General features: G+C 61.7%; 211 protein-coding genes, 1 tRNA gene and 1 riboswitch (2 of these 213 only partly in view). Of the genes, 106 read left to right on the top strand and 106 right to left on the bottom strand.

Annotated elements, in window-relative coordinates:
• The 3 genes in view from MJ639_RS09395 to uxaC are tightly spaced (at most 51 nt apart) and all read right to left on the bottom strand, a layout consistent with a single transcriptional unit that may run on beyond the window.
• Positions 1-999, bottom strand: the 5' portion of a protein-coding gene (locus MJ639_RS09395; RefSeq protein ID WP_243370671.1) for an ABC transporter ATP-binding protein. The gene continues 87 nt to the left of window position 1, outside the view; the window shows 999 of its 1,086 coding nt (coding positions 1-999); the start codon lies at positions 997-999; the stop codon falls past the left edge of the window.
• An 18-nt stretch (positions 1,000-1,017) separates the two neighbouring features.
• Positions 1,018-2,208 carry an ABC transporter substrate-binding protein gene (locus MJ639_RS09390; protein WP_243370668.1) on the bottom strand — a complete coding sequence of 397 codons (1,191 nt, stop codon included), beginning with the start codon at positions 2,206-2,208 and terminating at the stop codon, positions 1,018-1,020.
• Between the two features lie 51 nt (positions 2,209-2,259).
• Positions 2,260-3,663: a glucuronate isomerase gene (gene uxaC, locus MJ639_RS09385; RefSeq protein WP_243370665.1), complete on the bottom strand. Its 1,404-nt coding sequence runs from the start codon at positions 3,661-3,663 to the stop codon at positions 2,260-2,262.
• Between the two features lie 119 nt (positions 3,664-3,782).
• Here uxaC and MJ639_RS09380 point away from each other — a divergent pair, with 119 nt between their 5' ends.
• From MJ639_RS09380 to uxuA, 3 genes are all read left to right on the top strand, one after another.
• Entirely contained in the window at positions 3,783-4,511 is a 729-nt protein-coding gene (locus MJ639_RS09380) for a GntR family transcriptional regulator (protein ID WP_243370660.1), read from the top strand.
• A gap of 47 nt (positions 4,512-4,558) precedes the next feature.
• Positions 4,559-6,094 carry a UxaA family hydrolase gene (locus tag MJ639_RS09375; RefSeq protein ID WP_423790772.1) on the top strand — a complete coding sequence of 512 codons (1,536 nt, stop codon included), beginning with the start codon at positions 4,559-4,561 and terminating at the stop codon, positions 6,092-6,094.
• Positions 6,095-6,155: 61 nt separating this feature from the next.
• Positions 6,156-7,352, top strand: coding sequence for a mannonate dehydratase (gene uxuA / locus MJ639_RS09370; RefSeq protein WP_243370657.1), 1,197 nt, complete (start codon positions 6,156-6,158; stop codon positions 7,350-7,352).
• A gap of 212 nt (positions 7,353-7,564) precedes the next feature.
• Here the strand turns inward: uxuA and MJ639_RS09365 are convergent, their stop codons facing one another.
• Together MJ639_RS09365 and MJ639_RS09360 are read right to left on the bottom strand one after the other, a co-directional pair.
• Positions 7,565-8,023 carry an HU family DNA-binding protein gene (locus MJ639_RS09365; protein WP_341482642.1) on the bottom strand — a complete coding sequence of 153 codons (459 nt, stop codon included), beginning with the start codon at positions 8,021-8,023 and terminating at the stop codon, positions 7,565-7,567.
• Between the two features lie 242 nt (positions 8,024-8,265).
• On the bottom strand, positions 8,266-9,516 hold the full coding sequence (locus MJ639_RS09360; RefSeq protein ID WP_243370654.1) for a M24 family metallopeptidase: 1,251 nt from the start codon (positions 9,514-9,516) through the stop codon (positions 8,266-8,268).
• Between the two features lie 300 nt (positions 9,517-9,816).
• Here MJ639_RS09360 and MJ639_RS09355 point away from each other — a divergent pair, with 300 nt between their 5' ends.
• The 6 genes from MJ639_RS09355 (at position 9,817) to MJ639_RS09330 (ending at position 16,792) form a co-directional block, all read left to right on the top strand.
• The gene (locus MJ639_RS09355; RefSeq protein ID WP_341482641.1) at positions 9,817-11,352 is read left to right on the top strand and encodes a UbiA family prenyltransferase; all 1,536 of its coding nucleotides are present in this window, start codon (positions 9,817-9,819) and stop codon (positions 11,350-11,352) included.
• 77 nt (positions 11,353-11,429) lie between these two features.
• Positions 11,430-11,822: a GtrA family protein gene (locus MJ639_RS09350; RefSeq protein ID WP_243370652.1), complete on the top strand. Its 393-nt coding sequence runs from the start codon at positions 11,430-11,432 to the stop codon at positions 11,820-11,822.
• Positions 11,819-13,153, top strand: a complete 1,335-nt coding sequence (locus tag MJ639_RS09345) for an FAD-binding protein (protein ID WP_243370649.1) — start codon at positions 11,819-11,821, stop codon at positions 13,151-13,153. Before MJ639_RS09350 ends, MJ639_RS09345 begins: the two co-directional genes overlap by 4 nt.
• The gene (locus tag MJ639_RS09340) at positions 13,153-13,899 is read left to right on the top strand and encodes an SDR family oxidoreductase (protein WP_243370646.1); all 747 of its coding nucleotides are present in this window, start codon (positions 13,153-13,155) and stop codon (positions 13,897-13,899) included. Before MJ639_RS09345 ends, MJ639_RS09340 begins: the two co-directional genes overlap by 1 nt.
• A gap of 23 nt (positions 13,900-13,922) precedes the next feature.
• Positions 13,923-15,494: a hypothetical protein gene (locus MJ639_RS09335; protein WP_243370640.1), complete on the top strand. Its 1,572-nt coding sequence runs from the start codon at positions 13,923-13,925 to the stop codon at positions 15,492-15,494.
• Positions 15,495-15,610: 116 nt separating this feature from the next.
• Positions 15,611-16,792, top strand: coding sequence for a YihY/virulence factor BrkB family protein (locus tag MJ639_RS09330; protein WP_243370638.1), 1,182 nt, complete (start codon positions 15,611-15,613; stop codon positions 16,790-16,792).
• Positions 16,793-16,909: 117 nt separating this feature from the next.
• Here MJ639_RS09330 and MJ639_RS09325 read toward each other — a convergent pair whose 3' ends face one another.
• The 5 genes from MJ639_RS09325 to MJ639_RS09305 form a co-directional block, all read right to left on the bottom strand.
• Complete coding sequence (locus tag MJ639_RS09325; protein ID WP_243370636.1) at positions 16,910-17,194, bottom strand: hypothetical protein; 285 nt, start codon at positions 17,192-17,194, stop codon at positions 16,910-16,912.
• A 79-nt stretch (positions 17,195-17,273) separates the two neighbouring features.
• A complete protein-coding gene (locus tag MJ639_RS09320) occupies positions 17,274-17,735 on the bottom strand; it encodes a hypothetical protein (RefSeq protein WP_243370633.1) in 462 nt (153 codons plus the stop codon).
• A gap of 95 nt (positions 17,736-17,830) precedes the next feature.
• Positions 17,831-19,375 carry a SpoVR family protein gene (locus MJ639_RS09315; protein ID WP_243370629.1) on the bottom strand — a complete coding sequence of 515 codons (1,545 nt, stop codon included), beginning with the start codon at positions 19,373-19,375 and terminating at the stop codon, positions 17,831-17,833.
• On the bottom strand, positions 19,372-20,667 hold the full coding sequence (locus tag MJ639_RS09310; RefSeq protein WP_243370626.1) for a YeaH/YhbH family protein: 1,296 nt from the start codon (positions 20,665-20,667) through the stop codon (positions 19,372-19,374). Before MJ639_RS09310 ends, MJ639_RS09315 begins: the two co-directional genes overlap by 4 nt.
• A gap of 30 nt (positions 20,668-20,697) precedes the next feature.
• The gene (locus MJ639_RS09305; RefSeq protein WP_243370621.1) at positions 20,698-22,644 is read right to left on the bottom strand and encodes a PrkA family serine protein kinase; all 1,947 of its coding nucleotides are present in this window, start codon (positions 22,642-22,644) and stop codon (positions 20,698-20,700) included.
• A 529-nt stretch (positions 22,645-23,173) separates the two neighbouring features.
• Here MJ639_RS09305 and MJ639_RS09300 point away from each other — a divergent pair.
• Positions 23,174-24,238 (top strand): NAD(P)-dependent alcohol dehydrogenase, encoded by a 1,065-nt coding sequence (locus MJ639_RS09300; protein ID WP_243370618.1) that lies wholly within the window; start codon positions 23,174-23,176, stop codon positions 24,236-24,238.
• 158 nt (positions 24,239-24,396) lie between these two features.
• A complete protein-coding gene (locus tag MJ639_RS09295) occupies positions 24,397-25,260 on the top strand; it encodes a YihY/virulence factor BrkB family protein (protein WP_243370615.1) in 864 nt (287 codons plus the stop codon).
• Positions 25,261-25,308: 48 nt separating this feature from the next.
• Here the strand turns inward: MJ639_RS09295 and MJ639_RS09290 are convergent, their stop codons facing one another.
• Positions 25,309-27,060: a catalase gene (locus tag MJ639_RS09290; protein ID WP_279306568.1), complete on the bottom strand. Its 1,752-nt coding sequence runs from the start codon at positions 27,058-27,060 to the stop codon at positions 25,309-25,311.
• Positions 27,061-27,218: 158 nt separating this feature from the next.
• Positions 27,219-27,698: an HlyU family transcriptional regulator gene (locus MJ639_RS09285; RefSeq protein WP_243370613.1), complete on the bottom strand. Its 480-nt coding sequence runs from the start codon at positions 27,696-27,698 to the stop codon at positions 27,219-27,221.
• Positions 27,699-27,713: 15 nt separating this feature from the next.
• Between MJ639_RS09285 and MJ639_RS09280 the strand changes: the two genes are divergently transcribed.
• The 3 genes from MJ639_RS09280 to MJ639_RS09270 are packed head-to-tail and all read left to right on the top strand — an operon-like array spanning position 27,714 to position 29,411.
• On the top strand, positions 27,714-28,067 hold the full coding sequence (locus MJ639_RS09280) for a DUF6152 family protein (protein WP_243370610.1): 354 nt from the start codon (positions 27,714-27,716) through the stop codon (positions 28,065-28,067).
• A 4-nt stretch (positions 28,068-28,071) separates the two neighbouring features.
• Positions 28,072-28,539 (top strand): hypothetical protein, encoded by a 468-nt coding sequence (locus tag MJ639_RS09275; protein ID WP_243370607.1) that lies wholly within the window; start codon positions 28,072-28,074, stop codon positions 28,537-28,539.
• Between the two features lie 26 nt (positions 28,540-28,565).
• Positions 28,566-29,411 carry a lytic transglycosylase domain-containing protein gene (locus MJ639_RS09270; RefSeq protein ID WP_423790771.1) on the top strand — a complete coding sequence of 282 codons (846 nt, stop codon included), beginning with the start codon at positions 28,566-28,568 and terminating at the stop codon, positions 29,409-29,411.
• Between the two features lie 37 nt (positions 29,412-29,448).
• On the opposite strand, the gene MJ639_RS09265 is transcribed toward MJ639_RS09270, so the two are convergent.
• Together MJ639_RS09265 and MJ639_RS09260 are read right to left on the bottom strand one after the other, a co-directional pair.
• Complete coding sequence (locus tag MJ639_RS09265; protein ID WP_243370604.1) at positions 29,449-30,099, bottom strand: CYTH domain-containing protein; 651 nt, start codon at positions 30,097-30,099, stop codon at positions 29,449-29,451.
• A 456-nt stretch (positions 30,100-30,555) separates the two neighbouring features.
• Complete coding sequence (locus tag MJ639_RS09260; RefSeq protein ID WP_243370600.1) at positions 30,556-31,743, bottom strand: fumarylacetoacetate hydrolase family protein; 1,188 nt, start codon at positions 31,741-31,743, stop codon at positions 30,556-30,558.
• 163 nt (positions 31,744-31,906) lie between these two features.
• Between MJ639_RS09260 and MJ639_RS09255 the strand changes: the two genes are divergently transcribed.
• The 4 genes from MJ639_RS09255 to chrA all read left to right on the top strand — a co-directional run bounded on the left by MJ639_RS09255 (position 31,907) and on the right by chrA (position 35,305).
• Positions 31,907-32,125, top strand: coding sequence for a hypothetical protein (locus MJ639_RS09255; protein ID WP_243370597.1), 219 nt, complete (start codon positions 31,907-31,909; stop codon positions 32,123-32,125).
• 53 nt (positions 32,126-32,178) lie between these two features.
• Positions 32,179-32,943 (top strand): LOG family protein, encoded by a 765-nt coding sequence (locus MJ639_RS09250; protein WP_243370594.1) that lies wholly within the window; start codon positions 32,179-32,181, stop codon positions 32,941-32,943.
• Positions 32,944-33,086: 143 nt separating this feature from the next.
• The gene (locus MJ639_RS09245) at positions 33,087-33,914 is read left to right on the top strand and encodes a chromate resistance protein ChrB domain-containing protein (RefSeq protein WP_243370590.1); all 828 of its coding nucleotides are present in this window, start codon (positions 33,087-33,089) and stop codon (positions 33,912-33,914) included.
• Complete coding sequence (gene chrA / locus MJ639_RS09240) at positions 33,911-35,305, top strand: chromate efflux transporter (RefSeq protein ID WP_423790770.1); 1,395 nt, start codon at positions 33,911-33,913, stop codon at positions 35,303-35,305. Before MJ639_RS09245 ends, chrA begins: the two co-directional genes overlap by 4 nt.
• Positions 35,306-35,363: 58 nt before the next feature.
• On the opposite strand, the gene MJ639_RS09235 is transcribed toward chrA, so the two are convergent.
• Together MJ639_RS09235 and MJ639_RS09230 are read right to left on the bottom strand one after the other, a co-directional pair.
• Positions 35,364-36,143: an SDR family oxidoreductase gene (locus MJ639_RS09235; RefSeq protein WP_243370587.1), complete on the bottom strand. Its 780-nt coding sequence runs from the start codon at positions 36,141-36,143 to the stop codon at positions 35,364-35,366.
• 17 nt (positions 36,144-36,160) lie between these two features.
• Positions 36,161-37,114, bottom strand: a complete 954-nt coding sequence (locus MJ639_RS09230) for a dihydrodipicolinate synthase family protein (protein WP_243370584.1) — start codon at positions 37,112-37,114, stop codon at positions 36,161-36,163.
• 84 nt (positions 37,115-37,198) lie between these two features.
• Here MJ639_RS09230 and MJ639_RS09225 point away from each other — a divergent pair, with 84 nt between their 5' ends.
• Positions 37,199-38,125 (top strand): DUF817 domain-containing protein, encoded by a 927-nt coding sequence (locus MJ639_RS09225; protein WP_243370582.1) that lies wholly within the window; start codon positions 37,199-37,201, stop codon positions 38,123-38,125.
• On the opposite strand, the gene MJ639_RS09220 is transcribed toward MJ639_RS09225, so the two are convergent.
• From MJ639_RS09220 to MJ639_RS09205, 4 genes are all read right to left on the bottom strand, one after another.
• On the bottom strand, positions 38,070-38,522 hold the full coding sequence (locus MJ639_RS09220) for a ribosomal maturation YjgA family protein (protein WP_243370580.1): 453 nt from the start codon (positions 38,520-38,522) through the stop codon (positions 38,070-38,072). The genes MJ639_RS09225 and MJ639_RS09220 overlap by 56 nt on opposite strands.
• A 71-nt stretch (positions 38,523-38,593) precedes the next feature.
• On the bottom strand, positions 38,594-38,764 hold the full coding sequence (locus tag MJ639_RS09215) for a hypothetical protein (RefSeq protein WP_243370975.1): 171 nt from the start codon (positions 38,762-38,764) through the stop codon (positions 38,594-38,596).
• A gap of 86 nt (positions 38,765-38,850) precedes the next feature.
• A complete protein-coding gene (gene ppc / locus MJ639_RS09210; protein WP_243370578.1) occupies positions 38,851-41,637 on the bottom strand; it encodes a phosphoenolpyruvate carboxylase in 2,787 nt (928 codons plus the stop codon).
• A 98-nt stretch (positions 41,638-41,735) separates the two neighbouring features.
• Positions 41,736-43,040, bottom strand: coding sequence for an Hsp70 family protein (locus MJ639_RS09205; protein WP_243370576.1), 1,305 nt, complete (start codon positions 43,038-43,040; stop codon positions 41,736-41,738).
• A 249-nt stretch (positions 43,041-43,289) separates the two neighbouring features.
• Between MJ639_RS09205 and MJ639_RS09200 the strand changes: the two genes are divergently transcribed.
• Complete coding sequence (locus MJ639_RS09200; RefSeq protein WP_243370573.1) at positions 43,290-45,635, top strand: Tex family protein; 2,346 nt, start codon at positions 43,290-43,292, stop codon at positions 45,633-45,635.
• A gap of 46 nt (positions 45,636-45,681) precedes the next feature.
• On the opposite strand, the gene MJ639_RS09195 is transcribed toward MJ639_RS09200, so the two are convergent.
• Both MJ639_RS09195 and solA read right to left on the bottom strand, forming a co-directional pair.
• The gene (locus MJ639_RS09195) at positions 45,682-47,436 is read right to left on the bottom strand and encodes an HWE histidine kinase domain-containing protein (RefSeq protein WP_243370570.1); all 1,755 of its coding nucleotides are present in this window, start codon (positions 47,434-47,436) and stop codon (positions 45,682-45,684) included.
• A gap of 222 nt (positions 47,437-47,658) precedes the next feature.
• Positions 47,659-48,861, bottom strand: coding sequence for an N-methyl-L-tryptophan oxidase (solA, locus tag MJ639_RS09190; protein WP_243370566.1), 1,203 nt, complete (start codon positions 48,859-48,861; stop codon positions 47,659-47,661).
• A gap of 137 nt (positions 48,862-48,998) precedes the next feature.
• A riboswitch (TPP riboswitch) is annotated at positions 48,999-49,105 on the top strand.
• Between the two features lie 68 nt (positions 49,106-49,173).
• Between solA and thiB the strand changes: the two genes are divergently transcribed.
• From thiB to nagA, 7 genes are all read left to right on the top strand, one after another.
• Positions 49,174-50,178, top strand: coding sequence for a thiamine ABC transporter substrate binding subunit (gene thiB / locus MJ639_RS09185; protein ID WP_243370563.1), 1,005 nt, complete (start codon positions 49,174-49,176; stop codon positions 50,176-50,178).
• Positions 50,179-50,188: 10 nt separating this feature from the next.
• Complete coding sequence (locus tag MJ639_RS09180) at positions 50,189-51,763, top strand: ABC transporter permease subunit (RefSeq protein WP_243370560.1); 1,575 nt, start codon at positions 50,189-50,191, stop codon at positions 51,761-51,763.
• Positions 51,750-52,451 carry a thiamine ABC transporter ATP-binding protein gene (locus MJ639_RS09175; protein ID WP_243370558.1) on the top strand — a complete coding sequence of 234 codons (702 nt, stop codon included), beginning with the start codon at positions 51,750-51,752 and terminating at the stop codon, positions 52,449-52,451. The genes MJ639_RS09180 and MJ639_RS09175 overlap by 14 nt, the downstream gene beginning before the upstream one ends.
• 204 nt (positions 52,452-52,655) lie before the next feature.
• Complete coding sequence (locus MJ639_RS09170) at positions 52,656-53,537, top strand: glucosamine kinase nucleotide-binding domain-containing protein (protein ID WP_243370556.1); 882 nt, start codon at positions 52,656-52,658, stop codon at positions 53,535-53,537.
• Positions 53,534-54,313 carry a GntR family transcriptional regulator gene (locus MJ639_RS09165; protein WP_243370552.1) on the top strand — a complete coding sequence of 260 codons (780 nt, stop codon included), beginning with the start codon at positions 53,534-53,536 and terminating at the stop codon, positions 54,311-54,313. Before MJ639_RS09170 ends, MJ639_RS09165 begins: the two co-directional genes overlap by 4 nt.
• The gene (locus MJ639_RS09160; RefSeq protein ID WP_243370550.1) at positions 54,300-55,349 is read left to right on the top strand and encodes an SIS domain-containing protein; all 1,050 of its coding nucleotides are present in this window, start codon (positions 54,300-54,302) and stop codon (positions 55,347-55,349) included. The genes MJ639_RS09165 and MJ639_RS09160 overlap by 14 nt, the downstream gene beginning before the upstream one ends.
• Complete coding sequence (gene nagA / locus MJ639_RS09155) at positions 55,349-56,485, top strand: N-acetylglucosamine-6-phosphate deacetylase (RefSeq protein WP_243370549.1); 1,137 nt, start codon at positions 55,349-55,351, stop codon at positions 56,483-56,485. The genes MJ639_RS09160 and nagA overlap by 1 nt, the downstream gene beginning before the upstream one ends.
• Here the strand turns inward: nagA and MJ639_RS09150 are convergent.
• The 4 genes from MJ639_RS09150 to MJ639_RS09135 form a co-directional block, all read right to left on the bottom strand.
• Positions 56,482-56,928 carry a GNAT family N-acetyltransferase gene (locus MJ639_RS09150; protein ID WP_243370546.1) on the bottom strand — a complete coding sequence of 149 codons (447 nt, stop codon included), beginning with the start codon at positions 56,926-56,928 and terminating at the stop codon, positions 56,482-56,484. The two genes, nagA and MJ639_RS09150, sit on opposite strands and share 4 nt — an antisense overlap.
• Positions 56,925-57,749 carry an ABC transporter permease gene (locus tag MJ639_RS09145; RefSeq protein WP_243370544.1) on the bottom strand — a complete coding sequence of 275 codons (825 nt, stop codon included), beginning with the start codon at positions 57,747-57,749 and terminating at the stop codon, positions 56,925-56,927. The genes MJ639_RS09150 and MJ639_RS09145 overlap by 4 nt, the downstream gene beginning before the upstream one ends.
• Before the next feature lie 4 nt (positions 57,750-57,753).
• Complete coding sequence (locus tag MJ639_RS09140) at positions 57,754-58,701, bottom strand: ABC transporter permease (RefSeq protein ID WP_243370542.1); 948 nt, start codon at positions 58,699-58,701, stop codon at positions 57,754-57,756.
• Between the two features lie 71 nt (positions 58,702-58,772).
• Positions 58,773-60,272 carry an ABC transporter substrate-binding protein gene (locus tag MJ639_RS09135; protein ID WP_243370540.1) on the bottom strand — a complete coding sequence of 500 codons (1,500 nt, stop codon included), beginning with the start codon at positions 60,270-60,272 and terminating at the stop codon, positions 58,773-58,775.
• A gap of 138 nt (positions 60,273-60,410) precedes the next feature.
• Here MJ639_RS09135 and MJ639_RS09130 point away from each other — a divergent pair, with 138 nt between their 5' ends.
• The 6 genes from MJ639_RS09130 to MJ639_RS09105 all read left to right on the top strand — a co-directional run bounded on the left by MJ639_RS09130 (position 60,411) and on the right by MJ639_RS09105 (position 67,081).
• Positions 60,411-61,508 (top strand): anhydro-N-acetylmuramic acid kinase, encoded by a 1,098-nt coding sequence (locus MJ639_RS09130; RefSeq protein ID WP_243370538.1) that lies wholly within the window; start codon positions 60,411-60,413, stop codon positions 61,506-61,508.
• Positions 61,509-61,512: 4 nt separating this feature from the next.
• Positions 61,513-62,538 (top strand): serine hydrolase domain-containing protein, encoded by a 1,026-nt coding sequence (locus tag MJ639_RS09125; protein ID WP_243370923.1) that lies wholly within the window; start codon positions 61,513-61,515, stop codon positions 62,536-62,538.
• Positions 62,539-62,640: 102 nt separating this feature from the next.
• The gene (locus MJ639_RS09120; protein ID WP_243370536.1) at positions 62,641-63,534 is read left to right on the top strand and encodes an N-acetylmuramic acid 6-phosphate etherase; all 894 of its coding nucleotides are present in this window, start codon (positions 62,641-62,643) and stop codon (positions 63,532-63,534) included.
• A gap of 41 nt (positions 63,535-63,575) precedes the next feature.
• Positions 63,576-64,484: an N-acetylglucosamine kinase gene (locus MJ639_RS09115; protein ID WP_243370534.1), complete on the top strand. Its 909-nt coding sequence runs from the start codon at positions 63,576-63,578 to the stop codon at positions 64,482-64,484.
• 78 nt (positions 64,485-64,562) lie between these two features.
• Positions 64,563-65,465, top strand: coding sequence for a sugar kinase (locus MJ639_RS09110; RefSeq protein WP_243370532.1), 903 nt, complete (start codon positions 64,563-64,565; stop codon positions 65,463-65,465).
• A 149-nt stretch (positions 65,466-65,614) separates the two neighbouring features.
• Positions 65,615-67,081, top strand: coding sequence for a sensor histidine kinase (locus tag MJ639_RS09105; protein ID WP_243370530.1), 1,467 nt, complete (start codon positions 65,615-65,617; stop codon positions 67,079-67,081).
• A gap of 24 nt (positions 67,082-67,105) precedes the next feature.
• On the opposite strand, the gene MJ639_RS09100 is transcribed toward MJ639_RS09105, so the two are convergent.
• The 9 genes from MJ639_RS09100 to MJ639_RS09060 all read right to left on the bottom strand — a co-directional run bounded on the left by MJ639_RS09100 (position 67,106) and on the right by MJ639_RS09060 (position 83,559).
• The gene (locus MJ639_RS09100) at positions 67,106-68,689 is read right to left on the bottom strand and encodes a peptide chain release factor 3 (protein ID WP_243370528.1); all 1,584 of its coding nucleotides are present in this window, start codon (positions 68,687-68,689) and stop codon (positions 67,106-67,108) included.
• Between the two features lie 227 nt (positions 68,690-68,916).
• Positions 68,917-72,708 carry a peptidoglycan-binding protein gene (locus tag MJ639_RS09095; RefSeq protein WP_243370526.1) on the bottom strand — a complete coding sequence of 1,264 codons (3,792 nt, stop codon included), beginning with the start codon at positions 72,706-72,708 and terminating at the stop codon, positions 68,917-68,919.
• 452 nt (positions 72,709-73,160) lie between these two features.
• Positions 73,161-74,276, bottom strand: coding sequence for a succinylglutamate desuccinylase/aspartoacylase family protein (locus MJ639_RS09090; protein WP_243370525.1), 1,116 nt, complete (start codon positions 74,274-74,276; stop codon positions 73,161-73,163).
• Positions 74,277-74,343: 67 nt separating this feature from the next.
• Complete coding sequence (locus MJ639_RS09085; protein WP_423790778.1) at positions 74,344-75,276, bottom strand: glucokinase; 933 nt, start codon at positions 75,274-75,276, stop codon at positions 74,344-74,346.
• Between the two features lie 108 nt (positions 75,277-75,384).
• Positions 75,385-77,196, bottom strand: coding sequence for a glycoside hydrolase family 15 protein (locus MJ639_RS09080; protein ID WP_243370521.1), 1,812 nt, complete (start codon positions 77,194-77,196; stop codon positions 75,385-75,387).
• A 4-nt stretch (positions 77,197-77,200) separates the two neighbouring features.
• Positions 77,201-77,971, bottom strand: coding sequence for a trehalose-phosphatase (gene otsB / locus MJ639_RS09075; RefSeq protein WP_243370519.1), 771 nt, complete (start codon positions 77,969-77,971; stop codon positions 77,201-77,203).
• Positions 77,964-80,198 (bottom strand): alpha,alpha-trehalose-phosphate synthase (UDP-forming), encoded by a 2,235-nt coding sequence (locus tag MJ639_RS09070; protein ID WP_243370517.1) that lies wholly within the window; start codon positions 80,196-80,198, stop codon positions 77,964-77,966. Before MJ639_RS09070 ends, otsB begins: the two co-directional genes overlap by 8 nt.
• Before the next feature lie 238 nt (positions 80,199-80,436).
• Positions 80,437-81,759: an HlyD family type I secretion periplasmic adaptor subunit gene (locus MJ639_RS09065; protein ID WP_243370515.1), complete on the bottom strand. Its 1,323-nt coding sequence runs from the start codon at positions 81,757-81,759 to the stop codon at positions 80,437-80,439.
• Positions 81,760-83,559 carry a type I secretion system permease/ATPase gene (locus MJ639_RS09060; RefSeq protein ID WP_243370513.1) on the bottom strand — a complete coding sequence of 600 codons (1,800 nt, stop codon included), beginning with the start codon at positions 83,557-83,559 and terminating at the stop codon, positions 81,760-81,762.
• A gap of 418 nt (positions 83,560-83,977) precedes the next feature.
• Here MJ639_RS09060 and MJ639_RS09055 point away from each other — a divergent pair, with 418 nt between their 5' ends.
• Complete coding sequence (locus MJ639_RS09055; RefSeq protein WP_243370511.1) at positions 83,978-84,778, top strand: hypothetical protein; 801 nt, start codon at positions 83,978-83,980, stop codon at positions 84,776-84,778.
• 5 nt (positions 84,779-84,783) lie between these two features.
• Here the strand turns inward: MJ639_RS09055 and MJ639_RS17830 are convergent, their stop codons facing one another.
• From MJ639_RS17830 to MJ639_RS09025, 7 genes are all read right to left on the bottom strand, one after another.
• On the bottom strand, positions 84,784-84,915 hold the full coding sequence (locus MJ639_RS17830) for a hypothetical protein (protein ID WP_279306567.1): 132 nt from the start codon (positions 84,913-84,915) through the stop codon (positions 84,784-84,786).
• A complete protein-coding gene (gene cydB, locus MJ639_RS09050) occupies positions 84,915-85,964 on the bottom strand; it encodes a cytochrome d ubiquinol oxidase subunit II (RefSeq protein WP_243370509.1) in 1,050 nt (349 codons plus the stop codon). The genes MJ639_RS17830 and cydB overlap by 1 nt, the downstream gene beginning before the upstream one ends.
• A gap of 11 nt (positions 85,965-85,975) precedes the next feature.
• Positions 85,976-87,412, bottom strand: coding sequence for a cytochrome ubiquinol oxidase subunit I (locus MJ639_RS09045; protein WP_243370507.1), 1,437 nt, complete (start codon positions 87,410-87,412; stop codon positions 85,976-85,978).
• A 168-nt stretch (positions 87,413-87,580) separates the two neighbouring features.
• On the bottom strand, positions 87,581-88,459 hold the full coding sequence (locus MJ639_RS09040; protein ID WP_243370505.1) for an MBL fold metallo-hydrolase: 879 nt from the start codon (positions 88,457-88,459) through the stop codon (positions 87,581-87,583).
• Between the two features lie 69 nt (positions 88,460-88,528).
• Positions 88,529-88,858 carry a hypothetical protein gene (locus tag MJ639_RS09035; protein ID WP_243370503.1) on the bottom strand — a complete coding sequence of 110 codons (330 nt, stop codon included), beginning with the start codon at positions 88,856-88,858 and terminating at the stop codon, positions 88,529-88,531.
• Positions 88,859-88,918: 60 nt separating this feature from the next.
• Positions 88,919-90,085 carry a DNA topoisomerase IB gene (locus MJ639_RS09030; RefSeq protein ID WP_423790777.1) on the bottom strand — a complete coding sequence of 389 codons (1,167 nt, stop codon included), beginning with the start codon at positions 90,083-90,085 and terminating at the stop codon, positions 88,919-88,921.
• 27 nt (positions 90,086-90,112) lie between these two features.
• Positions 90,113-90,442, bottom strand: a complete 330-nt coding sequence (locus tag MJ639_RS09025; protein WP_243370500.1) for a SemiSWEET family sugar transporter — start codon at positions 90,440-90,442, stop codon at positions 90,113-90,115.
• 173 nt (positions 90,443-90,615) lie between these two features.
• On the opposite strand from MJ639_RS09025, the gene MJ639_RS09020 reads away from it, so the two are divergent.
• The 6 genes from MJ639_RS09020 (at position 90,616) to MJ639_RS08995 (ending at position 97,625) form a co-directional block, all read left to right on the top strand.
• Positions 90,616-91,761, top strand: coding sequence for a glycosyltransferase family 4 protein (locus tag MJ639_RS09020; RefSeq protein ID WP_243370499.1), 1,146 nt, complete (start codon positions 90,616-90,618; stop codon positions 91,759-91,761).
• The gene (locus MJ639_RS09015) at positions 91,758-92,408 is read left to right on the top strand and encodes a class I SAM-dependent methyltransferase (protein WP_243370497.1); all 651 of its coding nucleotides are present in this window, start codon (positions 91,758-91,760) and stop codon (positions 92,406-92,408) included. Before MJ639_RS09020 ends, MJ639_RS09015 begins: the two co-directional genes overlap by 4 nt.
• A gap of 169 nt (positions 92,409-92,577) precedes the next feature.
• Positions 92,578-93,048 carry a Fur family transcriptional regulator gene (locus tag MJ639_RS09010; protein ID WP_243370495.1) on the top strand — a complete coding sequence of 157 codons (471 nt, stop codon included), beginning with the start codon at positions 92,578-92,580 and terminating at the stop codon, positions 93,046-93,048.
• Positions 93,049-93,157: 109 nt separating this feature from the next.
• Positions 93,158-94,441, top strand: a complete 1,284-nt coding sequence (gene ispG / locus MJ639_RS09005; protein WP_243370493.1) for a flavodoxin-dependent (E)-4-hydroxy-3-methylbut-2-enyl-diphosphate synthase — start codon at positions 93,158-93,160, stop codon at positions 94,439-94,441.
• Positions 94,442-94,621: 180 nt separating this feature from the next.
• Positions 94,622-96,568: a potassium transporter Kup gene (locus tag MJ639_RS09000; protein ID WP_243370491.1), complete on the top strand. Its 1,947-nt coding sequence runs from the start codon at positions 94,622-94,624 to the stop codon at positions 96,566-96,568.
• 145 nt (positions 96,569-96,713) lie between these two features.
• Complete coding sequence (locus MJ639_RS08995) at positions 96,714-97,625, top strand: DMT family transporter (protein ID WP_243370489.1); 912 nt, start codon at positions 96,714-96,716, stop codon at positions 97,623-97,625.
• Between the two features lie 140 nt (positions 97,626-97,765).
• Here the strand turns inward: MJ639_RS08995 and MJ639_RS08990 are convergent, their stop codons facing one another.
• On the bottom strand, positions 97,766-98,155 hold the full coding sequence (locus MJ639_RS08990) for a tautomerase family protein (protein ID WP_243370487.1): 390 nt from the start codon (positions 98,153-98,155) through the stop codon (positions 97,766-97,768).
• Positions 98,156-98,269: 114 nt separating this feature from the next.
• Positions 98,270-99,196, bottom strand: a complete 927-nt coding sequence (locus tag MJ639_RS08985) for a polyprenyl synthetase family protein (RefSeq protein WP_243370920.1) — start codon at positions 99,194-99,196, stop codon at positions 98,270-98,272.
• Positions 99,197-99,299: 103 nt separating this feature from the next.
• Between MJ639_RS08985 and mtgA the strand changes: the two genes are divergently transcribed.
• From mtgA to MJ639_RS08970, 3 genes are all read left to right on the top strand, one after another.
• Entirely contained in the window at positions 99,300-99,986 is a 687-nt protein-coding gene (gene mtgA, locus MJ639_RS08980) for a monofunctional biosynthetic peptidoglycan transglycosylase (RefSeq protein ID WP_243370485.1), read from the top strand.
• Positions 99,987-100,108: 122 nt separating this feature from the next.
• Positions 100,109-100,294, top strand: a complete 186-nt coding sequence (rpmF, locus tag MJ639_RS08975) for a 50S ribosomal protein L32 (protein WP_091131251.1) — start codon at positions 100,109-100,111, stop codon at positions 100,292-100,294.
• A gap of 323 nt (positions 100,295-100,617) precedes the next feature.
• Positions 100,618-102,237, top strand: a complete 1,620-nt coding sequence (locus MJ639_RS08970) for an EAL domain-containing protein (protein ID WP_243370483.1) — start codon at positions 100,618-100,620, stop codon at positions 102,235-102,237.
• 2 nt (positions 102,238-102,239) lie between these two features.
• On the opposite strand, the gene phaR is transcribed toward MJ639_RS08970, so the two are convergent.
• Complete coding sequence (gene phaR / locus MJ639_RS08965; protein WP_243370481.1) at positions 102,240-102,812, bottom strand: polyhydroxyalkanoate synthesis repressor PhaR; 573 nt, start codon at positions 102,810-102,812, stop codon at positions 102,240-102,242.
• Between the two features lie 215 nt (positions 102,813-103,027).
• Here phaR and MJ639_RS08960 point away from each other — a divergent pair, with 215 nt between their 5' ends.
• The 3 genes from MJ639_RS08960 (at position 103,028) to yddG (ending at position 106,306) form a co-directional block, all read left to right on the top strand.
• Positions 103,028-104,206, top strand: coding sequence for an acetyl-CoA C-acetyltransferase (locus MJ639_RS08960; RefSeq protein WP_243370479.1), 1,179 nt, complete (start codon positions 103,028-103,030; stop codon positions 104,204-104,206).
• Positions 104,207-104,573: 367 nt separating this feature from the next.
• Positions 104,574-105,299 carry an acetoacetyl-CoA reductase gene (gene phbB, locus MJ639_RS08955; RefSeq protein ID WP_243370478.1) on the top strand — a complete coding sequence of 242 codons (726 nt, stop codon included), beginning with the start codon at positions 104,574-104,576 and terminating at the stop codon, positions 105,297-105,299.
• A 131-nt stretch (positions 105,300-105,430) separates the two neighbouring features.
• Positions 105,431-106,306 (top strand): aromatic amino acid exporter YddG, encoded by an 876-nt coding sequence (gene yddG, locus MJ639_RS08950; RefSeq protein ID WP_243370477.1) that lies wholly within the window; start codon positions 105,431-105,433, stop codon positions 106,304-106,306.
• Here the strand turns inward: yddG and MJ639_RS08945 are convergent.
• Both MJ639_RS08945 and gloB read right to left on the bottom strand, forming a co-directional pair.
• Positions 106,284-107,042 carry a GNAT family N-acetyltransferase gene (locus MJ639_RS08945; RefSeq protein WP_243370475.1) on the bottom strand — a complete coding sequence of 253 codons (759 nt, stop codon included), beginning with the start codon at positions 107,040-107,042 and terminating at the stop codon, positions 106,284-106,286. The genes yddG and MJ639_RS08945 overlap by 23 nt on opposite strands.
• Positions 107,043-107,071: 29 nt before the next feature.
• Positions 107,072-107,839: a hydroxyacylglutathione hydrolase gene (gene gloB / locus MJ639_RS08940; RefSeq protein ID WP_243370473.1), complete on the bottom strand. Its 768-nt coding sequence runs from the start codon at positions 107,837-107,839 to the stop codon at positions 107,072-107,074.
• A gap of 118 nt (positions 107,840-107,957) precedes the next feature.
• Here gloB and MJ639_RS08935 point away from each other — a divergent pair, with 118 nt between their 5' ends.
• The 3 genes from MJ639_RS08935 (at position 107,958) to MJ639_RS08925 (ending at position 111,302) form a co-directional block, all read left to right on the top strand.
• Complete coding sequence (locus MJ639_RS08935) at positions 107,958-108,701, top strand: methyltransferase domain-containing protein (RefSeq protein ID WP_243370471.1); 744 nt, start codon at positions 107,958-107,960, stop codon at positions 108,699-108,701.
• A 125-nt stretch (positions 108,702-108,826) separates the two neighbouring features.
• On the top strand, positions 108,827-109,780 hold the full coding sequence (locus tag MJ639_RS08930; RefSeq protein ID WP_243370469.1) for an acetyl-CoA carboxylase carboxyltransferase subunit alpha: 954 nt from the start codon (positions 108,827-108,829) through the stop codon (positions 109,778-109,780).
• Between the two features lie 253 nt (positions 109,781-110,033).
• Entirely contained in the window at positions 110,034-111,302 is a 1,269-nt protein-coding gene (locus MJ639_RS08925) for a L,D-transpeptidase family protein (protein ID WP_243370467.1), read from the top strand.
• 79 nt (positions 111,303-111,381) lie between these two features.
• Here the strand turns inward: MJ639_RS08925 and MJ639_RS08920 are convergent, their stop codons facing one another.
• Entirely contained in the window at positions 111,382-112,155 is a 774-nt protein-coding gene (locus MJ639_RS08920) for an NYN domain-containing protein (protein WP_243370465.1), read from the bottom strand.
• A gap of 162 nt (positions 112,156-112,317) precedes the next feature.
• Positions 112,318-115,113, bottom strand: coding sequence for a preprotein translocase subunit SecA (secA, locus tag MJ639_RS08915; protein WP_243370463.1), 2,796 nt, complete (start codon positions 115,111-115,113; stop codon positions 112,318-112,320).
• Positions 115,114-115,368: 255 nt separating this feature from the next.
• On the opposite strand from secA, the gene MJ639_RS08910 reads away from it, so the two are divergent.
• Positions 115,369-116,274 (top strand): peptidylprolyl isomerase, encoded by a 906-nt coding sequence (locus MJ639_RS08910; protein WP_243370461.1) that lies wholly within the window; start codon positions 115,369-115,371, stop codon positions 116,272-116,274.
• Positions 116,275-116,577: 303 nt separating this feature from the next.
• Positions 116,578-117,945, top strand: coding sequence for a calcium-binding protein (locus MJ639_RS08905; RefSeq protein WP_243370459.1), 1,368 nt, complete (start codon positions 116,578-116,580; stop codon positions 117,943-117,945).
• Positions 117,946-117,988: 43 nt separating this feature from the next.
• Here MJ639_RS08905 and MJ639_RS08900 read toward each other — a convergent pair whose 3' ends face one another.
• Positions 117,989-118,201, bottom strand: coding sequence for a hypothetical protein (locus MJ639_RS08900; protein ID WP_243370458.1), 213 nt, complete (start codon positions 118,199-118,201; stop codon positions 117,989-117,991).
• Positions 118,202-118,369: 168 nt separating this feature from the next.
• Between MJ639_RS08900 and argJ the strand changes: the two genes are divergently transcribed.
• Positions 118,370-119,611, top strand: coding sequence for a bifunctional glutamate N-acetyltransferase/amino-acid acetyltransferase ArgJ (gene argJ, locus MJ639_RS08895; protein ID WP_243370456.1), 1,242 nt, complete (start codon positions 118,370-118,372; stop codon positions 119,609-119,611).
• Positions 119,612-119,787: 176 nt separating this feature from the next.
• Here the strand turns inward: argJ and MJ639_RS08890 are convergent, their stop codons facing one another.
• Positions 119,788-120,498, bottom strand: a complete 711-nt coding sequence (locus MJ639_RS08890) for a hypothetical protein (RefSeq protein WP_243370454.1) — start codon at positions 120,496-120,498, stop codon at positions 119,788-119,790.
• A gap of 479 nt (positions 120,499-120,977) precedes the next feature.
• Here MJ639_RS08890 and MJ639_RS08885 point away from each other — a divergent pair, with 479 nt between their 5' ends.
• Positions 120,978-121,247: a hypothetical protein gene (locus tag MJ639_RS08885; protein ID WP_243370453.1), complete on the top strand. Its 270-nt coding sequence runs from the start codon at positions 120,978-120,980 to the stop codon at positions 121,245-121,247.
• A gap of 87 nt (positions 121,248-121,334) precedes the next feature.
• Here MJ639_RS08885 and MJ639_RS08880 read toward each other — a convergent pair whose 3' ends face one another.
• The gene (locus MJ639_RS08880) at positions 121,335-121,709 is read right to left on the bottom strand and encodes a hypothetical protein (RefSeq protein WP_243370452.1); all 375 of its coding nucleotides are present in this window, start codon (positions 121,707-121,709) and stop codon (positions 121,335-121,337) included.
• Between the two features lie 119 nt (positions 121,710-121,828).
• Between MJ639_RS08880 and mutT the strand changes: the two genes are divergently transcribed.
• A complete protein-coding gene (gene mutT, locus MJ639_RS08875; protein WP_243370451.1) occupies positions 121,829-122,242 on the top strand; it encodes an 8-oxo-dGTP diphosphatase MutT in 414 nt (137 codons plus the stop codon).
• A 9-nt stretch (positions 122,243-122,251) separates the two neighbouring features.
• Positions 122,252-123,169: a DMT family transporter gene (locus tag MJ639_RS08870; RefSeq protein WP_243370450.1), complete on the top strand. Its 918-nt coding sequence runs from the start codon at positions 122,252-122,254 to the stop codon at positions 123,167-123,169.
• On the opposite strand, the gene MJ639_RS08865 is transcribed toward MJ639_RS08870, so the two are convergent.
• Both MJ639_RS08865 and MJ639_RS08860 read right to left on the bottom strand, forming a co-directional pair.
• Entirely contained in the window at positions 123,153-123,587 is a 435-nt protein-coding gene (locus MJ639_RS08865; protein WP_243370449.1) for an acyl-CoA thioesterase, read from the bottom strand. The two genes, MJ639_RS08870 and MJ639_RS08865, sit on opposite strands and share 17 nt — an antisense overlap.
• 10 nt (positions 123,588-123,597) lie before the next feature.
• On the bottom strand, positions 123,598-124,746 hold the full coding sequence (locus MJ639_RS08860) for an iron-containing alcohol dehydrogenase (RefSeq protein ID WP_243370448.1): 1,149 nt from the start codon (positions 124,744-124,746) through the stop codon (positions 123,598-123,600).
• A gap of 128 nt (positions 124,747-124,874) precedes the next feature.
• Here MJ639_RS08860 and MJ639_RS08855 point away from each other — a divergent pair, with 128 nt between their 5' ends.
• Positions 124,875-125,366: an Mpo1 family 2-hydroxy fatty acid dioxygenase gene (locus MJ639_RS08855; RefSeq protein WP_243370447.1), complete on the top strand. Its 492-nt coding sequence runs from the start codon at positions 124,875-124,877 to the stop codon at positions 125,364-125,366.
• Between the two features lie 6 nt (positions 125,367-125,372).
• On the opposite strand, the gene MJ639_RS08850 is transcribed toward MJ639_RS08855, so the two are convergent.
• Positions 125,373-125,738 carry a DUF427 domain-containing protein gene (locus MJ639_RS08850; protein ID WP_243370446.1) on the bottom strand — a complete coding sequence of 122 codons (366 nt, stop codon included), beginning with the start codon at positions 125,736-125,738 and terminating at the stop codon, positions 125,373-125,375.
• A gap of 116 nt (positions 125,739-125,854) precedes the next feature.
• Positions 125,855-126,739 carry a methyltransferase domain-containing protein gene (locus tag MJ639_RS08845; protein ID WP_243370444.1) on the bottom strand — a complete coding sequence of 295 codons (885 nt, stop codon included), beginning with the start codon at positions 126,737-126,739 and terminating at the stop codon, positions 125,855-125,857.
• Between the two features lie 127 nt (positions 126,740-126,866).
• Between MJ639_RS08845 and MJ639_RS08840 the strand changes: the two genes are divergently transcribed.
• The 6 genes from MJ639_RS08840 to nhaA all read left to right on the top strand — a co-directional run bounded on the left by MJ639_RS08840 (position 126,867) and on the right by nhaA (position 131,217).
• Positions 126,867-127,619 carry a ComF family protein gene (locus tag MJ639_RS08840; RefSeq protein WP_243370443.1) on the top strand — a complete coding sequence of 251 codons (753 nt, stop codon included), beginning with the start codon at positions 126,867-126,869 and terminating at the stop codon, positions 127,617-127,619.
• A 38-nt stretch (positions 127,620-127,657) separates the two neighbouring features.
• Positions 127,658-127,915 carry a glutaredoxin 3 gene (grxC, locus tag MJ639_RS08835; RefSeq protein WP_243370442.1) on the top strand — a complete coding sequence of 86 codons (258 nt, stop codon included), beginning with the start codon at positions 127,658-127,660 and terminating at the stop codon, positions 127,913-127,915.
• A gap of 12 nt (positions 127,916-127,927) precedes the next feature.
• Positions 127,928-128,791, top strand: coding sequence for a carbon-nitrogen hydrolase family protein (locus MJ639_RS08830; protein ID WP_243370441.1), 864 nt, complete (start codon positions 127,928-127,930; stop codon positions 128,789-128,791).
• A 40-nt stretch (positions 128,792-128,831) separates the two neighbouring features.
• Positions 128,832-129,275 carry a DUF1178 family protein gene (locus MJ639_RS08825; RefSeq protein ID WP_243370440.1) on the top strand — a complete coding sequence of 148 codons (444 nt, stop codon included), beginning with the start codon at positions 128,832-128,834 and terminating at the stop codon, positions 129,273-129,275.
• 106 nt (positions 129,276-129,381) lie between these two features.
• Positions 129,382-129,900, top strand: a complete 519-nt coding sequence (locus MJ639_RS08820; protein WP_243370439.1) for a metallophosphoesterase family protein — start codon at positions 129,382-129,384, stop codon at positions 129,898-129,900.
• Positions 129,901-130,002: 102 nt separating this feature from the next.
• Positions 130,003-131,217 carry a Na+/H+ antiporter NhaA gene (nhaA, locus tag MJ639_RS08815; RefSeq protein WP_243370438.1) on the top strand — a complete coding sequence of 405 codons (1,215 nt, stop codon included), beginning with the start codon at positions 130,003-130,005 and terminating at the stop codon, positions 131,215-131,217.
• Here the strand turns inward: nhaA and ubiG are convergent.
• The gene (gene ubiG / locus MJ639_RS08810) at positions 131,190-131,933 is read right to left on the bottom strand and encodes a bifunctional 2-polyprenyl-6-hydroxyphenol methylase/3-demethylubiquinol 3-O-methyltransferase UbiG (protein WP_243370437.1); all 744 of its coding nucleotides are present in this window, start codon (positions 131,931-131,933) and stop codon (positions 131,190-131,192) included. The two genes, nhaA and ubiG, sit on opposite strands and share 28 nt — an antisense overlap.
• A 128-nt stretch (positions 131,934-132,061) precedes the next feature.
• On the opposite strand from ubiG, the gene MJ639_RS08805 reads away from it, so the two are divergent.
• The 6 genes from MJ639_RS08805 to MJ639_RS08780 all read left to right on the top strand — a co-directional run bounded on the left by MJ639_RS08805 (position 132,062) and on the right by MJ639_RS08780 (position 139,297).
• The gene (locus MJ639_RS08805; protein ID WP_243370436.1) at positions 132,062-133,300 is read left to right on the top strand and encodes an aspartate kinase; all 1,239 of its coding nucleotides are present in this window, start codon (positions 132,062-132,064) and stop codon (positions 133,298-133,300) included.
• Between the two features lie 103 nt (positions 133,301-133,403).
• Positions 133,404-135,671 (top strand): phosphoenolpyruvate--protein phosphotransferase, encoded by a 2,268-nt coding sequence (ptsP, locus tag MJ639_RS08800; protein ID WP_243370434.1) that lies wholly within the window; start codon positions 133,404-133,406, stop codon positions 135,669-135,671.
• Positions 135,671-136,759, top strand: a complete 1,089-nt coding sequence (prfA, locus tag MJ639_RS08795) for a peptide chain release factor 1 (protein ID WP_243370433.1) — start codon at positions 135,671-135,673, stop codon at positions 136,757-136,759. Before ptsP ends, prfA begins: the two co-directional genes overlap by 1 nt.
• On the top strand, positions 136,756-137,169 hold the full coding sequence (gene fosX / locus MJ639_RS08790) for a FosX/FosE/FosI family fosfomycin resistance hydrolase (RefSeq protein WP_243370431.1): 414 nt from the start codon (positions 136,756-136,758) through the stop codon (positions 137,167-137,169). Before prfA ends, fosX begins: the two co-directional genes overlap by 4 nt.
• Positions 137,166-138,020, top strand: coding sequence for a peptide chain release factor N(5)-glutamine methyltransferase (gene prmC, locus MJ639_RS08785; protein ID WP_243370429.1), 855 nt, complete (start codon positions 137,166-137,168; stop codon positions 138,018-138,020). Before fosX ends, prmC begins: the two co-directional genes overlap by 4 nt.
• 359 nt (positions 138,021-138,379) lie before the next feature.
• Positions 138,380-139,297, top strand: a complete 918-nt coding sequence (locus MJ639_RS08780; protein WP_243370427.1) for a DUF4167 domain-containing protein — start codon at positions 138,380-138,382, stop codon at positions 139,295-139,297.
• Between the two features lie 297 nt (positions 139,298-139,594).
• Here MJ639_RS08780 and MJ639_RS08775 read toward each other — a convergent pair whose 3' ends face one another.
• The 3 genes from MJ639_RS08775 to MJ639_RS08765 form a co-directional block, all read right to left on the bottom strand.
• On the bottom strand, positions 139,595-140,377 hold the full coding sequence (locus tag MJ639_RS08775) for an MOSC domain-containing protein (protein ID WP_243370425.1): 783 nt from the start codon (positions 140,375-140,377) through the stop codon (positions 139,595-139,597).
• A gap of 86 nt (positions 140,378-140,463) precedes the next feature.
• Entirely contained in the window at positions 140,464-140,733 is a 270-nt protein-coding gene (locus MJ639_RS08770) for a hypothetical protein (protein WP_243370423.1), read from the bottom strand.
• Between the two features lie 6 nt (positions 140,734-140,739).
• Positions 140,740-141,063: a hypothetical protein gene (locus MJ639_RS08765; protein ID WP_243370421.1), complete on the bottom strand. Its 324-nt coding sequence runs from the start codon at positions 141,061-141,063 to the stop codon at positions 140,740-140,742.
• 190 nt (positions 141,064-141,253) lie between these two features.
• Between MJ639_RS08765 and clpB the strand changes: the two genes are divergently transcribed.
• Entirely contained in the window at positions 141,254-143,878 is a 2,625-nt protein-coding gene (gene clpB / locus MJ639_RS08760) for an ATP-dependent chaperone ClpB (protein WP_243370419.1), read from the top strand.
• A gap of 67 nt (positions 143,879-143,945) precedes the next feature.
• Here the strand turns inward: clpB and hpf are convergent, their stop codons facing one another.
• A complete protein-coding gene (gene hpf / locus MJ639_RS08755; RefSeq protein WP_243370417.1) occupies positions 143,946-144,350 on the bottom strand; it encodes a ribosome hibernation-promoting factor, HPF/YfiA family in 405 nt (134 codons plus the stop codon).
• A gap of 149 nt (positions 144,351-144,499) precedes the next feature.
• On the opposite strand from hpf, the gene MJ639_RS08750 reads away from it, so the two are divergent.
• From MJ639_RS08750 to MJ639_RS08730, 5 genes are all read left to right on the top strand, one after another.
• On the top strand, positions 144,500-145,780 hold the full coding sequence (locus MJ639_RS08750) for a glycoside hydrolase family 1 protein (RefSeq protein WP_243370416.1): 1,281 nt from the start codon (positions 144,500-144,502) through the stop codon (positions 145,778-145,780).
• An 86-nt stretch (positions 145,781-145,866) separates the two neighbouring features.
• The gene (locus tag MJ639_RS08745) at positions 145,867-146,589 is read left to right on the top strand and encodes a DUF4142 domain-containing protein (protein WP_243370415.1); all 723 of its coding nucleotides are present in this window, start codon (positions 145,867-145,869) and stop codon (positions 146,587-146,589) included.
• A gap of 102 nt (positions 146,590-146,691) precedes the next feature.
• Positions 146,692-147,306 carry a hypothetical protein gene (locus MJ639_RS08740; RefSeq protein WP_243370413.1) on the top strand — a complete coding sequence of 205 codons (615 nt, stop codon included), beginning with the start codon at positions 146,692-146,694 and terminating at the stop codon, positions 147,304-147,306.
• A 180-nt stretch (positions 147,307-147,486) separates the two neighbouring features.
• The gene (locus tag MJ639_RS08735; RefSeq protein WP_243370411.1) at positions 147,487-148,575 is read left to right on the top strand and encodes a TRAP transporter substrate-binding protein; all 1,089 of its coding nucleotides are present in this window, start codon (positions 147,487-147,489) and stop codon (positions 148,573-148,575) included.
• A gap of 111 nt (positions 148,576-148,686) precedes the next feature.
• A complete protein-coding gene (locus MJ639_RS08730) occupies positions 148,687-148,854 on the top strand; it encodes a hypothetical protein (protein ID WP_243370409.1) in 168 nt (55 codons plus the stop codon).
• A gap of 53 nt (positions 148,855-148,907) precedes the next feature.
• Here the strand turns inward: MJ639_RS08730 and MJ639_RS08725 are convergent, their stop codons facing one another.
• A complete protein-coding gene (locus MJ639_RS08725; protein ID WP_243370407.1) occupies positions 148,908-149,774 on the bottom strand; it encodes a DMT family transporter in 867 nt (288 codons plus the stop codon).
• Positions 149,775-150,104: 330 nt separating this feature from the next.
• On the opposite strand from MJ639_RS08725, the gene MJ639_RS08720 reads away from it, so the two are divergent.
• Entirely contained in the window at positions 150,105-151,784 is a 1,680-nt protein-coding gene (locus MJ639_RS08720) for a calcium-binding protein (protein ID WP_243370405.1), read from the top strand.
• 164 nt (positions 151,785-151,948) lie between these two features.
• On the top strand, positions 151,949-152,836 hold the full coding sequence (locus MJ639_RS08715; protein ID WP_243370404.1) for a YihY/virulence factor BrkB family protein: 888 nt from the start codon (positions 151,949-151,951) through the stop codon (positions 152,834-152,836).
• A gap of 16 nt (positions 152,837-152,852) precedes the next feature.
• Here MJ639_RS08715 and MJ639_RS08710 read toward each other — a convergent pair whose 3' ends face one another.
• From MJ639_RS08710 to MJ639_RS08700, 3 genes are all read right to left on the bottom strand, one after another.
• Positions 152,853-153,491: a hypothetical protein gene (locus MJ639_RS08710; RefSeq protein ID WP_243370402.1), complete on the bottom strand. Its 639-nt coding sequence runs from the start codon at positions 153,489-153,491 to the stop codon at positions 152,853-152,855.
• 354 nt (positions 153,492-153,845) lie between these two features.
• Positions 153,846-155,789: a bifunctional 2',3'-cyclic-nucleotide 2'-phosphodiesterase/3'-nucleotidase gene (locus tag MJ639_RS08705; protein WP_243370400.1), complete on the bottom strand. Its 1,944-nt coding sequence runs from the start codon at positions 155,787-155,789 to the stop codon at positions 153,846-153,848.
• A gap of 214 nt (positions 155,790-156,003) precedes the next feature.
• The gene (locus MJ639_RS08700) at positions 156,004-157,158 is read right to left on the bottom strand and encodes a trans-sulfuration enzyme family protein (protein ID WP_243370398.1); all 1,155 of its coding nucleotides are present in this window, start codon (positions 157,156-157,158) and stop codon (positions 156,004-156,006) included.
• Positions 157,159-157,231: 73 nt separating this feature from the next.
• Between MJ639_RS08700 and MJ639_RS08695 the strand changes: the two genes are divergently transcribed.
• Positions 157,232-157,741: a TspO/MBR family protein gene (locus tag MJ639_RS08695; protein WP_243370396.1), complete on the top strand. Its 510-nt coding sequence runs from the start codon at positions 157,232-157,234 to the stop codon at positions 157,739-157,741.
• 145 nt (positions 157,742-157,886) lie between these two features.
• Here the strand turns inward: MJ639_RS08695 and hpt are convergent, their stop codons facing one another.
• Positions 157,887-158,456: a hypoxanthine phosphoribosyltransferase gene (gene hpt / locus MJ639_RS08690; protein ID WP_243370394.1), complete on the bottom strand. Its 570-nt coding sequence runs from the start codon at positions 158,454-158,456 to the stop codon at positions 157,887-157,889.
• A gap of 309 nt (positions 158,457-158,765) precedes the next feature.
• Here hpt and ftsE point away from each other — a divergent pair, with 309 nt between their 5' ends.
• Both ftsE and MJ639_RS08680 read left to right on the top strand, forming a co-directional pair.
• On the top strand, positions 158,766-159,434 hold the full coding sequence (ftsE, locus tag MJ639_RS08685; protein ID WP_243370908.1) for a cell division ATP-binding protein FtsE: 669 nt from the start codon (positions 158,766-158,768) through the stop codon (positions 159,432-159,434).
• Positions 159,431-160,420, top strand: coding sequence for a cell division protein FtsX (locus tag MJ639_RS08680; RefSeq protein ID WP_423790769.1), 990 nt, complete (start codon positions 159,431-159,433; stop codon positions 160,418-160,420). The genes ftsE and MJ639_RS08680 overlap by 4 nt, the downstream gene beginning before the upstream one ends.
• On the opposite strand, the gene MJ639_RS08675 is transcribed toward MJ639_RS08680, so the two are convergent.
• Positions 160,421-160,600 (bottom strand): hypothetical protein, encoded by a 180-nt coding sequence (locus MJ639_RS08675; RefSeq protein ID WP_243370390.1) that lies wholly within the window; start codon positions 160,598-160,600, stop codon positions 160,421-160,423.
• On the opposite strand from MJ639_RS08675, the gene MJ639_RS08670 reads away from it, so the two are divergent.
• The 3 genes from MJ639_RS08670 (at position 160,599) to MJ639_RS08660 (ending at position 162,603) form a co-directional block, all read left to right on the top strand.
• Positions 160,599-161,258 (top strand): YdcF family protein, encoded by a 660-nt coding sequence (locus MJ639_RS08670; protein WP_243370383.1) that lies wholly within the window; start codon positions 160,599-160,601, stop codon positions 161,256-161,258. The two genes, MJ639_RS08675 and MJ639_RS08670, sit on opposite strands and share 2 nt — an antisense overlap.
• A gap of 77 nt (positions 161,259-161,335) precedes the next feature.
• Entirely contained in the window at positions 161,336-162,106 is a 771-nt protein-coding gene (locus tag MJ639_RS08665; protein ID WP_243370381.1) for a lysophospholipid acyltransferase family protein, read from the top strand.
• A 134-nt stretch (positions 162,107-162,240) separates the two neighbouring features.
• Positions 162,241-162,603, top strand: coding sequence for a hypothetical protein (locus MJ639_RS08660; RefSeq protein WP_243370379.1), 363 nt, complete (start codon positions 162,241-162,243; stop codon positions 162,601-162,603).
• On the opposite strand, the gene MJ639_RS08655 is transcribed toward MJ639_RS08660, so the two are convergent.
• On the bottom strand, positions 162,591-163,127 hold the full coding sequence (locus tag MJ639_RS08655) for a gamma-glutamylcyclotransferase (RefSeq protein WP_243370377.1): 537 nt from the start codon (positions 163,125-163,127) through the stop codon (positions 162,591-162,593). The genes MJ639_RS08660 and MJ639_RS08655 overlap by 13 nt on opposite strands.
• Before the next feature lie 126 nt (positions 163,128-163,253).
• Here MJ639_RS08655 and MJ639_RS08650 point away from each other — a divergent pair, with 126 nt between their 5' ends.
• Entirely contained in the window at positions 163,254-164,300 is a 1,047-nt protein-coding gene (locus MJ639_RS08650; protein WP_243370375.1) for a DUF2125 domain-containing protein, read from the top strand.
• Between the two features lie 182 nt (positions 164,301-164,482).
• On the opposite strand, the gene MJ639_RS08645 is transcribed toward MJ639_RS08650, so the two are convergent.
• From MJ639_RS08645 to MJ639_RS08635, 3 genes are all read right to left on the bottom strand, one after another.
• The gene (locus MJ639_RS08645; protein WP_243370372.1) at positions 164,483-165,430 is read right to left on the bottom strand and encodes a prephenate/arogenate dehydrogenase family protein; all 948 of its coding nucleotides are present in this window, start codon (positions 165,428-165,430) and stop codon (positions 164,483-164,485) included.
• Positions 165,423-166,526 (bottom strand): histidinol-phosphate transaminase, encoded by a 1,104-nt coding sequence (gene hisC, locus MJ639_RS08640; RefSeq protein WP_243370370.1) that lies wholly within the window; start codon positions 166,524-166,526, stop codon positions 165,423-165,425. The genes MJ639_RS08645 and hisC overlap by 8 nt, the downstream gene beginning before the upstream one ends.
• Positions 166,527-166,639: 113 nt before the next feature.
• A complete protein-coding gene (locus MJ639_RS08635; protein WP_243370368.1) occupies positions 166,640-167,491 on the bottom strand; it encodes a chorismate mutase in 852 nt (283 codons plus the stop codon).
• A gap of 684 nt (positions 167,492-168,175) precedes the next feature.
• On the opposite strand from MJ639_RS08635, the gene metX reads away from it, so the two are divergent.
• Positions 168,176-169,345, top strand: coding sequence for a homoserine O-acetyltransferase MetX (gene metX / locus MJ639_RS08630; RefSeq protein ID WP_243370363.1), 1,170 nt, complete (start codon positions 168,176-168,178; stop codon positions 169,343-169,345).
• Positions 169,346-169,380: 35 nt separating this feature from the next.
• Positions 169,381-169,989: a methionine biosynthesis protein MetW gene (gene metW, locus MJ639_RS08625; RefSeq protein WP_243370905.1), complete on the top strand. Its 609-nt coding sequence runs from the start codon at positions 169,381-169,383 to the stop codon at positions 169,987-169,989.
• A 116-nt stretch (positions 169,990-170,105) separates the two neighbouring features.
• On the opposite strand, the gene MJ639_RS08620 is transcribed toward metW, so the two are convergent.
• From MJ639_RS08620 to MJ639_RS08610, 3 genes are read right to left on the bottom strand one after another with little or no spacing between them, the layout of a single operon-like run.
• Complete coding sequence (locus tag MJ639_RS08620; protein WP_243370361.1) at positions 170,106-170,396, bottom strand: GIY-YIG nuclease family protein; 291 nt, start codon at positions 170,394-170,396, stop codon at positions 170,106-170,108.
• A gap of 18 nt (positions 170,397-170,414) precedes the next feature.
• On the bottom strand, positions 170,415-171,347 hold the full coding sequence (xerD, locus tag MJ639_RS08615; RefSeq protein WP_243370360.1) for a site-specific tyrosine recombinase XerD: 933 nt from the start codon (positions 171,345-171,347) through the stop codon (positions 170,415-170,417).
• A complete protein-coding gene (locus MJ639_RS08610; protein WP_243370358.1) occupies positions 171,344-171,493 on the bottom strand; it encodes a histidine kinase in 150 nt (49 codons plus the stop codon). The genes xerD and MJ639_RS08610 overlap by 4 nt, the downstream gene beginning before the upstream one ends.
• A 138-nt stretch (positions 171,494-171,631) precedes the next feature.
• Between MJ639_RS08610 and MJ639_RS08605 the strand changes: the two genes are divergently transcribed.
• From MJ639_RS08605 to MJ639_RS08595, 3 genes are read left to right on the top strand one after another with little or no spacing between them, the layout of a single operon-like run.
• Entirely contained in the window at positions 171,632-172,261 is a 630-nt protein-coding gene (locus MJ639_RS08605; protein ID WP_243370356.1) for a shikimate kinase, read from the top strand.
• Positions 172,258-173,406, top strand: a complete 1,149-nt coding sequence (gene aroB / locus MJ639_RS08600) for a 3-dehydroquinate synthase (protein ID WP_243370354.1) — start codon at positions 172,258-172,260, stop codon at positions 173,404-173,406. The genes MJ639_RS08605 and aroB overlap by 4 nt, the downstream gene beginning before the upstream one ends.
• Positions 173,403-174,704, top strand: a complete 1,302-nt coding sequence (locus tag MJ639_RS08595; RefSeq protein ID WP_243370352.1) for an HlyC/CorC family transporter — start codon at positions 173,403-173,405, stop codon at positions 174,702-174,704. Before aroB ends, MJ639_RS08595 begins: the two co-directional genes overlap by 4 nt.
• Before the next feature lie 3 nt (positions 174,705-174,707).
• Here the strand turns inward: MJ639_RS08595 and MJ639_RS08590 are convergent, their stop codons facing one another.
• The 6 genes from MJ639_RS08590 to MJ639_RS08565 form a co-directional block, all read right to left on the bottom strand.
• Positions 174,708-175,598: an alpha/beta fold hydrolase gene (locus MJ639_RS08590; RefSeq protein WP_243370350.1), complete on the bottom strand. Its 891-nt coding sequence runs from the start codon at positions 175,596-175,598 to the stop codon at positions 174,708-174,710.
• Positions 175,599-175,807: 209 nt separating this feature from the next.
• Positions 175,808-177,634 (bottom strand): glucan ABC transporter ATP-binding protein/ permease, encoded by a 1,827-nt coding sequence (locus MJ639_RS08585; RefSeq protein WP_243370347.1) that lies wholly within the window; start codon positions 177,632-177,634, stop codon positions 175,808-175,810.
• Positions 177,635-177,743: 109 nt separating this feature from the next.
• Positions 177,744-179,708, bottom strand: a complete 1,965-nt coding sequence (locus tag MJ639_RS08580) for an ABC transporter ATP-binding protein/permease (protein WP_243370345.1) — start codon at positions 179,706-179,708, stop codon at positions 177,744-177,746.
• A gap of 116 nt (positions 179,709-179,824) precedes the next feature.
• The gene (locus MJ639_RS08575; protein WP_243370343.1) at positions 179,825-180,319 is read right to left on the bottom strand and encodes a CAP domain-containing protein; all 495 of its coding nucleotides are present in this window, start codon (positions 180,317-180,319) and stop codon (positions 179,825-179,827) included.
• Positions 180,316-182,883, bottom strand: a complete 2,568-nt coding sequence (locus tag MJ639_RS08570; RefSeq protein ID WP_243370341.1) for a DUF3772 domain-containing protein — start codon at positions 182,881-182,883, stop codon at positions 180,316-180,318. Before MJ639_RS08570 ends, MJ639_RS08575 begins: the two co-directional genes overlap by 4 nt.
• Positions 182,884-183,027: 144 nt before the next feature.
• A complete protein-coding gene (locus MJ639_RS08565; protein ID WP_243370339.1) occupies positions 183,028-183,318 on the bottom strand; it encodes a hypothetical protein in 291 nt (96 codons plus the stop codon).
• Between the two features lie 351 nt (positions 183,319-183,669).
• On the opposite strand from MJ639_RS08565, the gene MJ639_RS08560 reads away from it, so the two are divergent.
• Entirely contained in the window at positions 183,670-186,420 is a 2,751-nt protein-coding gene (locus MJ639_RS08560; protein WP_243370337.1) for a glycoside hydrolase family 2 protein, read from the top strand.
• 73 nt (positions 186,421-186,493) lie between these two features.
• On the opposite strand, the gene MJ639_RS08555 is transcribed toward MJ639_RS08560, so the two are convergent.
• The 7 genes from MJ639_RS08555 to MJ639_RS08525 form a co-directional block, all read right to left on the bottom strand.
• Complete coding sequence (locus tag MJ639_RS08555; protein ID WP_243370335.1) at positions 186,494-188,668, bottom strand: family 1 glycosylhydrolase; 2,175 nt, start codon at positions 188,666-188,668, stop codon at positions 186,494-186,496.
• A 71-nt stretch (positions 188,669-188,739) separates the two neighbouring features.
• Positions 188,740-189,894: a UDP-galactopyranose mutase gene (gene glf / locus MJ639_RS08550; protein ID WP_243370333.1), complete on the bottom strand. Its 1,155-nt coding sequence runs from the start codon at positions 189,892-189,894 to the stop codon at positions 188,740-188,742.
• 5 nt (positions 189,895-189,899) lie between these two features.
• Positions 189,900-191,099: a glycosyltransferase family protein gene (locus MJ639_RS08545; protein ID WP_243370331.1), complete on the bottom strand. Its 1,200-nt coding sequence runs from the start codon at positions 191,097-191,099 to the stop codon at positions 189,900-189,902.
• A 208-nt stretch (positions 191,100-191,307) separates the two neighbouring features.
• A complete protein-coding gene (locus tag MJ639_RS08540) occupies positions 191,308-191,619 on the bottom strand; it encodes a polyhydroxyalkanoic acid system family protein (protein WP_243370326.1) in 312 nt (103 codons plus the stop codon).
• A gap of 56 nt (positions 191,620-191,675) precedes the next feature.
• A complete protein-coding gene (locus MJ639_RS08535; protein WP_243370324.1) occupies positions 191,676-191,981 on the bottom strand; it encodes a hypothetical protein in 306 nt (101 codons plus the stop codon).
• An 89-nt stretch (positions 191,982-192,070) separates the two neighbouring features.
• Positions 192,071-192,427, bottom strand: coding sequence for a hypothetical protein (locus tag MJ639_RS08530; RefSeq protein ID WP_243370322.1), 357 nt, complete (start codon positions 192,425-192,427; stop codon positions 192,071-192,073).
• A gap of 79 nt (positions 192,428-192,506) precedes the next feature.
• Complete coding sequence (locus tag MJ639_RS08525; RefSeq protein WP_423790768.1) at positions 192,507-192,920, bottom strand: septal ring lytic transglycosylase RlpA family protein; 414 nt, start codon at positions 192,918-192,920, stop codon at positions 192,507-192,509.
• Positions 192,921-193,274: 354 nt separating this feature from the next.
• Here MJ639_RS08525 and MJ639_RS08520 point away from each other — a divergent pair, with 354 nt between their 5' ends.
• Positions 193,275-194,561: a hydroxysqualene dehydroxylase gene (locus MJ639_RS08520; RefSeq protein ID WP_243370320.1), complete on the top strand. Its 1,287-nt coding sequence runs from the start codon at positions 193,275-193,277 to the stop codon at positions 194,559-194,561.
• A 12-nt stretch (positions 194,562-194,573) separates the two neighbouring features.
• Here the strand turns inward: MJ639_RS08520 and MJ639_RS08515 are convergent, their stop codons facing one another.
• Entirely contained in the window at positions 194,574-195,995 is a 1,422-nt protein-coding gene (locus tag MJ639_RS08515; RefSeq protein ID WP_243370318.1) for an MATE family efflux transporter, read from the bottom strand.
• A 144-nt stretch (positions 195,996-196,139) separates the two neighbouring features.
• On the opposite strand from MJ639_RS08515, the gene MJ639_RS08510 reads away from it, so the two are divergent.
• A complete protein-coding gene (locus MJ639_RS08510) occupies positions 196,140-197,117 on the top strand; it encodes an amidoligase family protein (RefSeq protein WP_243370316.1) in 978 nt (325 codons plus the stop codon).
• Positions 197,114-197,815, top strand: coding sequence for a gamma-glutamyl-gamma-aminobutyrate hydrolase family protein (locus MJ639_RS08505; RefSeq protein WP_243370314.1), 702 nt, complete (start codon positions 197,114-197,116; stop codon positions 197,813-197,815). Before MJ639_RS08510 ends, MJ639_RS08505 begins: the two co-directional genes overlap by 4 nt.
• Here the strand turns inward: MJ639_RS08505 and MJ639_RS17880 are convergent, their stop codons facing one another.
• The gene (locus tag MJ639_RS17880) at positions 197,816-199,303 is read right to left on the bottom strand and encodes a response regulator (RefSeq protein ID WP_243370312.1); all 1,488 of its coding nucleotides are present in this window, start codon (positions 199,301-199,303) and stop codon (positions 197,816-197,818) included.
• A 142-nt stretch (positions 199,304-199,445) separates the two neighbouring features.
• Between MJ639_RS17880 and MJ639_RS08495 the strand changes: the two genes are divergently transcribed.
• Positions 199,446-201,677, top strand: coding sequence for a glycoside hydrolase family 3 N-terminal domain-containing protein (locus MJ639_RS08495; RefSeq protein ID WP_243370310.1), 2,232 nt, complete (start codon positions 199,446-199,448; stop codon positions 201,675-201,677).
• Between the two features lie 131 nt (positions 201,678-201,808).
• The gene (locus tag MJ639_RS08490) at positions 201,809-202,648 is read left to right on the top strand and encodes a DUF1206 domain-containing protein (RefSeq protein ID WP_243370308.1); all 840 of its coding nucleotides are present in this window, start codon (positions 201,809-201,811) and stop codon (positions 202,646-202,648) included.
• Between the two features lie 85 nt (positions 202,649-202,733).
• Here the strand turns inward: MJ639_RS08490 and MJ639_RS08485 are convergent, their stop codons facing one another.
• Together MJ639_RS08485 and MJ639_RS08480 are read right to left on the bottom strand one after the other, a co-directional pair.
• The gene (locus tag MJ639_RS08485; protein WP_243370306.1) at positions 202,734-202,928 is read right to left on the bottom strand and encodes a hypothetical protein; all 195 of its coding nucleotides are present in this window, start codon (positions 202,926-202,928) and stop codon (positions 202,734-202,736) included.
• Between the two features lie 239 nt (positions 202,929-203,167).
• Positions 203,168-203,244: transfer RNA gene (locus MJ639_RS08480), tRNA-Arg, on the bottom strand.
• A 134-nt stretch (positions 203,245-203,378) separates the two neighbouring features.
• Between MJ639_RS08480 and MJ639_RS08475 the strand changes: the two genes are divergently transcribed.
• From MJ639_RS08475 to MJ639_RS08455, 5 genes are all read left to right on the top strand, one after another.
• Positions 203,379-203,594 carry a sugar phosphorylase gene (locus MJ639_RS08475; RefSeq protein WP_243370304.1) on the top strand — a complete coding sequence of 72 codons (216 nt, stop codon included), beginning with the start codon at positions 203,379-203,381 and terminating at the stop codon, positions 203,592-203,594.
• Between the two features lie 127 nt (positions 203,595-203,721).
• Positions 203,722-203,868, top strand: a complete 147-nt coding sequence (locus MJ639_RS08470; RefSeq protein ID WP_243370302.1) for a hypothetical protein — start codon at positions 203,722-203,724, stop codon at positions 203,866-203,868.
• Positions 203,865-204,032, top strand: coding sequence for a hypothetical protein (locus MJ639_RS08465; protein ID WP_243370301.1), 168 nt, complete (start codon positions 203,865-203,867; stop codon positions 204,030-204,032). The genes MJ639_RS08470 and MJ639_RS08465 overlap by 4 nt, the downstream gene beginning before the upstream one ends.
• A 69-nt stretch (positions 204,033-204,101) precedes the next feature.
• Complete coding sequence (locus MJ639_RS08460) at positions 204,102-204,935, top strand: thermonuclease family protein (protein WP_243370299.1); 834 nt, start codon at positions 204,102-204,104, stop codon at positions 204,933-204,935.
• A 6-nt stretch (positions 204,936-204,941) separates the two neighbouring features.
• Positions 204,942-206,360, top strand: coding sequence for a M48 family metalloprotease (locus MJ639_RS08455; RefSeq protein ID WP_243370297.1), 1,419 nt, complete (start codon positions 204,942-204,944; stop codon positions 206,358-206,360).
• A gap of 83 nt (positions 206,361-206,443) precedes the next feature.
• Here MJ639_RS08455 and MJ639_RS08450 read toward each other — a convergent pair whose 3' ends face one another.
• The 6 genes from MJ639_RS08450 to MJ639_RS08425 form a co-directional block, all read right to left on the bottom strand.
• Positions 206,444-207,316: an RNA polymerase factor sigma-32 gene (locus MJ639_RS08450; protein WP_243370295.1), complete on the bottom strand. Its 873-nt coding sequence runs from the start codon at positions 207,314-207,316 to the stop codon at positions 206,444-206,446.
• 167 nt (positions 207,317-207,483) lie between these two features.
• Entirely contained in the window at positions 207,484-208,065 is a 582-nt protein-coding gene (locus tag MJ639_RS08445; protein WP_243370293.1) for a CarD family transcriptional regulator, read from the bottom strand.
• Between the two features lie 369 nt (positions 208,066-208,434).
• A complete protein-coding gene (fdxA, locus tag MJ639_RS08440) occupies positions 208,435-208,773 on the bottom strand; it encodes a ferredoxin FdxA (RefSeq protein ID WP_243370291.1) in 339 nt (112 codons plus the stop codon).
• A 45-nt stretch (positions 208,774-208,818) separates the two neighbouring features.
• The gene (locus tag MJ639_RS08435; RefSeq protein WP_243370289.1) at positions 208,819-209,121 is read right to left on the bottom strand and encodes an RNA-binding S4 domain-containing protein; all 303 of its coding nucleotides are present in this window, start codon (positions 209,119-209,121) and stop codon (positions 208,819-208,821) included.
• A 15-nt stretch (positions 209,122-209,136) separates the two neighbouring features.
• On the bottom strand, positions 209,137-212,175 hold the full coding sequence (locus MJ639_RS08430; RefSeq protein WP_243370287.1) for a helicase-related protein: 3,039 nt from the start codon (positions 212,173-212,175) through the stop codon (positions 209,137-209,139).
• A 189-nt stretch (positions 212,176-212,364) separates the two neighbouring features.
• The gene (locus MJ639_RS08425; RefSeq protein WP_243370285.1) at positions 212,365-213,237 is read right to left on the bottom strand and encodes a DUF3108 domain-containing protein; all 873 of its coding nucleotides are present in this window, start codon (positions 213,235-213,237) and stop codon (positions 212,365-212,367) included.
• A gap of 245 nt (positions 213,238-213,482) precedes the next feature.
• Here MJ639_RS08425 and rpmB point away from each other — a divergent pair, with 245 nt between their 5' ends.
• Both rpmB and MJ639_RS08415 read left to right on the top strand, forming a co-directional pair.
• Positions 213,483-213,773, top strand: coding sequence for a 50S ribosomal protein L28 (gene rpmB / locus MJ639_RS08420; RefSeq protein WP_243370282.1), 291 nt, complete (start codon positions 213,483-213,485; stop codon positions 213,771-213,773).
• A gap of 74 nt (positions 213,774-213,847) precedes the next feature.
• A complete protein-coding gene (locus MJ639_RS08415; protein ID WP_423790776.1) occupies positions 213,848-214,501 on the top strand; it encodes a queuosine precursor transporter in 654 nt (217 codons plus the stop codon).
• A gap of 76 nt (positions 214,502-214,577) precedes the next feature.
• On the opposite strand, the gene MJ639_RS08410 is transcribed toward MJ639_RS08415, so the two are convergent.
• The 4 genes from MJ639_RS08410 to MJ639_RS08395 all read right to left on the bottom strand — a co-directional run bounded on the left by MJ639_RS08410 (position 214,578) and on the right by MJ639_RS08395 (position 219,318).
• On the bottom strand, positions 214,578-215,585 hold the full coding sequence (locus MJ639_RS08410) for an esterase-like activity of phytase family protein (protein ID WP_243370278.1): 1,008 nt from the start codon (positions 215,583-215,585) through the stop codon (positions 214,578-214,580).
• Entirely contained in the window at positions 215,582-217,480 is a 1,899-nt protein-coding gene (cobT, locus tag MJ639_RS08405) for a cobaltochelatase subunit CobT (RefSeq protein WP_243370276.1), read from the bottom strand. The genes MJ639_RS08410 and cobT overlap by 4 nt, the downstream gene beginning before the upstream one ends.
• A 99-nt stretch (positions 217,481-217,579) precedes the next feature.
• Positions 217,580-218,569, bottom strand: a complete 990-nt coding sequence (gene cobS, locus MJ639_RS08400) for a cobaltochelatase subunit CobS (protein ID WP_243370275.1) — start codon at positions 218,567-218,569, stop codon at positions 217,580-217,582.
• A 116-nt stretch (positions 218,570-218,685) separates the two neighbouring features.
• Entirely contained in the window at positions 218,686-219,318 is a 633-nt protein-coding gene (locus MJ639_RS08395; RefSeq protein ID WP_243370273.1) for a J domain-containing protein, read from the bottom strand.
• An 87-nt stretch (positions 219,319-219,405) separates the two neighbouring features.
• On the opposite strand from MJ639_RS08395, the gene MJ639_RS08390 reads away from it, so the two are divergent.
• Entirely contained in the window at positions 219,406-219,672 is a 267-nt protein-coding gene (locus MJ639_RS08390; RefSeq protein WP_243370272.1) for a BolA family protein, read from the top strand.
• 138 nt (positions 219,673-219,810) lie between these two features.
• Here the strand turns inward: MJ639_RS08390 and MJ639_RS08385 are convergent, their stop codons facing one another.
• Entirely contained in the window at positions 219,811-220,977 is a 1,167-nt protein-coding gene (locus tag MJ639_RS08385; RefSeq protein ID WP_243370270.1) for an acetyl-CoA acetyltransferase, read from the bottom strand.
• Between the two features lie 180 nt (positions 220,978-221,157).
• On the opposite strand from MJ639_RS08385, the gene MJ639_RS08380 reads away from it, so the two are divergent.
• Positions 221,158-221,736, top strand: a complete 579-nt coding sequence (locus tag MJ639_RS08380; protein ID WP_243370268.1) for an LOG family protein — start codon at positions 221,158-221,160, stop codon at positions 221,734-221,736.
• 20 nt (positions 221,737-221,756) lie between these two features.
• Here the strand turns inward: MJ639_RS08380 and MJ639_RS08375 are convergent, their stop codons facing one another.
• Positions 221,757-222,920 (bottom strand): 2OG-Fe(II) oxygenase, encoded by a 1,164-nt coding sequence (locus tag MJ639_RS08375; protein WP_243370266.1) that lies wholly within the window; start codon positions 222,918-222,920, stop codon positions 221,757-221,759.
• Positions 222,921-223,205: 285 nt separating this feature from the next.
• Between MJ639_RS08375 and MJ639_RS08370 the strand changes: the two genes are divergently transcribed.
• From MJ639_RS08370 to MJ639_RS08360, 3 genes are all read left to right on the top strand, one after another.
• Positions 223,206-224,558 carry a D-alanyl-D-alanine carboxypeptidase family protein gene (locus MJ639_RS08370; protein ID WP_243370264.1) on the top strand — a complete coding sequence of 451 codons (1,353 nt, stop codon included), beginning with the start codon at positions 223,206-223,208 and terminating at the stop codon, positions 224,556-224,558.
• Between the two features lie 136 nt (positions 224,559-224,694).
• Positions 224,695-225,600 (top strand): DMT family transporter, encoded by a 906-nt coding sequence (locus tag MJ639_RS08365; RefSeq protein WP_243370262.1) that lies wholly within the window; start codon positions 224,695-224,697, stop codon positions 225,598-225,600.
• Positions 225,601-225,605: 5 nt separating this feature from the next.
• On the top strand, positions 225,606-226,748 hold the full coding sequence (locus MJ639_RS08360) for a CobW family GTP-binding protein (RefSeq protein WP_243370260.1): 1,143 nt from the start codon (positions 225,606-225,608) through the stop codon (positions 226,746-226,748).
• A gap of 173 nt (positions 226,749-226,921) precedes the next feature.
• Here MJ639_RS08360 and MJ639_RS08355 read toward each other — a convergent pair whose 3' ends face one another.
• From MJ639_RS08355 to MJ639_RS08345, 3 genes are all read right to left on the bottom strand, one after another.
• Positions 226,922-227,689 (bottom strand): ABC transporter permease, encoded by a 768-nt coding sequence (locus MJ639_RS08355; protein WP_243370258.1) that lies wholly within the window; start codon positions 227,687-227,689, stop codon positions 226,922-226,924.
• 7 nt (positions 227,690-227,696) lie between these two features.
• Positions 227,697-228,488, bottom strand: a complete 792-nt coding sequence (locus MJ639_RS08350) for an ABC transporter ATP-binding protein (RefSeq protein WP_279306564.1) — start codon at positions 228,486-228,488, stop codon at positions 227,697-227,699.
• A gap of 164 nt (positions 228,489-228,652) precedes the next feature.
• Positions 228,653-228,762: the 3' end of an ABC transporter substrate-binding protein gene (locus MJ639_RS08345; protein ID WP_243370256.1), read on the bottom strand. The gene runs 928 nt beyond the window's last position; 110 of the gene's 1,038 nt are visible here — the last part of the coding sequence; its start codon lies beyond the right edge, outside the window; the stop codon is at positions 228,653-228,655.

The following is a 228,762-nucleotide window of genomic DNA, read 5'->3' as shown; positions in this document are numbered from 1 at the left end:
CTGATGCGAACGGAAGACGACGTCGAGACCACCGGCTGTGTGGGCGGTTCCGACGAATTCGCGGCCGCGATACTCGATCGTGTCCACAATGACCTTCAGCGCATTCGGTCCCGGCTCTCCGGCTTCGAGATCGTCGGAGCGGATAGCCGCATAGGCGCTCGATCCTGCCAACAGCCTCTCCCTGGCAACACCACTGATCCGCGCACCTTCCACGTCGATGATCGCGCGACCATTGTCGCTCTCGATAACCTTACCCTTGAGCTTATTGCGGAAGCCCATGAAATCCGCCACATCGAGATGGGAAGGCGCCTCATAAAGCTCCTTCGGTGTTCCCACCTGACGAACCACGCCATCGCGCAGAACCACAATACGGTCGGCCAGCGACAGAGCCTCGTCCTGATCGTGTGTCACGTAAATGGTGGTTGCGCCCAGCTCGTTATGAATGCGTCGGATCTCGGCGCGCATTTCGAGACGCAGCTTTGCATCGAGGTTGGACAAGGGTTCGTCCATGAGCACCAGCGGCGGTTCGATAACGATAGCGCGAGCAATGGCCACGCGCTGCTGCTGACCGCCCGAGAGTTGTCCCGGAAGCTTGTGCTCCTGTCCCTGGAGGCGCACGAGACTCAAGGCTTCATCGACCTTGCGATCGATCTCCGCCTTGTGCCGCCCGCGCATCTTTAGGCCGAAACCGATATTCTGGCGAACATTGAGATGCGGGAAGAGCGCATAGTTCTGGAACACCATGCCGAACCCGCGATCCTCTGGACGAAGCGTATCGACTCGGTTCTTGTCGAGCCAGATCGCGCCGCCTGTCACAGGAAGAAGACCCGCGATGCAGTTCAACGTCGTCGACTTCCCGCAGCCGGACGGCCCGAGCAGCGCGATGAACTCGCGCCGCCGGATGGTGAGGGAAACGTCACGCAGGGCGTTGAGAGCCCCGAAGTCGCGGCTCACGCGATCGAGCCTGACTTCATCGAATTGCGAAAGGGCAATGGTCATCGCGGATCCTTACTCTTGTTATTTGCGCTTTCCGCCGCCGACTTGCTCGTCCCACATGCGGAAGGCGACGACCATTTGTTCGGGCTGGAGCGGCAATTCGATCGGGTTTTCAGCGATCCACTTCTCGTATTCGGGACGGCCATATTCCTTGATGGCGGCCTGGCTCTCGGGCGGAGCCATGTCGAGCGTCACATCCTTCACGGCCGGACCTGGATAGAAATAGCCTTCATCGTAGGTATAGGCCTGCTGCTCCTTGGTGAGCAGGAAGTTCATGAGGTCGATGAGAACGGCAAGCTTGTCGTTCGTCAGACCTTTGGGCACGCACATGTAGTGAGCGTCCGCCACCCAGTGGAAGCCTTTAAGGGCCGCGACCTTCGCCTCCTTGGGCACGACGCCGAGAACGCGCGGGTTGATGTCCCAGCCTGTCGTCGAAACAGTCATGTCGCGGGAGCCTTCGCCGAGTTCCTTCATCACGGCGCCCGTGCCGGACGGATAATACTCGATGTTCTGCCCCAGTTCTTTCAGGAACGCCCAAGTCTTGTCCCAGCCCTTCGCCGGATCCTGCGGATTGCTGTCTCCGAGAATGTAGGGAAGACCCATGATGAAGGTGCGGCCAGGGCCGGAATTGGCGGGGCGCGCATAGATGAAGCGGCCGGGGTTCGCCTTGGTATAGGCGAGAAGTTCCTCCGCTGTGGTCGGAACATTCTTTACCTTCTCCGGCATGTACTCGAGCAACGGGCCTGACGGATAATAGGTCACGACGACGCCCTGCCCCTTCGCGAGACTCTGCATCTTGGCCGCCGCCGGAAGATAGATGTCTTCGAGCTTCGGCAATGAGCCCGCATGCTGCGGCACGAGCTCGACCCAGAGCTTCTGATCGATGCCTGCGGAAAGTGCATCGGTGCCGGTAAGCACGAGGTCGATATCGACGCGGCCAGCATCCTGCTGCGCCTTGATCTTGCCTGCAAGTTCCGGCGCAGGAGCCTTCGTGAAGGTGATGCGCGAGACGAGATTGGGCTTGGCCTTGCGATAGTTCTCGATGGCCTTCTGCGTCAGCGCCAAGTTACCGGCGACGTCGATGACGTTGAGCGCGACAGGGCTCGTCGGCAGCGGCAGCTGCTGGGCCAAGGCTCTTCCGCCCAGCGCAGCAAGGCCCGCGCCGGCAGCGACCCCGCCGACGAAGTTACGTCTGGTGATCAGGTTCGTCATGGTCTTCCTCCCGTTCTGTGCAGCATGGCCGTCGAGGGCTCATGCCTGTCCTCACAGCTTGTAGGCCTCTTTGGCGAGGCGATAGGCGAGATCGTAGGCCACCTCATGCGCCTCATCCTCATTGAGGCGATGCGTCGTCACGAGATTGGCGAGATAGGCGCAGTCGACACGGCGAGCCACATCGTGGCGCGCGGGAATGGAAAGATACGCACGCGTATCGTCGTTGAAGCCGACGGTGTTGTAGAAACCGGCCGTTTCCGTCGTGAGCTCACGGAAGCGGCGCATTCCCTCCGGCGCATCGAAGAACCACCAAGCAGGGCCGAGCTTGAGCACCGGATAGTGGCCGGCGAGCGGCGCGAGTTCCCGTGAATAGCTCGTTTCATCCAGCGTGAAGAGAATGAGAGTCAGGTTAGGCTCGTTACCGAAGCGGTCGAGCAGAGGTTTCAAGGCGCTCACGTAATCGGTCTGCGAGGGAATATCAGCTCCCATGTCACGACCGAAGCGGCTGTAGATCTGGTTGTTATGATTGCGGAATGAGCCTGGATGGATCTGCATCACCATCCCGTCTTCTACGCTCATTGCTGCCATCTCGGTCAGCATCTGAGCACGGAACAGCTCAGCATCACCGGACCCGGAATCGCCCGTCGAAACGCGGCGGAACAGCGCTTCGGCATTTGCCTTCGAGAGATCGGCGGTCCGCGCAGTCGGATGTCCGTGATCGGTTGATGTCGCACCATAATCGCGGAAGAAGGCGCGCCGCTTGCGATGCGCTTCCAGATAGCCGCTCCAAGTTGATGTATCGCAGCCCGTGATTTCACCGAACCGCACGAGGTTCTGCCGGAAGCCGTCGAAATCCGGATCGACCACCGGATCGGGACGATAGGCCGTGACCACGCGCCCCTTCCAACCAGATTGGCGGATCGTCTCATGATGCCTGAGTGGATCGAGGGAGCTCTCCGTAGTGGCGATAGCCTCGATGCGGAAGCGCTCGAAGAGCGCGCGTGGGCGGAACTCCGGCGCGCGTAGGGCTTCGTCGATGCGGTCATAATAGGCATCGGCATTCTTCGCCGACAGACGCTCGGTGAAGCCGAAGAGCGTCTCAAAGGTATGGTCGAGCCATACGCGTGTGGGTGTACCGCGGAAGAGATGGTAATTTTCCGCGAAGCGACGCCAGATCGTGCGGGGATCTTTCTCAACGGGGCTCCCGTCCTTTGTGGGGATGCCGAGATCCTCCAAGCGAACGCCCTGGCTGTAGAGCATGCGGAAGATGTAGTGGTCGGGAACCACAAAGAGCGTTGCGGGATCGGGAAACGCTTCATTTTCCGCATACCAACGCGGATCCGTGTGTCCATGCGGCGAGATGATCGGCAGATCCCGGATTTCCGCATAGAGCCTGCGCGCCACATCGCGGGCAGCGGGCTCGGCAGGAAACAGCCGGTCCGGATGGATCAGCATGGCGTTCTCCCTCGGCGTCTCGCCCGAGCCTTGTGCAGTCGGTCCAGGCGCCGTTAGGTAAACTTTAGAGTGATCCATCGTCCTTTGCAATGGTCTACTAGTATGGTAGTGTGCCACTTATGACTAATAGACCGCGCCTTTCCAAGCTGGACATCAACCGGGAGCCCATGGCCCGTCAGGTCACACGCGCTCTCCGACAGGCCATTGTAACGATGCAGCTTGCGCCCGGAGAAATGCTGTCCGAGCAAGACCTTGCACAGCGCTTCGGCGTCAGCCGCTCGCCTGTCCGCGAGGCTTTGATCAAGCTCAGTGAGGCGGGACTCGTGCGTGTTCTGCCGCAGCGGGGCACGCAAGTCGTAAAAATCTCCAAGGCCGCAGTCGAGGATGGCCGATTCATCCGTGCAGCTGTGGAGTCGGCTGTGGTGCGCGAAGCGGCCTTGAAAGCGACCCCGGTCATGCTTGCGGAATTGAACGCTAGCTTGAGCCGGCAGAAGAAGGTACAGCGCTCAGCCTCGACGGAAGAGTTTCTTGCACTCGACGAGGAATTCCACCGGCTCCTCGCCGAGACCGCAGGGCGACCCTCGGCCTGGCGGATGATCGAGGACATCAAGCCGCAGATGGATCGAGTGCGTTTTCTCGATATGGCGAAGGCCCTGCCCCGCCATGCGGTGCTGGCGCAGCACATCGTGATCGTGGACGCGATCAAGGCGCAGGATCCTGTCGCCGCCGAGCAGGCGATGCAGCAGCACTTGAGCGAAATCCTGCGGTCGCTTCCTGAGCTTGCCGCCCAGTACCCGGACCTTTTTGAAGCGGAGGCCGAGGCGTCTCCCGAAGCACTCAGCGCGTGAGGCCTGCCAACTCTTCAGGAGTTCAGGCGACACGTCAGAAGGATGGAATGATGTTGGACAAACCTGCTCTGTCGCCGCGCAGCGTGCGCCTGAGCGAGAGCGACAAGCTGGTTGTCGCCGTCGATCCCATCATGCCCGGCACAACTCTCCATGGTGTGACAGTCAAGGATCGAATTCCGCGCGGCCACAAGATGGCGATTGCCCCGGTCGCTCAAGGAGAGCCCATCCTCAAGTTCGGCCAGATCATCGGCTTCGCCTCGAAGCCGGTTGCGCCCGGGGAGTGGCTTCACGAGCACAATATGGAGATGCACGCCTTCTCGCGCGATTATCATTTCGCGGAAGATGCGAAGACAGAAGAGATCCTTTCTGTAGAATTGCAGGCGACCTTCCAGGGCTTTCGCCGCGCCAACGGCAAGGTTGGAACGCGCAACTACCTTGCGATCCTCACCAGCGTGAACTGCTCGGCCTCCGTTGCCCGTTTCATCGCGCGAGAGGTCGAACGGTCGGGATTGCTCGACGCCTATCCCAACATCGACGGTGTCATTCCCCTCGTTCACGGCACCGGCTGCGGCATGGATCAGAAGGGCGATGGCGCTGATATTCTCAAGCGCACGCAATGGGGCTATGCCTCCAATCCCAACATGGCCGGCGTGCTGATGGTGGGCCTGGGCTGTGAAGTCTTCCAGATCGACCGCTGGAAAGAGCTTTATAATATCAAGGAGAGTGACACGTTCCGCTCTCTGACAATCCAGGATACGGGAGGCACGAGAAAATCCGTCGAAGCAGGCGTAGCGGCGATCCGTGACATGCTGCCTCTGGCCAACAAAGCGCGGCGAGAGACTGTGCCTGCATCGGAGCTGATGCTGGCTCTGCAATGCGGCGGCTCGGACGGTTATTCGGGCATCACCGCCAATCCGGCACTCGGCTCCGCCGTTGATCTTCTGGTGCGCCATGGCGGAACAGCCATCCTGTCGGAGACGCCGGAGATCTATGGAGCAGAACATCTTCTCACCCGCCGCGCGGCCACACGCGAGATCGGCGAGAAACTCGTCGAGCTGATCGCATGGTGGGAGGACTATACCGCCCGCAATCGTGGCGAGATGAACAACAACCCGTCTCCAGGCAATAAGGCCGGTGGTCTCACAACCATTCTTGAGAAGTCCCTCGGCGCAGCCGCGAAGGGCGGCACGACCACGCTCAATGGGGTTTACCGCTATGCGGAGCCGGTGACGGCGAAGGGCTTCGTGTTCATGGACACGCCCGGCTACGATCCAGTCTCGGCAACGGGACAGGTTGCGGGGGGCGCGAATGTTCTTTGCTTCACGACCGGGCGCGGCTCGGCCTATGGCTGCAAACCCACGCCCTCAATCAAGCTTGCGACCAACAGCGACATCTATCGTCGCATGATCGACGACATGGACATCAATTGCGGCGACACTCTCGATGGCGTCTCAATTGTCGAAAAGGGACAGGAGATCTTCGAGACCATTCTCAAGATCGCCTCGGGCGAGCGCTCCAAGTCTGAGCTTCTCGGCTATGGCGACGCCGAGTTCCTGCCCTGGCAGGTCGGCGCGGTGATGTAAGGCCAGACATATTTTAACGAAAGCCGGCGGCGGATCGGCTTCATCTTGCGAGGAGAGACCCATGGAACAGACCTGGCGCTGGTTCGGCCCCGATGATGCGGTCAAGCTTCCGGATATCCGCCAGACCGGTGCGACGGGCATCGTTACCGCCCTGCATCACGTTCCTTATGGAGTCGTCTGGACTGTAGAAGAGATCGAGGCGCGCAAGTCGCAGATCGCCGCAGATCCGACATTGGGTCTACGGTGGAGCGTCGTGGAGAGCCTGCCGATTCATGAAAGCATCAAGATCGGCGAAGGGAATCTCACACCATACTTCGACAACTACCGTCAATCTCTGCGCAATCTCGCGCAATGCGGCATCACCACCGTGTGCTACAATTTCATGCCGGTGGTGGATTGGACCCGCACAGAACTCGCTCATCCCCTCCCCGGCGGTGGTACGGCCCTTCGCTTTAACTTGCATGAATTCGCGGCCTTCGATTGCTTCATGTTGCAGCGGCCTGGAGCGGATGCAGAGTTTTCATCCGAGACCCTGGCGCGCGCAACGGAATGGTATGAGCGTTCGTCCGAAACTGATCGCCGCAAGCTCCTCAACAACATCATGGCGGGCCTGCCCGGCGCCTATGATCGCTACGACATTCCGGGACTTCGCGTGATGCTCGACCGCTATCGCGGCATCGACCGGGATGCGCTGCGCGCCAATCTCGCGCGCTTCCTGCGCGAGGTGATTCCAACGGCGGAGGAGGTCGGAATCCGGATGTGCATCCATCCCGACGACCCACCGCGCTCGCTCATGGGACTGCCGCGTATTGTCTCCAACGAGGAGGATATTGCGTTCATTCTTGATGCGGTCGACTCTCCCGCCAACGGCCTCACCATCTGCAGCGGCTCGCTCGGTGCTGGTGCTGCCAACGACGTTCCCGGCATCGCCGAGCGCTTTGCCGAACGCATCTGGTTTGCCCATTTGCGCAATGTCGCCAAAGATCCGGACGGCTCCTTCATGGAGGCGGATCATCTTGGAGGTGATACCGACATGGTTGCGGTTGTCACCACACTGCTGGAGGAGCAGAAGCGTCGCAAGGATGCGGGCGATCCCCGGTGGAGGATCCCGATGCGCCCCGATCACGGCCACGAATTGCTGGACGATGTGGGCAAGCCCACTCATCCCGGCTATCCGGCCATCGGCCGCCTAAAGGGGCTGGCTGAGCTGCGAGGAGTGATGAAGGCCGTATCGACGCTTCGCGACCTACCGCTTTGACGGCATAGCAATCGAGCCGCTGGCCTTATCGAAGTCAGTCGTCGAATGTTACTAAGCTGGGAATTGTTATGACGCCGCTCAAGCGGCTAAGGAGCGGCTGACTTTTCCATCCCTGGAGAAATCTGTGTCAGGGAGCGGCCGATCGCGAGAAAAGCACTAGGGCTTGAAAAGAACAGTGGCGCGGCATTGTCATACCGCGCCACTGGAAAGTCTTAGATGGATTCCTTGAGGTCCTTGGCGGCCCGGAAGGCAATCTTCTTCGAAGCCTTGATCTTCACAGGCTCGCCCGTCTGCGGGTTGCGGCCCATGCGAGCGGCGCGCTTGCGCACCTGCAGGATGCCGAGGCCGCTCAAGCGGATCTTGTCGCCCTTCTTCAGGCTCTTGGCGATGATCTCGACGATCTGAGTCATCATCTCGTTGGCCTGGCGCTTCGGGAGCTCGTGCATCTCGGAGAGCGTCTCTGCGATGTTGCGCAGGGTCAGGATGCCGTTCGACGAAGCAGCGGCCTTCACCGGCTTCTTGACGGCCTTCACGGCAGCCTTGGCAGTCGTCTTCTTGGCTGCGGGCTTCTTGGCAGCAGCCTTGGCGGCCGGCTTCTTGGCAGCCTTGGATGCGGTCTTGGTTGCTGCGGCCTTACGAGCCGGAGCCTTCTTGGTTGCAGTCTTCGCCACTGGAAACTCCTTTTACGAAGTCATGAACGGAAAGGTTCGGATTAACTGTATCAGTAATAACGGATAAAGTTCCAAGCCGTCAAAACCCTGTTTCCACAAGGTAAAAGCGCAGAAACCGGCACCAGCCTTCATCTTTTTGCAAATACCTCAGGCTTTGGCCGCACAACAGCTGACAAAACGTTTGTAGTCCGACCATACACCAACAGCGTTTTCATAGGCATAAAAGAAGGCTGGAAGGTTATCTATCGCGCCTTACTCAGGTCGATAAGGTCCCGTGGTAGAGCGTTCATGACCTCGATACCATCCTCAGTAACGAGGAGCTGATCTTCGATCATGAGAGCGCCGACACCTTTGGCATAGAAGGGGGTCTCAAGCGCCAGCACCATCCCCGGTTCGATGATTTCATTGTTGCCGGCCGAGATGAACGGCCACTCCTCCATGCCGACATTCGCACCGACCGCGTGCCCGAAATGACCGCGATGATATTCCGCAAAGCCTGCGGCACGCATTTCACCGAGAACCGCGGCATGAACCGAGCCGAATGTCGCGCCGGGTCGCATGGCGGCCAATCCCGCGGTAAAAGCCGCTTCGAGGGCCGCAAAGACATCCTGAGCGATGGGCGTCGGCGTCCCGAAGGAGAATGTGCGCGCCGTATCGGATGAGTAGCCGTCGATGAGACAGCCCACATCCGCCTTGATAATCGAGCCATCTTCCACAACACCAGTCAGGCTCCATGGATCGTTGCCGACGGAAATGAAGTCCCAATGTCCCGTCAGATTGACAATCCCGGAGGCTTCAGCCGTTTGCTTTACCCCCGTGCGCCAAGTGTCCGACAGTTGCTTGACCGTGGTTCCGCCAGTGACGGCTTGGATCATGTGCCGCAAGCCCTCCTCGGCCAAATGACATGCCAGTCGCAACCTCTCAATCTCCGCAGATGACTTGATAGCGCGGAGCCGCTGAACGATGCCGGACCCATCCACCCATTCGATATCGGGAATGGCGCTGGTCAAATTCCTGAAGTCGGCAAGCGGCAGGAAATCGAAATCGACGCCGATCCGGGCCTTGGCCAATCCCCTCTCCGTCAGCACATCGCGCAACAGGCCAATCGCCACAGCAGGATCAAAGCTCTCGGGTCGTGGGTGAACGAGGCCCTGCTCGCGATAGGCACGTGTCACCCTGTCCGCCGTGGAACTCCCATCCGACAACGCTGAGAGATCGACCATGTCGATCCAGATGCGGTGCTCCCTGACATCGAGCCCGGAATCAAGCCGCCGCAGCGCGGGAGCAGCCATGTCGGAGGCGATGGCCGCAAGCCTCTCATCCGGGCTCTGTGGCACAATGGCAATGGCTGCTCCCGCCCGCCGCCACATGGTAGCGACCCCGCCGGGAGCGCCTGTCGCATAGTTGAAATTCTCAGGCTGGAACAACACGAGGGCATCAATGCCCTGGCTTTTCATCAGGCTCTGAGCACGAATGCGGTCGAGATCGGACATGGCGAGACACTCCTGCATCGTGACTTGAGAGCTTAAGGCGGTGCAAGGCAGTTCCTGTGCCATGGACAACCTTAAAGACGCAATGCCCCTTTGAGGCGGTACCAGGTAGGCGATCGCTACCCCTTAGAGCCTCGAATGAACCTCAAGAGCGGTCCGATTTACAATATTACAAAGCTCTGTCATTCCTTGGCATGCACCTTGTCTCGGCTGTTTCCGCGGCATGAACTCAGCAAGGGCTTGCACCCATTTGGTTAATCGCTTGTTTGTATGATGGCATTTCACTTGTAGAGGCATGGGCTCGTGGCACATTCCAAATTGAACCAGCCCCTTTCCGAGAGCGGCGCCTCAAGCGGCGGCGCTCTGCACGACCCTCACGAGAGCGCATTGGTCATGCCTCTGGACAGCGCCTCATTGACCCAAGCCAGAAGCCGACCTCTGGTCGTCGATCTCGATGGCACCCTCATTGCATCCGATCTCCTCATCGAAGCGGCTTTCTCCGAGCTTGGCCGACGCCCTCAAGCCTTGGTCGAAATGCTGTCTGCACTGAAAAGCGGCAAGGCTGCCCTCAAGCACCGGTTGTCGGAGCCTGTCGATTTCGATCCAGGCACCCTGCCCTATGATCCCGAAGTTCTGGCGTTCATCCGTCAGGCCAAGGCAGAGGGCAGTTCAGTTTACCTGGCTTCCGCTAGTCATGAAAAGCTCGTGAGCCGCATCGCCGATCACCTTGGAATTTTCGATGGTTGGTTCGCCTCGAACGAAACGGTGAACCTTGCTGGAGAAAAGAAGGCGGGGCAATTAGTAGAGGTCTTTGGAGCGCGCGGCTTTGACTATGTCGGCAACGATGCGGCAGACCTCCCCGTCTGGAAGAACGCCGCTCGGGCCATCGCCATTCGAGCTCCCGCAGGTGTACGCAAGGAGCTTCTTTCCAGTGACACGCCGGTGGAGCACCTTTCACACGCCCGCCCCACTTGGCGCACCTGGGCCAGAATGCTGCGCGTGCATCAATATGCCAAGAATGCCCTGGTCTTCATTCCGCTTCTGACCTCTCACCACTTGACGCTTGATACCATTGGCAGCGCACTGGCGGCTTTCGTCGCCTTCTCGCTCTGCGCCTCGAGCATCTACATCCTCAACGATCTGGTCGATCTGCAGGATGACCGCCGTCATCGCAGCAAGTGCCGGCGGCCTCTGGCCTGCGGCGCCATCCCCCTCATGCACGGGATTATGGCGATACCCATTCTGTTTCTGGGAGCACTGGCCGTGGCGGCCGCGCTCTCACTGCCATTCCTTGGGGTATTGCTCGGTTATTTCGCTCTGACGACAGCCTATTCTTTCGCCCTCAAGCGCCTGATGGTCATCGACGTCATCACGCTCGCCGGCCTCTATTCAATCCGTGTCTTCGGAGGCGCGGTTGCGACGAATGTCGTGGTTTCGGAATGGCTTCTGGCCTTCTGTATGATGATTTTCATGTCCCTGGCGCTCATCAAGCGCTATGTGGAAATCGCAGCCCGGCGCGATGCAAACCTGCCCGACCCAAGCGGCCGCGACTACAAGAACAGCGACCTGGACGTCGTTGCTGCCCTCGCCGCCGGAGCGGGCCTCAATGCGGTTACGGTGTTTACGCTGTATATCTCCAGTGAAACGGTGAAAAGGCTCTACACGCATCCGAAGGTTCTCTGGCTCGTCGCGCCTCTCCTTATGTACTGGATCGCACGAACGCTCCTTCTGGCGAGCCGCCGCCAAATGGACGACGACCCCGTTGTCTTCGCCATCAAGGACAAGGTCAGTCTGGGGATCGTGGCTCTCACGGGCCTTCTCATGCTTGCCGCGGTCTGATCATGTCGATGCCCCAGCCCCATCATGATGAGAGATCTGTGCGGGCACACGCACAATCGGATAGCAGCTCCTTTGCGATGTTCGTGCGCTATGTACTCTTCGCCATTCTTGCGACGCTGACCAATCTTCTGGCGCAGGAGGCGACCATCCGTCTGTCGCCGATCGCGCCCCTGACCTTGTCGATCCTGGTGGGCACAGTGGCCGGATTCATCCTCAAATACCTGCTCGATAAGAAGTGGGTGTTCGGCGACAGCTACGACGGACACAGGCAGGAATTGCAGAAGATCACCCTTTATGGCGCATTCAGCGTGCTGACCACCCTGATCTTCTGGGGTTTTGAAATCGTATTCTGGATGCTCTGGAGAACGGATTTTGCCAAATATACCGGTGCCGTTCTGGGACTCGCGATCGGCTATGCAGCAAAATTCGTGCTCGACCGAAGCTTCGTGTTCAAGGAGCGGCGAGCATGACCGAGTTCTTCGGTTGGGGCCGTTATCCCCGCTATCCGTCGGATGTGCTCGATCCTACATCTCCCTCCGAACTGCCCTCACTGATGGCCAGCCACACCGGATTGGTGGCGCGGGGCAATGGACGCGCCTATGGCGACGCGGCCATCGGTGAGAAGACCACCATAGTCACCCGCGCCCTGGATCGCATTCGCGCATTCGATCCGGCAACGGGTCGCATTCGCGCGGAAGCAGGACTTCTTCTCTCCGACCTTCTGGAAGCCATGGCGCCGCGAGGCTTTTTCCCGCCTGTCGTGCCGGGCACGAAGTTCGTCACCATCGGCGGCATGATCGCCTCGGACGTTCACGGCAAGAACCATCATAGAGACGGTGGCTTCGGTGATCACGTGGAGTCGCTCACCCTGGCACTGCCCAGCGGGGACGTCGTGAATTGCTCCAGAGAGGAGAATGCAGAGCTTCTTTCCGCCACTATCGGCGGCATGGGACTGACGGGCACGATCATAGATGCGACGTTCCGACTGCGTCGCATCGAAACCGGATGGATGCGGCAGACAACCATCGCCGCTGCTAATCTGGAGGAAGCTCTCAAAGCGCTGCGGGAGACGAACAACGCGGCCTATTCCGTCGCCTGGATCGACTGCTTGGCCCGAGGCCGATCCATGGGTCGCGCTCTGATCTTCGCAGCAGAGCATGCAACCATGCAGGATATTGACGCCCTTCGTCCCGGAGCGGAGCGGTTCGCGCCTTCGAAGGCCGGGCGCCTGTCCATCCCCTTCGACCTGCCCTCGTTGACCCTCAACCGCCTTTCGGTTGCAGCCTTCAATGAAATCTATTTCCGCAGCGGGTCTCTAAAGGCAGGATATCCCTTCCTTGTGCATTGGAATCCCTATTTCTTCCCTCTCGATGGAATTGGTGCCTGGAACCGCATCTACGGGCCCGGCGGATTTCTGCAGTATCAGTGCGTCATACCCGCCAAGCATGCGGATATAGCCCTAAACACCATCCTTGATCGCATCTCGCATCGGGGCATCGCCTCTTTCCTCGCGGTCCTCAAACAGATGGGGCCAAGCCACGGCGACATCTCGTTCCCGATGGATGGATTTACGCTGGCCCTGGATATGCCCATCAATGACACGGTTCTCGCCCTGCTCAACGAACTCGACAAAATCGTCGTTGAATTCGGGGGCAGGCTCTATCTCGCGAAGGATACCAGGCAATCGCCTGCAACCTTTGAAGCTGGCTATCCCAACCTGTCCCGCTTCCGCGATCTGAGGCGGGCAATCAGGGCTTCCGACCGCATTTCATCTCGTCTCTCACTCAGGCTCGGCATCTGATGACAACATCACCTAAAACTCTTCTTCTTATTGGCGGAACCTCCGACATCGGGCGGGCGACTGCGCTCTATTACGCTAAAGCAGGATGGCACGTTTTTTTGGCAGCCCGCAGAGAGGACGAGGCGCGCCGCAACGCGGATGACATTGCAGCACGAACCGGCAGCGAGGTGACGACCCACCGGCTCGATATTCTCGACACACAGAGCTTCGAAATCTTCCTCACCGGATTGCCGCAGCTGCCCGATACTGTCGTGTGTGTTGTCGGCGAACTGGGCGATCAGGCATTCGGCCAAAAGGACTCTGCCCACGCCACGCTTCTTCTGCGCACCAATTTCGAAGGCCCTGCCCTTCTTCTCGGCCTGCTCGCCGAGCGCTTTCTCGAGCGGGGCTCAGGCACCATCGTGGGCGTGAGTTCGGTCGCGGGTGATCGCGGCCGCGGCTCCAATTATCTTTATGGATCCGCTAAGGCCGGCTTTTCAGCCTTCCTGTCCGGCTTGCGCAACCGCCTCGCCCCTGCGGGCCTGCGGGTCATCACCGTAAAACCCGGCTTCGTCCGCACCAGAATGACGGCTGGGTTGAAGCTGCCGCCTGTTCTCACAGCGCAAGCCGAAGAAGTCGGGCGCGCCATTTTCAATGCCGCAGAAAAAGGTGGTGGCGACATCATTTACGTACGCCGCATCTGGCGGCCTGTGATGATGGTTATAGGTAATATACCCGAACGCCTCTTTAAACATCTGCGCCTCTAGCGCGGAGGAAGGCCCAGGAGCCGATGAAAGCCTTTGCGGATCGCAGTGTAGCTGTAAAGGCATTCCTGCTCATTGTGGCAGCATCCTGCGCTCTCCTTCTGGCCCTTCCAGGCACGACCATCGTGGCCTCCTACGTGAATGATCTTTTCATCTTTCTCGACGGAGCGCATCGGATAGCATCGGGCCAAGTTCCCAGCCGTGATTTTCACACCCCACTGGGTCCGCTCTCCTTTTACATTCCTGCGATAGGCTATTGGTGGGCTGGGAACATGGGCGGTGCCATGCCATTCGGCATGGCACTTGCTACTCTCTCGCTGTCTCTGCCCCTGGCACATGTCCTGGGTTCTCGCATGCGAGCCGTCATCGCCATTCCTTACGGATTTTTCCTGCTCCTGGTCGTGGCAACACCCATGAATTTGGGAGAAAGCGTCACGGAGCTTTCCTTTGGAATGTTCTACAACCGCATCGGCTGGGCGTCGCTGGGTGTTCTTCTCACGATGTATCTCCAGCCCCTTCAGCCTCGTTCATGGCAAAGCTCATCCGATGCTGTTTGCGCGGCAGTTCTCATCCTCGTGATGCTCTACACCAAAATCACCTATGGAATCGTGGCGATTGCCTTCGTGGTCTTCCTGCTGTTCGACAAGCGGCAGCGTGCTTGGGCAGCGATCTCCCTGGGCCTTACTCTCATAGCCTGCTTCGCCATCGAAGCATTCTGGCATGCGACCTGGGCCTATCTCGAAGATATCAGATTGACCTCCCAGGTGAGTGGACCGCGCCATCTTGCGGACTTCACATCGGCTTTTCTGCGCAATTGGATCGACTATACCCTCCTTGGGCTCTTCATCGCTTTGGTGCTCTGGCGGACCCGAAGCCTGCGCGATCTGATTTTCTTCGGCTTCTGCTGCGTGTCCGGCCTACTGATCCAGATTCAGAATGCCCAGTATTGGGGGATACTCACCATTCATGCCGGCATCGCAGTTGCCGCGGAAATGGTCCTTCGCCAGGAGCAGATGCAGTCATATCAGGAAACCAAGGCTTTCCCGGTTTCAATCGCAGCACCTGCACTTTCGGCGTTGATCGTTCTGCCTGCGCTTCTGCAAAGTTTGGGTGCTTTAGGTTTTCACGCTGCCTTGGGCATCGCGCGGTCAGGAGAAGCATTCGAACTACCTCGGTTCGAGAGCATTAGATTGATCTCTCCATGGCTTTCGGACAGCAGGACCATGATGCATGATTACCTGGAAAGCATCGAGAATGGCGCGCGCATCCTGGAAGGCCTGGAGGTCAAGCCGGGGAAGATCTCCGTGCTGGATTTTTCCAATCCGTTCTCCGCGGGACTGGGTCTTATCCCACCGCGAGGAGACAATGCCTGGCTGCATTGGGGACGCAATCTCGATGCGACCCATTTCATTCCGCCAGAGCAGCTCCTGGCTGACGTCCAGGTGCTGATGATTCCGAAATGGGGCATCAACCCTGCCCCCCTCCTCAAGCTTTACGGGCCTTACCTGGAGGAGGTGTTCGAGCCCTTAACAGAGACGGAAAGCTGGACTGTTTATCGGCGCAAGGAGCAGGAGGTAGCCGATAAGGTGCCTCTTTAGAAAAACAGGCTTCTGTCGATCATGACGCTGAACATTGGAACCGTCGACTCCGCAACGAGGTTTACGCCTTTGCCAAGCCTGTTCGGCTGGCATGTGTGAGAAGAGGTCCAGTCCCCATGGCAAACAACCCAGCCGTTCAGCAAACAGGCTCGTCACAGACCCCATCTGCCATGGCCACGATGGCTGCGGTGGTCGTCGGCTGGGCCCTCGTCAGGCTCGTTGCCGGAGGTGAACGCCAAGCGGCTCCCGCCGCTCGCCGAGCTGCGGCCCCAAGATCAGGTTCCACACAATCGCAACAGGACACAGGCTTTACAGAGAAAGAGCATGCCAACCCTCAGCAAGCCGCTGCGGAAAGAGGACGGGGACGAGAGGCCGATAAGCCTACCGAGATCCCTGCGAAAGGTTGGAAAGACGTTCTCTGGCGTACCTATGAGGAATTCGGAAAAGATCGGATTACGTCCGTGGCGGCAGGCGTTACCTATTATGCGCTGCTGGCGGTCTTCCCGGCCATTGCCGCGCTGGTTTCGATTTATGGTCTCTTCGCCGATCCGGCGACGATTCAGGATCACCTGAATACCATGTCGGGCGTTCTTCCCGGAGGGGCCCTCGAGATCATCGGCGAGCAGGTCAAGCGTATCGCCTCTAAAGGGGGCGGCGCATTAGGCTTCGGCTTCATCTTCGGCCTTGCAATCTCCTTATGGAGCGCAAATGCCGGCATGAAGGCCGTCTTCGACGCCCTCAATATCGTCAATGATGAAGAAGAGAAGCGTAGCTTCGTGCGACTGAACCTCACATCCTTGAGCTTCACCTTCGGCGCGATCCTGTTCATCATCATCGCGCTTTCGGGCATTGTGGTGCTGCCGATCGTCTTCAAGTTCGTCGGTTTGGAGAACAGCATGGAATGGCTGCTTTCCATCTTGCGCTGGCCGGTTCTATTGATCGGCGTCACCCTCGGTCTCTCGCTCGTCTATCGCTTCGGCCCAAGCCGTGACAAGGCCGAGTGGCGTTGGGTTACGCCAGGCGGCCTTATCGCCGCCGTCCTCTGGATTGCCGTGTCCATGCTGTTCTCATGGTATGTGTCCAGTTTCGGCAATTATAACGAAACTTACGGCTCTCTCGGCGCAGTCATCGGCTTCATGACCTGGATCTGGTTGTCGAGTATCATCGTTCTGCTCGGTGCCGAGATCAACGCGGAGATGGAACACCAGACCGTTAAGGATACGACGGAAGGCGCCCATCAGCCTATGGGCGTCCGTGGCGCCAAGATGGCCGATACGGTCGGCGTCGCGAAAGCGTGATAAAACGGTGGGTATATGAGGAAAGGCGCCGATAAGCCGGCGCTTTTTGATCACGACCTTTCGAGACTGTAAAGCTCGCTCATTCAGCTTGCCAGGGCTTCTAAACCCTTACGAGCGTCAATCTTCCAGTGCCTGCCTCTCCGCGACATAGCGCATGCGTGCCGCGCTATCCGGCTCTAGGCCCTGGTCAGCGCACCAGCGCGCGAAAGGCAAAGGCTCGACGAGGATCCTCACGATCTCCAGGCCTGATTGGCGACCAACGCTTTCATTGTTCTCTGCAGCGGCAAGCCACTGATCATAGGTTGGAGCAAGATTATGAGGATCGCTCACCATATTACGAATGCTCGGATAATCCTCACGGGAATACCATGGCAAGGCAATCTTCCGGCCGATACTAGACACTCGCTATTATTCCTGAGTTGAAGAGGTAACGGGCTCTCGCATCCATCAGAGAAGCGAGAGCTCGATACCGGCATGGGATTCAACTCAACAAATAGAGCATTGTGGGAACCGCTGCCACAAGGCTGGCGGACGTGAACAGCATCATGCGATAATCGGGGTTGGCAATGCGGCGGACCTTGCGGGCCGTTACTCCCGCTTCCATGCTCCAGCCATTCATGCACGAGCAAAGGAGACGATGTGCCGACCGCTCGGAGAGGTCGAAGTATTCCATGGCGTCGCCCAACCTGTCTCCTTTGAGACCATCGGCCCGCAGAATCGGGTCTTCATAGGCGATTGTGATAGGGGATTCATCCGACCTTAGCTCGGGCCTCTTTTCCTCCGGCGTAAATTCGATCTCGCCCAGGGAGCGCAGACGTCGTTTCGGCTGGCGCTCCAACACTTCCGCCCAGCGCTCGAGACGCTCTTTCCGGGACAGGAAACCTTGCTTGAACTCAAGTACCTCAGCAACGCCACGCAGTGTCTCTACAGGCTTATGTTCCATCGGTATTCTCCGCTAAGGGAGCCGGCCCTGAAGGCAAGGCCAAGCCCTAGGAAAGTGATGATGAAACGAATCGTAGGCTTTTTTGCGTCAACGCTTCAAAAGAGGGTTTCGTGCGGGTGAGCGACATGCTCATGGAAGATAGCACCCGTGGAGGATTCCACCTCTTTCAGCACCACGTCATAGCCCCATAGATTTGCGATCATCTGCAGCACGCGCTGCGCGTCGTCCTTATGCAGCAGGGTCCGGTTGAGGACCTGATGATGCAGGATGAGACGCCGGTCTCCGGCAAGATCGACATCGACCACCTGAATATCCGGATCACTCCAGCCGACATCATAGTGCCGTGACAGGGACCGACGCAGACGGCGATAGCCACGCTCGTCGTGGATCGCTTCGATCACCAACTCCGGGCGATCAGGGTCGTCGACCAGATGAAAGAGCCGCCATTGCCGCATGAGATGCGGACTCAAATATTGCGAGATGAAGCTCTCGTCCCGATAATTGGCCCAGATGCTGCGCAGAACCCCCATGGCATCGTCGCAGCCTGCGATATCTGGGAACCAGTCCTTATCCTCAGCTGTCGGCTGCGTGCAGATACGCTCGATGTCCTGCATCATCCCGAAGCCGAGGGCATAGGGATTGATCCCGCCATAATGCGGATCGTCATATTCAGGCTGGCGGGTGACATTCGTATGTGATTGCAGAAACTCGAGGAAGGATCCATCGCTGATCCGCCCTGTCTCATGCAGCCGCGTCATGATGCGATAATGGCAGTAGGTAGCGCAACCCTCGTTCATCACCTTCGTCTGACGCTGCGGATAGAAGTACTGCGCAATCTGGCGGACAATTCGCAGGATCTCCCTTTGCCAAGGCTGAAGCCGTGGCGCAGACTTTTCAAGAAAGTAAAGGATGTTTTCCTGCGGTAGCTCCAACAGAGCGCGCCGACGCTCATCGCTGATCACCGCCTTCGGCGCCCCTCCTTTGGAAGGAACTGTCCGCCAGAGATCGTTGAAGGTCTGCTCCCGGTGGATTTGCCGTTCACGTTCTCTTTTCTCTTCAGAACGCAGGTCTGGCCTTTTCTTGCGCGGGTAACGGTGGACTCCGTGCGACATGAGCGCATGAGCTGCATCGAGAACCTTCTCAACCGCGTTCTGGCCGTAACGCTCTTCGCAACGAACGATGTAGCTCTTTGCAAATTCGAGGTAATCGAGGATGCCGTCAGCATCCGTCCATTCCTTGAAGAGATAGTTGTTCTTGAAGAAATGATTATGGCCGAAAGCCGCATGCGCGATCACCAGCGTTTGCATCGTCGCCGTGTTTTCCTCCATGATGTAGGAGATACACGGGTTCGAGTTGATGACGATCTCGTAAGCCAATCCCATCAGGCCTTGCCTATAGCTCGCCTCGTGGGTCGCGAAGTGTTTGCCGAAGGACCAGTGCTTATAAAACAGCGGCATGCCGATGGAAGCATAGGCATCGAGCATCTGTTCGGCTGTAATCACCTCGATCTGATTGGGATAGACATCAAGCCCCAGCTCGCCGACGGCAATATCTTCAATCGCGTCATAGACACGCTGGATCGCTCCGAAATCCCAATCCGCCCCATGGAAGAGAAGTTTGTCTTTCCCTGTCAGACTCATGGTGCTCTTGCCTCTGCATCCCGCCGCCGGAAGAGCTCACGGAAGACAGGATAAATCTCACGTCGGTGATTGACCTTGCGCATGGCGATATTGGCGCCGTCATCCAACAGCGCTTCATAGGTCTGCCAGAGTGCCGTCTTGTGATTGATGAAACCTGCCTGCATCCGATCATGATCGCTGCCGACCTCAAGATAAGCATAATATTGGCAGGCTGGCAGGATCACATCCCGCAGGAGAGCCGCACTCGTTGCGCCGTCGTTCGGGGAATTGTCTCCATCAGAAGCCTGAGCCGCGTAGATATTCCAATTCTCTGGCGGATAGCGTTCCGTGACAATCCGCTCCATCTCCCGCAGCGCGGAGGAGACTACCGTCCCACCCGTTTCAGGCGAGTGGAAGAAAGTATCTTCGTCAACTTCCTTCGCCTCGTGCGTGTGACGGATGAAGACGATCTCCACATGCTTGTAGCGGCGCGTCAGGAAGATATAGAGCAGCATGTAGAACCGCTTGGCCAGGTCCTTCATGTGCTCGGTCATGGATCCTGAAACATCCATGAGGCAGAACATGACGGCTTGAGCGACCGGCCGCGAAACCGGCTCGAAGCGCCGATAGCGCAGATCGACCGGGTCGATATATGGGAATTGCTTTGTCCGATTTTGCAAGCGCTCAAGCTCTTCACGCAGCACAGTCAGCTTCTCGCTCTCCCCCTCCTTCTCAAGAAGCGCAATGTCCTCTTCAATCTTCGCCAGCTCGGCGGGCTTCGGTCGACGCATGGCGATGCGCCGAGAGAGGGCGTTACGCATGGAGCGCAGCAAAGCGAGATTGATGGGAGAGCCGGTAACGGAGTATCCGGCGCGCCGCATGCCCTGAACTTCCACCGTCGCCAGACGGCGCTTGGCGAGATCTGGCAGTTCCAGATCCTCAAGAAACAGATCGAGGAATTCCTCTCGGCTCAGGGCGAAACGGAAATCATCCTCACCTTCACCGTTATTACCTGCGGAAGAACCTCCGCCACCTCCCGGGGGACGATCGATCGTATCGCCCTCGATGAAGCGTTTGTTTCCGGGGAGAATATGGTTGTTCACCCCTCCTTCGCCGGACCGGCGGAAGCTCGGTTCACGGACACCGTCTGCTGGAATGGAGACCTCACCTCCCCGCTCAAGGTCGGTGATGTCGCGATCTCCCGCCGTCTGACGCACGGCTCGCTGGATCTGCGCTTTGGCACGGCGAAGAAAGCGTTGGCGATTGGCAAGACTCTTGCCGCCTGGATTGAGGCGTCTGTCGATGATGTACATAGGAACGCCCGCTTCGCCTCCGTTCGTTGATCAGCCTGCCTGCTTCACACGCATGTACCATTCCACCAAGCGTCGCACCTGCCGCTCGGTATAGCCTCGCTCCATCATTCGCCGCACGAACTCGCCATGTTTTTTTTCGGTTTCGCTGTCCTTCTTCGAACCGAAGCTGATGACAGGCAGCAATTCTTCAACCTGGGAAAACATCCGGCGCTCGATGACGTCGCGGATTTTTTCGTAGCTCGTCCACGAGGGATTTCGCCCGTTATTGCTGGCCCGCGCGCGGAGCGAGAATTTCACCACCTCGTTGCGGAAATCCTTCGGATTCGCGATTCCTGCCGGCTTCTCGATCTTCGTCAGCTCCTGGTTCAGGAGCTCACGATTGAGAAGCTGACCTGTATCCGGATCCTTGAAATCCTGATCCTCAATCCAGGCATCCGCATAGGAAACGTAGCGATCAAAGAGGTTCTGACCGTAATCGTGGTAGGATTCCAGATAAGCCTTCTGGATCTCGTGCCCGATGAAGTCGGCATAGCGAGGAGCAAGCTCTCCCTTGATGAACTCCAGATAGCGCCTCTCGACATCCTGAGGCAGTTGTTCGCGCCTGAGCGATTGTTCAAGCACATACATGAGATGGACGGGATCAGCCGCCACCTCGATGGTGTCGTGGTTGAATGTGGCGGACAAGACCTTGAAAGCGAATCGGGTAGAGATGCCGTCCATGCCCTCGTCGACGCCGGCCGCATCCTTGTATTCCTGCAGGCTGCGGGCCCGAGGATCGACCTCACGTAAACTCTCTCCGTCATAGACTCGCATCTTGGAATAGAAATTGGAGTTCTCGTGCGCGCGAAGTCGTGAGAGAACCGAGAAGCGAGCCAGCATTTCAAGCGTTGCCGGGGCGCAGGGCGCTTCCGCAAGCTCCGAGGTGCGTATCAGTTTCTCGTAGATCCTTTGCTCTTCGGTCACACGGAGACAGTAAGGAACCTTGATCACATAAATGCGATCAATGAACGCCTCATTGTTCTTGTTCGACTTGAAGCTTTGCCACTCGGCCTCATTCGAGTGAGCCAGGATGATGCCGGTAAACGGGATGGAACCGATATTCTCGGTGCCGACATAATTGCCCTCCTGTGTCGCAGTCAGGAGGGGATGCAGCATCTTGATCGGCGCCTTGAACATCTCAACGAATTCGAGAATGCCCTGGTTGGCGCGATTGAGGCCACCGGAGTAGCTGTAGGCATCAGGATCGGCTTGGGAGAGGGTTTCGAGCTTACGGATATCCACTTTGCCGACGAGAGAGGAAATATCCTGATTGTTCTCGTCACCAGGCTCCGTCTTGGCGATCGCCACTTGCCGCAAGCGTGAGGGATTGATTCTCACGACGCGGAATTTTGAAATGTCGCCGCGAAATTCATCAAGTCGCTTGATAGCCCAGGGACTGAGGAGATTGGTCAGGCGACGGCTGGGAATCCCATAACGCTCTTCGAGCATGGACCCCATCTGCTCAGGATCAAACAAGCCTAGCGGGCTCTCGAACACAGGGCTGATCTCATCGCCGGCCTTGAGCACATAGATCGGATGGGCTTCCATCAGCGCCTTCAGGCGCTCGGCGAGGGAGGATTTTCCGCCACCCACGGGGCCGAGGAGATAGAGAATCTGCTTACGCTCTTCCAACCCCTGAGCGGCATGGCGGAAGAAGCTTACGATCATCTCGATCGTCTCTTCCATGCCATAGAATTCGGAGAAGGCCGGATAAATGCGGATCGTCCGGTTCATGAAAATGCGGCCGAGACGCGCGTCCTTCGACGTGTCGACGAGCTCCGGCTCGCCGATCGCCGCCAGGATCCGCTCGGGAGCGCTCGCATACATCATCGGATTGTCGCGGCACCCTTCCAGGTATTCCGCAAGGGACATTTCCGCCTCGCGGCGGTTCTCATAGGACTTTAGGAAACTCGAGAACAGGTCGTCGGAATGAAGCATGGCGCCACCGAATACAGATCCCTCTCAGAGATAACGATTCTGCACCGCTAAGGTTGCCCAGACCATGCCGTGCGATGATGCGTCAGAACGTGCCTATGACAGCTTCCCCTTCGTCGTGCGGTCTTTCGCGATGCGGTCACGATGCCTGGATCTGCGAGCGGGCATCGATGATGCAACGGAGCCGTCTATCTCAACTAGCCTCCCGGATTGCTGTTGGCAGGGCAAGTCAACTTTTTCTTACACGCACCAAATTTTGGCATGCTGCCTCGCTGCCGCGATTATGATGAACGGAAGCTGTCCCAGCACTGCATCCAGCACCCTCTTGATGAGGTAGTTCTTGAGTGCCTGAAAACTAGAACTAAGGTGGAAATAAATATTTATGATATACTGTTATAGTTCATATCGATCCAACGATGAACGTGCCACATTTGCGACTGATGCACGTTGACGGCATTCCCACCTCGCCTATCGTCTGCTCACACAGTGCTCTGCTCGTGACTGCACAGCTTTCTTGCAAATGGAGATCCTTATGATCAAGGCCGTCGGCTACGCAGCCCAAGACGCGACAACACCGCTTGCTCCCTTCAGCTTCGAGCGTCGCGATCCTAAAGAAAACGACGTTCAGATCGAGATCCTCTATTGCGGGGTCTGCCATTCCGATCTCCACACTGTCCGCGGCGAATGGGGCGGCACGCTTTATCCCAGCCTGCCTGGTCACGAAATCGTGGGGCGTGTCACCAAGATCGGCAGCGGCGTCACGAAGTTCAAGGCAGGCGATCTCGTCGGCGTCGGCTGTATGGTGGATTCCTGCCGCACCTGCCGGAGTTGCCGTGAGGGGCTCGAGCAATATTGCGAGGTTGGGTTCACGGGTACTTATAACGGGCCAGAACAGGGCACTGGCGCCAATACCTATGGCGGCTATTCCGACATGATCGTGGTGGACGAGAGCTTTGTCCTGCGCATTCCCGATGGGCTCGATCCTGCGGCGACGGCCCCACTTCTCTGCGCTGGCATTACCACTTATTCACCCCTGCGCCGCTGGCGGGTTCAAGCTGGGCAAAAGGTCGGCGTCGTCGGCTTGGGCGGCCTTGGCCATATGGCCGTCAAGCTCGCCCGTGCCATGGGTGCGCATGTGGTTCTCTTCACTACCTCGCCCAACAAGCGGGAGGACGCGCTTGCACTCGGCGCTCACGAGGTGGTGGTCTCCAAGGATAAGGATGCGATGGCGGCCCATCGCAACAGCTTCGATTTCATCCTTGATACAGTGGCAGCCCCTCACGACCTTGATTCCTATCTTGTGCTCTTGGCGCGCGACGGCGCCATGGTTTTGGTCGGCGCTCCGGCAGAGCCTCATCCGGCGACGACCGTCTTCAACCTGATCATGAAACGACGCCAGATTGCCGGATCACTCATTGGAGGCATCGCCGAAACGCAGGAGATGCTCGATTTCTGCGCCCAGCATGGGATCACATCAGAAATCGAGATGATCCCGATCCAGAAGATCAACGAGGCTTATGAGCGGATGCTTCGGAGTGACGTCAAATACCGCTTCGTCATCGATATGGCCTCGCTCAAGCAGGAGGCGGCTTCCTAAGCACACCAAGAATGCGAAACGATGGACGAGAGGGCTGTTGCTCAGCTGAGCAACAGCCCTCGCCTTTCAACAAGGAACAAGACAAGGTTCCTCCCGGTTTAAGGTTAAAGCAACCGATATACCCGCCTGTCTCGCCGGCGGAGGGAGACGGCGCAGGCATGCTTTCCGAAACAGGGCGCCTCTTGAAGGCCGCTTTCGTGGGATGGTGGAACGACCGCGCCATGAGCCTCGGCGCCTCCATCGCATTCTTCACCGTCTTTTCCCTGGCACCTATGCTGCTCGCGGCCATTGCCGTGGCTGGCCTCGCCTTTGGACGTGAAGCAGCTCAAGGCGCCATTGTCGGTGAGCTTGGCGGCATGATCGGCGTGAACGAAGCCTCGGCCTTGGAAGCCCTGATCGCGAGCGCCAGCAATGTGGGCTCAGGGATCTTAGGCACGAGTGTCGGAATCATAACATTTCTATTGTTGGTGAGTGGCGCCGTGGTGGAGCTTCAGGACAACCTGAACATCATCTGGAAGGCGAAGCCGCCAGAAGGCTCCGGCCTAATCAACTTTTTTCGGACACGACTCGTGAGCTTCGCCTTGGTGCTCGGCATCGGCTTTCTGCTGCTGGTCTCATTGGTCATCGACGCGGGCCTGTCCGCTTTCAGCATCTATATCGAACCCAACTTTTCCGGCGCGACAATCATCCTGCATTTCCTCAACAGTCTCGTCTCATTCATCATCGCCGTCCTTCTCTTTGCGATGATCTTCAAGATTTTGCCGAACGTCGACATTACCTGGGGCGACGTCTGGACTGGATCGCTCGTGACGGGACTTCTGTTCACGATAGGCAAGTTCCTGATCGGTTATTATCTGGGCTCCAGCAACATCGCTTCGAGCTATGGCGCAGCCGCCTCCATCATCACCATCCTTCTCTGGATCTATTATTCTTCCCTCATTCTGCTCTTCGGCGCAGAATTCACGAAAGTCTATGCGGAACGCCAGGGCAGCCGCAGCCGCATAGTGAGCACCAGCCCTTGATAAAAGGCGGGCAGGTTGCCATCCCGCCTTTCATTCAACGCACAAATTTTATTCGGCCGCTTGGCGCGTCGCGGGAGTGGTCGGAACGTTCTGCATTCCACCCAAGACTTCCTCGGCCGAAGCCTTGTAATTCTTTACGGAACTCGTCCACTGTCCCCAAACGGTCGAATCGATTTCATCGCCGTTCTTGCCCAAGTTCTGCAAACGGCGCTTTTCGTCCTCTGTCAGAACCTGCTTTGCCAAGGGCGGCAATTTCCGGACATCGTCGGCAGAAATGCCGAGCATCTGGCCGACGCGCTTACCGTAATCGTCATGGACCATGAACAGGTGCCAGACCATTCGTTCCTGCACGTCCCGTTCACATTGTCCGAGAAGAGTGCCCATGTTGAGCACGAGGTCATCCCGCTCCCAATCCATCATGGTGCAATAGCGCCCACGGGCGTGAATATAGTCGTTGCGGCGCTCAATCACGCTTCGTGTCAGGCGCCCTTTGATTTCGGGAAGATTGTTAGGCTCCTCGCGGGGCGATTCATGGAGCCCATCATGGATCGAGGGTTCATAATTCACATGCGGATTTTGGCCTGGCGCCAGATCCCGCCCGAATGACATTTGTCCGCCGTTCAAGTTGGTCGCCACCTTGGCGCTCTTGGCCTGGTTCACGGGCAGCTGGAGGTAATTGGTGCCGACGCGGTAGCGTTGCGTATCGGAATAGGAAAAGGTCCGGCCTACGAGCATCTTGTCATCAGAGAAATCGAGGCCGTCGACGAGCACGCCGGTCCCCATAGCGATCTGCTCGTTCTCATTGAAGTGATCCTCGACATTTTTGTTGAGGGTCATCACTCCCACATGATGAAGCGGGAAATCCTTCTCCGGCCAGATCTTGGTATCGTCCAGGGGATCCCAGTCGAGTTCCGGATGGTCGTGATCTTCCATGATCTGCACATACAGATCCCATTGCGGATACTCGCCGCGCTCGATGGCTTCGAAGAGATCCTTGGAGGCTGAACCGAGATCCTGACCCTGGACCTTGGCCGCCTCCTCCGCCGTCAGGCTCGCCAGGCCGCAGCGCGGATGGAAGTGGTACTTCACCAGCACCGTATCGCCTTCCGCATTCACCATCTTGTAGGTGTTCACGCCGAAGCCTTCCATATGCCGGTAGCTCGCCGGAATGCCGCGTGGGCTGAACAGGTGAGTCAGCATATGCATGGACTCGGGCGTTTGGCTCATGAAGTCGAAGATGCGGTTCGGCTCCTGGCGGAAGGTGACCGGATCGGGCTTCAGCGAATGAATGACATCCGGAAACTTAATGGCATCGCGGATGAAGAAGACCGCGAGATTGTTGCCAACGAGATCCCAATTGCCGTCCTCCGTATAGAATTTCACGGCGAATCCACGAGGATCGCGCGCTACTTCCGAGGAATCCCGACCGCCGATCACGGTGGAGAACCGGATCGCCAACGGTGTTTTCTTGCCTGCCTGCTGGAAGAGTTTGGCGCGCGTGTATTTGGAGGCAGGTTCGCTGCCGATCTTGCCCGTTGCCTCGAATTCGCCATAGCAAACGAAGCCGCGGGCATGGACGACGCGCTCCGGAATCCGCTCTCTGTCGAAGTGGGTAATTTTCTCGAGGAACTGGTAATTTTCCAACGTTGCTGGACCGCGTGCGCCCACCGTGCGCTGCGATTGATTGTTGGCAATCGGGTGACCCTGACGGTTCGTCAAAACCTTGGCCGAAGATTCCGGGCTCGAAGTCTTGTCTGATGAGGACTTGCCGGATTTGGGGTCCTTGGATTTATTCGCCATCTGGTTCTCCCTCCTGAAGCTGGCCAGCGCTTGGCGCTGAGCCAACACGCAGTGCAGTCACTGGTTTCGCAGCCACGTTCGAACGCGGCGAAAGGAATTACCTGATGCAGACTTTTCGAAAGGAAATAGAGAAAATCAGCCTTATCGGAGAACCGCGATCAGCCGAATATGCGATCGCCCTGTTCGTCGATGATCTGCTTCGCTTTGACGATGGCAAAGGCCTCCGCATCAGCCTTGCTGGGATGGGCCTCGGCGCGAACGAACCGATGCTCCTTCAGGCCAGCTTCGGTTTCCTTCTCAATGATGCCGGCGGTCTGGTATTGCCCCTTGGAGGAATAGGGCGCCGGCCTGATCCGAAAGCCTTTGTACTCGATGGCTTCCACCGCAGCTTCACTGACGCTGCTGTCCTTGCTGCCTGCGAAGCGCGTCCAAAGGTCTTTCAGGAACGAAGCCATGATATCTCCGGTAAATGACGATTCGTCACGCAACAGCATATCTCTTGTGGGCCCTGGAGGGTCAATCCTCCTGGATACAATCACAAGCTGCTGATCGCGCCTTAAAACAAGGTTTCGAACCTTGACCGGCCTGCCTTTGAGGTCAACTTTGATCGGGAAGTCAGCTCGATTGAGACTGATCAAGCATAGGAGCCGCGCATGAAGCATCCTCTGTTCGCTCTGTGCCTGTCCGGCACGCTCCTGACAGGCGGCTTCGCTTTCGCCCATCATGGCTGGGGCAGCTACGACGCCTCCAAGCAATTCTCCATTACCAGCACCGTTCAGCAGGCTGATTGGCAGAACCCGCACGTCATGGTCGTCGTGTCCTATAACAACAGGAATTGGGAAGCTGTTCTGGCACCTCCCTTCCGCATGAACGCCCGCGGCCTCAGCCCGGACATGCTCAGAGCCGGCACGCAGGTCACTCTTGTCGGCTATCCCTCAACCCGCGTCGAGAATGAGCTGAGAGCGGAAAGGATCACCGTCGGCGGCAGAACCTACGAGTTGCGTTGAGCCGATGTATCTCGAGTTCCTTGCCGCGCTGGAAGCCTCTTGGCTGGGTCATGCAGGCCGACATTCGGCGTGGCTCTATACGGCCGCCAATCTCATTCACGTACTCGGCGCCGCCTTCCTTGTCGGCGGCATCGCCGTGTTCGATCTGAAGGTTCTGGCTGAGCACGGGAAGCATGCGCAACAAGTCGGGCGGTATGCCATCCCTCTCGCGGCCTTGGGACTGGCGCTCCAGGTACCGACAGGAATTCTTCTGCTCGCGGTCGAAGCGCGTGCCCTCGGCGTCAATCCTGCTTTCTACGTCAAACTTGTCTTCATCGCGGTCGGCTTAATCAATATCATCCTGTTCCACGTCCGCTTCAATTCCGCTCTGCGCACAGGCGCGCTACCTCCGGAAGCGCGTGCCTATGCGCTCATTTCCCTTGTCGCATGGATCATTGTTCTTCTGGCGGGGCGAATGATCGCCTATCTGTAACTCCATCTTCCGGCCGACAGGTGATCATGCGCATCTGGCTCGCATCTTTCTGCGGATTCATGCTGCTTTGCTCCCACGCCGGGGCGTCGCAAGGGATGTCTGGCGAAACGGTCGATCAAGCCCTATGCCGCCTCATCGAGGACGCCGCCCAAAAGCACGAGGTGCCGAGAGACTTCCTGACGAAACTGATCTGGCGTGAAAGCTCGTTCCGGACCGGCGTCGTCAGCTCCGCTGGAGCGCAAGGCGTGGCACAGTTCATGCCAGGGACAGCCAGGGAGCGTGGACTGGCTGATCCGTTTGACCCTGAACAAGCCATTGCGAAGGCCGCTGAACTGGTTGCCGATCTCGCCGCGCAATTCGGCAATCTGGGCCTTGCCGCAGCAGCCTATAATGGAGGCCGGGCACGGGTCCTGTCATGGCTCGAAGGGCGGGGAGATCTGCCTGTTGAGACCCGAAGTTATGTTATCAGCATCACGGGACGCGCGGCGGAGGAATGGGCGGACGACGCGAAGAAAGGCCCACAGAGGTTTACCGAAACACAGACAAAAGCTGAAAGCTGCCAGCAAATCGTTTCCGCACTTCGCACACCGGCAGGACGCTCTGACGGAGAAGCCCCCTTTGCTCCCTGGGGTGTACAGCTGGCAGGGAACTTCTCAAAAGCGCAGGCGCTCTCAACCTATATGCGCGCGAGCCAGGCTTATGCTTCCCTGCTGAAGGACGCACGCCCCATGATCATCGGGACGCGTTTGCGCTATCGCGGATCGAGAACCTTCTATCGGGTACGTGCGCCAGCCGATACACGCAGGAGTGCCGAAGAGCTCTGCCAGAAGATCCGTTCTTTGCGCGGCAGCTGCATCGTGCTGCCCAGTTGATAAAAAAGCCTGGATCTTTCGATCCAGGCTTTCAGCTTTAGCGGCGTTGCGGACGCAAGGATCGCGCCAGTTCGCGGATCACATTGTCTTCGATGCTGAGATCGTTGCTCTCGTCTTCAGCAATTTCGACATCCGTCGAGACAGGGGACGGCTGCTGCGCGGCAGACCTGCCTTGCCCCGGAGATTGTCCTCGCTCCGATGCTGCGGGAGGCGCGCCATTCTGTACGATCTCGACTTCGGCGGAATTTTTCGCCTGGTGATGCGTGGTGTAGGAGCGCCCGGCGCTGTACCGGTTCTCAAGCGTGTCGAGCAGACTATTGAGAGCAGCATTCGACAGCGGCACCTCCGGCATTTGCGGCGGGCCGTTCAAGGCGATCGCGCGATTCTGATAGGCGGTCTCCTTCGTGACATCGGGACCGAACCAGGAAAGCGGCCGGAAATCCCGCGCCTCATCCTCACTCTCGAAGGAGACGGAAATCATGTCGAAAGGACCAGGCGTGACGAAGCGAGCAATCTGAATGTCGCGTGTGCCAACAGTCAGGTGGGTGAGCAAATAATCGAGCTTACCGGGGGTTACATCGAGCAGGGCCTCGGCATGAGCACGCGGCACTTCCGTGCGCTCCTCCACAGGACCATTGGCTCCTGCATGAACCAAAACGAGACTGCCTTTTTCACCATCTACGATCACGAAGGAGCTTCGGTCAGCCTGGTTTGGGAAATGGCCTTCCGTGACGCGATTGCCGCCTCTTTCTTTTCTGATCAAACGCGCAAGAGACGAGGCAATAAGATAACGTCGATAAGCAACCATTTTTAAGCTCTCTATGACAATGCGCGAATTACGTCTGCTGGCCTTTAAAACCTGCCATCTTTCCACTCAATGGAATGACGTTTCGATTCATGCCACTCATGCCGGATATGCATGTCATGGAACGCGACAACATTCGGAGCGACAGGATCAGTTTTCTTTCAGGCCAACAACTCTTTGTGATCGCTTATGATGGCGCCCGAAAGGCAAACTTCAATGGAATACCCACAAAGCTGTTTTTGATCTGCAAATGCGGTTAATTCAAAAGTATTGAAATGACATTAGCAAGGCGAGAAGCGCATCGGAATCATACAAGGATGCGCCCCTCGTTTTTTAAGATCAGTGCGCCTTCAAAAGACCGCGGGAGGCCAAGTTCGTCATCAAAGCGCGCAGGCCGAACGTCCAAAGCTCACAGTCGGAGCTCGGCTTCATACGGTTCACGAGCTTTCCGAGTTTCGGTGCGGCGATGGTGACGATATCGCCTGTCTTGTGCGTAAAGCCCATTCCAGGCTCGTCGCGGTCCTGTGTCGGCGCGAACATGGTACCAAGAAAGAGCACGAAACCGTCCGGGTACTGATGGTGCGGACCGAGCGTCTGCGCAACAAGATCCTCAGGATCGCGGCTAATCTTGGTGATGGATGACGAGCCTTCGAGCTTGAAACCGTCTTCGCCTTCTACCGTCAATGTGACATTGGTTCCCCGCACATCGTCGAGGGAGAAGCTGTCGTCGAAGAACCGCACGAAGGGACCCAGTGCGCAGGAGGCATTGTTGTCCTTGGCCTTCGAGAGCAACAGCGCGGAGCGGCCCTCGAAGTCGCGCAAATTGACATCGTTGCCCAATGCAGCGCCGACGATCCGGCCCTCGGCTGTCACGACGACGACCACCTCCGGCTCGGGATTGTTCCAGGTTGATTTCGGATGCAGGCCCGCATCCATGAGGGCGCCGACAGACGACAGAGTCGGAGCCTTCGTGAAAACCTCTGCATCGGGGCCGATGCCGACCTCGAGATACTGGCTCCAGGCTCCCTGCGCAACGAGCACATCCTTCAATGCCATTGCTTCGCGCGAGCCAGGTCTCAGGCGGCTGAGATCATCCCCCACTAGGCGCAGCACCTCCGTGCGAATGGCTGCGGCGGCACTCGCATCGCCTCGAGCCCGTTCCTCGATGACACGCTCCAGCATGGACACCGCGAAGGTCACGCCGGCGGCCTTCACCACCTGCAGATCGACGGGAGCCAGAAGCCACGGCCTTGACGGATCGCGCGCATCGGATGGTGTGTTCGCCATGATTTCATCGAGCGAGGCGATCCTCTCGCCTTCAGCGGTCTTCACGACCTGGGCCGGATCACTCTGTGCAGCGAGTTCGCTCATCGTGGAGCAAGTCGCGGAAATATCGAACACGCCCTCCTCGCGCATGGCAACCACGCAAGGGCCTATCCCTGGACGCCATACGCGCCCGGCGAGAGCACCGCTGCAGCCGTCGACCGGCAGGATATCCGTAGCTTTCAATGAGGATAGGCGATTCACAGTCGGGGCTCCCTTTACGTCTCAAGGGCTCTCTTACCCTTGTTCGCTGTGAATATAGCGACCTTGGCGTTAGAGCCCAGAGTCAAATGTACTGACCCGTGCGGATCGGAACAAAGCCCAACAATGCCCGTTCGGAACCGAGTAACACCATAAGGATCTCGTCATGTCCGATACACCCAATCCGACACCGCCGCAGCCGAATGTGCCCAATCCAGCTCCTCAGCCTGTCCGTCCCGATCCTGGTCCGCCTGGAATTCCGAGCCCGGGCGAACCTCTGGGCGTCCCACCGGTTACGCCGAGCGAGGCTCCGAGCCCCGGCGAGCCCCTGGGCGTTCCTCCGTCGAGCCCTCCGGAAATCCCAACACGTCCCACGGGCTCTTAACCATAGGCGCAAGATGTGCTTTCTGCGGGGCGGGACAACAGGAGTTCCTGCGCATGGATGACAGAAAGCCCTCGAGCACGGCCCAGATGGCCTCCCCCTCCTATCGCCTGGCTGCCCTCGACCAGGATTTCCTGCTGGGCGATTCCACCCGGGGCGTTCGCTTTCAGCTGGAATATGTGAAGGCGGAAGAGAATCTGCGTATCTGGGGCGTGCGCTCTACCATCGTCGTGTTCGGCAGCGCTCGCGTCCGCGAGGACGGTCCGGGGCGGCATCCCTACTGGTATGAGCAAGCCCGCGCCTTCGGCGCCATCGCATCCCAGCGAGGCGGAGCTTTGACTGCCAGCGGAGGCCTGCGCGACAACGTCATCGCAACGGGGGGTGGGCCCGGGATCATGGAGGCTGCCAATCGCGGAGCCTACGACGTGAACGCGCCGTCCATCGGCTTCAACATCACCCTGCCGCACGAGCAGGAGCCCAATGCCTATTCTACGCCCGACCTGACCTTCCGCTTCCACTACTTCGCCATGCGCAAGATGCATCTGGCCATGCGCGCCAATGCTCTCGTGGTTTTCCCCGGCGGGTTCGGAACTCTGGATGAGTTGTTCGAAGTCCTCACTCTCCGCCAGACCGGAAAGGCCCCGCCTCTTCCAATTGTGCTATTCGACAAGGGGTATTGGCAGTCCATCATCAAGTTCGATGCCCTCTTGGAGCATGGCATGGTGAGCGAGCACGACCGCAAGCTCGTGCACTTCGCGGAAAGCGCCGAGGAGACATGGGCCACGTTGGTGGAGAACGGTCTTATGGTCTCCGCTGAGTAGGCCACGCCTGCAACGCTGACTGCGCGCTAAGGAATTGACAAAATCTGGTGCTGGGCATGTAATACCGATATGGGGATTGCGATCTCCCCACGAGGCGACAGGCCCAAGCATCGCATCCGCTCTAACTTTTTAACGGATGCACCATGTCGTCACTCAACACGATCTCCCCCGAAAAGCTCGCTCGACTCATCGGCACGCCGAAATGCCCTGTGCTTATCGATGTTTGTACGGATGAGGACTTTGCCGCAACTCCCTTCATGCTCCCAGGTTCGAGACATCGACCTTATGGCAAGGTTTCGGAATGGGCTCATGACTATGTCGGTCAATCCGTCGTCGCGATCTGCCAGAAAGGGCTGAAGCTCAGCCATGGGGTCGCAGCCTGGCTTCGCCATTCTGGGATTACTGCCGATGCTCTGGAAGGCGGTATTCTAGCTTGGTCGCAGGCTGGTCTTCCCGTCGTGCCAAAAGCGAAACTGCCACCACGAGATGCTCAGGGTCGCACCCTATGGGTCACACGCTCGCGGCCCAAGATCGACCGGATCGCGTGCCCCTGGCTCATCCGCCGCTTCATCGATGCTAACGCAGTCTTTCTCTTTGTGCCGACATCCGAGGTCCAGGACGTCGCTGAGCGTTTCGGAGCAACGCCATTCGATATCGAGGGTGACGGGGTCTTCTGGAGTCATCGAGAAGAACTCTGCACGTTCGACGTGATGATCCAAGAGTTTGGTCTCACGACCGAGCCACTCCTGCGACTTGCCACAATCGTCAGGGGAGCCGATACGGCACGGCTTGATCTTGCTCCCGAAGCACCTGGCCTGCTTGCCGCCTCATTAGGCCTCTCGCGCATGTTCGCGGATGACCTTGCTCAACTCGAGGCAGGCATGCTGCTTTATGATGCGTTCTACCGTTGGTGCCGGGATGCGACGGATGAGACACACAACTGGCCTTCGAAGAGCGGAGGCTTGAAATGAGCATGGCATTCGAGAGCATGGAAAAGAACACCACTAAAGAAGCGGCCCGTCTCACCGTTTCCTTCGGGGAAGCATTCCGCGTATGGCTGCGCGTCGCAGCCCTGAGCTTCGGCGGCCCGGCAGGACAGATTGCGGTCATGCACCGCATCCTCGTCGAGGAAAAGCGCTGGATTTCCGAGACACGATTTCTGCATGCCTTGAATTATTGCATGCTTCTGCCAGGACCCGAGGCACAGCAATTGGCGACCTATATGGGATGGCTGATGCACCGCACCCTCGGCGGCATCATGGCCGGTGGGCTGTTTATTCTGCCCGGAATTGTCGCCATCATGGGCCTGAGTTGGATCTATGCCCTTTATGGCAATGCGGGCTTCGTCGCCGCGCTCTTCTTCGGCTTAAAGGCCGCTGTCCTTGCGGTCGTTCTGGAAGCTGTGATGCGCATCGGCAAGCGTGCATTGAAGAATGGAGTGATGGTCGGCATTGCTGCGGCGGCATTCGTGAGCATTTTCTTTCTGGGCATCCCATTTCCGCTCATCATCCTAGCCGCCGGATTTATCGGTTTCATGGGAGCAAAATCCGGCATTTCTCACTTCGCAACAGTCAGCTCGAAGAGCGATGATGCATCCGATGATCTTCTCGGCAATGATCTCCCCGCCCATGCACGTCCGAACGGAAAGCGAACTCTGTGCGTCGCTTTCGTATGGCTTGCGCTCTGGCTCATTCCTGTCGCGACGCTTCTCTTCGTGCTCGGTCTGGATGATGTCTTCAGTCAGATCGCGTTGTTCTTCTCCAAAATGGCCATGGTCACATTCGGTGGCGCCTATGCCGTCCTGGCATATGTGGCGCAGCAGGCGGTGGAGACTTATGGTTGGCTGAAACCGGGTGAGATGCTCGATGGTCTCGGCATGGCCGAGACGACGCCGGGGCCTCTGATCATGGTGCTGCAATTCGTAGGCTTCATGGCGGCGTTTCGGGACCCGGGAATGCTTCATCCGCTTATCGCCGGAACCCTTGGCGGGCTTCTTACGACCTGGGTGACGTTCGCGCCCTGCTTCCTGTGGATCTTCCTCGGCGCCCCTTACATTGAGGTCTTGCGCGGCAATCGTTCTTTAAGCGGCGCGCTCTCCGCAATTACAGCGACCGTCGTCGGCGTCATCGTCAACCTGGCGCTCTGGTTCGGCATTCATACGATCTTCCGCGAGGTTCGTGCCGTCGCATGGGGACCGTTCAACCTCGATGTTCCCGTGTGGGGCAGCGTGAATGTCTGGGCGCTGCTGCTGGCGGCGGCCGCGATCGTCGCTATGTTCCGCTTCAAAATCGGCATGCTGCCGACACTGGCGGCAACCTCATTGGCAGGCATTGCGCTTTACGCACTCGGCATCATTGCCTAAGGCGAATGTTCAAAAAATGTGAGGAAGGCAGAGTGATCTGCCTTCCTCATTGCTTGATTTAAGTCACCGACGAGATCTGTCCGCCATCGACCCGCAGGATTGAGCCTGTCATGAAGGAGGCTTTCTCACTCGCGAGGAAGACGGCAGCGGCAGCGAATTCCTCGATCTCGCCATAGCGGCCCGCCGGAATGCCGGCGCGGGCAGCAGCAGCGACGTCTTCCACGGAGCGGCCCGTACGCTCGGCATTGGCAGCGTCGAGTTGCTTTAGGCGATCGGTGGCGATGCGGCCTGGTGCGATGGCATTGATCGTAACGCCGGAGGACGCAACCTCGCTGGCGAGCGTCTTTCCCCAGCCGACGAGCGCCGGACGGATGGCGTTGGAAATGGCGAGATTCGGGATCGGCTGAATCACGCCCGACGAAATCACCGAGATGATGCGGCCGAATTTACGCTCGATCATGCCAGGAAGAAGATGATCCGTGATGCGCACGAGATTGACGAACATGGCATCGAAGGATTGACGCCATTGATCGGACGATACGCCTTGAGCCTTGCCGGGAGGCGGGCCGCCGCTGTTGAGCACGAGAATGTCGACGCCGCCGAGCGCCGCCGTCACGCCCTTGGCAAGAGCATCGACCTGCTCCACCTTGCCGGTGTCGCAGACGAAAGGCAGCACATCCCGGCCAATCTTGTCGGCAGCGGCTTTCGAGCCCTCCATGGTGCGGCTTGCGATGGCAACGCGCGCGCCCTCTTCCGCAAGCCCCTGCGCGATGCCGAAGCCCAAGCCCTTGCTCGCCCCGAGAACGAGCGCGCGCTTTCCTTCCAACCCTGTCTTCATCCTCATCAGTCTCCTTGTTATTCCGAACGCTCGATGCGCTGCATCAGCCAATCGATTTCCGAGATGGTCTCTGGGCTCAGCTTCGGCCCGGGCTTACGCAGCGTGTCGTGAGCGATGATGCCACGTTTCTTCAAGACATATTTACGGACTGCGAGGCCAACGCCGGGCTGTGTCTCGTAGCGCACGAGCGGCAAGTGCCGGTCGAAGAGATCGTGTGCCTCCTTGCGCTTGCCCTGATTGATGAGATTGACGACGCCGACCAGCATCTCGGGATAAGCATAGCCCGTCATCGCGCCATCGGCGCCACGCTCCATCTCGAAGGGAAGGAACAGGCCGCCATTGCCGCAGAGAATCGAAACACGGCGCACCTCACCTTTATCGCTGGCGCGGCGCAGGGTGGTGATCTTGTCGAGACCCGGCCAGTCCTCATGCTTGAGCATAACGCAGGACGGGCTCTGCTCGATGATGCGCATGATCACCTTCGGTGTCATGACGACATTCGTCGTGAGCGGATAATCCTGGAGAACGAAGGGCACATCCGCACCGATAGCCTCCACCGCATCGGCGTAATAGGTGACGATCTGATCGTCGGTCTTCAGCGTCGAGGGCGGCGCGATCATCACGCCTGCGGCGCCGGCATCCATGGCCTTAGCGGACAGGGCCGACATCGCTGCGAAGCCGGCAGCCGACACGCCTACGATCACCGGCACGCGCCCAGCGACCGCTTTCATCACTTGGCGAACGAAAGCCTGAGACTCGTCGGCGGTGAGTTTCGGTGCTTCGCCCATGATCCCTAGGATCGTCAGCCCTGTGGCGCCTGCTTCGAGATAGGCTTCGACCATGCGGTCGGTAGAGGCCATATCGAGCCGTCCATCGCTCTCAAAAGGCGTGGGGCAAATGACGTAGACGCCAGCAGCGGAACTCGTGAGCAAGACTTCCTCCCTGAAGGGGATATGAGGGGTTTTCTCCATACACGCCCTGAAGCATCTTCTCCAGGGGCAATGCCCTTATGCGGATGCCTTGGCAGGAAGAAATCTCCATGTCATAGGAGTGAAATGCTGTTACGCAAAAATCATCCCAGCTCCGCCAAACTCTGGCCCTTCACAGCCCGCTTCATCTCAGCCGAAGAACGGCTTTCCCAAGCCTTCGAGAGCAAGGGACCTTGGGCGGCCGGGCTCTATGAATTCCTGCGCTTCGGCATCAAGCAGGGATGGGCCTGCCTGTTCGGCGGTCTCATGGTGGCTCTGCTGATCGCCACCAAGCTGTGGTACCCGGCCGGCGCATCTCTGGCGCGCTACGACTTCCTTTTCATCGCCGCCATCCTGATCCAGGGTGTTCTGATTGCAGCGCGCCTCGAGACCTTGGAAGAAGCCAAGGTCATTCTTCTCTTCCATGTGGTCGGAACAGCCATGGAGATCTTCAAGACCTCGGTCGGGTCATGGGCCTATCCTGAGGCGAGCTTGTTCAAGATTGGGAACGCACCACTCTTCGCAGGCTTCATGTATGCGGCAGTAGGCAGCTACCTCGCCCGCGTGTGGAGACTTTTCGACTTTCGCTTCACGTATCACCCGCCCATCTGGGCGACCATTCTTCTATCGGTGGCCATATACATCAATTTCTTCGCGCACCATTATATTTCTGATGTCAGGCTGGCGTTGTTTGCGCTGACCGCTCTGCTGTTCGGCCGTACCACGGTCTACTTCAAGGTCTGGCGTGTTCACCGCCACATGCCGCTTCTGCTCGGCTTCTTCCTGGTCTCTCTCTTCATCTGGTTCGCCGAGAATATTGGCACCATCACGGGCGCCTGGCTCTATCCGCATCAGGCCAAAGGCTGGTCCATCGTTCCCTTCACTAAGCTCGGGGCGTGGTTCCTGCTGATGATCATTTCCTATGTCATGATTGCAGCCCTCAACCGGCCGCAGATCTTCATTCCGGAAAAGAAGAACGAGCCGCTGGTGAAACCTGAATCCGTGAGCGCTTGAAGGCTCCGTCCGCAGCAGCCGCCAGCATGATGCCGGCAGCATAGGCGACGATGTTCCAGACCGAGAAGATGCGTCCCAGCAGCAACTGACCTGCAAGGGTTCTGCGGAAGGCATCGAGTTCTGGCGTCTGATAGAGGCGGAAAAGCTCGGACAGAACCGCGATGCTCAACGCGATCAGGATGATCGTGCGCAGGCGAGCAAAGGGTACGCAGAAGGCGACCATGGCATAGACCATAGCGCCCCAGATCGTCGACCCGCCGTATTTGACGATGGCATAGGGCAAGCCAACAGGAACAAGGCGCAGGGCACTGCCGCTGATGATCGCAGCAAGCGCCGCAGCGCCATAACAGAGGCGTGCTTTGATTGCCTCATTCGAGGAAAGGCTTAATCTCATCATCCATGCCGGGCTGATTGCAGTGATCACGCATAAAGCATGGCCAGCCCGGCATGGCTACAGAGATCGACCCTTTACTTGTGGCCGCCACCCTTCTTGCCGCCGCCATCCTGCTTGTTGACGGTGGCCCAGGCGCGCCGTTCGGCTTCCTTCTCCGAGACGCCACGGTTCTCGTAGCCTTCCTCGATATGCTCGGCCTTGCGCTTCTGCTTGTCGGTATAGGATGACTTGTCACCGCGAGACATGGCTTCCCTCCTCTCGTTGGAACGAGAGCCGTTCAGCTCTCGCGCTTCCAACGAGAGGGCGGCCAGGCGGTTCCAAGCCGCGCGCTTCAGCCGCTGTTGCGCAGGCCGGCAGCGATGCCGTTGATGGACAGGTGAATGCCTTGCACCACCTGATCATCGGCATCGCCCGAACGGTGACGCTTCAACAGCTCGATTTGAAGATGGTTCAGCGGATCGAGATAAGGAAAACGGTTGCGGATGGAGCGTGCGAGGAGCGGATTTTTATCAAGCAGGGTTTCCTGCTCCATGATCGCGAGCGAAGCCTGGATAGAGGCTTCCCACTCGTGCCTCAGGCGCGGAAAGATCGCCTCACGCAGCGCTTCGTCCTCGACTAGCTTCGAATAGCGTGACGCAATGGCGATATTGCTCTTGGCGAGCACCATGTCCATGTTCGAAAGCAGCGCTTGGAAGAATGGCCATTCACGGTACATCTCGCGCAGGAGTGCCATGCCCTTCTCGCCGTTCTTTTCCAGGAAGGCGTTAACGGCGGAGCCGAAGCCGTACCAGCCCGGCAGCATGAGACGGCATTGCGCCCAGCCGAACACCCATGGAATGGCGCGCAGATCCTCAATGCGGCGCGAGTTCGTGCGCGAGGCGGGACGGCTGCCGATATTGAGATTGGCGATCTCGCCGATCACCGTGGATTCCCAGAAGTACCGTTCAAAACCTTCCGTCTCATAGACAAGGGCGCGATAGGCCTTGTAGGCGTTTTCCGACAGTTCCCCCATGGCCTTGAGGTATTCCGCGCGAGGAGCTGTCTGTTCCGAGTGAAGCAATGATGCCTCAAGTGTCGCGGCAGCCAGGATTTCGAGATTGCGTCGTCCGAGATCGGGATTGGAATACTTGCCCGCAATCACTTCGCCCTGCTCGGTAATACGGATCGCGCCCTGCACGGCGCCGCCGGGCTGTGCGAGGATCGCCTGATAGCTTGGGCCGCCACCGCGACCGACCGAGCCACCGCGACCGTGGAAGAGGCGTAAGGCGACGTCGTGTTGCTTGAACACCTCGACAAGCTCGGTTTCCGCCTTGTAGAGCTCCCAACCCGAAGTGAGATAGCCGCCGTCCTTGTTGCTGTCGGAATAGCCGAGCATGACCTCTTGAGCCTGATGCCGGCTGCGCAGGAGACGCATGTAATCGGGAAGCGCGAAGAGATCATTCATTACGCGGCTGCAATTGCGCAGATCGGCGATCGTCTCGAACAACGGGATGACGTTGACCGCCATCTCACCTTCGCGCGGGCGCAGGAGGCCAGCCTCTTTCAACAGAAGCGCGACTTCGAGAATATCGGACGGATCGCTCGCCTTCGAGATCACATAGTTCGGCACCGCGGCCTGTCCATATCGCCGATGTGCCTCGGCAGCCTCATGGACAATCGCAAGCTCCTTTGCCGTCTCCTCGGAATAATCCAAATACGGCGACGTCAGCAGCCTCGGTGTTCTCAACTCCTCGAGAAGAAGCGCGACGCGCTGTTCCTCTGAGAGCGTATCATACGTCGTTCCGGGGGCAGTCTTCTCGAACAGTTCCGCCACCACGCGCTGATGCACGTCGGAATTCTGGCGAAGATCGAGACTCGCGAGATGGAAGCCGAATACATCGACGGCGCGGCGCAGACGGCGTAGGCGTCCCCGCGCGAGCACTCCGGAGCCGTTCGTCACAAGCGAGCGATGCAGAATCGACAGATCGCCTGCAAATTCCTCCACGCTGCCATAGGCAGGAGCCTCGCCCACGGCATGGCGCGCCACGTCCCCATGACCGAAGCTGGAAGCAGTTGCTGCCAACCGCGCATACATGCCCGAGATCGCGAGACGATAAGGCTCACCTTGGCGATGAGGCGAGTGATCCGGGGAAGCCTTGGCGAGTTCGCGCACCTGCTCGGACACGTTCACATAGCGCTCATCGAGCGAGAGCTCAGCACCCAGGCAATGCAGCTCCTCCAGATAGAAGCCGAGCGCGTGCTTGCTCTGCAGGAGCAGCGCCTGCTTGAGTGCGTCCGCCGTTACGAACGGGTTGCCGTCGCGGTCGCCGCCGATCCAGCTTCCCATGCGCAGAAAGGAGGGAATTTCCAGTGTCTGCCAAGCCGGATCAATGGCCGCAAGCTGATCCTCCAGCGAGGCATAAACGCGGGGCAGCTCCTTGAAGAAAGTGTAGTCATAATACGAGAGGCCGTTCACTACCTCATCGATCACCTTCAGTCGGTTGCGGCGAAGAATGCTCGTCTGCCAAAGGATGAGCACGGCACGACGGATTGCATCCTCGGTCGCAGCCTCTTCCTCGGGCGTCAGATCATGCCGATCGCGCTGAGCAAGAATCTGCGAGATCTCCATCTCTCGATCGATGGTACTCTTGCGGCGCACTTCCGTCGGATGCGCAGTCAGCACTGGAGAAACTAGGGCGGAAGCAAAGAAGGCCTGGAGTGCTGCCTGGCTGACGCCCGCCTCCTTCGCCAGCTTCAAGGCACGCGCGATGGTGCCTTCACGCGGCTCCGGCGCTTCCAGGGCGTGAGCACCCGCTGTGGCATGAGCGCGGGAACGGCGCACGTGATGCTGGTCCTCGGCGATATTCGCCAGATGCGAGAAATAGCTGTAGGCGCGAATGATCTGGTTCGAGCGTCCCCGGGAGAGGCTGTTCAGGATCGTCTCGAGCTCCTTGCGGGCCGCCTCGTCTTCATCCCGGTGAAAGCGGATCGAGGTCTGCCGGATACGCTCCACGATCTCATAGACCGCCTCACCCTCCTGCTCGCGGATCGTATCGCCCAGAAGCCGGCCGAGAAGCCGGATGTCATCGCGGAGCGGAAAATCCTTTTCAGGGGTGACATCGGGGTTGATGAGGGACAAGGGCCGGCTCCCAGTTCAAGCTTTCATGCTGCGCTGCGAAATAAAACCCTTCTCATGTCCGCCGCAAGCGTAATTTTCTTTCGCGACCCAGGGCTAAATCACATTGCCCAGCGTCCAGGCTCCGCGGTCTGGCCGATCAAGGCCAGGCCATAGGCAATCGATTCGAATTGATCAGCAGAGGTCAGCCGCTCCTCACCGAAGCGCTCGACAAAGAGCTGGCGGATGGCAGGAACGAAAGAGGTTCCGCCTGTGAGGAACACCTTATCGATGTCGTGAGCCCCTACACCGGATTTTGCCAGCGCGTCATCCACCGTCTCGGCGATGCGCCGTACATCGTCCGCAATCCAGCTCTCGAAATCCCTGCGCGCGATCCGTGCCGTGATATCGACGTTGCCTTCCTGGAACCGGAACTCCGTCTCGTCCTGGCTCGACAAGGCCACTTTCGCGGCGGACACCGCGCGATAAAGAGCAAAGCCCAAATCGTATTCGATGATGTCGATGAACTTTTCGAGCGGTTCCGGCTCCAGCGCCGTCTTGGCGAGATCACGCAGCTCCTTCAGATCACCACTGCCCTTCATCATCGCAAGCTGGTTCCAGCGCGCGAAATTGGCGTAGTAATGATTGGGAATCGACAGCGTCTTGCCCATGGAACGATAGAGCCCGCCCTTGCCGAGCCGGGGCGAGACCACGTGATCGACGATGCGGTAATCGAAGGCATCGCCAGCGATGCCGATACCCGAATGCCCGAGCGGCTCCGCGCGCAAAGCACCGGCCTCCCGCGAGAAGCGCATCACCGAAAAGTCGCTGGTGCCGCCGCCGAAATCCGCCACCAGAACGGTGGAATCGCGATTGAGCTGGCGCGCATAGAAGAAAGCTGCGCCTACGGGCTCATAGACATAGCGCGCATGATCGGCCCCCAGCTTGCCGAAGGCGGCCTTATAGCGCTGCATGGCGAGAGCTTCGTCAGGATTATAGCCTGCGAACCGCACGGGTCGACCGATCACCACGTTGCGCACGCCCCAATCGAGCTGCGAACCGCCATGGCGCATGAGCGTGCGCAGGAAAGTGCTCAGCAGATCCTCGAAGCGATAGCGGTCGCGGAAAATGCGGGTTTCCTGAAAGGAGGCACTTCCGGCGAATGTTTTGAAGGACTGGATGAACCGGTGCGGGTCGAGCCCTTCCAGAAATTGCTCGATGGCCCAAGGTCCGCCTTCCACCCCCGTGCGCAGGCCGTTGCCGTGGCGTTCGTCCCAGAAACAAAGGGCGGTGACATAGACCTTGAGCCTCTCGCCCCCATGGTCGAAGGTCAGCGCTTCCACATTCCCGCGCGAATCGGCCACCGCCACCACCGTATTGCTGGTGCCAAAATCGATACCGATGGACAGATCAGAAGAAGCGGACATAGGCATACCCGGCAAGCTGCGGCTGAAGGGCCGGACGGTCTATAGCGTTAACCCTCGCTGGCCAAGAGGTTTTTCGTAGAATCGGTGCGAATCGTTCCCTTAAGGCACTGCGACCCCGGCGCTGGGGATAGCCCGTTGACCCGAGGGGCTCGCACACCGTAGAAGCCGCGCCTCAGAGCATTTTTCGGCGAAGTGGGTCCGGTTCGTCGTCAAAAATTGCGTCATAAGAAAGAAATTGCGGAGATCTTCATGCTTTCCATCGGTCAGCGCATTGCGAACGAACTCAATGTGCAGGAGTGGCAGGTCAAGGCCGCAGTCGATTTGCTCGACGGTGGCTCGACCGTTCCCTTCATCGCGCGCTACCGCAAGGAAGTGACCGGAACGCTCGACGATGCGCAGTTGCGCACCCTGGAGGAGCGCCTGCGCTACCTGCGCGAGCTGGAAGACCGCCGCAAGACGATCATCGAGAGCATCAGGGAGCAGGGCAAGCTCACCGACGAACTGGCTCTCCAGATCAACACCGCCGATACCAAGGCGCGCCTAGAAGACCTCTACCTGCCCTATAAGCCCAAGCGCCGCACCAAAGCGCAGATCGCCAAGGAAGCCGGGCTCGAACCGCTGGCCGACCTCATTCTCGCGGAACCGCAGCGCGATCCGAAGACAGAGGCCGCTGCTTTCGTGAATACGGAAAAGGAAGTCGCGACTCCGGAGGCGGCCCTTGAAGGCGCGCGCGCCATTCTGGTGGAGCGATTTTCGGAAAACGCGGAACTGCTGGGAGGCTTGCGCGACATCTATTGGGAGCGCGGCAGCCTCACGTCCAAGGTGCGCGACGGCAAGAAAACAGACGGTGCGAAATTCGCCGATTACTTCGACTTCGCTGAGCCTCTCACGAAGCTGCCCTCCCACCGCATTCTGGCACTCTTCCGCGGCGAGAAGGAGGAAATCCTCGATCTGCGCATGGAAGAGGACAAGGATGCAGCCGAACCCAACTATGTGAGCCGCTATGAGGGCCGCACGGCGCTGGCCTTCGGCATCGTCGATCAGGGACGCCCCGGCGACAAGTGGCTGCTCGAGACCGTGCGCTGGGCCTGGCGCACGAAGCTGCGCTTCTCCATCGAACTCGATATGAAGATGAAGCTCTGGCAGCTCGCCGAGGACGAAGCGGTGAAGGTGTTCGCAGGCAACCTGCGCGATCTTCTGCTGGCCGCGCCTGCCGGCACGCGCCCCACACTCGGCCTCGATCCCGGCTACCGCACCGGCGTGAAAGTGGCCGTGGTGGACGCGACCGGAAAAGTGGTTGCGACCGATACTATTTATCCGCACGAGCCGAAGCGCCAATGGGATGAGTCCATCGCGACGCTCGCGCGCCTGTGCCGCGTGCATAAGGTGGAGTTGATCGCCATCGGCAACGGAACCGCATCACGCGAGACAGACAAGCTCGCGGGCGAGCTGGTGAGCAAGCATCCCGATCTGACACTCACGAAGATCATGGTGTCGGAGGCAGGCGCATCCGTTTACTCCGCATCGGCTTACGCAAGCCAGGAGCTGCCTGAACTCGACGTGTCGCTGCGTGGCGCGGTCTCCATCGCCCGTCGCCTGCAGGATCCGCTAGCGGAACTCGTAAAAATCGATCCCAAATCCATCGGCGTTGGCCAGTACCAGCACGATCTTGCCGAATACAAGCTCTCGCGCTCTCTCGATGCGGTGGTGGAGGACTGCGTGAACGCGGTGGGTGTCGATCTCAACACCGCTTCCGCACCGCTTCTATCGCGGGTGTCAGGCCTTGGTGAGTGGGTTGCAAAGAACATTGTGGAACACCGCAATGCCAAGGGACCGTTCAAGACGCGCAAAGCCCTGGGCGACGTGCCGGGCCTCGGCCCGAAGACGTTCGAACAGGCGGCGGGCTTCCTTCGCATTCCGAATGGCGACGATCCGCTCGATGCCTCGGGCGTTCATCCGGAAGCCTATCCGGTCGTGCGCCGCATCATTGAGGCTACGAAGAGCGACATCAAGGTTCTCATCGGCAATGGCGGCGTCCTGAAGAAGCTGAGCCCGCAGAGCTTCACGGATGAGAAGTTCGGCGTTCCGACCGTCAAGGACATTCTCTCGGAACTCGAGAAGCCAGGCCGCGATCCTCGTCCGGAATTCAAGACGGCGACCTTCATGGACGGTGTCGAGAAGATCAGCGACCTGAAGCCCGGCATGATGCTGGAAGGCGTGGTGACGAACGTCGCCGCTTTCGGCGCCTTCGTCGACATCGGCGTGCATCAGGACGGCCTGGTGCATATCTCCGCGCTGTCCGACACTTTCGTCAAGGACCCGCGCGATGTGGTAAAGCCTGGCGACATCGTGAAGGTGAAAGTTCTCGAGGTGGATATCCCGCGCAAGCGCATCTCGCTGACCATGCGAATGAGCGATCCTGCCGAGAAACGTCCCGCTGGTCGCTCCGACGAGAACCGTGGCGCGTTCCAGAAGCATCGCTCGCAGGAGACGAAAAAGGCCGCGACTCCGGCGGCTTCGGGCGGCGCCCTGGCGGATGCCTTGAGACGCGCGGCTCAAGGCTCATCCGGCAAAGACAAGAATACGCGCCGCTGATTTTTCGGAGCCTGTTTCATTTCTCGCGTGAGAGAGCGCTCTGCTCTCACGCGAGCTTTTCGTTGGCGCGATAATAGTCGACCGTTTCTGATTCCGGCAGTGGGAAACTGAGCGTGCAGACCAACCCGGTTGGGCGGTAATCGATATCGACCGTGCCATTCAGCTCTCGTGTCAGACCGCGCTCGATCAAACGGGATCCGAATCCCTTGTGAGACGGCCTCTCCGTCAAAAGAGGGCCTCCTGTCTCCGTCCATTTGATCACGAGGCGCGGACCTTCTTCGACCCTGAGCAACGTCCATTCGATGAGCACCTCACCGGCTTCCGACGAAAAGCCTCCATACTTGGCGGCATTGGTCGAAAGCTCATGAAACGCCATGGCGAGAGGTAGCGCCACGCGTGGCGGCAGCTGAAGCGGCTGCCCCACGACCTTGACTCGCTCCGCATTGTCTCTCGTGTAAGGCGCCAATGCTTCCTGAACGATGTCGCGCAGGTTGGCGCCCTCCCAGTTTTCGCGTGTCAACACGTCGTGCGTCTTCGACAGGGCGAACAGGCGAGCCTCGAAGGCGGCACGGGCGGCGTTGGGCTCACCGAGCTTGAAGCTGTGAGCAGCAACAGATTGCACCGTCGCCAATGTGTTCTTCACGCGATGATTGAGTTCATTGATCAGGAGACGCTGACGTGCATCGGAACGTGCTCTCTCGACCGCAGCCCAGGTACGCTCGGCAACATCCCGGCACAATTCGATCTCACTGTCGGTCCAGCGCCGCCGGTTAGTGTTGTGAACGTAAAGAGCTGCCCTCAGGCGCCCCTCTTTCACAAGGGATACGACGATCGTTCCGATGTTCTGAAGCGCGATGAAGACATCGGTACTGCCGACAAGGCGGGGATCTGCCAACGCGTCGTCAATGACAAGAATTCGGCCGGCCCGCATCTCGTCGCAGACGAAGGAACCGAAGGGCGTGAGGGGATGCCGCCCCACCATGTAAGGCATTCCCTCCACGCGCCAGTCGACCAGCGTCGTGAGCATCATCGTGTCGTGATCGATCTCACCATAGCCGAGACGCGTGACGCCCAGATGCTTGCCGAGGTTTTCCGACACTGTCATCAGAATGTCATCGGGGCGAATGAGATCGCGGATCTGGTCGCTGAGATTGAGTAGGAAGCGCTCGCGAACCTCGTTCTCCTTGCTCGGCGTAATGTCGAGATTGACGATCACGGTCCGGAGCGGCTTCCCCATCTTGCCTGCAAGGGACTGTCCGCGCATCTGCAGCCAGCGGATGGAACCATCGCTCTTGATGATCCGGTATTCCGTCGTCAGCGGTTCGAGCGTGCGCGGCAATTGCTTGACCTGCCACTCCATCCGCTCACGATCATCCGGATGAAGAATACCGACCCAGGCCTTGAAAGGATTGGCTTCGTTCTCATCCGGACTGAGGCCGGTAAGACGGTACATTTGCAGAGACCAGCTGATCTCGCCCGTCGAATGATCCCAGTCCCAGATGCCGAGACCTGCAACGTCCTGCGCGATCTGAAGACGCTCTTCTCCTTCTTGAAGAATCTTGAGAACGTTCTCACGCTCCGCCTCGCGCAGGCTGAGCTTTCCGGCCATATCGTTGAAGGCCGTCCCCAGATGGCCGATCGGCGTGCTCGGATCACTGACATCGAGACGAGTCTGCAAGTCGCCGTGACGCCATTGGTCGACAGCGTGATAGAAGCTTTTCAAGGGGCGACGGACCGAGGCGCGGCCTGCAACCCATGCAGCTGCAGCCGTCAGACCGAAGGCGCCAATGCCGGCCAGCATTCGCCAATCCCATATTGGCAGATCACTCATTCCGTGAACCTGTTTTTCCCTTGAGGGACCGACGACACTTCTGCTCTTCCGAAATTCGCCTGAGCTTTTTCCATTGAGAAACCGTCCCAGGCTCCCCCCTACTCTGCATCAAGCATGGTGTCCGCACTAATGCCAGGGGCGGATGGCAAGAGCCATCCGTACGCATTGTCGCACCCGGTAAGAATGGAAAGCTCATCGAATTGCCGCCAGGTTTGCTGGGCTCTCGAAGCGGGAGAGGGCTAAAGCGGAAATATCGATCCTGCTCCTTCCATCGACCACGCATTCTGCCGCCACCTCACCGATGGCCGCGGAATGCTTGAAGCCATGCCCCGAGCACGGAGAAACCACGAGGATGCGCTCGCTTTCAGGGTGCCAGTCGATCAGGAAGTTGGAATCCGAAGTCATTGTATAAAGACAGGTGATCGCACGAACAGCGCGGGTGCGCAGCCCCTGGACTCTGCCTTTCAGTTGATCCCGGTGCATAATGTCGGACTCACCCGCTGTGACACGACGCTCGATATCATCGGGATGAGTGAATGCATCATACTGCTCGCCGGCGGTTTTGATGGTGTTGCTGCCGCTCAATGACGGGAAGCCATAGAAGAAATCGTTGGGGTTCGGGCCATGGCGCCAGATGAAAACCGGACTCTTCGCCCAATCCTGCGCGAATTCCGGCTCTATCTCGAACCAGTGCATGACCTGACGGCTTGGCGCGAGCAACTGCGTGAAAGGAGATCCGAGAAGAGAAGGCGCCCAGGACCCGGCGGAGACGATGACTTGATCTGCAAGGATTTCACCCTGATCCGTCACGACCCGCACGCCATCTCCGTTAGGCTCGAGGGAAAGGACGCTTGTTCCCAACTGTGTTTTCGCCCCCAGAGCGCGCGCCAGATCAAGCTGGACGGCGACGCAGCGCTCCGGATTGAGATAGCCGCCCCCAGGCTCGAAGTAACCGGCCTCATCCTCGCGTGGGGTGAACTGAGGGAACCGACGTCGGATTTCCGCCGCGTCGAGGATCTCATGCGGGATATTGTAGGCTTCCGCCGCATTCTTCGTGCGGGACAGGAAGGCCGTGCGGACAACGCCATTGGAGCTGGAATTGACGGCATCGATGATCAGGCATCCGTTCTGCGTCAGCAGCCGATCTCCGGTCTCGGCCTCCAGTTCCTTCCAGATCTCGTTGGAGCGCAACGCGAGCGGCACATAAAACTCGCCTTCACCGATGGCTTGGCGCGTGATCCGGGTCTCTCCATGGGTCGAGCCCTGGTCGTGTGGCGGCGAAAAACGGTCGATGCCAATAGCTTTCACGCCCTTCTTGGCAAGCTGGTAAAGGGCAGCGGAGCCCATGGCCCCCAGCCCGACGACCGCAATTTCACAGGATAAAGAAGAGCTCATCGCAACGCAGGATCCACAAGAACTTACCTATTCCAAACAGAATCCAAGCTCTGCCGCAAGGGTACGAAGGCCTCTTCGATAGACCAAATGGTCTAGCCGCTTGCCTTGTACTGTCCGCGGAACTGCTCTAGAACCCCTCTTGTCTCACGGGGAGCCTCATTCGAGGCTGAGAGGCGGCAGGGCCGCCGACCCGTCGAACCTGATCCGGGTCATGCCGGCGGAGGGAATGAGCATGCGATATCGCAGGACAAGCTGCGCCCCGTGCAAGTTGTACCGCCAACCCGGCTTGCATCATGCATGGGAGCAAACTTGATGTTACGCCGACTTCTTCTCACTCTTGCTTCGCTTTGCCTGGCGACGAATGTCGTTTTCGCGCAGAGCAAGCCCGTTCTCACGGTCTACACCTATAGCTCGTTTGCCGGAAAGTACGGCCCGGGCAAGACCGTCAAGGAACGCTTCGAAACAACCTGCAATTGCGAAATCAACTGGGTCAGCGCGGAAGACGCGGGAAGCCTCCTCGGACGTCTTCGTCTTGAGGGAGCGGACACGAAGGCCGACGTGGTTCTCGGTCTCGACGTGAACCTCGCCGCCGAGGCTAGAGCGCTCAACGCCTTTGCCCCGCACGGCGTGGAAATGAAGGATATGGCGCTGCCGATGGCCTGGACGGACGACATCTTCGTTCCCGTCGACTGGGGCTATTACGCCTTCGTCTACGATTCCGCGAAGCTGCCCAATCCGCCGAAGAGCCTGAAGGAACTGGTCGAGAATCCCAACGGCCCGAAGGTGGTGCTGCAGGATCCACGCACCAGCGCACCGGGCCTGGGCCTGCTGCTGTGGATGCAGAAGGTCTATGGCGAGAAGAGCGGAGAAGCCTGGACGACGCTGAAACCGCGCATCGTCACCTTCACCAAGGGATGGTCGGAAGCCTACGGCCTTTTCATGAAGGGCGAGGCGGACATGGTGATGTCCTACACCACATCGCCGGCCTATCACATCGGCGTGGAGAAGAAAGACAACTACAAGGCCGCGGCTTTCTCGGAGGGGCATTACATGCAGGTGGAGATCGCCGGCATGACCCGCACCACGAAGCAGCCGGAACTTGCGAAGAAATTCATGGCCTTCATTCTCAGCGAGCCGTTCCAATCCGCCATGCCCGAAGGCAATTGGATGATGCCGGCCAAGATGCCGGCAGCCGGCTTGCCCGCATCCTTCAAGGATCTGGTACAGCCGCAAAAGGCGTTGCTCTTCACGCCGGAAGAAGTGCAGCAGAGCCGCCGCGCCTTCACCGACGCCTGGCTCAACGCCACGGCGCGCTGAGGCATTCGCCATGTCGAGGAAGCTGCCCCATCCGGGAAGCCTCGTGGCCTTCGCCATTCTAGCCCTGGTTGCCGGCGGCTTCATCGCCCTTGCTACAGCCGGTGGAGAAAGGCCGACCCTTTTCTCCATTGGACCCTATCTCTGGCGCATCCTCACCTTCTCCATCATCCAAGCTACTTTCTCGACAATTCTGTCGCTTGCCCTCGGGATCGCTCTGGCCCTGGCCCTGGCGCGTCGTCGCTTTCCGGGACGCAATGCGGTGCTCGCGCTTTTGAGCACCACGATGGTGATCCCCACCATCGTTGCCGTGTTTGCTGTCTTCGCCGTTTATGGACGCAGCGGATGGATTGCCGACATCCTGTCTTTCTTAGGATGGAACGGCAGCTTCAGCATTTTCGGTTATCCCGGAATTCTCATCGCGCATGTGTTCCTGAATGGCCCCTATGTCGCGCGCATTCTCCTCGATTCCTTGAACGTGGTCCCAGCCGAGCATTGGCGCCTCGCATCGGCACTCGGCTTTTCGCCCACGCAGATCTTCCGTCATCTCGACTGGCCTGTTCTGCGCGCCGAATTGCCAGGGCTTGCCGGTCTCGTCTTCCTGCTCTGCTTCAAGAGCTTCGCCATCGTGCTGGCACTCGGTGGCGGGCCGAGCCGCTCCACGCTCGAAGTAGCGATTTACGAGGCCCTCAAGATCGATCTCGATTTCGGCCGCGCCGCATGGCTCTCCTTCATCCAATTGGCGATCTGCCTAACGCTCACGGGGCTCCTCAACTGGGCCCTAACACGTCCGCCAACCGCTCACACCATTCGCGGCCTGATCCAACGCGCTGACGTGAAGAGCAGAAGCCTGAAGCTCTTCGACGGAATCGTGCTCGTCATCAGCACTCTCTTCATCGCGCCCTTGGCTCTCAGCCTGCTCAGCGGCTTGAGCAACATAACCGAGATCTGGGACGGGGATCTGGTTCGAGCCTTCGTTACCAGCATCGTCATCGCTGCCCTTGCTGCAACCATCGCCTGCATTCTGGCGCTCGCCCTCGCATCCGCCGCGCGTCGATGGCGGATTGTCTTGCGCTCGCCACGGATCGCGGCTTTTTATGATTTTCTGCCAAACACGCTGCTTGCCATTCCGCCTTTCGCGTTGACGGCAGGCCTGTTCATCGTAATCAGGCATTTCGCCGATCCTTCATCGGCAGGCCTTATCCTTCTGCCGATCATCAACGGCTTGGCCGCGATCCCCTTCGCCTATCGCTCGCTGGCTCCCCAACTACTCACGACGGAAGAGCGCTATGGGCGCGTCGCCGCTTCCCTCGGCATCACGGGCTGGAACAAGCTCGGCATCGTGGATTGGCCCGCGCTCAAGCGCCCCTTCGGCTCCGCCTTTGCGCTCGCCATGGCGCTCTCGTTCGGCGATTTCGGCATCATCGCGCTGTTCGGCGGGCAGGATCTCATCACCCTGCCCTATCTTCTCTTCGAGAATCTCGGGTCCTACCGACTCGATGAAGCGTCCGCGATCGGCCTCTTCATCGTTGCCATCGCCTTCCTCCTCGCTCATGTGTCAGGTCGCTTGTCCTATGCTGGTGATTGAAAATTGCCGTCTCACCTGGCCCGACTTTTCGGCCAATTACACGATGCGCGTGAAGAGCGGCACGCTTTGCGCCATCATCGGCCCTTCGGGTGGCGGAAAAACCACGTTGCTGCACATGATCGCGGGTTTCGAAAAGCCGGAGAGCGGCACGCTGACCTTCAACGGCCAGAACATCTTGCCGCTTGAGCCTGCCAAGCGTCCTGCAGCCATCGTCTTCCAGGATCACAATCTCTTTCCGCATCTCAACGCGACGCAAAACATCGCCTTGAGCATTCGCCCTTCCCTTCGCATATCGGATGATGAACGCTCTTCTATTGAAGAGGTATTGGAAGCAGTGGGCCTGAAAGGCTTTGGGGAACGAAAGCCGGGCGAGATGTCAGGCGGACAGCGCCAGCGTGTGGCCTTGGCGCGCGCGCTCGTCTCGGGCAGGCCGCTGATCCTCCTCGATGAGCCCTTCAGCAGCCTCGATCCCGGTCTTCGACGTGACATGGTCCAACTCGTCGACGACATGCGGCGCAGGCGTCCGGTCACGATCCTCATGACGATCCACACGCCCGAAGACGCGGCCGACCTTGCCGATCAGATGGTCTTCGTGGCCGATGGACGAGTCATCGCATCCGATGTACCCGCCGCCATCCTCGGCGGCTCGCTCGCCCAAAAGATTGCGGCAGCGGTATCCAACACTTGAAGCTGTATCGGGCAAGTGACCTCATACTGGTATCGCATTTTAAGCCGAACGGTTCACCGTAACCCAATTTCCTCCGAATCAGCCTTTGAAGTTCCTGCCACCCCTTAAAGCCTGGGTATGGCTGGGGCCCTGCCCCTTCCCGAACTGGACATTAAGTGGCATTATACCGGTCTGGTATCGTGGTTTCCGAGACTTCCTTTTCGCATGAGCAAGCCCCTTTTCCTCGGCATTGACGGCGGCGGCACGAAATGCCGGGCCCGGCTTCGCAATGTCGATGGTGCTTTGCTAGGTGAAGGCACGGGCGGTCCATCCAATATCCGGCTCGATCCCGACCTCGTCTGGACCTCCATTCTCACCGCCTGCCGCGAGGCGCTTGCCCAGGCGGGGCTTAAGGAAGACGACCTGAAAGGTATCCATGCGGGCATGGGAGCCGCCGGCGCGGGCCAGGCCAGCGCTGTGGAACGGCTTCTGTCACGCGCCCACCCCTTTGCTTCGTTCGCCATTGAGACCGATGCGCATACCGCCTGGCTCGGCGCTTTTGGCGGTGGCGATGGCGCCATCCTGATCCTGGGCACAGGCTCCTGCGGTTATGGTGGCGTAAATGGCCAATGCCGCTATGTGGGCGGATGGGGCTTCGAAATTTCGGACGAAGGCAGTGGAGCCTCCATCGGACGCGAGCTGCTGCGCCGCTGCATCTGGGCGCATGACGGGCGCGCACCTGCGACGCCTCTCTCGGACGCGCTTCTGGCCGAATTCAACAACGACCTGGAAGCCCTGATCGATTGGGTCGGCGCTGCGCGCCCGAGCGATTACGCACGCTACGCACCGCTCGTTCTCGAACACGCTGGCCGGCGCGATCCGTTGGGCATCGCCCTGATGAAAGACGCAGGCGATGGCGCATCGCGCATTGCGATGCGCCTGCTCGAACTCGGCGCTCCTTCCCTATGCTTGTTCGGCGGATTGTCGGAGCCATTGAAGCCCTGGCTGCCGCCACCGATTCAACAGGCCATCGTGCAGCCCAAGGCCGATGCCTTGGACGGCGCCATTCTATTGGGGCGAAGCGCCTCTTCGCGGAGGCAGCCATGAGTGACGGTGCAACAGCTCTTGCCTTGCCGTTGGATGAAGCCAACCCAACACCACTTTACCTGCAGCTGCAGCAATCCATCGAGGATGCCGTCCGCAAGGGCTCCTTGAAAGCGGACGATGCCCTTCCCGGCGAGCGCGATCTCGCCAAGCAGCTCGGCATCTCACGTGTCACCGTGCGCAAGGCAATTACCGGGCTCGTCAAGAAAGGCGTTCTCGTCCAGCGTTGGGGATCGGGAACCTTCATCGCACCGCAGATGCGTCTGGAGCAGCCGCTCTCGCGCCTGTCGAGCTTCACCGACGATATGTCGGCGCGCGGCCTGCAATCCTCCGCCGTTTTCCTGGGCCGTTCCACCGGCCAGGCCTCGCCCGATGAACTGATGGCGCTGGGTCTCTCGCCAGGCGACACCGTGAGCCGCATCAATCGCCTGCGCATGGCGAACGAGATTCCCATGGCGATCGAGCAAGCCGTGATTCCGTCACGCTTCCTGCCGGACCCCGCACTTGTGAAGCAATCGCTCTACGCTGCCCTTCACGAGCAAGGTTACGTGCCGACCCGCGCGCTGCAGCGGCTTCATGCGGTTCTGCTCAACGAGGAACAGGCGAAGCTGCTCCACGTTCAGCCCCAGAGCCCTGCCCTTTATATCGAGCGTCGCTCATTTACGGCTGCGGGCGAAGTCGTCGAGTTCACCTCGTCCTATTACCGGGGCGATGCCTATGATTTCGTGGCCGAGCTGACCATCAGCCCGCCTGAACGGATGTTGCATGATGATGCCTGATTTGAATGCCTCCACGACCGCCATGCTGAGCGAGGCACGCGAAGCGCCTCAGGTTGTCGCGCGCCTTCTCACGGCCAATGCCGCTTTGTGCCGCGACCTGGGCGAGCGCCTGCGTGCTTCGCCGCCGCCCTTCGCCGTCACCTGTGCCCGTGGCAGCTCGGACAATGCGGCAACCTTCGTCAAATACCTGCTCGAGATCCATTCCGGTCTCGTGACCGCTTCCGTCGGACCGTCGGTAACATCGGTCTACGAAGCTCGTCCGCGCATGCGCGACGCTCTCTTCCTTGCTGTCTCACAATCGGGCCGCAGCCCGGACATTCTCAACCTCGCGCAGGCCGGGCGTGACGATGGCGCTCTCACGGTCGCGCTCGTCAACGACACCACTTCGCCCCTCGCCTCGACCTGCGAGGTCGTGCTGCCTCTTCATGCGGGACCTGAGAAGAGCGTTGCCGCGACCAAATCCTTCATCGCGGCGTTGGCCGCAGGCTTCCAGCTGGTTGCGCATTGGTCGCAGGATAAAGAACTACTCGCAGCTCTCGACACTTTGCCGGATGTTCTGGAAAAGGCAGCCGCTATCGATTGGTCCGCAGCGCTCTCGCAACTCTCGCAGGCCAACAATCTCTTCGTCGTTGGCCGCGGCGTCGGCTTTGCCGTTGCTCAGGAAGCTGCTCTTAAATTGAAAGAAACGTCCGGCGTGCATGCCGAGGCCATGAGCGCCGCTGAACTGATGCATGGCCCCTGGACGCTCGCGGGCGATCATTTCCCGATCCTCGTTCTCAGCCAGCAGGACGAAACCTTGAACGGCGTGAACGATCTCGTGACGAAGCTTAAAGAGCAGGGCGTTCCCGTTGTCGTGGCCGGCGCTGCCGAAGGGCCGGCCTCCGTCATGCTGCCTTCGGTCGAGAACGTTCATCCCTATCTCGCGCCCATCGCGATGATTCAAAGCTTTTATCCCCTCGTGAACGCCATTGCCTTGGCGCGCGGTCGCAATCCTGACAGCCCGCCGCGTCTGCGCAAAGTGACGGAGACGGTCTGATGCCGATTGCCCTCACAGGCGCCCGCATTTTCGACGGCGCGCACATGATTGAAGGCCGCGCTGTCGTGATCGAGAACGGCCGCATCATTGCCGTTCCTTTTGAGCGCGACCTCGGCGCGGGCATCAAGCGGCGCGCCGTCACGGGCCTGCTCGCTCCGGGTTTCGTCGACGTGCAGGTGAACGGCGGCGGCGGCATCATGTTCAATGATGTGCGCAGCGTCGACGGCCTCAGGACGATCGCCGCTGCGCACCGCAAATACGGCACCACGGGCCTCATGCCCACCTTCATCACCGATACCCGGGAAAAGATGGCGGAAGCCGTCGAGGCCATGCGCTCAGCCTTGTACATGCGCGTCCCCGGCGTGCTTGGCATTCATGTCGAGGGGCCCTTCATCAGCCCCGAGCGTAAAGGCGTGCACAATCCTTCCTTCATCAGGCCGATGGAGGAAGAGGATCTGGATATTCTTATCTCGCTCAAGGAAGGCCGGACCCTCGTGACGCTGGCTCCAGAGCGCAACAGCATGGAGACTGTCGCGAAGCTCGCCGCTGCGGGCGTTCTTGTCTGTGCCGGGCATACGGCCAGCGATTACGAGACGGTTGCAGAGGCTATCCGTCATGGATTGAGAGGCTTCACGCATCTCTACAATGCCATGCCGGCCCTCGCGGGACGCGAGCCAGGCCCGGTCGGCGCAGCCCTCGACAATCGCGACACCTGGTGCGGCCTCATCGTCGACGGTTATCACGTGAGCGACGCCGCCCTGCGCCTCGCCATTGCGGCGAAAGGCACCGAGCGGATGATGCTGGTCACGGACGCCATGGCGGTCACCGGAACGGACATGAAGACATTCGATCTCCATAGCCGCACGATCTACCGCAAGGACGGTAAGCTCTCGACGGAAGACGGCACGCTTGCAGGCTCCGACCTCGACATGGCCACCGCCGTTCGCAACAGCGTGGAACGCTTAGGCCTTGCCCTGCCCGACGTGCTGCGGATGGCGTCTCTCGTGCCTGCTACCTTCTTGAGGTTGGATCACGAGCTGGGACGCGTGGCTCAAGGCTACCGCGCGGATCTCGTTTTGCTCGACGAAGGCCTGCATGTTCAGGATACCTGGATCGACGGCGAGTCGCAGGGCTAATCGCTTCTGGTTTTCTCGTAGAATATGAAGCTGCGATTGCGGCCTGCAAACTCTCGCTCGTATGCGCGCGTGACGCGCCAGCCATGGCGCTCGTAGAACCGGCACGCGCCGTGATTGTCGCGGAAGCATTCGAGGCTTTTCGCGCCCTGCGCCTCCGCTGACTCCAGAAGCCTTGCGCCGCCGCCCTTCCCGCTTGCGGCGGGCTCCATGAACAGCATGTCGATGTGGCCGTCCGTCAACAGCAGGAAGCCGACGATCCTTCCTTCCTGTTCCGCGACCAGCATGCGGTCCCAGGACGATGCAAAACGCTCGGCGAAGAATACAGCATCCCGCGTTACGAGCACTTCTGGCTCTAGAATACCTGCAAAAGCTGTTCCATAGGAGCGTGCAGCGACCTCCGCCAAATTATGAATATCGTCAGTGCTTGCCGAGCGAACGATCAAGGCTGCCCTCTCAGGCGCGGATCGAGCGTATCGCGCAGGGCGTCGCCCAGCAGGTTGAAGCCGAAGGAGAGGAAGAGGATCGCGAAACCCGCGAAGATCGCGCTCCAGGGCGAGAGCATGAGGAAGTTGCGGCCCTCCGAGAGCATCAGGCCAAGCGAGGGTGTCGGCGGCTGCGTGCCGAGTCCGAGGAAGGAGAGCGAGGCTTCCACCAGAATGGCAGCCGACAGAAGCAGGCTCGTCTGCACGAGGATGACCGAGGCGAGGTTCGGCAGGATGTGCAGGAAGATGATGCGCGCATCCGATGCGCCAATGGCCTTCGCGCCAGCTACGAACTCGCTTTCGCAGAGAACGAGTGCCGGGCCGCGCAGGAGCCGCGCGAAGATCGGCGTATAGACGACCGCGATGGCCGCAGCGGCGCTATAGGTATGCGGACCGAGAACCGCGATGATGCCGATAGCGAGCAGCATCACGGGGAAGGCGAAGAGCACATCCATGATGCGCATGATGATGCGATCAAGCCAGCCGCGATAATAGGCGGCGAAAAGGCCGAGCGCGCCACCCGCGAGCAGCGCGATGCCGACAGCGAGAACGCAGGCGATGAGGGATGTGCGATAGCCATAGAGAATGCGTGTGAGCACGTCGCGTCCGAGCTGGTCGGTTCCCAGCCAGTTGAGCTCTGTAGGGCCCCTCAGACGACGGGTCACACTCTGCGCCATCGGATCATAAGGCGCAAAGAGCGGTGCACCAACGGCCAGAACGACCTGAATCACCACGAGCAATACGGCAAAGGCGAGGAGCTTGTTTTGGGCCAGACGCTTCACGAGTTCAGGCCCTCACGCGCGGGTCGACGAGAATGTAGAGCAGATCGACGAGGAAATTCACAATCACGAATCCTGCCGTCACCACGAGGATCGTGGCCTGGATCAGCGGGTAATTGCGCTCGGCGATGGCGCCGAGAATCAGGCGGCCCAAACCTGGGATGGCGAAGACCTGCTCCACTACGATAGCGCCGCCGAGCAGATAGCCGGTCATGATGCCGACGCTGGTGAGGAAGGGGATGAGCGCATTACGCAAGGCGTGCTTGTAGACCACGCTTCGTTCGGCCAGCCCCTTGGCTCGGGCCGTGCGCACATAATCCTGCCCCAGCGCATCGAGCATGGCCGAGCGCACGAGGCGCGAGAGATTGGCGAGGATCGGCAAAGCGAGCGCGATCGAAGGCAGCAGCATGCGCTGGAGATTGCCGAGAGGATCTTCGGAGAAAGGCACATAACCCAGCGACGCGAAACCCGGCGCCCAGGATGAAAGCAGCAGGATCATCACGATGCCGAGCCAGAAGGACGGAATCGTGAGACCCGCGATGGAGCCCATGCGCATGAGCACATCCGCCGCATTGCCGCGCGTCTGCGCCATCAGGCAGCCGAGGGGAACAGCCAGCACGGCGCCGACGAGAAGCGCCAGGAATGTCAGCTCCAAGGTGGGCCAGAGATGAAGGAGAATTTCAGCGGAGACGGGACGTCCGGTCCAGAGTGAGGTGCCGAAGTCGCCCTGGAGAGCGGAGCCTGCCCAGATCAGGTATTGCTCGATGATCGGCCGGTCGAGCCCGACGCGCCGGTTGAGTTCCGCCATGCGCTCCGGCGTGATCTCGGTGTTCGCGCCCAGCATGATCGCGACAGCATCGCCTGGAATCAGGCGGATCATGAGAAACACGATGATCGAAACCCCGAAGAGAACGAGGATGAGATCGATCAGGCGCGTGAGCAGGACGCGATTCATGGAGAATACAACTCTTGCAAAACGAAACGCACCGGCGCGAACAAGAATGCAGCGCCGGTGCGGGTGCGCGATCAGTAGGATGCGTTGCGCAGCAGCATCAGCGAGCGGTTCGGCATCACGTCATAGCCCTTGAGCTTGTCGTTCATAGCCGAGAACAGCGTGCCGTAGGTCAGATGCGCCACCGGGCCCGAGCAGGCGAGCTTCTTCTGCACAGCGTCATAAGCCGTCTTGCGCTCCGCCTGGTTGGAGAGGGTGCGTGCCTTGTCGAGCAGGCCATCGATCTCCGCGTCCGAGTACTTGAACACGTTGGTCGAGCCGCCCGTGCGGAAGGTGCGATAGAAATACTCGTCCGGATCAGGCTGGCCGGCATTGATCGAAGCGAACATGTCGAAATTGCTGTTGCGCCAATCTTGGATGAACTGACCTTGCTCCTGGTTGACAAGCTCAACCTTGAAGCCAGCCTTATTCAGCTGCTCCTGCACCACCTGAGCGACGTCCTTGATGTCCTGACGCGGCAGAACCTTCATGGAGACAGTGACCGGTGTGGCAACGCCCGCTTCCTTCAGAAGCGCCTGGGCCTTCGCCGGATCATGCGTATAGCAGCCGAACTCCTTCACATCGAGCGCCCAGGACTTGAGCGCCGGCGAAAGCGGGCCGCCGGGAACGCCGGCACCGAAGAGCGCCGCGTCCACGATCTCCTTGCGATTGATCGCGTAGTTCACGGCCTCGCGCACCTTCGGATTATCGAAGGGGGGCTTCGACACATTCATGCCGATGAGCGTGTAGGCGAGATCCATAGTCTCGGCGAGCTTCACATTCGGCTTACCCTTAAGCTGCAGTGCGGTGGCTGCATCAATATTCGGCAATAGCGCATATTGGCCGTTGGTGAGTCCCACCTGACGCGTCGCCGATTCAGGCACGATGTTGAACTTGAGGCCAGAGAGCTTCGGCAGGCCCTTTTCCCAATAGGCTTCGTTCTTGGTGAGCAGGATGTAGCCGTTGGGCTGCCATTCCTGGAACTTGAACGGACCGGTGCCGACGGGCGCCTTCTGCAGGGCGTCCTTGTTGGTCTCCATGGCGCGCGGCACGATGGCGATGGTGGCAAGCGACGAGAGAAGCGCCGCCGACGGCTCTTTCAGCTTAAACTCGACGGTCTGCGCATCGACGGCGTTGGCGCTCTCCACCGCCGAGAGGCGGCTCGCGAGCGGTGAAGCGATGTCCTTGCTGAGCAGGCGCTTCACGGAAGCCACCACGTCCGCTGCTTCCATGGCCGAGCCGTCGTGGAATTTCACGCCGGAACGGAGCTTGAAGGTATAGGTCTTGCCGTCGGGCGCGACGGTCCAGGATTCGGCAAGGCTCGGAATGACCTTGAGATCCTTGTCGATGGCGGTGAGGCCCTCGTAGATATTGCCGTTTACCACCATGAAGCTCGGAAAGGCGGTGATGAGGTGAGGATCGAGGCCGGTGGGACCGTTATCTGCTCCGATCTCCAAAACCTGAGCCGAAGCCGTGGCCATCGCGGCCACCATGAAACCCGCGCTCAACGTGCTGCGCAGTGCTGACCTGAACATGCGTCTTTTCTCCCTTGGAAGCCGCAGGAGAATTTATAGAGCAGGTCTTAGAGCCTGTCATGGTCCAATCTCATACCACTCTAGACCACTTGGTTTCCTGTGTTATGGTCCTGAAAATTGCATTTTCCGGAGGAACAGATGTCCCAGCGCCCGCCCGTCAAAGCCATCGGCGTGATCAGCGGAACCTCCATGGACGGCATCGATGTCTCCATCGTGGAGACGGATGGCGAGGCCTTTGTGAAGCCTGGGCCGGGACGTACCTTCTCCTATCCCGCCGATTTGCGGAAAACGCTGCAGGCGCTTATTGCGCAACCGGAGCGCGCACAGAGCGAGCCGCTGGAAGACCTTGAGGCCGCCGTCACTCAGGCGCATATCGGCGCCATTCGCCGCTTCATGGAGGAAGCGGGCATCTCAGCGAAGGATGTGAGCCTCATCGGCTTTCATGGGCAGACGGTCTATCACCGTCCCGAAATCCGCTTCACGCGCCAACTTGGCCTCGGCGATCGAGTAGCGCAGGAACTCGGCATCGACACGGTTTACCGCTTCCGGCATGCGGATGTGGCCTCCGGCGGCGAAGGCGCGCCTTTCGTGCCGCTCTATCACCGCGCGCTCGCCAGCTCGTTGCCGCAGCCGATCATGATCCTCAATCTCGGCGGCGTCGGCAACGTCACCTATATCGACGGCGAGACGGTGATCGCCTTCGATACAGGCCCGGCTAGCGCCCTTCTCGACGATTTCATCCTGCGCCGGCGAGGCTTGAGCTTCGACGAGAACGGCAAGCTCGCGGCTTCCGGCAAAGTCGATGAAAAGCTGGTAGCCGAGTTCATGACGAATCCGTTCTTCGAACGTCCCGCTCCGAAATCCCTCGACCGGCAGGATTTTCACGCCCGCGCTAGAAGCGTGGAAGCGCTCTCGGACGAGGATGGCGCGGCGACGCTCGCCGCCTTCACCATCGAATCTGTCATCGCCTCGCTGCGCCATGTGCCCCGCGCGCCGCAGCGATGGCTCGTCACCGGTGGTGGGCGTCTCAATGCGCATTTCATGCGCCGCTTGCATGAACGACTCGCCGTCCCTGTCGATCCGGTGGAGGCGGTGGGCTGGAACGGCGATTTCCTTGAGGCACAGGCCTTCGGTTATCTCGCCGTCCGCTCGACACTTGGCCTGCCATTGAGCCTTCCCACCACGACCGGCGTGCCGCATCCCATGCCGGGCGGCGAAGTGCGCCACGCAGCGTGAGATGATGGCTCTCGACAAGATCATCGATCAGGCCTTCGCGCCTGCCGCACAAGCCATCGCGCGCGGCGATATTCCCGGCGCGGTTCTTGGGCTCGTCACCGCCGATGGCCAACGTGCCGTGCGCTGGCGGGGTCGCGCGCAGATCGTGCCGGATGAAGAAAACCTCTCGCGGGAAACCTGGTTCGATCTTGCCTCCCTCACAAAGGTGATCTTCACCACGACAGCGATCCTGAAGCTCGTGGAAGCAGGCCGGATCGGGCTCGACGATGCGCTTGTCACGGTCATTCCCGATCTTCGCCAGTACGACATGAACGCCGCCGAGCGGCGTCTCACGTTCCGGCAATGCCTGGCGCACCAGACGCATTTGCCTGCCGTCGAGCCGCTCTACACCTACGGCCAGGACCCGAACACCCTGCGCGCCTTCATTCTGCAACGCGTGTGGCAGAGCGGCCCGCCGGTCTATTCCGACATCAATTTCATGCTGCTCGGCATCGCCATCGAGCGCATCACCGGCAAGCCCCTGCTCGACCAACCTTTGCCGGAAGGTTTTTCGTTCCGACCCAATCCGCAGCTCTGCGCCGCGACCGAACACTGCACCTGGCGCGGACGGGTGATCCGTGGCGAGGTGCATGACGAAAATGCCTTCGCGCTGGGCGGTGCATCCGGACATGCTGGATTGTTCGGCACCATCGACGCGGTTCTCGATTTCGCCCATGGAGTTCTCGACGGCTCAGGCCTGTCCAAAGCATCGCTCGAGGCCATTCGCACGCGCGTATCGAACAAGCGCAATGTAGGCTGGGAAGGCTCGTATGCGGGCTGGCACGGCGGCGATTCCTGCTCTGACGCCACAATCGGCCATACGGGCTTTACCGGCACCGGCCTCTGGGTCGATTTCGAGCGTGGGCTCGCCTGGTCCCTGCTCACCAATCGCGTCCACCTCTCCCGCCATAAGGACAGCGGCATTCTCGCCTTACGCCGTGCAACAGGCGACGAGGTGATCGCGTTGTTCGACGGTCGGACCCGGTTTTAAGGATGCTTGAAAAAATCTGGTGAGGCGACTTCGTGAGGCATCGTCGCCGATTGCCGGAATCCGCCAACTGGTCCTATATTGGTCTGGAAGAAAGTTGGCAGAATGGCGACAGAACATTTCAGTAATCGCTTCCAGGATCTGGATACCTGGTCCAGTCTCGATGTCCTCTCGGCATTTTACGAGGGACAGCTCTCGGCGGTAGCCGCAATCCGCCCCTCCCTGCCCGCCATCGCGGCTGCGGCTGAGGAAGCGGCGGTCCGTCTCCGCAAAGGCGGACGCCTCGTCTATGTGGGCGCGGGCACCTCGGGCCGAATCGGCGTCCAGGACGGCACCGAACTGCCCCCCACCTTCAACTGGCCCGACGACAAGGTGGTATACCTGATCGCCGGCGGCCATGGAGCGCTGATGAAGGCGGTCGAGAACGCGGAAGATTCGGTCGAGGAAGGCATCGCCGGGATTCGCGACAACAACATCGGACCCAACGACGTGGTGATCGGCGTCGCCGCAAGCGGCAGGACGCCGTTTACGATCGCGGCGCTGAAGGAGGCCGCCTCGCGCGGGGCGCAGACCATCGGCATCTCCAACAATGCGGAAGCGCCGATCTTGGATGCCTGCTCGCATCCCATCCTCGCCGATACGGGCGAGGAGGTGATCGCGGGATCCACGCGCATGAAGGCGGGCACGGCGCAGAAGGTGATCCTCAACCTTCTGTCCTCGCTCATCATGGTGCGTATGGGCCGCGTCTATCGTGGCCTCATGGTGAACATGCGCGCGACCAACGCGAAGCTTCGCCGCCGCAGCGAGATCATGGTGATGCAGATCACCGATTGCGACGAGGCGACAGCTGCGGACGCCATCCGGCAAGCCGGCGGCGATCTGAAGACGGCCGTTCTCATCGCGCTCGGCGCATCTGCGCACGAAGCTCAGGGCGCGCTCGAACGGAACGATGGCAATTTGCGCCAAGCCCTGGCAAACTTGCCCAAACTCAAGAATTAAGCGCCGCGGAAGGCTTGCGGCAGAAGGGGCAATCGAGCGTCATGGCACTGGGGCTTGGCATCGACGCGGGCGGAACGGCGACGCGCTGGCGTTTGTCGGACGATCAGGGCCAGTGCATTGCGCAAGGCAATGCGGAGCCGCTGACGGGACACCTGTTCTCCGCCGCCGCCGAGGAGCGGGCGCGCCAGATCGTTCTCGACATGGCGCAGAACGTGATGCGTCACGGCAAGCCACTCGGCATCATCGCCGGCATCACGGGATTGACCCGCGACACGCCGCCCGAGGCGAAGATGCGCGCACTCTTCGCCGACGTTTTCGAACTCACGCCTGACAAGGTGTTCGTCGCCGAGGATATGTGGATCGCCTACCTGTCCTATTTCGCTCTGGGCGAAGGCATCCTCGTCTATAGCGGCACGGGTTCCATCGGCTATTACCTCTCCGAGGACAAGGACGTGATCCGCGTCGGCGGGCGCGGCAACCTGATCGACGATGGCGGCTCGGGCTTCTGGATCGCCCGCGAGGCCCTCAAGACGATCCTGCGCAAGGAAGAGGAAAGCCCCGGCGAAGGCTGGGCCGCGCCTCTCGGACAAGCGCTTGCGAAGGCGCTCGGCGGCACCGACTGGAACCTCATCCGCTCCTATGTCTATGGCGGCGACAGGGGCAAGATCGGATCGCTGGCGCGCGCTGTCGGCGAGGCGGCGCAGGCCGACGACAAGACATCTCTCAAAATCCTGCGCGAGGCCGGCGAGGAGCTGGCGCGCCTCGCCAATTGCCTGACCAAGCGCGTGGGGCCCCGTCCCGTGGCCCTGGCGGGCGGCAGCTCCCGGCTCCATCCCATCGTGGCCAGCGCTTTCCGGCAGGACCTGATCGCTCCGGTGGAATTCATCTCCACCGATATCGACGCGGCCATGACGGCGGCGCGGCTCGCCGCGACCCTGAACAAGGCGTGACGCAAGCGAGGCTTGCCTATTAGCCTCTCCTCGTCCAAGACTGCTGTCGTCCTTTCGCTCTGATACTGTGTTCAAGCCATGCAAGCTCTTTTCGTAGGCCAGACCTATATCGATGTGACTTTCCTCGCCGACGAGCTCCCCACGGGAGACGACAAGACCGTCGCGCGGGATTACGCCATTTCCTTTGGCGGCAATGCGGTGACGGCGGCTTTCGCCTGCGCCAAGCTCGGCATCGCGCCCGATCTTCTGACCTCGATCGCAGACGACTGGCTCGGCCGCATGTTCATCGATATGGCCGCGAAATACGGCATCTCGGTCCACCACCGGAAAGTGAAGGAATCCTCGCTCTCCTTCATCATGCCGCGCGGCGGCAAGCGCGCCATCGTGCGCTGCCGCGACGACCATTATCTGCATCCCGTACCGCCGCTGAACCTGCACGGCTGCCGTGCGCTGCACCTCGACGGCCACCAGGCCGACGCGGCGATGCACTACGCCAAGGCGTGCCGCGAAGCGGGCATTCTCACTTCGCTCGACGGAGGTGGCCTGCGCTCCAACACGCATGAGCTGCTTGAGTTCATCGATGTGGCCATCGTGGCCGAGCGTCTATGCGAGCAAATGAACATGACGGCTGGCGAGATGCTCACCTATCTCAAGGGACGCGGCTGCAAGATCGGTGGCGTCACCATGGGTGAGCGCGGCATGCTCTGGTACGATGAGAGCGGTACGGAAAGCATTCTGCCGGCGCTGGACATTCCCGCCTCGGCCGTGGTGGACACCAATGGCGCGGGCGACATCTTCCATGGTTCATATGTATACTCTGCCATGGCGCGCCCCGAATTGCCCTGGCGCGAGCATTTCATTCTCGCCCGCGCGGCATCCGCGCATGCAATTCAACACCTCGGCAACGAGGCCAGCATTCCGAGCCTCAGCGACATTACACAGACGCAGGCGCGCTTCTCCGAACGGAAGCTCGCAGCTTAATTCCAAAGCATGAAGGCAACTACTCCTGACGGGTAGCGCCTTCATTCTCTTCTTGCTTTCCCCCTCGAATATTTGCATCTTCCTGTAATAACATACGGGAGATCCTCTCGATTATGAGAGGCTAAATCCTCAGCCGGGGGGTTACGGTCGTGAGTCCGACTCAGCCATGGGCATATGGGCTCGACGAAATCCGCCTGCGAGACGGCATCGAGGATTTTGGTCACGAGGCTCTTGCCGAGATCCTGGAGAACATTCCTCTCGCAGTCGTCGTCACCTATGGCGACCCGCCGCGCTTCGCTTTCGCCAACAAGCTGTTTCGCTCGACACTCGGCGCGCCGGATGCAGACTTCACCGGCAGGACGCCTTTCGAGACGATGGGAGATGTCTACACTCCCGTGCTTCAAAACCTGCGTCACCTGGCCTGCACCACAGGCGAGCCGCAGGAGCTGAGGGATATTCCCCTCGCGATTGCCGGTCAGCAGACCTATTGGGACCTCAAGATCCTTCCCATCCGCAATGCCAACGATCAGATCGAAGGCATTCTGGCACTTGCAGCCAATGTGACCGAGCGCGCCAAGGCCCATCATGCGGCGGATCATCAGGCCGGCGAAGCGGAACTCTTCAACGAGCGGCTGACCCTTGCCGTCGAAGCAGCAGAGATGGGCATGTGGGATTGGACCGCCGAAACCGGCGCCATCTACTGGTCGGACCGCTATAAGGAAATCTTCGGCGTCAGTCACGACCAGCCGCTCACCCATGAGTTCTGGCTTTCCATGATCCACCCCGAGGACCGGGAATGGGTGAGGAAGAAAGTCGATGCCCTGAACGATCCCGCCTCGGGCGGACGGCTTCAGATGGATTATCGGATCATCCATCCCGATGGCGGCATTCGCTGGATCAGCTGCCGCGGACGTATGATCTATACGACGGTGGGAGGCGAGACGAAGCCTTTCCGCCTGCTCGGCACGATGCTCGACAACACGGAGCGGCGCAAGAACGAGGAAGCGCGCCAACTTCTGGCGAAGGAACTCGATCACCGCGTGAAGAATCTGTTCGCCATGGCGAGTGCCATGGTGACGATGACAGCGCGAACGGCCCGTTCGACGGATGAGATGGCCCACGCCCTTCACGGGCGACTGAACGCCCTGGCCAAGGCCCACGAATTGATCCGCCCCGCCTTTGCCGATGATGGCCCCATCGAGGGCGAGACGACGATCTGCGAAATCCTCAAGACGATCCTGGCGCCGCATGGCGATCTCGGTTTGGCAGGCCGCGTCCTGATCGATTGCGCGCCGATCACGGTCGACGCTAAAGCCGCGACGAGCCTCACTCTCGTCTTGCATGAGCTTGCAACCAATGCCTCGAAATACGGTGCCCTCTCCCTCGCCGACGGACATCTCACGATCAGCTGCTGGCGGGATGGAGAGACGATGTTTCTCGCATGGCAGGAGAAAGACGGGCCACCCATCGAGAGCCCGCCGACGACGCGGGGTTTCGGCTCGCAGCTCGCCCGCAAGAGCGTGACCGATCAACTGGGCGGCACGATCGATTATGATTGGCATCCCGACGGGCTGCGCGTCGACTTGCGGATTCCCGTGAGCCAATTGTCTCGCTGATTCCGGAAAAGAAAAAGGCGGCTTTTAAGCCGCCTTTTTCTGATAATCCTTCACATCAGAGAACTGGATCGCCTTATAGCGATCGACCTCGTATTGAAGATTGAAGGCGTTCGCCGCCATGAATACGGGCGCATCGTCGAGATCGCGCGCCATGGACGACAGGTGGCTCTCGATGAACTTGTCGAGTTCACGCGGATCGTCCGACGTGATCCAGCGGCAGATCGAGAAGCGCGTCGGCTCATAATCGATGGGCAGCCCATATTCGGCGGCAAGGCGCTCTTTCAGCACATCGAGCTGCAGCGCGCCGACAACGCCGACGATGGCGCCGGAACCGTCCTGCGGAATGAAGAGCTGCACGACGCCTTCTTCCGCCATCTGCTGCAGCGCCTCGCGCAGCTTCTTCGCCTTCATGGCATCCTGCAGCTTGATGCGGCGCAGGATTTCAGGCGCGAAGCTCGGCACGCCGCGGAACACGAGATCCTCGCCTTCCGTGAGCGTATCGCCGATGCGCAGCGTCCCGTGATTGGGAATGCCCACCACGTCGCCGGCCCAGGCCTCGTCCGCAATCGCGCGATCCTGCGCGAAGAAGAATTGCGGCGTGTTCAGGCTCATGGGCTTGCCCGTGCGCACCAGCTTCGCCTTCATGCCGCGCTGGAGTTTGCCCGAGCAGATGCGCATGAACGCGATGCGGTCGCGGTGGTTGGGATCCATGTTGGCCTGGATCTTGAACACGAAGCCGGTCATGCGGGGCTCGCCCGCTTCCACGAGACGCTTGTCCGCTTCCTGCCCGCGCGGCGGCGGCGCGTATTCGCCGAGCGCGTCGATAAGATCGCGCACGCCGAAATTGCGTAAGGCGCTGCCGAAGAAGACCGGCGTCAGGTGACCTTCGCGGAAGGATGCGAGATCGAAAGGCTTGCACGCTTCCTGCGCCAGCATCACCTCTTCCTGCCAGGCTTCCACTTCATGGGACGGCAGAAGATTCAGTAGCTTCGCATCGTCGGGACCGGAGACCGGCATCAGCTCGTCATCCGTGTCGATGCGGCGCACCACATTGCGGCGCAGATCGAAGGTGCCGGCAAAGCTCTTGCCCTGGCTGATCGGCCAAGTGATGGGTGCGGTGTCGAGGGCCAGCGTCTTCTCGATCTCGTCGAGCAGGTCGAAGGGGCTGCGCGCCTCGCGGTCCATCTTGTTGATGAAGGTGACGATCGGGATGTCGCGCATGCGGCACACTTCGAAGAGCTTGCGCGTGCGCGCCTCGATGCCCTTCGCGGCGTCGATCACCATGATGGCCGAGTCCACCGCCGTCAGCGTGCGGTAGGTGTCCTCCGAGAAGTCCTCGTGGCCCGGCGTGTCGAGCAAGTTGAAGACGCAGCCGCCATATTCGAACGTCATCACCGAGGTCACGACCGAGATGCCGCGCTCCTTCTCGATGCCCATCCAGTCGGACCGGGTGGAGACGCGGTTCTTCTTAGCCTTCACCTCGCCGGCGAGCTGGATCGCGCCTCCGAACAGCAGCAGCTTTTCGGTAAGCGTGGTCTTACCCGCGTCGGGGTGGGAGATGATGGCAAAGGTTCGGCGGCGGACCACGGGGGCCGGAAGGTCGGTCATGGCGCTTCTAAAATCTCTCGGACAAAGATGGGGGCGGGACGCTGCGGCGCCCGCCCCTCCTGCTGGTCTCTTCTCACCCCATATGGGGGCCGCCCGTCAACTGCGAAAGGAGCTGTCAGGCAGCCCCATGGGCCGAAACCTGGGCTTTTAGGCCCATGCAGCTCCGTCTATCAGGATTCCTGGCCGGGCGACGAGCCTTCCAGGGCGGGGTTTAAGCTTGGCGGTTCTCAAGTCTTGCACTTGTACCTGTAGGAGCCGCCAAGCATCATAATCCCCAGTCGGCTTTGTGCGTGCCAGAGTGTAAGCCAGCCCTTGAGCAGATCGTCCATATCCGTCAGCTCGACGCTGACCGGAGTAACCTGGGTGCCGTTCTCGCTTCTCCGGAGTGTCAGCTCGTGGTTCTTGAGATCCTGAGCGTAGGTGTTCGTCGCAACCTTCCGGTAGCGAGACGTCGAGACCTCACATTTGTTCGGGGACGTTAAGTTGCAGGTATACTGCTTGCCGTCCTTGAACTCGGTATAGGACTTCGTCAGATCGCATTGCCCATCCGGCCGTCCGCCCATGGCGCGGGACTGCCAGATGCCGGGAGAGAAGGGTCCGTAGATTTCTTCTTCCTCTGTGGCGCTGCTGCGCGAGCGTGTCAGCGTCGGCCCCTGAATGGCCTTCTTGACGGTTGCCATCGGCGCACGGGGGATGAAGCCGATCCTCTCGGCCTTCGTGATAATCGCCTCGTCGCAATAGACGAGGGACTTTCCTCCGTTATTCCTCAAGTTCTCGTCATAGCGGAATTCCGTGCGCAGTCTGGAATAGACCTGCTCGGCGACAGATCCGCCGATGGCGAGCCAATCGGCCTGGCGCGTCGCACTGCCGTAGCATTCGGCAACCGGCTTGCCGGCTCTCAGCTGAATCGAGTCGGCTTCACGCCACCCGGCCATGTAGCCGACGCCTGCAAGACAGGCATCGCGCGCAGCACTCCTGAGCTTGCTGTAGCATTGATAATCGTCGGAGATCGACTGATAGGGCTTCAGCCTGTCCTCGGATCGGGCATCGACTCCGGCGCGGATGATTCTCACCTGTTCCACGGGGAAGGTCTGATCGACAAGATGCTCCGCGACGTGCCGGACATCCTCGTAATCACCGGCAGGCACGAGTGCGGCGCCACAGCTCTGCGAGCTGAAAAGGGCCTCGAAGCTGTCCGCCCTGAACAGGCCGCCCATGCCGAACGCGGGATATTGCTGCTTGAGACGCTCCCTGAAAAAGTCCAGAGCCTTCTGGGCGATCTCAGGATCCTCATAATAACAGATATCGCCATTCGCAGCCGGATCCTTCAGAGTCAGGATGTAATCGCCGGATGCGTCGTGAGATACACGCTGCTGGAATTCGGCATAACGCTGCTTGGCCTCCTGCTCGGCGATCTTCGCCCTTGCTTCCGCCTCGGCACGTTCCTTGGCGAGAGCGATAACCTGCTCGCGCCCCTTCGCAAGTTCTTTCGGCTCCACCAGGATCGGCAGGTAGCGGAAGGCGACCTGATCGCGGCGCAGCGCTCCCGTCAGGGATTTGAGATCGCTCTCGCTCGCATAGACCGCACCGCATTGACCGCGCTTTGCCGCGATGAAAGCATCCTCGATGGACGAGAGCCTCATCGCAGGGGCCGATTTCATCTCCTCCGTAAGCCGCGCCTGATGCGGCTTCAGAAGCAACTCGTGAGACTCGCGATCGCCCTCAGCAACAGCCAAGCACATATCCGCCGCATCGTTCTTCAGAACGACAAGAGAGAAGCCCTTGAGTGACCCGTCCTCTATTCCTTTCTCGATCTCAAGCGTACGGGCAGCCTCCGCCTGCAGAACGGCATTCACGTCCTGATCGGTGATCGCGGCCATGGACTTGAACAGCCCGCCATCAACAGCCTTCAGGATCGCAGCCGTGTCAGAAGAAGAATCCGATTGCTGCAGCAACCCGCGCGTGATGACGATCAGGTCGTAACCGCCCAGGTCGCCTGCATTGCAGCGCGACAATGGGAAAGCGAGCTGCTGGCCTGTCGAGTCCAAGCGTGTGTTGACGAGCTTCACGAAGTTCTTCTCGGGCGCACCGTCATGAGGTTGGCAGATGCTCGATTTGCCGCCCTCGAAGACGAGATCGCCCTTCATGTTCTTCACGAGCGAGGGCGCCTTGCCGCTGTCGTTGTAGAGAACGATGACGTCGTTCGACCCTCCCTCCATGACGAAACGATTGCCGGGGGTCGTCGCATTGAGAACCGTGACGGCGCCTTCGGTTGTCTCCCTGATCGCCTTGAAGTTCGAGGCGAAGCGTTCGAGAGTAACCATCTCGGGATTGGCCCTCACCTTCTCGACATCGCCCAGAAGCTCCGTCAGCGCGGCAACATTCTTTGCCGGCAGCGCCAGCGCGGATTTCTCTTTGGCGTAGGATTCAGCCTCAGCCACCGTTTCGAGAAGCTGCCGCTTGCGTGCTTGCTGCGACATGTAGCCGTTGATGCGGCCAGTAAGGTCGGCATATTGCTTTGCAAGGTCGTCAAGGCGCGCCGTCACGCCCTGATTGCCGCCGGCGCCGGGCTGCGCGCTTTTCTGAAGCAGGCGCTGCGCCGTCTCGTCCGACAGAATTCCATCGGCAGTGATGTTTTCCGCCGTCTGGAAATTGCTGATCGCGGTGCGCATTCCAGCACCATAAATTCCGTCCGCCTTCTCCGTTGTCGGGATGTATCCCAGATCCTGAAGAAGCTTCTGGAGCTGAACATGCTCGTCCAGGGAGCGGCTCGTCTCTTCGCGCGCGGAAACCGGGGCGGATTGCGCCATCTGGGCCTGCCATTGATCGCGCTGACGACGGTATTCGGCGGCGACGCACGGGATGGCCTTCTTCATGGCCGCGTTCGGGACCGTTCCCTTCTCAGGGATGCCGCAGGTCTGGAGGACCGATTGCGTGAAGGCGACGGCCTCCTGCTTCAAGGTGTTGCGCTGGTCCGACGCGCTGAAGCGAAGCACGTAATAGGGACGCAGCAGATCGACATCCAGACGGCTCAGTTCCTTGTTGGAGCAGATGATCTTTCCGAGAGGGTCTTTGGCCTTGGCGCAATCATAGGTCGGGCCGATCGCGAGTTGTGCCCGGTCGACCGAGAAGGCGGGCGGCGGCTCCTGCAAGGTCTCCGTGTACTTCGCCTGCAGGACGCTGAAATCGTCGTGGATCTCCTGCGGAATCTCGCTCGACAGCTTCTGCTCGGCGGTCGAGCGTGCCGTGTTGAGATTGTCCAGCGCGGTCAAACGCGCGTTCTCAGCTTCTGCGAAACCTGCAAGCGCCTTGTAGTCGCCACGGATTGCCTCGACATCACCCGCCGATAGCGTCGCCTTGGGACCCATGGCGGATGAAATCCGCTTCGCGAGCTTTTGAGCTTCCGCGCGAACGCTTTCCGAGCGCGAGGATTGAAGATTGTCCACGCTGCCGCGCAGAGCGGTCAGGTCCGCGATCAGACGCTGGCGCTCGGCCTGTCGATAGCGCTGCTGTCGACCGGCATCGGTTTCCACATCCACCAGCAGGAACGCCCCATTCGAAAAATAGAGATCGATGGCTGTGCGTGCGTCGATCACCTGCGCGATACCCGCGCTGTCCACTTGCCCGAAAGTCTGATTGCAGGTCGAGACAACGGTTGCGCCGTTTTCATCCAATGCGTTGCAGCGGTAATTGGCTTTCAGATTGCTCGGCTCGAATCTGGCGCATTCGTTGCCGATGGGAGCCAAACGGGTATCGCTCGGCATCACGCCATTCTGGATCAGTGCAGGAACGGTAACGTTGTGACGTGCCAGCGCTTTCTGTGCGCAATAGAGGCGCATTTCCGGAAGGCCAGCCCATGCTTCCTTCGCCGCTTGCATCTGCGCGGCGGCAATCATTCCGCCGATCAACCCGAAAACACCTGCCGCGTTGGACTGAGCCTGAGCGGATTGCGTCACGGATTGAGACAGCACCGCACCGACAGCAACACTAAGGATAATTTCTTTTTTGAGAATAAACACTCATGCCCCCATACCTGCGTGACACATCGGTCATTCTTCAGGTCATCACTCGGAGGCTGTATATGAATTTATCCTGTCCTGGCCATTGCATAGGTTAAGTCCGTCATCTGCTCCCATGCAAAGAAGAACCGGACCAGACAAGCGATGCGTATCTGCTAGGAACCCATGATGACGCGCGTTCATGCGACAGCGCGCCACGGTGAAGATGCAAAGGCGATCCCTGCGAGAGAGTTGCGCGATCCGAGGATCGCCACCACATTGAGATCTCCCGTCAACAACGAAAGGAGGTGATCCAGTGTCTCATTGTCATAACCTACGGTCCCCGGTTGCCGTGACCTGGATCTTGGCCTCTGCCGAGATTGGTGCGTAACGCACGCTAAGGAACGGCCCTACCGGGCCGTGGAACCGACAATGGAAAGGCCGCCTCTCGGGGCGGCCTTTCTTTTTGCATTTTACGCGCTGAGCAACTTACCGGTCCGTTTGGCCGTGTTGCCCGCCACCTTGGCGAGACGCGCGCCTTGCGTAACGAAACGCAGGGCGATGCGGGCGAAAACCACGCCGTCGGTGGGAGACTTTGCCTGAGCCACCGCGCCGGTATGCGGATCGACGATATCCGCAATCACGTCGCCGGCCTTCACGCGGTCGCCGACTTGCGCCTTGAACACGACGATGCCGGTGGCGGGCGATGGGACGGGCTCGGAAGCAGCAAGTGGCGTCGGTTGGCAGAGAGCCTCCGGAATGGCGGGAGCCTTGCCTTCGATAACGCCACGCAGGGTCATATAGGCAACAAGCGCATCTGCGTCACGCTGGCCCAGCTCATGGCTCACGTCGCGCTCGCCGCGAAATTCGAGGGTCGTGGAATGGCAGCCGAACGGGATCGGATGATCCTTGAAGCGCTCCGCAAGTTCACCCCAGGGACGGCTCAGAGCCTCGTCGAACGGATCATCGCCGGATTCCTCCGCCAGCAGATAGGCCTGCGCGCGAATGAGTGCGGAAAGCGGCGCGAATTCCTCCGCCGAGCCGGTATGCGTGTAGAGATGCTCCACGGCCTCCGAGTCGCAATGCAGGTCGAGAACGATGTCGGCCTCGATGGCAAGCGTCAGCAGCGCCTTCTTCATCACCTCGGTGGGGTTGTTCGTTTCCCACGCGTCGAGTTCGGCGCGAAGCGCCTCGCGGATCACGCGCACATTCGCCTGCGCGTCGGAGGTGAGCTTGCCTTCGATGCGCTCAGCTACCTTCGGCACGAGATAAGGATAGCCGCGATTGAAGTTGATGCCGTCGGCGAAGTTGAAGCGTCCGATGTGGCTGCCCATCACGCGCTGCGCGAGGCCGATGGGATTGGCGGAGGGCACGAGAATGATCTCGCCCTTGATCTTGCCTTCCGCTTCGAGCTTGATCAGCCGCTCGCGCAGATGATGCGCCGCGATCATGCCGGGGATTTCATCCGCATGGAGCGAGGCCTGCACATAAACACGCGGGCGTGCGCCAGCTTCGCCGAAGCGCTGGACGGTGAGCGACAGGCTGGCACCGGGTGCAAGCGGCGAAAGAGCGATCTGTTCTGTTTTCATGGATATTGTCGGCGTGGGCCTTGAGGCGGTTTGTTGAACCATGTTCAAGGCCCGAGGTCAGGCGGCCTTAAGCCGTCCACCCTTGCGACTTGAACACGAAGCGCCCGGGATTCGTAACGAGAGCAGCCAATCCCTGCAAGGCCGGCTCCGCATTCACGATCACGAAGGCCGGCACCTTGCGGGCCCAGGCATCGTGCGGCGCCTTGTGGTCGAACGCCTCCCGGAAGCCGCCGCCCTGCAGGATATCCACCATACGCGGCGCGATACCGCCTGCGATGAACACGCCGTCGGAGGCCTCGAAAGTCAGCGCCATGTCGCCCGCATAGCGGCCGAGCCAGCGCGCGAAGAGATCGAGCGCGGCCTTGGCCATCTCGTCGCCCTCGCGGGCGGCATTGAGCACATCGTTGGGCTTCGTATAGGGGCAATCCACGCAGCGATGGGCGGCAATCGCCTTCGCGATGCGAAACAGCCCCGGCCCGGAGAGAAGCACTTCGGCCGAGACACGCCCGCCGACGCGCTCCAGGTGCGGCCACAAAGCCGCCTCTTGCTCCGTGGACGGCCCGAACTCGATATGCCCTGCCTCGGTCGCCACGATGGCGAGCCTATCCTCGACAGGAACGAGAGCGCCGACGCCGAGGCCGGTGCCGGGGCCGAGCACCACGCGGGCGCCCGCTTCGGCGCGTCCGCTGCCGATGGGGGCGAGATCGCCCTTCTCCTCGCTCAGCACCGTCACGGAGGCCGCAACGGGGGTGTAATCGTTGACGAGGGCCACGCGCTCCAGATTCAGCGCCTTGCCGATGGCCTCGGCGTCGACCACCCAATGGGCATTGGTGAGGCGGATCGCCGGCGCATCCACGCGGGTCGCCACCGCGATCATGGCGGAACGGGGTGCTTCGCCCTTGTAGCCCTCAAGGGCGATCCTGATGGCGCCGACCGGATCCGGCGTATCGGCCGTCAGGGTCCGCGGCAGGAGCTGAACGGGCTCTCCGGGGGCGGGCAGGACGGCGAAGCGGGCATTGGTGCCGCCGATATCCCCGAGCAGAACAGGAAATGCAAACATCGAGAGAGCCTATCGTTTCTTATTCAGGTTCTGGCGGCACCGCTGCCGTCAGAACGCGTCCTCCCAGCTCCGGCTCAAGCGCACGGCGGAGTTGATGAGACCCACCATGGAGTAGGTCTGGGGGAAGTTGCCCCACAACTCGCCGGTCGTGAAGTCGGCATCTTCGGAAAAGAGGCCGAAGGAATTGCGCAAGCTCAAGATGCTCTCGAACAATTCCCTCGCCTCTTCCTTGCGCCCGATGGCGTTCAAGGCATCCACGTACCAGAAGCCGCAGATCATGAAAGCCGTGTGCATGCGCCCGAAATCGTCTTCCACATCATAACGCAGCAGCAGGTCCCCGCGCCTTAAGGTCTTGCCCACCGCATCCACGGTGGCGATGAATCGGGGATCGTCGGGCTTCACGAAGTTCAGCTCGTGGAGAAGCAGCAAGGTTGCATCCAGGTCCTCGCCCCCGAAGGAGGAGACGAAGGTGCCCTTTTCGGGGTTATAGGCCTGCTCGTCGATGATGCGGTGCATCCGGTCGGCATTCTCGCGCCAGAAGGCCACTCGATCCTCACGGCCCATGGCGCCCGCGATCTTGGCGAGGCGGTCGCAAGCCGCCCAGCACATCACGCTCGGAAAAGTGTGAATGGCCGCCTTGGTGCGCAGCTCCCAGGGACCCGCATCGGGCTGGTCGAACACCTCGATGGCGCGGTGCCCCAGCTTCTCCAGATGCGCGAACAGCGCGCGGTTGCCGACGGGACGGATCATGCGCTTGTCGAGGAAGGCGTGCACGGAGGCCAGGACGATGCTGCCATAGGCATCGTTCTGCACCTGCGTATAGGCCGCGTTGCCCACGCGCACCGGGCCCATGCCGCGATAGCCCGCAAGCGCGGTCGCCTCGCGCTCTTCGAGATCGGGCGAGCGCGTGATGCTGAACAGAGGCGGCATGTCCTTCTGGTTGGGGATCGCATCCATGTCGTCGACGATGTTGGTGATGTAGGTGAGGTATTCCTCCATCGTCTTCGTGGTGCCGAGGCGGTTCAGCGCCTGGATCACGAAATAGGCGTCACGCAGCCAGCAATAGCGGTAATCCCAGTTGCGCTGCGTGTGGGGGGCTTCCGGAACGGATGTGGTCAGCGCCGCGACGATGGCGCCCGTCTCCTCGAAGTTGCAGAGCTTCAATGTGATGGCGGCGCGGATCACCGCTTCCTGCCAGTCGAACGGAATGGAAAGCGAGCGCACCCAGTCGCGCCAGAAATCGATGGTGCTGTCGAGGAACTCGCGCGCGGTCGTGTCCGCTTCGGAGCGCAGCGGCTCGTCCTCACCGAAGAAGAACGACATGGGTCGTTCAACAACGAAAGGCCTCTCCTCATGCACATAGGAGATCGGCGCGTCGGTGGTGAGCCGCAGCGAAGAATGCGGGCCGACGAAGCGCAGATGGTTGCTGCCGCGCGTCGTCGTCGGCATGCAGCTGCCCCATTCGTAATGCGGCCGCAGGCGCACGCGAATGCGCGGGCGGCCCTTCAGCGGCGTGACGCGGCGCAGCAGCATCGGCGGACGGAAGGTGCGGTCGAAATGCTTGAAGCGCGGCGCGAAATCCGTGATCTCGATGATGTTGCCATACGAATCCGTCATGCGCGAAACGAGAACGGCCGTGTTCTCGATATAGCTCTGCTCGCAGCTGACCATGCCCACCATGTCGATGGCGAACACGCCCTTCTGCTCCGCATCCGTCTGTCCTTCGGGAGAATCGAGAAGGGTGGAGAATATCGGGTCGCCGTCGAACCGGGGAAAGCAGCTCCAGACGATTTGCGCCCGGCGATCCACCAGGGCCGAGATCATGCAATTGCCGATAACGGCAAGGTCCAACGAACTCATGTGATCAATCATCCACATTGAAAGGAAAGGAGCCATCCGACGCCCATGATGACAGGCAATGTCGCAAGTCAGCAGGCGTTCCCAGGCGAATCTTGGCAATGGTCTCGCCTGCGCCGATGCGCACGGAAAGGCCGTTGCGGGCATTGACCGTCTTGAATCCGTGCTCATCCGTCAAGTCGTCTCCGACAAAGATCGGAATGCGTCCCTTGTACGGCGCCTCATGCATGAACCGCTCGATCACCTTGCCCTTGCCGGCAGCGGAAGGAAGAATTTCCGCAACGGCCTTGCCGTGCTGCAGCCGGTACTCACCACCAAGCGATTCGACCGCCGCATGGGCCATGGCAAGCGCAAAGTCCTTTTCCTGCGGCGCCATGCGCCAATGGACGGCGACCGAGCAACCCTTGTCCTCGATCAGAACGCCCTGCTTGTCGGCAACGGCCTCGCTCAGACGCCCGATCATCCGGCGCAGCTGAGGATGCTCCTCCGGATCGCAGAGATGCAGCTGGCCAGCGATGCGCTGCTCGAGACCATGCAGACCCGCCGTGTCGAATCGGTACGGCAGAAAGCGCGGATCGAGAAAGCTGACCGGCCTGCCGCTGACGATGGCGAGCGCGCCGCCGAGCCTGTCCTGAAGGCGCGCGAGCGTTGCGGGCAGTTCCTGATCGACCACCACCGCATCGGGGCGCTCGACAATGTCGACGAGCGTGCCGTCGAAATCGAGAAAGAGCGCATAGCGTGATCCCGCATCCTCGGGCTGAAGAGATGCGTCAGACATTGGCGGCGGCCCGCTTGCGCCCGGAGGACACCAGACGGCGAATGCGCTGCCGCTTGCGCAGGCGCGAGGCGGCGAGCAGCATCTGCCCGGCCCAGCGATAGACATTGCGCTCCTTCACCTGATCGCGCATGAGGCGCATGCGTTCACGCTGCTCGGGCTGCGGCATGGTGAGCGCGCGGTTGATCGCCAGCCCCATCGCATGGGCGTTATACGGATTGACGATCAGTGCTTCCGACAATTCACGCGAGGCTCCGGCGAAAGCGGAGAGGATGAGCACGCCCTCCTCGTCGTCGCGCGCCGCCACGAATTCCTTCGCCACGAGATTCATGCCGTCGTGAAGGCTCGACACGATGCACAGATCCGCCGCCCTGAACAGCTCGAACACTTCGTCCGGCTCGTGATGACGGACGAGAAGCTTGATCGGCTCATATCCCGGCATGCCGTGCTTCTCGTTGATCTCACGCGCGAGCGCTTCCGCCTCTTCCTGAAGCTGGCGGTAATTCGCGAGTTTGCTGCGTGTGGGCGCGGCCACCTGGACGAAGGCGAAATTGCCTTTCCATTGGGGATTGTCGGTGAGCAGGGCGTCGATAGCCTGCATGCGGTCGAGAATGCCCTTGGTGTAATCGAAACGCTCGATGCCGACGCCGATGCGCATCTCGGGCGGAAGGCCGAGCCGCTCGCGCACGATCCGGCGGCACTCCTCGACGGGCTTCTGTCCTTCGAGCGCCGTCGGCGGCCATTCGATGGAAATGGGATAGGGACGGATCAGCGTTTCCTCGCCGCCATAGGTGACGGAATCGAGCTCCCGGTCGATGCGGCTTTCTACATACGAATCCACCGCATCCAGGAAGTTGTTGCAATGGGCCTGCGTGTGGAAGCCGAGGATCGATGAGCCCAGAAGTCCGTCGATGATTTCCTCACGCCAGGGACAGATGCCGAAGGTTTCCGCATTCGGCCAGGGAATGTGCCAGAAGGTCACGATGGTGGCCTGCGGCAACCGATTGCGGATCATGCGCGGCAGCAATCCGAAATGATAATCCTGCACGAGGATGATCGGGTCCTCGCTCTTGGCTTCCGCCACCACCGCATCCGCGAATTTCTCGTTCACAGAGCGATAATATTGCCAATCCTGCTCGCGGAAGATCGGCCGCACGAAGGCGATGTGGCAGAGCGGCCAGAGACCTTCATTGGCGGCGCCGTAATAATAGCCGTCCTGCTCCTCCTCCGTCAGCCAGACGCGGCGCAGGGTGTAGGTGGGATGGGCTGGCGGCACGGGCACGCGATCATTGGCATCCACCGTCTCGCGATCGGCGGTGCCGCTGCCATGGGCGACCCACGTGCCGCCGCAGGCGCGCACCACAGGCTCGAGCGCGGAAACGAGACCGCTTGCGGGAATCTGCAGGGAGATCCCGCCATCCTTGCCCTGGTTATGGATATAAGGCTCGCGGTTCGAGACCACGATCACCTCCGATCCCGACAGTTCATTGGCCAAAGCGGCCCGCAGCGTATCGGGATTCCAATCCGTGTGAGCCGCGTCGATGGTGCGGCGCGATGATTCCAGCTCCTGGAGCACGTCGCGGATTTCCTGTCCCAGCGGGATGATGTTCTCCTGCTCGGGGTGCCCAGCAGCACCGGCGCGGGCATTGTCCAGCGCCTGCCTGATGGAGGCGAGCCAGCGACGCATGATGAAGGCCGCGATCAGGGCCGCGAGAGCCGCCGCTCCGAAGGCGACGCCGGCCAGCGCCAGGAAGAGATAGTTCCGCGCTTCGCCGCCGCGCTGGTCCGCGTAGCTCAGGTCGTGCAGCACAACGAGGTGGCCGGTTCGTCCGGAAACCTTGAGGGGAAAGGAGCTGACCAGGATATCGCGGCCTTCGCTCGTGATCGTCGAGAAGCTCTCGCTGTCGGACCGTGCGGCTTTCTCGCACGCGAAGGAGGCCGGCATGCCGCGTGTGGGCGAGCGAAGCTCTTCCCCGTCGCAATAGCCGATGGCGAGAACCCGCTCATCGGAGGCGATGCGCTCGAAGAGGCCTGCGAGCCGATCCGTCTCGTTGCGGGTCAGGAGCCCGATCACCTGATCCCTGGCGGAGTTGAACACCAGCCGGGAGCGAAGCTCCACATCCCGCCTGGTCCATTGCTCGACGAAGGACGTGGCGAACGGCAGGACGGCCAGGATGACGATGGCCGCCACGAGCAGCGCGATACCCCCAAAACGAAAGATGATCCTCAAACCTCAATGACCCCAAAACTTGAACACGACTCAAAGAGGCGAAAAGCTAAGTATCGGAAATTTCTCGATATTCTTCATTCCGCCGGAGCATCGGACGGGCGATGCCCGTCCCTGTTATGGGTTTCTTGCCGGAACTTTCCAGGTTCCATCGTCGAGTGGTGAGGTGCGGGAGACAATAAAAAAGCCGCAGCCGGCTTGAAGACCGGCTGCGGCTCTTGAGACAATCGCTCAGGAAGGCTTAGTGCTCGCGGAAGGCGCGGGCGATCTGGTCCTTCATGGGCTTGAAGAAGTACTGGAGCGGGGTCCGCTCGTTGACCTCGACGAAGACTTCCGCCTGCATGCCTGCGATGAGGTGAAGGCCTTCGAGGCGCTTGATCTCCTCCTGCGGCAGTTCCACACGGATCGTATAGAAGGTCACGCCGCTCTGCTGATCGCGGGACACGTCGGCCGAGATGCGGCTGACCTTGCCATGCAGATCCGGCATGTTGCGTGCGTTGGAGGCATGCACCTTCACCGTGGCCTTCTGACCCAACTTCACCTGGTCGATTTCGTGAGGCAGGACCCTGGCCTCGAGCTCGAGCTTGTCGTTCGTCGGAACGATGAGCATGACGGGCTCGGCCGGCGAGATGACGCCACCGATGGTATGCACGTTCAGCTGATGCACGTAGCCGTCGCTGGGCGCACGGATATCGATGCGCTTCAGCTGATCCTCGGCCGCCACGCGGCGCTCCGTGTACTCGGCGATCTTGCTCTGGATCTCGCGCAGTTCGGACATCGCCTCGGCGCGCATCTGCTCGTCGATCTGGATGATCTGGAACTCGGTCTCCGCGATGCGGCCTTCGGCCTGAGCCACGGCCGCAATCAGCTGGCCGCGCTGGCCCTGAATGTCGGCGGCATCACGCTCGAGTGCGTTCAGGCGCGGGAGCTGAACCAAGTTCTTCTGGTAAAGGTCGCGAACGCCCTTCAGCTCATCCACGATCAGCTCGGCCGCACGGACCTTCGCTTCCTGCTGAGCCTTCAGACCGGTGATCTCGTCATGAGACTGGCTGATGCGCTTCTTGAGCTGGTCCTTCTGCGCATCGCGCGCTGCGCGGCGGGCGTCGAAGAGCGTGCGCTCGGACGACATGATCTTCTGGACAGCCGGATCGTTGAGACGGCCTTCGAACTCGGCCGGCGTCTTGACCTGCGACGCGCCATCGCGCTCGGCCTCGAGGCGGGCCTGACGACCGATGAACTCGTCGAGCTGCTTGGTGACCACATGAAGGTTGGCACGGGTCACGGTCTCGTCGAGACGGATCAGGAGATCGCCTTCCTTGACGCGGTCGCCGTCCTTCACCTTCAGCTCGCCGACGATGCCGCCGACGGAGTGCTGGATCTTCTTGACGCTCGAGTCGACGACGAACTGGCCGCCGGCCATGACCGCGCCCGACAGGGTGGATGTTGCCGCCCACAGACCGATCGTGCCTGCGAACAGGGCGATCATCGCAATGCCTGCCTTGGTGGACTGGCGAAGGACCTTCTGGTGGAGCGAAGGTTTCTCGGGCTTTTGTAGGATAAGCATTTAACCAACCTCCCGCAGGCTTCCTGCCTGCGCCTGTGCCGGGGCCTGAGCCTGAGCCGGCTGCACGCGCACCGTGGGTGCCTGCTGCGGCTGCGGTGCGGTGTTGCGTTTCATGACGCTCTGCAGAACTTCGTCGCGCGGGCCGATGGCCTTGATGCGGCCTTCTTCCATGATGGCGACCTGATCCACCTGGCCGAGAGCGGCGGGGCGGTGCGTGATGACCACGACGACGCCGCCGCGCTGCCTGACGGCAAGGATGGCGTTGTTGAGGGCTTCGTCGCCGGCGCCGTCGAGGCTGGCATTCGGCTCGTCGAGAACGACGAGGAACGGGTTGCCGTAGAGGGCGCGGGCAAGGGCGACGCGCTGGCGCTGACCACCCGACAGGGAGGCGCCGCTTTCACCGATCTTGGTGTCGTAGCCGTCCGGCAGATTGAGGATCAGCTCATGCGCACCGGCCGTCTTGGCGGCGGAAATGACATCCTCCGGCTTGGCGTCCGCCTGGAAGCGGGAGATGTTCTCGGCAACGGTGCCTTCGAACAGCTCCACATCCTGCGGCAGGTAGCCGATGTGACGGCCGAGATTGTCCGGCTCCCACTGGTCGAGCGCAGCGCCATCGAGGCGGATCTCGCCGCGCATGGTGGGCCACACGCCGACGAGAGCGCGAGCGAGAGTCGACTTGCCGGATGCGCTGGGGCCGATCAGGCCCAGGCCCTGGCCTGCCTTCAGCGTGAGGGAAGCGCCCTGCACGATCGGGAATTGCGCGCCGGGAGCCGCGACAAAGGCCTCTTCGACCGAGATGGTGGTCTTCGGGCCGGGCAGCGGCATGCGCTGTCCCTGTGCGGGCACCAGCGTCATGATGTGCTGCAGGCGGCGATAGGCCTGGCGGGAAGCGGTGAAGCCCTTCCAGTTCGCCACGGCGATTTCGATCGGTGCGAGAGCGCGGGACATCAGGATCGAGCCGGCGATCATGAGACCGCCCGACATCTGACCTTCGATCACGAGCAGCGCGCCGAGGCCCAGGATGCCCGACTGGAGCACCATGCGGAACACCTTGGCGAAGGCGCTGATGCCGGCCGTCGACTCGCTGGTGGCAAGGCCGTCGTTCACGTGGGTGACGTGAATCTCGTCATAGCGCTTGCCGAGGTGGCCGAGCATGCCGAGGGCGCGGATTGCTTCCGCATTGCGGCGGCTCGTGTCGGCCATGGCCTGACGCTCGGCACCGCTCTTCGTCACCTTGTAGGACGGTTCCTTGCTCTTGGCGTCGGTGTAGATCGTCAGAAGGATGATGCAGACGCCGCCGATGACGGAGAACACACCGATCCAGGGATGGATCATGAAGCAGCCGATGAGGAAGATCGGCATGAAGGGCATATCGAAGAGGGCCGTGGGACCCATGCCCGACAGGAAGCCGCGGATCGTGTCCACGTCGCGGATGGGCTGCATGCTCTCGGTCTGCTTGGCGCCCTTGAGGGGCATGGTCGCGACCAAGTCGAACACGCGCGGCGCCAGGATCTCGTCGAAGCGGGCGCCGATGCGCGCCAGCATCTTGCCACGCAGCATTTCGAGACCGCCCGACAGGGCATAGGCCGCCAGGATGATGAGGGAAAGGCCGATCAGGGTCGGAATGCTGCGGCTGGACAGCACGCGGTCATAGACCTGCAGCATGTAGATGGAGCCGCTCAGCGCCAGGATGTTGACCACGGCAGAGAAGGCGGCCACGCCGGTGAAGGAAGGCAAACACGCTTTAAGAGCGTCTTGGACCTCTGTGCTTTCTTCCCGATTTCTCGATGACTGCTTCATATTCTTCTTTCCATCGATGGGCCGGACAACCGGTACACCGTTAAGTTGCAGTGCCATCACGCACGGTTATATCCTAGCATGATGCTTATCATCTTGCGATGGCCCGTGTGCTCTCTGGGCCGCAGAGATGGATATAGGCGCGGTAATGATTAATCGTGTGCTTCAGCTCACGTGGCGTGTGAGTACCCCCAAAGCTCGCGCTTCCGTTACGACACCCTATTTGTAACCATATTTCATGTGCCGGTGTCAACACTAACTCTCGTTTGTTTTGGCCCTTTTTATGGCACTTCTTCTTCCCCTCTATTTGGAGAGGAGGGTTCCTCTATTGGGCCGGACCAGTAGCGTAACCATATAATGCCCAGTAACTCTTTGGTAAAAAATCATGGTTAAGCATGTATTTCATGAATGAGGTCGCATCATGAACATGCCAAGCTCTTCCCCTCTTACAGCCGTCAGAGAATCAGCCGAGCCCCTCATCCGGATCGATCCGGCGGCGAATGCTGCCCTGGCCGAAGCGATTCGCAGCGCCCGACAGACAGCGCCGACACAACCACTCGGTGATCAGACAAGCGGGCCGGATAAGGCGGTCGCGGCACGCGGCCGATCGGCCTTCCTCGGCCGAACCGCGCTTGCTCTCCTCATCGCCAGCGGCTGGTGCGCCTTTGCTCTGGGAACTCTGTCCAATCGTGACACGGTTGACCGCATGGAAGCCGAGACCGCCCGCAGCCAGGAGATCCTGGCCAAGCTGACGGATGATCTGGCGGCCCTGAAAACCACGATGGCGGCAACGCGCGACGTGGAGCATACGGCCTCCACCTCCTCCGCCGCGGATCAGGCCAAGCTCGCCGCAGCCGTCGAGCGCCTTGCTGTCGCGGTGCAGGAGCCTGCCAAGAAGCTCGCTTCTCTTGAAGAGCGCCTCGGCCGCATGGAAGGGCAGATCACGGAAAGTCTCAACGCTGCGAAATCCGCCAGCGCCGCTTCGGCTTCGGCACCGGACAATACATCGGCCTTCAAGGCCGTGAGGACCGACCCTGTCGACGGTTGGGTTCTGCGCGAAGTGTATAAAGGCTCCGCGCTCGTGGAGAGCCGTAGCCGCGGCCTTTACGAAGTCATGCCCGGCAACGTCATTCCCGGCGTCGGCCGCGTGGAAGCCATCGAGCGGCGCGGCGCGCGCTGGGTGGTCGTGACGGACAAGGGTTTCATCGGCACCTATCGCTGAAACATTCAGCGCGGAATGATGAGCTTGAACCCGTAGACGAGCCCCGCGAACACCGCGAGGCTCACCATATACATGAGCACGAACCAGAGCACGCGCTTCCCACGCGTGTTCTCTTTGCGATGGGTATCGGCCTGCATCAGTGATACCCGTATCCGCCGCCCTGGATTTCCTCGGCGACCTTTCCGCGGAACACGTAATAGGCATAAGCCGTGTAGGCAAAAGTGATCGGCAGCACGATGGCGAAGCCCACCAGCGCGAAGAGCTGCGAGTTCACTGTGTTCGCCGTGTCCCAGATCGTCAGGTTCGGTGGCACGTTGTAGGGAAAGAGGCTGACGCCGAGGCCGAGATAGCCGAGCAGGAACAGCGCGATCGCCAGGAAGAAGGGACGAACGTGACGCCCCTCCTCCAGATCGCGGAAGAGGCGATAAGCCGCGTAGGCGGTGATGAGCGGGATCGGCGCGAGGAACGCGATGTTCGGCCAGGTGAACCAGCGCATCTCGATCTGACGACCGAGGAACGGCGCCCACAGCGACACGATGGCCATGGCGATGATCGTGGCAATGAGAAAACGCACGGCCATGCGGCGTGCCCAGATTTCCAGTTCACCCGTCGTCTTCATCACGCACCATGTGGCGCCCAGCAATCCATAGCCGCAGATGAGGCTGATGCCGGTTGCAACGCTGAAAGGCGTGAGGAAATCGAAGGTGCCGCCGGTGAATTGGCGCCCATCGTTGGCAAAGCCCTGCACGAAGGCGCCGAGTACCATGCCCTGAAAGAAGGTGGCGACAAGCGAGCCGAAGAAGAACGCATTGTCCCAGAGAAATTTCGAACGGTCGGACTTGAAGCGGAACTCGAAGGCCACACCGCGAAAGATCAGCGCGATCAGCATGAGGGTGATAGGCACGTAAAGTGCGGGCATCAGCACCGCATAGGCGATGTGGAACACCGCAAAGAGACCGCCGCCGCCGAGGATGAGCCATGTCTCGTTGCCGTCCCAGATGGGCGCGACGGAGAACATCATGCGGTCGCGCCAGTTCTCGCTGCGCGCGGCCTTGAAGAGAATGCCGACGCCGAGATCGAACCCGTCGACGATCACATACATAGCCACCGCCACCGCGATCAGCCCTGCCCAGATCAGCGGCAGCCAGAAGGCGAGGCCTTCATATTCGTTTCCGAAACCGAACATGCTCCGTCCTCCTATCGCGCAGGCTGGGCCCGACGGCCGGGCCCGCCCTCGATGCCTTCGTCCGGCAGGGAGAACGGACGCTTCGGCTTCTTGGAAACATCGTCGCCGCGAATATCCTCGAGGGGATCCGGCCCGCGCCGCAGGAGCTTGGCGAGATAATACGAGCCGAAGCCGAACACGAAGGCATAAACGACGAAGAAGGTGAGAAGCGATGCGGTCACCGCGCCGGCAGAGACGGGCGACACCGCATCGGCGGTACGCAGCAGCCCATAGACGACGAAAGGCTGCCTGCCGATTTCCGCCGTGAACCATCCGAAGAGCACCGCGCCGAATCCCGATGGCGTCATGATCATCGTGGCGGTGAGGAAGCGCCTGTTGGTGAAGAGCGTGCCCTTCCAGCGCAGGTACAAACTCCACAGCCCGATGCCGAGCATCGCAAAGCCGATGCCGACCATGATGCGGAAGGAGAAGAAGACCGGCCATACGGGCGGGCGATCCTGAGGCGGAACCTCTTTCAAGCCCGGCACCTCGCCGTCGAAGGCGTGCGTGAGAACCCAGCTTCCGATCTTCGGAATGCCGATCTCGTAATGGTTCGTCTCCGCCACCTCATCGGGAATCGCGAAAAGGCGCAGCGGCATGTTGGACATGCGGTCCCAATTGCCTTCGATGGCTGCGAGCTTCGTCGGCTGGTATTTGAGAACGCCAAGGCCATGCAGGTCGCCGATCACGATCTGCACCGGCACGAAGATGGCGGCGAACCACAGGGCCATGGAGAGCGAACGGCGCGAAGCCGCGAGCTTGGCCTCCGGCGCATCGTGCGGATGGCGCAGCAGCATCCAGGCCGACATGCCCGCCACTGCAAACGCGGTGGTGATGTAGCAGCCCATCACCATATGCGCATAGCGCAAGGGGAAGGACGGATTGAACACGATCTCGAACCAGTTCACCGGCACCGCCTTGCCGTTCTCGATGGCAAAGCCCGCAGGCGTCTGCATCCAGGAATTGGCGGAGAGAATCCAGAAGGCGGAAATCAGGGTACCCAAAGCCACCATGCAGGTGGCGAAGAAATGCAGGCGGTCGCCCACCCTCTCCCAGCCGAAGAGCATGATGCCGAGAAAGGCCGCTTCCAGGAAGAAGGCGGTGATCACCTCATAGGCGATGACAGGCCCCAGCACGTTGCCGGTATATTCGGAAAAGCGCGACCAGTTGGTGCCGAACTGATAGCTCATCACGATGCCCGACACGACACCCAGGCCGAAGGACACCGCGAACACCTTCACCCAGAAGCGGAAGAGATTGCGGTAGAGCGGATTGCCCGTGCGAAGCCAGTTGAACTCGAGCGCCGCGAGCCAGCTCGCAAGGCCGATGGTGAAGGCCGGGAAGATGATATGGAACGAAATCGTGAACGCAAACTGGATGCGCGAGAGCATCAGGGCATCGAGTTCCATACCGCTTCCCCTTCAGGCACCGGACCCAGAAGTGGAAGGCACTCCTGGAATCGAATCCGATGCTCTTCTCTAGAAAGGCGCATCGCTGAGCCCGAGGCCCGCGCGATGCGCCGCCGTCCTGCCCTGCTTTTAGGGCGGCAAGCGGCATGCGACCAGGGGTCGGCGGGCTCAAGAGTAATGCATGGAAGGAATAGTTTCTGAACGAATTGGCTTCCATCCCGTGCTGAGGCGCTGCAAGGCTTCAAGTTCCACCGGATCATGACTGCAGAAGATCCGAACGTTGGAACGGTCATCATTCGCCAGCTCACGCAGCCGCTCCTGATTGTGGAGGCGCAGAGGGCGATCCTCCTCCATCATCCGCTGATAGGCGAGAAGGCCCGGCGTGCAGGACGGTTCCTCATCCATCTCATGCCGATGGAAATAAGCATCGCCCGCATTGAGCAGCCATCCCTCCGGCGTGTCGATGGCAATCCCCGCATGGCCCATCGTGTGACCGGGCAGCGGGATCATCAGGATTTCGGGCGGCAGGCCGTCGAGATCGCGCACGGAGCCGAAGCCGAACCATGTTTCTCCGGAAGGATCGTAGAAGCGCCAGTCGCGCACACCGTCCCATTGTTCGGGACGATAGCGGCGGCGATGGATGAAGCCCTGGCGCACCTCGGCCTCCTCCACCTCGGCGCGCAGCACATGCACCCTTGCCTCCGGAAAGTCCTCGAGACCGCCGGCATGATCGAAATCGAGATGCGTGAGCACGATATGGCGCACGTCGCGCGGCGAGAAGCCGAGGCTCTTCACCTGCTCGATCGCCGTGTAGCGATGTTCGAGCTGAATTCGATTCATATGAACGAAAAGCGGGCTCATCCGCTCATAGGGATTTTCCACATCGCGCGAGCCGAAGCCGGTATCGACGAGAACCAATCCGTGCTGGTCCGTTTCGATCAGCTGACAATGGCATACGAGCTTGGCCGTCGGCCCACGGCTCACCCCATCCCAGAACCGGCCTCCCACGGGGCACATGCAGCCGCAATTGAGATGATGAATGCGCATGGAAGGACCTCGCCGCTCGAATGATGCGAGAGCCTAACGCCAAGGGAGAAGGAATGTTCGAAGCGGGAACTACTTGCGGCAGGCGAAGGGCGGGAAGGTGCTCGCCGTTCCCGCATTCATGGCCGCAACCACCATCATGTTGGCGAGCGCCAGTTCTTCCTCGGAGCGCGGGCAGACATCGCCCTTCGTGGTGCAGCCGGATGCGAGAAAGGCTTCATGCCGCCCAAGAAAATCCTGGCTCAGGCCTTTGCCACCCTGTCGCGCGAGAGCGTCGGACCATGCCTTCTTGTAACGGGCGCATTTCACCTCGGGCCAGCTCGGCTCCTGCGCAGCCGCATGACGAGCACCGACCAGGCTCACCAGGATCAGAAAAGCCGTTGCCGCCATCGAACGCCGCATGATTGTCCCCGCTTCCATCGTGGCTGCGGTGGAGCATGAAGACGATAAGCGGTCAAGGGATCAGGCGCGCATCTCCAGCGGACCTGCGTCCCGCCTTCTGCCCGTGGATGCGCGGCGCTTCTTTGCGGGCTTCTTTTGTGCCTCGACCTCGCGGGACAACCGCTCCTGCAGCAAGGTCAGCACCGCGGCTTCCTCCGGCCTCAAGGATGGCAGCTCCTCGCGCAGTTCGGCTTCGATCTCCTTCTTGATCTCAAGAAGCAGGCCGCCTTCGAGATAGCAGGAGAACACCTCCGGATGCACATAGCATTTGCGGCAGATGGTGGGCGTGTTGCCGAGCCGCGCGGAAACTTCCTCGATGGCTGCGCGAATATTCTTCTTCGCCTTGGCCTCGCTGTCGAATTCCTCGAACTCGGAAAGCGCCATGGCGGCGAGCACGGTGCCCGCCCAGGTGCGAAAATCCTTGGCCGTGATGTCACGCCCTGTGATCTGCTTCAGATAATCGTTCACGTCCGAGGACGTGATCGATTGCCGCTCGCCATCATCGTCGAGATATTGGAAGAGATCCTGCCCCGGCAGGTCCTGGCAGGCCTTCACGATCCTCGCGACGCGGCGATCCTTCACCTGCAGCTTCCACGTCTTGCCGCTCTTGCCCTTGAACTGAAAGCGCAACTCGGCTCCCTCGACCTTCACATGCGGATCGCGCAAGGTGGTGAGGCCATAGCTCTTGTTCTGCTTGGCGTAATCCTCGTTGCCGACGCGGATGAGCGTGTTTTCCAGAAGATGCACGACGGTCGCCAGCACCTTCTCGCGCGGCAGGCCGCGCAGGCTCATGTGCTCGTCGATGGTCTTGCGGATGGCGGGCAGGCCCTTGGCGAATTCGAGCATGCGTTCGTATTTCGTGCTCTCGCGGATTTCGCGGAAGGCCGTGTGATAGCGGTATTGCTTGCGCCCTTTCACGTCGCGCCCCGTCGCCTGGATGTGGCCGTTGGCCTTCGTGCAGATCCACACATCCGTATAGGCAGGCGGAATGGCGAGCGACCTGATGCGCTTGAGCGTGGCTTCGTCCGCAACCCGCTTCCCGTCCGGACGCAGATAGGTGAACCCCTTTCCCGATTTCTTGCGGCGGATGCCGGGCTCCTCGTCGGAGACGTAAGTCAGTCCCGCCGTTTCGGCGGCATCGCGGGGATCGACGATGGATTCTAAGGAGGAATGAGGGTCCAGCAACATCATGCGCCTTGCAAGAGGAGGTGCACATCAACCGGACTGTGCCATGCCCGGTTCCCTTCGCGACGCTGGCGCATCCTTGGCCGCGCGGTTCTCCTGCCGGTCGTTGCGGATCTTCAAAGCGAGAATGGTGCCGCTCAAACACAAGCTCAGCAGGTTGAAGACGATGAGCGGCATGGCCCCGATCATGAAGCCGTAAGCCGACCACAGGATGAAGGCGGTCACGGTCACCATATACATGCGCTTGGAGATCGCCGCCGTGTCGCGCTCCCGCCAGGCTTTCAGCACCTGCGGCACGAAGCTCGCTGTCGAGAGAATTCCCGCGACCGTCGCCAGGATCGTCGGCAACCATTCACCCATTCCCGCCTCCTTTCCAGGCGGATGCAACGGGCTCACGAAACGGGTTGTTCCCTGAAAAGGCTCATGATCGCTGCTTGAGATTCTCGATCCTGAACATCTTTTCGCTCAAAACCGGTTCCCACTTTCGCATTCGATGCTCTAGATAAGCTCCGCCGTTGCATCAAAGGTTTCCCTTGTCCGATCCTTCTTCCCTTCAAGGCCGCAAGCTCGTCTTCATCGTTACCGAGGACTGGTTCTTCGCCTCCCATTTCCTGCCCATGGTGCGGGCCGCTCGCGAGATCGGCCTCGACGTCGCAGTGATCACCCGCGTGCGTTCGCACCGCGAGATCATCGAGGCGACAGGCGCGCGCGTCATTCCGCTCCAAGCCGAGCGGCGCAGCATCAACCCCATGACGGCAGGCTATGCGGCGGGGCAGCTTGCTGCGATTCTTAAAGATGAGAAGGCGGATATCGTCCATTGCATCGCGCTCAGGAGCATTCTCGTGGGCGGCTTCGCGGCAACGCTCGCAGGCATTGACCGGCGCGTTTATGCGCTCACGGGCAGCGGCTTCCTCGGCGCCCGCACGGACCGGGTCGCGCGCCTCGCTCAGCGCGCCGTGCGGCTCGTGGTGCGCGGGCTGCACACCTCAAAAACGCGCTATCTCTTCGAGAACACGGACGACCCCAAGCTCCTCGGCCTCGATCCTCAGGCTACAAACGTGACCGTCGTCGGCGGCGCGGGCATCGATCCCGATCTGCTCAAGCCCGCTCCCCTGCCCTCCCAGCCGCCGCTGAAGGTGGCGCTCGTCGCGCGCATGCTGTGGTCGAAGGGCGTGGACCTCGCTGTCGAAGCCGTGAAGGCAGCCCGCGCGAAAGGGGCCGCTATCGAATTGTCGCTCTATGGCGCGCCGGACCCATCCAACCCGAAGGCCATTCCGGAAGAGACCCTGAAGGCCTGGAGCGCTGAGCCCGGCATCACCTGGCATGGCGCAACCAGGGACGTTGCGGCCGTCTGGCGCGATCATCACGTGGCCTGCCTGCCGTCGCGCGGCGGCGAAGGCCTGCCGCGCACGTTGCTGGAAGCGGCCGCCTGCGGCCGCGCCATCGTGACCACCGACGTTCCCGGCTGCAACACTCTCGTTCGCGATGGCGTGGAGGGGCGCGTGGTGCCCGACAACGATTCGGCAGCGCTTGCCGAGGCCCTCTTATCACTCGCCAACGCGCCGGAACGTGTGGCGCAGATGGGCGAAGCGGCGCGCACGCGCGTTCTCGACGGGTTCACGGAACGTGACGTGATGGAAGGCGTCAAACGGCTTTACGTCGCGATGCTCAAGCCATGATCACGGACGCCAAAACCTTCATCCGCGCCGAGACCCGGCTTCTGCCGGTGCCGCATACGCCGGAGATCCTCCTGCATGTTGCGGACGAAGCCACGGAGCTGTGGCAGCGCACGGAAGAAGAGCTCGGCGAGATCGGCCTGCCGCCACCTTTCTGGGCCTTCGCCTGGGCCGGAGGGCAGGCCCTCTCCCGCTACATCCTCGATCATCCCGAGACCGTTCGCGGGCGGCGCGTGCTCGATTTCGCATCCGGCTCCGGCCTCGTCGCCATCGCGGCCATGAAGGCGGGCGCGGCCGAGGTGACCGCTTGCGACATCGATAAATTCGCCATCGCCGCGATCGAGCTCAACGCGGAGGCGAACGGGGTCAGCGTCACGCCGACGCGCGCCGACCTGATCGGCGAAGACCAGGGCTGGGATACGGTTCTTGCCGGGGACATATGCTACGAGCGCGATCTTGCCGAGCGGGTGACGGATTGGCTCTTTGCTCTGAGCCGTCGAGGTGCCACGGTGCTGATCGGCGATCCAGGCCGGAGCTATCTGCCCCAGGAGCGGCTGGAACGGCTTGCGCTCTATGAGGTTCCGGTGACACGCACCCTGGAAGATGCGGAGATCAAGAAGACCAGCGTCTGGCAATTTCGCCAACAATAGCTGACGTAACGGCATGATATTTTGCCGATCTGCAAATTTGTTGTGACCCTATTGCCGAAATGCCCCTTTAAATATGTAGCTATATAACATATATGTGATCGCAAGACGGGTGATTGGAAACCCACCCTAACTCTCGTTTCCATCCAGATTTTCATTCCAGGGCCGTGTCTTGACTCAGACCGTCGTCCAGCAACCGACTTCGAAAGCAGCCCTGATTTCCGTCAGCCTCGCTCATGCGGAAAACCTCTGCCGCGCCAACCGGGCCCGGCTGACCCCCATCCGCCGCCGGGTTCTCGAAACCCTTCACAATTCGAACCGGCCACTGGGAGCCTACGATCTCGCCGCCGCCCTGGCACCGCAGGGCCGCCGCATGGCCCCGATCACGGTCTATCGCGCCCTGGAGTTCCTCATCGAGCAAGGCTTGGCCCACCGCCTGGCCAGCCTCAATGCCTATGTGGCCAGCAGCCAGGCCAATGACGGACGCGGCACCGCCGCTTTCCTGATCTGCGAGGCTTGCGGCAGTGTGAGCGAGGTCTCCTCGCCGGAACTCCATGACGCGGTCTCGAACCTCCACAAGAGCCATAGCTTCTCGCCGCGCGCCAGGCTCCTGGAGCTCACCGGCCGCTGCGCCCATTGCTGATTCCCGACCGCGTCTGACGGGTTGTTGAGCATGCCGCGCTTGACGGAATGGGCTTTTGCCATCAGCTAAACGGCAGCGGCATGAATCCGTCGCCGCCGTGGATCGCAGCATGTCCCTGACCCCCTCTTCCGACACCATCTCCCAAGAGAGCCTTGCAGGCCCAAGCCCGCGCCACCGCACGGTTGGCGTGAAGGTCGGCTCGGTCATGGTTGGCGGCGGTGCTCCGATCGTGGTCCAGTCGATGACCAACACGGACACGGCGGATGTGGATTCCACCGTAGCCCAGGTCGCAGCACTCGCCCGCGCCGGCTCGGAACTCGTACGCATCACGGTGGACCGGGACGAGGCCGCAGCTGCCGTGCCGAAGATCCGCGAGCGCCTCGACCGTCTCGGGATCGATGTGCCGCTCGTCGGCGACTTCCATTATATCGGCCACCAGCTGCTCGCCGATCATCCGGCCTGCGCCGAGGCCTTGGCCAAGTACCGCATCAATCCCGGCAATGTGGGCTTCAAGGAAAAGAAGGACCGGCAGTTCGGCGCCATCGTCGAAATGGCGATCAAGCACGGCAAGGCCGTGCGTATCGGCGCGAACTGGGGCTCCCTCGACCAGGAACTCCTGACCCACCTGATGAATGAGAATGCGGCCTCCGCCGCCCCGCGCGACATGCGCTGGGTGACCCGCGAGGCCATGATCCAGTCTGCCCTTCTCTCCGCCGCCCGCGCGGAGGAGATCGGCCTGGGCAAGGATCGCATCATCTTGTCCGCCAAGGTTTCCGCGGTGCAAGACCTCATCGCCGTTTATCAGGAACTGGCCCGCCGCTCCGATTACGCCATCCATCTCGGCCTTACCGAGGCCGGCATGGGCACGAAGGGCATCGTCGCTTCTTCGGCTGCCATCGGCATCCTGCTGCAGCAGGGTATCGGCGACACGATCCGCTATTCCCTGACGCCGGAGCCGGGCGGCGACCGTACGATCGAGGTGAAGACGGCGCAGGAACTGCTCCAGACCATGGGTTTCCGCACCTTCGTGCCGCTGGTGGCCGCCTGTCCCGGTTGCGGACGTACCACCTCCTCCGTGTTCCAGGAGCTGGCGCGCGACATCCAGAACTGGATTTCCACCTCCATGCCCGAATGGCGGCGCACCCATCCCGGTGTCGAGAACCTCAATGTGGCCGTGATGGGCTGCATCGTGAACGGCCCGGGCGAGTCGAAGCACGCCCATATCGGCATCTCGCTGCCGGGAACGGGCGAGCAGCCCGCCGCCCCCGTCTTCATCGACGGCAAGAAAGCAATGACGTTGCGCGGCGCGACCCTCGCCCAGGACTTCCAGAAGATCGTTCTCGACTATATCGAGAAGAATTATGGGCAGGCCGGGCGCGACGCCGCCGAATGAGGCCAATGGAACCCTGAAAGAAATTCCGTTTTAAGCTCAAGTGCGATGTGCTAGAGAGCGCGCCGCGCCGGCAGCAGTGACGGCCACTGCAATTCAGAAGCAAAGAGCCTACCTTCTTCATCGTTATTGCAGAACCTGGAACAAAGGCTGTCCGCGGGCACACCCGCAAAGAAAACACACATGGCAGAACAGCACGCTGTGGCTCCTGGGCACGCGGATTCCGCGGCTCCGGAAGCAACTATTCCCGGGAGCCACCACAAGGCGAGCTTCTGGACCCTGACCCTTGGCGCCATCGGCGTCGTCTATGGCGACATCGGCACCAGCCCGCTCTATGCCATGCGCGAAACGGTTGCGGCTGCAACCGGTGGCCATCACGGCGTGCCGGTCGAACTCACCCGTGAGCTGGTGATCAGCATTCTGTCGCTGCTGCTGTGGGCGCTGGTGCTGACGGTTTCGGTAAAATACGTCGTCCTGCTCCTGCGCGCGGACAACAAGGGCGAAGGCGGGTCGCTGACCCTCGTAGCCCTGACACAGCTTGCGCTCGGACGCAGAAGCCTCCCCGTTCTGATGATGGGCATGGCCGGAGCGGCCCTGTTCTACGGCGATGCCGCAATCACGCCAGCGATGTCCGTGCTCTCTGCCCTCGAAGGCCTGAAGCTCGTAGGGCCGTCTTTCGACGATTACATCCTGCCGGGAGCGCTCGCGATCATCATCGCTCTCTTCGCCGTGCAGGCGCACGGCACAGGCAAGGTCGCAGCCCTCTTCGGCCCGCTCACGCTCCTATGGTTCATCACCATGGCGGGTCTAGGCCTCCTCCACATCGCCGACGACTGGGAAGTGCTGCGCGCCTTCAACCCCTATTACGGCGTGCGTTTCCTCGTCACCCATCCTGGAACGGCCTTTGCGATCCTCGGCAGCGTCTGTCTTGCGGTAACAGGTGCCGAAGCACTTTACGCCGATCTCGGCCATTTCGGGCCAAAGCCGATCCGCGTGGCCTGGAGCACCGTCGTGTTTCCGGCTTTGGCGCTGAACTATCTCGGCCAGGGCGCTCTTATCCTGTCGAATCCCGAAGCCATCGCCAATCCATTCTTCCTGCTGGCGCCCCCATGGCTGCTGCTGCCGCTTGTCATCCTCGCGACGCTCGCCACCATCGTGGCGAGCCAGGCGGTGATCACCGGCGCCTATTCCCTGACCCGGCAGGCGATTCAGCTCGGCCTGCTACCGCGCCTGGATGTGCGCTTCACATCAGAAACCCATCAGGGTCAGATTTATCTGCCGCGCGTGAACTGGCTGCTTCTCGCCGCCGTCGTGACACTGGTCGTTCTGTTCGGTTCGTCGGCCAACCTAGCCAGCGCTTACGGCATCGCCGTGTTCGGTACCATGGTCGTCACTACGCTGCTTGCATGCGTCGTGATCAGCCGCAGCTGGGGCTGGGGGCCGGTGAAGACCGGCCTCGTGATGATCCCCCTGCTGCTCATCGACCTCACCTTCCTGTCGTCGAACCTCGTGAAGCTTCTGGACGGCGGCTATGTACCGCTCTTGATCGCCGGCACCTTCTTCGTGGTCATGTGGACCTGGGTGAAGGGCACACGCATCCTCTTCGAGAAGACCCGCAAGATCGATGTGCCGCTGCTCGAGCTGGTGGGCATGCTCGAGAAGAGCCCGCCGCACCGCGTGAAGGGCACCGCCGTGTTCCTCACGAGCGATCCCGACACTGCGCCGGCAGCACTCCTGCACAACCTGAAACACAACAAGGTTCTGCACGAGAAGAACGTGATCCTCACCGTGCGCAGCGAGGACATTCCGCGCGTGGAAGACGATGATCGCGTCGCCATCGAGCATGTGGGCGACTCGTTCTGGCGCATCCGCCTGAGCTACGGCTACATGGAGACGCCCAACATTCCGCGCGGTCTCGCGATCCTGCGCAAGCAGGGCTTCAAGTTCGACATCATGGCGACATCGTTCTTCCTGTCGCGCCGCTCGATCCGTCCCGCGAGCCAATCCGGCATGCCGCTCTGGCAGGACAAGCTGTTCATCAGCCTCGCCAAGTCGGCGAGCGACGCCACGGACTTCTTCCAGATCCCCACCGGTCGCGTGGTGGAAGTGGGAACGCAGGTCACCGTCTAAGAAAATCCCCTTCAGGCAGCCGAATTATACGGCTGCCTGAAAACCGCATCACCATTCGCATCAAGTCGCTTCCGGGATCCGCGTCTCCTTGACCGAAAACAGGATTGCGCCTAACCGACGCGCATTCCGCCGAGGACCCAATCCCGTGAGCACCGCCCCATCCAAAGCCGCCTCCTTCACGCTCAGCCGCAGCGAGGCCGTGCTGTTGTTCGTCACGATGATTTGGGGCGCGACCTTTCTCATCGTGCAGCTCGCCTTGAGTGTGAGCGGCCCGCTGTTCTTCGTCGGCCTTCGCTTCGGCACCGCCGCCCTGATGATGGCGCTCATCGCGGCCCCCGTGCTGCGCGGATTGACGTGGCTCGAGATCAAGGCCGGCCTTCTGATCGGCATTGCGATCTTCTTCGGCTACACGCTCCAGACCTACGGCCTGCAATACATCCCGAGCAGCAAATCAGCCTTCATCACGGCGCTCTACGTGCCCATCGTGCCGCTGCTGCAATGGCTGGTGCTGAAGCGTCCGCCGAGCATCATGGCATGGACTGGCATTGTCTTCGCCTTCATCGGCCTCGCGCTGCTCGCTGGCCCCGAGGGAACGTCCATCGGTCTCGGCATCGGAGAATTGCTCACGCTTCTCTGCGCAGTCGCTATCTCCGCCGAGATCATTCTTATCGGCGGCTTCGCGGGCAAGGTGGATGCGCGCCGCGTCACGGTGGTGCAGCTCGCCACAACGTCGGTTCTCGCCCTGGGATTCATGGCGCCGCTCGGCGAGTCGTTGCCCGAGCCGTCATGGCTTCTCATCTTCAGCGCCATTGGACTTGGCCTCGCGAGCGCCGGCATTCAGCTCGCGATGAACTGGGCACAAAAGACGGTCTCGCCCACGCGCGCCACGCTGATCTATGCAGGCGAGCCGGTCTGGGCCGGAATCGTGGGACGTCTCTACGGCGAGATCCTGCCTGCCGCCGCATTGATCGGCGCAGCATTGATCGTTGCTGGCGTGATTGTGAGCGAAATGAAGCTGCCGCGCTGGTTCAAGCGTCGTCAATCGGCACAGGCCTAGCCGGAAAGGCCGCTACAAGCTCTGGGCTGTCATCAGAATGCGGCAGCCGACACAACGTAGAGCGCGAAGAAAAGCGCGCTTATCAGAAACCTCTAGGAAGAATCTGAAGCGCAGGCGTTCTGCGGTGGTCGACTTGTCGGCTACAATCCGAGAACCGACTTTACCGATCCGGCCTCGCTGAAAGACCAGTCGATAGGCTTGTTCTCGGTCAAGAAGATGATTGAATTGGCCGGATTGAAGCCGATCTCGCTCAATCGACGGCGGACATCCTTGTAGAGTGCCTCCTTTTGAGCATCGGAGCGACCAGCGAGCAACGTGATCTCAATGATGATGGTCGAGTTCGGATCACGTTCGCCCAAAAATGTCGGGTGACAGATCATGTCACCATGAGGATATCGTGAGACCAGACAGAAATCGTCGTCGGGGTTCACGCCGCAGGTCTCAACAAGGCTTGCATGAAGGCATGCGTTGATCGCTTGGCACATCTCGACCGGCAGTGCTTGCGGAACATGAAGTCGATTGAATGGCATCTGTCTTATCCGGCTTGGTCCGTTAGCTTCATTAGCTTCATATGCCTGCTCTGAAAAGCAGCGACGCTTGTGACCGGACTTGAAGTCTCTGCCCAAATTAATGGGATCCCTACCCTAGACCTCACGCTCAACGACAAAACGCACGGCCTCGCGCAGGATCTGCGCCTTGTCGCCGAATTGATCGAGCGCGGCATCCGCCTTTTCGACGAGGAGGCCACATTCGCGCTTCGCACCTTCGAGCCCGAGCAGATCGACCAGCGTCGCCTTGCCCTTTTCCTGATCCTTGCCCGTGCGCTTGCCGAGCGCCTCGGCGGAAGCTTCACGATCGAGAATATCGTCGGCGACCTGGAACGCCGCGCCCAACGCGCGTCCGTATTCCGCGAGGCTGCGGCGGGCCTTCGCATCGGCCTTGCCGATGATCGCGCCTGCTTCAACCGAGAAGGTGAGAATCGCGCCGGTCTTCATCATCTGGAGCTGACGCACTTCCGCTTCGCCCATCGTGACCGCGCCGTAGCGGCCCTCCGCCGTCAGGTCGAGCAGCTGCCCTCCGACCATGCCCCCTAAGCCTGAGGCGCGGGCGAGGCCCAGCACGAGATCGGCGCGCACAGTTGCATCCGCATCGGTCTGCGGATCGGCCAAGACCTCGAAGGCCAGCGTCTGCAGCGCATCACCCACGAGAATGGCCGTTGCCTCGTCATAGGCCTTGTGCACCGTGGGGCGGCCCCGGCGCATGTCGTCGTCGTCCATGGAGGGCAGATCGTCATGCACGAGCGAATAGCAATGCAAAAGCTCGATGGCCGAGCCCGCCCGCAAAGGGCCCTCTCCCGCGACGCCGAAGAGACGCGCCGCCTCGATAGTGAGGAAAGGTCGCAGGCGCTTGCCGCCGCCGAGCACCGCATGCCGCATGGCCTCCATCAGTCGGGCGGGCCGGGCAATCTCGCCGCGGCGGGCATTGTCTGCTAGCAAGGCTTCGAGATTGGCTTCGACAAGCTTTGCGGCCTCATTGAGCCGTGCGCTGAAAGTGCTGGTGGATGACGACATGGTGAGCCCGAATTCGGAGGGAGCAGCCGCTCCCTCCGAGGAGAACAGCGGCGGACGAGCGGGCCGGAGATGGACGTTGCGCTGGGAACGGTCGCGGGAGCCGATGACCCCTGCCCGTTTCCTCCGCCGCATCGTCCAATTCGGCCTCGGCCTGATTGTCTTATGGGTTGGGGCGGTCCTTTGGCTAGGGCTTTTGTACTGGGTCGTCCCGCCCGTCTCCACCCTCATGCTGGGCCGCTGGCTTACGCTGCAGAGCGTGGAGCGCGACTATGTCTCCCTCGACGAGATATCACCTCAACTGCCGCTTGCCGTCATGACCTCGGAGGACAGCCGGTTCTGCGAGCATGGGGGCGTGGACTGGACCGCCCTGCAGGAGGTGATCGAGGAGGCCGACGAGGACGGGCCGTCCCGGGGCGCTTCTACCATCCCCATGCAGGTGGCCAAAAACCTGTTCCTGACGCAAAGCCGGTCCTATCTCCGGAAAGGCCTGGAAATCCCTGTCGCCATGTATCTCGACCTCATCTGGTCCAAGCGGAAGATGATGGAGGTCTATCTCAACGTGGCCGAATGGGGCGACGGGGTCTTCGGGGCCGAGGCTGCGGCGCGGAAGCATTTCCGCAAATCCGCCAAGGACCTGACCCGCCGGGAGGCGGCGCTGCTGGCCCGCGCCCTCCCCAACCCGCTGAGGCGCAACCCTGGCCGCCCGACCCCGCGCCTGAATGCCCTGGCCGGGCAGCTTCAGGCCCGGATGGCGGGGGCTGCGCCCTATAGTGAGTGCTTGCGGCCTTAAATCCGCAGGAAAGGGCTAGATATTTCCTGAAAGACCTTGTATGAGGCGCAACCTCATCAAGTTTGAGATGTGAGCGTTCCCCGGTTGAGCGGGCGCTCCGCTGTTTTGACCGGAGACGAGAAATGGCCGTTCCTAAGAGAAAAACGTCGCCCTCGCGGCGTGGCATGCGTCGCTCCGCCGATGCCTTGAAGGCCCCGACCTACATCGAGGACAAGGATTCCGGCGAGCTTCGCCGTCCTCACCACATCGACCTGAAGTCCGGCATGTACCGTGGCCGTCAGGTTCTGAAGGTGAAGGCTGACGCGTAATCCTACGCGGCATGCAAGTTTAAAAAAGCCGGCGCATTGCGCCGGTTTTTTTATGCCCAATGCGCATCGTGCGGAAAAGTGACCCCGGTTTTCCGCATCAACGATGCGCAGAGAAAAAGGGAAGGGCATCGTATTGATCCCAAAAGTGGATTCCACTTTTGGGTCCGATGCCACCCCAAGAGACCTGATTTTTCTTCACTTTTTACAGTTCGTTAAGCCTGAAGGCCGATCCTTGAGCCCTGTTTTTCCAAGGGTTGGAGCCTTCAAGGCGCATCATGCGCCCCTCCCGCCCCCTGTGTTTTGCGTTTTCGAGGGTGAGAGTGATGGCGACGAAGCGGCCAGGCCGGGCGGGGATCTTCCAGGGAGCACCCCGGACGTCACGCAGGCGCCAAGCCCCCGACGCCTTCCCCGCCTCGCATTCCGGCGCCGCCTATTCCTGGGACATTCTCTCGGATGCCCTGGCCTGGAGCCCCAATGCTGCTGCCCTTCTCGGCATCCCGGCCCGCGACCTGCCGCGCACCGGCAAGGCCTTCGCCCAGCTCGTCGAGCCGGGAAGCGGAGCCGACCGCCTGGAGGCCATGGCTGCTTCTGATGGCAGTTTCGATACCCGCTATGCCTTGCGCCTCGCGCCCGACCGGGTGCTCATGGTGGAGGATGCTGGCCGCTTTCAGCCCGATGTTCAGGGCCGCCCGGCCTTTGTGCGTGGCCTCCTGAGAGCCGATGCCCATCTGGCGGTCCAGGCCCTGCCCGCCCGCATTCAGGCCCGCTCCGGCCTGCTGGGGCAGATCCAGAACGGGATCAACGAGGCTGTTCGCGTCTCCCAGACCTGCACCCTGATCGTAGGATCCCTCGACGGGGACGAGGCGGACGCCCTCGACGTCATCGCCCGCAAGCTCCGCCCGATGATGCGGCGGCACGACCATTTCGGAGCCCTGAGCCCGAGCCGCTTCACCCTGACCCTGACCGGTTGCCCTGCCTCGGATGCGGAAAGCGCCATGAAGCGGGTGGCAGGCCTCCTGAAGGATTGCTCCGGCCATCTGACGCTGGCGGCCGCCTGCGCCCCGGATCACACCTTCAAGGCCACCAAGCTCCTGCGCTTCGCCGAGAGCACTCTTGAGGCTGCGCTCACGAACTATGAGCCCTTCAGGCTCTACGATGCCCGGCCCGCGCCGCGTTCCGCAGCTTTGGAGAAAGCGCCCTTCGATCTGGTGGCGGCCCTCAACGACCGCAGCCTGACCCTCGCCTGCCGGCCCGTGGTGGACGCCCATGGTCGCAGCCCCGTGCTGATGCAGGCCATGGCCGCCCTGCCAGGGCCGGATGGACGCTTGATGCCGCTGAGCTCTGTGCCTGCCCTGGAAGATGCCAATTTGAGCCTGCTCGTGGACGGGCGGATGCTGGAGCTGGCGGCCGAATATCTGGTCCGCCACCGGCAGGAGCGCATGGCGCTCCCGATCGCGGCCGCGACCTTGAAGGATGCGGAATGGCTGTCGATGCTTGCTGCCCATCTCGGCGTGCGTCCCGGCATCGAATCGCGCCTCGTGATCGAGGTGCCGGAGATTGCCCTCGCCAAGGACCCATCCCTCGTCGGACGCCTCCATGCCATGAAGGCCATCGGCATCGGCCTGTCCCTGTCGGGCTTCGGGCTCGGGCATGTCACGTCTTCGGCCCTGCGCCACCTGCCCTTCGACATGCTGAAGATCGACGGCGTGTTTATCCAGCCGCTCAAGCGTTCGACGGATGACCGGCTCTTCGTGCGCGCCCTCGTGGACCGGGCGCAGAATCTCGGAATCGCGACCACGGCGGAATGGGTCGACGATGACGCGACCGCGCGCATGCTCGCCGCCTGGGGCGTGGATTACCTGGAAGGGTCTCTGTTCGGCGAACCGGAAGCCGTGGCGCAGCCGGGAAGCCTTCAGCGGATTCTGAAGAAGGCCAGCGCCTAAACCTATTTCCCCGCGAGCTTGTCGAGCTTGGCCTGCATGTCGGCCATCTGGCGCTTCAGCGCGTCGAGATCGCTGGGCTCCTCCGCCTGCGGGCCTTGCGGCGCGGCGCCGCCGGGGCTGCCATTGGGAAAGGGCGAGAACATGCGCATGGCTTCCGTGAAGAAGCTCATGTTCTTGCGCACCTGCTCCTCCATGGCCTGGAAGGCTCCGGAACCAAATGCAGTGGTCATCTGCTCCCTGAGCTTCTGCTGCTCCTGGGAGAGGTTGTTCATGGAGAACTCGAGATAGCTCGGCACCAGTGCCTGCATGCTGTCGCCGTAGAAGCGGATGAGCTGGCGGAGCACGGTCACAGGCAGAAGGTTTTGCCCTTCCTTGTTCTCCTGCTCGAAGATGATCTGGGTCAGGACGCTGCGGGTGATGTCCTCGCCGGACTTCGCATCATAGACCACGAAATCCTCGCCGCCGCGCACCATGCCGGCCAGATCTTCCAGTGTCACATAAGCCGAGGTGCCGGTGTGATAGAGGCGGCGGTTGGCATATTTCTTGATGATCGTCGGCTGTTTTTCCGTCGCCATTTCGCCCGATACGCTCCTGAAAACCAATGACCTTCGGATCCCGGCGGGATGTCTGCGGCCTCCCATGATTATAAGCCTTATGCCCCACGAGCAAAGCGCCAAAAGTCTAAGGGATGCATGCCTGACTTGCTTTATCCTGTTCTTGACATCGCACGGACTGGGGCTTTCATCGCACCAGCACTATATTGAACAGCAAGAAGTCACAGGAGACAGGAATGGCCCAGGACAGCATCGTCATCGTCGGCGCCGCGCGCACGCCGGTCGGCTCCTTCAACGGCGCCTTCGCCAACACCCCGGCCCACGAGCTGGGTGCAGTGGCCATCAAGGCGGCCCTCGAGCGCGCCAAGGTGAGCGGCGAAGAGGTCGACGAGGTGATCCTCGGCCAGATCCTCACCGCGGCCCAGGGCCAGAACCCGGCCCGTCAGGCCGCCATGGCCGCTGGCGTGCCGCAGGAAAAGACCGCCTGGGGCCTCAACCAGCTCTGCGGCTCGGGCCTGCGCACCGTCGCCATCGGTATGCAGCAGATCGCCAACGGCGATGCCCGCATCATCGTGGCCGGTGGCCAGGAATCCATGTCGCTTGCCCCGCACGCCGCCTACATGCGCTCCGGCACCAAGATGGGCGATTTCAAGCTCGCCGACACGATGCTCAAAGACGGCCTGATGGATGCCTTCAACGGCTACCACATGGGCAACACCGCCGAGAACGTGGCCCAGCGCTGGCAGCTGACCCGCGAGGAGCAGGATCAGTTCGCCACCGCCTCGCAGAACAAGGCCGAGGCCGCCCAGAAGGAAGGCCGCTTCAAGGACGAGATCACGGCGGTGACGATTTCCACCCGCAAGGGCGACATCGTCGTCGATCAGGACGAGTACATCCGCGCCGGCACGACCGTCGACGCGCTCGCCAAGCTCAAGCCCGCCTTCTCGAAGGACGGCACGGTGACGGCCGGCAACGCCTCGGGCATCAATGATGGTGCCGCAGCTCTCGTGCTGATGACCGAGTCGGAAGCACAGAAGCGCGGTCTCACGCCGCTTGCCCGCATCGCCTCCTGGGCGACCGCCGGCGTCGATCCGGCGATCATGGGCACAGGCCCGATCCCGTCTTCGCGCAAGGCGCTGGAGAAGGCCGGCTGGAAAGTGTCCGATCTTGAGCTCGTGGAGGCCAATGAAGCCTTCGCCGCCCAGGCGCTTGCCGTGAACAAGGACATGGGCTGGGATCCGTCCATCGTGAACGTGAACGGCGGCGCCATCGCCATCGGCCATCCGATCGGCGCATCCGGCGCGCGCGTTCTCGTGACCCTGCTGCACGAGATGGGCCGCCGCAATGCTAAGAAGGGTCTCGCCACCCTCTGCATCGGCGGCGGCATGGGCGTCGCCATGTGCCTTGAAAGATAAATTGCCTGGAGCGCTAAAAACGTTCGATAGAGACTCCTCCTCATCCTGAGGAGCCGCGTCAGCGGCGTCTCGAAGGAGGGTCCAGAGGGCGCTGGTGACGCCTCGTCCTTCGAGACGCGAGCAAGCTCGCTCCTCAGGATGAGGCTGTGTTGAGGCCATTGGACGACATCGATGACGGCTTGCATCTTTCGTGATGCAAGCCGTTTTCTTTAAGCCAAAGGGTTTAAGCACAATAACGGGACTACACCCTTTCCAGCCGCGCCACATGTAATAAGCTGGGATTGGAAGTTGCCGGCCAACGGCGCTCCGCCTCACGAACGGGTCCACCAGAGATCCGCTTGGGAAACGCTTGAGGGAAGGAAATTCTATGGCGCGCGTTGCATTGGTCACCGGAGGCACCCGCGGCATCGGTGCCGCGATCTCGACGGCCCTGAAGCAGGCCGGATACAAGGTTGCCGCGAATTACGCAGGCAACGACGAGGCGGCGAACGGCTTCAAGGCCGAAACGGGAATCCCCGTCTTCAAATTCGATGTGTCCGACGCTGCCTCCGCCGAGGCCGGCATCCGCGCGGTGGAAGCGGAACTCGGCCCCGTCGACGTGCTGGTCAACAACGCGGGCATCACCCGCGACGGCATGTTCCACAAGATGACGTTCGACCAATGGTCCGCCGTCATGCGCACCAATCTCGATTCCATGTTCACCTGCACGCGCCCCGTGATCGAGGGCATGCGCGAGCGCGGCTTCGGGCGCATCATCATCATCTCCTCCATCAACGGCCAGAAGGGCCAGATGGGCCAGGCGAACTACTCCGCAGCAAAAGCGGGCGTGGTCGGCTTCGCCAAGGCGCTGGCCCTCGAGAATGCGAACAAGGGCGTCACCGTCAACGTGATCGCACCGGGCTACATCGCCACCGAAATGGTGAAGGCCGTTCCGGAAGAGGTGCTGAAATCCAAGATCCTGCCGCTCATCCCCGTGGGCCGTCTCGGCGAGGCGGAGGAAATCGCACGCGGCGTGCTGTTCCTCGCCGGCGACGATGCGGGCTTCGTCACAGGCTCGACCCTGAGCCTCAACGGTGGGCAGTACATGGCGTGACGTTAACGTCATCCCGGACACGGCTTCAGCCGTGATCCGGGATCGCCAACCGTTCTTGGCGCTATAATCTGCGCGCGATCCCGGATATGCGCTTCGCTTCTTCCGGGATGACGTGCTAGGTGGCGGTCATCATGACGACTCGCACCGCCACCACCATCGGCCTCATCGCCATCCTGCTCTGGTCCTCGCTTGCCCTATTCACGGCGGCCACGGGCACGATCCCTCCGTTCCAGCTCAACGCCATGTGCTTTCTCGTCGGCGGCCTCGTCGGTGTCGGAAGCTGGGTTGCGAGACCTCAGGGCATCAAGGCGCTGAAACAGAAACCCGTTGTCTGGGCGCTCGGTATTGGCGGGCTGTTCGGCTATCACGCGCTTTACTTCGCGGCTTTGCGCTGGGCGCCCCCAGCGGAATCGGGGCTCATCAACTATCTTTGGCCGCTGCTCATCGTGCTGTTTTCCTCGCTGCTGCCGGGCGAGCATCTGCGCCGTGCGCATCTTGTCGGTGCGCTTCTCGGATTTGCGGGCGTGATCGTGCTGATTGCCGGACGCGGCGCGCTCGATGCGCGCACGGAATATTTGCCGGGCTATCTTTGCGCGTTCGTTGCCGCTTTCGTGTGGGGCGCATATTCGGTTCTCTCGCGCCGCTTCGGCCAGGTGCCCACCGATGCGGTGGCGGGCTTCTGTCTTATGACATCCCTGTTGAGCTGGATCTGCCACTTCGCCTTCGAGACCAGTGTGTGGCCGGAGAACACGACGCAATGGCTCTCCGTTCTCGCCCTGGGTCTCGGTCCTGTCGGCGCGGCGTTCTATGTGTGGGACATCGGCATGAAGCGCGGCGACATTCGCCTGCTCGGCGTCGCATCCTACGCGACGCCCGTGCTCTCGACGCTGCTGCTCGTTGTTGCGGGCTATGCGGAGCCGACGTTGACGCTCGCGCTGTCGTGCAGCCTCATCGTGGCAGGCGCGCTGGTCGCGACCTTAACGCCTAAGCGGACCGCCCGGGCATGACCCGGTGCGTGTAGCGATAGGCCGTCTCATAGCCTAGCGTCTTGTAGAGCGCGTGCGCGACTTCGTTTTCCTCGCGCACCTGAAGATAGGCGCTGTGCGCGCCCTGCTGGCAGCCCCAAGCCATGAGGCTGGAGACGACGCGGCGACCGAGACCAATGCCGCGCAGATCGGGCGCGACCACGATGTCATAGAGCCCGACATAGCCGCGCTCCACAACGCCGAGACCCCAGGCCACCGGCTTCTCATCGAGGTTGAGCGTGGCGAACGCCGCCTGCGGGCGAATGCGTGAGACGATCTGCATCAAGGTCGCATCGTCGGCTTTGTCGCCGCCGTAAGAGGCTGCCGCCTCGCGCACCCAGCGCTTGGACACTTGCGGCTCGAGAGTGATCTCGGGATCGACCTCACAATCGCCCGCCTTGATCGACGCCAGGAGTACATGCGTCGGCTCGACCTCCTTGAAGCCACGCAGCGCGAGACGCTCGTCCACATCCGGCGCTTCCAGCCCGTTGAGCCGGAAGGTGGGCCGCACATTCGCCTCGACGAAGCGCGCGATCATGTAATCGATGAGTTCTTCATCCAGCGAAGCATTCGGCATGAAGGGCGTCGCGGAATTGGCGCGCTTGGAATAGCCGTTGGCGAGACGCAGGATCCAGCCGTCATAAATCTGATAGTCGAAGGACGGCCAGGCATTCACGAGCCTGCTTTCGAGCCCGACGATGAGGCTGTGATCGTTCATGGGACGCGCCGCTCCTGCCGCTTGCTTCATCAGAATTTGTTCTTCCATTCCCGCAAGGATTGGAAGACCTCCTCAGGTGAGGCTCCTTCCTTATGAACGGTTTTTGCGAGCGCAGGCTCCCCGGCGCGCAGGAAAGGATTGGTGGCCTTCTCCTCACCGATGGTCGTGGGCACGATGAAACGTCCCTCGGCCTTCGCCTGCTCAGCCTCCTGCGCACGCTTCTTCAGCGCGGCATTGTCGGGATCGGCGGCGAGCGCGAAGCGCGCATTCGAGAGCGTGTAATCGTGCCCGCAATACACTTGCGTGTTGTCGGGCAAAGCGGCGAGACGCTGCAGCGTCTTCCAGAAATCCGCGTAAGAGCCCTCGAACATGCGTCCGCAGCCGAGAGTGAAGAGCGTGTCGCCTGCAAACAGCACGCCATCCTGCTCGAACCAATACGACACGTGATCGGAGCAATGACCCGGCGTTTCGAACACACGCGCTTCGAGGCTGCCCACCAGCACGCCATCGCCCTCGCGCACCCACAGATCGGCGGAGGGCACCGCCTCGCGCGCCTTGGCCGGCGCAACGACCCGACAGCCGGTGCGCGCCTTCAAAGCCTCGACCGCCTGCACGTGATCGCTGTGGCGATGGGTGACGAGAATATCCGTGAGCGTCCAGCCCTTCTCGGCGAGGGCTGAGAGGATCGGCCCTTCTTCCGGCGCGTCGATGGCGGCGCACGCGCCGGTCTTGGGATCATGGATCAGAACGCCGATATTGTCCTGCAGGCAGAGAAAAGCATGAATCTGGGCTGACATCGATGACCCCTGGCTTGATGCGCTTCGAGCTATCATGGAACAGTAAAGGCACGAAACCAGACCCCGCGCTGCATCGCCATGCGTTGTCCGCAGGTATCGAAAGGCACATTAGCAAGGCATGAGCATCGACATCACCGACCTGCGCAGCTTCTATGCGAGCCCCCTCGGGGCCGTGACGCGCCGCTATGTGGGCCGGGCCATCGACCGTTTCTGGGGCCCGTTGACGGGCCTGCGCGTGCTCGGCCTCGGCTATGCGCCGCCCTATCTCGCGCGGGTTCGCAACGAATGTGAGCGGACCATCGCCTTCATGCCCGCAAGCCAGGGCGTGGTGAACTGGCCGAGCACCGGGGCCTCGGCTTCGGCCCTCGTCGATCCGCTGATGATGCCTCTGCCGGAAGCCTCCATCGACCGGGTGCTCGTGGTCCATGCCCTGGAGACGGTGGAAAGCCCGAGCGAGCTGCTGCACGAGATCTGGCGCATCCTGACGCCGGGCGGGCGCATCATCATGGTCGCCCCCAACCGGCGCGGCCTGTGGGCGCGCATGGACACGACTCCCTTCGGATACGGCCAGCCCTATAGCCGCTCGCAGCTCAAAAGCTTGATGCGGCAAACCTGGTTCTCGCCGGAAGGATGGGCCGAGACCCTCTACGTGCCGCCTCTCACCAGCCGTGTGGTGCTCAGCACCGCTGCGGCCTGGGAGAGCCTGGGCTCCAGCTTCTCCCTGCCCTTCGCGGGCCTTCATATCGTCGAGGCGACCAAGCAGCTCTACCGTCCCGGCACCGCTGTCGCGGTGCGCCGCGCACGCCGCGCAGCCCCGGTTTTCGTACCGGCACCTGCCACGCGGATGGGCGATATTCCTTGATTTCGCCGGGATTCAGGGGAGTAAGACAGGGCTCAACTTGACTTGGGGGCCCTGAATCGCCAGTGTCCGCCCGCTCCGGCCGAGGCCCACAGCCTCATGCCGCCTTACATTTCCATTAGAGTCTGATGCGCAGTTATCTCGATTTCGAAAAGCCCGTCGCCGAGCTTGAGGCGAAGGTCGAAGAGCTCCGGGCCCTGGGCGAGAACGGCAATGCCGTGTCCATCTCGGACGATGTCTCGCGCCTGGAGGCCAAGGCGGCTGACGCCCTCAAGGACCTCTATTCCAAGCTCACGCCCTGGCAGAAGACCCTGGTCGCGCGCCATCCGCAGCGGCCGCATTTCGTGGATTACTGCGCAGGCCTCATTACCGAGTTCACGCCTCTCTCCGGCGACCGCAAGTTCGCCGACGACGAGGCGATCCTTACTGGCTTCGGCCGTTTCCGGGGCCAGCCCGTCTGCGTGCTGGGCCAGGAGAAGGGCCACAACACGGAAAGCCGCATCCGGCACAATTTCGGCATGGCGCGCCCCGAGGGTTACCGCAAGGCCGTGCGCCTGATGGAGATGGCTGACCGCTTCAACCTACCGGTGATCTCCTTTGTCGACACCGCCGGCGCCTATCCGGGCATCGAGGCGGAAGAGCGCGGCCAGGCCGAGGCCATCGCCCGCTCCACCGAGGCCCAGCTGGCGCTTGGCGTTCCGAACGTCTCCCTCGTCATCGGCGAAGGCGGCTCGGGCGGCGCGATCGCGATCGCCACCGCCAACAAGGTGCTGATGATGGAGCACGCCATCTACAGCGTGATCTCGCCGGAAGGCGCGGCCTCGATCCTCTGGCGCGACTCGGCGCGCGCCCAGGACGCCGCCACCAACATGAAGATCACCGCACAGGATCTCCTGCGGCTGGGCATCATTGACGGCATCGTCACGGAGCCCGTGGGCGGCGCTCACCGGGACCCGAAGGCCGCCATCCAGGCCGCTGGCAACGCCATCGAGGAGGCTCTCCACGATCTCGGCAATATGGGCCCCGCGGAAATCCGCGATCACCGCGCCGAGAAGTTCCTCAATATCGGCCGCAAGCTCTGAGCTTGCCCGCAAGTCTTCAAGCAAGGGCCGCCTCTCCAGAGCGCGGCCCTTCTTCTTTTGGGCGGCTTACCGAAGTTTTTTGCGGGAGGATAAGCCCAGCAAAATATGCTTCCCCAAGGGTAATTTACCTTTTGTTAACCACGCCAACATCAAGGCCCCGCTTGCAGTAAGGGCCAGTTAAGGCTAACGATTTAAGGGTTAAGGGGAACTGTCAGGCAATCATGCCGGCAGATCACAGAACGCGGGGTCCCCCATGTTGAAGCGTATTGTTATGGCCGCGAGCCTGACGCTCGCGCTTGCTGCCTGCCAGGACGGCAATCTTTCCCAAGGCTCCACGCGCCACCTTCAGCCGATTCCGCCAGCCGCCATGGCCCTCATGTCTTCGAAGGGCATGTCGAAGGACGATCCGATCCTGATCCGAGCCTATAAGAAGGAATCGGAGCTGGAGATCTGGAAGCGCGGCTCGAACGGCAAATACGCCCTGCTCAAGACCTATCCCATCTGCCGCTGGTCCGGTCAGCTCGGCCCGAAGACCCGCGAAGGCGACCGCCAGGTGCCGGAGGGCTTCTACACGGTCACCCCGGCGCAGATGAACCCGAACTCGAATTTCTATCTCTCGTTCGATACCGGCTATCCGAACGCCTTCGACCGTTCGCTCGGCCGTAACGGCGGCGACATCATGGTCCATGGCTCGTGCTCCTCGCGCGGCTGCTTCGCCATGACGGACCAGAACGTCGCCGAGATCTATTCCATCGCCCGCGAGGCCTTCGCCAGCGGCCAGCGCGCTTTCCAGTTCCAGTCCTATCCGTTCCGGATGACGGCCCAGAACCTGGCCAAGCACCGCCTCGATCAGAACATCGCCTTCTGGAAGAACCTCAAGGAAGGCGCCGACACCTTCGAAGTGACGAAGGAAGAAGTGCCCGTCTCCGTCGCAGGCGGACGCTACCTGTTCAACGGGGATTCAAGCGTCATGGCGGCCGTTTCGCAGAAGCGCGCCGAGGACGAGCAGGAAGTGGCCGAACTCGTCGCCAAGGGCACTAAGCCGGTCAAGCTCGTCTATCACGACGGCGACACGCACGAATCCTTCCGCACGGCTCTCGCCAACGCCTCCGGCGTGACCGACAGCAAGCTCGGCTACATCAGCCGCACCGAAGGCCTCTCCTCCGGCCCGCAGCAGATCGCGCTCGACGACAGCGGCCGCGAGAAGATCGAAGCCCCGTCGACAGCACTGGCCTTCGCCTCCATGAAGGAAGTGCCTGCCGAGGCTCCGCAGCCGAAGGCCCTGGCCGCCGCGCAGCCTGAGGCAGTCGCCCCCGCTGCAGGCTCCGACGAGACGCCCTTCTACAAGAAGATGTTCAGCAACGTGACGGACCTCTTCAGCACCTCGCCCGCGCAGCCTGCCGCCGAAACGGCGCAAGTCGCACCGGTCACGGCTCCCGCCGCGAAGACCCCGGCAAAGCCCGTGCCGCAGAAGCGTGCCGAGGCTTCCAAGGGCGTGAAGGTGGCTCAGGTTCGAGACTGAGCTACGCGAGACAACCAAATGCAAAAAGCCCGCCAGTTCGGCGGGCTTTTTGTTGAAAATGCACATGCAGCGGCAAATGCTATGCCTTTACCGGGACCTTCTTTTTTGGTTGCGGCGCTTTCGACACCTGACTTTTCGAGCGAATCCGCAATCCACCCGTATCAGGTTGAAAAAGCTCAAAGGCACCGGTCTTCCGCACGAGATCGCTTAGCTTGCGATAGCCATATGTGCGGGGATCAAAATCGGTTGCCGTACTGAGCAATTGCTGGCCTACGGCTCCAAGGGCAACCCAGCCTTCCTCGCTGTCTATATGAGAGAGAGCCTTCTGGATAAGAGGGATTGCAGCGCTAGGGGGGCGCAACGCCCCTGCAGCTTTCATAATTCCCCCTTCTAGCGCGGGAGCCTCTGGTAAAAGAAGGTTCTCGGTGTAGATGAAACGCCGACAGGCTTTCCGGAAACTCTCCGGTGTCTTCTGCTCACCGAACCCGTAAACATCTACGCCTTGTTCTCTAATGCGGGACGCTAGGCGGGTGAAGTCGCTGTCTGACGATACAAGACAGAAGCCATCGAATCGCCCGCTGTGCAGGAGATCCATCGCATCGATCACCAAGGCGATGTCAGATGCATTCTTGCCGGCAACATTGGTGAATTGCTGCTGAGGGATAATGGCATGATGCGCAAGAATATCGGCCCAGGATTGCAGGCGCTTGCTCGAGAAGTCGCCGTATATGCGGCGCACGCTAGCCTCTCCGATTTTCGCGATCTCTTCGAAAAGTTTTCCTGCGATCTTCGCTGACGCATTATCGGCATCTATGAGAACAGCGAGACGAGATAAGCGAGTATCTTGCGCCATGATCTTCCCGAGCAACTCCGAGCTTACAATGCAAACAGTTAAGCCAAATCGGAGCGCTTGTCATTCAACGACCCTGAAAAGGTCCTGACTCAGCTGAAGCGCCATCGCAGCAAAAAGCCCGCCAGATCGGCGGGCTTTTTACATCGTCTCTAGCTCTTCGCCTTACGCCACGAACTGGCCGTGGCAGTGCTTGAACTTCTTGCCCGAACCGCAGGGGCACGGCTCGTTGCGGCTCACCCGGCCCCAGGACGAGGGGTCGTTCGGATCGCGCGGAGCGCCCGTGTCAGGGTTGACGTTGGTTGCGGCATATCCTGCAGCTGCGCCTTGGGCCAAGTCGAACTCGTTCTCGCCGGTGGCGGGATCGAGATGCTGCGGGAACATGGGCGGGAGCGTCTGAGCCTCAGGCTGCTGGAACACCACCTGGATGCGCATGAGCTGACCCGTCACCTGCTCGCGCAGATGGCCGACGAGGGTGTTGAACAGCTCGAAGGCTTCCGACTTGTACTCGTTGAGCGGATCGCGCTGCGCGAGGCCGCGCCAGCCGATGACCTGACGCAAATGGTCGAGGGTCACGAGGTGTTCGCGCCAGAGATGATCGAGGCTCTGCAGCAGAACCTGCTTCTCCACGTAGTTCATCACTTCCGCGGAATTGGCTTCCACGCGCTGCGCGTAAGCTTCGTCGGCCGCCTTGGTGATGCGCTCGCGGATCTCATCATCCGCAATGCCTTCTTCCTTCGCCCATTCCTCAATCGGCAAATCGAGATTGAGGAAGTTGGCGACGTTGTCTTTCAGGCCCTGAACGTCCCATTGCTCGGCATAGGCGTTCTCAGGGATCGCGCGGGCGACCATGTCTTCGATCACGCCGTGACGCATGTCGTCGATGGTGTCACGCACGCTCTCTTCCGCCATGAATTCTTTGCGCTGCTCGAACACGACCTTGCGCTGGTCGTTCATGACGTTGTCGTATTTCAGGATGTTCTTGCGGATGTCGAAGTTGCGCGCCTCGACCTTCGCCTGCGCACGCTCGATGGCCTTGTTGATCCACGGATGAATGATGGCCTCGCCTTCCTTCAGGCCGAGCTTCTGCAGCATGCCGTCCATGCGCTCGGAGCCGAAGATACGCATCAGATCATCTTGCAGAGACAGGTAGAACTTGGAGCGGCCCGGATCGCCCTGGCGGCCCGAACGGCCGCGGAGCTGGTTGTCGATGCGGCGGGACTCGTGACGCTCGGTGCCGAGCACGTAGAGACCGCCGGATGCGAGCGCACGTTCCTTGAAGGCCGCAACCTCGTCGAGAATTTCCTTCTCGCGGCGCGCACGCTCCTCGCCCTCGACGCCGACAAGTTCGCGCTCGATGCGCATCTTGGCGTTACCGCCGAGCTGAATGTCGGTGCCGCGACCGGCCATGTTGGTGGCGATCGTGATCGCGCCCGGCACGCCCGCCTGGGCGACGATGAAGGCTTCCTGCTCGTGGAAGCGGGCGTTCAGCACCGCGAAGTGCTTTGTGCCGCGTCCGGCGCGCGCGTCCTTGTAAAGTGGCTCCAGCGCCTGCGGGTTCTCGAAGTCGATGAGCTTGTAGCCTTCCTTCACGAGAAGGTCGGCGAGCATCTCCGACTTCTCGATGGAAGTGGTGCCGACCAGGATCGGCTGTCCCTTGGCGGAAGATTCCGCGATGTCGCGGATCACGGCCTGGTAGCGCTCCTCGACCGTACGATAGACCTCATCGTCGTCGTCGATACGGGAGACGGGACGGTTCGTCGGAATCTCGACCACTTCGAGATTGTAGATCTCGAGAAATTCGTCGGCCTCGGTGGCCGCCGTACCGGTCATGCCGCCGAGCTTGTCGTAGAGACGGAAATAGTTCTGGAAGGTAATGGAAGCGAGCGTCTGGTTCTCAGGCTGAACCTGCACGTGCTCCTTGGCTTCCAGCGCCTGGTGCAGGCCTTCCGAATAACGGCGGCCCGGCATCATGCGGCCGGTGAACTCGTCGATGATCACCACCTCGCCGTTGCGGACGATGTAGTCCTTGTCGCGCTGGAACAGGGTGTGCGCGCGAAGCGCCTGGTTCATGTGGTGCACGAGAGTGGCGTTCTGCGCGTCGTAGAGATCGCCTTCCGTCAGGAGGCCAGCCTCACGCAGAAGCACTTCCATCTTCTCGGTGCCGTCTTCGGTGAGAGCGACCGAGCGTTGCTTCTCGTCGAGCTCGTAATCGCTCTTGTCGATGCGCGGAAGCACCTTGTCGATGGCGTTGTAGAGATCGGAACGATCATCGAGCGGACCGGAGATGATGAGCGGCGTGCGCGCCTCGTCGACGAGGATCGAGTCCACCTCGTCCACGATGGCGAAGTTGTGCCCGCGCTGGACCATCTGCGCCATCTCGTACTTCATGTTGTCGCGCAGATAATCGAAGCCGTACTCGTTATTGGTGCCGTAGGTGATGTCGGCGGCATAGGCCTGCGCGCGCTCGGCATCGTCGAGGCCGTGAACGATCACGCCGACGGAAAGACCAAGGAAGCGGTAGATCTGGCCCATCCACTCGGAGTCGCGCTTGGCGAGGTAGTCGTTCACCGTCACCACGTGAACGCCCTTGCCGGAGAGCGCATTCAGATAGACCGGCAGAGTTGCGACGAGGGTCTTGCCTTCACCGGTGCGCATCTCGGCGATGGAGCCCTCGTGAAGCACCATGCCGCCGATGAGCTGCACGTCGAAATGGCGTTGGCCGAGGGTGCGCTTGGCCGCCTCGCGGACCGTGGCGAAGGCGGGGACCAGGATGTCGTCCAGGGTCTTGCCCTGGCTAAGCTGGGCCTTGAACTCTTCCGTACGGGCACGCAGCTGATCGTCGGAGAGGGCCTCCAGCTCGGGCTCGAGCGCGTTGATAGCCGCGACCTTGGGCCGATAGGACTTCAGCCGACGATCGTTGACCGAGCCAAAGATTTTCTTCGCGAGAGAACCGAACATCGAGAGCCTTCGAAAATTCCAGAATTCAGGAGATAAGGGGCTTTGAGGCCGCCTTATAGACCTAATCATGCGGGAGCGCATCTTAAAGCCTACGCCTCAATGGCCGCAGGCTTAACGTCCGCAAGCCGGCCTTAAATAAGGCCAAGCTGCGCGGGATGCTGTGGCATAAATATGCCATCGCTTGCAAACGTAAACACGTTGGGCCATCTCATCCCTGCTGTCCGTGGGCTCGATTGGCCCACCAGAGGATCATTCATGCCCCCTATCTCGGTTCGTACAACCCTTCTCGCTAGCCTTGTGACCCTTGGCGCCGCCCTGCCCCTGATGGGCCAGGCCCTGGCCCAGACGCCCCCCGCCTCGGCCCCCGCTACCTCGCCGGCCGCTGTCCCCGCCGTCGACCCCGCCAAGGTGGTCGCCCGGGTGAATGGCGTCGAGATCACGGAAGGCGACCTCGCCATCGCCGCTGAGGACCCGGCCCTGCAGATGCCGAACGTGCCCGATGAGCAGAAGCGCGAGATGCTGACCGGCTACCTGATCGACCTGAAGCTCGGGGCTAAGGCTGCCGAGGCCGCCAAGGCCGGCAGCAGCGCGGAATTCGCCCGCAAGCTCGCCTATAACCGGGACAAGACCCTGCTCGACGAATACCTCGACCAGACCGCCAAGAAGGCCGTGACCCCCGAGGCCGCCCGCAAGCTCTATGACGAGACCATCAAGAGCATTCCGGCCGAGCAGGAAGTGCGCGCCCGCCACATCCTTGTGGACGGCGAGGAGGATGCCAAGAAGATCGCGGCCCGCGTGAAGGGCGGCGAGGATTTCGCCAAGGTCGCCGGCGAGGTCTCCAAGGACCCCGGTTCCAAGACCGATGGCGGCGATCTCGGTTTCTTCACCAAGGACCGCATGGTCGAGCCTTTCGCCGAGGCGGCCTTCAAGCTCGAGCCCGGCCAGATCTCCGATCCCGTGAAGAGCCAGTTCGGCTGGCACGTGATTAAGGTCGAGGAGAAGCGCACTAAGCCTGCCCCGAGCTTCGAGGAGACCAAGGATCAGGTCGAGGCCTATCTCGGCCGCAAGGCGCAGCAGGATCTTATCGTGAGCCTGCGCAAGGACGCCAAAATCGAGAAGCTCGACGACAAGGGCAACCTGGTCGAGCAGAAGCAGCCGTAAGGGCTATCATTGCTCGTAAGATTGGATTCAGGGCGGCTTTTGCCGCCCTTTTTCCATTGCCGTGACGCTTGTGAAGGCATGGAGGCTTCTCGTAAGGAGGCTTGTCATATTTCTGAGCACCACATTGAACTTAAGTGCAATCTCTCGCTTTCGAGAGATTTCGCTATGAAAATCAGCAGCTTACGTTACGTAATATTTTAGAACTATTACTTCTGAGCCGAACACATAAGCCTTGCCCGCATTGATGTAATATTTCCGCAAACTTAGCTTCAGCCGCGCCATTTCAACACGAAAGGTTCCGGCATGACTGAGTATGTTGCAGATCGAAGCAGAGTACTGCTCGACGACTACACGACGATGTATAACCTCCTCCCCGGAGACACTCTCTGGGTCGCGCCTGGGGTGTGGCTCGATGTGCAAGCCGCCAACTCGTCGGTTGCGGTCTTGAGCGGCAACAGCAAGCTTGGTTTGATCGCGGAGTTCTTTTCACCAAGCTTGGTCTCTTCGATCGGCAACACCTTCATCGGCACGGGAGACCGGATCTCCGTCGACATCGGAAGACATTTCACGGTCGCCAGCCTGAAAAGCTATGTCCTCTATCTTGAGGGTTCCTCGAATACCATCGTCAATGACGGCCTCATTCGTTCGGGCTCTGAGAATGGCGTCATCATCGGACGTGGGGGGATCTACAGCGGAGGCATGACTCACCTGATCAACGACGGCGCCATCACGAATGGCAAAACAGGTGTGTATTTCAGCGCCGGCGGCAACACAGTGCACAACAGCGGATTGATCGACGGGGAGAATCATGCCCTGCGCATCATGGGCGGCAACAACGTCATCACCAACGAAAGCCATATCGGGAACTGGGGCAACAACGGCGCCGCGATCTACATGACGAGTGGTGGCGGCGGCACCAACATGATCAACAACAGAGGAGGCCTTATCGAAGGATATGCCTATGGCGGCAGCTACGCCATCCAGGTGACAGGCCTTTCGCACGACACGATTTGGAACAACCCCGGACGTGCCGGAACGCCTTTCGAAAAGGGCTTGATCCGCGGCAACATCGATCTCGGTTTGGGAAACGATGAGATCGTCAACAGGGGTGAAATCCGCGGCTCCATCAATATGGGATCGGGCCACGACACCATCACCAACACCGGCACGATCTACGGCGATGTTCAACTCGGCGCGGGCAACGATATGTTCGATGGAGCCCTCGGCCAGCATTCTGCTAATTACAGTCAAAAATTCGCTGCCATCTTCGGCGGCGACGGTGCCGACACGATCATCGGTGGCGCGAAGAACGAAGTTATCTCCGGCGGCGCGGGCCAGGATTACCTCGTCGGCAATGGAGGACAGGATACGTTCTGGTTCGACGTGGCGCCTGTCGCCGGACAAGCCGACGATATCGTAGAGTTCAACATCGCCGAGGATCGAATCTGGCTGTCGGCTGCAATCTTCGGCCTCGGCACGGGTCAGCTGTCCGCCGAACAATTCTGCTATGGCACGAAGGCTCAAGATGCGACGGACCGCATCGTGTACAACACATCGACCGGCGCATTGGCCTTCGACAGGGATGGAACGGGCAGCACATACAGTGCTGTCGTCTTCGCAATGCTGGACCCTGAAACAGCCCTCAGGGCGGACCACCTGTTTATCGTCTGACGATCTTTCGGAGAGGGCGGCTTATACCGCCCTCTCCTGCCACTCACTTGTTTGTTCGGCCGATGCGGTTCGGATCGACGCCGCCCTGGCGGTTGGTTTGGTTCTCCACGTCACCCTGGAAGGTCGAACCGCCGTCGAGATCGCGCGGGTCCTCACCGGTCATGAGCGAACCCTTGGAGCGTCCGATTCCCGGATCGACGCTGAGATCGCTGCGCGGACGCTCATCCGGCTTGGTCTTGGGATGCTTGGCTGTCATGGAAGGCCTCCATTGCAATCGGATCGTGTCAACGAGGACGCATGAACGGCGTTCCTTGCCTTTTGCAGTCTGGCTTTGCGCAGCTTTGACTTGACAAGAAGCGTTAAAAAACCACAGGTCCCCTTTCCTAAACGGTATTCCATCGCCCACCTTCGAGACTGAAACAGCATGTCCAAAACCGTGTCTCCGCTTGCGCCCAAGACATATCCGACCCTTCCCGCCATCGACGGCGTAAGGCTCGCGACCGCGGAAGCCGGCATCCGATACAAGAACCGAACGGACGTGCTCTATGTAACGCTCCCCAAGGAGACGACGGTGGCGGGCGTGTTCACGCGCTCCAAGTGCCCCTCGGCTCCCGTCGATTGGTGCCGCAAGAATCTTGCCAAGGGCACAGCCCGCGCGCTGGTGGTGAATTCCGGCAATGCCAATGCCTTCACCGGCAAGAAGGGCGCGGAAGCGGTGAAGCTCACCGCCGAGATCGCGGCGGAAGCTGCGGGCTGCCGCGCTTCGCAGGTATTCATCGCCTCCACCGGCGTGATCGGCGAGCCGCTCGACGCCACGAAGTTTCAGGGCGTGCTGGAAGCATGCGAGAAGAAGGCGAAGCCCTCCGCCTGGGTCGATGCGGCCAAAGCCATCATGACCACCGACACCTTCCCGAAAGTGGCGACGCGAAAAGCCACCATCGGCGGCGTCGAGGTGACCATCAACGGGATCGCCAAGGGCGCGGGCATGATCGCTCCCGACATGGCGACGATGCTTTCCTTCATCTTCACGGATGCGCCCATTGCCGCTCCCGTGCTGCAGGCACTACTGAAGAAGGGCGCCGACAAGAGCTTCAACTGCGTGACCGTGGACAGCGACACTTCCACCTCCGACACGCTGTTGTTCTTCGCCACCGGCGCTGCCGCGGAGCGCGGCGCACCTGCGATCTCGCTCCCGAGCGACCGCCGTCTCAAGGAATTCCGCGCGGCGCTGGAGAGCCTGCTCTGCGATCTCGCGCGGCAGGTGGCTCGCGACGGCGAAGGCGCGCGCAAGTTCGTGACGGTGAAGGTGACAGGCGCAACCGGCGCGGTCTCCGCCAAGCGCATCGCGATGGCGATCGCCAATTCACCGCTTGTGAAAACGGCCGTCGCCGGTGAGGATGCGAATTGGGGCCGCGTGGTGATGGCGGTCGGCAAGGCAGGCGAACCGGCTGAACGCGACAAGCTCGCGATCTGGTTCGGCGATATTCGCGTGGCCGTGAAGGGCGCACGCGATCCGGAATACAGCGAGGCGAAAACCTCCACCTACATGAAGGGCGACGAGATCACGATCCGCGTCGATCTGGGCCTTGGTCGCGGCGAGGCCACGGTGTGGACCTGCGATCTCACCAAGGCCTATGTGGAGATCAACGGCGACTATCGCAGCTGACACGTTCCTGAGGCCAATCTCTGGAGCATCTTGCTGCCTCCACCTCACGTGCTTAACGCGCTCGCGGGTGGAGGAAAGTGAGATGAGAATGGATCGGCCCAACCCGGCGCAGTTCACCGAGTTGGGCCTTGTCGCTCAAAACGTCCGCATGTCAGGCAGCGGATCGTGCGCTTGAATTAACGGCAGCTTCCCGAACCATCAGCACAGCCCCAGGCATTGTCCCTGACGGAAAGAGTGCTGGTGGTGCCGCCATCTGTCCCGCCGCCACCGCCATCTGTTCCGCCACCGCCGATGGTCGCGCCGCCGCCAAGAGCAGCACCGCTCGTGCCGCCGCCGCCGACAGCTGTGCCACCGGTGGAGCCGGTTACATCCGCATTACCGCCGAAGGCGCCTCCACTCGCGGCGGTACCGCCGATCGCCTCGCCGCCTGCGCCACCGCCGACATTGGCGCTGCCGCCGGTCGCTGCGCCGCTGACAGCGCTGCCGCCTGTCGCGGTGCCGCCGCCGTCACCACCAACCGTCGCCGCGCCTCCGGTCGCCGCGCCGCTAGTCGCGCCGCCACCGGTCGCAGTGCCGCCGCCGGTGCCGCCGACACTGGCATTGCCGCCTGTCGCAGAGCCGCTGGTCGCATTGCCACCCGTAGCAGAGCCGCCACCGCCACCGCTGGCGCTACCGGTTCCGCCCGTGGCGTCGCCGCTTGTTGCGGTTCCACCCGTAGCCGAGCCGCCGCCACCTCCGACGGACGCGCTACCACCTGTGGCGCTGCCGCTCGTGGCATCACCACCGCGCGCAGATCCACCTCCGGTTGCCTGAGCCAACGCAATTGTCGAGCTACCGGCCACAAACGCGGCTACCAACGCGTAACATGAGATCTTGGACAAGGTCATGGCGTTTCTCCCTGAGAGCTTAGGCAACAGGAAACCCTGCTGCCGACAGCTTCCGGATGCAAATTAGCCCCATGCTTGGAAAGTTTAGCCACCCTCATAGGTGGAATTGGCCGAGGCGTGTTCTTGCTCGGCTGCGTATGGCCTATTCCAAACCTTCTTGTTGCGCAAGAAAAAGCTGATCAAATATTCTTACTTTGAAATTATTATTGTCTAACTTGGCTAAATACTTTGAAAATTGTCCTGTCAATATTTTCAGATCTGCCGATATCCGAAAGGGCTACTCACTACCCAAGTAGGGCAGATGCCCTGCCTTGCGGCCTTGGTTATGCTGTATCCGATTGCTTGGAAACGTCGTCATGCCAAACAAGACAAGAGCGATATCACAGGTTGTAACCGCTTGCGTTGTTTGTCTTATCACCAGTGCGTGCAACACTATGACAGTGCGCGAAACAGCTCTCTCGACACGTCAGCGAGTCGCCATGATCTCAACCCCGGGCGACGGCATTACGCCGCCGACGAACGTGGTTCTCTTCGAGGAGCGACCGGGCCGTTATGTTCCTATTGCAGCAGGATTTGCCCAAGCGCCTGTGACGTCGTTCCTTCAAGGCGCGGGCGCAGGCGTCGCTCTGGGAATAGGAGCCCACGGGGTCAAGACGAAAGTCTCCGTCCAAGGCACATCGTCCGCACAATCGGCAGGCGGAACGGCAACCGGCGGCACGGGAACGGGCGGAAGCGTCACGCTTCCCTGACTTTCAAAAATCGTGTGCTGCCGGCACTTTGTGGTCGGTAACGTGCGAATCGCCAGCCCCAAGCGGACTGACGATTCAGCTGAATCGTTACGGAATGACCGTCACCTTGCGCTTAATCACGATGCGCATCTCCCCGCCGTATTGGTCCTTGCCGATGAACGCGTAGGCGAACTCGTCCTGGCCCGCATAGCCGGGCTTGGCCCTGTAAAAGGGCTTGAAGTTCTGAACGCCGGCTTGGCCGAATTTGGGCTTTTGGACGATCTGCACATCCTCCAGCGCACCAGGAATGCCATTGATGTTGAAGACGCAGCCCTTGCCGGCACTGACCGTCATTTTTCCTTCGGTCTCGAAGCGGGCCGAATGCAGATAGACCGATTCCGCCGAGCAGGCAGAGGCTGAATTGAATGCAGCTGAGCAGGCAGTAAAGCCGACGACCAGGGCAAGGGAGGTGAGTTTGGACATGGCAGGTAGCACCTTATGCAACTTAATTAAGTTACATTGCGCTTTTTTCCTTGTCCACGTGCCGATTGAGTTGCAATCCCACCTGTGATGAAAGGTTGTTCTCGCCCTGGAGATCCTGCGTGTCCCCTCTCAAGCTCACCCTCGTCGTTGCCGTTGCCCTCGTCGACACGGACAACCGGATCCTTCTGGCGCAGCGTCCGGAAGGAAAACAGCTGGCGGGCTTGTGGGAGTTTCCCGGCGGCAAGGTGGAGCCCGGTGAGCGGCCTGAAGAAACGCTGATCCGCGAGCTGCGCGAAGAGCTCGGCATCACCGTGAAGGAGCCATGCCTCGCGCCACTCACCTTCGCGAGCTACGGCTACGAGAGCTTCCACCTTCTCATGCCGCTCTATATCTGCCGCCGCTGGGAAGGCTTCGTGCAATCCATGGAGGGGCAGGCTCTCAAATGGGTAAGGCCGCAGGAGCTGCGCCAATATCCCATGCCGCCGGCGGACGAGCCGCTGATTCCCTTCCTCGTCGATCTTCTCGCTTCTTAAGAGCCACCGATGTCCGCCCAACCTGCCGGAGCGATGGCTGCTCCGACGCCAGCCTTCGTCCTGTCGAATCTTCTGATCTGCTCGTTTCTGTGGGGCAGCGCCTTTCTGTTCGTGAAGTTGAGCGGCAATCTCCACCCCTTCGTCATGGCTTCCATGCGCGGCGTGATTGGCGGCGCGACGCTTGCCGCCTGGTTCATGCTGCAGGGCAAGAGCGTTCTGCCCCAGAAGCACGAACTCAAGGTCTGGGCGTTTCTCGGCACCTTCAACGGCTGGCTGCCGAATGTGCTGGTCGCCTATGCGCTCTCACAGATCGCTACCGCGCCGGCGGCGATGATCCAGGCTTCCTCCCCGCTCATTGTCGCTCTGGTGTCGCACATGATGTTCGCAGAAGAACGCCTGACGCCGCAGCGCCTGTTCGGCGTTCTCGTCGGCTTTATCGGCATGGGCATTCTCATCGGGCCCGCAGCGCTTCCCGACAGCGGCATCAATCTCACCGGCATTCTCGCCATGGTGCTCACGGCCTGCAGCTACGCGGCCGCGAATGTCTATGTGCGCACGGTCAGGAACGTGGATCCGGGGCGCATGGCCTTGGGCCAGCAGATCGGCTCCGGCTCCGCCGCGACGGTGCTGGCGCTCGCCATTGCCGGACCCTCGGCTTATGCGCCCGTGCCTTCGCACATCGCGCCGTTGCTTGCGCTCGGCGCCATGTCGACCGCTTTGCCGATCCTGCTGTTCATGTACATGATCCGCCGCACGGGCCCAACGCGCGCCTCGATGGTCGGCTATCTCGCGCCGGTCTGGACGATCCTGCTCGCGGTTCTGTTCCTGAACGAAAGCGTGGGCTTGCGCGAGCTTCTCGGCGGCGCGGTGGTATTGTCCGGCGTTGCGCTCGTATCCTTCAGCGGAAAGCTCAAGCGAACCGTTTAAGCGTCTCGCGGGTTTTGTCGGGAATATCCACGGGGCGCTGGCTCTCGCGCTCCACATGCACATGGACGAAGTGGCCCTGCGCCGCCGCCAACTCCGCACCTTCCTTGAAGATACCGATCCGATAGCGCACCGACGAGCGGCCTAGATGAGCAACCGCGATGCCTGCCTCCAACCTGTCAGGGAAGGCGACGCTCTCGAAATAGGTGCAGCCGGTTTCCACCACGAGGCCGATCACGGGACTTCTCGCGATGTCGAGCAACCCTTCCTCGACGAGCCAGCCGTTCACCGCGCTGTCGAAGTAGGAATAGTAATGCACGTTGTTCACGTGCCCGTAGACATCGTTGTCCATCCATCGCGTGGCGATGGGGCGAAAGAGCTTGAAGGCGGAGCGGGAGAGCCGCGCGGGACGTTCTGACATGGGGCGCTTCTTACCAGGCCGCTTCGTAGATCGCGCGCGCATCGTCCAAGGTGAGCGGACGCGGGTTGTTCACGAGAAGGCGCGTCTGCTTCATGGCATCCTCCGCCAGCATCGGCAGCGCATCCTGCGGGATTCCCACATCGCGCAGGCGCGGCTGCAGGCCGACCTTCGTGCAGAGAGCAGCAAGCGCCTCGACGAAGGCATCCGCGCTCGCGTTTTCGGCAAGTTCAGGGAAAGCATGCGGCGCAAGATCCGCATAGGCCTGCTCGCAGGCGCTCGCGTTGAAGCGCAGAACATGCGGCAGCACGAGCGCGTTAGAGAGGCCATGCGGCACGCCGAAATGCCCGCCGATGGGATAGGCCAGTGCATGCACGGCGGCGACGGGTGAATTGGCGAAAGCCTGGCCCGCGAGCATGGAGCCGATGAGCATCGCCGCCCTCGCCTCGCCGTCCTGACCGTGATGCACGGCGCGCTCGATGTTGCGGCCCAACAGATGCAGCGCCTCTTTCGCCAGCGCCTTCGAGACCGGATTGTTGTTGGCGCTCGTCGAGGTATAGGCCTCGATGGCATGGACCATCGCATCGATGCCGGTCGCTGCCGTGACATGCGGCGGAAGGTTCAGCGTGAGCTCCGGGTCGAGAAGTGCGATGTCGGGAATGATGAGCGGTGAGACCACGCCCTTCTTCTCATGCGCGCCGGTCGTGACGATGGAAATCGGCGTCACCTCCGATCCGGTACCCGCCGTCGTCGGAACGGCGAGGAGCGGAAGCCTCGGTCCCTTTGCAATGCCTACACCATAAATCTCCGACAATTCCTCGCCACTTCGCACCAGCAGCGCCACGAGCTTCGCCACGTCGATGGAGGATCCGCCGCCGAATCCGATCACGGCCCGCGCGTCGAACGCCTTCGCCTGCGCAACCGCCGCCAGCACCACCGCCTCGGGCGGATCGGCGACAACGCCGTCGAACACGCTCACGGCAACGCCAGCTCCCTCCAAGGCATGCACCGCCTTTTCGAGCAACCCGGCCTTCACCAGTCCCGCATCGGTGACGATCATGATGCGGGGCCCCAGTTGCTGCGCGGCGACATTGCCGAGGCGCGCGATGCTGCCGGCACCGAAGACGAGGGATGGGGCGGTGTTGAAGGTGAAGGATTGCATGGCATCACTCGGTTTTCGAAGGAGAGACTGGCGCGAAGACAGGATGTCAGCAAGCCCCACTAAAAGCCTGCTCGCCATCCGCTTTCGTTCCTCTACATTGTTTCATCAAACAACAAGGGAGGCCGTCCATGTCCGCATTGTTCGAACGCCAGCTCGCCACCTATTCCAGCTACCACCGGGACCATCGCAACCGCGCCACGCATTTCATCGGCATTCCCGCCATCGTGCTGTCGCTTCTGCTGATCCTCGCCCTCTGGCAGCCCGGCGGAATCTCGGGCGCCTGGATTGTCGGCGTGCTCGCGCTCTTAGGCTGGATCGCCCTGGACGTCACAATCGGCCTCGCCATGGCCGTAGTGTTGTTGCCGATGATCCTGTTTTCCAACTGGTTTTCTGGAACATACGGCAGCGGCCCGACATGGTGGCTGTTCGCGCTGCTGTTCGTCGGCGGCTGGGTGTTTCAGCTCGTGGGCCATGCTTTCGAGGGTCGCAGGCCGGCGCTCATGGACAATCTGTTCCAGGCTTTCATCGGGCCCATGTTCATCATGGCCGAGGTGCTGATGATGCTGGGACTACGCCGCGATCTCGCGCGCCTCACGAGCGATGAGACGAAGCAGGCATGAGGAATGTCAGTCGGTGAATTCCTCGATGTCGTCGACCTTCTCCGGATAGAAGGCGATGTGCTCCTTGATGCCCGCGACCGAGGGCGACGGATTTTCATAGCTCCAGGCGGCGTTCTCGCGCACGAGGCCGCCGCCCGAGACGGTGAAATACGAGGCATCGCCCTTATAGGGGCAATGGGAGATGTGATCGGTGGAATCAAGCAGGTCCATGCGCACATCCTCCCGTGGGATGTACTGCACCGGGGGAAGCGTGGCTTCCTTCAGCGTGAGCGCCCGCGTGGTTTCGGCGATGATGAAGCCGCCGAGCATGACCCGGATACGGTGCGGGTTCTGCGTGATCGTGATCGGATGGTCCGGGCCGGGCTCTCTCATGACACAGGGACTCTCAGCACATGGCTTTCAAGGAGGATTGTCTCCTGAAGAATGGAACTAGAGCAGCCCGGTTGCAGCCCAAGGGCACCACCACGGAAGAGCATTGATACGGAAGATCAATCCTTCTTGAGCTCGGGCGAAGGATTGCCCTCCTTCGTGCCCAGCGCATCCGCCAGCCTCACCTTGGCGGAGCCTGGCCGCAGGGGCTTCTGCTGGCTCTCATGTGGCGTCCAGCCGGAGAGCCACACGATCTCGAAAGTCGCGGGAATTCGCCCGTCCGGATCGGCGAAACGCTCCGCATAGATCTCCGCCGCACGGAACAGGGTGGCGCGCTTCAAAGGCGTACGGCGGCGGTCGTTGAGCGCGTTGGTCAGCCCCATGGCGCGAAGATCGCGCATGAGGGCGAAGGCATTGGCGTAGCGCACGCGGATCACGTCCGAATCGGTAACCGGCAGTGCAAAGCCCGCGCGTTGCAGAAGGCCGCCGATATCGCGCAGGTCAGCGAAGGGCGCGACGCGGGGACTCACGCCGCCCTCGATCTCGGCCTCGGCCTGGGTGAGGGCCTGACGCAACTCGGTAAGCGTCGCGCCGCCGAGCAACGCGCCCATGAAGAGGCCGTCGGCTTTCAGCGCGCGGCGAATCTGGATGAGCGCGCCCGGCAGGTCGTTCACACTCTGCAACGCCAGCAGGGAGACGGCGAGATCGAATTGCTCGCCGGAGAAAGGCAGCCGCTCCTCGTCGCCGAGCACGGCGCCTGCTTCCGCCACGGGTGCGAGACGCACGACCTTTTCCGCAAGGCCGCTGCGGCGCAGAGCGGCGGCGGCGGCGGCGGTCGGCGTTCCCACATCGAGAGCCAGAGGAAAGGACCGGAGCACGGTCGACAGCCGCTCCTGCAGATCCTCGACAGTGCGAAGGAGAAGGAAATCGGCATAGCCCGCCTTCAAGGCGCGGGCGAGGCGGCGGCGGACAAGGGAGCGGTCGAAGACGTCAGGTGTGCTCATCAGGCGCTCGATATGGCCTCTTCGGTCACAAGAACCAAGGAGTTTTTCATGCTCGCCGCGAAGAGATGCACAGGCGCGGCCGATCGGCTAAGCTTCGATCATGACCATGGAGCCTCAACCGAGCCTTATGCCCTTCAAGCCCGTGCTCTCCTTTGGTGCGCGCATGGCGAAGGCTGCGCTTGGCCTCCTTTACCCGCCGAGCTGCATCGCCTGCCAGGGGGCGACGGGCGAGCCGCATGGGTTGTGCGCCGCCTGCTGGTCCGGCATCCGCTTCATCGAGCGCCCGTTCTGCGAGCGGCTCGGAACCCCGTTCCAGGTCGATCTCGGCCAGTCCCTGCTCTCGCCTGCCGCCATCGCCGACCCGCCGGTCTTTCAGCGTGCGCGGGCGGTGGCAGAATATGACGGCACAGCGAGCCTCCTGGTGCATCGCCTCAAATACAACGACCGGCTGGAGCTGGCCCGGGCGCTGGGCACCATGATGACCAGGGCGGGCGCTGAACTGCTGGCGGAAGCGGATGTGATCGTGCCCGTGCCGCTGCATCGCTGGCGCTTGTGGCGGCGGCGCTTCAACCAAGCCATGGCCCTGGCGCAGATTGTGGCGGCTGAAAGCGGCGTGCCCTGCGATCCCTCTCTGCTTCATCGCGTCAAACGTACCCGCCGTCAGGTGGGACTCACCAAGGCGCAGCGTCAGGAGAACCTGCAAGGCGCCTTCCGCGTGCTGCCCGAAGCCAAGGCGCGGCTGAAGGGCAAAACGGTTCTTCTCATCGATGACGTGCTCACCACGGGCTCCACCGCCAATGCCGCCTCGCGGGCGCTCTTAAGGGGTGGGGCGGCCAAGGTGGACATTCTCGCCTTCGCGCGGGTTGTTACAGAGAGCTGATTGCTCCTATATCTAGGCTTAACGTTCGGAGACATTTGATGCCGTCCATCACGATCTACACCAAGAGCTGGTGCCCTTATTGCGCCGCCGCGAAAGAGCTGCTCGGCAACAAAGGCGCGGCCTTCACCGAGATCGATATCGAGAAGACGCCCGAGGCGCGGGCGGAGATGATCCAGAAGGCGGGTGGACGCACCACCGTGCCGCAGATCTTCATCAACGATAAGCATGTGGGCGGCTGCGACGACCTCTACGCCCTCGACGACCGGGGCGGACTCGAACCCCTTCTGCAGGCCTGACGGAGACCTTTCATGACCTCGACCCGCTTTACCGCCGCCTGCATCCAGATGCGCTCCGGCCGCGACGTTCTGAAGAACCGCGATACCGCCGTCGCCCTCATCCGCGAAGCGGCGGACAAGGGCGCGCATTTCGCCCAGACGCCAGAGATGACCTCTCTCGTCTGCCGCGACCGTGCGGAGATGTTCGAGAAGGTCGGCGGTCAGGCGAGCGATCCGGTGCTCGCGGCTCTTCGCGAGGTAGCGCGGGAAAGGAACATCGTAGTCCAGATCGGCTCCATCGCCGTGAGAGAAGGCGACAAGGTCGCCAACCGCGCATTTCTCATCGACGCGAGCGGCGAGATCGTCGCTTCCTACGACAAGATCCATCTCTACGACGTGGATTTGCCGAACGGTGAGAGCTGGCGCGAATCCGCGACCTATACCGGCGGCAACACGGCAGTGCTGGCCGAGACGCCCTGGGGCTATCTCGGCATGACCATCTGCTACGACGTGCGCTTCGCAGCACTCTACAAGGCGCTTGCCGAGCACGGCGCATCGTTCCTCTCGGCTCCCGCCGCCTTCACAAAGCAGACCGGAGAGGCGCATTGGAACATCCTGCACCGCGCCCGCGCCATCGAAACCGGCTCCTTCATGATCTCGGCCGCGCAAGGCGGAACGCATGAGGACGGCCGCGAGACCTTCGGTCATTCTATCATCGTCGATCCGTGGGGCCGCGTGCTGGCGGAAGCGGGCACGGAGCCCGGCGTGATCCTCGCCGAGATCGACCCGGCCCTTGTCACGGAAGTGCGCGGACGCATTCCGACGTTGAAGAATGCGCGTTCTTTCAAAGTTCAGACTGTGTTGGCCTCCGAGTCCCGTCAGGCGGCATCCGCCTGATAGTCATGTTTGCGTATCGCGTAACCCTTCGTTCAAGGACATGATCAAATACGCCCTGGCCTGCGAGCAGGCCCACGAATTCGAAAGCTGGTTTCCCTCGAGCGAGGCCTTCGAAGAACAGCGCAAGCGCGGTTTCGTGACGTGCCCGTTCTGCAATTCGGCGAAGGTCGATAAGCAGATCATGGCGCCGTCCGTCGCGCGCACGGACAAGGCGCCCGTCGTGCAAGCTGACATGCAGCCCATGGCCGTTCTCTCCGACAAGGAGCAGGAAATCCGCGCGGCCTTGCGTGCGCTGTGCGAGCAGGTGCTGAAGAACTCGGAGGATGTGGGCAAGAACTTCGTCGAGGAAGCGCGCAAGATGCATTACGGCGAAGCGGAGGAACGCTCTATCCGCGGCGAGGCCGACCTCGAAGAAGCCCGCGCACTCCTGGAAGAAGGAATCGACGTGCTGCCGATCCCTGTCGTGCCGGATGACCGGAACTGATCCGATCAGCGCGAGAGGAGTAATACGTCTTATCCTGCACAGAGCAGCCCTATTTTCCTATATCCTCGTGCGACCGCAGGCCCGGAACTGCAAGCAAGGATAAGCCTTGGCGATCTTCTTCACGAGCGACACGCATTTCGGCGATCCACGGGTGCTGCGCATCGACAAGCGCCCGTTCGCGACAATTGCCGAACATGACGAGGCGCTCATCGCCAATTGGAACGAGACCGTCTCCCCCGACGACGAGATCTGGCATCTGGGCGACTTCGCCCTGCATGTTCGCCCGGAGCGGGTCGAGGAGCTGCTGTCGCAGCTTCATGGACGCAAGCATCTGATCACCGGCAACAATGACGCGGATGCGACGCTCGCGGCGAAGGGCTGGGCGAGCGTGCAGGCCTATGCGGAGCTGAATGTGGAGGGACGCGGCGTGGTGATGTGCCACTACGCCTTCCGCACCTGGAAGAACATGGGCCGCGGCTGGATCGACCTGCATGGCCATTCGCACGCCAAGCTGAAGCCGCAGACCCGGCAATACGATGTCGGCGTCGATGCCTGGGATTACCGCCCGGTGACCCTCGACACGATCCTTACCACCAAGAGACGCCGCATTCCCTCACAGGCGTGAGCAGGGGAACCGCTCCCGGTATTGTTATCGGGAACCTGTGCTTAAGCTCTCCATCTCAGAACATTTTCGCGTATGACGGGTTCTGAGAAGAAGGAGCAAGGAATGGATCAGCCGAAGAGCGACCTGACGCCGACACGGCGCATTTCATTGATGCGCAAGTTCTTCGACAGCGAAGCCTCGGGCGGCATGATCCTCATGGGCGTGACGGTGATCGCGCTCGTCCTCGCCAACTCGCCAGCAGCGGATCTCTATTTCGGCATTCTGAAAACCTATGTCTTCGGCCTAAGCATCCTGCATTGGATCAACGATGCGTTGATGGCGGTGTTCTTCCTGCTGGTGGGCCTCGAAATCAAGCGCGAGATGCTGGACGGGCAGCTCTCCACCTGGCCGCGCCGCATCCTGCCCGGCATCGCCGCGCTCGGCGGCATGATCGCGCCGGCGCTTGTCTATCTCGCGATCACCCGCAACGAGCCGCAGCTTCATCACGGCTGGGCTATTCCCGCCGCCACCGACATCGCCTTCGCCCTCGGCGTATTGGCGGTGCTCGGCTCGCGCGTGCCGACATCGCTCAAGATCTTCCTGACGGCGCTTGCGATCCTCGATGATCTCGGCGCGATCATCATCATTGCCCTGTTCTATACGAGTGATCTCTCGCTCGTGATGCTGGGCTTGGCCGCGCTCTGTCTTGTCGCGCTCATTGCCCTCAACCGCTTCAACGTCACAAGTCTTGTGCCCTATCTCATCCTCGGCGCTGTGCTGTGGTTCTTCGTGCTGAAGTCGGGCATTCACGCGACGCTCGCAGGCGTGGCGCTGGCGCTCACCATTCCGCTTCATCCCGACCCGAAGAAGACGCGTGCGGAGGATGCGCCTTTGCATCGTCTGGAACATGCGCTCCATAAGCCCGTCGCTTACGGCATCATCCCGATCTTCGGCCTCGCCAATGCGGGCGTGGCTTTGTCGGGCCTCTCGCTCGATGCGCTCATGAGCCCGCTGCCGCTCGGCATCGCCATGGGCCTCTTCATCGGCAAGCAGGCCGGCGTCTTCGCATTCTCTGAAGCGGCCATCAGGCTCGGCTTCGCGGACGTGCCCGCGAACGCCACGCGGCTGCAATGCTACGGCGTGGCGCTTCTCTGCGGCATCGGCTTCACCATGAGCCTGTTCATCGGCGCCCTCGCCTTCCCCGGCGATCCGGTGCTCGGGGACGAGGCCAAGATCGGCGTGCTGATGGGCTCCGCCCTTTCAGGTCTCGTAGGCTACGTGCTCTTGAGCTTCGCGCCGCGCGAAAAGCTTCAGGTGCGCGAGGCGAGCAGCATGTAGTTGACGGAGAGATCCCGGCTCAGCGCCCAGCTGTCCCGCAGCGGATTGTAGCCGACGCCGGTGAGGTCGTTCACGCCGAAGCCGGCCTGCCTCAGCGCATCGGTGAGCTCGTCGGGCGTGACGAACTTGTCCCATTCATGCGTGCCCTTCGGCAGCCAGCCGAGGATGTATTCGGCGCCCACGATGGCGGAGGCGAAGGAGCGAAGCGTCCGGTTGAGCGTCGCCATGACGAGAACCCCACCCGGCTTCACGGCCTTGGCGCAGGCATTCACGAAGGCCTGCACATCGGCTACGTGCTCCACCACCTCCATGGCGAGCACGATGTCGAAGGTCTCACCCCTCGCCACCACGGCCTCGACGGTCTCGTTGCGAAAATCGACGGGCACCCCCGCGCGCTCCGCATGAAGTTTTGCCACCGAGATGTTGGTGGGGGCGGGATCGAGCCCGGTCACCGTGGCGCCGAGCCGAGCCAGCGGTTCGGACAGCACGCCACCACCGCAGCCCACGTCGAGGATCGCCAAACCCTCGAGGGAGCGGGCGGAGCGCGGATCACGCTCAAAGCGACGGCAGGCCTCGTCCCGGATATAGGCGAGGCGGACCGGGTTGAACTTGTGCAGCACCTTCATGGGGCCGCTCGGGTCCCACCAGGTCTCGGCAATCTTCTCGAAACGGGCGACCTCGGCGGGGTCGATGGTCGTGGAGGCGGCATCCGTCATGAGATCCGATTCCTTAGGCTAAAGAATTGATTTCCGCGCGTTGACAGGGCGCGGCCCTACCGTCATGTATACGCGCCTTCTCGCGCCGCGAAGGGCAAAAATTTCCCTTAACCCACGGCCTTCTTCGCATGCCCCGTCTTGTCATGAAGTTCGGCGGTACATCCGTCGCCAACGTAGAGCGCATCCGCAACGTGGCGCGGCACGTCAAACGCGAGGTCGAGGCCGGTTTCGACGTGGCCGTGGTGGTCTCGGCCATGTCGGGCAAGACCAACGAGCTCGTCGGCTGGGTGAAAGAGGCTTCCGCCCTCTACGATTCCAAGGAATACGACGTGGTCGTCGCCTCCGGCGAGCAGGTCACGTCCGGCCTTTTGGCCCTCGCCTTGCAGGAAATCGGCCTCAAGGCCCGGTCCTGGCAGGGCTGGCAGATCCCGATCATGACCTCGGATGCCCACGGCTCGGCCCGCATCGCCGACATCGATGGCTCCGGCATCATCGAAGGCTTTGAAAAGAATAAGGAAATCGCTGTCGTCTCCGGTTTCCAGGGCGTCCATCAGGACACCCGCCGGGTCACGACGCTCGGCCGCGGCGGCTCGGATACCAGCGCCGTGGCGCTGGCCGCCGCCATCGGCGCCGAGCGCTGCGATATCTATACGGACGTGGACGGCGTCTACACCACCGATCCGCGCATCGTGCCCAAGGCGCAGCGCCTGGATAAGGTTTCCTACGAGGAAATGCTGGAAATGGCCTCCCTCGGGGCCAAGGTGCTCCAGGTGCGCTCGGTCGAGCTCGCCATGATGCACCGGGTCCCGACCTATGTGCGCTCCAGCTTCGACGATCCCGCCGACCCCAAGCTCGGCACCCTCATCTGCGACGAGGAAGACATCATGGAACAGCAGGTTGTCACGGGCATCGCCTATTCGCGCGACGAAGCCCAGATTACGTTGCGGAATGTGGCCGACAAGCCGGGCATCGCCGCCTCGATCTTCGTGCCGTTGGCCGACGCCAACATCAACGTGGACATGATCATCCAGGTGGTCTCGGACGACACCACCACCACGGACATCACCTTCACGGTGCCTTCCGCCGAGTACGAACGGGCCTGCGCGGTGCTGAACGCCCATAAGGAGGAGATCGAGTTCCGCGATCTCCAGGGCGCCACCGACGTGGTGAAGGTCTCGGCCATCGGCGTGGGCATGCGCAGCCATGCGGGCGTGGCGGCCAAGGCCTTCAAGGCCCTGGCCGACAAGGGCATCAACATCCGCGCGATCACGACCTCGGAGATTAAATTCTCGGTTTTGATCGACTCCGCCTATACGGAGCTTGCCGTGCGTACGCTCCACTCGCTATACGGCCTGGATAAGGCCTGATCGCGGTTCGGCCCGATTGACGCCGGGTCCGTCGGGCTGCAACACTCTATAGACAACCGCCGGTTCGCCTTGCCGGCTCCGAAGGACGGGAACCTTAAAGCTCATGCCAAGCGCTCCCGGCGGTCCGCGCCTTCTGCTGCGCCGCCTCCGCGAGATCATGGCGGAGCCGGTGGGGGCCCAGGACCGCCTCGACAAGATCGTCATCCAGATTGCCGCGAACATGGTGGCGGAGGTGTGCTCCGTCTACGTGATGCGCGGCGATGGCGTGCTTGAGCTGTTCGCGACTGAAGGTCTGAACCGGGAAGCCGTCCACCTCACCGTCATGCGCTCGGGCGAAGGCCTTGTCGGCCTCATCGCCTCGACCGCCGAACCGCTCGCCCTTTCCGACGCCCAGAGCCACCCCTCCTTCTCCTACAAGCCGGAGACGGGCGAAGAGATCTATCACGCCTTCCTCGGCGTGCCGCTGCTGCGTGCGGGCAATACGCTCGGCGTCCTCGTCGTCCAGAACCGCACATACCGCGTCTATACCGAGGAAGAGGTCGAGGCGCTTCAGACCACCGCCATGGTGGTGGCCGAGATGCTGGCGACCGGCGAGTTGCAGGCTCTCGCCCCGGTCGAGACCGGCATTGCGCTACGCCGCCCCGTCTACCAGAAGGGCACAGCGCTTGCCGACGGCGTGGGCCTCGGCCATGTGGTGCTGCACGAGCCGCGCGTCGTCATCAAGAACCTGATCGCCGAGAATGTCGAGGGAGAGCTCCAGCGCCTGGAGAAAGCCATCGGCGAAGTGCGCGCCTCCATCGACGAGCTGATCGAGCGCGGCGACGTGGCCCATCACGGCGAGCACCGCGAGGTGCTGGAAACCTTCCGCATGTTCGCCCACGACCAGGGCTGGCTGCGCCGCATGCGCGAGGCGGTCTCGTCCGGCCTCACGGCGGAGGCCGCCGTGGAGCGCGTGCAATCGGACAACCGCGCCCGCATGCTGCGCCAGACGGATCCTTACCTGCGCGAGCGTCTGCACGATCTCGACGATCTCGCCAACCGCCTGCTCTTCCGCCTCGTCGGACGCGACTTGGTGGCGGATCGTCATTCCCTGCCCGACAACGCTATTCTCGTCGCCCGCTCCATGGGCCCAGCGGCGCTGCTCGATTACGACCGCTCGCGCCTGCGCGGCCTCGTGCTCGAAGAAGGCGGACCCACGAGCCACATCGCCATCGTGGCGCGCGCACTCGGCATTCCCGCCGTGGGCGAAGTGTCGAACGCGACGTCACTCACGGAACCTGGCGATGCCATCATCGTCGATGGTGCTGCGGGCGAAGTGCAGATCCGTCCAAATGCGGATGTGGAAGCAGCCTACGCCGAAAAGGCGCGGCTTCGCGCCAAGCGTCAGGAGCAATATCTCAAGCTGCGCAACGTGCCGTCCGTCACGAAGGACGGCGCGGAGATCACGCTGCAGCTCAATGCAGGGCTTCTCGTCGATCTGCCGCATCTCGAAGAGACGGGTGCTGCCGGCGTCGGCCTGTTCCGCACCGAATTGCAGTTCATGATCGCGGAGAAGATGCCGTCCGCTTCCGACCAGCAGGCGCTCTACAGCGCCGTGTTCGCGGAAACCGGCGACAAGCCCGTCACCTTCCGCACGCTCGATATCGGCGGCGACAAGATCCTGCCTTACATGCAGGCGGTGGAGGAAGAGAACCCGGCTCTCGGCTGGCGCGCCATCCGCATCGGCCTCGACCGTCCTGGCTTGCTGCGCGCGCAGGTGCGCGCGCTGCTGAAAGCCGCCGCCGGGCGCCCCCTGAAAATCATGTTCCCGATGGTGGCGACCTGCGACGAGTTCGAGCGCGCCAAGCAGATCGTGGAACGCGAGAAGAGCTATCTCTCCAGCCACGGTCACGCCCTGCCCTCCGATCTCAAGCTCGGCGTGATGCTGGAAGTGCCGTCACTGCTCTTCCAGCTCAAGGAAATCTGCGAGCGGGCCGATTTCGTCTCCATTGGCTCGAACGACCTGATGCAGTTTCTCTTCGCCATCGACCGCGAAAACCGCCGCGTGGCGGATCGCTTCGATGCATTGAGCGTGCCCATGCTGCGCGCTTTGAAGATGGTCGCGGACCAGGCCAATGCATCGGGCTGCCAGGCAACGCTCTGCGGCGAGATCGGCGGACGTCCCTTGGAAGCAATGACGCTTCTGGGCCTCGGCTTCCGCTCGCTCTCCATGTCGCCCGCCTCCATCGGACCGGTGAAAGCCATGCTGCTCGCCCTCGATGTCGCGGAGCTCAACGCCTTCCTTCACGATGAACTCGAGCATGCGGGAAGCGGCGAAACGCTGCGCCCGAGACTTGCTCACTTTGCCGAAAGCCGTGGTATTCCGGTCTGATGACGATTGCGCCTCCCTCCGACCGCCTGAACGCTATTCTTGCCCGCCATGATATCATCACGGCGACGCTCAATGCCGGCCCCGATCCGGAAACCTTCGTCGCGCTGTCGCGCGAACTCTCCGAGCTCGACGGCGTCGTGGGCGCGATCCGCGCCTATCGCGCCATGGAAGAGAATCTCGAAGGTCTTCAAACGCTGATCGACGATCCCTCGACCGACAGTGAGATGCGCAAGCTCGTCGAGGAAGAGCTGCCACAGGCGCGCGAGGATCTGAATAAGGCGGCGCAAGATCTGCGCATCATGCTGCTGCCGAAGGATGTGGCGGACGAAAAGAGCGCGATTCTTGAAATCCGCGCCGGCACCGGCGGCGACGAGGCCGCGTTGTTCGCAGGCGATCTACTGCGCATGTATACGCGCTATGCGGACCTGAAAGGCTGGAAGGTCGAGATCGTCTCCGAGAGCGAAGGCACCGCCGGCGGCTACAAGGAAGTGGTGGCCGAGGTGAAGGGGCGCGGCGTGTTCGCCCGCCTGAAATTCGAGAGCGGCGTGCATCGCGTGCAGCGCGTGCCCGACACCGAAACGCAAGGCCGCATCCACACCTCCGCCGCCACCGTCGCGGTTCTCCCGGAAGCGGAGGATGTCGACATCGTCATCAACGATGCGGATCTGAAGATCGACACCATGCGCGCGCAGGGTGCCGGCGGCCAGCACGTGAACAAGACCGAATCCGCCATCCGCATCACGCATATTCCGACCGGCACCGTGGTGTTCGTGCAGGACGAGCGTTCGCAGCACAAGAACCGCGCCCGCGCCATGGCGCTGCTGCGTTCGCGCCTTTACGACGCCGAGCGCACCGCGAAGGACGCGGCGCGCGCCGCCGACCGCAAATCGCAGGTGGGCTCCGGTGACCGCTCCGAGCGCATCCGCACCTACAACTTTCCGCAAGGCCGCGTGACGGATCACCGGATCAACCTGACGCTCTACAAGCTCGAAGAGGTGATCGCCGGAAACTCCCTCGACGAGCTGATCGACGCGCTGATCACCGAGCATCAGGCTGCCCAGCTCGCGGATCAGGACCAGGCGGCATGATCGAGGCTTTAAGCCACATCACGCTCATCACCAGCGATCTGGAACGGATGAGCGCGATTGTGGAAGAGGTTCTCGACGGCAAGGAAATCTATTCCTCGGGTGACGACACCTTCTCGATCTCGCGCGAAAAATTCTTCATCGTCGGCGGGCAATGGATTGCGGTGATGGAAGGCGAGAGCCTGCCCACGCGCACCTACAACCACATTGCCTTCAAGATCGCGGCTTCCGAGATCGACGAATACCGCGCACGCATCGAAAAGCTCGGCCTGGAGATGCGCGAGTCACGTCCGCGTGTCGAAGGTGAAGGCCACTCACTCTATTTCTACGATCACGACAACCACCTGTTCGAGCTGCATACCGGCACGCTGGAGGAGCGGCTTGAGCGCTACCGGCGGGGTGCTGCGGCGTGAGCGCGCCGACCCGCGCCCAGGCGCTGAAGACCTTGCGCCAAACGCTCACCGAGGCAGGTTTCGAAACGGCGTCTCTCGATGCACGCCTGCTGCTTCTCTCCGTGCTGCATGTCTCCGCGACGGAGCTGATCACTCATCCTGACATTGCGCTGACCGCCGAAGAAGCGGAGAGGCTCGAGGCTTTCACCCGCCGCCGCCTCGCCCATGAGCCGGTGGCGCGCATCATCGGCGAGCGCGAGTTCTGGGGGCTGCCTTTCGCTCTCTCGCCCGAAACCCTGGTGCCGCGCCCCGATACAGAGACCGTCGTCGAGACGGTGCTCGATCTTCTGCCCAACCGCAAAGCGCCTCTGCTGATGGCGGATTTCGGCACTGGCTCCGGCTGCCTCCTGGTCGCTCTCCTCCACGAACTGCCGCAGACCACGGGCTTAGGCATCGACATCTCCTGCGGAGCCCTCGAGACCGCCCGCCGCAATGCCTGGGCGAACGGGGTCGGTGAGCGCAGCCTCTTTGCTCTGTCCCATTGGGCGGATGCGGTGTCGGGCCGATTCGACCTGATCGTCTCCAACCCGCCCTATATCGCCTCGGACGTCATTCCCGTCCTCGACCGGGAGGTGCGGGAGCATGACCCGATGCTCGCCCTCGATGGCGGCCCGGATGGGCTGGAGCCCTATCGGATCCTGCTCGGCGAGGCTAAGCGTCTCCTGGTGCCCGGCGGGCTCTTGGCGGTGGAGATCGGCTACGACCAGGCCGAGGATTTAACAGGCTTGGCCGCAGCCAACGGCCTTGAAATGGTGAGGATCGCGCACGATCTCTCTAACAACCCCCGATGCGTTGCCATGAGGCGCCCGTAACCGTGCAGGGTGAGGCATTCTTGCCTCAGGCGGGGGTAAAAGCTGAAAAATGGCTTGTTGGACCGGGAGGAACCCGCTAGATTCGATCATAGAGATCGTCCTCGGTCGGAAGAAAAGGCAAACCCTGAGGGGAACATGCCGGAAGACCAAACGATATCCATCGCGCAGGCAGGGGCTTTTTGAACAGCCTGGCGCGATCATCTGAACCCGATACTGAAGGATAGCTGGGCGCTGGTTTGCGCCTTGGCTGAACAACAGACGGTTTTGCCACGCGAACGGTGGGCATTGAGCCCGTTCGGTGATTTTCGGCTTGCATATCCGCGTGGGCTAAAGAACCAGCGAGGCTCGTAGAGCAAAAAATGAGACCAGGACAAAACAGGCGTATGCGCGGTCGTAACCGCAACAATGGCGGTGGTGGTAACAAGGGTCCCAATCCCTTGACCAAAAGCTATGAGTCGAACGGCCCGGATGTGAAGATCCGCGGCACGGCTCAGCATATCGCCGAAAAATACAGCCAGCTCGCCCGCGATGCGCAGGCCAGCGGCGACCCGGTGGCCGCGGAAAACTATTTCCAGCACGCCGAGCATTATTTCCGCATCATCGCCGCCGCCCAGGAGCAGCTGCGCGAGCAGTATGGCTACCAGCAGCGCTTCGAGGACGAAGGCGACGAGGAGGGCTTCTCCGGAGACCGCCCGAGCTTCGAGCGTACTGGCGCTGGCACCGGCGAGGATGGCGATTTCGGCTCTCAGCCGCAGCCTTACGAGACCCGTGGCGAAGGCGAGCGCCCTGCCCGCTTCGACCGTGGCGACCGCCAGGATCGTGGTGAGCGCGGCGACCGTCGTGAGCGCTTCCAGCGCGATCGCGGCCCGCGTCAGGACCGTCAGGGTCAGGATCGTCAGGACTTCCAGCGCGACGACCAGGCCGGCGAGGGCGAGCGCCCCGCCCGCTTCGACCGTCAGGATCGTCCGGAGCGTGGTGAGCGTCAGGACCGCCCCGAGCGTGGGGATCGCCGCGAGCGCTTCCAGCGTGACCGTCGCCCCCGCGAAGAGGCCGAGTCGTCCGATGGCGGCAGCCTGCCTGCCTTCCTCACCAACCCGGTGCGCTCCGCCCCGGCGGCATCCGAGGATCAGGTCGCAGCTCCGACCCTGGATTTCGGCAACGAGGGTGGCGACGACCGTCCGCGCCGCCGCACGCGCCGTCCCCGCCGCGACATGATCGAAGGCGGCGAGGAAGCCGGCAACTTCGCGCCGGACGTGGAAACCCCCGCCGCCGAGTAACGGCTTAAGTATTTTGAAAATGAAAAGGGAGAGCGATGCTCTCCCTTTTTTATTGTCTGGCGCGTCATCCCGGGGCTGCGCAGCAGAACCCTGGATCGTCGGACAAGAATGGCGCTTGTTCCCCTCTCCCGAGTGGGAGAGGGGTAGGGGTGAGGGAATGCCATATCCGGAAAGGGCATGCCCTCACCCGCCGCGCTGACGCGCGTCGACCTCTCCCGCCCGGGAGAGGTATTCCAGCGCCTTATCCGGCTCGCGATCCCGGCTCGGCTTTCGCCGTCCGGGATGACGCGTGTTGTCTCACAACGCCAGCGTCGCCTGCTCGGTCTCGAAGTGATCGCCGATGGCGATGATGCCGCCGCTCAGCACTTCGGCATAGATGCCGCAATCGAAATGGCCGTAGGCCTGCATGAGGCTTTTCGGGATCTGCAGGTCGCGGATGCCGGTGTCGGGATCGACATTGGTGGCCGCGCAGCGCTCGATGCGCTTCGTCACCTTCAGGCGCACGCCGGAGGCGGTGGTGAGTACCTGACCGACGAGATCGAACTCCTTCCACGGCTCCAGGCCCTCGATGTGAACATTGCCGCGAAAACGCAGCGGATCGACCGGCGCGCCGATCACGCTCTCCAAATGCCGCACGCTGGCGAGATTGATGAGCGAAACGAAGCCGCGCCGTGAATCAGTGAAGCGGAAACCCTCAGGCGAGGTGAGCACCTTCGGCGGGCCGCGCAGCTCCTTCGGCATGAAGCGGCGGAAGAAGGCCTCGATAGCGAGCCGTCCCTGCTCCGTCGAGAGATCGCCCCGCGCCACTTCACGACCACCGTCTTCGATGAAGAGTGTCGTGATGCGGTCGAGATAGCGCGTCTTCAAGCGCGCCAAGCTCTCGTTACGCATGAGCATCAGGAACTTGATCTTCGGCTGATGCTGCGGGTTCGAAGGATCGAAGCCCGCAGGCCCGTTCTCGATGGCGAAAACCCGATCGCCTGGAAAATAGCCACCCTTGTCGAGGGCGGCGGATTCGAGGGTCTCGGGCGAGAGACCCTTCACGGGATAGCGCTGGAGGGAGGCGATGCGGATGGTCATGCCACCCTCGGTAAGCCATGACTATCCAAGAGAAAAGCCCCGCCATCATCCGGCGGGGCTTTCTTATCGCTGATCTCGACAGGGTTTTACGAAGCATCACCCGAGCGTGCGACCTTCGAGCGCTTGAGCTGGGGCGTGAAGCCGGCCTCGCGTCCGCTGTTGCGGTCGAACTCCACCATATGCGGGTCTTTCTGCATGCCCTCATGAGCAGTCTGATGCTCGGGGATATGGGTCTGGGGCCCGGCCTCCTGCTTCATGCGCAAAGCCTTCTCGGCATTGGCCATGAGTTCCTGGCGGGCCTTTTCGGCCTTGCGCTTCTTCGGGTTAAGACGGGACAGAAAATCTGAAAATGCCATGGTGATTTACTCCTTTGCGCGCGAGAGCACGCCGTCGCTCCGGTCGCTGCGATGGGTGGGCGGGGTTTCCACGTTCTGAGGGTTCTCCGGGATGTCGCGGGAGGTCTTCATGGTGCCGGTGGAATCGCCGATATCCTGTCCATCCTCGGTGGATTTCGCCCCCTCTCCGTTCCGGAGCACGCGTCCGCTCCCGCTGGTATCACCGAAGGTCCGTGGCGTGACGGAAGGCTGTTCCTCCGCCGGGCTTTCGGGAACTGCCAAGCCCAGCTCGGCATTGCGCGCCAGGTCGGCGCGGGCTTTTTCGGCATCTGAGCGCGGGTCGCGCGGCATGGGAGCCTCCTCGAACTCGTTGAAATCACGTGCAGGGTCAATGCGAGGGTTTAGGCGCGGTTCCCCTCTTGCTGTTCTTCATCGATGCCCCCACTTTTAAGTACAGCGGATGCCTCTGACGGGGGTCCGACATCGCAGGGCTGGTGCGTGCCTCTGAAGAGGGCGGAGCGGCCTGAAGAGGGATGACATCATGAATTTCGAAAAATACACCGAGCGCGCCCGGGGTTTCGTTCAGGCTGCGCAGAATCTCGCCATGCGGGAGGGCCATCCGCAGCTTTCGCCCGGCCATCTTCTGAAAGTTCTGCTCGACGATCCTGAGGGTCTGTGCGCCGGTCTCATCGACCGCGCTGGCGGACGCTCGCGCGATGCGCATGCGGCGATCGAGCAATGGCTCGCCAAGCAGCCGAAAGTGTCCGGCTCCGCCGCGCAGCCGCAGGCGACGCGCGAGCTGATGCGCTTCTTCGACACCGCCGAGAAAGCTGCGGAGAAGGCCGGCGATTCCTACGTCACCGTCGAGCGCATGCTGCTGGCTCTCGCGGTCGAGAAGGATTCGGAAGCTGGCAGGATCCTGGCGGCGTCCGGCGTGACCGCCCAAGGGCTCAACACCGCCATCAACGCGCTTCGTAAGGGCCGCACCGCCGACAATGCGACGGCGGAAAACGCCTATGATGCGCTGAAGAAATATGCGCGCGACCTCACCGAGGCTGCCCGCGACGGCAAGCTCGATCCGGTGATCGGCCGCGACGAGGAAATCCGCCGCACGATCCAGGTTCTCTCACGCCGCACCAAGAACAATCCGGTTCTCATCGGCGAGCCCGGCGTCGGCAAGACCGCCATCGTGGAAGGCTTGGCGCTCCGCATCGTCAACGGCGACGTGCCGGAGAGCCTGAAGGACAAGCAGCTGCTCGCCCTCGACATGGGCGCGCTGATCGCGGGCGCGAAATATCGCGGCGAGTTCGAAGAGCGTCTGAAGGCGGTGCTCAGCGAAGTGACAGCAGCCGAAGGCGGCATCATTCTCTTCATCGACGAGATGCACACGCTCGTGGGCGCAGGAAAAGCCGACGGTGCGATGGATGCATCGAACCTTCTGAAGCCCGCGCTCGCGCGCGGCGAGCTGCACTGCGTCGGCGCGACGACCCTCGACGAATACCGCAAGCATGTGGAGAAGGACGCGGCGCTGGCCCGCCGCTTCCAGCCGGTCTTCGTGAGCGAGCCCAGCGTGGAAGACACGGTGTCGATCCTGCGCGGCCTGAAGGAGAAGTACGAGCAGCATCACGGCGTGCGCATCACCGATAGCGCACTTGTCGCCGCCGCCACGCTCTCGAACCGCTACATCACTGACCGGTTCCTTCCCGATAAGGCCATCGACCTCGTGGACGAGGCATCCTCGCGCCTGCGCATGCAGGTCGATTCGAAGCCGGAAGAACTCGACAACATCGACCGCGAGATCGTGCGTCTCAAGATCGAGCAGGAAGCGCTGAAGAAGGAGACGGATGCCGCCTCCAAGGATCGCCTCGAGCGCCTGACGAAGGAGCTCGCTGATCTGGAGGAGAAGTCTTCCGCCATCACTGCTCGCTGGAAAGCGGAGAAGGACAAGCTCGGTGCTGCCGCCGATCTGAAGAAGAAGCTCGAAGAAGCGCGCAACCAATTGGCGAACGCGCAGCGTTCCGGCGATTGGGCGAAGGCGGGCGAGCTCTCCTACGGCGTCATTCCGGGGCTCGAAAAGCAGTTGGCCGACGTTGAGGCGAAAGCCGATGGCGGCGGCCTGATGGAAGAGGCGGTGACGCCCGACCACGTGGCAGGCGTCGTCTCCCGCTGGACCGGCGTGCCTGTCGACAAGATGCTTGAGGGCGAGCGCGAGAAGCTGCTGCACATGGAGCAGGATCTTGGGCGTCGCGTCGTCGGTCAGCGCGAAGCTGTCGAGGCAGTCTCGACCGCCGTGCGTCGTGCGCGCGCAGGCCTGCAGGATCCGAACCGGCCCATCGGCTCGTTCATGTTCCTCGGCCCCACAGGCGTCGGCAAGACGGAGCTGACGAAGGCGCTTGCAAGCTTCCTGTTCGACGACGAGACCGCGCTCGTGCGCCTCGACATGTCCGAATACATGGAGAAGCACTCGGTCGCCCGTCTCATCGGCGCGCCTCCCGGCTATGTGGGCTACGAGGAGGGCGGCGCTTTGACGGAAGCCGTTCGCCGCAGGCCCTATCAGGTGGTGCTGTTCGACGAGATCGAGAAGGCGCATCCGGACGTGTTCAACGTGCTCTTGCAGGTGCTCGACGACGGGCGCCTCACGGACGGCCAAGGCCGCACCGTGGACTTCCGCAACACGCTCATCATCATGACCTCGAATCTGGGTGCCGAATATCTGGTGAACCAGCCCGAAGGTCAGGATACCGATGCGGTGCGCGACGAAGTCATGGGCGTGGTGCGCTCGCACTTCAGACCTGAGTTCCTCAACCGCGTGGACGAGATCATTCTCTTCCATCGCCTGAAGCGCTCGGAGATGGGTGCCATCGTCGATATCCAGCTCGCCCGCCTGCAGAAGCTGCTGGCCGATCGAAAGATCATCATCGAGCTCGATGCGGATGCACGCGAATGGCTCGCTGACAAGGGCTACGATCCGGCTTATGGCGCGCGTCCGTTGAAGCGCGTGATCCAGAAGAACGTACAGGATCCTCTGGCAGAGGCCATCCTCGCGGGCGAGATCAAGGATGGTGAGACGGTGCCCGTACACGCAGGCCCCATGGGCCTGACCATCGGCGACGCGGTTGTTGCAAAGACCAACGAGCGTCCGCCTGAGGGCGTGCGGCTGAACTAAGCCTCAAACCGACAGCACAACAAAAAGGCCGGGGCAACCCGGCCTTTCTTGCTTTCAGGATGACGTCTTACTCTGCGGCGGCGCGAAAGTCGTCTTCGTCTCGCGTTGGGGCTCGGTTGCCCTCGCGCAGCAGCGCGTCCTTATCGACGCGCTCGGCCTTGTCCTCGCGCAGCTCACGCTTGGAACGGCGCAACTGCTTGGCGGATTTCTGCAAGGCCTGCCGGAACGCGGCATAGAGGTCCTTGTTCTTGGCCTCGCCGGTCATCTTCTTCAGGGCGCCCATCTGGATGTTCACCGTGCAGCGATAGGTGATGCCGTCGCGGGTGACATGCACCGATGCCGCGCTCAAGCGCCCGAAATACTTTTCGGCGACTTGGCGAATATTCGTTTTAGCGTACTCGGGAAACATGTCGCCCAGGTCAACTGCTGAGCTTTGCACCAGGATGGAATTTTCGGCGCCTTCGAGACTCATTCGCTCCTCCGTCTGTGTGAAGGTTCGAGGGGCTAACGGCTGTTCTGCAAGAAGGTTTCACATCGCAAGGAAACAAATTTTTCCAGCGGAAGTTATATCCAGTTTAGCTTTCGTGACTGGAAGCCTTCGCGCAGAGGAGGTTATCAACCTTGCACAGGATGATACAGCCCGCAACAGGTTCTCCCGCGACCAGCGGGCCTGGCATCTTTCCCACGTTCTTTCTCTCAGGCTTCGAGTGCTCCACCTTCATCTGGAAGGACAAGGGACGACGCGACCTCATCGCGGAAACCCAGCACCGCGAGCATGTGGAGGAGGATTATGCCTTTCTTCGTTCGCTGGGCATCGCGGTCGCACGCCAGGGCATACCTTGGCCATTCGTGGACAAAGCTGGGCAATATGATTTCTCCTGCCTCGATCCTTTCATCGATGCGATGAACCGGTGCCAGATCCTGCCGGTCTGGGATCTTTGCCATTATGGTTATCCTGACGATGTCGATCCCTTCGCGGACGATTTCACGCAGCGTTTCGCAGCTTACGCGCGCGCCGCCGCTGAATACGTGACGGCGCGGATTCATGGCCCGCATTTCTTCACGCCCATCAACGAAATCACCTTCTTCGCCTTCATGGGCGGCGAATGGGGCTGGACGGCGCCGTTCGGCAATACGGATCAGCAGCGGCGGCAATTACGTCTCGCCTTGTGCCGCGCCGACATTGCAGCCGTGAAGGCGATCCGTGAAGTGGACACGCAAGCGCGCATGGTTCACATCGATCCGCTGATCCTGGTCGTTGCGCCGCGTGACAGGCCCGATCTTCGGGACGAAGCGGATCGGGAAACCTATGAGGATACGTTCTTCGCCTGGGACGTGATTGCAGGCCTGCGCCACCCCGAACTCGGCGGCTCGCCGGAGGTTCTCGATATCGTTGGCGTCAATTGCTACTCGTTCGGACAGATGGAATATCGCGAGCATGGTCCGCACGCGTCGCTCGAACCGCACGACGAACGCATCCGCCCTCTCGGCGACCTTTTAAGCTATGCCTGGGAGCGCTATCGGCGGCCGATGATCGTGGGCGAAACCAGCGGCCTGCGCGAAGGACGCCCCGACTGGCTGTGCGACATCGTGGAGGAATCGCTCGCAGCCGTGCGCAAGGGCATCGACCTGCACGGCGTCTGCCTCTTTCCTGCTGTCGACATGCCGGATTGGCACACGGGCGAGTGGCTTCACAACGGCCTGTGCGATCTCGTGGAAGAAAACGGCACGCTCAAGCGCGTACCCTATCAGCCTTATATCGACGAGTTGCGCAAATGGCAGAAGACCCTGAACCGGGTCACGGTGCTTGATGAGGACCCCTTCAGTGACCCCGTCGACCTTTCCGACATCAAGAGAGCTGCGGAGCGCATGAATGTCACCTCCGACAAGGATTGGTGCTGATTGCTCCGCTTCTCCGGCGCGGATCGCATGACGAACAAAACCTTTCCGCAAACGTTCGTCACCACGGATCCTTGCAGGAGAACTCCATGTCCGCCAGACACATCGCAATTGCCGGCATCGCCGTTGCCTTTGCTCTTCCCGTTTTCGCGCAGCAGAATCAGGCGCCCTCCTTTCCCGTCACGCCGCAGCCCACCGAGACGAATCCCAACTCGGCACTCGGCCAGGGTGCGGAACAACGTCAGCAGCGCACGCAGCAGGGCGGCGCGCCGCAGGATACGCAGACGCCCCTACGCCAGGGCCAAGCCAACAGCGCACCGGCAGCTCAAGGCCAGCAACAATCGCAGGCCGACAGGCAATACATTCAGCAGGCGCTGGCGCTCAGCACGGTCTCGCTGCAGCAATCGAACTTCGCTTTGTCCAAGGCGCAGAATCCGCGCGTGAAGCAATTCGCGCAATTCGAAATCGGCGAGCAGAACAATCTCACCGACATTCTGCATAGCTTCGCCGATCCTGCAGCCACCGCATCGACCAGCACGGGCGCCAAGGCTGCCGCGTCGACGGCTCCCGAATTGTCGCAGGAGGATTCCGCTGCGATGGAGCGCCTGTCGAAAGCACAGGCAGGCGCCGCCTTCGATCGCGACTACGTCAATCTGCAGATCCAGGGACATCAGCGTCTGCTGAAGCTGCAGGAAGACCAGATTCGCAGCTCCGGCAATCGCGAGATGACGAACATCGCCAAGCTCGCGCGCGGCCAGATCCAGGAGCATCTTGCGATGCTCGACGTGATCCAGAAAGAGCTCGGACGCTAAAACATCCGGCTCCGCTTGTTTGCCTCACGCGGAGCCGGAACCCCTCTTTTCAAAGGTCGTTGCTTTTCAGGAACGACGAGACATCAAGAAGAGGAATATGCGATGGCGCGAGACAAGCGCGGAAATCCCCCGGAACCTCCGGTCGACGAGGTGCTGAACGAATTGGCGCAGGATGAAGGCGGTGATGATTTCATCGCAGGCCCGACCCAGCGCAACAGCGTCGGCAACACCAAGCGCGCGGCGGCCAAGGCTACCGGCGTGATGGGTGCCACGAAGAAGCTCGATCCCGATCTCGACATCGATCACGTGGATGACGGACGTGTGGCAAGCGGCTCCAAGGCCGGCATCCGCTCCTTCAAGGAGGTGCCGGAGGAGGAAGACGACGAGGCCGGCTTTACGTTGTCCAACGAAGAGATCGCGGAAGGCATTTCCACGACGGCGAACAAGAGTCCCGCGCCACGCTCGGCACAAACGGATTCCGAGGCGGGACCCTCCGGCATGAGCGGCGGCGCTACGTCCCGCAAGCGCATGCCCGCACCCGGCACTGCGGTGGATGTGCCCAAAGGCACGCTTGTGCGTGGTCAACCCACAGCTAGCCAGTCGGGCGGCAAATCTACTTCGTCTACCGCCGACGAGAAACCGCCAAAGCGCTCCGCGCGCGCCGATGGCGGACAAGAGCAGCGTTCGTTGTCGAAAGGCGGCAGCGAGGAACGCTGACCTTTTCCTTTTTGCAACTTTGTCATCCCGGTCGGCGCAAGCTGGGCCGGGATGATTTGTTTGCATAGCCCTACATCACATCATGCATATCTTCCTCGACGGAAGGCGAAGTGACAGCGCATCACCTCCCGCTTTATGCATTGATGGCAGTAACAACATAAAACGGTCGAGGAAACGCTCATGGATAGAAGAAAAGTTCTCAAAGGCGCCGGTCTCGCAGCAGCGGCGGGCGCTGTTGCCTCTCCCGCCATCGCGCAAGCCAATCCGGAAATCCGCTGGCGCATGGCATCCGCCTATCCCAAGAGCCTCGATACTCTGTTCGGCGCGGGCGAGATGATCTCCAAGCGGGTCGCTGCCGCCACCGACAACAAATTCCAGATCCAGACCTTTGCGGCAGGCGAGATCGTCGGTGCGCTTCAGACCCTCGACGCCACGCAGAACGGCACCATTGAGTGCTCCTACACCCTGTCGAGCTTCTTCATCGGCAAGGACCCAACCTTCATGTTCGACACCTCGGTGCCGTGGGGCATGAACGTGCGTCAGCACAATGCCTGGATGTATTACGGCGGCGGCCTCGACCTGATGCGCGAGTTCATGAAGGATTATAACATCTTCCCGATTCCCGCAGGCCAGACCGGCGCGCAGATGGGCGGCTGGTTCCGCAAGGAGATCAACTCCATCGCTGATCTGCAGGGCCTGAAGATGCGCATCGCCGGCATGGGCGGCCAGATCATGCAGAAGCTCGGCGTGGTGCCCCAGGTGCTCGGCGCGGGCGACATCTATCCGGCGCTGGAGCGCGGCACACTCGACGCCGTGGAGTTCTCCGGCCCCCATGACGACGAGAAGCTCGGCTTCGTGAAGGTGGCGAAGTACTACTATTATCCGGGCTTCTGGGAAGGCGGCGCTCAGCCCTCGCTTTATGTGAACATGCCAAAGTGGAACGAGCTGCCTGCCCATTACAAGGCCATCCTCGAAGCCGCCTGCGCGGAAGCCAACGCCATGTGCGTGGCGAAATACGATGCGCAGAATGCGGAAGCCATCCGCCGCCTCGTGGGCCAGGGCGTGCAGCTGCGTCCCTTCCCGCGCGATGTGATGGAGCAGAGCTACAAGGAAGCCTTCAAGCTCTACAACGAGATCGCTGCCTCCAATGCGAAGTTCAAGAAGGTCTACGATTCCTGGAACGCGTTCCGCGAGAAGGAGCTGACCTGGTTCCGCATCGCGGAATTGCCCTTCGACTTCTTCGTCAACCAACAGCAGGGCCAGCGCTGAGGATCACGAGAGGGGGCGGTGCAGAACACCGCCCCCTTTCTTTTGCGGGATCGAAGCTTGTCCTCACGCGTTGTCTTGTCAGACGTCCATCGCAAGCCCTGGAGACAGAGCATGAAGAACGACAAGATGCACAACAAGGACAAGTCCGCCGACAAGCCCGAGCGCAAGGACGACAAGCTGCCAGAGAATTCCAAGAAGTCCCTCGACGAAAAACTGGACGAGGGCGTGGAAGAAACCTTCCCGGCAAGCGACCCGGTTTCCGTGAAGATCACGAAGTAAGTTTCATTGCCTCACATGCGGGCCCCAGGCTCCCTCCTGGGGCCTTTTGCATGTCAGCTGCGGCTTGCCACCGCAACGCCCAGCGCCGCGCAGGCCATGCCCGCCATCTGGATGAGGCTCAAGGATTCGCCGAACAGCGCGAAGGCCATGAGGGCCGCCACCGGCGGCACGAGATAGAGCAGCGTCGCCACGCCGACGACCGCGCCTTGCCGGATGAGGAAGAGCAGCAGGCCGATGGCGCCGATGGACAGGCCCAGCACCGCCCAGGCCATGCCGCCGATGAGCGGCCACGTCCATTCGAGCCGCCCCTCCTCCGTGAGCAGAACCATCGGCAGGGTCACGAGGGTGGCGCCGATATATTGCACGAAGGCGTTCACCCGCAGATCCTGCGCGCTCCCGGCGCGTTTCTGCCAGATCGTGCCGAAGGTGATCGAGATCATGCCGAGCACGCAGATCAGAAGCGGGAAAGCCGGCACTCCGCCATCGCCGAGCTTCGGGGCCACCACGAGCGCGGCGCCGAGAAAGCCGAGGCCGATCCCGGCCCAGCGCCGAGCGGAGACCTTTTCTCCCAACAAGGGCCCAGCGAGCGCGCCCGTCACAAGAGGCTGCAATCCCGCCACCAGGGCGGAGATGCCAGCCGGAAGCCCATGCTTCACGGACCAGAACACCCCGCCGAGATAGCACCCGTGCAGAAGCGCCCCGGCGATCATGCCATTGACCCATTCCCGCCCGTTGCGCGGCCAGGGGGCCTGAACAGCCAGGACGATCACACTCAGCACCGCGAGCGCCAGAAGGTATCGGACCAGCAGGAAGGTCAGGGGATCGGCATAGGGCGCGACCGTCCGGGCCACGATGAAGCCTGTAGCCCAGATGACGACGAAGAGCGGCGGAGCAAGGCGGGCGAGCGGGGACGAGGACATGAGCGGGCGGGCCGGGCAATGATGAGGGGGAAGCCTCGTTTTTCCCGAGGCGTGACCTTGTGCCATTCCCCGGCCTTCCCTGTCGAGGGCGGCTTTCTGCGGATAAGCCTGCGGCCGATGTGCGCATTGGCACATTGACGGCAGAGCTTGGGAAAATAAGGGCTTGCAGGGCAGGTTACGTTACGAATAGGTAAGAATATATCGTTTATGACGATTCGCAGTTTCATTACCCAAAGGGATTCCGGGCTTTTGCGCGGGCTCCCGCCCCGAGAAAGCGCCCTTGGCGTCGCTCGAACCGAAGCCCATTCAAACCCTTAGCGAGATACTCCGATGACGACGAAAAAATACACCCTTGCCCAGAACACCCTTGCTCCGAGCACCCTGGCAGCCATCATTCCTGTGATGACCATCCATGATGCGACGGCTGGGGCCGATAACTTCGTAGGCACCGCCGCCGACTTCGATCTCGTTTCGTACAAGGACGCAACCGGCCCTGTCATCGTGGTTCTGCCTGGCCCAGGCGCGACCAACAGCGACGGCGCAGTCTCCACAGGCTGGGCGGCCGGCGATACCTATGGCGATTCGATCGATGGCATCGAAGGCACGTCGGGCGCAGACAAATTCTACGGCAATGGCGCGGACAACTTCTTCATCGGCGGCGCTGGCGCCGATACGTTCTATGGTGGTGCCGGCATCGATACGATCAGCTACCAGACGGCCACCAGCGCAATTCGGATCAATATCGGCTATTTCGAAACAGGCATCGGCGATGCTTTGGGCGACACCGTCCAGGGTATTGAGAACATTGTCGGCTCCAGCTTCAACGACACCATCACTGGCTCGGGCGAGGACAACAAGATCGAAGGCGGCGACGGCAATGATCTGCTTCAGGGGTCGACAGGCGCCGATACAATCGATGGCGGAGACGGCATCGATACCGTGTCATACAGCTACTCTGATTCCTGGAACGTGGTCATCGACCTGGGCGCTGTAGATGGGATTCAAGCCGGGTTGGAAACCACCAATCATGCCAGAGGCGACAAGCTGATCTCCATCGAGAACGTGATCGGCACGAAATGGGCTGACAAGATCACCGGCAACGACGTAGCCAACGTGCTCGACGGTGGCAAGCAGGTCAATGGTGGCACGGCTGTAGACACCCTGGCCGGCGCAGGCGGCAATGACATCTATTATGTCGACGAGAACATCAATAACTATGTCGATATCGTCATTGAAAAGGAGAACGAGGGAACTGACCTCGTCTACACGACCTACAACTACACGCTGACGGCGCATGTCGAGAACCTCACGGCCATCGCAGGCAAGTGGAATGCCGTTCGCCTAACCGGCAACAACCTCGCTAACACCATCATCGGCAACGAAGCCAACAATGTCATCAACGGCCTCACGGGTGCCGATTACATGGCAGGCGGACGCGGCAACGATGTTTACTACATCCATGATGCCAGCGATCGTGTGGTGGAAACCTCCACCGGCGGCGTCGACACTGTCTACAGCTATGTCAGCTGCAACTTGGCCAACTACGTCGAAAACCTCTACGGCGCCGGCTCCTCCGCGATCAATCTGACCGGCAATACGCTCGCCAACGTCATCAAGGGCAACTCCGGCAACAACAAGATCAACGGCTACACCGGCAAGGACGTGCTCTACGGCGGTTCGGGCAAGGACATCTTCCAGTTCACCACGGCGGCCACCTCGTCGAACGTGGACAAGATCGCCGACTACAACGTCGCCTATGACTCGATCCAGCTCGACAACAGGTACTTCACCAAGCTCGGCTCCGGCACGCCCACGAGCCCGAAGAAGCTGGCCTCCTCTGCCTTCTGGAAAGGTGCCAAGGCCCATGATTCCAACGACCGCATCATCTACGATGCGACCAAGGGCTATCTCTACTATGATGCCGACGGCACCGGTTCGTCCAAGCAGGTTCTCATCGCCACCATGGCCAAGGGCCTGAAGATGAACTACGCCGAGTTCTTCGTCATCTAAGGCGATCAACCGTTCACAACACAGAAAAGGCCTCCTCCAGGAGGCCTTTTTTGTTGGAACATTCGGCAATGGCGGCCATTCAAAGCTGGACGGTTATCTCTCTTGTCCTCCCTTGCCTTCTCGACCCACCCGCCGCACCATCTTTGGCGTCCTGGAGCCGACCTTTGAAACGCCTGCGCCTTTATCTCGAACTCGTCGTCATCACCCTGAACCGCTTCGTGCTGCACGATGCCTGGGCGATCGCGAGCCATATCGCGCTGTCGGTTCTCACGTCCTTCTTTCCCTTTCTCATCCTGGTCACGGCGCTGGCGAGCGTCTTCGGCACCGGGACCCTCGCCGACGAGGTCGCCGATCTCATTCTCGAAGCCTGGCCGCAGGAGATCGCGGGCCCCATCGCGGGCGAGGTGCACAACATTCTCACCGGTCGCCGCAGCGACGTGGTCACCCTGGGCGTGGTGCTGACCCTCTACTTTGCGTCCAGTGGCGTGGAGAGCCTGCGGGTGGGGCTCAACCGCGCCTATAACGTGCGCGAGACCCGGGCCTGGTGGCTCACGCGCCTGGAATCCATCGCCTTCGTGATCGGCGGCGCCTTCGTGTTGATGGCCATCGCGTTGCTCGTCGTTCTCGGCCCCTTCATCTGGCGCGGTGTCCTGCGCTGGGTTCCGGCCCTGCAGCCTTTCGATGCGCTCGTCGGGTTCCTGCGGGTGGGTGTCGCCACGCTCATCATCGTGCTCGGACTGGTCTTCGCCCACAAGCTCGTTCCGGCGGGACGGCGCAGTCTCCGCTCGGTACTGCCGGGCGTCGGCGTGACGCTGTTCCTGTGGCTCCTCGGCGGCTTCGGCTTCAGCTGGTATCTCGATTATTATCCGGGCGCCTACGCCTCCACCTATGGCGGCCTGGCAACGGCCATGGTGGCGCTGATCTTCCTCTATACGCTCGGCGCGATCTTTCTCTTCGGCGGCGAGTTGAACGGCACCATTCTCGCGGCGAAGCAGAGGCGATTGGGGAAGGAGCCTCAACCGGAAATGGCCGACGTGATCACGCTTCCCTGATCAATGTTCGAACGGATCAGAGATTCGGCGAGAGTCTGAATTCGAGCCTGGCTGATGCCGCCGGCCGCGCCTCCGGCGCGAGGCTGTAGCCGACCGAGACATTGATGGTGGACCGGAACGCATCCGTACGGGAACTAAGCACCTTCTCGCCCATGATCTCGGACAAAAGGTTCGAATGAAGCGCCCCGTTGGAAACGTCCACATTCATGCTCGGCGAAACCCGGAATTCCACATTCCAGGCGGTCAGGGGAACATCCAGCGGAACATTCAATCGGCCACTGAAGGATTGGAGATAATCGGTCTGCGCATTGTCGACCGAACCCACCGTCGACAGGCCGATCTTGAGGCCTCCCATCTCCCTCACATCCTGCGACCAGAACGACTCCCACATGGCCTTCGAGCCGAGAAAGCCGCTCTCGTTGCCGCTGCGAGTCATCTCCGTGCCGATCATGATGTTCCAGTCCTGGAAGGGTTGCATCTTGGCGCCAAAGGTCTTGCCGGTATCGGAAGGTGTGAAGGCTGCGCGGCTCGTTGCGGAAACGCCGCTCGCCCAGGTCTGCACGCGTTCAAGTGACGAGGAGCGAGTGGACGCTTCAGGGCGCCGGACAATGGCATCCTCGATCCGCCAGGATTGCGTCTCGCTGATCCCTTCCACACTCCCGTCAAAGGCTTGAGCGGCTGGCGCGGAAAATAGAATACAGGACAGCAAGGCTGCTATTTTTCGGCATGGATAAAGCATAGCTCATAAAAGAATTTAATCTTAAAATACGTTTAGTCAGTAATGACATTCGAACGAGATTCTTTTAACAAAGACTAAACTGCCATGCCGTGACATTGATGCACCAATAAGCATCAAAGAATATTATCTTCAGGCAAATATACTTACAAAGCACCAAAGCCTTTAGAAAACTAACGTTTCTATGCTTGAGGGACAAAACGACGCGTCACATGAAAAAGCGGCCGGACTGACAAGCCCGGCCGCTTCGATTTTCGACAACTGAAAAAATGATCAGCCGACGATTTTGTATTTCACGAAGCCTTCCGGAGCGTCGCCCATCTTCTCGACCTTGATGCCGGCCGGCTGATAGGCGGCGGCATTCGGGCCGGTGGTGAAGGTCATGGTGACGCCAGACGGCACGGCGAGCGACCAGGAGCCATCGGCCTTCGGTGCCACTTCCTTCTTCTCGACGATGAAGCGCATGATCGCATCGCGGGTGAGATCGGGCGCCTCGAACACGATGGTGGTGCCGTCGGCGCCGGGGAAGTTGCCGCCGCCGCCCGCGCGGTAATTGTTCGTCACCACGAGGAACTGCTGATCGTCCGTCACGGGCTTGCCGTTATAGGACAGGTCCTTGATGCGGTGCGCATCGGCATTCACGACCTTGCCGTTGTCGTCATAGCGCGAGGCCTGCGTGGGATCGATCTTGTACTGCACGCCTGCGATGACGTCGAAGTTGTAGGCCGGGAATTTTTGGTTGATGAGCTCCTGCTCGCCGCCCTTCGCCGGGTCGATCTGGTTGTAGACGCCCGCCGAGCGCTCCAGCCATTCGCGCACCTGCGCGCCGGTGATCTTCACCACGCGGATCGTGTTCGGATAGATGTAGATATCCGCCATGTCCTTGATGGCGAGCGGGCCGGGCTTGATGTCCGTGAAGTAGTTCGCGCCGCCGCGTCCGCCGGCCTTGAACGGAGCCGCCGCCGAGAGGATCGGCAGGTCCTTGAAGGCAGATGCTTTCAGCTGATCGGCCACGTACCAGGACTGCGCCTCGGCGACGAGCTTCACAGACGCATCGTCCGACACGAGCGAGAAGTAGGAATGGATCGGCACAGCCGTCTTGCCTACGGGCTCGCGCACGTATTTGAGCGTGGCATCGTGATCGGCCTGCACGGCGGCGATCACACCTGCTTCCGAATCCACCTTCGCGACGATCTTGCGGTCGACGCGGTCGTAAATCGAGCGTGCTTCGGTGCGGAAATTCGCAACCTTCCACGCATTGCCGTCCTTCGTCAGATCGAGATCGATAAGGCCGAGATGGCTGCCCCAGAAGCCGGCCATGACGGCGGGCTTACCGTGCAGCGTGCCCTTCTGAACATCGACGCCGGGGATGTTATTGAACTCCTTGCCGCCGGGGAACACGAAGTGCTGGTGGCCGGTGAGGATCACATCGATGCCGTCGACCTTCGCGAGATGCAGCGCCGCATTCTCCTCGCCGCCTTTACGCTCGCCGCCTGCGATGCCGGAATGGCAGAGCGCCACGACGATGTCGGCACCGGCCTTCTTCAGCTCAGGCACATGCTTGTTGGCGGCGTCGACGATGTCGATGGTGGTCACCTTGCCGTCGAGATGCGCCTTGTCCCATTGCACGATCTGCGGCGGCACGAAGCCGATCACGCCGACCTTCAGTTTCTGCTTGGCACCGCTCTCATCCGTCACCTCGCGGTCGAGGATGAGCCACGGCTTGTAGAGGGTCTGTCCGTCGGACTTGATCGCGTTGGCGCAGACCACCGGGAATTTCGCAGCGCCCATGGCGTTCTGCAGGAACTCCAGACCGTAATTGAACTCGTGATTGCCGAGTGTGCCGCAATCGTAGGAAAGGGTGTTCATCGCGGCGACGATGGGATGCACGTCGCCCTTCTTCATGCCCTTGCGATAGGACACGTAATCGCCGAGCGGCGAGCCCTGGATGATGTCGCCGTTATCGAAGAGCAGGCTGTTCTTGGCCTCGGAGCGCGCGGCCTTCACGATCGTCGCGGTGCGCGCGAGACCCACCGTGTCGTCGGGAGCGTCGCGATAGTAATCGTAGGGGAAGATGTTCACATGGAGATCGGTGGTTTCCATGATGCGCAGCTTCACCACGGGATTGGCCTGGCCCATGGCGAGATGCGGCAGGCTCGTGAGAGCGGCGGCGGCGACGCCGGTCTGAAGAATGCGGCGGCGGGTGATCAGTGTCATGACAGCTTCCTCTGGATGGAACGTTGTTCCTTAACCAGAGGAGAGCACATCTTTTATGACAGGATCAAGATAGCCGGCTCAACGAGTATTCCGCTGTTGACAAGCGTCATCCCGGGGCTGCGCAGCAGAACCCGGGATCGCAAGACGAGAATGGCGCTTTATTCGGCTCACGATCCCGGATCTTCGCTACGCTCCGTCCGGGATGACGTGGGTGTCACGACGCCCGCAATGCTTCGTCGAGGTCGCGATAGAGGTCTTCTACGTCCTCGATGCCGGTGGAGAGCCGCAGAAGGTCGGGCGGGCAAGGCGTTCCGGGTCCCTCGATGGAGGCGCGGTGCTCGATCAGGCTCTCGACGCCGCCGAGAGATGTTGCCCTTTTCCACAGGCCGACCTTCGCGGCGGTCGCAATCGCAGCCTTCTCGCCGCCCGTCACCTGGATTGAGAGCATGTAGCCGAAGCCGCCCTCCATCTGCCGGGCGGCGATGTCGTGTCCTGGATGCTGCGGCAGGCCGGGATAGAGCACCCGCGCCACCTTGGGATGCACGGAGAAGCGCTGCGCGAGATCGAGCGCCGATTTCGCCTGCGCTGCTGTTCGCACATGGAGCGTGCGCATGCCGCGCATCAGCAAGTAAGCCTCGAAGGGGCCGAGGATCGCGCCCTGCATCTTGCGGATCGAGACGATCCGCGCCCAGAACTCATCGGCCTTCGCGCCTGCGAGCGCGCCAGCCACCACGTCGGAATGACCGTTGAGCACCTTGGTCGCCGCATGCATTACGATATCCGCGCCGAGCTTCAGCGGGCGGGTATGAACCGGCGAGGCCGTGGTGGAATCGACCGCGAGCCGTGCTCCCGCCGCGTGCGCGATCTCGGCCACGGCCGCGATATCGGTGATGGTCCAGAGCGGGTTGGAGGGCGTCTCGACCCAGACGAGCTTGGTGCGGCCCGGCACGACGGCCTTGGCAAGGGCATCGAGATCGTCCGTCTCCACGAAATCGACCTGAAGGCCCCAGCGCACGGCTTCCGTCATCAGCCAGTTGCGCAAGGCCCAGTACATGACCTTGGAGGCCACGATGTGATCGCCGGGGTTCAACGCCTGGAACACGGCGGTCGCCGCCGCCATGCCGGAGGAGAAGAGAAGCGCGCCGGCTTCCGCCTCTTCCAGCATCGCCAGCACCTCTTCCGCCTCGCGGATGGTGGCATTGTCGGGACGGCCATAGACGTAACCGGAGGAATAGGCGTTGTCCTCGTCGCGGATATAGGTGGTCGCCACATGGATCGGCGGCACCACCGCTTTCGTGATCGGGTCCACATGCCCCATCGCCTGAGCGGTCAGGCTGCGCTTCGACCAGGGGAGACGCGACGACGACATGGGAACCTCCGAGAAGCGTGACTGTTGAGGTCACAGGTTTATAAGACAGGCCGTCTTTAAAGGGATTTCAGCCATGCCGACAGACCAAACTATGCCGGGCAGCCATGCAACGCCGCCCTTCCTGCGGTTCCTGATCGCAGTCCTGCCGGTGGTGGCGGTGAGCGTCGCGGGCGGCCTCGTCACCCGCGCCAAGATCCCGACCTGGTATGCCGGACTTGAGAAACCCTCCTTCAATCCGCCGAACTGGGTCTTTGGGCCTGTCTGGACCACGCTCTACGCGCTGATGGCCTATGCGCTCTGGCGCATCCTGTCTCTGCCGAAAAGCACGCCCGGGCGCACAGGGGCGGTGGCTCTCTTCTTCGTGCAGCTCGCGCTGAACTCAGCCTGGTCCTTCGCCTTCTTCGGCGCACAGAGCCCGCTCATGGGCCTTGTCGTCATCGCCACCCTGATCGTGGCGATCCTCGCGACGATCGTCGCCTTCTGGAAACTCGACCGCATCGCCGCATGGCTTCTCGTGCCGTATCTCGCCTGGGTCTCTTACGCGACCCTGCTCAACGGCTCGATCTGGCAGCTGAACGGATAACTCGAACACATCACAGCCTCACCCTGAGGAGGGCCGTCAGGTCCGTCTCGAAGGGCGAGGCGTCTCCAGAGCACTCTGGAACTTCCTTCGAGACGGTCGCTCACGCGACCTCCTCAGGATGAGGGCAGAGTGATGTGAAGCACCCTTATTCCGGCTTGTCGAACAGGTCCGGATTCGTGTCGTGGCGGTCGAGGACGCCGACGAAGGGCAGCTGGCGGTAGGAATGGGCGACATCCATGCCGTAGCCGATCACGAACACGTCCGGGCAGGTAAAGCCCACGTAATCCGGCTCGATCTGCACGGCGCGCTTGCCGGGCTTTTCCAGCAGAACGGCGGTCTTCACGCTCTTGGCGCCGCGGGCCATGAGCAGGTCCTTGGCGAAGGTGACCGTGCGGCCGGATTCGAGAATGTCGTCGACCAGAAGCACGTCGCGGCCGCGCACGTCGCTTTCCACGTCGCGCAGGATCGTGACGTTGCCGGTGGAGACCGTGCCGTCGAGATAACTGGAGAGATGCACGAACTCCACCTGCGGCTCGAGGCCGACCCGATGCAGGGCGCGCAGCAGGTCCGCCGCGAACATGAAGCTTCCCTTGAGGACCGCGACGACCAGCAGGTTCTCAGGCTTGGATTTCACGATGTCCTGCGCCATGGCCTCGTTGCGCTTGGCGATAGCGTCCTCGTCGAAGAGAACCCGAATACGGTGGGAAGCAGTCATCGTCGGTCTGTCCAGATAAGAAAAAAGCTACTGAAAGGTCCTTCTTTCACGACCATGGCGGCGCGTGGAAGTCAAACGAAGTTCATGCGTTTTTCCGGCAAAAGCGGTGGTTCGGCCTTCGGGCAGCGATCCTGCGGCAATGTTCCCCGACCGCCTCGCTTCCTGTGGGGCTCCGGCAAGTTTATGGCTTGCTAACCATACCGGGGCGATAACAGGGGCGAATCGCCGCCAGCCGGCTCCCTAAAACCCTCCAGGAGGATCCAGGCCGACGTGAGAGCCCACCATTACGATGAGGATTTCGATGAAGGCATGGCTCCGTCCGTGCGCTTCGAGAATGTGGGCGTGCGCTACGGCATGGGGCCCGAGGTCCTGCGCGACCTCACCTTCTCCATCGAGCCGAACTCGTTCCAGTTCCTCACCGGCCCCTCGGGCGCGGGCAAGACCACGCTGCTCCGGCTCATCCTTCTCTCGGTCAAGCCGACGCGCGGCCTGATCTCCCTCTTCGGCGAGAACGTCTCGCGGATCTCGAAGAACGAGCTCACCGGCCTTCGCCGCCGCATGGGCGTGGTGTTCCAGGATTTCCGCCTGCTCGACCACCTCACCACCTATGAGAACGTGGCTCTCCCCTTGCGCGTCCAGGGCAAGGACGAGGCGAGCTACCGTGCCGAGGTGGTGGAGCTCCTGCGCTGGGTCGGCCTCGGCGACCGCATGCACATGCTGCCGCCCGTGCTCTCCGGCGGTGAGAAGCAGCGCGCGGCGATTGCCCGCGCCCTTATCGTGCGGCCCGACCTTCTGCTCGCCGACGAGCCCACCGGCAACGTGGACCCGTCGCTCGCCAAGCGTCTCCTGCGCCTCTTCATCGAACTCAACCGGCTCGGAACCTCGGTGGTGATCGCCACCCACGATTTCAGCCTCATGGACCAGCTCAACGTGCGCCGCCTCGTGCTCGGCGACGGGCGGCTGCATATCGACGAATGAGCCGGATGAACGCGCCCCAACCCCGCCTCAGGAAGGTTGCGCCGCAAAAGCCGCAGGGCGGCGAGAAGCGTTCGCTGCCTGCCTCCTTGAGCCGCAATGCGCCTCTCGTGCCCGTGGATTCCGCAGGCGGACAGGCGCTCGCCGCCGTCATCGCGATCCTCACCTTCCTTGCAGCCCTCTGCGCGGGTGGCGCGGAGCTGGTGGCGACGAGTTCCGCGCAATGGCGCTCGGAAATCGCCCGCGAGGTGACGATCCAGATCCGTCCCAATCCGCAGCGCTCCATGGAAGACGACGTGGCGCGCGCGACGGTGCTGGCCCGCCAGACGCCGGGCGTGGAAGAAGCGCAGCCCTTCACCAAGGAAGAATCCGAGCGCCTGCTGGAGCCCTGGCTCGGCACCGGCCTCGATTTCAAGGATCTGCCCGTTCCGCGCCTCATCGTGATCAAGCTGAGCGAAGACGTGCGGCCCGATTTCGGCCCCTTGCGCCAGAGCCTGCAGCGGGACGTGCCGGGAGCATCCCTCGATGATCACGCGCTCTGGGTCTCGCGGCTTTCCACCATGGCCAACACCATCATCGCCACCGGCATCTTCCTGGTGACGCTGGTGCTCGTGGCGGCGGGCCTGGCCGTGATCTTCGCCACGCGCGGGGCCATGGCCGGCAACAAGGAAGTGGTGGATATTCTGCACTTCGTGGGCGCGAACGACGATTTCATCGCCAAGGAGTTTCAGCGCCGCTTCTTCAAGCTCGGCCTGCGCGGCAGCGCCATCGGGGCCGGCGCGGCGCTTGTACTCACCATCGTTCTCGGCCTGATCACCCGCTCCTGGCGCGCGAGCCCGGCAGGCGACCAGATCGAAGCCCTGTTCGGGGCCTTCAGCATCAGCTGGACCGGCTATCTGGTGGTGATCCTCATCGCGCTCCTGGTGGCGCTGATCACAGGCATCGTGTCCCGCCTGACCGTGAGACGTTTTCTTAACGATAATGGTTGATCATCCATGATTGTGGACAACCAGGGCTGCCTCTCCATTGCCGCATTCCAACGTATCATCGCCCTCGATGACCTCGCAGACGCAGAGTTGGGCGAACCCGAGCGCCACGGAACCCGCTGAAGCCTTGGGCTGGGGCTGGACGATGCATGGCGCGCAGCCGTTTCCGGCAAGGAGATCCATGGCCCGACGCATCCTGAGCGCCGGTTTCTGGAGCGTGGCCGCGCTCTGCATCCTCGGTTTTTTCGGCTTTCTGGGCTTCGTCTACAGCATCGACCGCATCGAGCATCCGCCCGAGACCCGTGCCGACGGCATCGTGGCCATGACCGGCGGCGCGCAGCGCATCGGCGACGCCATCGACCTTCTGGCCAAGGGCTATGCTAAGCGGCTCCTGATTTCGGGCGTGAACGAGAGAACCAGCCGCGAGCAGATTTCCCGCCTCAATCCCGGACAGCGCCAGCTCTTCGATTGCTGCGTGGACTTGGATTACCGGGCCCGCAACACCATCGGCAACGCCATCGAGACCCGCCGCTGGGCCGACCGGCACGGCTTCGACACCATCATCGTCGTTACCTCGAACTACCACATGCCGCGCATGCTGACGGAGCTCGACCACGCGCTCCCCAACCTGCAGAAGATTCCCTATGCGGTCGCGGCCACCATCGACCCGCACGATTGGTGGCACAATCCCGCCACCGCCAAGGTGCTGGCGACCGAATACCTGAAATTCCTGGCCGTCTGGCTGCGCACCCGCTTCGAGAACGACCCGGAAAGCTCCCCGGTCGCCGCCATCATCAGCGGCGGCGCACCGAGCCAGGAAGCGACCGCCACCTTGCGCTAGAGTCCGGGCCCCAAACCCTCTAAGGTGACCCGGCCCGCGGAGCCCTGCGCTCCGCTTTTCCTTTTTCTCACGAAGCCATGCTGTTCGTTCGCTCCCTGCTCTTCAATACCGTCTTCTACGCCCACCTCGTCCTGTGGCTGATCCTGCTGATCCCGGGCGTTGTGATGCCGCGCAAAACCTTCATCAGGATGGTCCAGACCTGGGCCCACCTATCCCTCTGGCTGCTGCGGGTTGTGGCCGGAACGAAGATCGAGGTGCGGGGGCGGGAGAAGATCCCGGAAGGCGGGGCCCTGGTCGCCGCCAAGCACCAGTCGTTGTGGGAGACCTTCGCCCTTCTCACCTTGTTCGACGACCCCACCTTCATCCTGAAGCGGGAGCTGATGTGGATTCCGTTCTTCGGCTGGTATTTGCGCAAGGCCGATTGCGTGCCGGTGAACCGCAAGGCGGGCTCCTCGGCCCTCGTGCAGATGACCGCCAAGGCGAAGGACGAGGCCCAGCACGGCCGCCAGATCATCATCTTTCCCGAGGGCACGCGCCGCCCGCCGGGAGCGCCTGCGGCCTATAAATACGGCGTGGCGCATCTCTATCAGAATCTCGGCTTTCCCTGCATTCCGGTGGGCCTGAATTCCGGTCTCTACTGGCCGCGCCGCCAGTTCATCCGCCGTCCCGGCACGATCCGGATCGAAATTCTCGACCCGATCGCTCCCGGCCTGCCACGGGAGGAATTCTTCCGTCTCATGCAGGAGCAGATCGAGGAATCGTCGAACCGGCTGCTCGCGGAGGGCAAGCGCGAGCTGGGCCTGGGCGATTCGCCGCCAACCCCTGCCACGACCGCGACAAATATCTGATATAGCTAAGCTTTCCGGACCTTGACGGCTCGGCTCGCCGTTCTTACATATAAGAACATATGGCGAACAAACGAACCATATCCTGGAATACGGCCATGCGGGATCTCCGCAACGACCGAATGCGGAGGGCTGGCGTGCGCGAGGAACCTTTGAGGGCGACAGCCGGGCTTCGCTCTTCTTCCACGACCCTGAGTTCATGGCGCGGCCAATCGGGCCGCCGCTACATCGTCGGCGTTCATCCCCTCGATCTGAACGAACTTCTCGACATCACCGATGCGGTCATCCTCGCCGTGAGCCGCGATGCGGGCGGCACCGGCCACGTGGTCGATTCGGTGCTTGCGGGACACGAGCCCAGCGAGGAGACCCGCACGCGCTGGCTCGAGAAGGTGCAGGAGCGCGGCGCGTCCGAACTCCACATCCACCGCCTCGCCGACACGGAAGCGCGCCGCCGCGAAATCCTGGCGGATCTGCGCGAGAACGCGGATCAGGCTTCCTGATCGAGCGCCTCGACGATCCGCTGCATCAGCGGATCGACCACACCCATGCCGACGAGATGCTCGTGGGTCGAGCGCACGTAATCGGGATTCGCGCCGGAAATCCCTCGCCCCTGACGCACCAGAGCCAGCACCTCCTCGAAGGAGAGATCACCAGCATATTGCGCGTGCTTGCGGTCGGCCACATAGCCGATGGCGGTCACCGCGCGCCCGTCATCGAGCCGCGCAGGCAGGTGCCGTTCCAGATAGACGCTCGTCACCTGCTCGCGCTCGCGCAGGTAATGGATGGTCGCCTGCGCCTCTTCGCGCGCCACGCGGAAGGCAACGCCATGGCAGCGCCCTCCCCGGTCGAGGCCCAGCACAAGGCCCGGATTCTCAGGGGTTCCGCGATGCACATGGGAGAGCACGCAGAGTGCGCGGCGATAGCCGAAGACATGAGCATGGCGGCGTTCGACAAACGGAAAGCCCGGCCTCCACATGAGGGAGCCGTAGCCGAAAACCCAGAGATCCTCCGACGCATCCGTCATCGTTTGCCGTGCCCGAACCTTGCCTGCTTTGCCTTTTAAGGAGCAGCCCTGTCACGCAAAAGCGTAGACCGCTTTTCCTATCGGGCGCTACCAGTTACGAAGCAGCAGCACAACAGGAGATCTTGCATGGCCGAGGCCATCCTTCACGAGACCACGCGCCGCAGCCGCTTCTGGCTCTACACGCCCTTCATCCTGCTGCTTCTCGTGGCGATCGCCTGGAGCGTCGCCTGGTTCGTCATTCGGGGTCGCGCGGCGGACGCCCTCGATGGATGGCTTGCCCAGGAAGCCCAGCGGGGCCGGCAATGGGCCTGCGCGGACCGCACCATCACAGGCTATCCATTCCGCATCGAGATCGTATGCGGCACACTGCAATTGAAGCAGGGCGCGGTGACCGCCTCCTTCGGGCGCACGGAAGCCGTGGCTCAGGTCTATCAGCCGCGCCTCGTGATCGCCGAGATCGAAGGACCGCTGCGCGTCACCGACGGCAAGGTCACCGTGCAGGGTCAATGGGATCTGATGCAGGCGAGCATCCATGCCGCGCCCAACGGATTGCAGCGTCTCTCCGCTGCCGCAACTGCGCCGAAATTCACCGTAACCGGATTGCTGCCGCAGGAGATTGTCACGTCTGGCCAGCGGCTTGAACTGCATCTGCGCCCCAACCCGTCTCGCGCCGCCGAGAAAGCCTACGATGCCGCTTTATCTGTCGCGCAAGCCAACATCCCCATGCTCGATCAGCTGATCGGCGGCAGCGAACCCACGGATCTGAATGCCGACGTCACGGTTACGCAGACTGCCGGTTTTCAGGGCCGTCCGCTCGCGGAAGAACTGGAGCGCTGGCGCAAGGCCGGTGGCACGCTCGACATCCTGATGCTGTCGGGCGCGAAAGGCCCGCGCCGCATCGAGGCGAAGGGACAATTGCAGCTCGACGAGCAGCATCGCCCCGCAGGCCAGCTCAATCTTGCCGCCTCGGGTCTCGATGGTCTCATCGGCAACATCACGGGCAATCGCGCGGGCGGGGCCTTGCTCGGCGCGCTGTTCGGGCAGAACCCGCGCGCTCAAGGCAACAACGCGAAGCCGCAACTCACGCCGCTTCCGCCGCTCAATCTCAACAACGGCTTCCTCGCCATGGGACCGTTCGTGATCCCGAACGTGAAGCTGCAGCCGTTGTATTGATAGCGCACGTCATCACCGGCCTCGTGCCGGTGATCCCGATCTCTCACGCACACACCTCATCCTGAGGAGCAGACGCAGTCTGCGTCTCGAAGGAGGCTCCAGTGCTCTCTGAAACATCCTTCGAGACGGCGCTGACACGCCTCCTCAGGATGAGGTCGAGGTAATTGGGCGAAGGTCTGCACTTACGCCTGATCCTTGCGGCGCCCGAAATCGGGCTCCGCGGTTTCCTGGCCCGACGAGATGATGCCGCGGCGGATGGCGCGGGTGCGGGTGAAGAGATCGTGCAGCTTGTCGCCCTCGCCCCAGCGGATAGCGCGCGCAAGCAGCGCGATGTCCTCGTTGAGGCGGCCCAGCATTTCGAGCACCGCTTCCTTGTTGTGCAGGAAGATGTCGCGCCACATGGTGGGATCGGACGCGGCGATGCGCGTGAAGTCGCGGAAACCGCCGGCGGAGAACTTGATCACCTCGCCCTGCGTGACGGTCTCGAGATCGGCCGCCGTGCCCACGATGTTGTAGGCGATGAGATGCGGCACGTGGCTCGTGATCGCGAGCACCAGATCATGATGCTGCGCCGCCATGATCTCCACGTTCGAACCCATGGCGGACCAGAACTCGCGCACGCGCTCGACGGCCTGCTCATCCTCGCCTTCCGGCGGGGTGAGAATGCACCAGCGGTTATGGAAAAGCGTCGCAAAGCCTGCATCGGGACCAGAATGCTCCGTGCCCGCCACGGGATGCGCGGGAACAAAATGCACGCCCTTCGGCAGATGCGGCTGCACCTGCGCGATCACTGAGGCTTTTACTGAGCCCACATCGGACACGATGCAGCCGGGCTTCAATCCCGCCTTCATCGCTTCCGTGACAGTGCCGCACACGCCTACCGGCACGCAGAGCACGACGAGATCGGCATCTTTCACGCCTGCCACGAAATCGGTGGTCGCCTCATCGGCGATTTTCAATTCGCGCACGCGCGCCACAACGTCTTCGCTGCGGTCGATGGCTACGAGCGTGCCTGCAAGATTGAGATGCTTCACCGCGCGTGCGATCGACGAGCCGATGAGGCCGAGGCCGATCAGCGCGACGCGGTTGAACAAAGGCTTTTCGAGAGGAGGTCCGAGACGCTCAGGCATTGTTTCCGCCTTTCACGAAATCACGCAGAGCCTCGACGACGAGACGGTTTGCTTCCTCGCTGCCGACCGTGAGACGCAGCGCATTCGGCAACCCGTAAGCATCGATGCGGCGCAGGATCAGGCCCCGGCTGGAAAGGAACGCATCCGCGTCCTTCGCGGTCTTGCCCGCTGTTTCAGGGAAATGAATCATCATGAAGTTCGCGACGCTCGGCGTGACCTTCAACCCCAGCGCTTCGATCTCTTTCGTGAGCCATGCGAGCCATTGCTCGTTATGCGCGAAAGCCTTCGCCACATGCTCCTCGTCCTGCACGGCGGCAATGCCGGCAGCCATGGCCGGGCCGTTCATGTTGAAGGGTCCGCGCACGCGGTTCACCGCATCCGCGATATGCGCGGGCGCGACCATCCAGCCGACGCGCAAATTGGCGAGGCCGTAGATCTTCGAGAAGGTGCGCGTCATCACCACGTTCTCGGCGGTGGCGACGAGTTCGAGGCCCGCCTCGTAATCGTTGCGGCGCACATATTCCGCATAGGCCGCATCGAGCACCAGCACTACATGCTTGGGCAAGCCCGCATGCAGGCGCTTCACCTCATCGAAGGGAATATAGGTGCCGGTCGGATTGTTGGGATTCGTGAGAAACACGATCTTCGTCTTGTCCGTCACACGTGCAAGGATCGCATCGACATCCGCGTGGAAATCCTTTTCCGGCGCAACGACGGGCGTGCCGCCTGCGGCGAGGATCGCGATGCGATAGACGAGGAAGCCGTGCTCGCTGAAGATGCCTTCGTCGCCCGGACCCACATAGGTGTTGGCGAGATAGGTGAGCAATTCGTCGGAGCCCGCGCCGCAGACGATGCGGTTCGGATCGAGCCCATATTTCGCGCCGATCGCCTCGCGAAGCTTCGTGGCCGATCCGTCCGGATAAAGCTCCAGATGGTCGAACGTCTTCACGGCCTCGATGGCCTTCGGCGAGGGGCCGAGCGGCGTCTCGTTGGACGAGAGCTTATAGACCTTCGACACCCCCGCGGCTTTGCTCTTGCCGGGCACATAGGCGTCGATCTGCATCACGCCGGGACGGGGCTGGGGACGGACGGACATTTTTCTAAGTCTTCCTAAAAGCAGAATTCGATGAGGCTTTTATGCTTGGAGCATATCCTCATCGGCGAACCGGTCTCCACTTCGCCGGGACATGCTCTAGCGCAGCTTCACGCTCATTTCACGTGGAAACGTTCGGCATGGCTGCCGACTTCGACGAGCTGCGCGAGGCTCGCGCCCGCTTCCGTCAGCTCCTGCTGCAGGCGCGAGGCTTCCACGATGCCGGGCACGGCGATGAGCTCGGAGAGGCCGTTGGCATCGGCGGCGCTCGCCACCACCTCGCCGCCGAGGCGGATCAGCGCCTGGTTCGCGCCCTTGTGCCAGCGCTCGAACTGGGCCGCATAGAGCACCACGTCGCGCACGGCGTTGTCGGTCAGGGGCTTCGAGATCACGAAGACCGGGGTTCCGGCAGGATGATCCGGTCGCTCGATGAAGGGCAGGCGCGCGATGACCTTCGGGCGATCCTTCTCGGCAAGCGTGCGCCACCACGCGCCGCTGGTCGCGCCCTGGTCGAGACGGAAGATGCCGAGATCGCCCCTTGATGTCGCCACGGCCTCGATCACCGCAGCCGCGCTGGGATGGGTGATGCAGGGCACCGTGAAGCCGAAATGGAACCGGGCCGAGTCGCGCATGGGCGCATCGCCGCCAGACACGTCCGCGTGCACGGAGTAATTGGACTGCACATAGGTGAAGGTGCCGATGATCACCCGCCAGATGCTCTCCACCGTATCGAGAGGCAGCAGGCCCTGATGACGCTCGGCCAGCGCCCGCATCATCGAAGCCTCGCGGCCTGGGCGGAAAGCCGAGCTGATCCCCGTCTCCGAGGCCTTCTTGGACTCGATCAGCCGGTCGATGATGGTGCCGCGCTCCATGAGCAGCCGGTGCATCGCCTCGTCGATACGGTCGATCTCCTGGCGCAGCTCGGCAAGGGCCGGGGGATTCGACGAAACGGGCTTTGCGGTGCTCATGGCTTCGATCCTGAAAGGGTGCGCCTTTCTTTGACCCGTTTGCACCCGCTTGTCATCCCCGGCGATGGGGACAGCATGTCAGACGGAAGTAACGCAGCAAGCAGGGCGTCCTCCCGGGGCTGCGCAGCAGAACCCGGGATCGCATGACGAGAATGGCGCGGGTTTTTCCCCTCTCCCGAGTGGGAGAGGTGATCAGAGCCACACTCGTCATGCGATCCCGGCTCGGCTGCGCCGTCCGGGATGACGCCCTGTGAGAGATGTTCCTCTTTTGTTCTTGACTTTGGTCCTAAGCTGGGCTATACCCTTCTTGTCCTGGCTCGATGAGGGGCGCGCTCGCGAGGCGTCGTGAATGATGGGGCCGGGAACGGTCCTGGGTCGGTCTCGCAAGCCGGGCCAGGAGGCCCATCGTTGCAAGACACGATGAACGCCTAAAAGAACCGTGCGCGAGGGGCCGTCAGGTTCTTCTCACTCTCACAGCGAACCGGACGACCTCTCGCGTCTCCCTCACCCCACAACCTCGGGCGAACCACGCCGCGAGGCCATTACCCCATGCTCTTTGACATCTCACCCCATGCCGTCCCGGGATCGCCACACCCCGACACATGGCAATGAAACTTCATCTTCGTTGACGGCTGGACCTGTCCCAATTACGGCTTGTTCGGCAAACCGAACACAACCGGGTCCATGACATCATCTTCCCTCTCCCTCGAAGCGCGAAACCAAGCCGACGATCCGTCGAGCCTTGTCATGCGCTTTGGCGCGGACGAGCCCCTGATGATGGATTCCGGCATCGCGCTCGCTCCATGGCAGATCGCCTACCAGACCTATGGCACGCTCAACGCGGATCGCTCCAACGCCGTGCTGATCTGCCATGCCCTCACCGGCGACCAGCATGTGGCGAACGACAATCCTGTCACCGGCAAGCCCGGCTGGTGGCTGACCATGGTCGGCCCCGGCAAGCCGGTGGACACCAACCGCTTCTTCGTGATCTGCGCCAACGTGATCGGCGGCTGCATGGGCACCACGGGCCCGGCCTCGACCGATCCCACGACGGGCCAGCCCTATGCGCTGAATTTTCCGGTGGTCACCATTCGCGACATGGTGCGCGCTCAAGGAGCCCTCATCGACCGCTTAGGCATCGAGACCCTGTTCTGCGTGATCGGCGGTTCCATGGGCGGCATGCAGGTGCTGCAATGGGCGGCAAGCTATTCGCATCGCGTTTTCGCGGCGTTGCCCATCGCTACCGCGGCACGCCACTCGGCCCAGAACATCGCCTTCCACGAGGTGGGCCGTCAGGCCGTGATGGCCGATCCCGACTGGCGCGGCGGACGCTATCTGCTCGAGGGCACACGGCCTTCAAAAGGCCTCGCCGTGGCGCGCATGGGCGCGCACATCACCTATCTGTCGGAAGTGGCCCTGCACCGGAAGTTCGGGCGCAACTTTCAGGACCGTTCCGCGCCGACCTTTTCCTTCGACGCCGATTTCCAGATCGAGAGCTATCTGCGCTATCAGGGCATTTCGTTCGTCGAGCGCTTCGACGCGAATTCCTATCTCTATGTGACGCGCGCGATGGATTATTTCGATCTCGCCGCGGAACATGGCGGATCGCTCGCGAAAGTGTTCAAAGGTTCCGCCACGCGCTTCTGCGTGATCTCGTTCACTTCGGACTGGCTGTTCCCGACCTCCGACTCGCGCGCCATCGTGCATGCCTTGAACGCCGCCGCCGCTTCCGTCGGCTTCGTCGAAGTGGAAAGCGACAAGGGTCACGATGCCTTCCTGCTCGAAGAGCCGGAAATGTTTGCAGCCACGCGCGGCTTCATCGACGCGGCGGCACGCGTCAGGGGCATCGCATGAGCGCATCGACATTCGCCCTTCCCGCGACGGACACGATGAGCGGCCACCGGCTCGATTTTCTTCTTGTCACCGACATGGTGGAGCCCGGCTCCCGCGTGCTCGATGTCGGCTGCGGCGACGGCGCGCTGCTCTCACTGCTGCGCGATCGCAAGAATGTCGACGGACGCGGCATCGAGATTTCGCGCGAGGGCGTGAATGCATGCCTCGCCAAGGGCCTGCCCGTCATCCAGGGCGACGCGGACACGGACCTCGCCGATTACCCGGATGATGCGTTCGATTACGTGATCCTCTCGCAGACGATCCAGGCGACGCGCCAGCCGCGCATCGTGCTCGAACATCTCCTGCGCATTGGCCGGCGCGCCATCGTGTCGTTTCCGAATTTCGGCCATTGGCGCGTGCGCGTCGATCTGGCGCTCAAAGGCCGGATGCCTGTGACGGAGAACCTGCCCTATTCCTGGTACGACACGCCCAACATCCATTTCTGCACCATCCGCGATTTCGTGGAACTGTGCCGCGAGGTCGGCGCGCAGATGGAGAAAGCGGTTGCGCTCAATGCGGGCGGCAAGCCCATGCAGGTGAGCCTGCCCTGGTGGGTCTGGAACCTGCTCGGCGATCAGGGCGTGTTTCTGCTGAAGCGGAAGTAAAAACCCTCAGTGTCATTCCCGGCCGAAGCGTAGCGAAGGGGAAGGGAATCCACGATCGAGCGCAACGCTATGGATCCCCTTCCCTCGCTGCGCTCGCCGGGGATGACATAACCGTTTCAGTAAGTTGCGGAATCGAGTTCGGTCCAATCAGGATTCGATTTTTCAATGAGCTTAATTTTCCAAGCTCTGTTCCAGCCCTTCAGCTGCTTCTCGCGTGCAATCGCTTCATGAATATCGTTGTACCACTCGATGTAAACGAGCCTTGTAACGGCATATCGGCGCGTAAATCCGGGTACAGACAAGGACTTATGCTGCTCCATTCTCTGTAGAAGATTTCCAGTGACGCCGATATAGAGCGTGCCGTTTTTCCGATTAGCAAGGATGTAAACGGCATAGGCTTTAGACATTGCACTTTCCCGAGAAGGTTACCTTTCCCCCGACGACATCGGATGCAGGTCGCGCACCATGCTCTTCAGGCGCTCGTCGAGCACATGCGTGTAGATCTGCGTCGTCGAAATGTCGGAATGGCCGAGCAGCTCCTGCACCACGCGTAGATCAGCGCCGTTCTGAAGCAGATGGCTCGCGAAGGCATGGCGCAGCACGTGAGGACTGATCTTGTCGGCCCGCAAGCCTGCTCCGCCCGCGACATTCTTCAGATCACGTGCGAAAGCCTGGCGGGTGAGATAGCCGCTCTCGCTATCCGCCGGAAACAGCCAGGGCCCCACCGCTTTTCCCTGCTCCTCCAGGAGCGCGAGATAAGCGCGCGCCGCATCCCGCGCGGCGTCGGTCAGCGGCACGAGCCGCTCCTTCGCGCCCTTGCCTTTGACCACGAGAAACCGGTCGCGTGTCTTGGCCGCACTGCGCGGCAGCGACACCAGCTCGGAGACACGAAGCCCGGTGGCGTAGAGAAGTTCCAGCAGGCAGGCCATGCGGGCGGCCTTCAGGCGCTCGGATGGAGAGGCCTTGGGGTGGACGACTCCTTCATGGGCCACCTGCAGCAGGCGGTCCACCTGATCGACGGAGAGAACCTTGGGCAGCGCCCTGCCGCGCTTCGGCGCCGAGACGGCCGCCGTGGGATCGGCGGGAGCATAGCCTTCCACATAGAGAAACTTGTGGAACTGGCGAACGGCGGAGAGCCTGCGGGCGGCGGAGGAGGCCTTCAGCCCCCGCTCCTCGAGGCTGGCCATGAAGCCGCGGATCGTCGCGGCGGAGGCATCATCCGGCCGGGCACCGGCCTCATTGAGGTAGGTCAGGTAATCGTCGAGATCGCGCCGATAGGCCTCGAGCGTGTTCTTGGAGGCGCCGCGCTCGGCGGCGAGCATGTCCAGGAAAAGGCTGGCCTGGCGCGCGCCGTTCATGAGGACGAGGGGTTGCGCTGGGTGGGAACCGGCACCGTGATCTCACGTGGGTCCGGGTTGACGAAGGTCGCCAGCGCGAACATGGCGGCAAACCCCAACCCCGCGAGAACGGCAACGACGAGCAGAAACCGGAATAAAGTGGGCAATGGCAGCCTCTTCCTAAGCGTTACTTCGCTAGAACCATGCATGGGCCGCAAAGGCAAGTCCTTACGTTAAGGCATATTCTCCACGGCTCCTGACAAGCTCCCTGTGACAGAGGCGGAGCCGCGTGCTAGGACAGGGCCATGAACAATATCAGCCGCTTCAATCCGCTTGATGAAGCTGGCGAGCAGACCGACAGTCGCCGGCGCGGCCATCCCATCAGCCGCCAGCTCGGCGCGCGGTCGATCGTGCTCGTCGGGCTCATGGGCGCCGGCAAGAGCACGGTGGGCCGAAGGCTGGCCCAGACGCTCAAACTGCCCTTCCGCGACGCCGATCACGAGATCGAGGCGGCGGCCGGAATGACAATCCCTGACATCTTCGCGATCCACGGCGAAGAGCACTTCCGTGACGGGGAGCGCCGGGTCATCACCCGTCTCCTTCAGGAAGGACCCATGGTGCTGGCCACCGGCGGCGGCGCCTTCATGAACGAAGAAACCCGCCGGAACATCACCGAACACGGGATCTCGATCTGGCTGAAGGCCGATCTTGATGTGCTCATGCGCCGTGTCCGCAAGCGTGATACCCGACCTCTCCTGCGCAATCCCGACCCCGAAGGCACCATGCGCCGCCTCATGGAAATCCGTTACCCGGTCTATGCCCTGGCGGACCTCACCATCGATTCGCACGAGGCGCCGCACGACCGCGTGGTGGCCGACATCATCAAGACACTTGGCCGCCGGTTCGATCAGGAAAGGCAAGGGAGCACCGAATGAGCACCGCAGCCGCGCACAGCCATGACGGGTCCACCATCACGGTTCCGGTCCCCCTTGGCGACCGGGCCTACGACATTCTCGTCGGGCGCGGCTTGATCGAAACGGCAGGCGCGCGTATCGCGGCGCTTGGTGCCCGCGGCGCCGCCATCGTGACGGACGAGCATGTGGGCCCGCTCTATGCACAGGTACTCGGGCGGTCGCTGGAGGCCCAGGGCCTGCGCGTTTCCGTCCTCACCCTGCCTCCGGGAGAAGCAACGAAATCCTATGCCAGCTTGGAACAGGTCTGCGATGCGGTGCTCGCGGCGAAGATCGAGCGTGGCGATCTCGTGGTCGCGCTCGGCGGCGGCGTGATCGGCGACCTCTCAGGCTTCGCTGCTGCCGTGGTGCGCCGGGGCGTGCGCTTCGTGCAGGTTCCGACCACCCTGCTCTCGCAGGTCGATTCCTCCGTCGGCGGCAAGACCGGCATCAATTCCCGCCACGGCAAGAACCTCGTCGGCGCCTTCCATCAGCCGAGCCTGGTGCTCGCGGATACCGCGCTTCTCGACACCCTCCCCTTGCGCGAGATGCGCGCGGGCTATGCGGAGGTGGTGAAATACGGCCTCATCGACGATGCGCGCTTCTTCGCCTGGTGCGAGGCGAATTGGAAAGGCATCTTCGAGGGCGGCCCTGAGCGTGACGAGGCCGTTGCGCAGAGCTGCCGCGCCAAGGCGGCCGTGGTGGTGCGCGACGAACACGAGACCGGTGACCGCGCCCTGCTCAATCTCGGCCACACCTTCGGCCATGCGCTCGAGAAGATCACGCGATACGATTCCGCGCGTCTCGTCCATGGCGAGGGCGTCGCCATTGGCCTCAACCTCGCCTTCCGATTCTCCGCTGCTTTGGGGCTCTGCCCGCTCTCGGATGCCGAGCGCGTCGAGGCGCATCTCAAGAGCGTTGGACTTCCCACACGTCTGTCCCATGTACCGGGTGGGTGCGGAACGATGGACGAGCTGCTCGATGCCATGGCGCAGGACAAGAAAGTGAAGGCTGGTTCTCTTACATTCATCCTGGCACGAGGCATCGGACAGAGCTTCATTGCTCCCGGCATCGAAGCCGACAAGGTCCGCGCTTTCCTGACAGGTGAAATCAACGCATCGGCATCATGATCGAGGAATCCTCTTCAGGCGACCTCTGGTTCGCGGCACTGGTCGTCATCTTCTGCCTTCTGCTCTCAGCCTTTTTCTCGGCGGGCGAGACAGCGTTCACCGGCGCTTCCCGCTCCCGCATGCTCATGCTGGAAAAGGGCGGCGATAAGCGGGCGCGTTTGGTGAACCGCCTCCTTGAGATCCGTGAGCGCTTCATCGGCACGGTTCTGATCGGCAACAACATCGTCAATATCGGCGTGTCTGCCTTCGCCACCAGCGTGCTCGTCGCGATCTTCGGCGATGGTGGCGCGCTCTATGCCACCGCCATCATGTCGGTGCTGGTGATCGTGTTCGCGGAGGTGATGCCGAAGACCATCGCCATCTCGTCACCGGACAGTGTCTCCCTCTTCCTGTCGCGGCCCATGTCCTGGGTCGTGGCGATTCTTGGTCCATTGGCCATCGCCATCGAGCGCCTCGTGCGTCTGATGCTGCGACCCTTCGGCATCAAGATCGGCGAGAATACGCCGATCCTCTCCGCTTCGGAGGAAATCCGCGGACAGGTCGACCTGCTACATAAGGAAGGCGGCGTCGCGAAGATCCAGCGCGACATGCTCGGCGGCCTTCTCGATCTCGAAAACCTCAGCGTCTCGGAGGTGATGGTCCACCGCACGAAGATGCGCACCATTAACGCGGATCTCTCATCCGAGGAAATCGTGCGCGAGGTTCTCTCCTCGCCCTATACGCGGATGCCGCTCTGGCGTGAGAGCCAGGAGAATATTGTCGGCGTTCTCCATGCCAAAGACCTGCTGCGCGCTCTCGATGCGGTAGGCGGCGATGCGAGCAAGCTGAAGGTGGAGGCGATCGCGCTGGAAAGCTGGTTCGTGCCGGACACCACGTCGCTGCGCGATCAGCTGAAAGCATTCCTCGCCAAGAAGACGCACTTCGCGCTCGTCGTCGACGAGTACGGAGAAGTGATGGGTCTCGTGACTCTCGAGGATATCCTTGAGGAGATCGTGGGCGACATCAAGGACGAGCACGATCTCTCCGTGCAGGGCGTGCGTCCCCAGCCCAACGGTTCGGTGAATGTGGACGGCTCGGTTCCGGTTCGCGATCTCAACCGCGCCATGGACTGGAACCTGCCGGACGAGGAGGCTACCACCATTGCAGGTCTCGTCATTCACGAGGCGCAGACCATTCCCGACACGGGGCAGATCTTTACCTTCCACGGCTACCGGTTCCAGGTTCTTCGCAAGTCGCGCAACCGCATCACGGCGCTCAGGATCACGCCGCTGCTGCCTATCCGGCCTAAAGAAAGTTGATCGTCAGGCTTTCAGAAAATCGAGCATGGCCCGATTGACGGCTTCGGGTTCTTCGATATGCACGAAGTGCGTGCCGTTCTCGATCCAGGTCGCGCGGCCGTCATCGCATAAAGCGAGGCTGGCTTCGGCCAAGCCCTTCTCCAGGTAGAAATCCTTAAGGCCCCAGATCACCAGAGTCGGCACCGTGATGCGCAGGTTCTCGATGTGAGGCTTGCGGCGCATCGCGCGATACCAGTTGATCATGCCGGTCAATGCGCCGGGCTTGCTCCACGTACTCTGATAACGATCGAGATCGGCTTTGGAGAACGTTCCCGGCCTGCCACTGCGAAGATAAAGCTGTCGCATGAGTTCAAAATTCTTCATGCGGAAAAGAGCTTCAGGCAGCCAGGGAATTTGGTAGAACGCCATGTAGAGGTTACGCAGGAACTGCGTCGGGCTTTTGCGCCAGTATGGAACGAGAGCCTGCGGGTGGAAGGAGTTGATGGCGATGAAACGTTCCACATGCTGCGGATGGCGAGACGCGATCCACCATCCGACGAGTCCGCCGAAATCGTGCCCGATAAGAACGAACTTCCGGCGGTTATAGGCAGCCGCGAGTTCCACGATATCGGCTGCGAGCGTATCGAGGTCATAGGCCTTCAGGCCGATGGGCTTTTCGCTGAGGTTATAACCGCGCTGATCCGGCGCGACGACCCGGAATCCCGCCGACGTCAAAGGCCCGATCTGCCGCCGCCATCCCCACCAGAAATCGCCGAAGCCATGAAGCAAGATCGCCAGAGGCGCATGCTCGGGGCCGGCTTGGACGTCATGAAGAGTGATCCCATTGACGGCATGCTTCCCAGAGGAAACTTCCGGCAAGGCTGAAGACTGATCGTCTGAAGGGAATGACGTCATAGGAGCTCGCTGCACGCAAACCCTAAGCATCTGATGTTGAGCACGCAAACAATTTCAATGACGCGGTCCGAAAACAAATGCGGAGCAGAACTTTATTTCATGAAGCGCAATAGTTCTTTGCACCCAAGATGGGCTTTAACTTAGGATAGGAACATAAGGCAGAGCTTTTCTGCATATTCGAAATTCCGGAAGGAATTGCGCTCTGCACCTTACGTCCCGCTCGGCTCAAGGCGCTCCACCTCGTGCGGCTGCACTTTGGGGCGTTTTGTCTTCGGTTCTTCCTCCGCCGCCATGAACTGAGCACGCGCCAGTTCCGCAAAACGTCCGCCTTTCGCCACGAGTTCGTCGAAGGTGCCCGTTTCGATGACCCGTCCTTGATCGAACACAAGAATGCGGTTGGCATTGCGGATCGTGGCGAGGCGGTGCGCGATGACGAAGGTGGTGCGGCCGAGCATGACTTCGTCGAGAGCCATCTGCAGCTTTCGCTCGGTCGCCGCATCGAGCGCGCTCGTCGCCTCGTCGAGAATGAGGATCGGCGGGTTTTTCAAAAGCGCTCGGGCGATCGAGAGACGCTGACGCTCGCCGCCGGAGAGGGAGCGCCCGCGCTCGCCAATGACGGTGTCGAGACCATCCGTCTGTCTGGAGATGAACTCGATCGCCTGTGCGCGCTCCAGGGCTTCGATCATTTCCGCATCCGTGGCATCGGGGCGACCCACCTGCAGATTTTCGCGGATGGTGCGGGCAAACAGCATCGGCTCCTGGAACACGACGCCGATATTGCGCCTCAGCGAGGCCAGCGTCACGTCGCGAATGTCGTCTCCGTCGATGCGGATACACCCCGATTGCGGATCGAAGGCGCGATGGAGGAGACCCAAGGTCGTGGACTTTCCCGATCCCGTTGCACCAACCAACGCCACGTTCTCGCCGGGCTGGATCGTGAAGGATACGTCCTGCACGGCGGAGCGCTTTCCGTCATAAGAGAAGCTGACATTGTCGAACACGACCTCGCCCTGGAAGCGGTCTACGCTCTTGGCGTTGACCCGGTCATGAACGGCAGGCGTCGTATCGAGAATCTCGAAGAACTCCTGCAGCTTCGGTGCCTGCATGAAGAGCTGGTTGATGAAGCTCACCGCCTGTTCCAGCCGACCGATCAGCATCGTTGCCATGCTCATGAACATGACGATCTCACCGACAGTGGCAAGCCCGTTGAGGTGCAGCCAGGTGCCCAGCAGGAAAATGACCGTGACGGTGATCGTCGCCGCTGCGCGCGAGGCAACGGATGCGAGAGCCCACCAGGACAGGACCGGGTTCTGCGCCTGGAGCAATTGCTGCGTGATAGACCGCAGAGAACGGCTTTCGGCTTCGATGCGGGTGAAGGACTGAATCACGGGCACGTTGCCGAGCGCATCGGAGGCATGTTCGGCCAGGCTCGAATGATAGCGCTCGACCGAACCCTGAAGCGTTTCCGTTTTCCGCAGCACGATAGCGGTGAGCACCGCGAAGATGCAGACGAGAACGACGAGAACAAGCCCAAGGCGCCAATTGAGGAACACGGTCAGAGGCAGCAGAACCACGAGGGCGACAATGGCCGAGAGATGTTCGCGGAAGAAGCCGAGCCAGAGCCACGACATGCTGCCCGAGCCTTCCAGCATCACCTTGAGCACGCGGCCCGAATGGGTGGTGGTGTGGAACGCAAGCGGCAGCTCAAGAACATGCTCGAAATAATTGGCGATGACGGCAAGACGCCTGCGATGGGCCAAGCGGTCCGCATGCAGGGCCACGAGCGCACCGGCGCCGATGGAAAAAAGACCGAAGGCGACCCAGGCCGCGATCAGAGGCATCAGCACAGTGAAGGTCACCGGTGATGCATTGGGAAGTTGCGCCTGCGTGAGAACATCGATGATGCGGCCAAACAGGATCGGCTCAGCAAAGGCCGAGATGGCGAGAGCAACGTTTGCCAGAGCCAAAATGGCACCGATCCTCAGGTCGGAGCCAAGTTGCCCCAGAACGCGAATGTAAAGCCTGATCAGCCGCATGAGATCGACCTGCCAGCATGGCGAAGCTCACCATCCGAACTCCGCTCCCGATGGGAATTTTCGTAACCCTGTTCACCCAGGATGCCAAGCCTCGCCGATACGAGGCCCATCATGCGTTCTCCGGATTGAGCTTCCTGAGGCGCTTGCGAAAACCGCCCATCCATTTCTTGCGCGGTCGCGCCGCCCTCTGGAGTCTGGGCTTCGCCAGAAGGATTGCTCCCTCTTGCGTCTTGCGGATGTGAAGCGTGCGGTTGTGGAACTCCTCCAGGCCCGGCCTGTGGCCGATCGACATGACCGTCGCCCCTTCCAGCTCATGATCGAACAGAGACAGCATGGAGGCTTGGTTCTCCTCGTCGAGAGCCGATGTCGCCTCATCCATGAACACCCAGCGCGGCTTGTGCAGGATGACGCGCGCGAAAGCCACGCGCTGCTGTTGTCCGAGCGACATGGTCTTGTCCCAGCGCTCATGCTTGTCGAGCATGTCCACGAATTCTTCCAACCCGCAGCGCTCAAGGGCGGCACGGATATCCGCGTCATCAAAGGTCTCGGGCGAAGCGGGATAGCTGAGAGCCGCGCGAAGCGTACCGAGCGGGAGATAGGGCCGCTGCGGCAGGAACATCATCTCGTTTCCGGGAGGAATGCGAATGCTGCCGGAGCCCCAGGGCCATAGTCCCGAGATCGCTCTAAACAATGTGCTCTTGCCGGATCCCGACTCGCCCATGATCAGCACACGTTCACCAGGTTGGATCTCTGCCGTCGCATCCTCGATGAGGATGCTGCCGTCGCTCAGAGCGACCGAGAGACCATCGAAACTGAGCCAGCCTTTTGCGTGCGGCTGAATGTCGATCTGGCCGCTCTCCGCCGTGACTTCTTCAAGATCAAGCGCTGCCTGCCGGAAGGTGGCGACGCGCAAAACGGCCGAGCGCCAATCGGCGATCTTCGGGAAGTTGTCGACGAAATAGCGCAGGGCCGCCTGCACCTGGTTGAAGGCGCCCACCACCATCATCATGCCGCCGAAGGACAGGCGTCCGCTGAAATAGCCCGGCGCGGCGGCAAGGATCGGCACCACGATGGCCAACCATCCATAGCCGGACGTGATCCAGGTAAGGCGTGCGAGACCGCCCGAAAGCTTGCGCGTCGCCTTGAGCACCGCCTCGACGAACTCATCAAGGTTGCGCCGCTCGTCGGACTCGCCATTGTAGAGCGACACGCTCTCCGCGCTCTCGTTCACACGCACCAGCGCGAAACGCAGATCGGCCTCGCGCGCATAACGCTGGGTGTTCAACCGGATCATCGGACGTCCAACGAGCCACGTGAGACCCGAACCGATGCCCGCATAGCCGATGGCGACCCACACCATGTAGCCGGGAATCGAAATCTCCCTGCCGCCGATGACGAAGGTCGTGTCGCCGGACAAGGTCCACAATACACCGATGAAGCTCACGAGCAGCAGGAGGGCCTGCAGCATGCCCACACCGAGTTCCGTCGAGAGTTCGGAGAAGAGGCGGCAATCCTCCTGCAGGCGCTGATCGGGCTGTCCGCTCGCCTCGCCCATGAAGCCGAGCTGGTAGGCCCGATTAGGCTTGAGCCAGAGATCGAGCAGAATCTGCGTGAGGCGCTGTCTCAACCGGATCTTCAGTCGTTCCTGAAGCCAGGTCTGCGCGACCACGCAGGCGAGAAGGGCTGCAACGATGAAGACGAAGACGAGAAGCTGGTGGAAAAAGGCGGATGTATCGCGCTTCTCCACTGCATCGAAGAAGGCGCCGTTCCATTGGTTCAGCCGGACCTGCCCGATCATGTTGCCGATGAGAACGGCAACGATGAAGATGGACAGCCGCAGCATCGGCCAGCCCTTCCGGTTCCGGAACATGTCCTTGAACAGCGCCAGAAGCTCCCGCCCGATGCTGGGCGCAAGCTCCTGGGCAGGCGCGGGACCATGCTGAGGCTGGTGCGCGGCGGCGTGCTCCGCTTCCTTGGCCAGGGTCTGCTCCTGACCGGGCCCGACCTCCTGATCGCTCCCGGTTGCAGGAGGCGGAGGCATCTGCTTGCCCAGTTTGGGATCGTAATCAGCCATGGCCTTCTAGAAACGCACCTTCCGCGCCGATTCTGACGCTAAGGCTAAAGCGCTACGCTTCCGTTTCGGTTCCAGGCCAAGGTTCAAGCTATGCCGAAAAGGCCAAGCTTTCAGCGTCAGCGGTTATCGGCTGCGACGACCAGCGCCCAATAGACCTTGTATTTGGAGTTGGGCGTATAAGCCGTCGCGATGCCGATCCGCGTAGCACGGGGGTCGAGAAGGACCCGGTTGTGCTGCGGGCTCTCCCGCCATCCGGAGAAGGCTTCCGCCAGGGTGTGATAGCCGGCCGACAGATTGGCCGCGGGCGCCACGGCGCCGGAGGAGGCCAAGCGGCTCTTGAAGGCCTCTGCGGAGCTTGGCTTGTCTGCGGACGCCATGGCGTCCGCCTCCGCCTGCGCAGCCTCCTGCAGGCCGGGATCGAGGACTAGGGGACCCAGACCATTGTTGCGGCGATAGGCGCCGATCATGTCGCGGGCCATGGCTGCATCCACCACGGCGCCGGAATTGGCCATGGATGCGTAGAAGCTCGGCATCTGCGAACGGTTTTGCGGCCCGGACTGGCATCCCGCCAGCGCGAGCGCAGCCAAGGTTGAACAGAGAAGGCTTTTCATGCCGGAGATTTATCCTTGAGAAGGGTTAAGGTTTCATCCTCATCTCCCTCCTTGGATTCGTCTGCCTTGGGTCCTTCTTCCTCAGGCTCAGGCGCACTTGCCGGCGCCGGGACGCCGATACCGGCTTTGCGGAGGCCTCTGAAAATATCGAAATAGATGTCGCTCGACACTCGGCCCGCCGCATCGATGTCATCAACGAAGCAGACGAGATCGAAATCGATCGTGTTTTCCGTCACCTTCTTGAAGATGACGCGCGGATTGGGCTCGCTCATGACCTCGCGGTGCGCCAGCGCCGCCTGACGCATGATGTCCGCCACCAGGTCGGGGTCGGTCGCACGTGGCACGGGAATCGAAACAAGAACGCGCCCGACACGGTCATTGCGCACGCGGTTGCGTACCACGCCGGAGATCAGGTTCGAATTCGGCACGATCAGAGTCGCGCGATCCCCGGTCTGAATCTCCGTGGAGCGGACGTTGATTCGACGTACATAACCCTCGGCATCGCCGACCACCACGAGGTCGCCCACGCGGATCGGGCGCTCCCAGAGCAAGATGAGGCCCGAGATGAAGTTGTTGACGATGGATTGGAGGCCGAAACCGATACCCACCGACAGGGCGCCAGCCACGATGGTCAGGCGCTCGAGGCTCAAGCCCAGATAAGTGAAGGACACCATGCCTGTCGCGATGATGCCCACATAGCCCGCTGCCGTGCGGATCGAGTTGCGCAGACCCGCATCGAGATCGGTCGCCGGCAGGAAAGTGTTGTCGAGCCAACGCTGCACGACGCGCGTGATGGTGAAGCCGCCCGCAAAGAGCAAAGCCGCGATCAGGATCGAGGAGAGTGAGATCGTGACGTCGCCGACGCTGAAGCCGAAGAACAGCGCGCGCAGGGAGCTCGTGACATCCGCCGATTCGATGCCCCAGGGCAGGAGAACCAGAAGAATGGCGATGATGATGAGAACAAGCCTCGCAACACCGCTTGTCAGAACGCCGATCTGCTCCAGGGAGCGGCGGCGGATACCGGTATTGGCCTGAAGCGTCGTGGCGATCCGGCTCTGGCCGCGCAGCGACCCGGCGATGAATTCGTCGGCGAGCGCAATGCAGAGGATCAGCATGGCGATGATGGTGGAAATCGACACCGCCTGTTCCAGTACGAAGGAAGCAAGAGCCGTGTAGCCGCTCAGCACGCTGCCGATGACGACGGCCACCACGAACCAGCCGAGGCTTCTCAACGGGCCGCCGATATCCACATCCTGCGCCATGTAAGGACCGAGGCAGGCCTCCTCCTGGTTCTCACGCGTCGCGAAACGGCGCAGCAGCTCCGCGAAGAGGAGGGCCATCACCAGCGCGAAGAACGCACGCGTGATCACCGTGATCGGCAGGACAGCCGCGACAGCCTTGTTGAAGGCTTCGATCACCTTGCCGATCACCATGATGGTGGCGAGCGTTACCGAGAAGCGCATGATGCGCGCGGCAGAGGCATCGCGGACCGGAATCAGACGCCAGGACGTGTGATCCGGCGCAAGAATGGCATCGATCAGCGCACGCACGAAGGCGATGAAGGCAAGTCCCCCGAGGAGCGACCGTACCACTTCTTCGAGACGTGGCGATACGAGATCGGCGGAATCGAAAGCGACCCAGACGATCCAGCTGCCGGCAATGGCAGGCGCCGCGCCGAGCGCGAGAACGCCGACAGCGGCCAGCAATCGGCTGCGCCGCGCCGGATCCGTGATCGCGGGGTCACGCCGCACCAATCGCGGCGCGATCCGGCGGCGGCCGATGTAAAGCGCAACCGCCACACCAATGGCCAGCCCGAGAAGCAGAAGAACACCGATCGTCGCCCTGCGCTGGATCTGATCGAAGGCGTCGCTCAACACAATCCGCTGCGCTCTCAACTCGCGCGGAATCGCCTGAAGCACATCCACCCAGAGGCTTGGGCTCAGAATGCCGTCGCTCTGCTCGAAATGCGCGCGCACGAAACCGGCGCGGCGCAGATCGCCGATCTGCGCGCTCAGTTGCTCGGCCTGGACAAGAAGCGCGCGTCCGAGGCGCTGCGTCTCGTCGAGTTCGGCAACGGCAGCCTCACGGTCGGCGCGGTCGCGCGCCACATCGGCGCTTTCCTCGGGCTGGCCGCTGGCGGGCTTCGGCCCGAGCTGAGAGAGTCGCTGCCGGCTCGCTTCAAGACGAGGTGTCTGCTCGTCGATCACCGTACGGATATCGCCGATGATGGGTTCGAGCTGCTGGCGCAGGTTCTGCAGCTCTACATCGGAATGCGCGCGCCCTTGAAGCGCCAGCTCTTTCTGGTCGAGATCGGCCTTGAAGCCGTCGAGCTTGGCCCGCGCCGCTTTCGTCTCAGCCGACACATTGGCGGCAGGAGCCTCTGGAGCGGCAGCGGGAGGGGTGGCCGGCGCCTGGGGCGCAGGGGCTTGAGGCGTAGGAGCCTGCGTCTGAGGCTGAGCCCGGGGCGGCGTCTGTGCCTGCTGGGCGAGCGCGAAGCCTCCGGAGGCCAAGCCACACGCGACGATCACGGCGGAGACGAGCCGCTTCAGTCCAATCCCTGTCATTTAAGTTCTGCCCTTGTCGCATTCCCTTGCGGGCCGGTTTTCTTGCGAATCAATAAGGCGAAAACTCGCCGCCGCAGGGTCGAAGCGCAACAAAAAAGCCTGGATGGAGAGCGCCATCCAGGCTTTTTCGAAGAATTTAATCTCTTACCGGCTCGGCGGCTGATTGGCCGACGGCTGCGCATCGGGTGCCGGATAGGCCGGATTTGCAGGCGTAATCCGGTTGGTGGGATTGGCGTTGGACGAGCCCGTGGTCGAGCCTGTCGTGGCCGAACGGGCGGCATCGGTGCCGGGATCGTCCGGCGATTGTGAGCCGACCCAGATCATATAGCCCCCGACCGCAACCGCAAGCAGCAGAAGCGAGCCGATGAGAACACCCAGGATAGGACGTCCGGAAGGACCCTGCCGGGTTCGATCGTCTGGAATTTGTTGAGCCATCGGAAGCCTCTTTGGCAAAGCGTGAAACGTCGGGCGAGCAGCAAGGCTCGGTGTCGTGATGGCAACGCCGGATGCGAGGCACGGTTCCTGCCAAGTTTCTTGCCACGTTCGCCTGCCAAGCTTTGCAACAGCCTCCTTTCCCAATTGCACTTCTCCCTCTGGATCCAATGCCGCGCTCCGCCGTTGTTCGTGACGGGCCAGTAACAGTATCAGGGACGAGGGCCGATGGTTCGGGCAGGTTTAGAAAGCATCGATTGTCGCACCCCCGGCACGGTTCTTCGTCTCCCGGTCAGAAGCCATTCTTTCGCCGTCTTGAGCGCCCTTGGGTAATCTCTGATTCAAGGAGAAAACATGCAGGACAATCGCATCAGTCTGGATGGGGCTTGGGAATTTTTGCACGTGGCTGATGACCGTCTGTCAGGCCCGGCTGAAGTTCGCCAGATTATGGTGCCAAGTCCCTGGCAGGCCCAGTTCCCGGATCTGCGCATGCGGGCGGGAATCGGTATTTATCGCAAGACAGTTGAAATCGACGAAGCGTGGCTGCACGACAGCATCTGGATTCGTTTCGGCGCCGTCTTCCACAACACCAAAGTCTTCATCAACGGCGAAGCCGTGGGCCACAATGAAGGCGGCTTCCTGCCCTTCTCCTTCGACGTGACACCCTACCTCAAGGCGGGCCCAAACGAGATCAAGGTGCGCGTCGACTCGCCCACCGACAACCCGGCGGAATTCCCCGATTCTCCTTTCGCCGAAATCCCCTTCGGCAAGCAGAGCTGGTACGGTCCGCTTTCCGGAATCTGGCAATCGGTCTATTTCGAACGCCGCATTTCCGATCACATGAACCGCGTGCGACTTGTGCCCAATCTCGCGACGGGGCGCGTGACGTCGGGCGTGTTCTTCGCGCGTCCGCTGACCGAGGCCACACAGATCCGCATCGAGGTCACGGACCCATCGGGCCAGGTCGTGGTCGAAGAGATGCACGAGACACAGGTCGGCGTCACGAGCATGCCGTTCGAGCTGACGATTGCCGATGTGCAGCCTTGGTCGCCCGATCATCCCAATCTCTATCGCGTGCGCCTGCAGCTTATCCGCGACGGCGAAGTGAAGGACGAGATCGCCGACAATTTCGGCTTCCGCAGCATCGAGACCCGCAACGGCAAGTTCTATCTCAACGGCGAGCCGCTCTATCTGCGCTCCGCCCTCGATCAGGATTACTACCCGGACACGATCTGCACCGTGCCTTCGGTAGAGTTCCTGGAGGATCAGTTCCGCAAGGCGAAGGAGCTTGGCCTCAACTGTCTGCGCTGCCACATCAAGGCTGCCGACCCGCGCTACTATGAAGTGGCGGACCGGATGGGCCTGCTGATCTGGACGGAGCTGCCGAACGGCGGCATGGCCACCGACCGTTCGCGCGGGCGCAAGGAAAAGCTCCTCAAGGGCATCGTCGACCGCGACGGCAACCATCCTTCCATTATCATCTGGACGATCATCAACGAGAACTGGGGCGTCGACCTCGTTAACGACGCGGATCACCGCGACTGGCTCAAGCGCACCTTCGCGTGGCTGAAGGCCTACGATCCGACGCGCCTCGTCGTCGACAACTCGCCGCTTGCTCCGAGCTTCCACGTGGAATCGGACATCGCGGATTATCACTTCTACGCCGCCTACCCCGATCACCGGGCGCAGTGGGACCAGTTCGTGGACGAACTCTCGAACCGCGCCTCGTGGCTCTATTCGCCGCATGGCGATGCGGTGATCACCGGCCGCGAGCCGCTGATGTGTTCCGAGTTCGGCAATTGGGGTCTGCCCTATCCGAAGGACCTGCGCGACGCCAATGGCGAAGAGCCTTGGTGGTTCGAGACCGGACACGATTGGGGCGAGGGCGTGATGTACGCCCACGGCGTCGAGAACCGCTTCTCGGACTGGAGCCTGGACCGCGTGTTCGGCGATCTGCGCCGCTTCGTGATCGCGGCTCAATGGCAGCAGTTCCGTGCGCTCAAATACGAGATTGAGGCCATGCGCCGGAAACCCAATCTCGCGGGCTACGTGATTACCGAACTGCACGATTGCCACTGGGAGTCGAACGGTCTCCTCGACATGCGCCGCAACACGCGCGTGTTCCATGAGCTGTTCCACATCATTAACACAGACACGGTGATCGTGCCGCAATGGGAGCGCGCCTCCTATTGGGCGGGCGAGACGATGTCGCTTGGGCTTTCCGTCTCGCACGGAGCCGGGCCCGTGCTGGAAGACTGCAAGCTCGAGATCAATCTCGTCAACGATACGAAAGTGATCGACCTGCCGCGTCTCGAGGCGCCGGACATGCTCGATTTGGGACACATCGAGATGACGATCCCTGAAATGGACGAGCCGTCCTTGCGCCGCATCGGTCTGGTGCTGCGGTCGTCCGACGGCAAGATCATCGCGCAAAACCACCACGACATCGCCATTCATCCGAAGCGTGGAAAGCCTGCGCATGTGCGAGAACTGGTATGGTCGCCCGACGAGGATATCCGCGAGCATTTCCGCGCCTTGGGCTACACCATGGCGCGGGCTTTCGAGGAATCGACTCTCGTCGTCGCCCGCACCCACAACAAGGCGATTGCCGACCATGTACGTGCCGGCGCCAAGCTCCTGCTGCTGCCGGAAGAGGACATGAGCCTCTATCCGTTCTTCCCGCACTGGCAGGCGGTGAAGGTGCAGTCGCGTCACGGCACTCTCTGGTCGGGCGACTGGGCTTCGTCCTTCGGTTGGCTGCGCCGCTCGGGTCATTTCGCCCGCTTCCCGTCCGGTCCGCTGCTCGACGAGACCATGGACCGCGTCCTGCCTGATTTCGTGATCTCCGGCTGTAACCTGCTCGACTTCCAGGCCCGCGTCTTCGCAGGCCTCGTGGTGGGCTGGATTCACAAGCCGGTGGCACTGGGTGTCGAGCGTTCTTATGGACGCGGTCGTCTGGTTGCCTCGACTCTGCGTTTGATGCGCGATGCGCCGCTTGCGGATCCGACAGCGACCATCCTGACCGATGCCCTCGTGGAACTCGCCGTCGAGTCCCGTGCGGCGCGACTTGAAGAGGCCGTGCGTGCGGCGGAGGCTGCGGCCTGATTGAGTGATCCCAGTGGAAAAAGAAACGGCGCGGAGAAATCCGCGCCGTTTTTATTTGGACCAGTTATGACTTTTACTCGGCCGCCACATTGAGCTTCTTCTCGGACCATTCCATCTCGCTGTCGAAGAAGAACCTGTCGAGCGCGCTTTCCAGGCGAGGCATGAGGATGCCGCGCTCGGTGGACAAGGCGGTGTTGAGCACCGGCAGGTCGCCAGCCTCCGTCACGAGGCTTGGATCGAAACCAGCCCGTTCGGCGGCCTGCGCCGCGAGATCGCGCCAGGAAATCTCGCCGAGATTGGCCATATGCCAGATGCCTGTTCCACCATCGATCAGAAGATCGAGCGACGTGTTGACGAGATCGGGCACGTAAGTAGGCGACACGATATCGACGCTTGCCGCAACACCCTCCCCCTTGCTCAGGGTGTTGAGGATCGACCAGACGAAGTTGTAGCGATCCCACGGACCGAAGAAGGCGCTTGTGCGAAGAATAAGAGCCTTGTCGTGTGCCGCCAGAACGCGCCGTTCGGCCTCAGCCTTGCTCTCGCCATAGACCGTTGTAGGATTGACCTCGTCGCTTTCCACGTACGGCCTATCGAGAGTACCGTCGAAGACAAGATCGGAGGAGAATGTGACAAGCGGGATGCCTCGATCTGCACACGCTTTGGCAAGTATCTCGGCGCCTGCAGCATTCTCGCGCAAGCACCTCTCAGCGTCATTCTCCGCTTCCGATACCCGCACATAACCTGCAGCATTGATGACTGCCCAAGGCCGGTGGCAGCGCAGGGCTTCCTTCACGCTTCGCGCATCCGCGATGTCCATATCCTGGCGCGAAAGCAGAACATGGTTGAGGCCGCGAAACTCCGCGAGGCGTGAGTAAGCCCTCCCTAGCGTTCCAGTAGCGCCGGTGATCAGAATCTGGCGAGGCTCGTCCGCAAGCCAGCAGGAGCGCGACTGCTTCGACGGACGCTTGTAGAAGCGGATGTCGCGCTTCCACCACCCGGCCCGGTCGAGAACAGGATGATCGTAAGTGCCGGTTTTGGCCAAGGCCTCGGCTGCATGAGCAAGCGCCGTGCGGCGGGGCTCAGGTGCCCGCACGTCGAAGGGGCCGGCCTCATAGAAATTATTGCGCCGGGTCAGCAGCGAGTTCCAGTCCACTGCGCCGAACAGCGACCATATGGTCACGGCGCGAATGTCGGCGCCTTCATCCCGCAAGGTGTTGACGTCATTCCACACCTCGACAAGCCAGCGTAGCTGATCGTCACGCGAACTGCCGTGATGGGCTTCCGTCACGGCGATAGGCCGCTTGTAACGCTCCCATACTTCACGCAGCCGCGCCCCAGGGCCCAGATCCTTTGCGGGCAGAGGCATGCGCACGGCTTCCGCGTCCGCGTAAGCATGACGTCCATTGCCGCCCCAATGATGCTCGGGGTAGCGCTTCATGTTCTCATCGAGATAGCGCTCGCTCGTGAGATAATGATTGATGCCGATGATATCCGGCGCGGCATCTCCTTCGAGCAGGAATTCGAGATCGGCCTCGCTGACGCCATGGTCGAGCAGGATCCGCCACCAGGGATGATCCCGGTTCACCATGCCGCAAAGAAGATCGAACCCAAGGAAGCGCCGCTGGTTCTCATGCTCGGCCTGATAGGAAAGCAGAGGCGTCGAGAAGGTCTTGCCCATGTCGTCCGTCTGCACAAGCTGCGCATCAGGACGCACCTTGCGGATCGCCCGCATAGACAGAACGGTTCCCTTGCACTCGTTCACGAGGATCTTGAGGAAGGACTCGTAATTCGTGCCATGCGGATACCAATGGCCATAGAGCCCCGAGAACCGGGCCGTGGTCAAAGGCTCATTGACGGGCGTGTAGAGGTCGAGATGCGGATAGCGTTCTGCCACATTGGCCGCGTGACGCGCCAACAGTTCCGGCCAGGCCGGATCGAGCATATGCGTATAATGAGGGCCGCTGCCATGATGGCAAAGGCCCGCAATGGCGCGGATCCCCAGCTTCTGCAAATGAGCCATGCGCTCGTCATGCCACGTGAAATCCGCGCGGTCCGGACCCTCGGGAGAGATCGTCTCCCAAAGAACCGGATGGCGCAGCGTTCGGATACCGAGTTCAGCAATGCGGTCGAGATCCTCGATACGATCGCTGTACCCGGTTTCCAGGCTTTGGTCGCGGTACTCGTCGCCAACACGCGCGACGGTGCACTCGATACCGCCCCAAAGCTCCAGGGGTCGCTTCATCATTCAACTCCGACGATATTACATCAGGCTCTCACAACTATGCGCAGCACAGATTGTTCGATGAATATCGTTCCTTAAGAGATCAGAGCTGCCGATGAGGGCATGGCCCTGACGCTCGTTGTGTCGGCGCCGACGGGCAGCGACTCGTTGATTCGCCGGAAGGTGGCCAGTGCCTGGCCGACGATCTGGTCCATATTGTAATAGCGATAGGTCGCAAGACGGCCCACGAACCAGACATCCGGCGTCGCAAGAGCCAGGCGCTCGTATTTCTTGAAGAGCTCCTGATTTTCCGGCTTCGGAATCGGATAATAGGGATCGCCTTCGGCGGACGGATACTCGTAAGTCAGCGCGGTCTTCTGGTGGTCCTGACCGGTCAGATGCTTGTATTCCGTCACGCGGGTGTAATCGTTGGTCTGCGGATAGTTCACCACGCCTACCGACTGGTGCCACGGCTTGTCGAGGGTGACATGCTCGAAGCGCAACGAGCGATAGGGAAGCTTGCCGAACTGGAAATTGAAGTACTCGTCAATCGGCCCCGTGTAGATGACGCGGCGGTGCGGCACGATGTGCTTCACGTCCTCGTAATCCGTCTGCGTCATGATGTGAATGTTCGGATGGCTCACCATCTTCTCGAACATCCGGGTGTAGCCGTGCTTCGGCATGAACTGGAATTCGTCCGTGAAGTAACGGTCGTCCCGGTTCGTGCGGGTCGGCACGCGTGAGGTCACAGACTTGTCCAGCTCCGATGGGTCGAGGCCCCATTGCTTGCGGGTATAGCCGCGGAAGAACTTTTCGTAGAGTTCGCGCCCCACCGCCGAGACCACCACATCCTCCGATGTCCTGATCTCACCGATCTTCTCGGCGCGTTCCGCGAACCAATCTTGAAGTTGCTCGGAGGTGAGATCGAGCCCATAGAGCTTGTTGACGGTGTCGAGGTTGATCGGGATCGGCACCTGCATCCCGTCTACTTCCGCCAGAACCCGGTGCTCGTAGAAGCGCCATTCGGTGAAGCGGGAAAGATGATCGAAGATCTGCTTCGAGTTGGTGTGGAAGATATGCGGTCCGTACTGATGGATCAGAAGGCCTTCATCGTCGTAGCGGTCATAGGCATTGCCGCCGATATGGTTGCGACGGTCGATAAGGAGGACGCGTTCGTTGCGCTCGGTTGCAAGACGCTCGGCCAGTACGCTTCCTGCGAAGCCGGCGCCGACAATCAGCCAATCGTACATTCAAATCACTCCGCGGGGGTGGTGGCGTAAATCGGAAGGGAGGCAGCACGCTCCAAAGTCGTGTCGCCGGTCGCATCGAGCATGAGCTTGTGCATCGAGGCCCATGTCTTGTCCCATGACCCTTGAGCGAGATGCTTGTCGACCTTCGCGAGCCAAGCCTCCTTCGGTCGCGCCAGAATAGCTTCGACCTTCGCAACCACCTCGTCGGCAGTCCGTGCGATCTCGACGAGACCCTTTTCACCATAGGGTTTCACCACATCGGTAATGGGGGTCGAGACGACCGGCACACCGGCAGCAAGAAATTCCGGCGTCTTCGTGGGGCTGATGAATTTCGTCGCCTCGTTCAGCGCGAAGTTCATGAAGCCCACGTCCCAGCCTGCGAGATAATGCGGCAATTCCTTGTAATCTTTGCCACCGAGCCAGTGAATGTTGGGGCGCTGCGGCAGGGTAGCGGGATCGATCTTCACCACTGGGCCAATCATTACGAATTGCCAGTCGGGTCGCAAATCGGCGACCTGCGCGAGCAGTTCGATGTCCATGCGCTCATCGACCACGCCGAAGAAGCCAAGTCGCGGATGCGCAATATGCGCCTGATCCTGCGGATCCTGCTTAATCGCGCGGGCCTGCGAGAAATGATTGAAGTCGATGGATGAGGGGAAACCATGCACGCTGCGATGACGGTTCTTCTTGGCCTCGTACAGGCTCATGCCACCGGTGAACACCAGATCGCATCGCGAGAAGAGTGCGTTCTCCATATCAAGAAGATGCTGCGAGGCGCCCCGGAAGAGCGACAGCTCATCCATGTTGTCATAGACGCAGAGATCGCATTCGAAATCACTGGTGAAGGCCATGGCCATCGGCGTGTAGTACCAGAATACGCGCGAGCCGCTCGACTCACGGCCGATCAGGGTTTCGATGAGATCGTGCTGCTCGGCGATGATGTCCTCATGCGCAAGGCCTTCCGGCAGCATCGGAACGGCAATGGTCACGCCCTGCGGGCGGCTTGTCACATCCATATGCGGCTTGATACCGGGCTTGAAGATCGGCTCTTCGATGATGAGTACATCGTAATGCTTGACGGCACGGCTAAGCAGATGCTGCGGGCGCTGCCAGACGAAGTCCCAGCGAAGGTGCGAGAAACAGACAAGGAGTGGCTTTTCTGAAGACGCCTGAGACGGCGAACGGAAGGCATGCGGCTGCGTCATCAAACGCTCATGCATAGCGCGATCCTCAAATACAGATGTGTTGTCACAATCGGACGGAAAACCACGGTCCGGGGCGAATTAAGCGATGCTTAAGTGAAGCGCTCCGGCTATTGGGTCGCGGGCGCAATCGTCTTTACAACGCAATCGCTGCTATTTGGTTCCATCTTCATTCATATTCATGAATGACTATTCATGATGAACACTGTCATCACTTCTTCTCCAGCATCAGGGTTCCCTGTTTTTGGATAAAGGTCTTGGCCTTTTCAGCAATCATGGCGAGAAGCCACGGCAACTGCACTTCCACGCGCACTTGCTCGTCCATCACTTGAACATTGCCGCTCACGTTCTGGCCCATGGCACCGACGCGAAAATCCATGCGGTCTCCGGTCCAGCTCTCATCGATGGAAGCGATCTTGTCGCCGAACTGCGACTTGAGACCCGTCAGGCCGCCCTGAAGCCTGCGCTGGGCTTCAATCTTGCCAAGGTTATGGGGAATAGACACGACGAGGGGTTTCGACATGGCAGCGCTCCGTTGTTCGACACAACAAGCAACGCACCACGGCCCAGGTTCCGCCGCTAAAGCATTTCAACCTTGATAGCGCGGATGACGATAGCTTCCTGTTGGAAACGGCGCTCAAGCTCGGCACGGTATTCTTCCCACCAGGCATGATCGATTTCGCGCGCCATCACCTCGAACACCACGATGTCGTCATGAGTGGTGTGTCCGCCCTCTTTCCACATGCCCTCCGCTGGGGCACGGGTGAAGCTGGTGATTCCGCCAAAGCGCTCGGACAGTTCGGTACGAACGCGGCCATACGATTTCCCGTCGAAACGACGGCCCGCATTGTCGGTCAGAGGCAGAAGGATCTGCACCAGATGCATGCCTTGATGTCCTGCTCACGAGAAACCCACGGCAGAGCGCCGTGCGGCAGGAAATAGTTCAGGCAAGATGAAAGGCGAGACCCGAGCGCTTATGCGAGCATCGCGGCGAAGAGATCCTGGTCCGTCTCAGGCCATTCGTCATCGACCTGATAACGGCTCGAGGGCTTTGAGACGCGCCACGGATGCAGCGTATTCGCCTGAAATGCTTCGGAGGGACGCAAACGCCGCGCGGTGCCGTCGGTCTGCACTTCGTCGATGACGACGAAGCCGAAGATGTTGAGCTTCGTCGCCATGTCCTTGGACGCGCGATCATCTGCGGCAATCGGCAAAGAGCCTGCCGCATAGACTGCGTCCATGAGGCTCTTCTGATCGCGGCGGGGATTGGCCGACGAGCGCGCGCCCGGAAAGCGGATGACGTTCGTCGGCTGAGACGATCTCGATTCCATATAAGCAACCCTTGGTCCCGAATCGGGCTTAAGAATCGCCGCAAGGAATTAAGAAGCGCCTAATTCCGGAAAACCTGCCCTAGTCGAGCCGGTGGAGGGAGACATATCCGGTTCCGGTGGAGGTCAGGCCCAGGGCCTGGGCTGGCCCCTTGGCTAGATCGATGATCCGGCGATGGGCAAAGGGCCCACGGTCATTGACCCGCACGACGACCGAGCGGCCGTTCGATTCGTTGACGACCCGAAGCCGCGTGCCGAAAGGCAGGGAGCGATGGGCGGCCGTCATGTCGGAGGAATCGAACCGCTCTCCGCTGGCGGTCCGGCGGCCGTGGAAACCGGGTCCGTACCAAGAGGCTGTGCCCCTCTGAAATTCCTGACCCAGGCTGGCCTGTGAGATGGATCCCGTCGTCGTGGGATCGTTGGAAGCCGTCGTATTGCACGCGGCGACGAATAGAAGTGGCGCGATAGCTGCCGCGCGGCGGAGGATGTTTTTCAAAGATAGTCTCCCCTTCCGTTTAGATTGGAAGTGAAGCTCAACTTTAAAAAGGCAAGAATAAGGCGCTTCGATTTCTCCTTTGCAGACTCATACTTTTGAACCGGTGGACAACATAAAACTATAGCCTACACCTACTGCAATTACGCTTGGTATATCCTGAATATAGTTTCATATCGCCTAGAGGAAGATAAAGATTCTTTCCTTCTTTGCGGATGTTGCCTCTAGCCGCCGAGAGCGCCTGATCTACTTGGAACGGGTTATTGGGTTTTATCGCTCTCGCGCCTCAACAAGGGTTGCCAGGCCAATGTTAGATGCTTCGCAGGCCGTCATCGTCGGTTGCGCCATGAGGTGCGTATGACGACGAAACGCACCCATATCATCGGTGCCGGCATTGCGGGGTTGAGCGCCGCCCTTGCCGTCACGCGGGAGGGTGGAGAAGCCGTTCTCTACGAAGCCTCCCCCCGACCAGGCGGACGTTGCCGCACCGTGCATCCCTCCGATGCCTTCTCGCACGACAACGGCACCCATGTGCTGTTCACGGCCAATCGGCGCACGATGAAGTTGCTCAAGGCGGTGGGCGCTCGCGACCGTTGGGTCGAGCCGGAGAAGAAGGGCCTTCCCATCTACGATTTGCGCACCGGCGCGATGCGGCGGATCGGCCTTTCGCCCTGGTCCTGGCTGTGGCCGTCGCGTCGTCCGAGGGGCCTCGGCATCGCCGATCTCACACGCATCATGCGCCTCGCCTTCCCGCTGCAGGAATGCTCGGTCGCTTCCATCATCGGCGACAGGCCTATCATGGACAACCTGATCGGCCCTCTCACCATTGCGATGCTCAATACTCCGCCCAATGTGGCGTCGGCCAAGCGATTGGCGCTTGCCCTGCGCCATTTACTGTGGCCGCGTGCCGGGCGGCTGCTCATCGCGAAGAACGGCTTGAGCGGCGACCTCGTTCAGCCTGCCGTCGAAACCCTGCAGGCGCGGGATGTTCCTATCCTCACAGGGCAACGCCTGCGCAGCCTGATCACCCAAGGCGAGCGTGTCGTCGGTTTGAGTCTGACGGACCGCGCCATCGCGCTCGGTCCAGAAGATCAGATCATTCTGGCCCTGCCGCCTTACGAGATCGAAAGACTCCTGCCGACACTTCCGGTGCCGCAACGTTTCGAGGCGATCCTCAATGTTCACTTTCGCCTGAAAGGCTTTGAGAAGCCGCGCTTCATCGGCTGCCTCGGCGCGCTGACGCAATGGCTTCTCGTGCGCCGCGATCATGTGAGCGTGACCATCGCCGCCGCCGAAGCGATGATGCATGCGAACGCTGATGATATTGCCGCCATTGTCTGGCGCGAGATCGCGCCGGTTCTTCGCGAACTCGGTCTCGATGTTTCCATCGACAGCCAGCCCGAAGCGCGCGTGGTCAAAGAAAGGCGCGCAACGATCCGTCAGGCTGCTATGCCTCTTCCGCAGCCGCCCGTGCGTCCGCTCGCCAATCTGGCGCTCGCGGGAGACTGGATCGGTGCACTTCCCACCACCATCGAGAGCGCCGTCGCTTCGGGCGAAGAAGCGGTTGCAGCTCTTCGCAACGCGCCTGCCGCCGGGGCATCCATCATCCGTCATCCTGCCTCACGGCGGGAAGACGCAGCATGATGTGACGCGCGATCAGGCCGCGAGGGCTTCCCGAACATCCTGCGGCGTCGCCGTGACGAGACCGAGCCTGTCGCGGCGCATCCAGCGCCAGAGCATCAGGCAGGCAACGACGGCGAGGCCTGTCGCCAGACCGATCCAGATGCCGATGCCGCGCAACGGCGTGCCGAAGGCCAGCACAACGCCGAGCGGAAGGCCGACGCCCCAATAACCGATGGCTGCATAGATCATCGGTATGCGCGTATCCTGCAATCCGCGCAGCATGCCGGCGCCCACCGCCTGCGATGCATCAGCGAGCTGGAAGATCGCCGCCATGACCAGAAAGGACACGGCAAAGCCGATCACCGCCGCGTTGTTTGGATCGTCCAGGTCGAGAAAAGCGCTCAGCAGCAGACGCGGCGTGAAGAGCATCAAGGAAGCCGTGACGATCATGAAGCTCGTGGCCAACACGAAGGACGTCCAGCCCGCGCGTGTGACACCCGCTGCATCCTGCGCGCCATAGGCGCGGCCCACACGCACCGTCGTCGCCTGGCTCAGGCCGAACGGCACCATGAAGCACAAGGAGGCGATCTGCAGCGCGATCGCGTGGGCTGCGAGTTCGTTCGCGCCGATGCGCCCCATGAGCAGGGCCGCCGCGTTGAAGATCGTCACCTCGAAAGCAAGCGTCAGGCCGATAGGCACGCCGATCCGCCACAGGGTGCGATAGCGCGGCCAGTCGGGACGCCAGAAACGGCCGAAGATCTGATAGCGCCGGAGCTTCGGATCGAGAACGATCACGAGGGCGAGCGCAAAGAACATGAAAGTACTCGACAGCACCGTGCCGACGCCCGCGCCAATGAGCCCGAGATGGGGCATGCCGAACTTGCCGAACATGAAGCAATAGGCGGCCCCCAGGTTCACCGGCACTGCGATGAGGACGATGACGAGCGGCCAGCCGGGGCGCTGGAGCGCGGCCAGGAACGAGCGGAGCACGAGATAGAGCAGGAAGGGCAGCAGGCTCCATTGCAGGGCGCGCATGAATTGCCCCGCCTCATGGGCGAGCAAAGGCTCCTGTCCCATCGCCAACAGAATGAGTTCGCCGTTCCATGACACGATCCAGATCGGCACCGCCACAGTCAGCGCGGCCCAGAAGCCCTGCCGGACCGTGCGGCGCACCTCGCGCACGGAATGACGGCGGCGACCGATTTCCTCGGCCACCAGGGGCGAGACCGCGCTCATGAGGCCGATGCCGAAAATGAGGAATGCGAAATAGAGATTCGTGCCGAGCGCCCCCGCCGCCAGCGCGCTGGACCCCATCCATCCCATGAGGATGACATCCGTGGTCGTCAGGGCGTTCTGCGCCACGTTCGTCAGGATCAGCGGCCAGCCCAGGGACAACGTTGCCCGCAGCTCCGCAAACCAGGCGGATTTGTCGAATGTCTCAATTTTCGCGCTCATGATGGCGGGTTTTTACCCAAAAGAGGCCCTGAAAGCCACACCACAGCCTCGAAAAGAGAGGGGAAAGCGAAAACCAAGGAACTCGGCCAGGGCGCACCCGTTCATTTCCACGCCGCACGCATTCGTGTTTCGCCGGAGTTTTCGATGGCGCAGATCGCGCTTCCGACCGCAATCGATTTCCTTTCCCCGCCCCTGCTTCGTAACGAGAGCGGCGCAATGCGCACGGTCGGGGTAGAGATCGAATTTGTCGGCCCCTCCGCCGAGAGAACGGTTCAGGCCCTGCATCAGACCCTGGGCGGGCGAATCATCGAGGTCGACCCCCATTCCTTCTGCCTGAGGGATTCCATCATCGGCGAGATGACGGTGGAACTCGACAGCCGTATTCTCCATCCCGGCAAGGGCGGAAGCGGGCCGAAAGGCGTGCTGCCGAAACTGGCGGCCCTCTTCGGTTTCGCCGCGAGCTATCTGGTGCCTTGCGAGCTGGTGACAGCGCCGTTTCCCATCGACAGGTTGCAGGAGCTCGACCGGATCCTCGGCATCCTGCGCAAACTCGGCGCGAAGGGCACGCAGGATGCGCCCTTTTATGCCTTCGGGCTGCATTTCAATCCGGAAATTCCAAGCCAGGATGCCGAGACGCTTGCCGCCTTCATGAAGAGCTTCGTCCTCCTGAATCCGTGGCTGCGCCGCGAGGTGTCGCCGGACCGCACCCGCGGGCTTCTCGGCTTCGCCGATCCCTTCCCGACGGATTATGTGCGAAAGGTCGTCTCGCCCGATTACTGGCCCGACATTTCGCGTTTCATCGACGATTATCTGTCCGCGAATCCCACCCGCAACCGCGACCTCGATCTGCTGCCGCTCCTGCATCATCTCGACAAGGACCGCGTGCGCGCCGTGCTGCCGAACGAGAAGATCAACGGACGCCCGACCTTCCATTACCGGCTGCCCGATGCGCGCGTGAGCGATCCGGGATGGAGCATCGCGCCGGACTGGAACCGCTGGGTTGCCGTGGAGCGCCTCGCGGCCGACCGCGAGAGATTGGACATGGTGGGACGCACCTACCTTGCTTTTGAGGGCGAGGACAAAAGCTGGGCCAATGTGGTCGAGCAGGTCGTGCGCTCATGACGAGACCTCTGATCGGCGTCACCACATCCAGACGCGGCGGCTGGCGCAGCTACCTCATGCATCGTCTGGCCTTGGCGCGCGCGGGCGCGCGCTCGGTCCGCATCATGCCGGGAGAGCCATTGCCGGAAGAGCCGCTGCAGGGCCTCGTGATCGGCGGCGGCGACGATATCGGCGCGGAGATCTATGGCGGCAAGGTTCTGCCCGACGTGCGCATCGACCCGGAACGGGACAAGATGGAACTCTCGCTCTTGAGAGCAGCACTTCCCCGTCAGCTTCCCGTTCTCGGCATCTGCCGCGGCTCGCAGATGATCAATGTCGCTCTCGGCGGCACCCTGCATACGGATATCTACGAGGTCTATGTGCAGGCGCCGAAGATGCGCACGGTTCTGCCGAAGAAGCGCGTGAGCATCGAAGCCGGTTCTCGCCTCGACCGCATCCTCAGCTGCAATCCCTGCTTGGTGAACGCGCTGCATCACCAATCGGTTGACCGGCTTGGTGAAGGGCTCGCGATTGCAGCGCGGGACGAGATCGGAATCGTGCAGGCCATCGAGAACGATAAGGCGCCGTTCCTCGTCGGCGTTCAATGGCATCCGGAGCTTCTGGTCTGGAAGAAGCCGCAGCAACGGCTGTTCGCCGCGCTCGCGGAAGCGGCCCGCGACGTGGCGGCTCCCCTGTCGGCTGAAGCCTTGTTGACGTGATCAGCTCACACGCTTGGTGTTGCGCGGGAAGAGGGGAATGACCTTGTTGGTCTCTTCCTTCGGCATGAGATGCCGCTGGATCGCCGCATGCAGATCACGGCTGATGATGGGCTTTTGCAGCAGCGGGAATTCGCTCACCTCATCCGCCACGACCGGATTGCCCGTGATCAGCAACACCGGAAGGTCGGGGAAGATCTGCCGCACTTCGCGGGCCAGCATGACGCCGTTCATGGTGCCGGGCATGGACACGTCCGTCAGTACGACGCCCGGCCTGCGCGCTTCCAGATTCTTGATCGCCTGCGCGGCATCCGTGGCGATGCTGGTGACGTAGCCGAATTCCTCCAGCGTCGATTGTAGGGCGAGCGCCACTTCCAGCTCGTCGTCGACGATGAGGATTTCCGCATTCTGCCGCACGTCATCGCTCGGCAGCTCGTCGTCGTTGATGGCGCCGTAGGACAGAAGCGTCGCGGCCTGAGCGCGCGGAAGATAAAGGGTGATCGCCACATCCGCGCCGCTGCGGGAAACGGTCGAAGCCCCGCCGATGCTCTGCAGGAAATGCAGGCTGCGGTTCAGGCGAAGCCAGGAGGACACATCGATGTCCTGCAATGTGAAGGCAGGCTCGGCAATCTCGTCGAGCTCCTGCGCATCATCTCCAGCAATGCTGCGGATGGTCAGCTGAACGAACTCGCCTTCGACACCGAGATTGGGAAGAGCGCCTTTCTCAATGTGGGCGTTTCGCGCTTCCAGGTTGATCGCGCCGCCCTGGGTCAGGGCATCGCGCACATAGGCGCTCAAGGTGACGATCGCCGTCTCGATATCATCCGGATCGGCCTCCACGGGCCAAAGCTCCTCGTCGATCTCCACGCGCAGCTCCACCGTATCACGCAGGAGCGAGCGACCCATGAGCGCTGCGACCGAACCGATTCTCTCGGACAGATCGAGATACTGGACTTGGGGCTCGCTCTGCCTGGCGAAGGCAGCGGATTTGGCGATGAGCTTCGCGGCCTGGTCGGAGGCTACCAGCGCCGAGAGCAGTTTGCGCTGGATCGAAGGCTGGTCCTTCATCTGCCGCGCGACGGCATCGATATTGGCGCTGATCACCATCAGCTTGTTGTTGAGGTCGTGGGTAATTCCATCGCGCAGGCGCTCAAGGGCCTCCGCCTTCTGGTCGCGCCGCAGGGCCTCCTCGTCCTCTGAAACAGCAGGCTGCTCTTCCGGGAGGGCAAGGTCCGCGGGTTCGGCGGGTTGCTCGAACGACATGGCCTTGAAGAGCGAGGCCTCCTCGATGGCCTGCTCATGCTCGTCGAGGATTTTTCGGAGCTGGCGTCCGACCAAAAGCGGAGCGCCGGCGGCGACCGACAGGAAGAAGGCCAGGGCCACCACGATCATCTCGGAATTGCGGGTATAGGCAGCCCCCGCCAACGCCAAACCTGACAGGATCAGGGCGCTGGACAGAAACAGAAAGGACAGCCTTAAAATCGCCTGCACGAACCCGCTCGCGTTTTTCACAAATCCATTGACCTAGCGCCCGCAAGACGCCACTTCCGGACGCTATCTTGTGTAGCACGGATAAATGACAAGCGAGATGACGCTTGTAATAAAGTTTTCGTGCTTGATTAAGGAGACGAATGTGCGGCTTTCTTATGTCCTAGGCCTTCTTTCCGCCCTGGCCGTTGCCTTGCCTCTGAGCGGGGCCAAAGCGCAGGAGGCCATCGAACGGCGCGTGAACGAGCTGCTCGGACAGATGACCCTCGAGGAGAAAGTCGGCCAGCTGAACCTCGTCTCCCACGGCCCTCCCCTGCGCTGGGAGGATCTTTCGGAGGGTAAGGTCGGAGCTGTGTTGAACTTCAACAATGCTCAGGATGTTGCCCGCGCCCAGGCGCTCATTCAGCAATCGCGCCTCAAGATTCCGCTGCTCTACGGCCTCGACGTGCTGCACGGATTCCGCACCCAGTTTCCGCTTCCCCTAGGGGAAGCCGCCGCCTTCAATCCGCGCCTCTCGTTTCTCGCATCCGAATGGGCCGCGAAGGAAGCATCCCATGTCGGTGTGAACTGGACCTTCGCGCCCATGGCGGATCTGTCGCGCGACAGCCGCTGGGGCCGCATCGTCGAAGGCTTCGGTGAAGACCCTTATCTCGGCTCCGTTCTCACCGCCGCGCGGGTGGAAGGCTTCCGCAAGGGCGGCCTCGCCGCCTCCGCCAAGCATTTCGCGGGCTATGGCGCCCCGCAGGGCGGCCGGGATTACGACACCACCTACATCCCACGCGCGGAGATGTACGACACCTACCTGCCTCCGTTCCGCGCCGCCGCCGAGGCGAAAACGGCGAGCTTCATGGCCGCCTTCAATGCGCTCAATGGCGAGCCTTCGACGGCCAATGCATGGCTGTTGACCGACGTGCTGCGCAAGCAATGGGGCTTCGACGGTTTCGTGACCTCCGATTGGGTCGGCATCGGCGAGCTCGTCAACCACGGCATCGCCGCAGACGGCGCGGAAGCCGCGCGCAAGGCGATCCTCGCCGGCGTCGACATGGACATGATGGGACTGCTCTATATCAACCATCTACCCGACGAAGTACGCGCCGGCCGCGTGCCGGAAAGCGTGATCGACGAGTCGGTTCGCCGAATCCTGCGCACCAAGTTCCGCCTTGGCCTGTTCGATCAGCCTGCCATCGACCCCAACCGCAGCGAGGCCGGATTCCCGTCGAAGGAATCGCGCCAGGCCGCGCGCGAAGTCGCGCGCGAAACCATCGTCCTGCTGCAGAACAACAATGATGTGCTTCCTGTGAAGTCCGGCACGCGCTCCATCGCCGTGATCGGCCCGCTCGCCGATGCATCTCATGACATGATGGGCCCGCATGCCGCGCGCGGCCACAAGGAAGACAGCATCACCGTCCTGCAAGGCGTTCGCGAGCGCGCGCAATCCGCCGGGATCACAGTGAGCCATGCTCCTGCCTGTGATCTCATGTGCCGTTCGACGGAGCAGCTGCCAGCCGCTGTCGAGGCTGCGAAGAACGCCGATCTCGTGATCGCCGTGTTCGGCGAGCCGCAGGAACTGTCGGGAGAGGCCGCATCGCGCGCGCATCTCGAACTCAACGGCAAGCAGATCGAAGTGCTGGAAGCGCTCGCCGCCACGGGCAAGCCGATTGCGCTCGTGCTCATGGGCGGACGCCCGCAAGTGCTGGGCCCGATCGCGGAGCGGATTCCGTCGATCCTGATGGCCTGGTATCCGGGCACGGAAGGCGGCCACGCGGTGGCCGATGTGCTGTTCGGCGATTTCAATCCGAGCGGCAAGCTTCCGCTCACCTGGCCGCGCGCCACGGGTCAGCTGCCGATCTATTACAATCGTCTGCCCACAGGCCGCCCGACGATCCCGAACAACCGCTTCACCCTGCACTATATCGACGAGGCGATCACACCGCTCTATCCCTTCGGCTGGGGCCTGAGCTACACGCAGTTCGATTATTCCAATGCGAGCATCGCGCAGAAGACACTCGAGAGCGGACAGAGCCTCGACGTGTCGGTGAGCGTGACGAACAAGGGCTCTCGCATCGGCCAGGACGTGGTGCAGCTCTACACGCGCGACCCGGTGGCAAGCCGCAGCCGTCCCTTGCGCGAGCTGAAGGCCTTCGAGAAGATCAGCCTCAATCCGGGCGAGACCAAGCGCATCACGCTGCGCATTCCGGTGGAGTCTCTCGGCTTCCATCTCGATGACGGCAGCTACATCGTGGAAGCCGGTGCCATCCAGGTCTTCGTCGGCGGAAGCTCCCTGGCGGAACCCATCGGCGAGGTCGAAGTTACAAAACCGATCCAGCTGCCCCAGGAAGAACGACGCGCCTCGGCTTCGACCAGCGTCGCACAGTAAAATTCTCGAAAAGCCGCGCGAAATCTCCGGGCGGCTTTTCTCGTCTCCGCTTCGCAATCCTTCTCACTCAATCCCGCAAGGAACATTGATCGAGCGTGACGGTTCACTCCCCACCGAAAGGGAGCGTTCTCATGGCTGGAACCCATAGCAACACCGTCGAAATCCTGGCCCGCCTGGGATACGGCGCCCGCGGTGTCGTCTATGGCCTTGTGGGAGGCCTTGCCCTTCTCGCCGCCATCGGCTCCGGCGGGCAGACAGGCGGCAGCCGTTCTGCCCTGCAGACACTTCTGTCACAGCCCTTCGGAAAGATATGGCTCGGCGTGGTCGCGCTCGGCCTCTTCGGCTTCTGCACCTGGCGCGTGGTGGAAGCGCTCACCGATGCCGACCGTCGTGGCTCCGACATGAAGGGCTGGGCGATAAGAGGCGCGCATCTCGTCAGCGGTGTGATCTATGCGGGCCTTGCGATCTCCGCCTTGAGCCTCGTGTTGGGAAAGGGTTCGAGTGGTGGTGAAGATCAGGCCGCGCAGGACTGGACCGCATGGCTCATGAGCAAGCCTTTCGGATTGTGGGTGGTCGGCCTCATCGGAATTGCCATCGCAGCGACAGGCCTCGGCTTTATCTGGAAGGCGTGGAAAGGCGATGTCGCCCAGCGTCTTTCCCTGCCTTCCGACAAGCACGACTGGATCGTCTCGTTGGGACGCATGGGATTTGCCGCGCGCGGCATCGTGTTTGTGATGATCGGCGGATTCGTTATCCTCGCGGCGCTTCATCATTCCTCGTCCGAAGTGCAGGGACTCGGCGGCGCTCTGAAGGCTCTGCAACAACAGCCCTATGGCTGGGTGCTGCTGGCGCTCACGGCCATCGGCCTTTTCGCATTCGGTCTGTTCGGTCTCGTGCAGGCCCGCTACCGCCATATCGATGCGCCCGATCTCGACGATGCGAAAGCGGCGGTGACGCAGATCGCACGATGAAGCATAGGCAACGGCGTCTCACCTAAGAAGCACGCCATCATTCGCTTTCTCATTAAGCTCAAATGGCTTGGGACATCGCGACCGATCAGGATCGTCTTTCACGATCCTGATGCGGACGATAAGCACGTTCCAGTTTGTCGATCTTCTGTTCCGCAAGGCTGATCAGAATACTCTCCGGCGAGGAGCGGCGCAGCTCGCGCACGGCATCCCTGACTTCGCCGAGGGCATGGATCACGGCTGCCGTCGCTCGATCCGCCACAGGCTTATGGCTCGCTATCATCGGCAATGCTCCACTCGAAATCATGCAGGAAGAATGACTTGAGCTTAAGCGCGACACGGCCACACGAGACTTACGGCCATGTTACGATTGCGTAATGTTCCCCTCGGCTGATGCTCCACCGGCTTAACGCCGAACGCGACGCCCATCGAGAACAAGGGAGCATGCTCAAGGATGTCCCTGCGGTGCGACATGGCACATCCTGGGGAAAGCCCCCGAGACTGACGAATGGGAGGGAAAACTGGCGATCCCGGGAAGACTCGAACTTCCGACCTTCGGTTTAGGAAACCGCTGCTCTGTCCTGCTGAGCTACGGGACCGCTGGAGGGGTGAGATAGCACGCTCCTCCGCTAGGGACCAGACCCTTGCAGCGCCCACCTTCTCCTCACCCAATCCGGGAAGGAACCCACGGCTGACCTTTCGCTTTGGTGTGGGGGGCAACCGGAGGCATTTTATGGCTCAGACCCTGCGTGACTTCCTCAAGGTCGTTGAAAACCTTCCTCCCGATACCCTGCTCTGCGTCGCGGAAGTGGACGAAGCCTTCGCTGCCCATGTGGAGGAGCTCGAAATCGTCGAGGACGCCAAGCCGCAAGACAATCGAAAGCCGGAAAGCATCGAGGCCGTCGAGCTCGGCAACGGCAAGCAGACGGTGCTGGTGATCCGCTGGTGAGGCGATCCGCCCACCATTTGCTCCGCAACCATCGCCAGCGCCGATGATTGATCCTGTCCGGCATGCTCGATGCCCCGCTCGTTTCGAGCATGGCCATATCATCGACAACGCATGATCAGGATCTTCGATGACCAAGAACATCCCAGGCTCCCGCACCAATCCCGAAGGCGTTCCCCAGGAGGGCCATGGCGGCTCCAACACACGGGGGACTCAAGCCCAGCAAGGCAAGGACGGCAACGGCGCCCAGAAGCGTCAGCAGGAGAAGAAGTCATGAAAAATTCCAGCCACCGCAACCGGCCCGATACCGGCGGCAAGTCCGACACTACTCGTCAGGGCGGCATGTCTCATCAGGAAAGTCGCGACCACAACAAACCCAATGAGGGCGGGCAAAGCGGCCACAAGCCTCAGAAGCACAGCCCCGCACAGGAAAAGCATTAGGGTTGCATTCTCAAGCCTAGCCGCGCCTTTCGACATGCGTATGATCGTCGTCTCAAGACGGGATCGACGATGCGGATCGGAATTGCGGCAGGTTTGCTGACGGCCCTTGTGATGCTGCCTGTGGCAGCCCAGGAAGGCGTGAAGCCGCGTCCTGCTTCACGCCTCTCGACCGTTTGTACGGGCGAAGCCCGACAGGACCGGCTCGATGGCATTACGGCCGAGGGTGATCTCGTGCTCGGCTCCGAGCGTCTGGCGCGGCTTGCCGGCATCAGACTGGCAGATGATCAGGCTCACCGGCAGCAGGCGCTGGAATGGCTCAAGGCTCGAGCCGGTGAATCTCTTCTCGTGACCGCCCAAGGCACCCGCGACCGTTGGGGCCGCCAGCCCCTCAAGGCCCGGACAGGATACCTCGATCTTAGCCATGGCCTCGTGGAAGCAGGGCTTGCCATCGTCGATCCAGGGGCGGATTCGACCTTTTGCCAGCCCGAATTGCTGGCTCTCGAGGAAACGGCACGCGAACGACGCCTTGGTCTTTGGGCCGAGGCTCGCTATAACCCCATCCCTGTCGATCAGGCTGACCGCTTGAAGGAGCGTGTCGGCAGCTTCGTCATCGTCGAAGGACGTGTCCGGAGCATCGGCGAGCGTAAGCAGAGAATCTATCTCAATTTCGGGGGGCAGTGGGCAGACGATTTCACGATCATCGTTCCGCGGAGAATTTGGGCGCTGATGGCCGAGCGTGGCCTTTCGGCGGAGACGCTGAAGGGCCATATCATTCGGGCCCGAGGCATTTTGCAGCCTTGGCAAGGCACCGCCCTTAACGTTGATTTACCGGAGATGATCGAACGCCTTGAAGGCGGCAATCTTCAAGGCAGAAAGCGTGACGACAAACGCTTGGCCCGATGAACGAGCATGCGCGATAGACCTCAAACAGCAATTTTCCGGATCGCCGCCGGCCTGATGATCGCGGGCCTGGTCTCGGCGTGCAACGGGTTCGGCAATGCCTCGCTCCCGGCCAATGCCCCGCGCGTGCTCGGGCCCGACCGGGACCGGGACCATGTCCGCCTGGTTTCCGCCTTCGGCGGCGAGGGCCGCGCCCCCCAGCTCCAGCGTCTCCTGAACGATGCGGTGAACCGGCTCGTCATGGCCACCGACCGGCCCGACGAGTCCTATCAGGTCACGATCCTGAACTCCCCCGTCGTGAACGCCTTCGCCCTGCCGAATGGCCGCCTCTATGTGACGCGCGGACTTCTGGCCCTCGCCAACGACGCCTCGGAAGTCGCGGCCGTGCTTTCGCACGAGATCGCCCACGTCACCCTTCGCCATGCCTCGCAGCGCAACGAGCTGCAGGCCCGCTCGGAGCTGATCGAGCGTGTGGCCGAGAACGTCCTGAACAATGCCCAGGAAGCCGCCGTGGTCCAGGACCAGGCACGCTCCTCGCTTGCGAGCTTCTCCCGCTCGCAGGAACTCGAGGCGGACCAGACGGGGATCACCGTGCTCGCCCGCGCGGGTTTCGACCCCTATGGCGCCCACCGTTTCCTCACGGCGCTCGGCCGCTCCGCCTCGAGCGCGGATAACGGCGGAAACCGGGTTGCTTCCCATCCCAGCACCAACGAGCGCATCTCGCGCGCGCTCCAGGCCGCGCGCCGCGCCGGACCGCCGGGCATGGGCGAGACGAACCGGCTCGAATATCTGTCCGCCCTCGAAGGATTGTCATACGGCGACGATCCGAGCGACGGCGTTGTGAAGGGCCGCCGCTTCATTCATGCCCGCCTCGGCGTCGCCTTCGAGGCGCCGGAGGGCTTCACCCTGGAGAACACCTCGCAGGCCGTTCTCGGCTCGTCCGGCGATGGCGAGCGGCGCCTGCTCTTCGACGCGGCCGATACGCCTGCGGGCCAGAGCCTGGAAGAGGTGCTGCGCTCCACCTGGACCGACACCATCGAGGCGGGAAGCCTCGTGCCCTCGACCGTCAACGGTCTGCCCGTGGTGACGGCTCTGTCGAACGGCAAGGAATGGACCTTCCGCCTCTCGGCCGTCCGTATCGGCAACACCACCTATCGCCTGATCATGGCCGCTCGCACGGGCGGTGCGGATTTGGAGAACATGTTCCAGCGTACACTCGGCAGCGTGCGTCAGGTCGAGCCCGAGGAGGCCCGCCGCATTCGTCCGCTCAAGCTGCAGATCGTCACCGCCCAGCGTGGCGACACGGCACAATCCATGGCCGCGCGCATGCCTATCGACCGCGCTCTCGACCGCTTCCTTCTGCTCAACGGTCTGGAGCGAGGCGGCCCGTTGAAGGCCGGTGAACGCTACAAGATCGTCGTCGAGTAATCGCGAAGAGTGATCATCAAAAAGCTTACAGGCGAGCCGATCTCTCGGCTCGCCTGTTGTGTTTCTAATGGTCTCGAAACGCCTTAGACGAATGCGCCTGCTGCTTGAGGATACTTGTCCACCAGCGCGCGCTTGAGCTTTTCCAGTGCGCGGTTTTCGATCTGGCGCACGCGCTCTTTCGAAATTCCCAGACGGTCGCCGAGGAATTCGAGAGTCACCTGCTCGTCGTCGAGACGACGGGCCTGGAGAATGCGCAGCTCGCGTTCGTTCAGCACTTCGAGCGCCTGCTTGAGCCACCGCACGCGACGCTCGGTATCGATTACGTCGCTCACGCTCTCATCGGGCAGCGGGCTCGTATCGACGAGGAATTCCACGCGCTCCGCCGAGTTCGACGGATCGGCATCGAGCACTGGCGCATTGAGCGAGGTATCGGGAGCCGAAAGGCGCGCATCCATGAGCGCCACATCCGCCTTCGACACGCCGATCGCCTCGGCGATCTTCGCGTGAACTTCAGAGGAGATGCGCTCTTCACCGCCGCGCGTCAGGCGAGCGCGCAGGCGACGAAGATTGAAGAAAAGAGCCTTCTGCGCGGAACTTGTTCCGCCACGGACAATTGACCAGTTACGAAGGATGTAATCCTGCACGGAAGCGCGGATCCACCATGTTGCGTAAGTGGAGAAGCGGACTTCCCGCTCCGGTTCGAACCGGGCAGCGGCTTCGAGAAGGCCCACATGACCTTCTTGGACGAGATCCGCCATCGGCAGGCCGTAATGACGAAAACGGGCTGCCAGCGCGATCACGAGGCGCATATGCGCAGCCGTCAATTGGTGAAGAGCTGTCTCGTCGCGTTGTTCTTTCCAGCGCACGGCAAGCTGGTGCTCCTCTTCTCTCTCGAGAAAAGGTGCATTCATGGCGGCGCGAACGAAACGACGACGAACGCCTGAGATTTCTCCCATTGTGTCCTCCCTTGGCAAAGACACAACGAGCGAGGCCGGAAAAAGTTCACTTCAAACAGCCAAGTTTTGCAAAATAGATTCGTAAGCCCTGAAAACAAGGCGTTCGGGCAATAAAAAAGCCTGGCGCAAGGCCAGGCTTTTGGAATGCTGCGAAACCGTGTTGCTTTTTAAGCGGCTTCTTCCTGCACATCGTCGCCATCAGCATCGTCGGCCTCGGCGCCCTTGGCGCGGCGCGGCGACTTGGCCAGGCTCTGCTCGATGAGCTTGAGCGCTTCCGTATCCGTAATCTTGTTCACGGCCGCGATCTCGCGCACGACGCGGTCGAGGGCGGATTCATAAAGCTGACGCTCGCTGTAGGACTGCTCGGGCTGAGCCTCGGAGCGGTACAGGTCACGCACGACCTCGGTCACGGCGATCAGGTCGCCGGAATTGATCTTCGCTTCATATTCCTGGGCACGGCGCGACCACATGGTGCGCTTCACGCGGGCACGACCCGTCAGAACGTCCAGAGCCTTCTGCACCAGGGCGGGCTCGGCGAGCTTGCGCATGCCGACGCTGGCGGCTTTCGCGGTCGGGACTCGGAGGACCATCTTGTCCTTGTCGAAGGAGACCACGTAGAGCTCCAGCTTGAAGCCGGCGATCTCCTGCTCCTCGATGGCCGTGATGCGGCCGACGCCGTGAGCGGGATAAACGATGGCTTCGCCAGACTTGAAACCCAGGCGCTGGGCGGACTTCTTAGGGGTTGTCATGCGAGAGAGGCCTCCTTGCATGGCCCCCGGCCTCACGGCCCGGGAGCGTGGTTCCACTGGGCAGGGACCCAGGGGAACAGGAATGAGATGAGCGGTCACGGAACTTGACACTTCCGCCCGACTCCCTGATGTAAGCCAGCAGCTTAGAAAACGCTCTTCCGAGCCCGAGGAGAGTTGGCGCCCCTTTGGCTTGGTTCGTGCATCATTGCTTCAGTGTGTGAACCGACGACCTGCGAGGGACGGTGCACGGCTTGAGCGCAAGCGACGGCATTTGCAGACCCTATCACAGTCTGGCCGAAAAAGCAAAAATATTTCAAAGCGTAGCGTAAAGAAGCCTGGTTTATGACCAGGGTTTACAGCCCTTTGAGCTTAGTCGCCGTCACCGGGGTTGGACGAGAAATAAGACTCGAACTTACCCGCTACGCCGTCGAATTCCTTGGCATCCGCCGGCGGGTCTTTCTTCTGGGTGATGTTGGGCCAGCTCTTGGCCATGTCGGCATTGAGCTTCAGCCATTGCTCCAGCCCCGGCTCCGCGTCGGGCTTGATGGCCTCCGCCGGGCATTCCGGCTCGCAGACGCCGCAATCGATGCACTCGTCCGGGTGGATGACGAGCATGTTCTCACCCTCGTAGAAGCAATCCACCGGACAGACCTCGACGCAGTCCATGTATTTGCACTTGATGCAATTTTCAGTGACGACGTAGGTCATGAACGGTCCTTCGAGGGTCTTCCAAGAATACGTATTATCGCCGCTCTAGCTCTTGTTATCGCCGCTGACAAGCGTTCCCTCACCTTCAGTGAGATCGGCGTAGAGCTGCCTTGCTTCCGGTGCAGGGCCCCGGCGTAGCCCAAGAGCCTCTACCTTCACCACCAGGGTCGTGCGGGCCAGAGCGAGGGTCACCACATCGCCGACGGCCAGGGCCTTTGCGGCATTGTCGATGCGCTGGCCATTGACCCGCACGAAGCCGCTCGTGACGAGCTTGGCGGCCAGCGTACGGGTCTTGGCGAAGCGTGCGAACCAGAGCCACTTATCGAGCCGCTGCCGGTCCTCACGCATTCGCCATCCCCATCCTTACTTCTTGCCGTCTTCCATCTGGGCCTTGAGGGCCATCAGCTTGGCGAAGGGCGAGTTCGGGTCCGGCTGCTTCTCGCGGCGCTCCTGACCGCCGCCATCGCGGCGGTTGTCGGCGCGCTTGTCGGGACGCGGACCACGGCGGTCGTCGGGACGAGGACCGCGCGGGGGACGGTTCTGCGGACGCCCGCCCTCCCGGCCACCTTCACCTTGCGCCTCACGGCGCGGACGCTCACCCTGGCCTTCGCCATGGCGAGGACGCCGGTCGCCGCGCTCGGGACGCTCACCCCGGGGACCGCGCGCTTCGCGGCCCTGGCGGGCCTGTCCGCCCTCGTGATGACGGCGGTGCTGGCGCCAGACCTCGATGGTCTCGGGCTCGGTAGGAGCTTCAGAAGCACCTTCGGCAGCGGCACCCTCGGGCGAAGCCACAGCCTCGGCGGCGCTCGCCTCCACGGCCTCGATGGCAACGGCCTCGGACACGGTCGCCGCTCCGGTTTCCTCGGCAGGAGCCGGGGTCTCGGCGGAAGCCTCTGCGGCGGGCTCGGTCGACGCTGCGGCGATCAGCGGAACGGTGATCGCGGGGCCTTGACGGCGCTCCATGACATAGCCGAGCGACTTCAGGATGGTCGCGAAATCCTCGCCTGCGCAGCCGACGAGGGACGTCATGGCAACCGTCGGCACGAAGCTGTCGCCATCGGCGGCACCGGCCGGCGGCTCGCCGGGGGTGATGCCGGGACGATAGGAAATCGCCGGGCGGATGAGGTCGGCGAGACGCTCCAGGATATCCACGCGCACGGCGCGGCCACCGCAGACGCGGAAGCCGGCGGCGCGGTAGAGGCCCGCCGCGATCTCCGGATCGACCGGGATCGAAGTGCGGCCCGACTGGGCGAGATGGGCGATCTCGTCGATGCCCTTCTGGTCGAGGCCGCCGTTCTGGAGCGCCCAGAGCTGCGTTGCGAGAACGCGCGGGGCAGGCTTCAGAAGGGCCGGCAGATAAAGATGATAGGCGCCGAAGCGTACGCCCGCCTTGCGGAGCGCTGCGCGGGAATCCTGGTCGAGGCTGCGGACCTCGTTGAGCACCTTGGCGCGCTCCAGCACGCCGATGGCCTCGCCGATCTGGAAGGCGATGCCGCGGGCAAGACCGGTGATCTCCGCATTGGTCTCGATATCCATCGCGGGGCCGAGCAGGCGCACCACATAGGCCTTCAGCCAGGCGCGCAGGCGGTTGTCCACCTTGTCACGGGCGGGGCCTGTGAGGTGCTCGTCCGAGAGAATGCGCACGCGCGGCTCGAACAGCTTGTCGCCGGGCTCGAGCTTCGCCACGGGGTCGCCCATCCAGCGCACGGTGCCGTCGTTCGACAGGACCAGCGTGGTGTCGGGTGTTTCGGCGAACCTGTCGGCCCGCGCCTCGATCTCGCCGGCCAGCGCCTTGCTGGCGGCATTGCGCAGGGTCTTGGCCTCCGTGGTATCGGCCTGGGGATCAGGCACGAAATGGAAGCCGTGCAGGTGGCCGATATGTTGCCCCTCGACGGTAACGTCGCCGGTAGTCGTAATTTCCGCTTCGAGCATCGTGTTCTCTCTCAAGCGCCGCATGAGAACGCTCGTCCGCCGATCGATGAATCTTTGGGCGAGGCGTTCATGAAGCGCATCCGATAGCTTGTCCTCTACCCGACGCGCAACACCCTGCCAATGCTCCGGGTCTTTTAACCAGTCCGGACGGTTTGCGACAAAAGACCAAGTCCGCACCTGGGCAATGCGGTTGGAGAGGGTGTCGATATCCCCATCCGTACGGTCCGAAGCCGAGAGATGGCGGGAAAACCACTCTGCCGGGATGGCGCCGTCCTTCATCAGGAAGCGATAGAGCTGACCGATCAGATCCGCGTGGGTCTGGGGTGAAACTTTTCTGTAATCGGGCACCTGGCACATCTGCCAGAGCCGCTCGACCGCGTAAGGGGTCCGGGCGAAAGCCTGGATGTCGTCCTCGCGGGCCAGAATCTCCAGGGAGGCCACGTCCTCGCCGGTGGGCGCGCGCACGAGGCCATGCTCCCGGGGCTGAACGCCCAAGGAATCGCGAAGCCGCCCGAGGGATGAGAAATCCAGGTCCGGGTTGCGCCATTGCAGGATACGCACAGGGTCGAAGGTGTGGTTCTCCAGGGCTTCCACCGTCTCCGCGTCGAAGGGCGGACAGCGGCCCGTGGAGCCGAAAGTGCCGTCGCGCATGTAGCGCCCGGCGCGGCCCGCGATCTGGGCGAGTTCCGGGTTATAGAGCTTGCGGAAGCGGAAGCCGTCGAACTTCTTGTCCGAGGCGAAGGCCACATGGTCCACATCGAGATTGAGGCCCATGCCGATGGCATCCGTGGCGATGAGGTAATCCACATCCCCGTTCTGGTAGAGCTCCACCTGCGCATTGCGGGTGCGGGGCGAGAGGGCGCCGAGCACCACCGCGGCACCCCCGCTCTGGCGGCGGATGAGCTCCGCGATGCCATAGACCTCCTCCGCCGAGAACGCGACGATGGCCGAACGGCGCGGCAGGCGCGACACCTTCTTCTCACCCGCGAAGGTGAGCTGCGACAGGCGCGGCCTCGTGACCACATGGACGCCGGGAATCAGCGCCTCGATAAGCGGTCGCATGGTCATGGAGCCGATGAGCAGCGTCTCCTGGCGCCCACGCTGGTTCAGGAGGCGATCCGTGAACACATGGCCGCGATCCAGATCGGAGGCGAGCTGGATCTCGTCGATGGCGACGAAGGATGCGTCCACATCGCGCGGCATGGCCTCCACGGTGGAGATCCAGTAGCGGGGCTTGTCCGGCTTGATCTTTTCCTCACCCGTGATGAGGGCGACGTTGTGGTGACCCGCCTTCTCGACCACTCGGCTGTAGACCTCGCGCGCGAGCAGGCGCAGCGGCAGGCCGATCATCCCGCTGTCGTGACCGAGCATGCGCTCGATGGCGAGATGGGTCTTGCCGGTATTGGTGGGCCCGAGCACGGCGGTGACGCCGCGCGCGCGCACTTGCGGAGGAAGGGAACGGCGAACCATGCCTGGATATCGGGTAATGTCGGGCTGATCCCGGATGAGAGGGGTAAGACGCTCCCGCGTCAGTCGATGCAGGCCCCGCCTCGGTCTCCGGCGGCAGGCTTTCCCTTATATGGGACATCGAGCCGGTTTCGCTACCGGCCCACGGCCATTCTCCGAGGATTTTGAGAGTTTTATCGGGAGATCGAAAGCTTACTGCCCGGCTCCGGCCTGGACGGGCGCCCTGGGCTTCGTCGCAGGCTTACCCGTCGCGGAAGCAGGCTTCACATCGCCTTCCACCGACCAATTGGCGGCCTCCAGCTCGCCCATGCCCACCATGGTGCGCACGGCCACCTTGATCGGGAAGAGCACGCGGGGGCCCTCAACGGGCGCCAGCCACACGTTCATGTCCTTGTTGTCCTGCATGAACTTGGTGGAGGGGCGCTGCGTGCGGTGGCCGGAGATCGGCACCCAGCGGGCATTGCAGACGAGAACGGGGCCGGAATAGCCCGGCACCTCGATGGTCCTCGTCTCGGCATAGGAGAGCACGATATTCTGGCGGGCCGCCCCGTCGAAGACCGGGATGGTGCGGTTGCAATTGGCTTCGTCGGTGAGGCTTTTTGACGCCAGCGCCGGCATGATGAGGGCGCTCAGGGGATCGATAACCCCCTTCTTGTCGGCCTCCTTCACGGGCACCCGGTCCTCTTTCGGCTCCACGGGCGGCACGATCTCGGCCTCGACCACATCACCGTCATCGAGCGCCATGCGGACGGTGCGCTGATCGCCCGACGATTTCGAGGTCACGGCAAATCCGCGCGGCTGGAGCTGCGTGCCGGCAATGACGCCGGACGCGGTGCCCGCGCCCTTGCCGCCGGTGAGCATCTTCACGAGCCCGGAGAGCTTGACGTTGCCCTCGACCTGATATTTCGGGCCGGTGAAGGTCGAGGACAGATCAGCCTTACCCAACGGCAGGCCCGCCAGGGACAGGTTGTAGTTCACCTTGAGCGTTTGCGCGGCTTGGGCCTGTGCTTGAGAGGCGAAACCGGCGACGGTTAAGGTTAACAGAGCGGAAGCGATGACGCGCATGGAGGCTTTCTCGGGGGCTGTCCCGTTAGTCTATTCTGTTGCATGCCACGAGAATCAGAATAAATCATGACCAAGACGGCGTAAAAAAACAGGTTCTGCTGTCGCACTATTCTTGACGCGGGGCCCTGTTTCAGCCTATAGCCCTGCACCTTCCAAGGACTTCTGGTGTCCGGCGGCGCGGGATCTGCGTTGAAGCAAACCCGCGAAATCGAAGCCGTGACCCCTTATGAAATAGGATTGAACCCATGTCGCGCCGTTGCGAATTGACCGGCAAGGCCGTGCTGAGTGGCCACCTGGTGAGCCACTCGAACCGCAAGACGAAGCGGAAGTTCCTGCCGAACCTCTGCAACGTCACGCTCCAGTCCGACACCCTGCAGCGCTCTGTGCGCCTGCGTGTGTCCGCCCATGCTCTGCGTTCCGTCGAGCACCGCGGCGGCCTCGATGCCTTCCTCGCGAAGGCCTCGGCTGGCGAGCTGTCGACCACCGCCCTCGCTGTGAAGCGCGAGATCGAGAAGAAGCTCGCTGCTGCGAGCTAATCTTCCGTCTCGAAAGTTTTCCACGCTGCGGGCGGCCTCACGGCCGCCCGTTTTGCGTTGCCGATAAGGCTTAGCTGAACCCAAAAAGGTCGATCATGATCAAGACCGGACACCGCGACTTCCTCATTGCGCTCGCCGCCATGACCCTCGTCGTCCTCTCGTCGAATATTCTGGTTCAGTATCCCTTCCAGCATCTGGGTCTGGGCGATTACCTGACCTGGGGCGCCTTCAGCTATCCCTTCGCTTTCCTGGTCACCGACCTGTCGAACCGCCGCTTCGGCCCCAAAGGCGCGCGCCGGGTGGTCTATGCCGGCTTCGTGCTGGCGGTTCTGCTGTCGATCTATCTCGCGACGCCGCGCATCGCGATTGCGTCCGGCGCGGCCTTCCTGGTGGCGCAGCTTCTCGACATCAAAATCTTCACCCGCCTGCGCGGCCACGCCTGGTGGATGCCGCCCTTCGTGTCGTCCGTGATCTCGTCCGGCCTCGACACGGCGATCTTCTTCTCGGTTGCCTTCTATTGCGGCACCCTCCCCGGCCTCGGCCTCACGATCACCGATGTGATGGCCAATGCCGGCATCGCGGATGAGTGCATCGCGCTGCCGTGGGTGAACCTCGCCGTCGCCGATTACCTCGTGAAGCTCTCGCTCGCCGCCATCTCGATCGCCCCCTACGGCGCGATCCTGCGGCTCATGCGCTACGAGGCAAAGCACCATCACCAGACGGCTTGATCAGTATCCTCGTTCCGCATGCCGGTTAGAGCTTCGTCCGCATAGCGGATAAACATTCGCGCGGATCGAGGATGCCTCACTCCGCGAGAGAAAACTCCAGCAGCACATTGCGCTGGAGATTCGGATTGAAGTTGTTGTCGGAGATCAACGTCACGACGGTCTCACCGCCCTCCCGGTGAACAGCGATCCCTTCCATGTTGTCGATCCGATGCGAGGCCTCGCTCTCGTAGATCACCTCGCCATCCACGCTCGAACCGGCCTTGATGGCGGCGGCTTCGATGCGGCGCAGGCGGCAGCCGAAGCCGCCGAAGAGCGAGAAGCGGCGCTCCAGAACGAGCGCATCGCCATCTCCCACAAAGGCCATGTCGGTGACGGAATAGCCGCCCCGGATTGAAATCGTGAACGCTCCTTGCTTCGGACCGGTGAGGATGAAACCCTTTCCATCTTCGGAGAGACCAATAAGAGCGCCGGCGAGGGCTGAGCGTTGCGGAGCGAGAGCCAGAGCTTCGAGCCCGCCATTGTTCGGCAGATCCTTCACACCCTTCGGCACATCGATGGGCACACCAGAAACGAGTGCGCCTTCTCGGCTGCGCTCGTAGCGGATCACCGCATGATTGCGCTCGACACCGACGAAGGCCACGTTGCCAGACATGGCGAGACTTTCGGTGTCGTAATAGCGCGAGGTGCGGGCGAGTTGGCCGCTGCTGAGAAGCAAGGGCGCCATGACGGCGTTCGAGAGACCGGACAGGCGTCCGTCCGATGTCTCGATGTGCGCTTTCAGCACCTGCGCATTATCCGCAAGCGCCACGATCTCCTGTCCTTCGGGCGAGCGCCAAAGGCCGGAGAAACCGCCGAAGGCGGAGACGTCCGCTCTCAGCTCGAGACCTGAACGGAAGAAAAGCGAACCGAAGCGCGTGCGATCCGGATCGGTTGCGGAGAGACGGCTGATCGGTTGCGCTGAAATCCTGACCGGCGTGGCTTTGTGGAAGGCTTGAGGGCGCTGCGCCATGGCAACGCCCGCAGCCCCTGCAGCGGCGAGAGCGCCGCCGCCGATCAGCAGGTTTCTGCGTGTGAGAAGCCTCACGCGTGAGCCCGGCGACGGGGCGCAGCGCCGCGCGAAGCTTGAGCGTTCTCCTCGAACAGCTCCGCGAGCTTCTCCGTCATCACGCCGCCGAGTTCTTCCGCGTCGACGATGGTCACGGCGCGGCGGTAATAGCGCGTCACGTCGTGGCCGATGCCGATGGCGATGAGTTCGACCGGCGAGCGGGTCTCGATCTCATCGATGATGTAGCGCAGATGCCGTTCGAGATAGTTGCCGGGATTGACCGACAGCGTCGAGTCATCCACCGGCGCACCGTCAGAGATGACCATCAGGATGCGACGCTGCTCGGGGCGTCCGAGCAGGCGCTTATGCGCCCAATCGAGCGCCTCGCCGTCGATGTTCTCTTTCAGCAGGCCCTCGCGCATCATCAAACCCAAGTTTTTGCGCGCGCGCCGCCAGGGCGCATCCGCCGACTTGTAGATGATGTGGCGCAGATCGTTGAGGCGTCCCGGATTGGCGGGCTTGCCGTTCTGCAGCCAATTCTCGCGGGCCTGACCGCCCTTCCACGCGCGCGTCGTGAAGCCGAGGATCTCGACCTTCACGCCGCAGCGCTCGAGCGTGCGCGCGAGAATATCGGCGCAGGTGGCGGCCACCGTGATCGGGCGTCCGCGCATGGAGCCGGAATTGTCGAGGAGGAGCGTCACCACCGTGTCGCGGAACTTGGTGTCCTGCTCCTGCTTGAAGCTCAGAGGCTGGAACGGATCCATGATGATGCGCGGCAGGCGCACCGGATCGAGCGTTCCTTCTTCGAGGTCGAAATCCCAGGAACGGTTCTGCTGCGCCATAAGACGGCGCTGCAGGCGATTGGCGAGACGGCCGACCACGCCCTGAAGATGCGCGAGCTGCTTGTCGAGATAGGCGCGAAGGCGCGTCAGCTCGTCCGCATCGCAGAGATCTTCCGCCGAGATCACCTCGTCGAACTTGTTGCTATAGGCCTTGTAGTCGGGACCGCGATGCTCGTTCGCGCGGGACGGCGGACGCCAGGACTCTCCGGCCTCGTCGGAATCGGCTTCCTCAGCCTCCTCGGGCTGCTCGCCGGTGGGACCGTCGGATTCCTCCGTCGCCCCTTCCTCAAGCTCGTCGCTCGAATCTTCGCTGACTTCCGTCTCGGCGCGGTCGCCTTGGCTGTCCTGCTCGGATTCGCCTTCGCCCTGCTGCTCCTGTTGCTCGGACTCGTTCTCCTCGTCGTTCTCCTCGTCATCCTGTTCGAGGGCCGCGTCGTCGGCCATGTCGAGGGAGGAGAGCATCTCGCGGATGCCGCGCGCGAAATCGCGTTGGCTGTCGATGTTCTTCAGAAGACCATCGAGATCGCGGCCTGCGCGCTCTTCGATGAAGTCGCGCCAGAGGCCGACAATCTTTTCAGCAGCATGCGGCGGCTTCTCGCCGGTCAGGCGCTCACGCACCATGAGCGCAAGCGCATCCTCGAGCGGCGCATCAGCGCGGTCGGTGATCTCTTCGTACTTGCCGCCGCGGTGATAGCGGTCTTCCAACATCGCGGAGATGTTGGAGGAAATGCCCGCCATGCGGCGCGAGCCGATGGATTCCACGCGCGCCTGCTCCACCGCATCGAAAATGGCGCGGGCCGCATGACCTTCGGGCGCGAGCCTGCGATGAAGGGCGGTATCGTGACAGGCGAGGCGCAGCGCCATCGCATCCGCATTGCCGCGCAGGATCGCCACGTCCTGCGACGTGAGCTTGCGCGGCGGCTCCGGCAGGCGGGCCTTGTCCGGGCCCATGAGCACGGGCCTGTCGGAGGCATAGGCCACTTCCAGATCGGGCTTGCGGGCGATGGCCTTCATGGCGCCGGCAATGGAGCGCTTCAGCGGCTCCGCCGGCGCTTCCTTCTTCTCACCTGGCTTGCGGTTCGAGATGGACATCGCGTTCCTTCATCCGTCGTCGCGGTTGGAGCTGTGCTGACAATCAGCACAACTCCCAAACGATCCCGGATCGCGCAGAGGCGCGTCCGGGATGACGCCTTACGAGAGCACCATGTTCACGGCGCTTTCCGGCAGTTCTTTGCCGAAGGAGCGCTGATAGAACTCGGCGACCAGGGCGCGTTCCAGTTCGTCGCACTTGTTGAGGAAGGTGACGCGGAAGGCGAAACCCGTGTCGCCGAAGATTTCGGCGTTCTCGGCCCAGGTGATCACCGTGCGCGGGCTCATGACGGTGGAGAGATCGCCGTTCATGAAGGCCGAGCGGGTGAGATCGGCCACGCGCACCATCTTGTTGACGATGTCGCGCCCTTCCGGATCGTTCTGGTAGTGCTTCGCCTTGGAGAGGACGATGTCCACTTCCTTGTCGTGCGGCAGGTAGTTGAGCGTGGTCACGATGGACCAGCGGTCCATCTGGCCCTGGTTGATCTGCTGCGTGCCGTGATAGAGGCCCGACGTATCGCCGAGGCCCACCGTGTTGGCGGTGGCGAACAGGCGGAAGGCGGGGTGAGGACGGATCACGCGCTTCTGGTCGAGCAGCGTGAGCTTGCCCGATTGCTCCAGCACGCGCTGGATCACGAACATCACGTCCGGACGGCCGGCATCGTATTCGTCGAACACGAGAGCGACATTGTTCTGAAGCGCCCAGGGAAGAATGCCGTCCTGGAAGGCGGTGACCTGCTTGCCTTCCTGCAGCACGATGGCGTCCTTGCCGACAAGGTCGATACGCGACACGTGGCTGTCCAGGTTCACGCGCACGCAGGGCCAGTTCAGGCGGGCGGCCACCTGCTCGATATGGGTGGACTTACCCGTGCCGTGATAGCCCGTGATCATGACGCGGCGGTTGCGGGCGAAGCCCGCGAGAATCGCCAGCGTCGTCTCCCGGTCGAAGAGGTAATCCGGATCGAGATCGGGCACATGCTCTTCGTTCTGGGAGAAGGCCGGAACTTCCAGATCCGAGTCGATGCCGAAGACCTGTCGCACGGATACTTTCATATCCGGCAGGCGGGTCGTTGTATCGGTTTGTGCCGTCATAGGGGCCTCTCGGTCGGATGGGGGTTTTGAAATACTTGCCATGGCTTCTTAAACCCCATGGCGGTGCGGTGCAATTTCCTAAACGCCGGAGGGGGCTGCGTAAAAGAAGGATGTCCTCAGCAGAGGCCGGCGCTTTTGAGGGTGTCGTGGGCCTTGATGATGTCGCGCAGCCGCTCCTCGAAGGAGCGGTCGCCGCCATTGGCATCCGGGTGGAAGCGCTTCACCAGGGATTTGTACTGGGCCTTGATGGCGGGTCCGTCGGCGGTCTCGTCGAGCCCTAGAATATCCAGGGCGCGGCGCACGGCGCCCGTATAGCGGGGGCGCTTAGGCTCAGGGCTGGCAGCCCGGCGGGCGCGGGCCTGGGTGAAATCCTCGCCGTTCAGAACCCCCAGGGGGTCGAAATAGGACCAGTCGCGGGGCTCCTGGGCCTTGCTCTCGCCATCGGCCTTGCCGGAGGTATTCACGCCCATGGCCCAGGTGGGACGATGGCCGATGATCGCGTCCTTCTGATAGGCCGCCACCGCCGAATCGGACATGCCGGTGAAATAATTGTAGGAGGCGTTGTACTCGCGCACATGATCCAGGCAGAAGCGCCAGTACTGACCTTCCCGGTCCCTCCCCTTGGGCGCACGATATTCGCCCGTCGCCTTGCAGCCGGGATGCTCGCAGGCAGGCCCTTTCGTCTCCCGCGGCTCATCGGCGGAAGGCTTGATGCGGATACGGTCGAACAAAGGCGAGTTGAGATCCATGATTCAAACATTATGAAGGGCATGAGGCCCTGAGCCAAGGCTTAAGAGCTTTTCGCCGCAGCCCGTTCAAAAAGGTTTACAAAGCGCATGACCCTTAACGACTGGATCACGCAAACTCTGCAGGAGCGCTTGCACCCGCTCCAACTGACCGTCACGGACGAGTCGGAACAGCATCGCGGTCATGGCGGATGGCGGGAGGGGGGAGAAACTCACTTCAGGGTACATATCGTATCTGACGCCTTCACCGGCAAGAGCCGCGTCGAGCGTCACCGCCTTGTGAATGACGTGCTAAAGGAAGCTTTTGAGCGAGGCCTGCACGCCTTGGCGGTTCAAGCCAAAGCGCCGGGGGAGTAAGCTCAGTTTTATGTCATTCCCGGCCGGAGATGGCGGAGCCATCGGAGGGGAAGGGAATCCATGGCGTCGCGCTCTTGATCGTAGATCCCCTTCCCTCGCCTGCGGCTCGCCGGGGATGACAAAGCACATTGTGCTTTGTCATTTAATCCGCTCGAGCACGCTCACGTAATTGGCAACGGCCGCGCCACCCATGTTGAAGATGCCGCCGAGCTTCGGGTTCCGCACCTGAATGCCGCCCGCTTCTTCGCAGAGCTGCATGGCGGAAAGTGCGTGCATCGACACGCCGGTCGCGCCGATGGGATGGCCCTTGGCCTTCAGGCCGCCGGAAGGATTGACCGGCAACTTGCCGTCGCGGTTCACCCAGCCTTCCTTCACTGCAATCGCCCCCTGCCCTCGCGGCGTGAGACCCATCGCTTCGTACTCGATCAGCTCGGCAATGGTGAAGCAATCGTGCGTCTCGACGAAGGAGAGATCGGAGAGTTGAATACCGGCTAGAGCGAGTGCTCGCTGCCAAGCCACCTCGCAGCCCTCGAACTGAACGATGTCGCGCTTCGACATGGGCAGAAAATCCTGCGCATGAGCGGTGGCGCGGAACGCCACGGCACGACGCATGCGAAGCGCGGTTTCCGTGTCAGCCAGCACGAGAGCCGCCGCGCCATCGGAAACGAGTGAGCAATCCGTGCGCTTCAACGGACCTGCCACAAACGGATTCTTCTCGCTCTCGGCACGGCAGAAATCGAAGCCGAGATCCTTGCGCATCTGCGCGTAAGGATTGTCGACGCCGTTCTTGTGATTCTTGGCCGCGATGAGCGCCAGCGCATCGGACTGGTCGCCGTAGCGCTGGAAATACTGACCCGCGATCTTGCCGAACACGCCCGCAAAGCCCGCTGGTGTTTCGCCGTCTTCAGGCACATAGGAACATTTGAGCAGGATGTTGCCGATCTCAGGTCCGGGCGTGCGCGTCATCTGCTCGACACCAACCACGAGCACGGTTTTCGCGCGCTTGGCCTCGATGGTCTTGATGGCCTGATGCACGGCAGCCGAACCGGTGGCGCAGGCATTCTCGACGCGGGTCGCGGGCTTGAAGCGGAACTTGTCGCTCGCCTGAAACACGAGGGAGGCCGTGAAATCCTGGGCCGAGAACCCGCCGTTGAAATGGCCGAGCACCACCTCGTCCACATCCTCCGCGCCGATGCCCGCATGTTCCAGCGCCTCGTTCGCCACGCGGATGACGAGGCTCTCGACACTTTCCGCGTCGAGCTTGCCGAAGGGGGTATGCGCCCAGCCGACGATGCAGGCAGTCATGGAGGTCTCCTCACAGATTTCATTGTTGCCCCTAAGGTGGAATGGTTCACAGGTTTCGGCAAGTCAGCCTTAGTCCAAGTCGGCCTTGGTCGAAGCGGAGCGAATGAATTTCGGCTCTTGAATTTGCTGCTTACTCGCTCTCCATGAACGCAATCGGCACGAATCATCGGAAAAACCGTCATGCGTCTTTGCGTCTTCTGCGGCTCCAGCGCGGGCCAGGATCCGGTCTATATGGAAACGGCCCGCCTGCTCGGTGAAGCCCTGGCGAAGAATGGCATCGAGCTTGTCTATGGTGGCGCCTCGGTCGGCCTCATGGGCGCGGTGGCGGATGCTGTGCTGGCACATGGCGGCCACGTCATCGGCGTGATGCCGCAGGCGCTGGTGGATAAGGAGATCGCGCATACGGGCCTGAGCGACCTGCGCGTGGTCGGCTCCATGCATGAGCGCAAGGCCCTCATGGCCGAGCTCTCGGACGGATTCATCGCGCTTCCCGGCGGCCTCGGCACCTTCGAGGAACTCTTCGAGGTCTGGACCTGGGCACAGCTCGGCTACCACAAGAAGCCCTGCGCCCTGCTCAACGTGGCGGGCTTCTACGACAAGCTCGCAGGCTTCCTCGACGACGTGGTGGAGCGTGGTTTCGTGAAACCCATCCACCGCGCCATGCTGATCGTGCGGGACGAGCCCGAGGCCCTGATCGATGCGATCAAGGCCTACGAGCCGCCGAAGGTGGAGAAGTGGATCAAGGCCGGCGAGCGCTGATCCACTCCGCCGAAAATGCTTTACGCTTTGTAGGCGCCCACACCCTCGCCGAGATGCGCATTGTTCGCCTCGCGGACCTTGGCAGCAGCCTCGTCGTAGAGGAACGGCAGGAAAGCGTAGCGCCGGCCTGACGTGACTTTCGACACCGCATGCAGCAGCGGCGTCGAGAACACCACGGCCCCACCGGGCGGTGCCTTGTAGCTGCGCGATCCGTATTCGGGGAAGCTCACTTCACCACCCTCGAAGTCGCCATTGAGATTGATCGAGACCGCGAAGCGGCGATGGGCCGTGCCCTTCGTGGTGTTGTCCCGATGCGGACGGAAATGTCCGCCATCTTCCGCGGCGTAGCAGGAGACGATGTAGCGCTCCATGCGCGTGGGCGTGAAGAAATGCACGCGCTCGATCTCGGGATTGATCCGGCGGATGATGCGCCGCTGCAGGTGGCTGACGAGCGCGGGATCCGTGATCGTGAAATCCTTGCGGCTCTTGTGGCTCCGGTCGTGGGCCGCGACCGTCTTGCCGTCGACCTCGCGCATGTAGCCAGATTCCTCGCCGCCGTTCTGCTCATAGAGGCCGATCAGATGGCGGCAAAGCTCAGGCTCGAACACGTCGGGAACGATGATGATGGGCGCGGGAATTTCGAAACCGGCGAAACGGTCGACCGGCGGCAGGGCGCGCAGGTAAGCCGCCACCTCGTCGCGGTCGCTGCCATCCGGCTTGAAGGGGAAGATGGCGCGGACGCGCAGCGTCGGATTCACCACCATCCAGAACCGGCGAACAGGAACCTGTGACCGGCCGGCCTCGACATTATGAGGAAGGGATCCGTAAAGGCGGCCCACCTTCCCGTCGAAATCCCAGAAATGCCGGATGCCCGGAATGATCTGGCGGGCCCGCCCTTCCGACAAGTCGGAGGGGTCGGAACTCACGCCGAAGATGGCGATCTTGTCATCGTCGAAGAGCGAACGATGGGTTTCCTGAAACGCCTCAAGGGCCGCACGCCCGGTCTCATCGGAGCCTGTGCCATAGAAGCAGAGAACCAGATAGCGGCCTGCCGTCGTCTCGAAGTGGAACTCGGGATTGCTGGTGGAATTTTGCGAGAACCAGGGTGCCGGGTCACCGACCTGAAGCGCACGGTACATATGCTTCCCGGAAGCGTCCTTCCCAGCAGCGTCGACAACACTCATCCTGTCCCCCATCAACAATTTTGCAATGTTATTGCTTGATACCATCGCATCGGCGCTGCGGCAACAAACGGGCCTGAAACAATAGCCGCGCTTCGATGTTCTTGCATAAGGGCGGCTTTTGCCACTCTCTTGCCATGGATTTCGTTAGAAAGGGCAGACCGGGTTGCGATCACTGCCCTCACCTAGCCAAAGCTAAGGTTTGGGACTAAAAATATAGCCCAGCTGGCAAAGCAGGGTTCCGAGATCCCCTCTCCGACCGTTGTACAAGTCAAGGAGTCGTTCCGTATGAACGTTAGCCGTGCCCTCCGCATGACAGCCTTTGCCGTTGCCGCCGTCATGAGCGGCCAGGCCTGGGCCGCTGGCGGCCCTGCCCTCGTGGTCGAGGTGGATTCCGGCCGCGTCCTGCATGCGGAACGGGCGACCGATCCGTGGTACCCCGCCTCGATCACCAAGCTGATGACGGCTTACGTCGCCCTCGACAAGGTGAAGCGTGGCCAGCTCGCCATGGACACCCTTCTCACGGTCACGGACAGCGCAGCCGCCCTGCCGCCGTCCAAGATGGGCTTCAAGCCCGGAACGCAGATCCGCCTCGACAACGCCCTCAAGATCATGATGGTGAAGTCGGCCAACGACGTCGCCGCGACGATCGCGGAGAATATCGGCGGCTCCATCGACGGCTTCTCGGAACTCATGAATGCCGAAGCCCAGCGTCTCGGCATGGTGAGCAGCCACTTCGCCAACCCCCACGGCCTGCCCGACGAGCGCAACCAGACCTCCGCCCGCGACATGGCGCTTCTGGCCCGCGCGCTCCTGAAAGACTTCCCCGACCACCAGGACCTGTTCGACATCGGTGCCGTGCAGTTCGGCCGCCGCATCATGCGCAACACCAACGGCCTCATCGGCCGCTATCCGGGCGCTGACGGCATGAAGACCGGCTTCATCTGCTCGTCGGGGTTCAATGTGGTGGCCAGCGCCACCCGCAACGGCCGCCATCTCATCACGGTCGTGCTCGGCGCGCCTTCGGCCAACGAGCGCACCATGAAGGCGGCGGAGCTGTTCGACCGGGGCTTCAACAGCAAGGTGAATTTCACCAATCCCGAACTCGCCGCACTGCCCACCTCAGCCAACACGACGCCGCCGGACATGCGCCCGGTGATCTGCGACCGTCGCGGGCCGATGCCTCAGGAAGAGGACGCCCCCGTGGTCGCCGAGGACGATTCGAACGTTCCGAACCTCTTTTCCTCCGAGGTCATGGCCTTTGCCGGGGACACGCAGAAGCCCGTGCGCACCGTGCTCGGCCCCCGCGCCGCCGTGCAGCCGGAACGCGTCTGGATCGGCCTGAACCCGCCTTCCGAAGCTGAGCTTGCCGCTCAGGCCGCTGCCGAGGAAGCCGCGGAGAAGGCTCGGCTGAGCAAGAAGAAGGCGACCGCTTCCAAAAAGAAGGGCGCCAAGCAGGAGGCTTCGAAAGAGCCGGATGTGACGCCGGTGATCGAGGATGAGGGCAAGCCCAAGCAGAAGGGCCGCGTCAGCGTCACCGTGAAGCCGGTCACCGGCAATGCGTCTGAGGCCAAGCCCGCAGCCAAGCCGAAGGCCCAGAAGGCGGATGCCGCCACGAAGCCGAAATCGGCAGCGAACTGATCCTCTTCCATCCGTTTCGAAACGACGCCCGGCCCCAAGCCGGGCGTTTTGCATGAGAGGGCCTCACAAAGGCCCCTTGCATTCGTCCCCGAACCGGGCGAACGGTGCACGGCTTGCCTCAAAACGATCACGCGACATGACACGCACCTCCCACGCCACGGGCCTTCTCTTCGCCATCGGCTCCGCCGCCTGCTACGGCTTCAACATCGTCTTCGCGCGCATGGCGTCCTTTGCCGGGGCAAGCGGCTCGGCCATCGTGGTCTATCGGGTGCTTCTCATGCTGGCGCTCGTCGCCATCGCAGCCCTCGTCATGCGGCATTCGCTGGCGATGGTGCGCGAGGAACGGGGCAAGATGCTCCTGCTCGGCATCTCCACTGCCTTCGTCGGCATCTGCTATCTGTCGTCCGTCGCCTTCATTCCGGTGACGGTTGCGGTGGTGGTGTTCTACACCTTTCCGATTCTCATCGTGCTCGCGAGCCCCTTCGTGGAGAAGACGCCGCTCACGCCCGCGCTGATCGGCGTCGTGCTGGTGGCAACCCTCGGCGTGGGCCTTGTCGTCGGCCCTGCCTTCTCCGGCCTCGACTGGCGCGGCCTCGCTCTTGCCTTCGCCGCGAGCGTCGCAACCGCGATCCAGTTCTTCACCGCAGCGCGCTGCAACAAGACAGGCGTCGTGGCGAAGGTGTTCTGGATTCACCTGATCGTGCTGCCCACATCGGTGCTCATCAGCCTCGTCACGGGACAGCTCGCCTCGCCCGCGATCCTGGCGCTTGCGCCCTTCGCCATCGCAATGACGATCGGCGGCTATCTCATCGGTTTCGTGCTGCAGTTCCTGGCGCTCGGACGCATCTCGGCGGTCGCGGCCGGGATCATCTATTGCACCGAGCCGGTCATCGCGGCGGCATCTTCGGCTCTCATCCTCGATGAAGCCCTCTCCCTTCCGCAAATCGCCGGCGGCGCCCTTGTGCTTGCTGCCATCATCGCCAACGTTCTTCTGGAGCAGCGCCGTCTGAAGGATGCGCCGCTGGTTCCGATCGCGGATTGAAAACCATGACGAATGCTCCGATGACACCGCCCGCGCCGATTCCGCTCACGATCCTCACCGGCTTCCTCGGCGCCGGAAAGACCACCCTGCTCAATCGGATGCTCAAAGATCCGGCCCTGCAGGACAGCGTCGTCATCATGAACGAATTCGGGGAGATCGGCCTCGATCACCTGCTGGTCGAGACCGTCGATGAAGGCATGGTGCTTCTCTCCGCAGGCTGCCTGTGCTGCACCGTGCGCGGCGATCTCATCGCCACGCTCGAAGATCTCCTGCGCAAGCGCGACAACAACCGCATCCTGCCCTTCAAGCGCGTGATCATCGAGACCACGGGCCTGGCTGACCCAGCGCCCATTCTCCACGCCGTGCTCTATCACCCGTATCTCTCGATGCGCTATGCGGTGGAAGGTGTGGTGACGGTGGTGGATGCCGTCAATGGCGCGCAGACCCTTGATGCGCACCGCGAGGCGGTGAAGCAGGCGGCTGTCGCCGAGCGGATCGTGCTCGCCAAATCCGATCTGGTGCAGGGTCAATCGAGCCTCGCGAAGCTCCAGGAGCGGCTTCATCAGCTCAATCCGGGCGCGACTATTCTCAAGGCCGATGCTCCGGTGGAAAGCATCATTGCCGGCGGCCTTTTCGGTCTCGACGGAAAGATCGCGGACGTGGCCGAATGGCTGAAGACCGAAGCCGTGGAGCAGGCCGAGCATGAGAGCCACGCGCATCAGCATAGCCATCATCACCACCACGACCATGATCATCACCATCATCACGACGTGAATCGTCACGATGAGCGCATCCGCGCCTTCTGCCTCACGAGCGATCAGCCGATCCGTCAGGGCACGCTCGACATGTTCCTTGACCTGCTGCGCTCCTCGCAAGGCGCGAAGCTCCTGCGCGTGAAGGGCCTCGTGGCGCTCGCCGAGGATCCGGAACGCCCGGTGGTGATCCACGGGGTGCAGCACGTGATCCACGTGCCCGCCGTGCTGCCGCGCTGGCCGAGCGAAGACCGGCGCAGCCGCATCGTCTTCATCGTGGACGATCTGGAGCGCGAAACCGTCGAGAAGCTCTGGAATGCGTTTCTTGGGCGTCCCGCCATCGATCAGCCGGATGCGGCTGCACTCTCCGACAATCCGTTGTCGTTGAGGAGATAATTGTTACTAGCCTAGTTCCATCTCCAATTCACTGCCCTCATCCTGAGGAGCCGCTGCAAGCGGCGTCTCGAAGGATCGTCCAGTGATCTCTGGAGACGCCCTCGTCCTTCGAGACGATCGCTGACGCGATCCCTCAGGATGAGGGCTATGGGGTGGATGATTGAGACTGAGAATCACGCCGCCATCTGCGAGCGCTGCGCCCAACCGGTCATGGCATTCTCCACATAGGCCGTCATCGCGTACATCACCACGCCGAGCACCGCGAGCACCACGAGGGCAGCCCAGACGAGCGGCACCTCGAAGGCGGCGGAGGCGCGGGTGAGCAGGTTGCCGATGCCCACATTCGACGCATTCTGCTCGCCGATGACGGAGCCTACATAAGCAAGCGTAATCGCGACTTTCAGCGAGCCGAAGAAGTACGGCATCGCGCGCGGCACGCCGACCTTGAACACGATGTCTCTCTTCGATGCGCCGAGCGCGCGCAGCACGTCCTCCATCTCGGGCTCCACGGTGGCGATGCCGGTCGCCACATTCACCACGATGGGGAAGAACGAGATCAGGAAGGCCGTGAGCACCGGCGGCACCCAACCGACACCGAACCAGAACACGAGAATCGGCACCACCGCCACCTTCGGGATCGAATTGAAGCCGACGAGCAGCGGATAGCTTCCCGCATTAATCAGCCGCGAGGAGCCCAGCAGCATGCCGAGCAGCAATCCGAGGGCTACGGCGAGCCCGAAGCCTGCGAGCGTCATCCAGAGCGTGTGCATGGCGTGAAAGGCAAGCTGGCTGCGATATTCCCACACGGCGAGCATGATCGTGGAGGGAGTGGGCAGAATAAAGCTGGAAATCGAGAGCACGCGGCAGGCGATTTCCCATAACAGGAAGAAGCCGATGGTGAAGATGTAAGGAGCGATGGCGAGTTGGTTCTTGGTTTTCATGGAAGCTTCACGCTGCCTTGCGCGCCTGCGCGATATGCCCGCGCAGCTCGTGAACGAGTTCGGAGAATTCCGGGGAATAGGTGATTTCGAGATCGCGCGGACGCGGGAACGTCACCTCCCGCTCGGCCACGATACGGCCAGGCCGCGCGCTCATGCAGAAAATACGGTCGGCGAGAAAGGCCGCTTCGCGAAGATCGTGCGTCACGAGAATGATCGTGACCTTCTGCGCCGCGTGGAGATCGCGCATCACGCACCACAACTCTTCTCGCGTGAAACTGTCGAGCGCCCCGAAGGGCTCATCGAGCATCAGGAGCTTCGGCTCGTGGATGAGCGCGCGGCAGAGCGAGGCGCGCTGCTGCATGCCGCCCGAGAGCTGCCACGGAAACTTATGCCCTTGCCCTTTCAGGCCCACCTGCTCCAGAAGGCTCTCGGCCTTGGCCACATATTCCGCCTTGTGCCGGCGCAGGCGCGAACGGTGCGGCTCCACGATTTCGAGCGGCAGCAGGATGTTGTCGAGCGTCGTGCGCCAGGGCAGCATCGTGGGATTCTGGAAAGCCATGCCTGCGAGCTTCACGGGCGCGCTCACCTCTTTACCGTCCACGATCACCGCCCCCTCGCGCGGAAACTGCAGGCCGGTGGCGAGTTTCATGAGCGTGGACTTGCCGCAGCCGGAAGGTCCGACGATGGCGGCGAACTCGCCCTCATTGATGCGGATGGTCAGGTTCTGGACAGCGGGAACGCCATCTTCCGCGCGGGCATAGACATGGGTGACGTTGTGGATGTCGACGAAAACCGGCAAAGGACGCTCCGCTCTATATCCTCCCCTTGAGGGGGAGGATCGGCTCGAAGAGCCGAGGTGGGGTGGCGGCGTGAGCTTTCAGAACGTAGCGCTTCTCACCCCACCCTGCTCGCTATGCTCGCGACCCTCCCCCTCAAGGGGAGGGTAGAGAATCGTGCGAACGATCAATTCACCTTCCGCTGATCGGCGGCGGGGAGGAACTCCTCCGTGAACACGCTCTCCACGCTGGGCTTGTTCTTGTAGGTGAAGGTCAGGCCGATCTGGTCGAGGGCTT

Source organism: Microvirga solisilvae (genome assembly GCF_022808595.1).
Lineage (GTDB): Bacteria > Pseudomonadota > Alphaproteobacteria > Rhizobiales > Beijerinckiaceae > Microvirga > Microvirga solisilvae.
This window is presented reverse-complemented; position numbering and strand designations above follow the sequence as displayed.

Bases quoted from the DNA above. Each gene is read 5' to 3' on its own strand.
- MJ639_RS09390 (WP_243370668.1), bottom strand. From the start codon at position 2,208: ATGACGAACCTGATCACCAGACGTAACTTCGTCGGCGGGGTCGCTGCC.
- uxaC (WP_243370665.1), bottom strand. From the start codon at position 3,663: ATGCTGATCCATCCGGACCGGCTGTTTCCTGCCGAGCCCGCTGCCCGC.
- MJ639_RS09380 (WP_243370660.1), top strand. From the start codon at position 3,783: ATGACTAATAGACCGCGCCTTTCCAAGCTGGACATCAACCGGGAGCCC.
- MJ639_RS09375 (WP_423790772.1), top strand. From the start codon at position 4,559: ATGATGTTGGACAAACCTGCTCTGTCGCCGCGCAGCGTGCGCCTGAGC.
- uxuA (WP_243370657.1), top strand. From the start codon at position 6,156: ATGGAACAGACCTGGCGCTGGTTCGGCCCCGATGATGCGGTCAAGCTT.
- MJ639_RS09360 (WP_243370654.1), bottom strand. From the start codon at position 9,516: ATGTCCGATCTCGACCGCATTCGTGCTCAGAGCCTGATGAAAAGCCAG.
- MJ639_RS09350 (WP_243370652.1), top strand. From the start codon at position 11,430: ATGTTCGTGCGCTATGTACTCTTCGCCATTCTTGCGACGCTGACCAAT.
- MJ639_RS09345 (WP_243370649.1), top strand. From the start codon at position 11,819: ATGACCGAGTTCTTCGGTTGGGGCCGTTATCCCCGCTATCCGTCGGAT.
- MJ639_RS09340 (WP_243370646.1), top strand. From the start codon at position 13,153: ATGACAACATCACCTAAAACTCTTCTTCTTATTGGCGGAACCTCCGAC.
- MJ639_RS09335 (WP_243370640.1), top strand. From the start codon at position 13,923: ATGAAAGCCTTTGCGGATCGCAGTGTAGCTGTAAAGGCATTCCTGCTC.
- MJ639_RS09330 (WP_243370638.1), top strand. From the start codon at position 15,611: ATGGCAAACAACCCAGCCGTTCAGCAAACAGGCTCGTCACAGACCCCA.
- MJ639_RS09320 (WP_243370633.1), bottom strand. From the start codon at position 17,735: ATGGAACATAAGCCTGTAGAGACACTGCGTGGCGTTGCTGAGGTACTT.
- MJ639_RS09315 (WP_243370629.1), bottom strand. From the start codon at position 19,375: ATGAGTCTGACAGGGAAAGACAAACTTCTCTTCCATGGGGCGGATTGG.
- MJ639_RS09310 (WP_243370626.1), bottom strand. From the start codon at position 20,667: ATGTACATCATCGACAGACGCCTCAATCCAGGCGGCAAGAGTCTTGCC.
- MJ639_RS09305 (WP_243370621.1), bottom strand. From the start codon at position 22,644: ATGCTTCATTCCGACGACCTGTTCTCGAGTTTCCTAAAGTCCTATGAG.
- MJ639_RS09300 (WP_243370618.1), top strand. From the start codon at position 23,174: ATGATCAAGGCCGTCGGCTACGCAGCCCAAGACGCGACAACACCGCTT.
- MJ639_RS09295 (WP_243370615.1), top strand. From the start codon at position 24,397: ATGCTTTCCGAAACAGGGCGCCTCTTGAAGGCCGCTTTCGTGGGATGG.
- MJ639_RS09290 (WP_279306568.1), bottom strand. From the start codon at position 27,060: ATGGCGAATAAATCCAAGGACCCCAAATCCGGCAAGTCCTCATCAGAC.
- MJ639_RS09280 (WP_243370610.1), top strand. From the start codon at position 27,714: ATGAAGCATCCTCTGTTCGCTCTGTGCCTGTCCGGCACGCTCCTGACA.
- MJ639_RS09275 (WP_243370607.1), top strand. From the start codon at position 28,072: ATGTATCTCGAGTTCCTTGCCGCGCTGGAAGCCTCTTGGCTGGGTCAT.
- MJ639_RS09270 (WP_423790771.1), top strand. From the start codon at position 28,566: ATGCGCATCTGGCTCGCATCTTTCTGCGGATTCATGCTGCTTTGCTCC.
- MJ639_RS09255 (WP_243370597.1), top strand. From the start codon at position 31,907: ATGTCCGATACACCCAATCCGACACCGCCGCAGCCGAATGTGCCCAAT.
- MJ639_RS09250 (WP_243370594.1), top strand. From the start codon at position 32,179: ATGGATGACAGAAAGCCCTCGAGCACGGCCCAGATGGCCTCCCCCTCC.
- MJ639_RS09245 (WP_243370590.1), top strand. From the start codon at position 33,087: ATGTCGTCACTCAACACGATCTCCCCCGAAAAGCTCGCTCGACTCATC.
- chrA (WP_423790770.1), top strand. From the start codon at position 33,911: ATGAGCATGGCATTCGAGAGCATGGAAAAGAACACCACTAAAGAAGCG.
- MJ639_RS09235 (WP_243370587.1), bottom strand. From the start codon at position 36,143: ATGAAGACAGGGTTGGAAGGAAAGCGCGCGCTCGTTCTCGGGGCGAGC.
- MJ639_RS09230 (WP_243370584.1), bottom strand. From the start codon at position 37,114: ATGGAGAAAACCCCTCATATCCCCTTCAGGGAGGAAGTCTTGCTCACG.
- MJ639_RS09225 (WP_243370582.1), top strand. From the start codon at position 37,199: ATGCTGTTACGCAAAAATCATCCCAGCTCCGCCAAACTCTGGCCCTTC.
- MJ639_RS09220 (WP_243370580.1), bottom strand. From the start codon at position 38,522: ATGATGAGATTAAGCCTTTCCTCGAATGAGGCAATCAAAGCACGCCTC.
- MJ639_RS09215 (WP_243370975.1), bottom strand. From the start codon at position 38,764: ATGTCTCGCGGTGACAAGTCATCCTATACCGACAAGCAGAAGCGCAAG.
- MJ639_RS09205 (WP_243370576.1), bottom strand. From the start codon at position 43,040: ATGTCCGCTTCTTCTGATCTGTCCATCGGTATCGATTTTGGCACCAGC.
- MJ639_RS09200 (WP_243370573.1), top strand. From the start codon at position 43,290: ATGCTTTCCATCGGTCAGCGCATTGCGAACGAACTCAATGTGCAGGAG.
- MJ639_RS09195 (WP_243370570.1), bottom strand. From the start codon at position 47,436: ATGCTGGCCGGCATTGGCGCCTTCGGTCTGACGGCTGCAGCTGCATGG.
- solA (WP_243370566.1), bottom strand. From the start codon at position 48,861: ATGAGCTCTTCTTTATCCTGTGAAATTGCGGTCGTCGGGCTGGGGGCC.
- thiB (WP_243370563.1), top strand. From the start codon at position 49,174: ATGTTACGCCGACTTCTTCTCACTCTTGCTTCGCTTTGCCTGGCGACG.
- MJ639_RS09180 (WP_243370560.1), top strand. From the start codon at position 50,189: ATGTCGAGGAAGCTGCCCCATCCGGGAAGCCTCGTGGCCTTCGCCATT.
- MJ639_RS09175 (WP_243370558.1), top strand. From the start codon at position 51,750: ATGCTGGTGATTGAAAATTGCCGTCTCACCTGGCCCGACTTTTCGGCC.
- MJ639_RS09170 (WP_243370556.1), top strand. From the start codon at position 52,656: ATGAGCAAGCCCCTTTTCCTCGGCATTGACGGCGGCGGCACGAAATGC.
- MJ639_RS09165 (WP_243370552.1), top strand. From the start codon at position 53,534: ATGAGTGACGGTGCAACAGCTCTTGCCTTGCCGTTGGATGAAGCCAAC.
- MJ639_RS09160 (WP_243370550.1), top strand. From the start codon at position 54,300: ATGATGATGCCTGATTTGAATGCCTCCACGACCGCCATGCTGAGCGAG.
- nagA (WP_243370549.1), top strand. From the start codon at position 55,349: ATGCCGATTGCCCTCACAGGCGCCCGCATTTTCGACGGCGCGCACATG.
- MJ639_RS09140 (WP_243370542.1), bottom strand. From the start codon at position 58,701: ATGAATCGCGTCCTGCTCACGCGCCTGATCGATCTCATCCTCGTTCTC.
- MJ639_RS09135 (WP_243370540.1), bottom strand. From the start codon at position 60,272: ATGTTCAGGTCAGCACTGCGCAGCACGTTGAGCGCGGGTTTCATGGTG.
- MJ639_RS09130 (WP_243370538.1), top strand. From the start codon at position 60,411: ATGTCCCAGCGCCCGCCCGTCAAAGCCATCGGCGTGATCAGCGGAACC.
- MJ639_RS09125 (WP_243370923.1), top strand. From the start codon at position 61,513: ATGGCTCTCGACAAGATCATCGATCAGGCCTTCGCGCCTGCCGCACAA.
- MJ639_RS09120 (WP_243370536.1), top strand. From the start codon at position 62,641: ATGGCGACAGAACATTTCAGTAATCGCTTCCAGGATCTGGATACCTGG.
- MJ639_RS09115 (WP_243370534.1), top strand. From the start codon at position 63,576: ATGGCACTGGGGCTTGGCATCGACGCGGGCGGAACGGCGACGCGCTGG.
- MJ639_RS09110 (WP_243370532.1), top strand. From the start codon at position 64,563: ATGCAAGCTCTTTTCGTAGGCCAGACCTATATCGATGTGACTTTCCTC.
- MJ639_RS09100 (WP_243370528.1), bottom strand. From the start codon at position 68,689: ATGACCGACCTTCCGGCCCCCGTGGTCCGCCGCCGAACCTTTGCCATC.
- MJ639_RS09090 (WP_243370525.1), bottom strand. From the start codon at position 74,276: ATGAAAACAGAACAGATCGCTCTTTCGCCGCTTGCACCCGGTGCCAGC.
- MJ639_RS09080 (WP_243370521.1), bottom strand. From the start codon at position 77,196: ATGAGTTCGTTGGACCTTGCCGTTATCGGCAATTGCATGATCTCGGCC.
- otsB (WP_243370519.1), bottom strand. From the start codon at position 77,971: ATGTCTGACGCATCTCTTCAGCCCGAGGATGCGGGATCACGCTATGCG.
- MJ639_RS09065 (WP_243370515.1), bottom strand. From the start codon at position 81,759: ATGCTTATCCTACAAAAGCCCGAGAAACCTTCGCTCCACCAGAAGGTC.
- MJ639_RS09060 (WP_243370513.1), bottom strand. From the start codon at position 83,559: ATGAAGCAGTCATCGAGAAATCGGGAAGAAAGCACAGAGGTCCAAGAC.
- MJ639_RS09055 (WP_243370511.1), top strand. From the start codon at position 83,978: ATGAACATGCCAAGCTCTTCCCCTCTTACAGCCGTCAGAGAATCAGCC.
- MJ639_RS17830 (WP_279306567.1), bottom strand. From the start codon at position 84,915: ATGCAGGCCGATACCCATCGCAAAGAGAACACGCGTGGGAAGCGCGTG.
- cydB (WP_243370509.1), bottom strand. From the start codon at position 85,964: ATGTTCGGTTTCGGAAACGAATATGAAGGCCTCGCCTTCTGGCTGCCG.
- MJ639_RS09045 (WP_243370507.1), bottom strand. From the start codon at position 87,412: ATGGAACTCGATGCCCTGATGCTCTCGCGCATCCAGTTTGCGTTCACG.
- MJ639_RS09040 (WP_243370505.1), bottom strand. From the start codon at position 88,459: ATGCGCATTCATCATCTCAATTGCGGCTGCATGTGCCCCGTGGGAGGC.
- MJ639_RS09035 (WP_243370503.1), bottom strand. From the start codon at position 88,858: ATGCGGCGTTCGATGGCGGCAACGGCTTTTCTGATCCTGGTGAGCCTG.
- MJ639_RS09030 (WP_423790777.1), bottom strand. From the start codon at position 90,085: ATGTTGCTGGACCCTCATTCCTCCTTAGAATCCATCGTCGATCCCCGC.
- MJ639_RS09025 (WP_243370500.1), bottom strand. From the start codon at position 90,442: ATGGGTGAATGGTTGCCGACGATCCTGGCGACGGTCGCGGGAATTCTC.
- MJ639_RS09015 (WP_243370497.1), top strand. From the start codon at position 91,758: ATGATCACGGACGCCAAAACCTTCATCCGCGCCGAGACCCGGCTTCTG.
- ispG (WP_243370493.1), top strand. From the start codon at position 93,158: ATGTCCCTGACCCCCTCTTCCGACACCATCTCCCAAGAGAGCCTTGCA.
- MJ639_RS09000 (WP_243370491.1), top strand. From the start codon at position 94,622: ATGGCAGAACAGCACGCTGTGGCTCCTGGGCACGCGGATTCCGCGGCT.
- MJ639_RS08990 (WP_243370487.1), bottom strand. From the start codon at position 98,155: ATGCCATTCAATCGACTTCATGTTCCGCAAGCACTGCCGGTCGAGATG.
- MJ639_RS08985 (WP_243370920.1), bottom strand. From the start codon at position 99,196: ATGTCGTCATCCACCAGCACTTTCAGCGCACGGCTCAATGAGGCCGCA.
- mtgA (WP_243370485.1), top strand. From the start codon at position 99,300: ATGACCCCTGCCCGTTTCCTCCGCCGCATCGTCCAATTCGGCCTCGGC.
- rpmF (WP_091131251.1), top strand. From the start codon at position 100,109: ATGGCCGTTCCTAAGAGAAAAACGTCGCCCTCGCGGCGTGGCATGCGT.
- MJ639_RS08970 (WP_243370483.1), top strand. From the start codon at position 100,618: ATGGCGACGAAGCGGCCAGGCCGGGCGGGGATCTTCCAGGGAGCACCC.
- phaR (WP_243370481.1), bottom strand. From the start codon at position 102,812: ATGGCGACGGAAAAACAGCCGACGATCATCAAGAAATATGCCAACCGC.
- MJ639_RS08960 (WP_243370479.1), top strand. From the start codon at position 103,028: ATGGCCCAGGACAGCATCGTCATCGTCGGCGCCGCGCGCACGCCGGTC.
- phbB (WP_243370478.1), top strand. From the start codon at position 104,574: ATGGCGCGCGTTGCATTGGTCACCGGAGGCACCCGCGGCATCGGTGCC.
- yddG (WP_243370477.1), top strand. From the start codon at position 105,431: ATGACGACTCGCACCGCCACCACCATCGGCCTCATCGCCATCCTGCTC.
- MJ639_RS08945 (WP_243370475.1), bottom strand. From the start codon at position 107,042: ATGAACGATCACAGCCTCATCGTCGGGCTCGAAAGCAGGCTCGTGAAT.
- gloB (WP_243370473.1), bottom strand. From the start codon at position 107,839: ATGTCAGCCCAGATTCATGCTTTTCTCTGCCTGCAGGACAATATCGGC.
- MJ639_RS08935 (WP_243370471.1), top strand. From the start codon at position 107,958: ATGAGCATCGACATCACCGACCTGCGCAGCTTCTATGCGAGCCCCCTC.
- MJ639_RS08930 (WP_243370469.1), top strand. From the start codon at position 108,827: ATGCGCAGTTATCTCGATTTCGAAAAGCCCGTCGCCGAGCTTGAGGCG.
- MJ639_RS08925 (WP_243370467.1), top strand. From the start codon at position 110,034: ATGTTGAAGCGTATTGTTATGGCCGCGAGCCTGACGCTCGCGCTTGCT.
- MJ639_RS08920 (WP_243370465.1), bottom strand. From the start codon at position 112,155: ATGGCGCAAGATACTCGCTTATCTCGTCTCGCTGTTCTCATAGATGCC.
- secA (WP_243370463.1), bottom strand. From the start codon at position 115,113: ATGTTCGGTTCTCTCGCGAAGAAAATCTTTGGCTCGGTCAACGATCGT.
- MJ639_RS08910 (WP_243370461.1), top strand. From the start codon at position 115,369: ATGCCCCCTATCTCGGTTCGTACAACCCTTCTCGCTAGCCTTGTGACC.
- MJ639_RS08905 (WP_243370459.1), top strand. From the start codon at position 116,578: ATGACTGAGTATGTTGCAGATCGAAGCAGAGTACTGCTCGACGACTAC.
- MJ639_RS08900 (WP_243370458.1), bottom strand. From the start codon at position 118,201: ATGACAGCCAAGCATCCCAAGACCAAGCCGGATGAGCGTCCGCGCAGC.
- argJ (WP_243370456.1), top strand. From the start codon at position 118,370: ATGTCCAAAACCGTGTCTCCGCTTGCGCCCAAGACATATCCGACCCTT.
- MJ639_RS08890 (WP_243370454.1), bottom strand. From the start codon at position 120,498: ATGACCTTGTCCAAGATCTCATGTTACGCGTTGGTAGCCGCGTTTGTG.
- MJ639_RS08885 (WP_243370453.1), top strand. From the start codon at position 120,978: ATGATCTCAACCCCGGGCGACGGCATTACGCCGCCGACGAACGTGGTT.
- MJ639_RS08880 (WP_243370452.1), bottom strand. From the start codon at position 121,709: ATGTCCAAACTCACCTCCCTTGCCCTGGTCGTCGGCTTTACTGCCTGC.
- MJ639_RS08870 (WP_243370450.1), top strand. From the start codon at position 122,252: ATGTCCGCCCAACCTGCCGGAGCGATGGCTGCTCCGACGCCAGCCTTC.
- MJ639_RS08865 (WP_243370449.1), bottom strand. From the start codon at position 123,587: ATGTCAGAACGTCCCGCGCGGCTCTCCCGCTCCGCCTTCAAGCTCTTT.
- MJ639_RS08860 (WP_243370448.1), bottom strand. From the start codon at position 124,746: ATGCAATCCTTCACCTTCAACACCGCCCCATCCCTCGTCTTCGGTGCC.
- MJ639_RS08855 (WP_243370447.1), top strand. From the start codon at position 124,875: ATGTCCGCATTGTTCGAACGCCAGCTCGCCACCTATTCCAGCTACCAC.
- MJ639_RS08850 (WP_243370446.1), bottom strand. From the start codon at position 125,738: ATGAGAGAGCCCGGCCCGGACCATCCGATCACGATCACGCAGAACCCG.
- MJ639_RS08845 (WP_243370444.1), bottom strand. From the start codon at position 126,739: ATGAGCACACCTGACGTCTTCGACCGCTCCCTTGTCCGCCGCCGCCTC.
- MJ639_RS08840 (WP_243370443.1), top strand. From the start codon at position 126,867: ATGCCCTTCAAGCCCGTGCTCTCCTTTGGTGCGCGCATGGCGAAGGCT.
- grxC (WP_243370442.1), top strand. From the start codon at position 127,658: ATGCCGTCCATCACGATCTACACCAAGAGCTGGTGCCCTTATTGCGCC.
- MJ639_RS08830 (WP_243370441.1), top strand. From the start codon at position 127,928: ATGACCTCGACCCGCTTTACCGCCGCCTGCATCCAGATGCGCTCCGGC.
- MJ639_RS08825 (WP_243370440.1), top strand. From the start codon at position 128,832: ATGATCAAATACGCCCTGGCCTGCGAGCAGGCCCACGAATTCGAAAGC.
- nhaA (WP_243370438.1), top strand. From the start codon at position 130,003: ATGGATCAGCCGAAGAGCGACCTGACGCCGACACGGCGCATTTCATTG.
- ubiG (WP_243370437.1), bottom strand. From the start codon at position 131,933: ATGACGGATGCCGCCTCCACGACCATCGACCCCGCCGAGGTCGCCCGT.
- MJ639_RS08805 (WP_243370436.1), top strand. From the start codon at position 132,062: ATGCCCCGTCTTGTCATGAAGTTCGGCGGTACATCCGTCGCCAACGTA.
- ptsP (WP_243370434.1), top strand. From the start codon at position 133,404: ATGCCAAGCGCTCCCGGCGGTCCGCGCCTTCTGCTGCGCCGCCTCCGC.
- prfA (WP_243370433.1), top strand. From the start codon at position 135,671: ATGACGATTGCGCCTCCCTCCGACCGCCTGAACGCTATTCTTGCCCGC.
- fosX (WP_243370431.1), top strand. From the start codon at position 136,756: ATGATCGAGGCTTTAAGCCACATCACGCTCATCACCAGCGATCTGGAA.
- MJ639_RS08780 (WP_243370427.1), top strand. From the start codon at position 138,380: ATGAGACCAGGACAAAACAGGCGTATGCGCGGTCGTAACCGCAACAAT.
- MJ639_RS08775 (WP_243370425.1), bottom strand. From the start codon at position 140,377: ATGACCATCCGCATCGCCTCCCTCCAGCGCTATCCCGTGAAGGGTCTC.
- MJ639_RS08770 (WP_243370423.1), bottom strand. From the start codon at position 140,733: ATGGCATTTTCAGATTTTCTGTCCCGTCTTAACCCGAAGAAGCGCAAG.
- MJ639_RS08765 (WP_243370421.1), bottom strand. From the start codon at position 141,063: ATGCCGCGCGACCCGCGCTCAGATGCCGAAAAAGCCCGCGCCGACCTG.
- clpB (WP_243370419.1), top strand. From the start codon at position 141,254: ATGAATTTCGAAAAATACACCGAGCGCGCCCGGGGTTTCGTTCAGGCT.
- hpf (WP_243370417.1), bottom strand. From the start codon at position 144,350: ATGAGTCTCGAAGGCGCCGAAAATTCCATCCTGGTGCAAAGCTCAGCA.
- MJ639_RS08745 (WP_243370415.1), top strand. From the start codon at position 145,867: ATGTCCGCCAGACACATCGCAATTGCCGGCATCGCCGTTGCCTTTGCT.
- MJ639_RS08740 (WP_243370413.1), top strand. From the start codon at position 146,692: ATGGCGCGAGACAAGCGCGGAAATCCCCCGGAACCTCCGGTCGACGAG.
- MJ639_RS08735 (WP_243370411.1), top strand. From the start codon at position 147,487: ATGGATAGAAGAAAAGTTCTCAAAGGCGCCGGTCTCGCAGCAGCGGCG.
- MJ639_RS08730 (WP_243370409.1), top strand. From the start codon at position 148,687: ATGAAGAACGACAAGATGCACAACAAGGACAAGTCCGCCGACAAGCCC.
- MJ639_RS08725 (WP_243370407.1), bottom strand. From the start codon at position 149,774: ATGTCCTCGTCCCCGCTCGCCCGCCTTGCTCCGCCGCTCTTCGTCGTC.
- MJ639_RS08720 (WP_243370405.1), top strand. From the start codon at position 150,105: ATGACGACGAAAAAATACACCCTTGCCCAGAACACCCTTGCTCCGAGC.
- MJ639_RS08705 (WP_243370400.1), bottom strand. From the start codon at position 155,789: ATGACACTGATCACCCGCCGCCGCATTCTTCAGACCGGCGTCGCCGCC.
- MJ639_RS08700 (WP_243370398.1), bottom strand. From the start codon at position 157,158: ATGTCGTCGTCGCGTCTCCCCTGGTCGAAGCGCAGCCTGACCGCTCAG.
- MJ639_RS08695 (WP_243370396.1), top strand. From the start codon at position 157,232: ATGCCGACAGACCAAACTATGCCGGGCAGCCATGCAACGCCGCCCTTC.
- hpt (WP_243370394.1), bottom strand. From the start codon at position 158,456: ATGACTGCTTCCCACCGTATTCGGGTTCTCTTCGACGAGGACGCTATC.
- ftsE (WP_243370908.1), top strand. From the start codon at position 158,766: ATGGCTCCGTCCGTGCGCTTCGAGAATGTGGGCGTGCGCTACGGCATG.
- MJ639_RS08680 (WP_423790769.1), top strand. From the start codon at position 159,431: ATGAGCCGGATGAACGCGCCCCAACCCCGCCTCAGGAAGGTTGCGCCG.
- MJ639_RS08670 (WP_243370383.1), top strand. From the start codon at position 160,599: ATGGCCCGACGCATCCTGAGCGCCGGTTTCTGGAGCGTGGCCGCGCTC.
- MJ639_RS08675 (WP_243370390.1), bottom strand. From the start codon at position 160,600: ATGGATCTCCTTGCCGGAAACGGCTGCGCGCCATGCATCGTCCAGCCC.
- MJ639_RS08665 (WP_243370381.1), top strand. From the start codon at position 161,336: ATGCTGTTCGTTCGCTCCCTGCTCTTCAATACCGTCTTCTACGCCCAC.
- MJ639_RS08655 (WP_243370377.1), bottom strand. From the start codon at position 163,127: ATGACGGATGCGTCGGAGGATCTCTGGGTTTTCGGCTACGGCTCCCTC.
- MJ639_RS08650 (WP_243370375.1), top strand. From the start codon at position 163,254: ATGGCCGAGGCCATCCTTCACGAGACCACGCGCCGCAGCCGCTTCTGG.
- MJ639_RS08645 (WP_243370372.1), bottom strand. From the start codon at position 165,430: ATGCCTGAGCGTCTCGGACCTCCTCTCGAAAAGCCTTTGTTCAACCGC.
- hisC (WP_243370370.1), bottom strand. From the start codon at position 166,526: ATGTCCGTCCGTCCCCAGCCCCGTCCCGGCGTGATGCAGATCGACGCC.
- MJ639_RS08635 (WP_243370368.1), bottom strand. From the start codon at position 167,491: ATGAGCACCGCAAAGCCCGTTTCGTCGAATCCCCCGGCCCTTGCCGAG.
- metX (WP_243370363.1), top strand. From the start codon at position 168,176: ATGACATCATCTTCCCTCTCCCTCGAAGCGCGAAACCAAGCCGACGAT.
- metW (WP_243370905.1), top strand. From the start codon at position 169,381: ATGAGCGGCCACCGGCTCGATTTTCTTCTTGTCACCGACATGGTGGAG.
- MJ639_RS08620 (WP_243370361.1), bottom strand. From the start codon at position 170,396: ATGTCTAAAGCCTATGCCGTTTACATCCTTGCTAATCGGAAAAACGGC.
- xerD (WP_243370360.1), bottom strand. From the start codon at position 171,347: ATGAACGGCGCGCGCCAGGCCAGCCTTTTCCTGGACATGCTCGCCGCC.
- MJ639_RS08605 (WP_243370356.1), top strand. From the start codon at position 171,632: ATGAACAATATCAGCCGCTTCAATCCGCTTGATGAAGCTGGCGAGCAG.
- aroB (WP_243370354.1), top strand. From the start codon at position 172,258: ATGAGCACCGCAGCCGCGCACAGCCATGACGGGTCCACCATCACGGTT.
- MJ639_RS08595 (WP_243370352.1), top strand. From the start codon at position 173,403: ATGATCGAGGAATCCTCTTCAGGCGACCTCTGGTTCGCGGCACTGGTC.
- MJ639_RS08590 (WP_243370350.1), bottom strand. From the start codon at position 175,598: ATGACGTCATTCCCTTCAGACGATCAGTCTTCAGCCTTGCCGGAAGTT.
- MJ639_RS08585 (WP_243370347.1), bottom strand. From the start codon at position 177,634: ATGCGGCTGATCAGGCTTTACATTCGCGTTCTGGGGCAACTTGGCTCC.
- MJ639_RS08580 (WP_243370345.1), bottom strand. From the start codon at position 179,708: ATGGCTGATTACGATCCCAAACTGGGCAAGCAGATGCCTCCGCCTCCT.
- MJ639_RS08575 (WP_243370343.1), bottom strand. From the start codon at position 180,319: ATGAAAAGCCTTCTCTGTTCAACCTTGGCTGCGCTCGCGCTGGCGGGA.
- MJ639_RS08570 (WP_243370341.1), bottom strand. From the start codon at position 182,883: ATGACAGGGATTGGACTGAAGCGGCTCGTCTCCGCCGTGATCGTCGCG.
- MJ639_RS08565 (WP_243370339.1), bottom strand. From the start codon at position 183,318: ATGGCTCAACAAATTCCAGACGATCGAACCCGGCAGGGTCCTTCCGGA.
- MJ639_RS08560 (WP_243370337.1), top strand. From the start codon at position 183,670: ATGCAGGACAATCGCATCAGTCTGGATGGGGCTTGGGAATTTTTGCAC.
- MJ639_RS08555 (WP_243370335.1), bottom strand. From the start codon at position 188,668: ATGATGAAGCGACCCCTGGAGCTTTGGGGCGGTATCGAGTGCACCGTC.
- glf (WP_243370333.1), bottom strand. From the start codon at position 189,894: ATGTACGATTGGCTGATTGTCGGCGCCGGCTTCGCAGGAAGCGTACTG.
- MJ639_RS08545 (WP_243370331.1), bottom strand. From the start codon at position 191,099: ATGACGCAGCCGCATGCCTTCCGTTCGCCGTCTCAGGCGTCTTCAGAA.
- MJ639_RS08540 (WP_243370326.1), bottom strand. From the start codon at position 191,619: ATGTCGAAACCCCTCGTCGTGTCTATTCCCCATAACCTTGGCAAGATT.
- MJ639_RS08535 (WP_243370324.1), bottom strand. From the start codon at position 191,981: ATGCATCTGGTGCAGATCCTTCTGCCTCTGACCGACAATGCGGGCCGT.
- MJ639_RS08530 (WP_243370322.1), bottom strand. From the start codon at position 192,427: ATGGAATCGAGATCGTCTCAGCCGACGAACGTCATCCGCTTTCCGGGC.
- MJ639_RS08520 (WP_243370320.1), top strand. From the start codon at position 193,275: ATGACGACGAAACGCACCCATATCATCGGTGCCGGCATTGCGGGGTTG.
- MJ639_RS08515 (WP_243370318.1), bottom strand. From the start codon at position 195,995: ATGAGCGCGAAAATTGAGACATTCGACAAATCCGCCTGGTTTGCGGAG.
- MJ639_RS08510 (WP_243370316.1), top strand. From the start codon at position 196,140: ATGGCGCAGATCGCGCTTCCGACCGCAATCGATTTCCTTTCCCCGCCC.
- MJ639_RS08505 (WP_243370314.1), top strand. From the start codon at position 197,114: ATGACGAGACCTCTGATCGGCGTCACCACATCCAGACGCGGCGGCTGG.
- MJ639_RS08490 (WP_243370308.1), top strand. From the start codon at position 201,809: ATGGCTGGAACCCATAGCAACACCGTCGAAATCCTGGCCCGCCTGGGA.
- MJ639_RS08485 (WP_243370306.1), bottom strand. From the start codon at position 202,928: ATGATAGCGAGCCATAAGCCTGTGGCGGATCGAGCGACGGCAGCCGTG.
- MJ639_RS08475 (WP_243370304.1), top strand. From the start codon at position 203,379: ATGGCTCAGACCCTGCGTGACTTCCTCAAGGTCGTTGAAAACCTTCCT.
- MJ639_RS08470 (WP_243370302.1), top strand. From the start codon at position 203,722: ATGACCAAGAACATCCCAGGCTCCCGCACCAATCCCGAAGGCGTTCCC.
- MJ639_RS08465 (WP_243370301.1), top strand. From the start codon at position 203,865: ATGAAAAATTCCAGCCACCGCAACCGGCCCGATACCGGCGGCAAGTCC.
- MJ639_RS08460 (WP_243370299.1), top strand. From the start codon at position 204,102: ATGCGGATCGGAATTGCGGCAGGTTTGCTGACGGCCCTTGTGATGCTG.
- MJ639_RS08455 (WP_243370297.1), top strand. From the start codon at position 204,942: ATGCGCGATAGACCTCAAACAGCAATTTTCCGGATCGCCGCCGGCCTG.
- MJ639_RS08450 (WP_243370295.1), bottom strand. From the start codon at position 207,316: ATGGGAGAAATCTCAGGCGTTCGTCGTCGTTTCGTTCGCGCCGCCATG.
- MJ639_RS08445 (WP_243370293.1), bottom strand. From the start codon at position 208,065: ATGACAACCCCTAAGAAGTCCGCCCAGCGCCTGGGTTTCAAGTCTGGC.
- fdxA (WP_243370291.1), bottom strand. From the start codon at position 208,773: ATGACCTACGTCGTCACTGAAAATTGCATCAAGTGCAAATACATGGAC.
- MJ639_RS08435 (WP_243370289.1), bottom strand. From the start codon at position 209,121: ATGCGTGAGGACCGGCAGCGGCTCGATAAGTGGCTCTGGTTCGCACGC.
- MJ639_RS08430 (WP_243370287.1), bottom strand. From the start codon at position 212,175: ATGGTTCGCCGTTCCCTTCCTCCGCAAGTGCGCGCGCGCGGCGTCACC.
- MJ639_RS08425 (WP_243370285.1), bottom strand. From the start codon at position 213,237: ATGCGCGTCATCGCTTCCGCTCTGTTAACCTTAACCGTCGCCGGTTTC.
- rpmB (WP_243370282.1), top strand. From the start codon at position 213,483: ATGTCGCGCCGTTGCGAATTGACCGGCAAGGCCGTGCTGAGTGGCCAC.
- cobT (WP_243370276.1), bottom strand. From the start codon at position 217,480: ATGTCCATCTCGAACCGCAAGCCAGGTGAGAAGAAGGAAGCGCCGGCG.
- cobS (WP_243370275.1), bottom strand. From the start codon at position 218,569: ATGACGGCACAAACCGATACAACGACCCGCCTGCCGGATATGAAAGTA.
- MJ639_RS08395 (WP_243370273.1), bottom strand. From the start codon at position 219,318: ATGGATCTCAACTCGCCTTTGTTCGACCGTATCCGCATCAAGCCTTCC.
- MJ639_RS08390 (WP_243370272.1), top strand. From the start codon at position 219,406: ATGACCCTTAACGACTGGATCACGCAAACTCTGCAGGAGCGCTTGCAC.
- MJ639_RS08385 (WP_243370270.1), bottom strand. From the start codon at position 220,977: ATGACTGCCTGCATCGTCGGCTGGGCGCATACCCCCTTCGGCAAGCTC.
- MJ639_RS08380 (WP_243370268.1), top strand. From the start codon at position 221,158: ATGCGTCTTTGCGTCTTCTGCGGCTCCAGCGCGGGCCAGGATCCGGTC.
- MJ639_RS08375 (WP_243370266.1), bottom strand. From the start codon at position 222,920: ATGAGTGTTGTCGACGCTGCTGGGAAGGACGCTTCCGGGAAGCATATG.
- MJ639_RS08370 (WP_243370264.1), top strand. From the start codon at position 223,206: ATGAACGTTAGCCGTGCCCTCCGCATGACAGCCTTTGCCGTTGCCGCC.
- MJ639_RS08365 (WP_243370262.1), top strand. From the start codon at position 224,695: ATGACACGCACCTCCCACGCCACGGGCCTTCTCTTCGCCATCGGCTCC.
- MJ639_RS08360 (WP_243370260.1), top strand. From the start codon at position 225,606: ATGACGAATGCTCCGATGACACCGCCCGCGCCGATTCCGCTCACGATC.
- MJ639_RS08355 (WP_243370258.1), bottom strand. From the start codon at position 227,689: ATGAAAACCAAGAACCAACTCGCCATCGCTCCTTACATCTTCACCATC.